This window comes from Roseibium litorale (assembly GCF_014842915.1).
GTDB classification, from domain to species: Bacteria; Pseudomonadota; Alphaproteobacteria; order Rhizobiales; family Stappiaceae; genus Roseibium; species Roseibium litorale.
This window is the reverse complement of the sequence record NZ_JACYXI010000011.1, coordinates 1-189815: the sequence shown is the minus strand read 5'-3', so window position 1 is coordinate 189815 and position 189815 is coordinate 1. Positions and strand designations below refer to the sequence as shown.

175 protein-coding genes, 1 tRNA gene and 1 riboswitch are annotated in these 189815 nt (G+C 59.8%); of the genes, 84 read left to right on the top strand and 92 right to left on the bottom strand.

Annotated elements, in window-relative coordinates:
* Positions 1 to 157: 157 nt before the first annotated feature.
* Positions 158 to 673: a hypothetical protein gene (locus tag IG616_RS16990; protein ID WP_192149355.1), complete on the top strand. Its 516-nt coding sequence runs from the start codon at positions 158 to 160 to the stop codon at positions 671 to 673.
* Here the strand turns inward: IG616_RS16990 and IG616_RS16985 are convergent.
* The 3 genes from IG616_RS16985 to IG616_RS16975 all read right to left on the bottom strand — a co-directional run bounded on the left by IG616_RS16985 (position 662) and on the right by IG616_RS16975 (position 3723).
* The gene (locus tag IG616_RS16985) at positions 662 to 904 is read right to left on the bottom strand and encodes a hypothetical protein (RefSeq protein ID WP_192149354.1); all 243 of its coding nucleotides are present in this window, start codon (positions 902 to 904) and stop codon (positions 662 to 664) included. The two genes, IG616_RS16990 and IG616_RS16985, sit on opposite strands and share 12 nt — an antisense overlap.
* 261 nt (positions 905 to 1165) lie before the next feature.
* On the bottom strand, positions 1166 to 2479 hold the full coding sequence (locus tag IG616_RS16980; protein ID WP_192149353.1) for a tyrosine-type recombinase/integrase: 1314 nt from the start codon (positions 2477 to 2479) through the stop codon (positions 1166 to 1168).
* A gap of 383 nt (positions 2480 to 2862) precedes the next feature.
* Positions 2863 to 3723, bottom strand: coding sequence for a GntR family transcriptional regulator (locus IG616_RS16975; RefSeq protein WP_246476278.1), 861 nt, complete (start codon positions 3721 to 3723; stop codon positions 2863 to 2865).
* A 177-nt stretch (positions 3724 to 3900) separates the two neighbouring features.
* Here IG616_RS16975 and IG616_RS16970 point away from each other — a divergent pair, with 177 nt between their 5' ends.
* From IG616_RS16970 to IG616_RS16955, 4 genes are all read left to right on the top strand, one after another.
* A complete protein-coding gene (locus IG616_RS16970) occupies positions 3901 to 4923 on the top strand; it encodes an ABC transporter permease (protein ID WP_192149352.1) in 1023 nt (340 codons plus the stop codon).
* 48 nt (positions 4924 to 4971) lie between these two features.
* A complete protein-coding gene (locus IG616_RS16965; RefSeq protein ID WP_192149351.1) occupies positions 4972 to 5913 on the top strand; it encodes an ABC transporter substrate-binding protein in 942 nt (313 codons plus the stop codon).
* A 73-nt stretch (positions 5914 to 5986) separates the two neighbouring features.
* The gene (locus IG616_RS16960) at positions 5987 to 6778 is read left to right on the top strand and encodes an ATP-binding cassette domain-containing protein (RefSeq protein WP_192149350.1); all 792 of its coding nucleotides are present in this window, start codon (positions 5987 to 5989) and stop codon (positions 6776 to 6778) included.
* 38 nt (positions 6779 to 6816) lie between these two features.
* Positions 6817 to 7812: a zinc-binding alcohol dehydrogenase family protein gene (locus IG616_RS16955; RefSeq protein ID WP_209007686.1), complete on the top strand. Its 996-nt coding sequence runs from the start codon at positions 6817 to 6819 to the stop codon at positions 7810 to 7812.
* Between the two features lie 58 nt (positions 7813 to 7870).
* On the opposite strand, the gene IG616_RS16950 is transcribed toward IG616_RS16955, so the two are convergent.
* The 5 genes from IG616_RS16950 to IG616_RS16930 are packed head-to-tail and all read right to left on the bottom strand — an operon-like array spanning position 7871 to position 13183.
* On the bottom strand, positions 7871 to 8782 hold the full coding sequence (locus IG616_RS16950; protein ID WP_192149348.1) for an SMP-30/gluconolactonase/LRE family protein: 912 nt from the start codon (positions 8780 to 8782) through the stop codon (positions 7871 to 7873).
* The gene (locus IG616_RS16945; RefSeq protein ID WP_192149347.1) at positions 8779 to 9741 is read right to left on the bottom strand and encodes an ABC transporter permease; all 963 of its coding nucleotides are present in this window, start codon (positions 9739 to 9741) and stop codon (positions 8779 to 8781) included. The genes IG616_RS16950 and IG616_RS16945 overlap by 4 nt, the downstream gene beginning before the upstream one ends.
* Entirely contained in the window at positions 9734 to 10675 is a 942-nt protein-coding gene (locus IG616_RS16940) for an ABC transporter permease (protein WP_192149346.1), read from the bottom strand. Before IG616_RS16940 ends, IG616_RS16945 begins: the two co-directional genes overlap by 8 nt.
* Positions 10672 to 12153, bottom strand: a complete 1482-nt coding sequence (locus tag IG616_RS16935; protein ID WP_246476277.1) for an ATP-binding cassette domain-containing protein — start codon at positions 12151 to 12153, stop codon at positions 10672 to 10674. The genes IG616_RS16940 and IG616_RS16935 overlap by 4 nt, the downstream gene beginning before the upstream one ends.
* Positions 12154 to 12166: 13 nt before the next feature.
* Positions 12167 to 13183 (bottom strand): ABC transporter substrate-binding protein, encoded by a 1017-nt coding sequence (locus tag IG616_RS16930; protein WP_192149345.1) that lies wholly within the window; start codon positions 13181 to 13183, stop codon positions 12167 to 12169.
* Between the two features lie 74 nt (positions 13184 to 13257).
* On the opposite strand from IG616_RS16930, the gene IG616_RS16925 reads away from it, so the two are divergent.
* Both IG616_RS16925 and IG616_RS16920 read left to right on the top strand, forming a co-directional pair.
* Complete coding sequence (locus IG616_RS16925) at positions 13258 to 14679, top strand: sensor histidine kinase (RefSeq protein ID WP_246476276.1); 1422 nt, start codon at positions 13258 to 13260, stop codon at positions 14677 to 14679.
* Positions 14676 to 15419 (top strand): response regulator transcription factor, encoded by a 744-nt coding sequence (locus IG616_RS16920; protein WP_192149344.1) that lies wholly within the window; start codon positions 14676 to 14678, stop codon positions 15417 to 15419. Before IG616_RS16925 ends, IG616_RS16920 begins: the two co-directional genes overlap by 4 nt.
* A 106-nt stretch (positions 15420 to 15525) precedes the next feature.
* On the opposite strand, the gene IG616_RS16915 is transcribed toward IG616_RS16920, so the two are convergent.
* The 9 genes from IG616_RS16915 to hmgA form a co-directional block, all read right to left on the bottom strand.
* Positions 15526 to 16407 carry an aminoglycoside phosphotransferase family protein gene (locus IG616_RS16915; protein ID WP_192149343.1) on the bottom strand — a complete coding sequence of 294 codons (882 nt, stop codon included), beginning with the start codon at positions 16405 to 16407 and terminating at the stop codon, positions 15526 to 15528.
* A gap of 278 nt (positions 16408 to 16685) precedes the next feature.
* Complete coding sequence (locus IG616_RS16910) at positions 16686 to 16880, bottom strand: DUF2783 domain-containing protein (RefSeq protein ID WP_192149342.1); 195 nt, start codon at positions 16878 to 16880, stop codon at positions 16686 to 16688.
* A gap of 4 nt (positions 16881 to 16884) precedes the next feature.
* Complete coding sequence (locus tag IG616_RS16905) at positions 16885 to 18513, bottom strand: FAD-dependent oxidoreductase (RefSeq protein WP_192149341.1); 1629 nt, start codon at positions 18511 to 18513, stop codon at positions 16885 to 16887.
* A gap of 104 nt (positions 18514 to 18617) precedes the next feature.
* The gene (locus tag IG616_RS16900; RefSeq protein WP_192149340.1) at positions 18618 to 19142 is read right to left on the bottom strand and encodes a DinB family protein; all 525 of its coding nucleotides are present in this window, start codon (positions 19140 to 19142) and stop codon (positions 18618 to 18620) included.
* A gap of 92 nt (positions 19143 to 19234) precedes the next feature.
* Positions 19235 to 19585, bottom strand: a complete 351-nt coding sequence (locus IG616_RS16895; protein ID WP_192149339.1) for a hypothetical protein — start codon at positions 19583 to 19585, stop codon at positions 19235 to 19237.
* Between the two features lie 5 nt (positions 19586 to 19590).
* The gene (locus IG616_RS16890; protein ID WP_192149338.1) at positions 19591 to 20541 is read right to left on the bottom strand and encodes an MBL fold metallo-hydrolase; all 951 of its coding nucleotides are present in this window, start codon (positions 20539 to 20541) and stop codon (positions 19591 to 19593) included.
* A gap of 80 nt (positions 20542 to 20621) precedes the next feature.
* Entirely contained in the window at positions 20622 to 21140 is a 519-nt protein-coding gene (locus IG616_RS16885) for a hypothetical protein (RefSeq protein WP_192149337.1), read from the bottom strand.
* A 108-nt stretch (positions 21141 to 21248) separates the two neighbouring features.
* Positions 21249 to 22265, bottom strand: a complete 1017-nt coding sequence (locus IG616_RS16880; protein WP_192149336.1) for a fumarylacetoacetate hydrolase family protein — start codon at positions 22263 to 22265, stop codon at positions 21249 to 21251.
* A gap of 67 nt (positions 22266 to 22332) precedes the next feature.
* Positions 22333 to 23658: a homogentisate 1,2-dioxygenase gene (gene hmgA / locus IG616_RS16875; protein WP_192149335.1), complete on the bottom strand. Its 1326-nt coding sequence runs from the start codon at positions 23656 to 23658 to the stop codon at positions 22333 to 22335.
* A gap of 340 nt (positions 23659 to 23998) precedes the next feature.
* Here hmgA and IG616_RS16870 point away from each other — a divergent pair, with 340 nt between their 5' ends.
* A complete protein-coding gene (locus IG616_RS16870; RefSeq protein ID WP_192149334.1) occupies positions 23999 to 25957 on the top strand; it encodes a methyl-accepting chemotaxis protein in 1959 nt (652 codons plus the stop codon).
* Between the two features lie 150 nt (positions 25958 to 26107).
* Positions 26108 to 26437 (top strand): hypothetical protein, encoded by a 330-nt coding sequence (locus IG616_RS16865; protein WP_192149333.1) that lies wholly within the window; start codon positions 26108 to 26110, stop codon positions 26435 to 26437.
* Between the two features lie 26 nt (positions 26438 to 26463).
* Here the strand turns inward: IG616_RS16865 and IG616_RS16860 are convergent, their stop codons facing one another.
* Complete coding sequence (locus IG616_RS16860) at positions 26464 to 27939, bottom strand: helicase HerA domain-containing protein (protein ID WP_192149332.1); 1476 nt, start codon at positions 27937 to 27939, stop codon at positions 26464 to 26466.
* 401 nt (positions 27940 to 28340) lie between these two features.
* Between IG616_RS16860 and IG616_RS16855 the strand changes: the two genes are divergently transcribed.
* Complete coding sequence (locus IG616_RS16855; RefSeq protein ID WP_192149331.1) at positions 28341 to 29021, top strand: cupin domain-containing protein; 681 nt, start codon at positions 28341 to 28343, stop codon at positions 29019 to 29021.
* A gap of 61 nt (positions 29022 to 29082) precedes the next feature.
* On the opposite strand, the gene IG616_RS16850 is transcribed toward IG616_RS16855, so the two are convergent.
* From IG616_RS16850 to IG616_RS16820, 7 genes are all read right to left on the bottom strand, one after another.
* Complete coding sequence (locus tag IG616_RS16850) at positions 29083 to 29703, bottom strand: nitroreductase family protein (protein WP_192149330.1); 621 nt, start codon at positions 29701 to 29703, stop codon at positions 29083 to 29085.
* A gap of 144 nt (positions 29704 to 29847) precedes the next feature.
* Positions 29848 to 30636 (bottom strand): carbohydrate-binding protein, encoded by a 789-nt coding sequence (locus IG616_RS16845; RefSeq protein WP_192149329.1) that lies wholly within the window; start codon positions 30634 to 30636, stop codon positions 29848 to 29850.
* A 242-nt stretch (positions 30637 to 30878) separates the two neighbouring features.
* Positions 30879 to 32390 (bottom strand): malonate--CoA ligase, encoded by a 1512-nt coding sequence (locus tag IG616_RS16840; protein ID WP_192149328.1) that lies wholly within the window; start codon positions 32388 to 32390, stop codon positions 30879 to 30881.
* A gap of 60 nt (positions 32391 to 32450) precedes the next feature.
* Positions 32451 to 33815 (bottom strand): malonyl-CoA decarboxylase, encoded by a 1365-nt coding sequence (locus IG616_RS16835; protein ID WP_192149327.1) that lies wholly within the window; start codon positions 33813 to 33815, stop codon positions 32451 to 32453.
* A gap of 4 nt (positions 33816 to 33819) precedes the next feature.
* On the bottom strand, positions 33820 to 35130 hold the full coding sequence (locus tag IG616_RS16830) for a TRAP transporter large permease (protein WP_192149326.1): 1311 nt from the start codon (positions 35128 to 35130) through the stop codon (positions 33820 to 33822).
* On the bottom strand, positions 35127 to 35612 hold the full coding sequence (locus IG616_RS16825) for a TRAP transporter small permease subunit (RefSeq protein WP_192149325.1): 486 nt from the start codon (positions 35610 to 35612) through the stop codon (positions 35127 to 35129). Before IG616_RS16825 ends, IG616_RS16830 begins: the two co-directional genes overlap by 4 nt.
* 139 nt (positions 35613 to 35751) lie before the next feature.
* Positions 35752 to 36750 (bottom strand): TRAP transporter substrate-binding protein, encoded by a 999-nt coding sequence (locus IG616_RS16820; RefSeq protein ID WP_192149324.1) that lies wholly within the window; start codon positions 36748 to 36750, stop codon positions 35752 to 35754.
* Positions 36751 to 36903: 153 nt separating this feature from the next.
* On the opposite strand from IG616_RS16820, the gene IG616_RS16815 reads away from it, so the two are divergent.
* Both IG616_RS16815 and trhA read left to right on the top strand, forming a co-directional pair.
* The gene (locus IG616_RS16815) at positions 36904 to 37593 is read left to right on the top strand and encodes a GntR family transcriptional regulator (RefSeq protein WP_192149323.1); all 690 of its coding nucleotides are present in this window, start codon (positions 36904 to 36906) and stop codon (positions 37591 to 37593) included.
* A gap of 124 nt (positions 37594 to 37717) precedes the next feature.
* Positions 37718 to 38371 carry a PAQR family membrane homeostasis protein TrhA gene (gene trhA / locus IG616_RS16810; RefSeq protein WP_192149322.1) on the top strand — a complete coding sequence of 218 codons (654 nt, stop codon included), beginning with the start codon at positions 37718 to 37720 and terminating at the stop codon, positions 38369 to 38371.
* Positions 38372 to 38502: 131 nt separating this feature from the next.
* On the opposite strand, the gene IG616_RS16805 is transcribed toward trhA, so the two are convergent.
* Complete coding sequence (locus IG616_RS16805; RefSeq protein WP_246476275.1) at positions 38503 to 39234, bottom strand: L,D-transpeptidase; 732 nt, start codon at positions 39232 to 39234, stop codon at positions 38503 to 38505.
* Positions 39235 to 39423: 189 nt separating this feature from the next.
* Here IG616_RS16805 and IG616_RS16800 point away from each other — a divergent pair, with 189 nt between their 5' ends.
* Entirely contained in the window at positions 39424 to 40488 is a 1065-nt protein-coding gene (locus IG616_RS16800; protein WP_192149321.1) for a dipeptidase, read from the top strand.
* A gap of 398 nt (positions 40489 to 40886) precedes the next feature.
* The gene (locus IG616_RS16795) at positions 40887 to 41621 is read left to right on the top strand and encodes a GntR family transcriptional regulator (protein WP_192149320.1); all 735 of its coding nucleotides are present in this window, start codon (positions 40887 to 40889) and stop codon (positions 41619 to 41621) included.
* A gap of 76 nt (positions 41622 to 41697) precedes the next feature.
* On the opposite strand, the gene IG616_RS16790 is transcribed toward IG616_RS16795, so the two are convergent.
* The 5 genes from IG616_RS16790 to IG616_RS16770 form a co-directional block, all read right to left on the bottom strand.
* A complete protein-coding gene (locus tag IG616_RS16790; protein ID WP_192149319.1) occupies positions 41698 to 43320 on the bottom strand; it encodes an ABC transporter ATP-binding protein in 1623 nt (540 codons plus the stop codon).
* A gap of 10 nt (positions 43321 to 43330) precedes the next feature.
* Complete coding sequence (locus tag IG616_RS16785) at positions 43331 to 44455, bottom strand: ABC transporter permease subunit (protein ID WP_192149318.1); 1125 nt, start codon at positions 44453 to 44455, stop codon at positions 43331 to 43333.
* A 10-nt stretch (positions 44456 to 44465) separates the two neighbouring features.
* A complete protein-coding gene (oppB, locus tag IG616_RS16780) occupies positions 44466 to 45389 on the bottom strand; it encodes an oligopeptide ABC transporter permease OppB (protein WP_192149317.1) in 924 nt (307 codons plus the stop codon).
* A 134-nt stretch (positions 45390 to 45523) separates the two neighbouring features.
* Complete coding sequence (locus IG616_RS16775; RefSeq protein WP_192149316.1) at positions 45524 to 47125, bottom strand: peptide ABC transporter substrate-binding protein; 1602 nt, start codon at positions 47123 to 47125, stop codon at positions 45524 to 45526.
* A 204-nt stretch (positions 47126 to 47329) separates the two neighbouring features.
* A complete protein-coding gene (locus tag IG616_RS16770) occupies positions 47330 to 47773 on the bottom strand; it encodes a BA14K family protein (protein ID WP_192149315.1) in 444 nt (147 codons plus the stop codon).
* Positions 47774 to 48009: 236 nt separating this feature from the next.
* On the opposite strand from IG616_RS16770, the gene IG616_RS16765 reads away from it, so the two are divergent.
* Positions 48010 to 49839: an ABC-F family ATP-binding cassette domain-containing protein gene (locus tag IG616_RS16765; protein WP_192149314.1), complete on the top strand. Its 1830-nt coding sequence runs from the start codon at positions 48010 to 48012 to the stop codon at positions 49837 to 49839.
* Positions 49840 to 50096: 257 nt separating this feature from the next.
* Entirely contained in the window at positions 50097 to 50708 is a 612-nt protein-coding gene (locus IG616_RS16760) for a type III-B CRISPR module-associated protein Cmr5 (protein WP_192149313.1), read from the top strand.
* Positions 50709 to 50816: 108 nt separating this feature from the next.
* Here IG616_RS16760 and IG616_RS16755 read toward each other — a convergent pair whose 3' ends face one another.
* Together IG616_RS16755 and IG616_RS16750 are read right to left on the bottom strand one after the other, a co-directional pair.
* Positions 50817 to 51515, bottom strand: coding sequence for a pseudouridine synthase (locus tag IG616_RS16755; protein ID WP_192149312.1), 699 nt, complete (start codon positions 51513 to 51515; stop codon positions 50817 to 50819).
* A 2-nt stretch (positions 51516 to 51517) separates the two neighbouring features.
* The gene (locus IG616_RS16750; protein WP_209007664.1) at positions 51518 to 52576 is read right to left on the bottom strand and encodes a class I SAM-dependent methyltransferase; all 1059 of its coding nucleotides are present in this window, start codon (positions 52574 to 52576) and stop codon (positions 51518 to 51520) included.
* A 199-nt stretch (positions 52577 to 52775) separates the two neighbouring features.
* Between IG616_RS16750 and IG616_RS16745 the strand changes: the two genes are divergently transcribed.
* On the top strand, positions 52776 to 54113 hold the full coding sequence (locus tag IG616_RS16745) for an NAD(P)H-dependent oxidoreductase (RefSeq protein ID WP_192149311.1): 1338 nt from the start codon (positions 52776 to 52778) through the stop codon (positions 54111 to 54113).
* A gap of 218 nt (positions 54114 to 54331) precedes the next feature.
* Here the strand turns inward: IG616_RS16745 and IG616_RS16740 are convergent, their stop codons facing one another.
* Positions 54332 to 54853 carry an isoprenylcysteine carboxylmethyltransferase family protein gene (locus IG616_RS16740; RefSeq protein ID WP_192149310.1) on the bottom strand — a complete coding sequence of 174 codons (522 nt, stop codon included), beginning with the start codon at positions 54851 to 54853 and terminating at the stop codon, positions 54332 to 54334.
* A gap of 204 nt (positions 54854 to 55057) precedes the next feature.
* Positions 55058 to 56644, bottom strand: coding sequence for a peptide chain release factor 3 (locus IG616_RS16735; RefSeq protein ID WP_192149309.1), 1587 nt, complete (start codon positions 56642 to 56644; stop codon positions 55058 to 55060).
* 181 nt (positions 56645 to 56825) lie between these two features.
* Between IG616_RS16735 and IG616_RS16730 the strand changes: the two genes are divergently transcribed.
* The gene (locus IG616_RS16730; protein ID WP_192149308.1) at positions 56826 to 57407 is read left to right on the top strand and encodes a DUF2585 family protein; all 582 of its coding nucleotides are present in this window, start codon (positions 56826 to 56828) and stop codon (positions 57405 to 57407) included.
* Here the strand turns inward: IG616_RS16730 and IG616_RS16725 are convergent.
* Positions 57385 to 58116, bottom strand: coding sequence for an MBL fold metallo-hydrolase (locus tag IG616_RS16725; RefSeq protein WP_192149307.1), 732 nt, complete (start codon positions 58114 to 58116; stop codon positions 57385 to 57387). The two genes, IG616_RS16730 and IG616_RS16725, sit on opposite strands and share 23 nt — an antisense overlap.
* A 106-nt stretch (positions 58117 to 58222) precedes the next feature.
* On the opposite strand from IG616_RS16725, the gene IG616_RS16720 reads away from it, so the two are divergent.
* Positions 58223 to 58585 carry a winged helix-turn-helix transcriptional regulator gene (locus tag IG616_RS16720; protein ID WP_192149306.1) on the top strand — a complete coding sequence of 121 codons (363 nt, stop codon included), beginning with the start codon at positions 58223 to 58225 and terminating at the stop codon, positions 58583 to 58585.
* A gap of 20 nt (positions 58586 to 58605) precedes the next feature.
* Here IG616_RS16720 and IG616_RS16715 read toward each other — a convergent pair whose 3' ends face one another.
* Positions 58606 to 61155, bottom strand: a complete 2550-nt coding sequence (locus IG616_RS16715) for a vWA domain-containing protein (protein WP_209007662.1) — start codon at positions 61153 to 61155, stop codon at positions 58606 to 58608.
* A 155-nt stretch (positions 61156 to 61310) separates the two neighbouring features.
* On the opposite strand from IG616_RS16715, the gene IG616_RS16710 reads away from it, so the two are divergent.
* Positions 61311 to 62060, top strand: a complete 750-nt coding sequence (locus tag IG616_RS16710) for a helix-turn-helix transcriptional regulator (RefSeq protein WP_192149305.1) — start codon at positions 61311 to 61313, stop codon at positions 62058 to 62060.
* A 44-nt stretch (positions 62061 to 62104) separates the two neighbouring features.
* On the opposite strand, the gene IG616_RS16705 is transcribed toward IG616_RS16710, so the two are convergent.
* From IG616_RS16705 to IG616_RS16685, 5 genes are all read right to left on the bottom strand, one after another.
* Positions 62105 to 64039 (bottom strand): methyl-accepting chemotaxis protein, encoded by a 1935-nt coding sequence (locus IG616_RS16705; protein WP_246476274.1) that lies wholly within the window; start codon positions 64037 to 64039, stop codon positions 62105 to 62107.
* 166 nt (positions 64040 to 64205) lie between these two features.
* Complete coding sequence (locus IG616_RS16700) at positions 64206 to 65375, bottom strand: ABC transporter permease (RefSeq protein ID WP_209007660.1); 1170 nt, start codon at positions 65373 to 65375, stop codon at positions 64206 to 64208.
* Positions 65372 to 66298 carry an ABC transporter ATP-binding protein gene (locus IG616_RS16695; RefSeq protein WP_192149303.1) on the bottom strand — a complete coding sequence of 309 codons (927 nt, stop codon included), beginning with the start codon at positions 66296 to 66298 and terminating at the stop codon, positions 65372 to 65374. Before IG616_RS16695 ends, IG616_RS16700 begins: the two co-directional genes overlap by 4 nt.
* A gap of 8 nt (positions 66299 to 66306) precedes the next feature.
* Positions 66307 to 67251 carry an HlyD family secretion protein gene (locus tag IG616_RS16690; protein WP_192149302.1) on the bottom strand — a complete coding sequence of 315 codons (945 nt, stop codon included), beginning with the start codon at positions 67249 to 67251 and terminating at the stop codon, positions 66307 to 66309.
* A 169-nt stretch (positions 67252 to 67420) separates the two neighbouring features.
* Positions 67421 to 68125, bottom strand: a complete 705-nt coding sequence (locus IG616_RS16685) for a ParA family protein (RefSeq protein WP_192149301.1) — start codon at positions 68123 to 68125, stop codon at positions 67421 to 67423.
* A gap of 304 nt (positions 68126 to 68429) precedes the next feature.
* Between IG616_RS16685 and IG616_RS16680 the strand changes: the two genes are divergently transcribed.
* From IG616_RS16680 to IG616_RS16670, 3 genes are all read left to right on the top strand, one after another.
* Positions 68430 to 69323, top strand: a complete 894-nt coding sequence (locus tag IG616_RS16680; RefSeq protein ID WP_192149300.1) for an alpha/beta hydrolase — start codon at positions 68430 to 68432, stop codon at positions 69321 to 69323.
* 148 nt (positions 69324 to 69471) lie between these two features.
* Positions 69472 to 71154: a methyl-accepting chemotaxis protein gene (locus tag IG616_RS23305; RefSeq protein ID WP_192149299.1), complete on the top strand. Its 1683-nt coding sequence runs from the start codon at positions 69472 to 69474 to the stop codon at positions 71152 to 71154.
* Positions 71155 to 71360: 206 nt separating this feature from the next.
* The gene (locus IG616_RS16670; RefSeq protein WP_192149298.1) at positions 71361 to 71705 is read left to right on the top strand and encodes a hypothetical protein; all 345 of its coding nucleotides are present in this window, start codon (positions 71361 to 71363) and stop codon (positions 71703 to 71705) included.
* Positions 71706 to 71743: 38 nt separating this feature from the next.
* Here IG616_RS16670 and IG616_RS16665 read toward each other — a convergent pair whose 3' ends face one another.
* Both IG616_RS16665 and IG616_RS16660 read right to left on the bottom strand, forming a co-directional pair.
* Positions 71744 to 72190, bottom strand: coding sequence for a nuclear transport factor 2 family protein (locus IG616_RS16665; protein WP_192149297.1), 447 nt, complete (start codon positions 72188 to 72190; stop codon positions 71744 to 71746).
* The gene (locus IG616_RS16660) at positions 72180 to 73229 is read right to left on the bottom strand and encodes a ligase-associated DNA damage response exonuclease (RefSeq protein WP_192149296.1); all 1050 of its coding nucleotides are present in this window, start codon (positions 73227 to 73229) and stop codon (positions 72180 to 72182) included. Before IG616_RS16660 ends, IG616_RS16665 begins: the two co-directional genes overlap by 11 nt.
* Positions 73230 to 73415: 186 nt before the next feature.
* Here IG616_RS16660 and IG616_RS16655 point away from each other — a divergent pair, with 186 nt between their 5' ends.
* The 3 genes from IG616_RS16655 to pdeM all read left to right on the top strand — a co-directional run bounded on the left by IG616_RS16655 (position 73416) and on the right by pdeM (position 77163).
* Positions 73416 to 73814 (top strand): hypothetical protein, encoded by a 399-nt coding sequence (locus IG616_RS16655; RefSeq protein ID WP_192149295.1) that lies wholly within the window; start codon positions 73416 to 73418, stop codon positions 73812 to 73814.
* Positions 73815 to 73921: 107 nt separating this feature from the next.
* Positions 73922 to 76435 (top strand): ligase-associated DNA damage response DEXH box helicase, encoded by a 2514-nt coding sequence (locus IG616_RS16650; RefSeq protein WP_192149294.1) that lies wholly within the window; start codon positions 73922 to 73924, stop codon positions 76433 to 76435.
* Positions 76432 to 77163, top strand: coding sequence for a ligase-associated DNA damage response endonuclease PdeM (gene pdeM, locus IG616_RS16645; protein WP_192149293.1), 732 nt, complete (start codon positions 76432 to 76434; stop codon positions 77161 to 77163). The genes IG616_RS16650 and pdeM overlap by 4 nt, the downstream gene beginning before the upstream one ends.
* 68 nt (positions 77164 to 77231) lie before the next feature.
* On the opposite strand, the gene IG616_RS16640 is transcribed toward pdeM, so the two are convergent.
* The 3 genes from IG616_RS16640 to IG616_RS16630 all read right to left on the bottom strand — a co-directional run bounded on the left by IG616_RS16640 (position 77232) and on the right by IG616_RS16630 (position 83295).
* Positions 77232 to 78047, bottom strand: coding sequence for a TIGR02186 family protein (locus IG616_RS16640; RefSeq protein WP_209007658.1), 816 nt, complete (start codon positions 78045 to 78047; stop codon positions 77232 to 77234).
* Complete coding sequence (locus IG616_RS16635) at positions 78044 to 78973, bottom strand: TSUP family transporter (protein WP_192149292.1); 930 nt, start codon at positions 78971 to 78973, stop codon at positions 78044 to 78046. The genes IG616_RS16640 and IG616_RS16635 overlap by 4 nt, the downstream gene beginning before the upstream one ends.
* Before the next feature lie 143 nt (positions 78974 to 79116).
* A complete protein-coding gene (locus IG616_RS16630) occupies positions 79117 to 83295 on the bottom strand; it encodes a peptidoglycan-binding protein (protein ID WP_192149291.1) in 4179 nt (1392 codons plus the stop codon).
* Between the two features lie 424 nt (positions 83296 to 83719).
* Here IG616_RS16630 and IG616_RS16625 point away from each other — a divergent pair, with 424 nt between their 5' ends.
* The 8 genes from IG616_RS16625 to IG616_RS16590 all read left to right on the top strand — a co-directional run bounded on the left by IG616_RS16625 (position 83720) and on the right by IG616_RS16590 (position 94044).
* Positions 83720 to 84184 carry a MerR family transcriptional regulator gene (locus IG616_RS16625; RefSeq protein ID WP_192149290.1) on the top strand — a complete coding sequence of 155 codons (465 nt, stop codon included), beginning with the start codon at positions 83720 to 83722 and terminating at the stop codon, positions 84182 to 84184.
* Between the two features lie 384 nt (positions 84185 to 84568).
* Positions 84569 to 86365: an acyl-CoA dehydrogenase C-terminal domain-containing protein gene (locus IG616_RS16620; protein ID WP_192149289.1), complete on the top strand. Its 1797-nt coding sequence runs from the start codon at positions 84569 to 84571 to the stop codon at positions 86363 to 86365.
* Positions 86366 to 86447: 82 nt separating this feature from the next.
* Complete coding sequence (locus IG616_RS16615) at positions 86448 to 87086, top strand: glutathione S-transferase family protein (RefSeq protein WP_192149288.1); 639 nt, start codon at positions 86448 to 86450, stop codon at positions 87084 to 87086.
* Between the two features lie 25 nt (positions 87087 to 87111).
* Positions 87112 to 88320 (top strand): acetyl-CoA C-acetyltransferase, encoded by a 1209-nt coding sequence (locus tag IG616_RS16610; protein ID WP_192149287.1) that lies wholly within the window; start codon positions 87112 to 87114, stop codon positions 88318 to 88320.
* Between the two features lie 22 nt (positions 88321 to 88342).
* On the top strand, positions 88343 to 90562 hold the full coding sequence (locus tag IG616_RS16605; RefSeq protein WP_192149286.1) for an FAD-dependent oxidoreductase: 2220 nt from the start codon (positions 88343 to 88345) through the stop codon (positions 90560 to 90562).
* A gap of 268 nt (positions 90563 to 90830) precedes the next feature.
* Positions 90831 to 91838, top strand: coding sequence for an AraC family transcriptional regulator (locus tag IG616_RS16600; RefSeq protein ID WP_192149285.1), 1008 nt, complete (start codon positions 90831 to 90833; stop codon positions 91836 to 91838).
* Positions 91839 to 92041: 203 nt separating this feature from the next.
* Positions 92042 to 93175: a helix-turn-helix domain-containing protein gene (locus tag IG616_RS16595; protein WP_343072387.1), complete on the top strand. Its 1134-nt coding sequence runs from the start codon at positions 92042 to 92044 to the stop codon at positions 93173 to 93175.
* A 593-nt stretch (positions 93176 to 93768) separates the two neighbouring features.
* Positions 93769 to 94044, top strand: coding sequence for a DUF6460 domain-containing protein (locus IG616_RS16590; RefSeq protein ID WP_192149283.1), 276 nt, complete (start codon positions 93769 to 93771; stop codon positions 94042 to 94044).
* 2 nt (positions 94045 to 94046) lie between these two features.
* On the opposite strand, the gene IG616_RS16585 is transcribed toward IG616_RS16590, so the two are convergent.
* Both IG616_RS16585 and IG616_RS16580 read right to left on the bottom strand, forming a co-directional pair.
* The gene (locus IG616_RS16585) at positions 94047 to 94961 is read right to left on the bottom strand and encodes a histone deacetylase family protein (RefSeq protein ID WP_192149363.1); all 915 of its coding nucleotides are present in this window, start codon (positions 94959 to 94961) and stop codon (positions 94047 to 94049) included.
* An 81-nt stretch (positions 94962 to 95042) separates the two neighbouring features.
* Entirely contained in the window at positions 95043 to 95516 is a 474-nt protein-coding gene (locus IG616_RS16580; RefSeq protein ID WP_343072386.1) for a DUF2867 domain-containing protein, read from the bottom strand.
* Between the two features lie 146 nt (positions 95517 to 95662).
* Here IG616_RS16580 and IG616_RS16575 point away from each other — a divergent pair, with 146 nt between their 5' ends.
* Positions 95663 to 97024 (top strand): MATE family efflux transporter, encoded by a 1362-nt coding sequence (locus tag IG616_RS16575; RefSeq protein ID WP_192149282.1) that lies wholly within the window; start codon positions 95663 to 95665, stop codon positions 97022 to 97024.
* A gap of 29 nt (positions 97025 to 97053) precedes the next feature.
* Here the strand turns inward: IG616_RS16575 and IG616_RS16570 are convergent, their stop codons facing one another.
* Both IG616_RS16570 and IG616_RS16565 read right to left on the bottom strand, forming a co-directional pair.
* Entirely contained in the window at positions 97054 to 98151 is a 1098-nt protein-coding gene (locus tag IG616_RS16570; protein ID WP_192149281.1) for a quinone-dependent dihydroorotate dehydrogenase, read from the bottom strand.
* On the bottom strand, positions 98148 to 98492 hold the full coding sequence (locus tag IG616_RS16565) for a DUF952 domain-containing protein (protein WP_192149280.1): 345 nt from the start codon (positions 98490 to 98492) through the stop codon (positions 98148 to 98150). The genes IG616_RS16570 and IG616_RS16565 overlap by 4 nt, the downstream gene beginning before the upstream one ends.
* 244 nt (positions 98493 to 98736) lie before the next feature.
* Here IG616_RS16565 and IG616_RS16560 point away from each other — a divergent pair, with 244 nt between their 5' ends.
* Together IG616_RS16560 and IG616_RS16555 are read left to right on the top strand one after the other, a co-directional pair.
* The gene (locus IG616_RS16560) at positions 98737 to 99372 is read left to right on the top strand and encodes a S24 family peptidase (RefSeq protein ID WP_192149279.1); all 636 of its coding nucleotides are present in this window, start codon (positions 98737 to 98739) and stop codon (positions 99370 to 99372) included.
* The gene (locus IG616_RS16555) at positions 99369 to 100292 is read left to right on the top strand and encodes a thermonuclease family protein (protein WP_192149278.1); all 924 of its coding nucleotides are present in this window, start codon (positions 99369 to 99371) and stop codon (positions 100290 to 100292) included. Before IG616_RS16560 ends, IG616_RS16555 begins: the two co-directional genes overlap by 4 nt.
* A gap of 21 nt (positions 100293 to 100313) precedes the next feature.
* On the opposite strand, the gene IG616_RS16550 is transcribed toward IG616_RS16555, so the two are convergent.
* Both IG616_RS16550 and IG616_RS16545 read right to left on the bottom strand, forming a co-directional pair.
* A complete protein-coding gene (locus tag IG616_RS16550; protein ID WP_192149277.1) occupies positions 100314 to 100862 on the bottom strand; it encodes a YigZ family protein in 549 nt (182 codons plus the stop codon).
* A 5-nt stretch (positions 100863 to 100867) separates the two neighbouring features.
* Positions 100868 to 101971, bottom strand: a complete 1104-nt coding sequence (locus IG616_RS16545) for a 2'-deoxycytidine 5'-triphosphate deaminase (protein WP_192149276.1) — start codon at positions 101969 to 101971, stop codon at positions 100868 to 100870.
* A 122-nt stretch (positions 101972 to 102093) separates the two neighbouring features.
* Positions 102094 to 102173: riboswitch (SAM riboswitch) on the top strand.
* A 40-nt stretch (positions 102174 to 102213) separates the two neighbouring features.
* Here IG616_RS16545 and IG616_RS16540 point away from each other — a divergent pair.
* Entirely contained in the window at positions 102214 to 103413 is a 1200-nt protein-coding gene (locus tag IG616_RS16540) for an O-succinylhomoserine sulfhydrylase (protein ID WP_192149275.1), read from the top strand.
* A 72-nt stretch (positions 103414 to 103485) separates the two neighbouring features.
* On the opposite strand, the gene IG616_RS16535 is transcribed toward IG616_RS16540, so the two are convergent.
* Positions 103486 to 103671 carry a PLD nuclease N-terminal domain-containing protein gene (locus IG616_RS16535; RefSeq protein WP_192149274.1) on the bottom strand — a complete coding sequence of 62 codons (186 nt, stop codon included), beginning with the start codon at positions 103669 to 103671 and terminating at the stop codon, positions 103486 to 103488.
* Between the two features lie 68 nt (positions 103672 to 103739).
* Positions 103740 to 104348, bottom strand: coding sequence for a CDP-alcohol phosphatidyltransferase family protein (locus IG616_RS16530; protein ID WP_192149273.1), 609 nt, complete (start codon positions 104346 to 104348; stop codon positions 103740 to 103742).
* A gap of 157 nt (positions 104349 to 104505) precedes the next feature.
* Between IG616_RS16530 and apaG the strand changes: the two genes are divergently transcribed.
* Positions 104506 to 104898, top strand: a complete 393-nt coding sequence (gene apaG, locus IG616_RS16525; protein WP_192149272.1) for a Co2+/Mg2+ efflux protein ApaG — start codon at positions 104506 to 104508, stop codon at positions 104896 to 104898.
* Positions 104899 to 104926: 28 nt separating this feature from the next.
* On the opposite strand, the gene IG616_RS16520 is transcribed toward apaG, so the two are convergent.
* Entirely contained in the window at positions 104927 to 105340 is a 414-nt protein-coding gene (locus IG616_RS16520) for a tellurite resistance TerB family protein (RefSeq protein WP_192149271.1), read from the bottom strand.
* Between the two features lie 234 nt (positions 105341 to 105574).
* Between IG616_RS16520 and IG616_RS16515 the strand changes: the two genes are divergently transcribed.
* Positions 105575 to 107233 (top strand): lysine--tRNA ligase, encoded by a 1659-nt coding sequence (locus IG616_RS16515; RefSeq protein WP_192149270.1) that lies wholly within the window; start codon positions 105575 to 105577, stop codon positions 107231 to 107233.
* A 71-nt stretch (positions 107234 to 107304) separates the two neighbouring features.
* Here IG616_RS16515 and IG616_RS16510 read toward each other — a convergent pair whose 3' ends face one another.
* Positions 107305 to 108144 (bottom strand): hypothetical protein, encoded by an 840-nt coding sequence (locus tag IG616_RS16510; protein WP_192149269.1) that lies wholly within the window; start codon positions 108142 to 108144, stop codon positions 107305 to 107307.
* 72 nt (positions 108145 to 108216) lie between these two features.
* Positions 108217 to 109011, bottom strand: coding sequence for an ion transporter (locus IG616_RS16505; protein ID WP_192149268.1), 795 nt, complete (start codon positions 109009 to 109011; stop codon positions 108217 to 108219).
* Between the two features lie 227 nt (positions 109012 to 109238).
* Between IG616_RS16505 and IG616_RS16500 the strand changes: the two genes are divergently transcribed.
* Positions 109239 to 109312 (top strand) — tRNA-Gly (locus IG616_RS16500).
* Positions 109313 to 109424: 112 nt separating this feature from the next.
* Here the strand turns inward: IG616_RS16500 and IG616_RS16495 are convergent.
* Positions 109425 to 111260 (bottom strand): glycosyltransferase, encoded by a 1836-nt coding sequence (locus IG616_RS16495; protein ID WP_192149267.1) that lies wholly within the window; start codon positions 111258 to 111260, stop codon positions 109425 to 109427.
* 157 nt (positions 111261 to 111417) lie between these two features.
* Here IG616_RS16495 and IG616_RS16490 point away from each other — a divergent pair, with 157 nt between their 5' ends.
* Positions 111418 to 112197, top strand: a complete 780-nt coding sequence (locus IG616_RS16490; RefSeq protein ID WP_209007656.1) for a transporter substrate-binding domain-containing protein — start codon at positions 111418 to 111420, stop codon at positions 112195 to 112197.
* Here the strand turns inward: IG616_RS16490 and IG616_RS16485 are convergent.
* Complete coding sequence (locus tag IG616_RS16485; RefSeq protein ID WP_209007654.1) at positions 112194 to 113000, bottom strand: sterol desaturase family protein; 807 nt, start codon at positions 112998 to 113000, stop codon at positions 112194 to 112196. The two genes, IG616_RS16490 and IG616_RS16485, sit on opposite strands and share 4 nt — an antisense overlap.
* A 116-nt stretch (positions 113001 to 113116) precedes the next feature.
* Here IG616_RS16485 and IG616_RS16480 point away from each other — a divergent pair, with 116 nt between their 5' ends.
* Complete coding sequence (locus tag IG616_RS16480) at positions 113117 to 113782, top strand: alpha/beta fold hydrolase (RefSeq protein ID WP_192149265.1); 666 nt, start codon at positions 113117 to 113119, stop codon at positions 113780 to 113782.
* 77 nt (positions 113783 to 113859) lie between these two features.
* Here IG616_RS16480 and IG616_RS16475 read toward each other — a convergent pair whose 3' ends face one another.
* The 3 genes from IG616_RS16475 to IG616_RS16465 are packed head-to-tail and all read right to left on the bottom strand — an operon-like array spanning position 113860 to position 116983.
* The gene (locus tag IG616_RS16475) at positions 113860 to 114843 is read right to left on the bottom strand and encodes an Hsp33 family molecular chaperone (RefSeq protein WP_192149264.1); all 984 of its coding nucleotides are present in this window, start codon (positions 114841 to 114843) and stop codon (positions 113860 to 113862) included.
* Positions 114844 to 114854: 11 nt separating this feature from the next.
* A complete protein-coding gene (gene argF, locus IG616_RS16470; RefSeq protein ID WP_073009057.1) occupies positions 114855 to 115784 on the bottom strand; it encodes an ornithine carbamoyltransferase in 930 nt (309 codons plus the stop codon).
* A complete protein-coding gene (locus tag IG616_RS16465; protein WP_192149263.1) occupies positions 115781 to 116983 on the bottom strand; it encodes an aspartate aminotransferase family protein in 1203 nt (400 codons plus the stop codon). Before IG616_RS16465 ends, argF begins: the two co-directional genes overlap by 4 nt.
* 414 nt (positions 116984 to 117397) lie before the next feature.
* Between IG616_RS16465 and IG616_RS16460 the strand changes: the two genes are divergently transcribed.
* On the top strand, positions 117398 to 117928 hold the full coding sequence (locus IG616_RS16460) for a GcrA family cell cycle regulator (RefSeq protein ID WP_192149262.1): 531 nt from the start codon (positions 117398 to 117400) through the stop codon (positions 117926 to 117928).
* Positions 117929 to 118223: 295 nt separating this feature from the next.
* Here IG616_RS16460 and phoB read toward each other — a convergent pair whose 3' ends face one another.
* The 8 genes from phoB to IG616_RS16420 form a co-directional block, all read right to left on the bottom strand.
* On the bottom strand, positions 118224 to 118919 hold the full coding sequence (phoB, locus tag IG616_RS16455) for a phosphate regulon transcriptional regulator PhoB (RefSeq protein ID WP_192149261.1): 696 nt from the start codon (positions 118917 to 118919) through the stop codon (positions 118224 to 118226).
* 46 nt (positions 118920 to 118965) lie between these two features.
* The gene (gene phoU / locus IG616_RS16450) at positions 118966 to 119676 is read right to left on the bottom strand and encodes a phosphate signaling complex protein PhoU (RefSeq protein WP_192149260.1); all 711 of its coding nucleotides are present in this window, start codon (positions 119674 to 119676) and stop codon (positions 118966 to 118968) included.
* A 34-nt stretch (positions 119677 to 119710) separates the two neighbouring features.
* Entirely contained in the window at positions 119711 to 120499 is a 789-nt protein-coding gene (gene pstB / locus IG616_RS16445; protein WP_246476281.1) for a phosphate ABC transporter ATP-binding protein PstB, read from the bottom strand.
* Positions 120500 to 120525: 26 nt separating this feature from the next.
* Positions 120526 to 121875, bottom strand: coding sequence for a phosphate ABC transporter permease PstA (gene pstA, locus IG616_RS16440; protein WP_192149258.1), 1350 nt, complete (start codon positions 121873 to 121875; stop codon positions 120526 to 120528).
* Positions 121872 to 123341, bottom strand: coding sequence for a phosphate ABC transporter permease subunit PstC (pstC, locus tag IG616_RS16435; RefSeq protein WP_192149257.1), 1470 nt, complete (start codon positions 123339 to 123341; stop codon positions 121872 to 121874). Before pstC ends, pstA begins: the two co-directional genes overlap by 4 nt.
* A gap of 72 nt (positions 123342 to 123413) precedes the next feature.
* Positions 123414 to 124451, bottom strand: a complete 1038-nt coding sequence (locus IG616_RS16430) for a substrate-binding domain-containing protein (RefSeq protein ID WP_192149256.1) — start codon at positions 124449 to 124451, stop codon at positions 123414 to 123416.
* A 280-nt stretch (positions 124452 to 124731) separates the two neighbouring features.
* Positions 124732 to 126036, bottom strand: coding sequence for an ATP-binding protein (locus IG616_RS16425; RefSeq protein ID WP_192149255.1), 1305 nt, complete (start codon positions 126034 to 126036; stop codon positions 124732 to 124734).
* Positions 126037 to 126262: 226 nt separating this feature from the next.
* Positions 126263 to 126733 (bottom strand): SRPBCC domain-containing protein, encoded by a 471-nt coding sequence (locus IG616_RS16420; RefSeq protein ID WP_192149254.1) that lies wholly within the window; start codon positions 126731 to 126733, stop codon positions 126263 to 126265.
* A 239-nt stretch (positions 126734 to 126972) separates the two neighbouring features.
* On the opposite strand from IG616_RS16420, the gene IG616_RS16415 reads away from it, so the two are divergent.
* Positions 126973 to 127872 carry an MBL fold metallo-hydrolase gene (locus IG616_RS16415; RefSeq protein WP_192149253.1) on the top strand — a complete coding sequence of 300 codons (900 nt, stop codon included), beginning with the start codon at positions 126973 to 126975 and terminating at the stop codon, positions 127870 to 127872.
* Between the two features lie 25 nt (positions 127873 to 127897).
* Here IG616_RS16415 and IG616_RS16410 read toward each other — a convergent pair whose 3' ends face one another.
* The gene (locus IG616_RS16410) at positions 127898 to 128884 is read right to left on the bottom strand and encodes a DUF1499 domain-containing protein (protein ID WP_192149252.1); all 987 of its coding nucleotides are present in this window, start codon (positions 128882 to 128884) and stop codon (positions 127898 to 127900) included.
* Positions 128885 to 129144: 260 nt separating this feature from the next.
* Here IG616_RS16410 and IG616_RS16405 point away from each other — a divergent pair, with 260 nt between their 5' ends.
* A complete protein-coding gene (locus tag IG616_RS16405) occupies positions 129145 to 129288 on the top strand; it encodes a hypothetical protein (RefSeq protein WP_192149251.1) in 144 nt (47 codons plus the stop codon).
* Between the two features lie 166 nt (positions 129289 to 129454).
* A complete protein-coding gene (locus tag IG616_RS16400) occupies positions 129455 to 130429 on the top strand; it encodes a CorA family divalent cation transporter (protein WP_192149250.1) in 975 nt (324 codons plus the stop codon).
* Positions 130430 to 130438: 9 nt separating this feature from the next.
* Here the strand turns inward: IG616_RS16400 and pdxH are convergent, their stop codons facing one another.
* Complete coding sequence (gene pdxH, locus IG616_RS16395; RefSeq protein ID WP_192149249.1) at positions 130439 to 131074, bottom strand: pyridoxamine 5'-phosphate oxidase; 636 nt, start codon at positions 131072 to 131074, stop codon at positions 130439 to 130441.
* A gap of 35 nt (positions 131075 to 131109) precedes the next feature.
* On the opposite strand from pdxH, the gene IG616_RS23380 reads away from it, so the two are divergent.
* Together IG616_RS23380 and IG616_RS16385 are read left to right on the top strand one after the other, a co-directional pair.
* Complete coding sequence (locus IG616_RS23380; RefSeq protein WP_209007651.1) at positions 131110 to 131646, top strand: RT0821/Lpp0805 family surface protein; 537 nt, start codon at positions 131110 to 131112, stop codon at positions 131644 to 131646.
* A gap of 190 nt (positions 131647 to 131836) precedes the next feature.
* Entirely contained in the window at positions 131837 to 132835 is a 999-nt protein-coding gene (locus IG616_RS16385; RefSeq protein WP_192149248.1) for a DnaJ C-terminal domain-containing protein, read from the top strand.
* An 87-nt stretch (positions 132836 to 132922) separates the two neighbouring features.
* Here the strand turns inward: IG616_RS16385 and IG616_RS16380 are convergent, their stop codons facing one another.
* From IG616_RS16380 to IG616_RS16370, 3 genes are read right to left on the bottom strand one after another with little or no spacing between them, the layout of a single operon-like run.
* Entirely contained in the window at positions 132923 to 133801 is an 879-nt protein-coding gene (locus tag IG616_RS16380; RefSeq protein WP_192149247.1) for an SDR family oxidoreductase, read from the bottom strand.
* Between the two features lie 24 nt (positions 133802 to 133825).
* Positions 133826 to 134578 (bottom strand): crotonase/enoyl-CoA hydratase family protein, encoded by a 753-nt coding sequence (locus IG616_RS16375; protein WP_192149246.1) that lies wholly within the window; start codon positions 134576 to 134578, stop codon positions 133826 to 133828.
* 25 nt (positions 134579 to 134603) lie between these two features.
* Positions 134604 to 136385 carry an acyl-CoA dehydrogenase gene (locus IG616_RS16370; protein ID WP_192149245.1) on the bottom strand — a complete coding sequence of 594 codons (1782 nt, stop codon included), beginning with the start codon at positions 136383 to 136385 and terminating at the stop codon, positions 134604 to 134606.
* Between the two features lie 187 nt (positions 136386 to 136572).
* Between IG616_RS16370 and IG616_RS16365 the strand changes: the two genes are divergently transcribed.
* The 17 genes from IG616_RS16365 to IG616_RS16290 all read left to right on the top strand — a co-directional run bounded on the left by IG616_RS16365 (position 136573) and on the right by IG616_RS16290 (position 154780).
* Positions 136573 to 137580: an L-threonylcarbamoyladenylate synthase gene (locus tag IG616_RS16365; protein WP_192149244.1), complete on the top strand. Its 1008-nt coding sequence runs from the start codon at positions 136573 to 136575 to the stop codon at positions 137578 to 137580.
* A 392-nt stretch (positions 137581 to 137972) separates the two neighbouring features.
* Complete coding sequence (locus IG616_RS16360; RefSeq protein WP_192149243.1) at positions 137973 to 138902, top strand: histone deacetylase family protein; 930 nt, start codon at positions 137973 to 137975, stop codon at positions 138900 to 138902.
* A gap of 114 nt (positions 138903 to 139016) precedes the next feature.
* The gene (locus tag IG616_RS16355) at positions 139017 to 139277 is read left to right on the top strand and encodes an exodeoxyribonuclease VII small subunit (RefSeq protein WP_192149242.1); all 261 of its coding nucleotides are present in this window, start codon (positions 139017 to 139019) and stop codon (positions 139275 to 139277) included.
* Between the two features lie 137 nt (positions 139278 to 139414).
* Positions 139415 to 140599, top strand: coding sequence for a helix-turn-helix transcriptional regulator (locus tag IG616_RS16350; protein ID WP_192149241.1), 1185 nt, complete (start codon positions 139415 to 139417; stop codon positions 140597 to 140599).
* Positions 140600 to 140923: 324 nt separating this feature from the next.
* Entirely contained in the window at positions 140924 to 142834 is a 1911-nt protein-coding gene (gene dxs, locus IG616_RS16345; RefSeq protein ID WP_192149240.1) for a 1-deoxy-D-xylulose-5-phosphate synthase, read from the top strand.
* Between the two features lie 78 nt (positions 142835 to 142912).
* Positions 142913 to 144304, top strand: coding sequence for an MFS transporter (locus tag IG616_RS16340; protein WP_192149239.1), 1392 nt, complete (start codon positions 142913 to 142915; stop codon positions 144302 to 144304).
* Positions 144305 to 144410: 106 nt separating this feature from the next.
* Entirely contained in the window at positions 144411 to 144821 is a 411-nt protein-coding gene (locus tag IG616_RS16335) for a DUF2946 family protein (RefSeq protein ID WP_192149238.1), read from the top strand.
* A 50-nt stretch (positions 144822 to 144871) separates the two neighbouring features.
* Positions 144872 to 145384: a copper chaperone PCu(A)C gene (locus IG616_RS16330; RefSeq protein ID WP_192149237.1), complete on the top strand. Its 513-nt coding sequence runs from the start codon at positions 144872 to 144874 to the stop codon at positions 145382 to 145384.
* Between the two features lie 7 nt (positions 145385 to 145391).
* Positions 145392 to 146021, top strand: coding sequence for an SCO family protein (locus tag IG616_RS16325; protein WP_192149236.1), 630 nt, complete (start codon positions 145392 to 145394; stop codon positions 146019 to 146021).
* Positions 146022 to 146048: 27 nt separating this feature from the next.
* Positions 146049 to 146183: a hypothetical protein gene (locus IG616_RS23300; RefSeq protein WP_281393158.1), complete on the top strand. Its 135-nt coding sequence runs from the start codon at positions 146049 to 146051 to the stop codon at positions 146181 to 146183.
* Positions 146184 to 146225: 42 nt separating this feature from the next.
* Positions 146226 to 146966 (top strand): TlyA family RNA methyltransferase, encoded by a 741-nt coding sequence (locus tag IG616_RS16320; RefSeq protein WP_192149235.1) that lies wholly within the window; start codon positions 146226 to 146228, stop codon positions 146964 to 146966.
* A gap of 52 nt (positions 146967 to 147018) precedes the next feature.
* On the top strand, positions 147019 to 148251 hold the full coding sequence (locus tag IG616_RS16315) for a class I SAM-dependent RNA methyltransferase (protein WP_192149359.1): 1233 nt from the start codon (positions 147019 to 147021) through the stop codon (positions 148249 to 148251).
* A gap of 131 nt (positions 148252 to 148382) precedes the next feature.
* Entirely contained in the window at positions 148383 to 149702 is a 1320-nt protein-coding gene (ribB, locus tag IG616_RS16310) for a 3,4-dihydroxy-2-butanone-4-phosphate synthase (RefSeq protein WP_192149234.1), read from the top strand.
* 154 nt (positions 149703 to 149856) lie between these two features.
* Positions 149857 to 151062: a multidrug effflux MFS transporter gene (locus IG616_RS16305; protein WP_209007649.1), complete on the top strand. Its 1206-nt coding sequence runs from the start codon at positions 149857 to 149859 to the stop codon at positions 151060 to 151062.
* A gap of 136 nt (positions 151063 to 151198) precedes the next feature.
* The gene (locus IG616_RS16300) at positions 151199 to 151750 is read left to right on the top strand and encodes a hypothetical protein (RefSeq protein WP_192149233.1); all 552 of its coding nucleotides are present in this window, start codon (positions 151199 to 151201) and stop codon (positions 151748 to 151750) included.
* Positions 151751 to 151944: 194 nt separating this feature from the next.
* Positions 151945 to 152904, top strand: a complete 960-nt coding sequence (locus IG616_RS16295) for a TAXI family TRAP transporter solute-binding subunit (RefSeq protein WP_192149232.1) — start codon at positions 151945 to 151947, stop codon at positions 152902 to 152904.
* Between the two features lie 76 nt (positions 152905 to 152980).
* Positions 152981 to 154780, top strand: coding sequence for a TRAP transporter permease (locus IG616_RS16290; protein ID WP_192149231.1), 1800 nt, complete (start codon positions 152981 to 152983; stop codon positions 154778 to 154780).
* 240 nt (positions 154781 to 155020) lie between these two features.
* Here the strand turns inward: IG616_RS16290 and yghX are convergent, their stop codons facing one another.
* From yghX to fabI, 5 genes are all read right to left on the bottom strand, one after another.
* Positions 155021 to 155926 carry a YghX family hydrolase gene (yghX, locus tag IG616_RS16285; RefSeq protein ID WP_192149230.1) on the bottom strand — a complete coding sequence of 302 codons (906 nt, stop codon included), beginning with the start codon at positions 155924 to 155926 and terminating at the stop codon, positions 155021 to 155023.
* A gap of 147 nt (positions 155927 to 156073) precedes the next feature.
* Positions 156074 to 157159 carry a chorismate synthase gene (gene aroC, locus IG616_RS16280; protein ID WP_192149229.1) on the bottom strand — a complete coding sequence of 362 codons (1086 nt, stop codon included), beginning with the start codon at positions 157157 to 157159 and terminating at the stop codon, positions 156074 to 156076.
* A gap of 112 nt (positions 157160 to 157271) precedes the next feature.
* Positions 157272 to 158465, bottom strand: coding sequence for a DUF3095 family protein (locus IG616_RS16275; protein WP_209007647.1), 1194 nt, complete (start codon positions 158463 to 158465; stop codon positions 157272 to 157274).
* A gap of 111 nt (positions 158466 to 158576) precedes the next feature.
* Positions 158577 to 159194 (bottom strand): histidine phosphatase family protein, encoded by a 618-nt coding sequence (locus IG616_RS16270; RefSeq protein ID WP_192149228.1) that lies wholly within the window; start codon positions 159192 to 159194, stop codon positions 158577 to 158579.
* Positions 159195 to 159345: 151 nt separating this feature from the next.
* Complete coding sequence (gene fabI, locus IG616_RS16265) at positions 159346 to 160164, bottom strand: enoyl-ACP reductase FabI (RefSeq protein ID WP_192149227.1); 819 nt, start codon at positions 160162 to 160164, stop codon at positions 159346 to 159348.
* Positions 160165 to 160336: 172 nt separating this feature from the next.
* On the opposite strand from fabI, the gene IG616_RS16260 reads away from it, so the two are divergent.
* The 3 genes from IG616_RS16260 to dnaA all read left to right on the top strand — a co-directional run bounded on the left by IG616_RS16260 (position 160337) and on the right by dnaA (position 164596).
* Complete coding sequence (locus IG616_RS16260; RefSeq protein WP_192149226.1) at positions 160337 to 161749, top strand: FAD-binding oxidoreductase; 1413 nt, start codon at positions 160337 to 160339, stop codon at positions 161747 to 161749.
* Between the two features lie 212 nt (positions 161750 to 161961).
* Positions 161962 to 162399: a glyoxalase superfamily protein gene (locus tag IG616_RS16255; RefSeq protein WP_192149225.1), complete on the top strand. Its 438-nt coding sequence runs from the start codon at positions 161962 to 161964 to the stop codon at positions 162397 to 162399.
* 715 nt (positions 162400 to 163114) lie between these two features.
* On the top strand, positions 163115 to 164596 hold the full coding sequence (gene dnaA / locus IG616_RS16250) for a chromosomal replication initiator protein DnaA (protein WP_192149224.1): 1482 nt from the start codon (positions 163115 to 163117) through the stop codon (positions 164594 to 164596).
* 72 nt (positions 164597 to 164668) lie between these two features.
* Here the strand turns inward: dnaA and IG616_RS16245 are convergent, their stop codons facing one another.
* The gene (locus tag IG616_RS16245; protein ID WP_192149223.1) at positions 164669 to 165496 is read right to left on the bottom strand and encodes a class I SAM-dependent methyltransferase; all 828 of its coding nucleotides are present in this window, start codon (positions 165494 to 165496) and stop codon (positions 164669 to 164671) included.
* A gap of 77 nt (positions 165497 to 165573) precedes the next feature.
* A complete protein-coding gene (locus IG616_RS16240) occupies positions 165574 to 166329 on the bottom strand; it encodes an SOS response-associated peptidase (protein ID WP_192149222.1) in 756 nt (251 codons plus the stop codon).
* A gap of 79 nt (positions 166330 to 166408) precedes the next feature.
* Between IG616_RS16240 and IG616_RS16235 the strand changes: the two genes are divergently transcribed.
* The 4 genes from IG616_RS16235 (at position 166409) to IG616_RS16220 (ending at position 168392) form a co-directional block, all read left to right on the top strand.
* Positions 166409 to 166921: a hypothetical protein gene (locus IG616_RS16235; RefSeq protein WP_192149221.1), complete on the top strand. Its 513-nt coding sequence runs from the start codon at positions 166409 to 166411 to the stop codon at positions 166919 to 166921.
* A gap of 76 nt (positions 166922 to 166997) precedes the next feature.
* Complete coding sequence (locus IG616_RS16230; protein ID WP_192149220.1) at positions 166998 to 167432, top strand: NUDIX hydrolase; 435 nt, start codon at positions 166998 to 167000, stop codon at positions 167430 to 167432.
* Positions 167433 to 167585: 153 nt separating this feature from the next.
* Complete coding sequence (locus tag IG616_RS16225) at positions 167586 to 167930, top strand: TIGR02301 family protein (RefSeq protein ID WP_246476272.1); 345 nt, start codon at positions 167586 to 167588, stop codon at positions 167928 to 167930.
* A 189-nt stretch (positions 167931 to 168119) separates the two neighbouring features.
* Positions 168120 to 168392: a hypothetical protein gene (locus IG616_RS16220; RefSeq protein WP_073008921.1), complete on the top strand. Its 273-nt coding sequence runs from the start codon at positions 168120 to 168122 to the stop codon at positions 168390 to 168392.
* Between the two features lie 85 nt (positions 168393 to 168477).
* Here the strand turns inward: IG616_RS16220 and IG616_RS16215 are convergent, their stop codons facing one another.
* On the bottom strand, positions 168478 to 169113 hold the full coding sequence (locus tag IG616_RS16215) for a LysE family transporter (protein ID WP_192149218.1): 636 nt from the start codon (positions 169111 to 169113) through the stop codon (positions 168478 to 168480).
* Positions 169114 to 169270: 157 nt separating this feature from the next.
* Between IG616_RS16215 and IG616_RS16210 the strand changes: the two genes are divergently transcribed.
* Complete coding sequence (locus IG616_RS16210; protein WP_192149217.1) at positions 169271 to 169981, top strand: hypothetical protein; 711 nt, start codon at positions 169271 to 169273, stop codon at positions 169979 to 169981.
* Here IG616_RS16210 and IG616_RS16205 read toward each other — a convergent pair.
* The 4 genes from IG616_RS16205 to IG616_RS16190 form a co-directional block, all read right to left on the bottom strand.
* On the bottom strand, positions 169960 to 170643 hold the full coding sequence (locus IG616_RS16205) for a class I SAM-dependent methyltransferase (RefSeq protein WP_343072385.1): 684 nt from the start codon (positions 170641 to 170643) through the stop codon (positions 169960 to 169962). The two genes, IG616_RS16210 and IG616_RS16205, sit on opposite strands and share 22 nt — an antisense overlap.
* 4 nt (positions 170644 to 170647) lie before the next feature.
* Entirely contained in the window at positions 170648 to 171901 is a 1254-nt protein-coding gene (locus IG616_RS16200; RefSeq protein ID WP_192149216.1) for a BtaA family protein, read from the bottom strand.
* Positions 171902 to 172165: 264 nt separating this feature from the next.
* Positions 172166 to 173374: a L,D-transpeptidase family protein gene (locus IG616_RS16195; protein ID WP_281393154.1), complete on the bottom strand. Its 1209-nt coding sequence runs from the start codon at positions 173372 to 173374 to the stop codon at positions 172166 to 172168.
* 222 nt (positions 173375 to 173596) lie between these two features.
* The gene (locus IG616_RS16190) at positions 173597 to 174397 is read right to left on the bottom strand and encodes a transcriptional regulator (protein WP_246476271.1); all 801 of its coding nucleotides are present in this window, start codon (positions 174395 to 174397) and stop codon (positions 173597 to 173599) included.
* 178 nt (positions 174398 to 174575) lie between these two features.
* On the opposite strand from IG616_RS16190, the gene IG616_RS16185 reads away from it, so the two are divergent.
* A complete protein-coding gene (locus IG616_RS16185; protein WP_192149213.1) occupies positions 174576 to 174800 on the top strand; it encodes a DUF2061 domain-containing protein in 225 nt (74 codons plus the stop codon).
* Positions 174801 to 174841: 41 nt separating this feature from the next.
* On the opposite strand, the gene IG616_RS16180 is transcribed toward IG616_RS16185, so the two are convergent.
* The gene (locus tag IG616_RS16180; protein WP_192149212.1) at positions 174842 to 176176 is read right to left on the bottom strand and encodes a dihydroorotase; all 1335 of its coding nucleotides are present in this window, start codon (positions 176174 to 176176) and stop codon (positions 174842 to 174844) included.
* A 176-nt stretch (positions 176177 to 176352) separates the two neighbouring features.
* Here IG616_RS16180 and ygfZ point away from each other — a divergent pair, with 176 nt between their 5' ends.
* The 6 genes from ygfZ to IG616_RS16150 all read left to right on the top strand — a co-directional run bounded on the left by ygfZ (position 176353) and on the right by IG616_RS16150 (position 181763).
* Complete coding sequence (gene ygfZ / locus IG616_RS16175; protein ID WP_192149211.1) at positions 176353 to 177240, top strand: CAF17-like 4Fe-4S cluster assembly/insertion protein YgfZ; 888 nt, start codon at positions 176353 to 176355, stop codon at positions 177238 to 177240.
* 36 nt (positions 177241 to 177276) lie between these two features.
* Positions 177277 to 177903, top strand: a complete 627-nt coding sequence (locus IG616_RS16170; RefSeq protein ID WP_192149210.1) for a YfbR-like 5'-deoxynucleotidase — start codon at positions 177277 to 177279, stop codon at positions 177901 to 177903.
* 98 nt (positions 177904 to 178001) lie between these two features.
* On the top strand, positions 178002 to 178508 hold the full coding sequence (locus tag IG616_RS16165; RefSeq protein ID WP_192149209.1) for a tyrosine phosphatase family protein: 507 nt from the start codon (positions 178002 to 178004) through the stop codon (positions 178506 to 178508).
* A gap of 30 nt (positions 178509 to 178538) precedes the next feature.
* Positions 178539 to 179534 (top strand): NUDIX hydrolase, encoded by a 996-nt coding sequence (locus IG616_RS16160; RefSeq protein WP_192149208.1) that lies wholly within the window; start codon positions 178539 to 178541, stop codon positions 179532 to 179534.
* A gap of 185 nt (positions 179535 to 179719) precedes the next feature.
* Entirely contained in the window at positions 179720 to 180973 is a 1254-nt protein-coding gene (locus IG616_RS16155) for a cell wall hydrolase (protein WP_192149207.1), read from the top strand.
* A gap of 181 nt (positions 180974 to 181154) precedes the next feature.
* Positions 181155 to 181763 (top strand): HupE/UreJ family protein, encoded by a 609-nt coding sequence (locus tag IG616_RS16150; protein ID WP_192149206.1) that lies wholly within the window; start codon positions 181155 to 181157, stop codon positions 181761 to 181763.
* A 30-nt stretch (positions 181764 to 181793) separates the two neighbouring features.
* Here IG616_RS16150 and nadC read toward each other — a convergent pair whose 3' ends face one another.
* From nadC to nadA, 3 genes are all read right to left on the bottom strand, one after another.
* Positions 181794 to 182654 (bottom strand): carboxylating nicotinate-nucleotide diphosphorylase, encoded by an 861-nt coding sequence (gene nadC / locus IG616_RS16145; protein WP_192149205.1) that lies wholly within the window; start codon positions 182652 to 182654, stop codon positions 181794 to 181796.
* Between the two features lie 4 nt (positions 182655 to 182658).
* A complete protein-coding gene (locus IG616_RS16140) occupies positions 182659 to 184269 on the bottom strand; it encodes an L-aspartate oxidase (RefSeq protein ID WP_192149204.1) in 1611 nt (536 codons plus the stop codon).
* A 100-nt stretch (positions 184270 to 184369) separates the two neighbouring features.
* Entirely contained in the window at positions 184370 to 185446 is a 1077-nt protein-coding gene (gene nadA, locus IG616_RS16135; protein ID WP_192149203.1) for a quinolinate synthase NadA, read from the bottom strand.
* A 393-nt stretch (positions 185447 to 185839) separates the two neighbouring features.
* Here nadA and IG616_RS16130 point away from each other — a divergent pair, with 393 nt between their 5' ends.
* The 3 genes from IG616_RS16130 (at position 185840) to IG616_RS16120 (ending at position 189636) form a co-directional block, all read left to right on the top strand.
* Positions 185840 to 187087, top strand: coding sequence for an MFS transporter (locus tag IG616_RS16130; RefSeq protein ID WP_192149202.1), 1248 nt, complete (start codon positions 185840 to 185842; stop codon positions 187085 to 187087).
* Positions 187088 to 187105: 18 nt separating this feature from the next.
* Positions 187106 to 188383 (top strand): chromate efflux transporter, encoded by a 1278-nt coding sequence (gene chrA / locus IG616_RS16125; RefSeq protein WP_192149201.1) that lies wholly within the window; start codon positions 187106 to 187108, stop codon positions 188381 to 188383.
* A gap of 119 nt (positions 188384 to 188502) precedes the next feature.
* A complete protein-coding gene (locus tag IG616_RS16120) occupies positions 188503 to 189636 on the top strand; it encodes an esterase-like activity of phytase family protein (protein WP_192149200.1) in 1134 nt (377 codons plus the stop codon).
* Positions 189637 to 189815 lie beyond the last annotated feature (179 nt).

Genomic DNA, 189815 nt, shown 5'->3' with positions numbered 1-189815 from the left:
CTCAATAACGCCATGTCGATCACTCCATAGCCCCCGCTGAAAACACGCGAGGGAAGGTTCAAACATGGGTCAATTCTCAATGGAAATATCAGGCCAAGCCGGGTCACTTCTCAATGGAAATCAACAAAAAGCAGCCTAGGACACTCAGATGCTAAACATGAGACACAGTTCTAATGTTCTGCAAGTAGAACCAATAACTGTAGCAGTAGTTATTGTATTGCTAGTATCTACTTTGTCTTTTTGCTCTAAACAAGATACTATAAAAGCGAGTATTTCCTACAAGGAAAATGTAGTTCAGAAAAAAGAAAATGAATTCTCGTTTGATATAGGAGAAGGTTGTCGAAGCGTAGATTTATCACACAAGTATTCAATAAAAGAAGAAGCTCAAATCGAATTTAGCTCAAGCCCATTCTTTGATTTAGATCAAGATATATTAACTCAAGTTAAGAAGAAAATATTTGAAGACATAAGAAAACAGGAGAAACTATCTACCACAAAGGAAATAGAATACTCAGCAATAGCCAGAATGGATTGTAGTGAAAAAAGAATTTGCTACTGGATAACTGACTATAAGGTTGGAGATATTATGTTTTATACGTCCGATAAGAGATCGTCTGCAACGTTTGATTTTCCAGTCAGAACCGAATTAAAGTGTGAAAAATCAACGACATAGGTCTGACGATTTTGCCTTAAACGGAATGCCAACATTGATAATGTTTTCGTTACTAATTGCGTCATCAATTCTTTTATCAAGATCAGAGTCAAACAGACCTTGGTCGCATAATCGTCTGGTGAGACTTTTTTCTGTAAAAAGGTCTATTTCTGCCTTTTTACCATCTCGTTTCTCACCTAAAAGCTTTGCTACTATTTGAAAATCCGATTTTTCTTCAAAAGAATCAGTCATAATATTATACCTATTGTTATATATCTACATTTCGAAATAATATCTGATTATCATAACATTATATATTACAATTTCATGAATATTTGCTGTCTTTGACAGTGATTTTACTGACGTTGGACGTGCTTTCTTCCAAGGCTATTTGGCAATCTTTCAAAAATTGCTCATTTCATAAAGTCGTTCGCTGATCCTATTTGCCATCGGCGGAGCAGCGAAATTCCAATCCCGCTGGAAGTCCGGGCCGGACGCGGGATTTTGGAAACCCTAGCTTGAGGGGTTTCCTTTGGCGCGAGGACGGCGGTTATGCGCGGGCCGCGCCGCCTTGTCGCGCGTTGCTGCTGCTTTTGACATTCGAGCAGCCTTTTCCCGGTCCGCATCAGGTTCAATGATGGACTCCCACCCGGTCATCCCCATCAGCACGCGATCCGCATGTTTGATGGTATTGACATGTCCATAGTGGTTTTCGATCATCTTAACCGATGTTCCCATTTGCTCGGCCAGAATATAGACATCGACGCCTTCGCTCAGTCGCATCGTCGCGTAAGTATGCCTGAAACAATAGGTGGAGCGAGGAATATCGCCGGGTCCGTCTCTTAAGTCCGCTTCTTCAAGCAACTGCTTGACTGTATCGCTATAGAGAAATTTCGCAGGCTTCCCGTTGATGATGGTGAAGACCGCATCGTCAGGTCGGGTCGCCTTGGAAAGCGTCTTCACCCTCTCCAAATAGTCGCCCACGCTCTTTGGGGCGACCAGTTTACGGGACTTTCCCTTTCCCCGCACAGACAAGACGACAATTTCTTGTCCGTTGCGGTCGTTGGCATGCGTAACATCTTGCCAGCGCAAATTTTTGGCTTCGGACGGACGCATACCGGTGTTGCACATGATCAGAATAAAATTATAGCAGATGGTACGATACCAAGTACCTTGAGGACTGGTTGCCTTTTTAATCCAGGCACGGCCAACGCTATGGAGTTTGCGATACTCTTCTGTCGTAAACGCATCGCGTTTGGGCATTTTGAGCTTTGGTCTGCCTTCAAAACGGTGGCTCGCAGGCACATAGCGTTTACTGATAGCGAAATTGATAACAGCCTTGAACGCCCCCATCTCGGTTGAGATGGTTGAATCGCTGACCTGTTCGCGAAACCGTCCGGTGCCGTTTTCCCGCCGCCAGGTTGGATATTGCGTCCAACGGTCCTGACCTATGAGATGAATTTGCGTACTGCCGACATAGTCTTCCAGCGCGCATTCGAAAATGTTTTTCAGGTTTTTGATGCGGTTAGCCGAAATCTCTCCGGCATTCGCGCGGCGCTGCTGAACCGCCAGATACTCTTCGGCAACCTTACGAAAAGGTCGGTTGAACACAGCCACATCATGTTTGATGCGAAAACGGATTTCCGCGTCCTGATCCAGCGCACGATCTCGCGCTAATTCCCGGTCGGGTGTCCGTAGCGACATCGTCTTATAGCGATCTTCATTCGGCAGCTTAATGCGGCAATAGAAGTTGTTATGCGTGACATCGCCGCGCCGGAAAATAATCAAGCCAGTTTTGATCCGCTCCTTATCGACAATAAACGCCATCCTCATACGCTCCACTGTGCAGAAACCGTGCAGATTTGAGGCCTAACCTATTGACGTCTCGTACCTGTGTAGGTTCTGTGTAGCCGATTATAGCAAAAATAGTCCTTATTTTCCATATATTTATTATGATCTTTTCACTCCGACCATTTTTCCCAATAACTTAGCTTTTTTTGAAAATATCCGCCCGGCAGATTGCCCGCGTGGTATCTGGCCGTTTTGACGGGTTCGATCCGGATAGCGGCAGACAGCATTGCGTGCAGGCTCATGCGCTTCCGATCCGAGCTTCATCCTCTCCTGCGTGAACAAACAAATCTGCTGCCTGAGGCCGGCGCGGTCCTTGTTCGTGGCGCTGCCGCCGGGCCTTCCGAACGGTTTGGCACCGGTCAAGCGAACTTGTGGCCGCGCAGAGACTGCAGAAGTGTCACCTTCGATCTTCTGAGGTGCTTGAGAGCCGCAGCTTCCGACTTCTCCACGTCATGGGCCAGGATCGCATTGATCCATTCCAGATGCTCTTCTATGGCGGCGGCATTGCGCTCCAGCTCATCGCGTTTGTCCCACATGTAATGGTAGTGGAAGATCAGCTTGATGAGCTTTTGAGCTTCCAGGACAAACCGGTTCTTGACGACGCTGTTTATGGCTGAATGGAACTTTTCATCCAGCAGAGAGAAGTCATGGTACCGGTCCTTGAGGACCGCCTTCAGGTCCTCATGCTCCTGCTTCAACGTCTCAAGTTTCTGCCAGATTTCATGTTCGGGCGGCAGGGTGAGCAACTGCCTTACCGCATTCAGTTCAAGGACCATTCTGAAATCGGAAAGTTCAATCGCGAATTCCGACGTAAACCCCAAAAGGAACCAGCCGCCTCTGGGACGCCGCTCCACGAGACCGAGCCGGCTGAGACCTGCCAGAAACTCCTGAAGGTTGTGAACCGGAACACCGAATTGCCGGGAGAACTGGGCGACATTGAGAGCCGTGCCGGCCGGAACGTCGAAACGCAGGATCCACTCAAAGAACCGTTGTTCCAGCTCCTCCGTGGACAGCGTGCCTTCTTCCACCTCGAGACGGTGTTCAGGCTCAGGCTTGCGGATCAGGGTCTTGTTCCTGCCCTCCCAGCGAATGAGCTTGTCCGAGTCCAGCTTCTGAAGAGCGCTGCGCACAATCGTCCGGCTGACGTCCATCCTGTCGGCAAGCACGGTCTCGGCGGGCAATTGGCCGCCAATGTCCATGCTGCCGCAGATGTCCAGCAATCTGTTGTATGCGCTTCTGAATCGATCGTCCGTTCTCGCCATGCCGCAACCTAACATATCCGGAATGCTCAACAATTCCCGATTCTGTACTGATTTATAAAATACTATTGACAGGGGAAGAGGCTCACTCTCATATTGTATTTAATTATTAAATTCAAAATACGATCGGGAGGACATATGGCGGATCTTGATCGAGGGGCGGCGCCGGCCTTCTGGACATTCAAACTCTCTCCGGGCTCATACCACAAGCTGTCGGCACTGTTGACGCTCGCCCTTCTGATCTTCGCGTTCTCCTTCGGGAACGCCGCCTTTTTCTCGGTCAACAACGGGCTGACGGTGCTCCTGCAGACCTCCGTTATCGGCCTGCTCGGGATAGGCATGACGCTCGTCATCATCACCGGAGGCATCGATCTCAGCGTCGGGTCTGTTCTGGCGCTGTCCGGAACGATCACGGGATTGAGCGTCAAGGCGGGCATTCCCGTGGCGCCCGCCATGGCAATCGGTGTTATGGCCGGGGCGGCCTGCGGGTTTGTGAATGGGTTTGTCATCACCAAGATGAAAATCACGCCGTTTGTGGCAACGCTCGGCATGATGCTGATCGCACGCGGCCTTGCCCTTCAACTGACGGGCGCAGCACCAATTTCACGGTTGGGCGAGAGCTTCGGCCTGCTTGGCAACGGCTCCCTGTTCCGCATTGTCGAAAAAACCGGCGGCATCTTCCCGAAGGTCGTTTTCCCGGGGATCCCTTATCCGGTGATCCTGCTGGCCGTCGTAGCCGTCGCAGCCGCCTACCTTTTGAGGCGCCGCCAAACAGGGCGCCATATCTACGCCACTGGCTCCAACGAGGAAGCCGCCCGCCTGTCCGGCGTCCTGGTCGACCGGACAAAAATCTTCGCCTATGCACTTTCAGGGGCTCTGGCCGGTCTTGCCGGAAACGTCCTTATGTCGCGCCTGGTAACGGTCCAGCCCAACGAAGGCGTGATGTACGAACTCGACGCGATCGCGGCAGCCGTCATCGGCGGGGCATCTCTCATGGGCGGCATCGGCAACATCTCAGGAACGATGATCGGCGCTGCCATCATCGGAGTTCTCCGCAACGGCCTGAACATGGCCGGGGTGTCGGCATTCATCCAGCAAATCGTGATCGGCGTGATCGTCATTCTGGCTGTCTACATCGATCAGATCAGAAACCGGCGTTGAGGAAGCCGGCCGGCAAACCAAGGCAACTTCAGATAGAGGAGGAATATTATGAAGAAGCTTATTACTGCAGCGATGACGGTGAGTGCGCTCGCCCTCTCCACCGGTGCCTCGCAAGCAGGCGAAATCGCAGTTATCGTCAAGACAACCAATTCCAACTTCTGGCAGAACGTCAACAAGGGCGCTTCCGCCGCGATCGAGGGCCAGAAAGACCACACGATGACCTTCAACGGCCCGGCTTCGGAGTCCGCCGTTGCAGACCAAGTCAACCTCGTTGAAAACGCGGTGAACCGCGGCGTATCCGGCATTGTTCTGGCCCCATCCGATCCGGAAGCGCTTATCCCTGCCGTCAAGAAGGCGTTCGAGGCCGAAATCCCGGTCGTCATCATCGATTCCGCCCTCTCCGACAGCGGCAAGGACTATTATCAGAGCTTCCTGTCGACGGATAACTGCGCAGCCGGTCAGCTGGTTGCTGACAAGATGATCTCCGAGATCGGCACCGAAGGCAAAGTGGCAGTCATGTCCTATGTCGCGGGCGTTGGGTCGGAAATCGGCCGCGTTGGCTGCTTTACGAAGCAGATCGAGGCAAAGTCGAAGATCGAAATCGTCGGCCCCTATTACTCCCAGTCCCAGATGGCCACTGCGCTGAACCAGACGACCGACGTTCTGGCGGCGAACCCTGATCTCGACGGGATTTTCGGTGCCAATGAACCGACGGCCATTGGCATGGGACGCGCGCTGGTGCAGTCCGGCAAGGCCGGAAAGGTCAAGGCGATCGGATTTGACGGGAACACCGACCTCCAGGACTTCGTCCGGGACGGCACCCTGGCCGCAACTGCTGTGCAGGGATCGTTCCAGATGGGCGAAATCGGTGTCCAGACTCTCCTGAAGCTGCTGAGCGGTGAAACCGTTCCGAGCTACATCGACACCGGTGTCGTTCTGGCGACCAAGGCCAACATCGATCAGCCGGAAGTCCAGAACGTCCTCTACTAAACCGAAGCAACGTGACCGGGGGCCTGCTCTCAAGGCTTCCGGTCCTTATCTCCTGTCGATTGGGACCTGGAACATGAAACCAGATGCTCCGTCTGCGGCACCGCTGGTGCAAATGGACAACATAGAAAAGCACTTCGGCGGGGTTCGAGCTGTCAACGGCGTGTCCCTTGATCTTTATCCCGGGGAGGTCGTCGGCGTTCTCGGCCATAACGGCGCCGGTAAGTCCTGCCTGATGCGCATTCTGTCCGGCGCGATGCTCCCGAGCCAGGGCACCATCAAGGTGAACGGCGAGATCGCTGAGATCCAGACGCCACATGATGCCCGGGACCTCGGGATTGAGACGATCTACCAGACCCTGGCTCTGGCAGATCATCTGAACGCCCCGGCAAACCTCTTTCTCGGCCGCGAACTGAAAACGAGGTTCGGCAATCTTGATGACACAAAAATGATGTCCGAGGCCGTCCGCGTGCTGAAAAGACTCAATCCGAATTTCAAGAACCTGAACGATCCGGTCTCCAGCCTGTCCGGCGGGCAGCGGCAGGTCATTGCGATCGCAAGGGCAATCTATTTCAACGTGAAAATCCTCATCATGGATGAACCGACAGCCGCTCTCGGCCCTTCGGAGACAGCCATGGTGAGCGCCCTGATCAGGCAATTGCGCGACGAAGGCATCGGCATTCTGCTTGTCAGCCACGACATGCACGACGTGTTCGAGCTCTGTGACCGTGTCGTCGTCATGAACAAGGGCCGCAAAGTCGGCTCGCACCCGATTGAAGACGTTACAAAGGACGATGTGTTGAGCCTGATTATAAAGGGCGAGCTGCCGCATAACTGGGTTCCGAGGAGCAGGGAAACCATTCAATGAATATCGAACAGAACAAACACCCGGCAGCGGCGCAGGCTATGGCCTGCGGCACAGTGGTAGAGCCCGGTCTCTTCAGGATAGAGCAACGCGAGCTGCCTGTAATTGCGCCGGAAGGCTGGGCGCTTGTCGATATCGCCGCGGCCGGGATTTGCGGCACGGACTATCATATATTCGAGGGCAAGCATCCGTTCCTGAACTATCCGCGGGTCATCGGCCATGAATTGAGCGGACGGATCGCGAGGAGCACCGGAAACTGGGCGGAAGGCGAGCTGGTGGTCGTCAATCCCTATTTGTCCTGCAACCACTGCCGCGCCTGCAGGCGCGGCAAACCGAATTGCTGCAGCAGCATCGAGGTTCTGGGCGTTCACCGCGATGGCGGCCTGTGTGCCCGCATCGCCGTACCGGAAGAAAACCTTTATCCAGCGACGGGGCTGAGCGAGATCCAGGCGGCGATGGTGGAATTCCTGGCAATTGGCGCCCATGCCGTGCGGCGGGCCACCCTGTCGGCGGAGGACCGCGTTCTGGTGACCGGCGCGGGTCCCATTGGTCTCGGCGCAGCGCTCTTCGCGCGCCTGTCCGGAGCCGAGGTCCATCTTCTGGACATCAGCCAGACCCGGCTTGCCCAGGCGAGAGAGAAATTCGGCTTCACCGACACGCATCTGGCCGGCAGCGACATTCTTTCCGGGCCGCTCGCGGACGGTTTCGATGTCGTCTTCGATGCGACCGGAAATGCCAAGGCCATCGAAGCCGGTTTTCCGCTCCTTGCCCATGGCAGCCGCTATGTATTGGTGAGCGTCGTCAAGGAAACCATCAGCTTCAGCGACCCGGAGTTCCACAAGCGCGAGGCGCAGATCATCGGCAGCCGCAATGCGACCCGGGAAGACTTCGAGACCGTGATGACGGCCATCCGGGAGGGCCGGATCGACACCGGTGCGCTTTGCACGCTGACGCTTCGCCTGGAGGATCTTCCCGCGCGGTTCGGCGAACTGGCGGAGGACCGCGAGGCCCTGATCAAAGCCATCGTAACTTTGTAAGTTCACCTCAGGATCCGAGCTGCCGTTCGGCGGGAACCGTCATCGCAACCAAGCATCATCAGACGGCTGATTTCGCATTCACTGCGATCGAATAGACCGAAGAGGTTGCGGTGATCAGCAACCGGTTCCCGCGGGTGCCGCCAAAGCAGAGATTGGACACGACTTCCGGCACCAGGATCTTGCCGAGCCGGCTTCCATCCGGATGAAAGCAATGGATCCCGTCAGCAGCCGAACTCCACAGATGGCCGGCGGCATCGACACGCATCCCATCCGGAAGCCCCTTGTCGATCTCGGCGAAGACATGATCCGACAGGATCTTGCCGGTTTCGTCCAGCCGGAACGCGCGGATGACGGATGGAACATCTGCATCGTGGCTGGAGCCGGATTCGGCCACATAGAGCAGGCTTTCGTCGGGCGAGAAGGCGAGACCGTTCGGCTGGACAAAATCCGTGATCATTGCCTCGACCTTGCCGGTGACCGGATCGATGCGGAAGACATTACGGGCGGACTGTTCGGGATCTGCCGCGTAGCCTTCATAGTCGCTCAGAATGCCGTAGGTCGGATCCGTGAACCAGATGGCGCCGTTCGCCTGCACGATGACGTCGTTCGGGGAATTCAGGCGTTTGCCCTGATAGCTGTCTGCGAGCACCGTCCGGCTGCCGTCGATCTCGGTGCGGGTCACGGACCGTGTTCCGTGCTGACAGGAGACCAGACGGCCCTGACGGTCACGGGTGTTGCCATTGCTGTATCCGGAGGGATGGCGGAAGGTGCTGACATGACCGTCGAGCGTCAGCCGCATCATCCGGTTTCCCGGAATATCGGAGAAAAGCAGATGCTGATGATCGGCGAACCAGACGGGACCTTCCGTCCATTCGAACCCGGCCGCGATCTGATGCAATCTGGCATTCTTCTGGATGAGCGCCTGAAATCTCGGGTCGTCAATCCGATAAGGCGAAGAGATACTGTTCATACTGATCTGCCCTTTCCGGATGCGGCAGCAACAATTGCGATGATGATGGCGCCCGTCATGATCAGGCGCACACCTGCGCCAAACCCGTAGGAATTCAACATCGAAACAACCAGGAACATCAGAAGCGCCCCGCCCCAGATGCCGGGAACATTCGAATTTCCGCCAGCGATGGAGCTGCCTCCGATGACGACGACGGCAATGGAGATCAGGAGATATTCCGTGCCCATGTTCAGCGCCGCTCCTCCCGAAAAACTCGCCAGAAGATAGCCGGTGAGCGAGGCCAGCACCGCGGAGGAGATGTAGGTGGCAGCCCGGACAGCCTCCACCGGCACCCCGCTCAGCCGCGCGGCGCGGGTGTTCTGGCCAAAAGCCGAGACCCACCGGCCGAAGATGGACCGTTCAAGCAGGACCCAGCTCACGACGGCGATCAGAATGCCGATGATCGTGAGATTGGGAATTCCTCCAGTTGAACCGGTCGCAAAATCCGCAAGGGCCTCGGGCGGCTTGATCCTGAGGCCGCGGTTCCACCAGATTGCGAGCGACTGATAGAGGAACGATGCCGACAGGGTCGCGATGATCGGCGGGATGCGCAACAGACGGATCAGCAGGTAGTTGAAGGCCCCTGCAGCGATGCCAACCGCAAGAGCATTTCCCAGTCCCGGCAGGATCAGGGCCGTCTGACCGTCCATGAACTTCAGCGACAACGTGCCTGCCAGGGTCATGGTTGCCGGAATGGACAGATCGACGTTTCCCGGTCCAAGGGTAATGACGAACATCTGGCCAATGCCGACGATTGCGGAAAACGAGGCAAAGGTGAGCGCTGCGGACAACAGTTCGCCGCCGCCGCGTCCCTCGGATAAGGTGAGGGTAGCGAAGAAAGCGATCGTGCTGGCGGCAAATGCCCAGAACCAGGGGCGCCTTAGAATGGCAAGGAGTAGCGAAAGCCGGGAGCTAGCCATTGTTAGCGACCCTCCATTTCTTGCCGTGCCGGGAGAACAGCAGCCGGACAGCGAGGACCAGAATAAGGATTGCGCCCTGCGCGCCGATCTGCCAGTCCGGCGACAGCCGCATGAAAGAGAGAAAGCTTCCGGCAAGAGCCAGCGTCAGTGCACCGATCACCGCTCCAACAGGGGAAACCCTGCCGCCTGTAAACTCCCCTCCTCCCAGAATGACCCCGGCAATCGAGAGCAATGTGTAGCGAAGGGCAATGTTCGCATCCGCCGACGTCGTCAGCCCGACAAGGCAGATACCTGAAAGAACGCCGAAGAAGCCGGCCAGCGCATAGGCGCCCGCCTTCAGCCCTGTCACGGACCAGCCGGATCTCGCAACGGCCTGGGCGTTACCGCCAACGGCCCGCAGGAGTGTGCCGGTCGCGGACCGCATAATCAGCAGATGCGTCAATCCTGCAATCAGCAAGCACGCGACCACAGCCATTGGAACCAGCGGCGGCTTGACGGTCATCACGGCCCGTATCCATGCCGGAGATGTGCCGCCCGGCGAGGGCAAAAGCAGCACCGCGAGGCCGCCCCAGACGAAGGACATGCCGAGGGTCACCACGATTGCCGGAAGCTGGCGCAGGTGAATGAGCGCGCCGATCGCCGCGTAGGCAAGGATCGATGCCAAGAGGATCGCCGCGCCCAGGAGAGGAGCCTCGTTCAGGAACGTGGCGGTCACGCAGGCAACGAAACTAACAAATGTCCCGATCGAAAGATCGATATCATTGACCATGATCACCATCATCTGGGCAATGGTCGCCAGAGCAATCGGGATGGCAAGATTGAAGAGCAGGTTCAGCCCGAAGTAGCTCATCGCCCGCGGCTGAAGATAGAAGACCGCCGCGAGCAGCACCGCCAGCGACAGAACAGGAAGAAGAATTCTGTACCGGCTGCTCATGCGCCGTCCCCCTGCATTTCGAACGAAGCAGCCAGAATGTTCTCCTCATTGATATCGGATCCTGTCAGTTCCGCTGAAATCCGGCCGTTCCGGAAGACAAATACCCGGTCGCACTGGCAGACCTCGTCGGTTTCCGTCGAATACCAGAGGAACGTGCGCCCTCTCCCGGCTTCCCAGCGGATCATCTCATAGGCCTCCTGCTTGGTGCCGACATCAACGCCGCGCATGGGGTCGTCCATCACCACGATTGGTGCGGTGGACGCGAGCGCCCGGGCAAAGAGCACCTTTTGCTGATTGCCCCCGGACAGGGACAGAATGAGGTTCTCCAGATTGTCCGTCCGGATGCCGATGCGTTCCTTCCAGTCCGCTCCCAGCTTCCGTTCCGCAGCGGAGACCACAAGGCCATGACGGACAAGGCTGGGCAGATGCGTCAGGGTGAGATTGCGAAGGATCGACCAGAGCGGCATGACACCATCACGGCCCCTGTCTCCGGCAACGAACGCGACTTCCGGTTCCTTCACCTGCCGAAGCCCCCCTGACCGGGACATGAAAAAGCGCGCCAGGGCTTCTGCCTGGCCATGTCCGGCAAGGCCAGCCAGCCCGACGATTTCCCCTTTGCGGGCGGTCAGGCCTTCCGTTGTCCTCAGAACTTCGCCCCCAATGCGCTGACCGCTTTCGACTGCACTTCCGGCCTCAGCCTTTTCCTTCGCAACATGCCCCATGGCATTGATCAGGCTCTGCGGGGTGAAGTCCGAAGCCGGTTTGCTGGCGATGATCTTGCCGTCCTTCATGACGTCAATTCGGGTTGCCACCTCGAACACCTCGCCAAGCATGTGCGAGATGAAGATGACCGCACCGCCGTTTGCGCAGAACCTGCGCACATGTTGCAGCAGTTGCCGGGCTATCGCGGCATCCAGAGAAGAGGTCGGTTCGTCAAGGATGACAAGGCGTGCCGGCGTTGCGCCCTCGGCAAAACCGGCAGCGATTTCCACCATCTGCCGTTCTGCCAGAGTCAGATCCCCGACTGTCATGCCCGGTTCGATCCGGTGGTCAGGGAAGATCTCGTCGAGAGCCCTGGAAATGCGTCCCGCGGCGGTCTTACGCCAGCCGAAACCTGTGAGATCGCGATGGGGAACGCGCAGGTTCTCCATCACGGTAAGATTGGGGCAGAGCGAAAGCTCCTGGAAGACGCTGCGGATACCGCAAGCCCTTGCGAATGCAGCCCCTGTGCCCACGGTACCGTCGGCGAGCGTGTATTGCACAGAGCCGCTGGTTGGCGTCAGTCCGCCATTGATCACATTGACGGCCGTGGATTTGCCAGCACCGTTGTGACCGATCAGACCGACGCATTCGCCGGGACTGATGGTCAGACTGACCCCGTCGAGCGCGCGCACCGCACCGAAGTGCACGCACGCGCCCGAAAGAGCAACCAACGGGACATCCGATTCCGGTCCACCGGCGCCAGTTGCCAGTTGCAAGTCAGCCTCTCCCTTACTTGGCGCCAGCGATGACGGCCTTGGCGTCTTCCAGGCTGTATTCGACGTTGGCCACCGACCCTACGGGCGTGGAAGCAAGGGTTTCGTCGAGCGTGTCCTGGGTCACCTTCAGGAAGGGCACGGTCAGATCCTTGGGCACTTCAGCCCCGTCCAGGATCTGCTGGGCAACCCAGAAGGCGAGCGTTCCGACCCCCGGAGCAATAGAGAGCGACAAGGTTTCATAGCCGTTCTCGTCACGCGCACTGGCCCACCATTTCATCTCGTCCTGGCGGTTCCCCATCACGATAATCGGGGTCTCGCGTCCAGCCGCCTTGATGGCCTGCGCTGCGCCGTAGCCGTCACCGCCCTGGGTCACGACCCCGGCAAGATCCGGAAGACTGGGCAGAATACCCGCGACCGCCTTCTGGGCGACATCCTGTGCCCAGTCGCCATGAACGGACCCGACGATCTTGAACTTCGGGAATTCCTTGACGCCCTGCTCTATGCCGGCGTGGATTTCATCATCCACGAAAACGCCCGCAAGTCCGCGGATTTCGAGAAGGTTGCCGCCATCTGGCAGACGCGAGGCCAGATACTCGACCTGCTGACGGCCCATTTCCTTGAAGTCCACGGCGATACGCCATGCGCAAGGTTCCGTGACGATGCCGTCGAAGGAAACGACCGTAATTCCGGCATCACAGGCTTCCTTGATCGCGCCGTTCAAGGCCGTCGGAGAGGCCGCGTTGACGACGATCGCATCATAGCCCTGCAGGATCATGTTCTGTATCTGGGCGGCCTGCTCGGTGGCCTGGTTTTCGGATGTGGTAAATGCATCGGCTGCGGCGGCGACCCCATCCGCGACGGCCTTGCCGCCGACTTTTGACCAGCTTTCCAGCATGGCCTGGCGCCACGAGTTGCCGGCGTAGTTGTTGGAAAGTGCGATACGTTTGTCCGCCGTGTCCGCAATCGCAGACCCCGGCAGGGCGAGCGCCACAAGAGCGGCAGCTCCCAATAACTTGGCTTTGCTGTTCATGTTTCCTCCCTGGCGCCGCGTGGCGCCATCAAAAAAGGACACGGTTCTCCCAAACGCGTCCGGCAGCCAGATTGATGAGGGAAGGGAAACGGGTAAAGCCATACTTACGCACCACGATTGCGGGAACCCGCAACTGTCATGCGAAGGAACGCCGGACTGACGGCTTGCCGTCGCAGTCCACCTACCGCACACTGAACGCCGGTAATCGGGAGGAGCTTGTCGTCACCATGCGGCAGGAAGCTAATGAAAATAAGGAGATGACGGAGCCCAATGCCCTCGTCTCCCTACTGCGCATTTCCAGCCATCTGGCCGGTCAGGTGGAAATCCGGGCTGCGCTGCGCTCGGTCAAGGCGGAAATAGAGAACCTGCTGCCGATCGACCACATGGACGTCTGTCTGGTGGACGACAAGGCCGCCTGGAACACCAGCTACGAAGTCGGCATCAAAACCCGCTGGAGCCTGTCACGCACACCGGTGGCGATTTCTCCGGTTCGCAGCATCCTGCTCGGCGAAACGGATTTCATGCTCACGGGCAACGCGATGGAGGATGAGCGGTACACCTACGAAGGGGCGCTGGCCCAGCCGATTATCAAGCACAAGCTCCGCAGCCGGGTGAACGTTGCCATGAAGGTTCTTGGCCGCACGATCGGCGCGCTGAACTGTTCCTCCTGCCTGCCTGATGTCTACGACGAGTCGACCGTCGTGCGGGTGAGGCAGATTGCCGATGTTCTCTCGCCGTATTTCTATTCCCTGCGCGCGAATGAAAAAGCCAAACGCGCGGCGGTCGTCAGGGCGGAGGCCCAGGCGCGGGAAGAAGGCCTGAGACAAGGCGCGCTGGAATTGACACGCGCCCTGGAACAGGAACGCCAGCGCATCGGCATGGACCTCCACGACCAGACGCTGGCCGATCTGACCCGGATCATGCGTGATGCGGAAAAGATGGTTTCGGCGGCCGACAAGGCGCAGGTGATCGACAGCATCCAGCATTGCATCGCAGACCTTCGCAGGATCATCGATACCGCCGTTCCCACGATCCTGGACCTGTTCGGCTTCGCACATGCCTTGCGCATACACCTGGAACGGGCAGTGGAAGACGTGGCGGCGGTAAAGCTGGAGACCGTGGACGAAACCGAGGGGCTGATCGACACCCTGGACCCCACCATCCGGATCGCTCTCTTCCGCATTGCCCAGGAAGCCATCAACAATGCGGCGCGCCACGCCGACGCAGACCACATCAGCGTCACCGTCAAACGCTTGAAGGCCGGGCTGCAGATGACGATCATGGACAATGGACGGGGATTGACCGCATCCGGCCGTTCACGGCAGGCCGGCAAGGCAACCGGAGGCCTTGCCCATATGCGCACCCGGGCAAGGCTGATTGCCGCAGAGTTCGGCATGTCACACAAGGACGGCACGACCGTTACGGTCAAGCTCCCGCTCGCCGGTCTCTCGAACCAGGCGCCTGTTTCCTACAGTGCCACGGAGGAGCCGGCATGAAGATACTCCTTGTCGAAGATGACCAGTTTCACGCGGGATACCTCAGCGAGGCGTTGCAGCAGGCCTTGCCGGAGGCAGACGAGATCTTTCACGCCGCGAACGGCGCCGAAGGCGAATTGCTGGCACGCAAGCACGCCATCTGCTTCGTGGTCATGGATCTGCAGATGAAGGAACGGAACGGCATCGACGCCGCCCGTACCATCTGGCGCGAAAGGTCGAAGACACGCATCCTGTTCTGGTCCAATTATTCCGACGAGGCTTATTTGCGCGGCATCGCCCGGATTGTCCCCCAAGAAACGTCCTATGGCTACGTGTTGAAGACCGCACCGCAGGAGCGGCTGCACCTGGCCCTCAGAGGCGTGTTCCTTGAAGCCCAGATCGTCGTGGATCAGGAAATACACCGGGTCCAGCAGCGCCAGATCCGGATGCACGACACGCTCACGGACAGTGAATATGCCGTCCTGATAGACATGGCCCTCGGACTGTCCGACAAGATCATTGCCATCCGGCAGGGCCTGTCCCTGCGCACGGTCCAGAACCGTCTGCTATCGCTCTATGACAAACTGGGCGTCGACAATCTGGAAACGGCTCCCGCAGACTTTGCGATCAACAAACGCACCCGCGCCATAACACGGGCCCTTAATCTGCGCGCCATCAATGCCGAAAGCCTTGAGAGTGCCGAGCGCGAGTTGCAGAGGTGGCTGGATACGCACCAAGGCCAGATCGAAAAAGTCCGCTGAACTCTTGAAATGAAAGAGCAAGCATCAGGCCAGCGATGCCAGAATGTGCAACGCCCGGAAGCCGGCCGTTCGCCCGACCTGCCGCAATCTGTGATGTCTGCATTTCTCAAACCGGCGATAGGCCTAACCGCCTCAATGTCAGGCGCGATTGCTCACACAAGGCCTCGTGGGACCTGCCGCGGTAGTAGCTGAGGGCGATGACCGCGTTGTGCAGCGCCCATCCCCTCGCCCTGCTCCAATCGTCCTCTGAAAGACCACACGAGACCCGGAAGATTCCCCGGCTCTGTGGTGCAACCCAGGACCAGGCAGCCGCGTAATCGACCGCCGGATCGCCGACAGCGGCAAGGCCCCAGTCAATGATGGCGGTAAGCGCACCGCCACTAGCGAGCATATTGTCCGCCTTCAGATCGCCGTGAAGCCAGACAGCTCTTTGAGCGGGTGCAGCCGCGCAGGCTTCCTCCCAGATCCGGCGAGCCTCAGGCGCATTGATCTCGTCCGCGAGCACCTCAATGCCCGCAATCACATTCTTCGTCAAAGCAGGCAAAGAGACGCCGCGCATGTGATTTGCCTGTCCCGCCACTGGCGCCCCGTCAGTGTCAACCTTGTGGAGCCCTGTGAGAAACCGGCCAAGACCTTCCGCCGCCTGATCCGTATCGGCAATCTGATCGGGGGTTGCGATCCCCCCTGGCTCCCATTTGAAGATCCCGAAGTCGAAACCGGTCTCCTGCTTTGCTTTTCCATGAAAGAGAACCTTGGGCACGGCAAGCGGCAAGGCCTGAAGCCTTGGAAGCCAGGCAAGTTCCTTTTCAAGCAGGATCGCGGCGCTCTCCCGCTTCGGGATCCGCAGAACGCTCTCGTCTCCAAGCAGAAACAGCGCATTGTCCGTACCGGAGGAGATAACCTCCCGGATCGGAAGAGATGCCCAAGAAGCTGCAAAGCGGGCAAGCAGCGCCTTCGCGCTATCGAGTGTGACGCCGTGTTCAGACATGCAAACTATTCCGGTCCCGCACGCAGGGCACGTGTGGCCGGGAAAGTGTGTATCGTCAATCCATGACAGGGCAAGGGGCGGACTGAATTTCCCCGTTGATGGACAAAAAAAGGAATGAGCAAGCGGCCCATGCTTCGAGACGGGCCTTCAGCCCTCCTCAGCATGAGGATGAAAGGTCATTTTGTGAGCTTTTCCAGAATGATCGCCTCATCCTGAGGAGCAGCGAAGCTGCGTCTCGGATGATGGGCCGCGCATTCAAAAAAAAGAGGCCACGCCCCTCATCCCGCCGCTTTCGCCCGCCTCAAGCAGTCTTTCAGCACATCCGCATCGCCGATCCTTGATGCCAGAAGCAGGATCAGACGGGCGTTGAGAGCGTCGCTTTCGGCTTTGGTCAGACCTTCATGGACTGCCAGAAGATCGGCGTAGAAATCATCAGGACGGGCGAAGCCTGCCGTTTGAGAGGTTTTGGTCACCTGTTCAGGCCTCCTTACTCATCGTTGGGTTCATATCTTTGCCCAAGGCCCTGCGAAGGGCTTTTTCAACTCCAGCCACATCAAAGCCCGTCCACCGGGCCGCGATATGCTGATCGGGTCGCAGGAGATAGACAGCCTGAGCCGCCTCCCCAAGGTAACGGGCAGCCAGTGCCTCACCGGGCACGGTCAGCGACAGTCCCCTCACCTCAATCCCCTCGACGCTCAAGCTTTCGGGAACCTCGCAGCCAACGCCAAGCAGCTGGAAGCCGCCGCCCAGCTGATCCATCAGCCAGCCACCATCCAACGGAGCATCCACTGCGGGCGATCCAGGCCGGGTGCGCGCGGGCAGAGACACCACGTCTGGGCCATTCAGCGGCGAGCCGTCATAGATGGCAGGAACGGACAGGCGGCCGGAATTGACCAGCGGGCGCGCAAAACTCTCGGTCTCGGACAGGTCCAGAACCGCATCCCGGAAAATCCGGCTGATCTCCGACTTCGGCGTGATGAAATCCGTCGCGCGGCTGGAGTTCAGGATGTTCTCGTCGGCCGCATAGACGCGTTCCTGATCGTAAGTATCGAGCAGGCTGTCCGGCGCCTTGCCGTCCATCACCAGCTTCAGCTTCCAGGCCAGGTTCTCCGCGTCCTGAAAGCCGGAATTGGCCCCGCGCGCACCAAAGGGAGACACCTGATGGGCGCTGTCGCCAGCAAAAATCACCCGGCCATGGCGGAATTTCTCCATCCGGCGGCATTGGAAGGTGTAGATAGACACCCATTCCAGATCGAACTCAACCTCTTCGCCCAGCATCTGCTTCAGGCGGGGAATGACTCTCTCCGGCTTTTTCTCGGCGTCCTTGTCAATGTCCCAGCCAAGCTGAAGATCAATACGCCAGACCCCGTCCGGCTGTTTGTGCAGCAGTGCCGACTGGCCCTTGTTGAAGGGTGGGTCGAACCAGAACCAGCGCTCGGTCGGGAAGTCCGCCTTCATGGTGACATCGGCAATGAGGAAATTGTCCTCGAACACGCGGCCAATGAAGTCGAGCCCCATCATGCGGCGCACAGGCGAGCCCGCCCCGTCACAGGCGATCAGCCAGTCACAGGCAAGATTATAAGGCCCGTCCGGCGTTTCCACCGTGATCCGGCTGCCGGTCTCCTCTGTTTCGATCGCAGACACCTTGCTGTTGCCGCGGATCTCGATGGACCTGCCTTCTGCCTGCAGAGCCCGGACGCGCTCCACCAGGAACAACTCACAATAATATTGCTGGAGGTTGATAAAGGCCGGCCGCTTATGTCCATCCTCCGGCAGGAGGTTGAAATCATAAACCTTTCTATCGCCGAAGAAGACTTTGCCGACGTTCCAGAGAACGCCCTTGTCCACGTAGTCGCCGCCACAGCCGAGGCGGTCCATGATCTCCAGCGTGCGCTTGGAAAAGCAGATGGCGCGGGAGCCGAAACTGACCTTGTCGTTTTCGTCCAGCACGACGACAGGCACGTCCTGCAGTGCCAGATCAATGGCCGCAGCCAGCCCCACCGGCCCGGCCCCGACGATGATCACCGGATGGCGGACGGGCTCCGCCGCATCCTGATCAGCGGAGCGGACATAAGGATAGAGCGGCGTTTCGAAAATCTTGGACATGTCTCCTCCCAGAGCCGATCCAGAAATGATGCTACAGTGCGGCTGCGCCTCTGGTAGGCGCCATGCAAAACGCCTCTCCTGGCATTCCGCTCCAATTCCGTTTCCTAAAGATGCTTCAGCGCAGACGGGTGCCGGTCGAATTTCAGAAAGAACTCATCAAGTTGCGGCGGCTCCACACCCGTTCCGGACAACATCGCATGCGCCTGGCCCCGGTGATGGATCTGATGCTGAAAGAGATGCAGCAAGGTGCTGGCGACGCTTTCGCGAAACTCCCCATGCTCACCTCTGTCGTGAGGGACCTCCCGCGCAAGATCGGCCTCACAGAGAGCGGCGCAGAAACCGCAGAGTTGGGCGTCCACTTCCTTTTGGGCTTCCCGCAACGCCTCTGCCGTCGAAAGATGAGGGGTCTCGAAGACAGAAAGCCCCCGTCCCTGCTCCTGCAACGCATCCAGATAGTAGCGGTCCACTTCCCAGATGTGGTTCAGCGTCTCCCTGAGTGAGGGAAAGAAGCCTGTCCGCGGCGCGGCGAACTCTTCGGAGCTGAGCTGGCAGCACGCCTCATGGAGGTGCTCATTGGCATAGGCATTGTTGCCAGCCATGAGCCGGAGATGCTCTAGCGCAGCAGACATGACTTCCTCATTTCGTGCCCTTTGTATCCAATTGCCTTCGGACCACTTGGCTCCCCGCTGGCACCCGATGATCATTCAAGACCAAGGTACCTTCAATGAATGCCCCTGAATTGGGCCTTCAAGGCAGGCGCCCACAGGTAATGGTTGTTCACCGCAGAGAAGACCCAAATTGCGATGAAACTGAGGATGCACCCCATCCCAGTCCAGAGCAGCCTGCGTCCGAGCTTCGGTTGCCATTTTCCAAGAAACAAAAGACCCATTTGCTCGGTCGTCACTGCGGAGCGCCGCATATCTCGAATGGGCACACCCGGACCAAAGCGCCGGGTGACCTCATTCTGGATTTCTGCGTTGATGTTCCCGATTGTCAGGATGGCCAAGACAAACGAGACCCCGAGGGTGATCACACACAGTAAGAAGAACCCGATGGCAATGATCTCGGCCACGTGACTTATCCCTGAAGCTTCGCCCACATGTCTGCGTCACGCTCAGCGGTCCAGATCCGCGGAGTGTCGATGCCGCGCGCTTCGTCATAGGCACGGGCGACGTTGAACGGCAGGCAATGCTCGTAGATGGCGTAGTCCTTGAACTTCGGATCGCATTCGGCGCGCACCGCGTCCCAGGCTTCCTTCAGCGAGCCGCCACGGGCAGCCACCTTGGCGACAGGCCGGTAGGTGGAGGCAACGAAGTCTCGGGTGGATTCAATGGCGGCTTCCACCATGTCCGGCCCGACCAGCGCATCGCCGCGTCCTGGCGCAATCGACCGCGGCTCGAAGGACTTGATGGCGTCCAGGGTATGACCCCAGTCTTCGAAATGCCCATCGCCGCAATAGCAGGCGGAGTGATATTCCACGATATCGCCGGTGAACATGACCTCTTCGTCCGGCACCCAGGCAACGATATCGCCTGCTGTATGCGCCCGGCCAAGATGCATCAGGTCCACCCTGCGCTTGCCCAGATAGACGGTCATGCGCTCGGAGAAGGTGGTGGTCGGATAGGTCAGGCCCGGAATGCTCTCATGGCCCTGGAATAGACGCGGGAAGCGCTGGAACTCACTGTCCCAGTCTTCCTGGCCGCGTTCCTCGACCATGGCCCGGGCGGTGTCGCTCATGATCACGGTCGGCGCGTTGTAAGCGGAAGCGCCCAGAACGCGCACAGCGTGATAATGGGTCAGAACCAGATGGGAAATCGGCTTGTCCGTGATGGAGCGGACCTTCTCGATAACCTTGTTCGCCAGCCGAGGAGTGGCCTGGGCCTCGATGATCATGACGCTGTCGTCACCGATGATCACGCCAGAATTCGGATCGCCTTCGGCGGTGAAGGCCCACAGGTCCTTGCCCACTTCAGTGAAGGAAATCTTCTTCTCGCTCATGTCTCCGGCGGAGGCGAAGGTCTTACTCATCGGGTCTTCCTCAAGTGTTGCGGAGGCTCACGGATTTGATTCCGCAAGCACCCCAATTTTGGACCGGAAGGCCGGTCTTGTTACTGGCTGGAAATCTGAGCCGTCATCTCGTTGCGGATCGACAGCAACTCGTTTTCCATTGGGGTCTGGATGTCGTCGATGACCGGACGGCCCTTTTCCTCGATCACGTTGAAGTAGGTCTCGGAATAGGCCTGGTACTCAGGATCGGTCCCAAAGCAGGTCAGGCCCTGGAACCTTGCCGTCACGCGGGTGACGCCGCCTTCCGGCTTTCCAGCTTCGATGGTCAGGTTCTTCAAGGGGCAGCCGTCCTGACCGTTGACGATCACGTCCCAGTCGAAGGGAGAGCCCATCTCCTTGGCGGAGGGGCTGTCAGCCGCCTTGCGGTAAAGGGACGCGAATTCCGTGCTGTAGAGCGTGGCCAGGCGCTTGTCAGAAAAATAGTCCTGATAATCGCCCGGGTTCTCGGCCCAGTTCGCCTCGGCGGCGGCCATGATGTCACGCACCGGGGCTGTTGCATCAGCCGCCAGCGCCTGAACGGGCATCACCATTACCGCAGCAAGCAGCCAAAACGTCTTCATTTGGATCAACCTTCTAGCAAGACCGCGCAAGCGGCGCGGCCTGCCGTATTTATCATGTCCCGCGCTTCCGGCATCGGGGATTTATACGATCCCCGATCACTTCATTTTTCACGCTGTCTCGTATTTCTCGACCGTCTGCTCAATGGCACCGAAGATGGAGTGGCCCGTTTTGTCGAACATCTCGATCCGCACCGTGTCGCCAAATTTCATAAACGGCGTTATAGGCTTGCCGGTGTTGATCGTCTCGATCATCCGGATTTCCGCAATGCAGGAATAGCCAACGCCGCCTTCGGCAACCGGCTTGCCCGGACCGCCGTCCAGCTTGTTGGAGACCGTGCCCGACCCGATGATCGTTCCGGCACTGAGCGGACGGGTTTTCGCTGCATGGGCAATGAGCTGCGGGAAGTCGAAGGTCATGTCGACGCCTGCTTCCGCCCGGCCGAAAGCCGCACCGTTGTAGTCCACCCGCAGGGGCAGATGCAGCTTACCGCCATCCCAGGCATCACCCAGATCTGACGGGGTAACCGCCACCGGCGAGAAGGCCGAGGACGGCTTGGACTGGAAGAAGCCGAAGCCCTTGCCAAGCTCAGCCGGGATCAGCCCGCGCAAGGAGACGTCATTGACCAGCATCACGAGGCGGATAGCATCGCGCGCCTGATCAAGGCTTGCCCCCATCGGCACATCGCCAACGATCACCGCGATCTCACCTTCCATGTCGATGCCATAGGCTTCATCGGCCATGCGGATCGGATTGCGCGGGGCCAGGAAGCTGTCGGAGCCGCCCTGATACATCAGCGGATCGGTCCAGAAGCTCTCCGGCATCTCAGCGTTCCGGGCTTTACGGACCAGTTCCACATGATTGACGTAGGCAGAGCCATCCGCCCACTGATAAGCGCGCGGCAGGGGCGACAGGGCATCATGCTCGTGAAAGCGCATGGAGGGCACCGCGTCATGGCTGAGGCTCTCGGCCAGAACTTCCAGCTTCGGTGCCACTTTGTCCCAGTCATCGAGCGCAGCCTGAAGCGTCGGCGCGATATGGGTTGCCTCGGTGCAGCGGGTCAGTTCGCGGTTTACGATGACCAGCCTGCCATCACGGCTGCCGTCCTTGAGCGATGCGAGTTTCATTCAGCGTTTCCTAGATCTTGTTGTTGCCCTGCACCGGTGCGGGTTGCCTTATTTGTTCCAGGTCCCTTCACTTGTTCCAGGTCCCTTCGGGCGTGCCGTCGAACTTCTTCTCAAGGCTTTCCCAGCAATCGATGTAGTCATCCTGCAACGGCGCTTCCTTGGCTGCAAACTCCGTCAGGTGCTGGGGGAAACGGGTCTCGAACATGAAGGACATGGTGTTGTCCAGTTTCTCCGCCTTGAGATCGGCGTTGGACGCGCCTTCATAGGCATTCTTGTCCGGACCATGGGGCAGCATCATGTTGTGCAGGCTCATGCCGCCGGGAACAAAGCCCTGCGGTTTGGCGTCATACTGGCCGTAGATATTGCCCATCAGCTCGGACATGATGTTCTTGTGATACCAGGGCGGACGGAAGGTGTTTTCCGCCACCATCCACCGTTCGCGGAAGAGCACGAAATCGATGTTCGCGGTGCCCGGCACACCGGACGGCGCGGTCAGGACGGTGAAGATCGACGGATCCGGATGATCGAACAGGATCGCTCCGATCGGGCAATAGGTCCGCAGGTCATATTTCACCGGCGCGTAATTGCCGTGCCAGGCGACAATATCCAGCGGCGAATGGCCGATCTTCGTCTCATGGAACTGGCCGCACCACTTGATAGTGATCTTGGACGGGGTTTCCCTGTCCTCGTACCAGGCAACCGGTGACTTGAAGTCCCGCCGGTTGGCCATGCAGTTGGCGCCGATAGGGCCACGGCCCGGCAGCTCGAACTTCTGGCCATAATTCTCGCAGACGAAGCCTCTGGCCGGTCCGTCCAGCAACTCGACCCGGTAGACGAGACCGCGCGGAAGGATTGCGATTTCCTTCGGCTCCAGATCGATGATCCCGAGTTCGGTGCAAAAGCGCAGACGCCCTTCCTGCGGCACGATCAGCAGCTCGCTGTCGGCGGAGTAGAAATACTCGTCCACCATGGACCGGGTAACGAGGTAGATGTGGCTCGCCATGCCCACCTGTGTGTTCACATCGCCAGCTGTGGTCATGGTGCGCATGCCGGTCAGCCAGGTCAGCTCTTCTCCGGAATGGGGGACCGGATCCCAGCGGTGCTGGCCGAGGGAGATCACGTCCTCCACCACATGGGGCGCGGATTTCCAGTAAGGCAGGCTGACCTTCGTGTAGCGGGTGGAGTGCTTCACGGACGGCCGGATGCGGTAGCACCAGGTGCGTTCGTTCTGATGGCTCGGCGCGGTGAAGGCGGTGCCGGACAGCTGCTCGGCATAAAGGCCATAGCTGCATTTCTGCGGGCTGTTCATACCCTGCGGCAGGGCACCCGGCAGAGCCTCGGTTTCAAAATCATTGCCGAAACCCGGCATATATTTCAGGTCACTCGCAGACATGTCACGCGCTCCTCCCGAATGCGGTCCATGAAGAATTAGTTGCGTTTGTAACTTTTATTTTGAGGCGGGTCAAGCGATCCCTTTTTTGAGGCCGGTCACAGCGCTTCCGCAGGGACATCGGAAAGTTTGACAGGCTTCAAACCGGCTCGCCAAGCAAATTCCTGCCTCCCGGCCCTGTAAAGACACTGGATTGGCTGAAACCGTAAGGTTCAATTTACCAGAAGTACCTAAGGTTCTCTCAGATAATCCCTCGCCGGAGACGATCATGTCCCTGAGAAATCGTATATTTTTTGCCGCCTCAGCGGTATTCCTTTTAGGTTTCATTGCCTTGGTCGGCATCATGTCTATGATGATGATGAGCCGCGGCCGGGATGCGGGGGAAGCCTTCCTCAGCGAAGCAACCCAATCCCTTGCGACGCAGGCCAGCAAGACGATGGCCGAAGCCCAGCTGGCGGCCCGCACAGCCTCTGATGCACTGGAAGGTCTCGTTCACGCCGGCGTCACCGACCGCAATGCCTATGGCGCGATCATGCAGCAGGTGATCACCGCCAACCCTCAATTTGCAGGCGGCGGCGCCATTCTGGAGCCGGATGTCGCTGGCAAGGACGCGGACAACAAGGGAACAGGCTATTCGGATCCTAATGGCCGCTTCATCCCGTATTTCTATCTCAGTGAAGGCAAGGCCAGCTTTGAACCTCTGTTGTTCGGTGGCGATAGCGGCTCGGAGGAATGGTACGACAAGCCGAAGCAGCTCAAGGCCGATACCGTGACAGAGCCCTATCTCTATCCGGTCAATGGCGTGGACGTGCTGATGGCCACCGCCTCCTCCCCCATTCTGGATGCGTCCGGGAAGGCCGTTGGCGGCGCGACGATTGACGTGACGCTTGGCGCGCTTCAGGAGCAGATCGCCGCCGGAGAGCCCTTCCAGACCGGCTTTGTCGGCCTGCTGAGCGCAGGCGGCGTCTGGGTATCGCATCCAGACGCAAAGCTTCTTGGGCAGAAGGCCTCCGGAGACTTTACCTCCAAGATCGATCCCAACATGAAAGGCGTGAGTTTCTTTGAAACGGACGGCCAGCTGCAGGCCATCCGCCCAGTCAAACTGGTGAACACGGCGCAGGACTGGTACCTCGTCGTCACGGTCGATGAGAGCGAGCTGCTGGCAGCCGCGACCCAGACGCGGAATGTTGCCCTGATCGCCGCCCTGGCGATGCTGGTCATCGGCACGGCCGTCATGTGGTTCCTGGGGGCCAATATCGGCAGGCCGGTCGCAAACCTCGCACAGAGAATGCGCAACCTCGCTGGCGGGGACGTGGAAGAGGAAGTCGCCTACCAGGACCGCAAGGACGAAATCGGCCAGATGGCCGAAGCCCTCAGTGTCTTTGTCGAAAACGAGAAACACCGGCGGACTCTCGAACAGTCTACCAACCAGTCCCAGCAGGCTCAGCTAGAGCGGCAAAAGGTCATTGAGGCCCTGATCGGAGAGTTCGAGGGCCACGTCCGTGACGCGCTGGATCACGTTTCGGCCCAGACACAGACGATGGAACAGACTGCAAGCTCGCTTGACGCGATTGCCCGTGAGACATCTGGCAAGGTTTCGTCTGTGGCAGGGTCGTCGGATACGACACTGCATAGCGTGCAGACGGTGGCCTCTGCCGCTGAAGAACTCACAGCCTCGATTTCCGAGATCGGGCGGCAGATCGACCAGACCAAGCAGGTTGTCTCCCACGCAACCTCTGCGGCTGCCAAGTCGAACGACCGGGTTTCGAGCCTTGACAGCGCCGCCCAGAAGATCGGCGAGGTCGTGAGCCTCATTCAGGCCATTGCGGAGCAGACCAATCTTCTGGCGCTGAATGCGACCATCGAAGCGGCAAGAGCGGGCGAAGCTGGCCGCGGCTTTGCCGTCGTGGCGGCGGAAGTGAAGGAACTGGCAACCCAGACGGCCAAGGCAACCGAGGAAATCTCCTCCCAGATCACGGGCATCCAGTCCTCGACCCGGGAAGCCGTAGCGTCGATCCAGGAGATTGCCTCGACCATGGAAGAAGTGAACCGCTTCACCGGCACGATTGCCGAGGCAATTTCCCAGCAGGGAGAAGCCACATCGGAAATATCGCATAACGTTCAACAGGCCGCGAGCTGTACGCAGGACATGAGCGAAAACGTTGTCGACGTGATGTCTGCCTCGGAGCAGACAAGCAAGTCCGCGGGCGACGTCTTGTCGGTATCCCAGAGCGTTTCCACTCAGGCTCAGAACCTAGGCGCCACGATCGCCGACTTCCTGAACCGGGTGCGCGCTGCATAAAGCCTGCTCACAGCCTCCCGTTAACAAGCCCCGCCGGACCTCCGTGCGGGGCTCTTGCGTTTTCAAGGGACCATAGCTTCTGATGCTCTTGCCGGACTTCCGTTTTCAAGCTAAAAAGAACAAATAGAGAACAATTATCGGAACTGCGGCATGAACATCACGGCGAACACTGAAATCATGATGCTGTCCATGTCGAGCGGATATGCAAGGCAAGGGGCGAACAAGGTGGCAGCGGATGACCAAAAGCCGGCCTTCTGCAACCGTGACACGGACATCAACCTCCTGCTGACCTATCTGCAGCGCACGCGCGTGAAGGCGGAATCTATTCGTGAGAACGCCCCTTCCGGCAGCTATCTGGATAGCGTTCTCTCGCGCACGATCGCTGGTCTGGATACGGAGATTGCTTCGTTGCGCTATCTTTGCGCGGCAGAAGAGCGTGAGATCAAAGCCTCCCCCAAACGCATGCGCCAGGCACTATAGTGATGCCAGGCGTCTAAGGAAGACGTTCAGGCGGCAGCTTCGTCGCCTGGGGCGGTTTGCCAGCCGAGATCGGTCAGGGTCACGATCCGGTTGCCGCGCAGATCCGTGGCGCAGACCAGAAAACCCCGTTCTTCCATATGGCTGAGCAGCCAGCGGGCGCGCCCTGGTGACCGTGTGCCATAGGCGGTCGCGATCTCGATGTTGCCTGGGCACGGATCCTTGGCGAGCGCCGCCTTTGCCAGCAGCAGATAGACCCCGCGCATGTCTTCCGGCAGTTCCGAGGCGATCAGCTCTGCCTTCTGCCAGTCGCTGTCATCGATATCGCCCTTTTCCACCCCGGCGCGGGCAACGGAAAGCTTTTCTCGGAAGGTCTGCAGATCCGGTGAGCCACCCGGCAGCTTCGCGATCCGGCAGCGGACCTGGAAGTCCTGATAGAGCGAGGCAATCGGCTGGAAGGCCGCTTCCGGCTCCGCCAGAATTTCGCCGATGATCCGGCCGATGGTTTCTTCCCGTTCGCCATAGTCGAGCAGGGTCGCAGCCGGTTCGATCGCATTTGCGGCCTCGCGACCGGCGGTCGAGAGCTGGTCCAGTACGTCAGACGTTGAGATGATAGGCTCCGCCACGCGCTGGCGCACCGGTACAGCCTCTCCGGGCGACGGGGTGAAGATAAGATCCTTGGCTTCTGCCTTGGGCTGCTCCGGCAGCGGCATCAGCTTGGGGCTTCCGCCCCGGCCCGCCGTTTCCACAGCTCCGATCTTGACCGGAAGCGGGCGCCGCGACAGAGCAGGGCCGAGGGCAATGAAGTGCCCCCGGTCGAGGTTGCGGAAAGCTTCGGCCTGCCGGCGCTCCATGCCGAGAAGATCGGCAGCGCGGGCCATGTCGATATCAAGGAACGTCCGTCCCATCAGGAAGTTTGAGGCTTCCGCCGCCACGTTCTTGGCAAGTTTCGCCAGACGCTGGGTAGCAATCACCCCGGCCAGACCACGCTTGCGGCCGCGGCACATGAGGTTGGTCATAGCGCCCAGAGAACGGCGGCGGGCTTCTTCGGTGACTTCACCCGCAGCTGCCGGCGCAAAGAGCTGCGCTTCGTCCACCACCACAAGCATAGGATACCATTGATCACGCTCGGCATCGAACAGACCGTCCAGGAACGTCGCCGCGGCTTTCATCTGCCGGTCGGCGTCCAGCCCCTCCAGATTCAGCACCACAGATACCCGGTGCTGGCGCACGCGGCCTGCGATCATCTGCAGGTCTTTCTCGGTGCCAACCGCATCCACGACCACATGACCGTATTTTTCGGCGAGGGACACGAAATCGCCTTCCGGATCAATGATAGCTTGCTGAACCCAGGGGGCAGATTGTTCCAGAAGGCGGCGCAACAGATGCGACTTGCCCGACCCGGAGTTGCCCTGCACGAGCAGACGGGTGGCCAGAAGTTCTTCCAGATCCATACCCGCGCGGGCTCCGCCCGCCATTTCCCCGATGTCGATACTAACCGTCATTCCGTTTCCCGCATCCCCGCTTGGCCGGACCGCTGTTTCTTGCCCAAGCTCCTTCCCGGCTCTCCCGCTAAGGAAAATCCTGAAATGCCGGGCCGCTTGCGGACTTTGCTCTCAAGGGAACCGGAAACTCATCATGATTCCCGGCCAATGGCAAAACTCGAAGGCTGGAAAACCGCCGCTTTCCCCAGAGGTCACAGATCTGATCACAGGAATTCCGGCAGTCCACATAGCCAGAGCCTGCGTCTAACGGTCCCGGAGGGATCACGCAAGGGGGATCAGCGGCGTCATTCCAAGCCCAGTCACTATGGACCACTTCCACTCGTCCGCTCCCGGTCCTATCTTTCGTGAAGGAGAACGATTTTGCGCCGGACAACCAGCGCAGAGCCCTGAGGAGAAAATGAATGCAAATACACGCAGATCTGAGCAAAAGGGCTGTCGTGGAAAGCGCAGAGCTTCCCTGGGTTCACTCACCAATGCCCGGTGTCGAGCGCCGTATGCTGGAGCGGGATGGCGCGGAAGTGGCGCGGGCGACCAGCCTCGTTCGCTATGCGCCGGGCTCGGCCTTCTCCGCCCATACCCATGACCTTGGAGAGGAGTTTCTCGTTCTCGAGGGCACATTTTCCGATGAGACTGGAGATTTCGGCAAAGGAATGTATGTGCGCAACCCGCCGGGCTCGTCACACGTGCCCAAGTCAAGGGAAGGCGCCGTCATCCTGGTGAAGCTCAGACAGATGGCGCCCTGGGACAATCACGTGGTGCGCGTCGACACCAGCCATCCCCAGGCCTGGCAGGACGGCCGCCCGGGTGAAGCGATCCTGCCGCTCTTTGCCAATGCGCACGAGCAGGTGGACATGATCGACTGGGATCCGGGCGTCACTCTCCCCACGGCGACCTTTCCAGGCGGGGTTGAGTATTTCGTGCTTGCCGGAACGCTTGAGGACGAAAGCGGCAGCTATCCCGCCGGAACTTGGCTGCGCCTTCCTGCTGGCTCGACCCAAACGGTGGGGACGAAGACCGGAGTACGGGTCTGGCGCAAGACTGGCCACCTGCTTGCCCCAGGGTTCGAGACGGCAAACGCATAAAAACGCCCCGGAGCGCTTAGACACTCCGGGGCGAAAGGCACTGTCAGACAACAGCTGTGGGTCAGGCGCCAAACTTGCCGGAAAAGGCGATTTCGGACAGCGGCTTGCGCGGGCTCGGCTGCTCCCGGCCTCTCAGGCCTTCAGCCAGGATTGAGGCATCGCCGCGGCGGCCGATGGCAAAGCCCACTTCCGGCTTGAACCGCTCCGGAACTCCCAAGGCCGCATTGATCTCATCCTTCAGGATGCCTGCCATCGCATGGGCGTGATAGCCGAGTGCAGTTGCCTGCAAGGCGGCCTGCCCCCAGGCAGCTCCGGCATCGAAGGAGTGGCTGCCAGATGCACGCGGCTCAGCGCCATCCTTGCCGTCGATCAGCGTGTCGGAGAAGAGATAGACCAGAGCCGAAGCATTCTGCGCCCAGTCACGGTTGAACGGGTTCAGAAGATTGACCAGCGTCTCCCAGTTCTCATCCCCGCGCAAGGCGTAGACAAAGCGCCAGGGCTGGATATTGAAGGCGGAAGGCGCCCAGCGCGCGGCTTCCAAAATGATCTTCAGATCGGTTTCCGGCATTGAAGAGCCATCAAAGGCGCGCGGTGACCAGCGGCCCAAGAACAATGGCTCGACCGGGTGATCGGCAGTGCGGTGATCAGCGACATTGAAGTCATTTTTCGTATGAACAGTCATGGATAATCTCCAGAGACATAGGTCCGTCTTGGGCGGCGTTTTGCAGATGCGCCCGATAGAAGGTCACCTATCTGATATCAGGAAAATTGTTCTTTGAATTCGAAGTCAGCGTTCGGTCATTATGAACAAAATGCGATGCGGAACTCAGATCTCCCTGCCCCAAAGCTCAATCTGAGTAAGTGCGGGCAAGTCGGATGGATCATCCGCCTTTATAAGGCTGTGAAGCTTTGCCCATTCCACCTCTCGCGCGAGAAACGCGAAAGGCTGAACCTCGCCGGTCCGCTCCGTCTGGAATACGTGTTCGCTTCCATCGGACAGACTGAGAGTGACCTGACGCCACCAGGAATCCTGTTTCCAATCTGCACGCAGATACAGTTTCACCTCGTCAAGCAGCACCTTGCGGCCGAATTCAACGGTGATTTCCGCGTCGGGGCGCTTGTCGATCCCCCAGCTCGTATAGGGCCATTTGCCGTGACCATACGTGGCCTTGATGCCATCGATTGCGTTTCTGGCGGCGAATTGAGCTTCTCCACGCGTCACCGCATTGGCATGCGCATGGGGATAGAGCGTCTCGTTTCCGGCCCAGTCATGGGAATTCAGGGCAAGATTGCGCCTGACCGCTATTTCTTCAGGATAGGCATAGCGCGCGGAAAGCTTCGACATCCCGCCGGTAAACGCGTGAAGCGAATAGGGCTGGCGGTCCAGCCCGAACGGAACTGGCAGCCTGAACGAATGGCCTTTCAGAAAGACAAGGCAGGGCGCGAGCGTATCATCCAGCTGCAAGAAAATGTGCCGCTGCGGCTCGGTTGTTTCAATTGAGAGATAGTCGCCTTCCTCGTAGCCGGAATTGAAAAGCAGGAAGACTTCGCCGCTGTCGATAGACTTGCTCTTGATCGCGCCATGCGCGTCACGAACGCAGATTGTCAGGCTCATAGGTTCCTCAGCTTGGAGCACGAAACGGCCATGGATAGGAAATTTCCGGTGAAGTCAGGACTTCCGGATTCGCTGTGTTCGGGGCAGTTTCATAGCGGTATCATCAATTGTGAAATATGACACCACCGGTGTTTGCAGGCCGAGCTGAAGTTGCGGGTTTGATGAGCGCCTCAACAGCTGGCAATCTTCCAGGGCAAAGTGATTGGAGGACGACAGGTTTGCCGCCCCCCAAGAAACGTTCCTCAGGCAAAATCGCCCTTGAACTGATCCCGAAGGACGTTCTTCTGGATCTTGCCCATGGTGTTGCGCGGCAGGGTGTCCACCACATGCACCTGCTTGGGCTGCTTGAACTTGGCGAGCTTGTCCTTCAGCGCTGCGGCCACCGACGTGGTGTCGAGCTTAGCGCCTGCCTTCGGCGCGACAACGGCCACAACACCTTCGCCAAAGTCGGGATGAGGAACACCGATCACGGCGCTTTCGGCAACGCCCTCGATCTCGTCCAGCAGTGCTTCGACTTCAGCCGGATAAACGTTGAAGCCGCCGGTGATAATCAGATCCTTCGAGCGGCCAACGATGGAGACATAACCATCGGCATCCACACGGCCCATATCGCCGGTGATGAAGAAACCATCGGCCCGCAGTTCTTCGGCGGTCTTTTCCGGCATGCGCCAATAGCCCTGGAACACATTCGGGCCGCGCACTTCGATGATGCCAACATCGCCCTGGGCAAGAACCTTGCCGGTTTCCGGCTCAGTCACGCGCAGCTCCACACCCGGCAGCGGGTAGCCGACGGTGCCCGGACGGCGGTCGCCATCATAGGGGTTCGAGGTGTTCATGTTGGTTTCGGTCATGCCATAGCGCTCAAGGATCGCATGCCCCGTGCGGGCGCTGAATTCCTTGTGGGTCTCGGCGGACAGGGGCGCGGACCCGGAAATGAACAGGCGCATATGCGCAACGAGGTCCTTTGTGAAAGCCTCGGAGCCAAGAAGCCGGGTGTAGAAGGTCGGGACGCCCATCATGCTGGAGGCGCGCGGCAGGAGCTTCAGCACCGTGTCCAGATCGAACTTCGGCAGGAACAGCATGGAGCCGCCGGCCATCAGCAGGCAGTTGGTCGCAACGAACAGGCCATGCGTGTGGAAGATCGGCAGCGCATGCAGCAGCACGTCATCGGACGTGAAGCGCCAGTAGTCGACCAGTGTGCGGGCATTGGAGGCCAGATTCTCATGGCTGAGCATCGCGCCCTTGGACCGGCCCGTCGTGCCGGAGGTGTAAAGGATCGCCGCCAGGTCGTCCTTGCCGCGGGCCACATCGGCGAAGTCGCCGGACGCACCGTCGGCCAGATCACGCAGCGAGCCCTTGCCCGATGCATCCAGCGTCTGAAGGCTTGCGCCAACCTTGCCTGCCGTCGGGGCGAGCGCTGCCTGACGGGAGGGATCGCAGACGAAAACCTTCGGCTCGGCATCCGTGACGAAATAGTCGATCTCGGCGGGGGTGTAGGCGGTGTTCAATGGCAGGAAGATCCCCCCTGCCCGCACAGTTGCCAGATAGAGCATCAGGGCGTCCGGGGTCTTTTCCACCTGGACAGCAACCCGGTCGCCAGGCTGAACGCCAAGTGCCACCAGCGCATTTGCGTAGCGGCCCGAGGTCTCGATCACATCGCCGTAGCTTAGCACCGCCCCATCCGCCGTCTCCAGGAAGGGGCGGGCAAGGTCCGGCATGCAGTTGCGGATTTCTGAGAAAAGATGGTTCGTCATGACAGTCTCTTTGTGTGGCATCAATCAACCTGCCGGATAGGGAGGAGGCAGGCCATGAAATCAGGCGGCAGGCACCAGGGGTTTCGACTCCGGTACCAGCTTGGCTTGCTTGGTCACCGTTGAACTGGCTGCGACGGCTCCGGTCGCAGCATAAGTCTCGTGGTTCTTCTCGATAAATTTCAGGTCATAGAGGTAGTTCACCATGATGCCGTGAGACTGGGAGAGCCCATTGGGCGAAAGATCTCCCAGCCAGTTGACCCGTTCCAGACGGGCGCCGTTGCCGATGTGAAACCGGGCGACCGGATCAAGGGCGCGGCCCTTCCTGTCCTTTTCCCGGGTGAGATAGTGAGCGCAGAGCGACGGCAGAACCGTCTCGAACGGTTTGGCGGCAACGGCATCCGTTGCCCAGCCTCCAGCCGCCAGCGTCTCTCTTTGGGGTGCGCTGATAAGCTCCTGAATGGCCGCATCACCGCTTTCCAGTGCCCCGCGAAGCCAGCTTGCAAATCCGGGAACCGGTGACAGGGTGACGAAGGTTTTCAGCCCCGGCAGTTCGCGGCGCAGCTCTTCCACCACCTGCTTGATCAGGAAATTGCCAAAGGAAATGCCACGCAAACCTTTCTGGCAATTGGAGATGGAATAGAAGGTGGCCGTTGTCGCCTCTTCCGCGGTGATCTCCGCCCGTTCCTCAGCCAGGATCGGGCCGATCGCACCTGGGATCTCCCGGGTCAGAGCCACTTCCACAAAGATCAGCAGATCATCGACCAGCGCCGGATGGAAGAAGGCATAAAGGCGGCGGTCCGCCAGGCTGATACGGCGGCGCAGATCATCCCAGCCCTTGATTTCGTGCACCGCCTCATACTGGATGATCTTTTCCAGGATGTTGGCCGGTGTTGACCAGTCGATCCGCCGCATGACGAGAAATCCCCGATTGAACCAGGAGGAGAACAGATGCTCGAAATCCCGGTCGACATCCGACAGTCCCGGCACATCCCTTTGCATGGACAGAAGATCGGAGCGCATGTCAACCAGTGCCCGGGTGCCGCCCGGGGCCAGGTTGAGGCGGCGGATCAGTTCCTGCCGCCGGGGTTCGGAGACTTCGTGCAGACGGTGCAGAAGCGCCTGATCGGCCGGATTGGCATTCAGGGCATCCAGAGCGGCCCGGACCTCCTCCGTGTCCGTGCCGAACTGGTCGCGCAGGGTTTCGAAAAAGGCCAGCTTGCGCTCGCGGTTCGCGGACCGGTAACGCTCCAGAACTTCACCGGCGATGGCCACTCCGGACGCTTCACCGCGCCCGGAGAGCAACGCTTCGCACAAGTCCGCCAGCGAGACTTCTCCCGGACGGCCAAGCCGGGATTCCAGCAGGGCACGGCCCTGCTCCGTTATCGACGTCAGGAGATCGCTGAAGAAACTCGTGCTCGTGCTCATGCTGTCATCCTCGCATCATCTGTTCGGGCAACCAGGTCGCAATCTGCGGAAAGAAGCAGAGCAGGACTATGGCAGCCACCATGCACAGAACATATGGGACCGATCCGCGCAGGATTTCACCCAATGTGATCTTCGGCGCAATTCCGTTGATCACGTAGAGGTTCAAGCCCACCGGCGGTGTGATCAGGCCGATCTCCATGTTGATCGTCAGAATCACCGCGAACCAGTAAGGGTCGAAACCAGCCTGAAGGATGATCGGCAGAAGGATCGGAGCGGTCATCAGGATCACGGCCACCGGTGGCAGGAAGAACCCGGCGACCAGCAGGAAGAGATTGATGATCGCCATCAGCACCCAGCGGTTCACGTCCAGCGCACTGATCCACTCCGCAATCGACTGCGTGATGAAGAGGGACGAGAGCGTGTAGGAGAACAGCTCGGAGGCGCCGATGATCAGCATGATCATCACGCTTTCCTTGAGCGTATCGCGGAACATGGCCGTGACTTTGGAAACGCTCCACATCCGGTAGATGATCACCACCAGGACGATACAGAAGAGCGCGCCAACACCAGCCGCTTCCGACGGGGTGGCGACGCCTCCGTAAAGCACGAAGAGAATGCCGACCACAATCGCCAGGAACGGCAGGATCTTCGGCAGAACCGAGAAGCGCTCACCCCAGGTGAACCGGCGCGACAAGTCCATGAGACCTACGCCTTTGCGGCGGCAGTCATAGACCGTCCAGAGCATGAACAGCGTGGTCAGCAGCAGGCCGGGCAAGATACCAGCCAGGAACAGCCGTCCGATGGAGGTCTCCGTCGCGATGCCGTAGACGATCATTGTTACGGACGGCGGGATCAGAATTCCCAGCGTTCCACCTGCGGCAATGGACCCAGCGGCAATCTCGTTCGGATAGCCGCGCTTGGTCATTTCCGGAATGCCCATCTTGCCGATGGCAGCACATGTGGCTGGAGAAGACCCGGAGAGCGCCGCAAAGAGCGAGCAAGCGCCGAGGTTGGACAGAACCAGGCCGCCGGGAACCCGGTTCAGCCAGCGGTCGAGCGCCTCGTAAAGATCCTTGCCAGCTGGCGACGACGCAACCGCCGCCCCCATCAGGATGAACATGGGGATCGAGACCAGGCCGATCGTTGCCAGCCCATTGAAGAATGTTTCTCCGAGGATCGACAGGCTGCCTGCACCATCTGCAATCAGGAGCGCCACAACGGAGACGAGACCAAGAGCAAAGGCGATGGGCGTTCCGATGCCAAGCAGGACCAGAAGCGCGAGGAGGACCGACAGGCCAGTAACAAGCGGGCTCATACGTCATCCCTCCAGATCTTCGCCAGCTCGGCGATATATTGCAGGGTCATGAGTCCGACGCCGAGCGGCAGCGGCAGAAGCGGGATCCAGAGCGGCAGCTTCCAGACCGTTTCCGTGGTCCAGCCATAGGACCAGGCTTCCTCGAAATAGACCCAGCCAGACCAGGCCAGAAGCGCGCAGAAGACGAACCCGGCAAGCCCTGCCAGACTGCGGATCACCCGGCGGCCCGTCCGGCCAAAAGCCATTTCCAGAAGGTCCACGTTCACGTGGCCTTTTTCCAGGAGGACATAGGGCGAGGCAAGGAAGGTCATGGCCACAAGCGAGTAGATGACAAACTCGGTCTGCCAGATGGTTGAGGCCTTCAGAAAGTAGCGCAGCACGACCATCTGGGTCACGACCAGAATCGCTGCGGCGAGAAGAAGAAGCGCGACAACTGCGGCTGCGCGGGAAAGGGTCGAAACCCAGCGGATATATGCGGTCATGGGGCCGTTCCGGTACGCGCACCACCTGCCCGCCCGATTGCGCCGCGAGAGCAGCACTTCAGAGCGGCAGCGGCGCTGAAAGTCTTCGTCAGGACAATCAGTTCCGGCCCATAGGGGCCGGAACCGCAATTCGGAACATTCATTCGACAGCAAGAGCCTTATCGATCAGAGCCTGGCCGTTCGGAACGGTTTCGGCGAAGTTCTTGTAGGAAGTCTCCTTGGCGATGGCGAGCCAGGCGTTGTAGTCGTCAGCCGACATTTCAACCACTTCGACACCGGCCTTGGAGAAAGCCTCAACGAGCTTGTCGTCCAGGCCCTTCGCCTCGCCCGCGAAATAGTCCTGCGCCACCTTGCCGGCAGCCATCAGGGCATCCTGCTGTTCCTTGGAGAGCTTGTCCCAGCTGCGCTTCGACATCAGGATCGGCTCATACATGAACCACAGGGCATTCGCGCCTGGCTTGGTCAGACAGATCGTCTGTTCATAAAGGCGGTAGGACACGAAGCTGCCGGAAGACGTGTTGGCGGCATCCAGAACGCCGGTCTGAAGACCGGTGTAGATTTCGGAAGACGCCATCGAAGAGATGGACCCGCCAGCACCAACAAGCATCTGCTCGAACGCTGGCCCTGCAGCACGGGTCACCTGCCCCTTGATCGTATCCGGGCTGGTGATGCACTGCTTCTTGGAAGCAAAGGCACCCGCAAGCCAGGCATCAGCAATGACGACGACGCCAGCGTCGTTCACGATCTTCTTGATGTCGTCCATGAAGGGCGAATTGTTCAGGCGTGCGGCTCGTTCGTGGTTGCGCACGAGACCCGGCATCAGGGTCGCGGAAAATTCCGGATGACGGCCTGAGGCATAGTCCAGCGGGAAAGCGGCAATGTCGAGCTGCCCCTTGGTCATGGCACCCCACTGGTCCTTCGCCTTGAACAGGGACTGCCCCGGATAGACCTGGATCTTCAGATCAACACCGGCCTTTTCCACCTCCCGGGCCAGGATCTGAACCATCTCGTCGCGGACATCCCCCTTGCCGCCCGGCCACTGATGCGATGCTTTCAAGACGGTTTCGGCCTGGACACCTGCAGTGGATGCGGCCAGTACGGCTGCAAGAGCAAGCGTGGTCTTGGCAAAATAGTTCATTGTGGTTCCTCCCAATTGCGCATACTGCGGTTCCCATGCCACAGCGATCGCGCGGATCGGCGCTCGTTCGCCTGGCGTCAGGCAACCACATGCCAAGCATGCGAGTCAACGATCTTTGTATACAAGAGCAATTTCATTGCATAAGATTAGACCATGACAGAGCTTCAAGTTCACATGCGCCGCGCCGAGTCCCTGCGCGAAGTCCTGGAAAATGACATCGTGACCGGTACCTACCCGGCGGGAACGCGCCTGGACGAGGTCATGCTGGCGACGCGTTTCAATGTGTCCCGGACCCCGATCCGCGAAGCCCTGATTGAGCTCTCAGGAGCAGGACTTGTCGAGATCCGGCCCCGCCGGGGCGCGTTTGTGCGGGAAATCGGCATTACCCGGCTGATCGAGATGTTTGAGGTCATGGCAGATCTTGAAGCCATGTGCGGACGCCTCGCGGCGCGGCGGATCCGGGTGGAGGAACTGGCCGGACTGGAACAAGCCCATGAGGCCTGCATTCATGCAAAGGCAGACGGGGATCCAGACGCTTATTTTCATGCCAACCAGGCCTTTCACGAGGCCATCTACAAGGCGAGCCACAACAGCTTTCTGGAAGAGCAGGCCCTCCTTCTGCAGAACCGGCTCAAGGTCTACCGCCGCCTGCAGCTGCGCGTGCCCAACCGGATTTCCGGCTCTCTCTCCGAGCACGGGCAGATCGTCGAAGCCATCAAGGCCGGAGATTCGCAGCGCGCGGCCGAAGCCCTGCGGCAGCACGTCCTGATACAAGGCGAAAGGTTCAACGATTTCGTCGCCTCTGTTGCAGGTCATGTGAAATCAGGATCTAGCCGCAGCTAATCCCCTCCGCCTCCCCGTGTGCCTGATCTTCGTGGATCACACGGAAACCCTGGAGAGTACCCTTGCATGCGGAAGCCTGCTGAGGCACCCTCGCGCCTGCCTTTAACGTCAAGGGGAGCTGGAAGTGAACCGGGTTCAAAGTTTTGCGGAAAAAATTGCGGATGGAACGGTCCATGTGATTGGCATTGCGCTTGGCATTGCGGCCCTGATCACCTTCGTCGTCGTTCTCTGGCACAATCCGGATATTGGCCGTCAGGTGTCGGTCTTCATCTACGTAGGCTGCCTGCTGGCCATGCTGGTCTGCTCGGCACTCTACAACATCTTCGCCAAGGAAAACAAAACCGGCATCCTGCGACGGTTGGACCATGCGGCGATTTTTCTTCTGATCGCGGGAACCTACACACCGCTTGCCTCCATGATCATTGGCGGCTGGACGGGAGGCATATTGCTGGCAGTGATCTGGACAGGCGCCTTGATCGGCGTCGCCCTGAAGCTGTTCCATCTGCAAGGCGTTGAAAAAATTACCGTGCCGCTCTGCCTGGCGCTCGGCTGGGTGGTGGTCTTCGCCTTCAAGCCCCTGATGGACAGTGCCTCCAACTTCGCGTTCTGGATGATCATCGCGGGAGGCTTGCTCTACACGGCGGGTACAGCCTTTTATGCCTGGAAGCGCCTGCCTTTCCAGAATGCGATCTGGCACGGCTTTGTTCTGGCCGCAGCCATCTGTCACTTCGCCGCAGTTCTGAGCGACGTCGCTCTGGCCCCCACTCTGAGCAGCTGACACTGCCACCAAAGGCAAAGGGCGCCTTGTTGGCGCCCTCAGATTGCTGACAAAAACAAAACCCCTCTACCGTCATCCCGGGTCGCGCTCCGCTTGCCTGGGATGACGAACGGATGGGCTTATCCTTAACCTCAGGAAGCCTCTTCCTGCTTGCCAAGCACCACGACCTTGGTGCGCAGAGGCACGCGGGAGAACAGGTCGATCACATCCTGATGCCACATGCGGATGCAGCCGGAGGACACGTTCTTGCCGATGCTGGCCGGGTCATTGGTGCCGTGGATACGGTAGAGCGTATCGCGGCTGCCCTGCCACAGATCCATGGCGCGGGCACCAAGCGGATTCTTGAGACCCGGCTCGAACCCGTTCTCCCAGTATTTCATGAGCGCAGGCTTACGCTCGATCATTTCCAGCGGAGGGCGCCAGATCGGCCATTCGCGCTTTACCCGGATCTGCGCATCCCCGGACCAGGCAAAGCCCGCCTTGCCGACACCCACGCCATAGCGAAGGGCCTTTGAAGGGGTCAGGATCCAGTAAAGAAAGGCGTTGTAGGGATCGACCACCACGGTGCCAGGCCGCTCGCCGGACTTGTAATCCACCACCTGACGCCAGAAACGGCGGTCGAAGGACTTGTAGTTGATGGCTGGCAGCTCAAAATCGCCATCCTTGCGGGCAGCGTAAGCCAGCTCATAGTCGAACGTCTCGTCCGGCAGCGGCGGCTGATCGGGCAAACCGACCGTGTAGCAGCCAGTCAGCGACAGGCAGAGGGCCGAAAGGCCGCCCATCATCAGGGCACGGCGGCTGACGGACATCTCCGGCGGCTCATGCGTTGCGGGAAGATTGGAAGAAAAATCAGGAATTGCCATCAGCACCAGCTCGACAAAAAGGCGGAAAACGCCCACATGTCATGAGGCAGCCGCCTGAACTTGGCAAGGGCTTTGAGAAGAAATCCTTTCCCCTTCGCCTTTCCTGTGATGCGTGGCACAGTCCAGCTCTTCTCCGGTCTTCGCGGGCGCCTCCCGAAGACACCTCCCAGACGACGAGATCCAAAGCGCATGAACAAGCCACTTCCCGTTTTCGACGGCCACAACGACACGCTTTTGAAGTTCGTGCTGGAAAAGGGAACCGCGCAGGAGCGGAGCTTCTTCACAAAAAGCGGAGCAGGCCATATCGACCTGCCGCGTTGCCGGGAAGGCGGACTGGCGGGCGGTCTTTTCGCCATGTTCGTCCCCTCGAACACCGGCCAGGATTTTTCCCGTCCCTATAACCCGGCAGATCCGGCGAATTACGCCGAAGTCGATCAGGCTGTCGCCCTGAACTTCACGTCCGCGATGATCGCCATGGCCCGTAAGATCGAGCGCGCCTCGGAGGGACAGGTCCGGATTTGCCGAACCGTGCAGGAAATCCGGGAAAGCATCGAGGCAGGCAGCCTTGCGGTGTCACTTCACATCGAGGGCGCCGAGGCCATTGATAAGGATTTCAACGCCCTGGAGACCCTGCACGCGGCCGGTCTCCGCTCGCTCGGACCGGTCTGGAGCCGGAAGAACATCTTTGCTGATGGCGTCCCCATGGCCTTTCCGTCGTCACCGGACAATGGCCCAGGCCTCACGGATACAGGCGTGGCGCTGGTCAAGGCCTGCAACGAGCTGGGCATTCTCATCGACCTGTCTCATCTCAACGAGAAAGGCTTCTGGGATGTGGCGCGCACCAGCCGTCACCCGCTCGTCGCAAGCCACTCTAACGCCCATGCAGTGTGCGCCAGCGCCCGCAACCTCACAGACCGGCAGCTGGAAGCGATCCGCGAAACCGGAGGGCTCGCCGGGATCAATTTCCACGTTGCCTTCCTGCGGGAAGACGGGCGCCACGACAGAACCACTCCCCTGGAGACAATTGTCCGCCATGCAGCGTACCTCGTCGAGAAACTTGGAGAGAATCACGTGGGTCTCGGCTCCGACTTCGACGGCTGCGTGCTGCCGCTGGATCTGAAGGATGCTTCCGGCCTGCCCCGCCTGCTCGACGCCTTCAGGAATGCAGGGTTTGGTGAAGAGCTGATCGAAAAGATCGCATGGCGGAACTGGCTGGATGTGCTGGAGAGAACACAAACGACAGATGGCAGATAGATTATTTCCGCAACGCTTCTCTAGAACCTCACCATGAGCGTCTGAGGCCGCAAGATTGCGGCCTCAGATCAAAAGCAAAATAGCGGCAAATCGATACCTGATATTTATGACAATAGACAAAATTACAATCTGGGACCTAAGCACGAAAGCCCACCGCTTCGAATAGGGTAATAATACCCGGGTCACTCCCCCGCTTCTTGCTGCTATGTATCCATCAACTGAAGTGATGGACGCCGGGTGGGGAATGGGGCAGACCAATCAAGCAGAGAAGCAGCATGCCTGCAGGCAGCAGGCGGTCTTTTGTGTTTTCGGAGGGAAGACGGCTGAGTTCCTGGATAAGGAAAATTGTCCTGCAGGACACAGGCGAGAGCTTAATTTCACGGGGAAGGCATGACCGCATGACCCGTGGTACGATCACCCTTGAAGCCCTTCTGGCGCCGCCAATCGCGGGAAAGAAGGCCGCTGCCGTCTACAGCGAACTGAAACGCAGAATTATGGTGGGCCGGCTCACCCACGAAAGCCCGATCACAGAGCAGTCGCTGGCGCAGGATTTCTCCTGTTCCCAGGGCACGATCCGCGAAGTTCTCCTGTGTCTTGAGCGGGAGGAGCTGGTGGACCGGCGCGGCTATCAAGGCACATTCGTCACCAAATTGAGTGAGCAGGAGGCGCTGACCTTTCTGCGGCTGCGTCTCGCCCTTGAATGTACGGCTATCCGCCAGTCCATCCCCAATATCACGCCTGACAAGATGGCCAGGCTTCGGGCCATTGCATCTTTTTACGCCAACTCCCGGACCTTGGAAGACGTGCTTGTTCCGTCAGAAATCGACAGGATCTTTCATCAAGAGCTGTTTTCGCTGAGTGGTATGCCTGCCCTGCTGCCAACCCTGAAGAGAACGCTTCTGCAGCTGCACCGGTTCACATTGACCAAGCATCATGGGCATGTGATCTGGAGCGATCAATCATGGGATCCGCACAGGCCAATCCTTGACGCTCTTGAGCAGGGAGATGGTGACGCAGCAGAGCACCACTTGTCCCGGCACATCATGTCCTTTTTCACCCAGTTCGCATCGGACGTTCTACTGGATGAGTTTGGAAGCACGGACGCCACGGAGCTTCTGCGCAAACTCGCGTGAAGGCGCCCAGCGGCTGTCCTGCTTCACAACCGGGCAGGTTCTCCGCCCGGTTTTCTCTTGTCGCGGGTGCTTACCCTCAGGCGGAAGCCATGTGCTGTGTCAGCATGGCAGCGGCCATGAGTTCACGGGTGTAATCGCTCTGCGGCGCTTCGAAGATATCCCGCGTGCTGCCAGCTTCCACCACTTTGCCCCGCTGCATCACCATCACCGTGTCTGCGATGGCACGCACGACAGCAAGGTCGTGGGAGATGAAGAGGTAGGTCAGGTTGTGATCCAGCTGCAGCTTACGCAGAAGATCCACGATCTGCTTCTGAATGGTCCGGTCAAGCGCGGACGTCGGCTCATCGAGCACCACCAGTTCCGGCTTGAGCACCATGGTACGGGCAATCGCGATGCGCTGCCGCTGGCCACCGGAGAACTCGTGCGGATAGCGGTTCCGGACCGCCGGATCGAGCCCCACTTCCTCCAGAGCCTGGCAGGTCCTCTCTTCCCGCTCACGGGCCGACAGCTGCGGCTCATGCACGACGAGACCTTCAGCGATGATCTGGCCGACGGTCAAGCGCGGGCTAAGCGAGCCGAAGGGATCCTGGAAGACCAGCTGCATGTTCCGGCGCAAGGGCCGCATCTGCGACCGGTTGCGGCCCGTCACAAGCTCACCATTGTAGACGACCCGGCCAGTGGCTGGCAGGAGGTTCAGAACCGCACGGCCAAGGGTAGACTTGCCCGATCCGCTTTCCCCCACGATGCCGAGCGTCTGGCCCTTGCGCAGCGAGAAGGACAAGCCGTCGACAGCCTTGAGGATCATTGACTGCTGGAACAGCCCGCCCTCCAGGACGAACTCGACCCCAACCTTCTGCGCTTCGAGGAGCACCGGAGCGTCTGCGGGTACCGGCGCCTTTGTGCCCGTGGGCTCCGCGTCCAGAAGCATTCGCGTGTAGGGGTGCGCGGGTGCTTCGAAGATCTGCTTCGCCTCTCCTGTCTCCACCACCTCACCGCTCTTCATGACATAGACACGGTCGGCAATGCGCCGGACGATGCCAAGGTCGTGAGTGATGAAGATAACCGCCATGCCAAGGCGCTTCTGCAGATTCGCCAGGAGATCGAGGATCTGTGCCTGGGTGGTCACATCCAGAGCCGTGGTCGGCTCGTCCGCGATCAGGACGTCCGGATCATTGGCAAGCGCCATGGCGATCATCACGCGCTGGCGCTGGCCGCCGGACATCTCATAGGGATAAGCGCGGATCTTGCGCTCCGGATCCGGGATGTTCACCAGCTTGAGCAGTTCCAGTGCCCGGGCCTTGGCCGCTTTCCAGCTCAGTCCGCCATGAACGACCATCGGTTCGGCCAGCTGCCGGCCAATGGTGTAGAGCGGATCAAGAGAGGTCATCGGCTCCTGGAAGATCATGGTGATCTTCTTTCCGCGCACCTGGTTCAGCTGACGGACAGAAAGCCCAAGGACGTTTCGGTTCTCGTAGATCACATTACCGCCGGTCTTGCCGTTGGAGGCCAGAAGCCCCATGGCCGCCATCATGGTCTGGCTCTTGCCTGAGCCGCTTTCCCCCACGATGGCAACAGTTTCGCCTGCGGCGACATTGATGTTGACGCCCCGCACTGCGTTGACCGTGCCGGCCGGGGTGGAGAAGTCGACGGTCAGGTTCTGAATATCCAGAACCGTTTTCTTTGTGTTTGTTTCGGTCATGTCCCGTCTCCTACCGGTCTTTCGGGTCCAGCGCGTCGCGCAGGCCATCGCCGATGAAGTTCAGGGCGAAGAGTGTGGAAGTCAGGAAGATGGACGGGAACACGAGCATCCACCAGGCGCCCTGCATGTTGCGGGCCCCTTCGGAAATGAGCACGCCCCAGCTGGTCATCGGCTCCTGGACACCGAGCCCCAGGAAGGACAGGAAGCTTTCCAGAAGAATGACCTTCGGAACCAGAAGGGTCATGTAGACCACCACCGGCCCCAGCGTGTTCGGAATGATGTGACGCTTGAGGATACCCCGGTCGGGAACGCCCATGGCCTCTGCGGCCTGCACATATTCCTGACGCTTGATGGTGAGGGTCTGGCCGCGCACGATGCGGGCCATATCCAGCCACTCCACGGCACCAACAGCAATGAACATCAGCACAAAATTCCGGCCGAAGAACACCACCAGCATGATCACGAAGAAGATGAAGGGCAGCGAGTAGAGAATATCGACAATGCGCATCATCATCTGATCGGCCCTGCCGCCCAGATAGCCGGAGGTCGCGCCGTAGATGACACCGATGCTGATCGCGACAACGGTTGCCAGCAGTCCGATGGTCAAGGACACGCGGCCTGCGATGAAGGTGCGGGTCATCATGTCACGACCATTGGCGTCCGTGCCGAAATAGAAGCGGACATAGTTCACATCCGCCTTCAGAACGGCGGACTTGTTGTCTGCTGCCATATCCTCAAGCCGCGGATTGACGAACATGTCGCTGCGGTCGAAGTAGCGGGTGATCCGGGGATCAATCTCGCGGCTGGAGCTGACGGTTGCTGTGATCACGCCGTCCTGTTCGGAGAGGCTGTCGATCGACAGCCGCGCCCGCTTCAACAGAGCTTCGAAAGCAGGCTGCACCTGATCGGCGCGCGGATAGGTCTCCAGGCTCGCGGGCACCTTGACGTAATCGCGGTAGACCTTGTCGAAAGGATGCGGTGACAGCATCGGTCCGACGATGGAAATGACCGCGATCAGTCCGAGGACGATCATGCTGCCGACGGCAGCCTTGTTGGCCAGAAGCCGGTCCTTGGCATCGTCCCAGAGGGAGCGCCCCTTGACCGGAGCGGATACGGTTTGAGTTGTCATGGTCATGGCGCTTTCCTCAATCGAACCGCACGCGCGGATCGAGCAGGGCGTAAAGCAGATCCACAATCAGATTGAACAGGATGACAAAACACGCCACCACGACGACAGTGCCCATAACCAGCGTATAGTCCCGGTTCAGCGCGCCTTGCACGAAGTAACGCCCGATGCCCGGAATACCGAAGATCGTCTCCACCACAACGGAGCCCGTCAGAAGGGCAGCCGCAGCCGGGCCGAGATAAGACACGACCGGCAGAATGGCGCCGCGCAGGGCGTGGACGACGATCACCAGATAGGCGCTGAGGCCATAGGCCCTGGCCGTGCGCACATGGTTGGAGCGAAGCGCCTCGATCATGGAGCCGCGCGTCAGGCGCGCAACGACAGCCACCTGCGGCAAAGCCAGTGTCACGACCGGCAGGACCACATTGACGAACGCGCCATTGTTCCAGCCGCCCACGGGCAGCCAGCCGAGCCAAACGCCCAGGATCAGTGTCAGAACGGGTGCCACCACGAAATTCGGGATCGTCACGCCGAGCGTGGCAGCCGCCATCACCGTGTAGTCGGTGGTCTGGTTCTGGCGCAGGGCGGCAATAACACCAAGTGTGCCGCCGACCACAAGCGCCAGGCAAAGGGCAGACAGGCCCAGCTGCATGGATATCGGCAGACTTTCAGCGAAAAGCTCGTTGATCGAGAAGTCGCGGAAATAGAAGCTCGGGCCGAAGTCCAGGGCCGCAACGCTCTTCAGATAGAGCAGGTATTGCGCCCAGAGCGGCTCGTTCAGATGATAGATCCGGCTGAGATTTTCCATCACCTTCGCTTCCAGCGGACGCTCCAGATCGAACGGCCCGCCAGGCGCGATCCGGATCAGGAAGAAGGAAAAGGTGATGATAAGGAATAGGGTCGGGATCGCCCCGAGCAATCGCCCGATAACGTAGCGAAGCATGGATATACCCTTTGTCTTTGACAGTGGTCTTGCGCCACCTTGACGGCACTCCCTTCAGGACCGCCGTGTCATGAAAATGAGAAAGCAGGCTCCGGTGGACCCTTCTGGTCCGCCAAAGCCTGCTCTTGGGATGTTTAGTTGGAGATGCTGATGTAGCGCGACGGGTGGATATTGAGGAGGTTGTCCTCAAAACCGGAAACCTTGTCGGAAACCAGGTTCATGGAGCCGTAGTACATCATCGGAATGAACGGCAGATCACGCATGAAGATCTCTTCCGCCTGCTTCAGAACGGCAGCGCGCTTTTCGAGATCGATGGTGGCCGCAGCCTCATCCATCAGCTTGTCGTAATCCGGGTTCTTGTAGTGTGAGTAGTTGAAGCCGGTGTTGTCGGATTCAACGAGGAACAGGAAGTTCTGCGGATCGGAATAGTCGCCGATCCAGCCTGCACGGGCCAGATCATAGTCACCACCGTCACGCAGCATGGCGTAATGGGTCTTGGTGTCGGTGTTGATCAGGGAGATCTCGACGCCAAGCGGTTTCCACATGTCGGCCAGAGCGACCGCCGTGTTCTTGTGGTTTTCCGAGGTGTTGTAGTTGATCGTCAGCTTCAGCGGATTGTCCGGACCATAGCCTACGGACTTCAGCAGCTCGGCTGCCTTTTCCTCGCGGTCGATCATCGGCATGTCCATGTAGTCGGCATAGGCCGGCTCGCCGTAGTTGCCAATGCCCGGCGGGACGAAGGAATAGGCCGCAACCATGGTTGAGCCCCAGATCTCGTCAGCCAGGAATTCACGGTCGATCGAAATGGACAGAGCCTGACGTACTTCCGGCTTTGCGAGCGCTTCGTCGTTGAAGTTCACAGCGTAATAATAGGTGCCGAGATACGGCGCCACGCGGAACTGGTCACCCAGGTTCTCGCGCATGTACTTGACCTGTTCGGTCGGCGCGTCGTTGTTGGTGTCCAGCTCGCCGGCCTGGAAGCGGCGCAGAGCTGCACCACGGTCTTCGGTCGGGTAGTAGATGACCTTGTCGACAGCCACATTCGCGGCATCGTGGAAGTTCGGGTTCTTCACGGCCGTGATGTGGTCGTTCGGGACGAACTCGGTCAAGGTGAATGCGCCGTTGGTGACAATGTTTTCCGGCTTCACGAAATCCGTGCCGTATTTTTCAACGGAAGCCGGATGGACCGGAAGGCCGGTCTGGTGGCCGAGCAGGTCGATGAAATAGGGGGTCGGCGCATCAAGCGTGATTTCCAGCGTGTGGTCATCCACAGCCTTCACACCGAGCTCTTCCGGCTTCTTCTCGCCCTTGTTGATCGGCTCTGCATTATGAATGGGATAGAGAACCGTCGCGTATTTCGCGCCAGTTTCCGGGTTCATGATCCGTTGCAGAGAGAAAACGAAATCCCCGGCGACGACCGGATCGCCGTTCGACCATTTCGCATCATCGCGCAATTTGAAAGTGTAGACCTTACCGTCATCAGAGACGGTCCACTCGGAGGCTACGCCCGGGACGATCTTGCCATCGGCGCTGTAGGCAACCAGGCCTTCATAAAGGTCGCGCAGGATGTGCGCCTCATAGGTCGTCGAAGTCTTGTGCTGATCCAGAGTTTCCGGATCAGCGGTATTTCCGCGGTGATAGACCATTTCCGCCATGGCGGGAACGGACAGAGCTGTCATGGAAGCGGATGCCATCAGCACCGCAGCAAGAGCCGATTTTGTAAGTGTTCGCAGCATATGCTCTCCCCTTTTGGTTGTAATTGAGCCGTACGATAGGAGGCACGATTCCACGGAGCAGCACAGTTAGCAAGATTTCCCTAACGGCATTTTTTGCTTTTGACCCCAGGAAGAATCCAATGTTCTGGAAACACAGCAAACCGGGGAGAAGTTATTCCGGTGAACGCTCGCCACCGGAATATTTTTCCGCTTAACGGCGTTCAATCATCCCTGACAGAAGCGTTCCTCACCTCGATAGGTGATGTAGGTTCCCGACCGGGGATCGAAGGAGCGGTATTTTCTGGCGCAATAAGCCGCCCATTCCGGCGTCCAGGGGGCATAGGCGCGCGCAGGCGCGTAGTAGACAGGCGGCGGGGGCGGCGGTGCATAATACACGCGTGGCGGAGGTGGCGGAGCGTAGCGCACCGGCGGGGGCGCATAATATTCCCGCGGCGGAGGCGGCGTATAGTAGACAGGGGGTGGAGCCTGCGGAGCAGTCAGAACTGATCCAAGAACCGCACCGGCCGCCAGGCCGATAACACCGGCAGCAGCCGCTTCGCCAGCATGATTACGGTGGCCTGCAGCAGCCTCGCCGCTGGCCAGAACCGTCCCCAGGGCCAAGGCTCCGGCAATACTTGCCACACAGGCAAATCTACGGCTGAATTTCATGAAAGGTCTCCTGAGTACCAGACGGGCCAGCGCTTCGCGAACTTGCGCAAATTCCTGAACCTTCCGGAAATCAACCGTAAAATTCAGCCAAAATCATGGCCACCCCTGCCAAAAGGCTTGCAAGTCGCCCGCGGATGGTTTTCCTGACCGCAAAGGCATAAAAGCCTGCCGGATGGCCCAGCGCCCGCTCCGGGCGCAAGCCCTTCCACCAGAGATATGACAGACCGCAAGACCCCATGGCTCCTCCTCTTTTGATACTGCGTGATATCCATCTGACTTTCGGCGGCACACCGCTTCTGACGGGAGCTGACCTTTCCGTTTCAGAAGGCGAACGCCTGTGCCTGGTTGGCCGCAACGGATCGGGCAAGTCGACCTTGCTCAAGATTGCTGCCGGTCTCGTTGAAGCCGACAAGGGCGAGCGTTTTTTCCAGCCAGGCAGGACGATCCGGTATCTGCCGCAGGAGCCGGACCTTTCCGCCTATGCCACGACGCTCGACTATGTGAACGAGGGCCTGGCACCGGGCGATGACCCGTACCGCGGACAGTATCTGCTCGATGTCCTGGGGCTGACCGGCAAGGAAGATCCCAAAGCCCTCTCAGGCGGCGAAGCCCGCCGCGCGGCCCTGGCACGGACGCTGGCGCCTGAGCCGGATATCCTTCTCCTGGATGAGCCGACAAACCACCTCGACCTTCCCGCGATCGAGTGGCTGGAAGCCGAGTTGAAAAGCCTGAAGTCGGCGATGGTCATCATCTCCCACGACCGGCGCTTTCTGGAGAACCTCTCCCGCGCCACGATCTGGATCGACCGGGGCCAGTCCCGCCGCATGGACCGGAGCTTTGCCCATTTCGAGGAATGGCGCGATCAGGTTCTGGAGCAGGAGGAAATCGATCAGCAGAAGCTCGCCGCCAAGATCAAGCGCGAAGAGCACTGGATGACCTACGGCGTGACCGCCCGGCGCAAGCGCAACATGCGCCGGGTGCGTGAACTGGCCGATCTGCGCAAGCAGTACCGGGACCATCGCGGCCCGCAAGGAACGGCCAAGCTTGCCGCCACCGATGCGGAAGCCTCCGGAAAACTGGTGATCGAAGCCAAGAGCATTTCCAAGACCTTCGGCGAGCGGACAGTTGTCGGCGAATTCTCCACCCGCATCCAGCGCGGCGACCGGGTCGGTTTCGTAGGGGCAAACGGCGCGGGCAAGACCACGCTCTTGAAGATGCTGACGGGTGAACTCGAGCCGGACACCGGCACTGTGCGCCTTGGAACCAATCTGGAAATGGTCACGCTCGACCAGAAGCGCGAGAACCTCGACCCGAACGACACGCTGTCCTCTGTCCTGACGGGCGGACGCGGCGATACGGTGGTGATCGGCGAGGAAACCAAGCACGTCATTGGCTATATGAAGGACTTCCTGTTCTCACCCGAACAGGCCCGCACCCCGGTTGGTGTTCTGTCAGGTGGTGAAAGGGCACGGCTGATGCTGGCCAGGGCGCTGGCCAACAAGTCCAACCTGATGGTGCTCGACGAGCCGACCAACGATCTGGATCTCGAAACTCTCGATCTTTTGCAAGAGCTGCTCGCCGACTATCCAGGCACAGCGCTGATCGTCTCTCACGACCGTGACTTCCTCGACCGGGTCGCGACCTCCGTGATCGTCTCGGAAGGCAATGGCAAGTGGCAGGAATATGCCGGTGGCTATTCCGACATGCTGGCCCAGCGCGGCGAAGGCGTCACCGCCCGCAAGACCGAAAAGGCGGAAAAGCAGGCGGCCCTCAAGCGCAAGGATGGCCTTGCCGGAGAAAAGCCCGCGGTTGCCAAACCGACAGCGAAAACGAAACTGTCTTTCACCCAGCAGCATCTCCTGAAGAGCCTGCCGAAGACCATCGAGGACATCGAGAAGAAGCTCGCGAAGCTGCAGGGCGAGATGAACGATCCGGCGCTCTATAGCAAGAACCCGGACAAATTCGCCAAGCTCTCTGCCGAGATCACCAAGCTCACGGACGAAAAAGACGCGGCAGAAGAGCAATGGCTGGAGCTGGAGATGCTGAAAGAAGAGATGGAAGGCTGAAACCAGCCTCCTGCCAACCACTTGCCAGCCGCCAAGCGGGCCTGAAGCTCTCATTCAGGTCCGCGAACACTTCATCGCATTTCCAGAAAGCCGGGCGAAGTCCTTGCCCGGCTTCTTGCTATTTCCCTGATATATCAATCGGTCATGAACCTTATCCCCTGCGGTCGGGACACAGGAATGACGATTGCTCGTGAGCTCTCCCAAAAAGCCCGGGTCAATCCGACATTCTTACCTGTTGCTGCAAGAGGACGTTTGCAATGGCCAAGACAATTCAGACCATCGACTATCCGGAAGACCTGAAGGGCATCCTTACCGATGGCGCCCTGAAGTCCGCCTTCCTGAAATACTGCCAGGGCAAACAGCTTCTCTATGCGTTTGAGTTCGCCTTCAAAAAGCCTGCCCCCAAGAATGCAGAGTTGGCCAAGACCTACTACAAGGCCCACTACGCCTCTGGTGCCCGGGCTCTCCCGGCTCTGCTTCAGCATTCCGGCCTTTGCACGGCAGCGGCGAAACTCGCCCAGGGGCAAAAATGGGACGCCAAGTACTGGAAGCCCATTCACGCTGCTGCCCGGGGCTATATCCAGAAAGAGGTTCTGGCCGCTCAGATCGATGACTTCTACAAGTCCGACAGCTTTACGCCTGCCCATCATCAGCACTTCACCAAGAAGTACAAGGCCAGCAAGACCGTTCAGGAGAAGCTCGGCGTCTACAAGAGCGACAAGATCTTGAACCAGTTCATTGCCTCACTGGTGACCAGCAACGGTCAGGCCACGGCACTGGCAACCAAACTGATCAAGAGCGAAAAGATGCTGCAGGGAAACAAGCCAGCCGACCTGATCAACGCGGCCCAAAAGTACCTGCCGCAATAATGCGCGCAGACCGCCGGTCTCTTGATACCTGAAAATGGTCTGCCCCTGAACACATCGGTCCCGGCCATGAGCCGGAACAGTGCTTCACAAGCGGCAAGACCCCAGGTCTCAACCGAAGATCCGCGCCTTGTCCTCTTCACCGAGAAGCTTCCATTCCCCCTCAGTGACGCCTTCCAGATCAAGGTTGCCGATGCGGATGCGGGAGAGCGCGTTGACGTGATTTCCGGTGGCCGCAAACATGCGGCGGACCTGGTGGTAGCGGCCTTCGTGCAGGGTCAGGCGGACATGGGTTTCTGACAGAACTTCCAGCTCCGCCGGCTTCAGCGGCTTCACTTCGCTTTCCAGCATCATCTCACCGGAGGCAAAGAGAGCTGCTTCATCGCCCTTGAGTGGCCGGTCCAGAACCGCCTCATAGATCTTCGGCACCTCTGCCTTGGGAGAGATCACCTGATGCAGGAAGGTGCCATCGTCGGTGAAGAGCAAAGCGCCGGATGTCTCCTTGTCCAGACGGCCGATGGTGGAGAGCACCGGCTTGCGCATGCGGAACCGGTCGGGCAGCAGGTCATAGACCAGACGGCCCTGATCCTTGGTCGAGCAGGTATAGCCGACGGGCTTGTTCAGAAGCAGAACCATGCCCGGCGCCGGGTCCAGCGGCTCGTCATCGAAGAGAATGTCCTCATGCGGCGTCTGGCTGTCGACCTTGAGCCTGTTCCCCTGCCGGTCGGTCACCCAGCCGTTGCGGATCGCAGTCTGGATTTCCTTGCGGCTGCCGTAGCCGAGATTGGCGATGAGTTTGACAAGACGCATGCTTATTTCCCCTTGGCCTTCACGGCCCGGATCACCTTGTAGCCGCCCTCGTCCGCGATCATCTTCACATCCGCGAAGACCTCATTGAGCGTGTGCTCGTAAGGCAGGTGCCGGTTGGCCACGAGAAAGAACTGGCCGCCGGACCGCAGGCCACGGGCGGCTGCCCGGATGAAGTTCTGGCCCACATCCGTGCGGTCCGCCTTGCCGGACTGGTGGAAGGGCGGATTGGAAACGAGGAAGTCGTAAGGACCTTCAATGCCCTTGGTCACATCCGACCAGATGCCGTTCATGACGCGCTTGCCTCTGAAAGCCGCAAGATTTTCTTCCGCCAGATCCAGCGCCCGCTTTTCCGCTTCATAGAGATCCATGGAGGTGACTTTCGGAGCCCGCTCCAGAACCGTGCGGGCGAGAAAACCAAAGCCTGCGCCTAGATCCGCGCCACGCCCGGCCAGGGTGTCCGGCAGGTGGTCGGCAAGGAGCCGCGAAGCCGGATCGATCCGGTCCCAGGCAAAAAGACCCGGACGGCTTTTGAAAGCGCCATCCAGAACGTCACGCGGGGCATCGAGAGCCGCCCATTCCAAAACCAGCGACTGGTTCACGGCAGCCGTATCAACCGTTCCCCACACCACCCGGCACTTATGCTTGGAGAGGTGCTCGGTCGAGCCGATCAGGGCTTCGAGATCTGCTTCAAGGGTCTTTGCCCCTTCTGTGTTGGGAGCTGACGCGATCACCAGACCGCCATCGCGCACCTTCTGAACGGCGCGCGCCAGCTGCGCACGCGCTTCCTGACGCTGACGGGTGGGCAGAACCAGAACTGCGTCAAAACCGGAGGCCTCGACCTCGGCATCGACCTTCAACCCCATGGCCTCCAGCGCATCCCGGTCCGGCGCGAAGCTCTGCTCGCAGGCCAGTTTGTGATCGCGCAGCGTTGCCAGTTCACGTCCGGCGCGGGCCCGCAGAAACAGGATACGGCTTTCCGGCGCAAGATCGACAGAACCGTCTTCAAACGGCAGGAGCAGGGTTTGCAGGGCCGGATCACTCATCAGGGTACGATCTTTCATCAAATCAACGGCAGCCGGCAGAGATTTCCGGCCAGCCTCCAGGTGCGCGAGCTATAGGGCCGAACTCTGCCAAGGTCAAAGTCCTGCCCGGTTCGGAAAGAGCCTTGACGTCATTTCTCCCGGAAACCGCCCTCGTCAGACCTCAAATCCTGTGCCAGTCTCCGGCCGGGAGACACACAGGAACATTGGGGAGCAAGACATGAATCTGTCTAGAATGCTGGGCCAGCGCGCGGAAGACGGGCGCCCGATCCGCGTTGGGATCATTGGCGGCGGCAAGTTCGGCTCAATGTATCTGACCCAGGCGCGTCTGACCAAGGGCATCCACATTCTCGGGATTGCAGACCTCAATCCGCCCCGGCTGAAGCAAACTCTGGCCCGGGCAGGCTGGCCGGACAGCCAGTCCTCCGCCACCTCCTTTGCCGATGCCTATAAGAGCGGAAAAACCTTCCTCACCGACAGCGCGGACGCCCTGATCATGGCGGGCGGTCTCGACGTGCTGATCGACGCGACCGGCGACCCAGCTGCCGGTATCCGTCACTGCCTCAAGGCAATTGAATACGGCCGCCACGTCATCATGGTGAATGTGGAGGCAGATGCGCTGGCGGGCCCTCTTCTGGCCAAGCGGGCCGAAGCGCAGGGACTGGTGTATTCCCTCGCCTGGGGCGACCAGCCTGCGCTGATCGCCGAGCATGTGGACTGGGCACGGACCTGCGGCTTCAAGGTGGTTTGTGCAGGCAAGGGCACCCGCTATCTGCCCGCCTATCACCAGCTGACCCCGGACACGGTCTGGGACACGCTGCAGACCTATCTGGCGCTCAAGGACCCGAACCAGATCAATCTGAAGATGTTCAACTCGTTCCTGGATGGCACCAAGTCCGGCATCGAGATGACCGCCGTGTGCAACTCCACCGGACTGGTGCCTCAGGACGACGGCCTCGCCTTCCCGCCCGCCTCCCGCTTCGAGCTGTCTTCCGTTTGCAAGCCGAGGGAGTTCGGCGGCACGCTGACACGCACAGGCACCACCGAAGTGGTCTCGTCCCTGACGCGGGACGGCAAGGACATTCCCCATCACCTGGCCATGGGCACCTATGTGGTGATTGAGGGTGAGACAGATTATGCCCGCCAGTGCTTCACCGAGTATCACATGCTGGAAGATGACAGCGGCCAGTTCGCTGCGCTCTACCGGCCAACCCACATGATCGGCATGGAGCTTGGCCTGTCGGTCGCCTCAGCCGCGCTCAGGGCCGAGCCAACCGGATCGCCTATCGGCTTCCACTCGGACGTGGTCGCCACGACCAAGAAAGCCATTCGCAAGGGCGAGGTTCTGGACGGAGAAGGCGGCTTCACGGTCTGGGGCAAGCAATGCCCTGCCAGCACGTCCCTTGCCCGCGGTTCCCTGCCGCTTGGCCTTGCCAGCCATGTCGCGCTGAAGCGGGACGTGGCTGAAGGCCAGATGCTGACCTGGGACGACGTGATCCTCGACACCAGCGACATGGCCTACAGGTTCAGAAAAGAGATGGAGGCAGCGTTCAGCTGACGTGCCCTCGTTTTCCTTGTGGCGTCATTTGCGCAAGGACCGGAGGACAAACTCATCCATCGTCTTCCCGGACGAAGGCAACGCCTGAGATCCGGGACCGGTGAGCCCTAGCGGCTCCGTATTCAATCTCTTAAAGCCGAGAGAAGAAAAGACCAGCGGCAAGCACCCGCCTTTGCCCTTCAGGGAGAAAGCCCCCGAAGGGCGGATGAGGGAGGCCCTCAATAGCCCGCAAAAGCCTCGCGCAGAACACGTTCTTCCTGCCGGATGCGCAGGAAGAGGATGACGAGATAGACCGGCAGGCAGATGGCCAGCGTGGTGAAAGCATGGAGCGCGAGGGCGAAGCCGATCAGCTCAGGGATGATGTTGAGATAATAATTCGGGTGCCTGAGCGCCCGGAACAGCCGGTTGGTGACCAGAACATGGTCCCGGGCCACGATGATTTTCACCGTCCAGAACCGTCCAAGCACCTTGAGCACCCAGACCAGCGCCAACATCGCCAGAGCGTAAATCGCCAGCCCCAGATAGGTCACGCCGGTTACCGGCGCATCGCGCCAGAAGCCCTCACCGATGGCGGCCAGATAAAAGACGATATGGGTCGCGGCCAGCAGGGTCGAGGTGCCCGCATGATACTCAACCGCCCCATCCGCCTTCATCCGCTTCTCATTGTGGATCGACACGAACAGCGCGGCAAACCGCAGGAAGGCTGCGAGGAAAATGAAAATAATCAGGAAGGTGGGCATGACGAAATCCTTGAAAATAACTGTCTTGCGAGCCCCTCACTCTAGCCCTCTCCCCAACGGAGAGGAGACGAAAGCAGAGAGACCCTCTGAAAAAGCGACCCCGAATATGGCACCGAAGCCGTGAGCCTGACAAACTGGCTGTACGCACTTGCCTTCTCCCTTGAGGGAGAAGGTGCCCGAAGGGCGGATGAGGGGGTTCTCCCCTCAGGATTCGTAAACGATCTCGCGCGTCTCGCGGAACTTCACCGTGGGAAACTTCTCGGTCACATAGCCAATTTCCCAGGCGTTCTTGAACAGGAACACCGGCTTGTCGTCGCGGTCGTTGGCGATGGACATGCGGTGGGCCTCGATCAGCTTGGCGAGCGTCGGCTGGTCGCATTCGATCCAGCGGGCGGTGGAGTAAGGCACGGTCTCGAAGCCGATTTCGGTGCCGTATTCATTGCGCAGGCGGTCGATCACCACGTCGAGCTGCAGCATGCCAACCACACCGACGATCCAGTTGGAGCCAAGGTCCGGCTTGAAGATCTGCACGAGGCCCTCTTCGGCCAGATCCTGCAGACCCTGGCGCATCTGTTTCACCTTCATGGTGTCACCAAGGCGCACGCGGCGCAGATTTTCCGGTGCGAAGGCCGGCAGGCCGGTGACGTGGATTTCCTCGCCCTCGGTCAGCGTATCGCCCACGCGCAGTTGGCCATGGTTCGGCACGCCGATGACGTCGCCCGGAAAGGCCTCTTCGGCAATCTCGCGCTCTTCAGCGAAGAAGAAGATCGGCGCGGAGACGGCAATGCTCTTGCCCGCGCGCACATGCTTCAGCTTCATGCCGCGCTTGAAGGTGCCCGAGCAGAGGCGCACGAAGGCGATGCGGTCGCGGTGCTTGGGGTCCATGTTCGCCTGCACCTTGAAGACAAAGCCCGTGACCTTGTCTTCTTCCGGCATGATAACACGCCCGCCTGTGGCCGGCTGGGAATGGGGGGCTGGCGCATAGTCCGCGATAAAATCGAGCAGGTCATCAATGCCATAGTCGCGCAGGGCCGAGCCGAAGAACACCGGCGTCAGATGGCCTTCCAAGAAGCTCTCCTTGTCGAAGGCCGCATAGCCGCCCTCGCCCAGCTCAACATTCTCGGCCAGCTGGTCCATGATCCGGTCGAAGACAAAGCCGGTCAGCGCTTCATCCTCAAGGCCGGAGACTTCCAGCGTGCGGGCATAGGCCCCGCCGCGCTCGCCCGAAGAGGTGTGGAACTTGTGCTTCTGCCAGTCATAGACGCCGAAGAAGTCGGATCCCATGCCGACCGGCCAGGTCATCGGTGCCACATCCAGCGCCAATGCTTCCTGCACCTCGTCCAGGATCTCCAGGGCGTCGCGGCCCTCGCGGTCGATCTTGTTGACGAAGGTGATGATCGGAATATCGCGCAGACGGCAGACCTCGAACAGCTTGCGGGTCTGGGTTTCGATGCCCTTGGCCGCATCGATCACCATGATGGCCGCGTCCACGGCGGTCAGCGTCCGGTAGGTGTCTTCAGAGAAATCCTCGTGGCCCGGCGTGTCGAGCAGATTGTAGATGATGCCGCCGCGCTCGAAGGTCATGACCGAGGACGAGACCGAAATGCCGCGTTCCTGCTCGATCTTCATCCAGTCGGACCGGGCGCGGCGGCGCTCCCCGCGCGCGCGCACCTGACCGGCCGCCCGGATTGCGCCGCCCGACAAGAGCAGCTTTTCCGTCAAGGTGGTCTTACCGGCGTCCGGGTGCGAGATGATCGCGAAGGTGCGGCGGTTCTTGTAGGTGGCGGTCATGGCCTGTCCTTGCATTCGCGGCACCCATTCGAAGCGGCGCTCAAACGGGCAAAGCCCGGCGCGCATCACACTCTCAACAGCGGTGCCAATTGATGTTTCGTTGGCGCAAGGTCATAGAAGGACAGAGGCAAAATTGCCAGAGAAGAATGTGTGACCATTTTTGGTCTGGCCACTTACGCGCATGTATCAACCCGAAGGAACCGGACGTTTGACGAAAACTAAAATCTGGATCACCGGCATTGCCATGATCCTGGCCACAGCGGTGATCCTTCTTGCCATGGGGCGAATCCCGATCTGTGAATGCGGCTATGTGAAACTGTGGACGCCCGCCGATGATATTTCTGGCAGTTCCCAGCACATCGCCGACTGGTACACCCTCTCCCACATCATTCACGGTTTTCTGTTCTTCGCCCTGTTCCGCTTTCTGCTGCGTCGCCGCAGCACCGGTGAATGGGCGCTTGGCGCCATCTTCATCGAGGCCGTCTGGGAGCTGGTGGAAAACAGCCCCTGGATCATCGACCGCTACCGCGAGGCGACGATTGCGGCAGGTTACACCGGCGACAGCGTTCTGAACTCGGTTTTCGACATTCTGTGGATGCTGGCGGGCTTCTGGTTTGCGGCGAAGATGCCGGTCTGGGTCACGGTCGTCACCGCCATCTTCTTCGAGCTTCTGGCGCTCTACGTGATCCGCGACAACCTGACCCTCAACGTCATCATGCTGGTCTATCCGGTGGAAGCCATCAAGGTCTGGCAGGGCGGCTGAGCCGCTCAAGATGCGCGACGTGCCTCCGGATTGCGTCCCGCCCGAGCGGTCCGCCATGCCCCAGGAAGAACCTCTTCCCGCCGCGGTCCAGAAGGTCTGTCAGCGATGCGGCTGCGGCTTTGGGGTCTTCCTCGAACGGCGGCCGCTTGGGTCTGCCTTTGAAGGCAATGCCGCCCAGAAGAATGCCGGAGGCAGCCAGGTCTCCGGCGAAGACATCACCATTCTCCAGCAGCACCGACACAGATCCGGGAGTATGCCCCGGCGTTGGCAAGACCTGACCTGCGGCCCCGAACTGTGCCAGGCCGAACGAGCCGGTGCCAGAGAGAAGAATATCCGGTTCGAAGGGATCAAACGGCCTTTCGATTGCGCCTGTCATCTCGAACAAGCGCCCGAAGAGCCCGCTTGGTCTGAGAACCGGTGCAGCGCCCTGGTAGTAGGGAAGATCGCCCTCATGCAGCAGAACGGGAGCACCTGAGGCCTCCGACATGGCCTTTGCCGAGCCCGCATGATCGATATGGCCATGGGTTACGATGATGAGGCGCAGGTCCGGAAAACCCAACCCAAGACCTGCCAGAGCTGTCTTGATCTTGCCCAGCGCATTGGGCAATCCGGTGTCGATCAGAATTGCCCCATTGCCAGCCCGCAGCAGGAAAGCGTTCAACATGCCGAAAGGCAGAGCGGGAATGGTCTGTATCACCGGGCGGGTCATGTTAGCATGCACCTTCTCTTGAGGAAGCCAAGTCTGGCTCAGCCATAAGAGAGATGCCGCATGTGCTCAATTAGGCACCTTTTTGTAACCTGACCGGAGGACCACCATGGTTCAGCCCGCTCCAGGCCTTTGGTACCTGCCGGAAACGGGAGAGTGTCCCGTTGCCGATACGCTCAAGCTGATCGGCGGCAAACACACGCCGAAGATCCTGCATTGCCTCGCCCTTGCCGATCATCACTTTCTCGAACTGATCCGCGCCCTGCCCCAGATCAGCCGCAAGGTGCTGACAGAGGAACTGCGCAGCCTGGAGGACAGCGGACTGGTGCTGCGGACGGAACTGGGAGACGAGCGCAAGCGCGTACGCTATGCGCTCACCTCCAAAGGCCGGGAACTGGCCGGTATTCTCGGCCAGATGTTCGTCTGGGCAATGGAGCACCGCGAGAACGGCCAGCTCCAGCAAAGCGCGTAAAAGCTTGAGGTAAAACCAGCCTACCGCGTCAGGCTTCCGGCGATCAGGGACACCTCCTCCGTCGAGATATAAGGGGAATGCTCGCACAAAGGACCTGCGGCCGTGTTCACGCAGCCTTCCCCGCCCTCTTCGTTGAGCCCCAGCTTCTTCATGTTTCCGGCTGGGTCGGCCGCGGTAAACCAGGCCCTGACCTTGCCATCACCGGTCATTGCCGGCTGCGAAATCCGCCAGCCGGAGGGCACGACGCCGGACAGCTTTGGCATCTGCACCTCAAAGGGGCAAGGCGCTTCCGTTTCGCAGGGCGTCATCGGCGGCAAAAGCTTGGCGCCGGTCGCGGCAAGCGAGGTTCCAAGGCCGGGCAGGCCCTTGCCTTGTGTGAGCGCATGGATGAGATCCGCAGGAGACACCTCCCCTCCGCTTTCCGCAGCTTTCTGCATGATGTCGCTGATTGCCTTCATGGCGTCTGCGGCAGCCGGATCACTTGCCGCAAGCACATCCGCCTGCCCCCGCAGGGCTGCGGGCAGGTCCGGAGCCGTTGCGGCCCCTTCGCTGCTCACAGCAGCACCGGCCCCGGACGTTCCCTTCATCAAGCCCGGAATATGCGTCAGGGATTTCGAGATCATCGCAATCTCCTGTTCGGGCGCAAGGGTTCCGGTATCGAAGCGGCAGAAGCGGCCCGCCTTGACGTCCTGACAGGGGCCGTTGCTGTCCAGCCACTGGGAAGGATTGAGCACATAGGTGTCCGGCACTTCCTGGGGACTGTAGAAGGTGATGACCGGCGTGCCATTTGCAGATCCGGCAAGCGTCCTGCCCAGAGATGGCTTGTCTGTGTACCAGCCCACCGGCAAGGCGAAGGCGAGCCCCGTTACAGGATCCGTGAACGGACATGGATATGGCCCGTCGCAAGAATATCCGATCTGGTCGTTCGAGAGCGCCTGGTCCGGGCCGTGGGTGGGATCAGTATCTCCAGCCTGTGGAATTGGTAGAGCGGTTGCCGTCCGGGTCGCATTTGAGGCAGGCGCCGCCCCTTCCTGATAGGAGCCAGCCCCCTGTTTCACGGTCAAAGGCATCCGGGCCGCGATTGCCGCCGCACCATCCCGGCCATCGACCAGATAGACCAGCTCGTAGTCGCCCGCTTCTGCAGGAGCAGTTACGGGATTGGCAGGTCCATATGCATTGTCGAAGAGGTCCCGCACATAGCGGCTCTGGTCCCAGCTGTAGAGCGCGCCGTCTTTCCAGACCTCGACCCGGTCGCTGACGCCCGGCCCTCCTCCGATCAAAACGGAGATAGGGGCGCCGGGCTCCACAACATCGGGTGCGGCCAGTTCAATGCGCGGCTCGGTGGAGACTGCGAATTCAAAGCTCTGCAGAGCCTTGGCAAGGTCCGCTTCGCCATAGCGATGGAAGGCCACCCCATAGGTTCCGGGCTCCTGCGGCAGATTTAACTGCCCAACCCGCGCGCCTTTGCTGCCGTCTTGCATGGACCAGGTAATCGCCTGATTAAGGTCGCCTGTTCCGGCTGGCAGGAGCGACAGCACAAAGTCAGCCCCGCCGACGGCGAGGCCTTCGCTCGTGATTTCATAGGGGAATGCCGCCTGTGCCCCGGCAAGATAGGGTCCGCGCGGGGTCATCACGACACTCGGCATCAGGCCTTGGAAGGGAATATAGACGGTCCGGTTGTCACCGGCGGTGATGAGCACGTCCTCCTCGCCATTTCCTTGCGCGCCAGCGTCGGCGGTCAAGAGCCAGGTCCCCTCGTCGAGTTCCACTGGCAGGGCTTGCGCCTTTGAGAAATCAAGCACACCAAGCTCGACGGAGCGGCCTGTTTCCTTGTGAACACCCCGGAAGGAGACCTGCTGAGGACGGCCTGCACCATCGGCAGCGATCGTCAGATTGATGGCTGCCTTGCCCGGTGCCTCGGCTTTGCGGGTCACCGGTTCGGTTGTACGCACAAGCGCTTCCGCAAGCTCTTTGCCGGACTGAGGGGTCAGGACAAGACCGCCAGTGTTCCCGGCAATACAGGAGATCTGCCGGATCTCGCCTTCAGTCAGGCCGAACCCGACCACGTGCGCCCGGATTGGAATGCCCTCACGGGCCAGACTTGCAGCAACTGCACAGGGATCAAGCCCGCAGGTCTCCAGCCCGTCCGTGACCAGAACGATATCTGCTTCCTCGGCGGTTTTGGGAATGAGGCTGGCCGCCAGCTTGAGGGAATCAGCAAGTGGCGTCTTTCCCTTTGGGTTCAAGGTGGACAGGCGTGCCGAAAGGCTTCTGCCGTCCTGATGCCCGACGGGTGCGATCACTTCGATATCTGAACAGTCACTCTTGCGATTGTGGCCATAAGCGACCACGCCGAGAGGCCGGCTCGCATCCCGGCTTCTAAGATAGTCGCCCAGCACGTCGCGGGCGACCTCAATCCGGCTCCGCCCTTCGGGCAGCTGCGCCCACATAGAACCGGAAGCGTCGAAAACAAGAACCGTCGAGCGGTCTTCGGCCAGGGCTTTGCTTTCCATGCAGGGAAGAAGGCAAAGGGTCAGTAAAGCCGCGCGCAGCGGCATTTTAAGCAGCATATGTCGCTCCAGAAACAGGTTTGTGAGGATGTGAAAAGCAACGCTTGAAATACGGACTTAAAAATACGGCTGAACTCTCCGTGAGTTCGGCCTATCATTCAATCTATTGATTTCCATAGGTCACTCTGCCGAGTAGTCAGCTGGAGGTGCCCCCATTGCTGAACCAGACCATGCAGCTGGATGGATTTATTGAACGCATTGCCCGGGAGACCTGCCCTGACAGCCTTTGGCTGGCGGTCACGGGTTTTCTGGCCGGTAACGGCTTCGACAAGGTAATCCGCATCCGCTGCTGCCCGCAGGGCGTCCGCGTGCGCACCACCATGAGTGAGGGGTTCCAGGCGTATTATTCGGAAAATGCCTTCGAGCGGGATGACCCGTTTCTCGAGCATTGCCTGACGGCCCCCGAGACAGTGCCAACGGGTGAGGATTATCTGAAAGACTACAGCTACCTGACGGAGCGCGGCCAGTCGCTGATCCGGGCCGCTGGGGAAGATGGCTTCCGGGCCGGGTTCTCGGTCCCCTCGCCTATGCATCTTGGACCCGTCACCATCGGCTGGAACCTCGGATCATCTCTCGGGCGGAAGGATGTGGAAAGCCTGCGCCGCGACCGGGAACCCTTGCTGCGGCTGGCGCTGATGGCGGTGCAGGAGCGGCTGGACTTTCCGCAGGACGCGCTGGGAAGCGGCCTCTCACAGCAGGCCAGGATGCAACGGGTATTGTCGCGCCGGGAGCATCAATGTCTCAGCCTCATTGCGGATGGTCTGCGCATCAAGGCAATTGCCGCAGAACTGGGCATCAAGCCGGTCACCGTGGATCTTCATCTTGCCAATGCCCGCAAGAAGCTTGGCGCAGCGACACGGGAACAAGCCGTGGCGCTGGCCTTTGGCGCAAAGGACCGGCGATAGCGGGCAGGTGCGGATGAGGAAACGTCCCCATCCAGCGGCTAGGATCAGGCGGACATAGCCATCGCCTGGCTAATGAACTCGACGCCGATGTTGTCCTTGGAGCGCCGGACAACCCTGCAGCTCTTCATGCCATGAGCCGTGCCCATATCGACCTTGAACTGGTCGGGCAGTTGCACACCCTCAGGCACCACCAAACGGGCGCCGGTCTCTGAGATATCCCGCAGGAAGCAAGTTGCCACCTTGCCGCCGGGCAGATGGACTTCGACCTCCTCGTGAACCCGCTTGCGCGGATGCTTGCGCCGGTCCTCCATGCCGATCACCCAGTTGTCGAGACTATCGCACACAGACGCCACACTGCCGGCAGCCCTTTCCAGCTGAGTGCTGATCTCGTCTGTTGCCCGGCACTGTGTTTCGGCTGCATCCGTGGTGCTTCTCACCAGCTCGTGAACTTCCGAAATCGACGTCCGTATAGACTTAAGAGCGTCATCGACCAGGCCGGCGACCGACTGCATCTCTGCAATTTCCGAGAAGATGCGCGTGGTGGCCTGGGATGTCTGGTTGGCGAGCGCCTTGACTTCATTGGCGACCACCGCAAAACCTCTACCGGCCTCCCCCGCTCTGGCGGCTTCGATTGTGGCATTGAGCGAGAGAAGATTGATCTGATCTGCAACCTTCGAAATAAGCTGGACCACATCGTCCATCGCCCCAGCCGCCACGAGCAGCCGCTCGGTCGATTGCTCTGCGGTTTCAGACCGGGTCCGCATATCGTCAACGGCGACCCGCGCGCTTTCCATGCCCGAGGAAATGTTTTGCGCAGAGCCGCTGACATCCTGCGCGGCCCCCGCCGATTGTTCAACGGTGCTCAGTGTCTCTTCGGCGGCCTGAATGGCGATCTGCCGGGCCTCCATGTTCTGGGTTATGTCCGTGGCATATTTGGTGATCTTGAGCAGTTCTCCAGATGCCCCCAGGATCGGGTTGTAGGTCGCCTGCAGCCAAACCGCGTCGCCATTTTTCTTGAAACGCTGATAGATGGCGGAGGTATGTTTGCCCTGTCTCAGGTTTTCCCAGAAGGCCGCGTATTCAGGGCTCTTGGCATATTGCTTGTCGACGAACATCCTGTGGTGCTGACCAACCACTTCCTCTGACTTGTATCCTGTCGCGTCCAGGAAGTTTTCGTTTGCCTCCAGAATGATACCGTCTTTTGTAAACGAGATGACTGCCTGGCTCCGGCTGATCGCCTGGATCTGGCCTTCGTATTCGGCCGCCCGCATCTTGTCTTCGGTTATGTCCGTCGCGAACTTGATGATCTTGATAGGTCTGCCTGAGGCATCAAAGATTGGGTTGTAACTCGCCACAATCCAGACAATGCGCCCGTTCTTTCCGATACGCGCAAACTCTCCCGACTGAAACTCACCGTCCCGCAGCTTTTGCCAGAAGACCTTGTAGTCCTGGCTGTCGCGGTACTTTGGAGACACAAACATGCTATGATTGTGTCCCTGGATTTCGTTCAGCGAATAGCCCATTGCATCAAGGAAGTTCTGATTTGCATCCAGAATATTGCCTTGAAGGTCAAAATGAATCACCGCTTGAGCGCGGTTGATGGCATCCAGCTGCCCCTGTGCTTCGGCAGTGCGCCTCTTTTCCTCGGTGATGTTCGTCGCAATCTTGACGATCTTCCGCACTTTGCCAGAGCGGCTCATGACCGGGTTGTAAGAGGCCTGAATCCAGACTTCCTCCCCGTTCTTGGCAATACGCATGAATTGTCCGGAAACGAACTTGCCCGCAGCAAGATCAGCCCACATCTTCTTGTATTCAGGGCTAATCGCTTCGGCGGGAGAAACAAACATTCTATGATTTTTACCCTCGATTTCACTCGAGGTATAACCAAGCTTATTCAGGAAATTCTCATTCGCCTCAAGAATTGTTCCATCAAGTTTGAACTGTATTATTGACTGAGACCGACTAAAAGCATCGAACATCTCACGCCATGATTCCTGGGTAAAATAAGACATTACTTACACACTCATAGTGACCTAGGTATTAATTACAATAATAACAACAATAGATTGAAAAATATTTAAACTCCATCAACGAAAGGTCCCATAGAGCCCACCTTTGGTTGATGAAATTTGGCAGAAAAATCTGTCAATCCAGCCGTTTTTTGAACCTGAGCGCGGCCACGGTAAGGCCTATGACGACGAAGCCCGCCAGCCAGAGAACGTCGCGGTGAAGCTCTGCGAGACCTGCGTCGCGCAGAACGAAGCCCCTTATCATCCGCATGAAATGCGTGGCCGGCAGAACCTCGGCGATATACTGCGCGATCACCGGCATGCCCTCATAGGGAAAGGCAAAGCCTGACAACAGGATCGATGGCAGCAGGACGAAGATGGTCATCTGGGTCGCCTGCAGCTGGCTTTGAGCCATTGTCGACAGGACCAGTCCAAGGGACAGACTGGCACCGATGAACAACAGCGTTCCGGTGAAGAGATCCAGCATCCGGCCGCCGACAGGCACATTGAACAAGAGGTTCCCCAACCCAAGGATGATCATCATCTGGATCAACCCGATGAAGATGTAGGGAATGATCTTGCCGATCATCAGCTCCATCGGCTTCACAGGCGTGTTGATCAGCATTTCCATGTTGCCGCGTTCGCGCTCCCGCACAATCGCGGCGGAGGTGAACATGATCATCGTCATGGTCAGGATCATGCCGACGAGACCAGGGACGATGTTCACCGCCGTCCGCTGCTCTGGGTTGTAGAAAAGAGATACCTCGAACGTTGGCGTCGACCGGTTCGGCGCCTTTCTGAGGATCTCCGTCAACGGCATCGCCCGGAGGCTCTTGATCGCAGAGGCGATCATCGTGTCGGATCCATCCACAATCCACTGGGCAACGGGGCGGCTGGTTTCCTCGCTGGTCGAAGGTGGAGTGCCAAGGCCAATGCTCGGTGACCGCGCCAGCCGGCCCGCAACATCCGCGGGAATGATCAAAGCCGCCCTCACACGGGCAGCCTTGATAGCCTCTTCAGCCGCCTCCGGCGTCGGCAGGTTTTCGGTCACCGTCACCACCTGGGTCGCCTGCACGATCTGGACCAGGGTCCGGCTGATACCGGTCTGGCTTTGATCGACCACGGCGACAGGGATGTCCCGCACATTGGTATTGATCGCATAGCCGAAGAGGACCAGCTGAATGAGAGGGATCATGATGACCATGCCGAAAGTCATGCGGTCCCGGCGCAGCTGTGCCAGCTCCTTGGAGAAGATCGCGAAGATCCGGCGGAGGGAACGCAAGGGAGACAATCCAGAAGATCTCATTGCCGTCCCTCCCCTGTCGAGGTGACGAAAACGTCCTCCAGATTGGGCCGGACCTGTTCGATCAATGTCGCCCCTTCCGTTTCACTGCGGCTAGTCAGGAACGCCACGGGATCGGCAATGGACTTGTTGACGAGAACCCGCAGCCGGGCACCCAGCTGGGCAGCTGTCACGATGCCCTCGACGTGCGGCAGGCGCCGGCGGATTTCGCGAAGGGTCGGCCCTTCCAGCTCGACCACACTTGCTCCCATGGCATCCATAAGCTGCTGCGGGCTGCCATCCGCCCGCTTTTGCCCCGCTTCCATGATGGCGATGCGATGACACCGTTCCGCTTCATCCATGAAGTGGGTGCTGACGACAATGCTGGTTCCCGCATCACACAGATCGAAAAGCTGCTCCCAGAAATGGCGCCGGGATTCCGGATCCACTGCCGAGGTTGGCTCATCCAGAAACAGGAGCTTCGGCTCATGCAGCACCGCGGCAGCCAAAGCCAGACGCTGCCGCTGCCCGCCACTCATCCGTCCGGCAAACCGCTCCGCGAGTTCTGTCAGTTCATAGCGTTCAAGCAGTTCGCTGATCCGGCCTTTTTGTGAAGCACGCGGCAGCCCATAGATTTCCGCCATGAACTTGAGATTCTCCATGACCGTCAGATCGCCATAAAGCGAGAAGGTCTGTGTCATGTAGCCAATGTGGTATTTCAACGCCTCGGCATCCTTGGGCACGCTCATGCCGAGAACCTCGGCGGTGCCGGCACTCGGGGTCAGCAAACCCGTCAGCATCCGCATGGCCGTCGTCTTGCCACTGCCGTTTGGACCGAGGAAGCCGTAGATCATGCCCCGTTCGATGGTCAGGTCCAGCCCGTCCACCGCCTTGAAGCCCTTGAAGGACTTGGTCAGCCCCCGCGCTGTGATGACTGTTTCGCCCATGCCGGAATTCACTTCAGCTGAACTTGGGCAGGAACTCCATCCGGCAGCCCCGCTGCACTGTCCGGCAGCTGAACTTCTGCGACATACATCAACCGCGCGCGGTCCGACTGGTTGAGGGCATAATAGGGCGTGAAGGAAGGCTCTGAGCTGATCCAGCGGACGGTTCCCTCAATCGGGGTCTCCAGCCCGTCCACATGGACCATCAGCAAATCACCCTCCTTGATGGCAACACGGTGCGGCTCGGGGACATACACCCGCGCATAGGGGGCCTCCCCGGCGAGGAGCACCGCCAGCGGACTGCCGATGGTGACCCGTTCCCCGAGGTTCCAAGGCAGATTGTTCAAGGTCCCGTCGCGGGAGGCGCGGATCGTCAAGTCGGCCAGGGTCTTTTCCGCACTGGCAAGGCTGGCCTCGGCGGCCTCCAATCCTGCCTTCGCGATATCGAGATCTTCCTGCCGCGCGCCATTGACCAGCAGACGGAGCTGCTCCTGGGCAATCTGCAGCTTGGCTTCCGCCGAATCGCGCGATGCCTGTGCGCTGTCCAGCTGTGCCTGGCTCGATGTGCCGCGTCCCGTCAGATCCTGGGTGCGCCTGAAGGTGGTCTCCGCCTCCAAAAGCGCCGCCTTCGCGCCGGCGACCGTTGCCCGGGCCTCCGCTATATCCTCTTCGCGCGCGCCGTTCTGAAGCTTGGTCAGTTCTGCTTTGGCCTTGGCAACCTCGGCCTTGGCCTGATTGACGATGGCCCGCTGGGCTGTGTCGTCCAGCTTGACCAGAACCGTTCCCTTCGTGACCTTGGTGCCTTGCGGCACGGGCAATTCCGTCACGACTTCCGCAGCGGTCGCAGTCAAAGCCACACGGTCGCGCTCTAGTGTGCCGAGTGCCTTAGAGCCCGCATCCTCCCAGCACCCCGCGAGCGGCAGAACGGCCAGAAGCACCCAGACGGATCTTGACATGTTTGATCCTGAAACAGACCGGCGCTGCATTGCATCCCCCTCAAGCAAGAAGGCGGAAAGGACAGTTCTTTCCGCCTCTGTTTCCAGGGGAGCTTAGCCCGATTTTCCGCACTGTCACAAACGGGTTATCACCTATCGCGGCAGATCTACCACTGCACTGGAACGAGCCTTAACCTGCCCGCTTGAAGACGTGGTACCAGCGCTTTTTCGGCAGCACCTGCACCCGCTCCAGAACTTCTGCCGCAAAAAGCGCCGCGTTCTCCTGAGCCTTGTCCAGATTGGTCACCTGGCGCGGATCCTGCGCCCGGAGACCGCCGCCAAACTCAAAGAGGTCTCTGTAGGCTGCCCGTTCGACGATCGGGGTCATCAGCACATCAATACCTTTTACGGCGAGGAAGTCCTGAACCGCCTTGAGCGCGCGCGTGGTAACCGCCGCGTTTGTGCGGGTCAGAGCCACACAATGACGGATGTCGTGCTTGACCACCTTTTCAAGCTTCTTGATCAGGGTCAGGATCTTCGCGCCGCCGCGGGCATCCATGCTGGATCCCTGAATCGGGACAACGACAAGATCAGAGACCGACAGGGCATTTGCCACGATCAGATTCTCTGTCCCCTCCAGATCGACGATGACGTAATCGCAAGCCATGGCCGCATCCATGATCTGCTCGGCAAGCGAGGCAGGCGTGATCTGGCTGACGACCGAAATGTTCCGCGGCAGTCCAGGAAGCTCGGCCCAGTTGGAGATCCATTTCTGGGGATCCGCATCGAAGATCGTAACGCTTTTTCCCCGGTCGGCAATTTCCGTCGCAAGCAGAAGCGCTGCGGTGGTCTTTCCCGCTCCACCCTTGGCATTGGCAAAGGAAATAACCGGCATGTTCATTTCTCCTGGCTTCACCCGAAAGGCGCCTTCTGCACCCTCGCCCTTGAAACCAAGTCTCAGGAACTTATGGTTACCAATCCATTAACTCTCCCCGAATGCGGCTTTTTTATTCAGTCACTTAGGAAAAGCACCGACGCAGATTGCAATTTTCTCCGCAGTTCTGACAGGGTTATTTGCGGTCTCATACAAGAGCCGGGAGACACTTGCTCGACGGCCTCCGGATTGCGGCAAAGGGGGCGAAGCGTCTATGCTCGGCGCAAATCACCCTTTTGAGGGGCAGCTGGCGGAAAGGAGCATCATGCGACAGATTCGGGCACAGGTTTGGGCGCTGATTTTCGGGTTGGGGATCGCTCTGGCCGGAACACAAAGCGCTCAGGCAGAGGCCCTTGCCCCCTACAAGGACAAGCTTTTCAGGTACCCGAAGATCACCGCAACCCACTTCGATGGCGATTTCGTGGTCGTCGACTATTCCAAGCAGCGGGACCTGCGCGACCGGGACAAGGTCGATGAGCAGGAAGTTTTCGGCCACTATGTCTCCTACAAGCCGAAGAGCAGCCAGGAAGACTACACGCTGCAGGCCAATGGGCGGGCCATCCGCTACATGGGCGTCGGCAAGGCTCAGGGCGGCGCCAAATACGTGGTCATTTACATCCACGGCCAGGGCGGAAACCGCTTCCAGGGCATGAACGACGTCAGTTTCGGCGGCAATTTCAACCGCATCAAGAATCTGATGGTCCGCAATGGTGGCGCTTATCTCTCCGCCGACATTGCCGATTTCACCGGAAAGGGCACACAGGACATTACCGCCCTGGTCCGCTACCAGAAACAGCTGTCACCTGGCGCGCGGGTTGTTGTTGCCTGCGGTTCCATGGGCGGCATCATCTGCTGGAACCTCCTGAAGTCAGAGACATCCGCCAGCATCTTGAGCGGCGTCATGCTCATGGGGTCACCCAAAGACCCTGCAATCCTGTCCAGAGCCGTCTTGAACCGCCGGGTGCCGGTCTACATGGGACATGGCAGCGACGACAAGGTCTATAACTGGGAGGATCAGGCCAACTTCTTCAAGCTGATCCGCGAAAGCGCGCCGGCATATCCGGTGAAGTTCACGCTTTTTGACACAGGAAGTCACGGCACGCCGATCCGCATGACCGACTGGCGCCTGATCCTGAACTGGATATTCGCGCAAGGATAGCCGGTATACGAGAAAATAAAACATCCTGAAGTTGAATTACTTCTAGATATCATTTCTTAGACCACGTCAAAATTACGAATGTAACGAAGGGTAAAGGTGCATCAGTAACAATACGTGCCAGCTGAAGTTTTTCCATAAAGGCACGGACATGAAGATATCGACCAAGGTGATGGCACTGTTCTCGGGCATCATGATCATTATCATGGCGTCCGGCGCCATATCCTACATGACCGCGAAACAGGTCGGTTCGGACGGGCTGGAACTCGGCACAAAGCTCGCCCCTCTTGGCGATGCCGCCATGGAAATCAAGCTGACAGCCACCCATGCTCATCTTCTCTTTGAGGAGATCATGGCCGGAGATACCGGCGAAAGCATCGACGAGGTCTGGGGTCTTCTGGAAGACACCCGTTTCTATGCCAAGGCGATCATCGGTGGCGGCTCCAATGATGAAGGCACTTTCTATCCGACGGAGTCTGACGCCGTCCGGAGCAAGATGCAGGAAGTCATCGCGCAGCTCAGCACCTTTGTCCAAGTTGCACGCGTACGCTACACCAATCAAGGCAAGGACATTGCCGGGTCTGCTGCTGACGAGAGGTTTGACGCATCCTTCGAGACGCTCATTGCGCTCGCGGACGAAGCCGAAGAGATCATCCACGATGATATGGACCAGTATGCGGCAGACCTCGAAAGGAAAATTGAGTGGGCCGCGATCATTCAGTTCATTGGTGTCGGGGTGAGCATGCTGGCCGCAATCCTGGGCTGGATCTATCTGAGCAACCGCGTGGCCAGCCGCGCAGGTGAGCTGGCAGACGCCGCACGTGCCTTTGCCGACGGCAATACCGGCCACGAACTTCCACAGTGGCAATCCAGCGATGAAATGGGAGAGCTCCGGCAAGCCTTAAGTGTCTTCCAGTCCTCTGTGATGGAACAGCAGCGTCTTTCCGACGAAATCCGGAAACGGGAACAGACAAACGAAGAAGATCGGCGCAAGCTTCTTTCCAGTCTCGCCCAGCAGTTCCGGTCCCGTACGGATCAGTTCCTGACAGATCTGGATTCCGCTTCCGGCGACCTCACCTCCGCAACCCAATTGCTCGGCGATGTGGCTGTCTCATCAAGCGAAACTGTCAATGGAACCGCCTCCTCTGCACAGCTGGCCTCACACAGCGTTGAAACGGTTGCCTCCGCCGCCGAAGAGCTTTCCGCGTCGATCATGGAGCTGAGCCGCCAGATCGAGACCACTGCCAATGTTGTTGCCGAAGGCACCCAGCAGGCAGAGACCAGCAACCAGAACATAGCAGGCCTTGCAACCGCAGCTGAACGGATCGGCGAGGTCATAAGCCTGATTCAAGCCATTGCGGAGCAGACAAACCTGCTGGCGCTGAATGCCACGATCGAGGCAGCCCGCGCCGGAGAAGCTGGAAGAGGTTTTGCCGTCGTTGCTGCAGAAGTGAAGGAACTTGCGAGCCAGACAGCACGCGCAACCGACGAAATCAGCACGCAGATCTCCGCAATCCAGTCCTCGACCGTAACAGCAGTGAAGGCCATCGAGGGCATCACTCATACGATGCGCACGATTGACGAGCACACCCGTGCGATCAACGAGGCCATTGAGCAGCAAGGCGCGGCCACAGGCGAGATCGCCAACAATTCTCAAAACACGGCATCGCGCACAAACGAGGTGACCGAAAACATGAACCGTCTGCAGGCCAGCACCGGCAAGGTGAACGAGGCAACGGCTCTGGTGCAAACCTCCAGCGATCTGGTCAGCCGCCAGACTCGTGAGCTCCGGGGCTCCGTGGAAGAGTTCCTGAAGCAGTTGACCGCAGCCTGAGCGCGACAGCCGATTGAGCCGTAAAGACAGGGCCGCAGCCAGAAACTGGCCGCGGCCCTGTCTCATTTTGCCCTGATGGCCAGACCGGAAATGACTAAGCCGGGGAACTTTTTAACTTTAGAAGAGTTAAATCCTCGACATTTCGCCATATTGCAGTGCAATAATGAAGAAATTCAGCGCCTCCACGTTGTTTTCGGATAAGAAACATGAGCAATTTCAAGGCAATAATAGACCTCTTTGGTTTCACCGAAGAAAGTGCAGCCCAGTTTCTCAGTGTGGATCAGGAGCAGGTATCTCGCTGGTGCAACACGGCAGACGGACCGCCGGTTGAGGTCTGGCAGGCCCTCGTTTCGCTTTTCGACAAGATCCGGTTTGCCGCCGAGGATGCCGCAAAATCCGCAGACCTGGATCATCTCGACGCGTCAGATTTGAACCGGATTGCCTTGATCGTACCTGAAAGCCTTACCGGCGATGCCGGGATCGACCAGGCAGGGCCCCGGCGCGCAGCGACCGCCATGGCCGTCACTTCCCTGGCGCGGGTTTTCGTCTGAGGCTCAGTCCCGCTTGCCTTTTGGGAAGCGGCGATACCTCACTCGTTGATGATCATGACGATGGACCAGGCTTCCCCGTCGAACATCAGGTGATAGTGGCAGGTAAACTCGAACACTGGTTCGCCGTCGGCGTTTTCCTGCTGCCAGTCAAGACTGACCATGGCGGTGATGCCACTGATGTGGCTGGCGGAAACCTGGAAACTGGACAGGGTGACCCCTTCCTTGTCGAGAGCCTCAAGAAGCGCCTCGATATTCTCCATCAGCTCGTCTTCATCGTGGAAGACATAGCCACGGTCATGCTGCCAGATGGTCGCGGGCAATGCGAAGCAGTCGCAGATCTGCTCCGGATCGAAATCATTGAAGCCCGCCAGGTAGTCCTCGAAAAGAGCAGCAATAGCTTCCTCGGATTCGACCTGATCACTGACCTCACCGGAGATTTCGTCATCGCGGGTCAAGTCCAGTCCTGCGTCCCGGTCATCCGACATGATTTTGCGCTCCCGCTTGTGCATCCACGTGAACGGGGCCATCCGCCTCCTCCCCGTCTCCATAGCCTATCATATTGAGCGGCCGTGCCTTTCGTCCATGGGTTTCACACCAATATACAAGGGCTTCTTCGGCGCCATGGGTCACCCAGACCTGCCCGGCTCCGGTTTCCTCAATGGTCCGGCACAGGTCATCCCAGTCCGCATGATCCGAAATCACCAGCGGCAGCACGGCCCCTCTCTGCCTGGCTCTCGCCCTAACCCGCATCCAGCCTGAGGCAACAGCAGTCACACAGTCGCCAAAGCGGCGGCTCCAGCGGCCGGTCAATTCTCCGGGAGGACAGAGCACAATCCGGCCTGCCAGCTCCTTGCCACGGCTTCCGACAACCTCGATATCTCCAAATTCGACGCCCTGCGACTGGTAATAGTGCGTCAACCGCACCAGCGCACCGTGAAGATAGATGGTCTTTTCGTAACCAGCCGCCCTGAGTTCCCCGATCAAACGCTGCGCCTTGCCAAGAGCATAGGCCCCGACCAGATGAACCTTTTCTGGAAAGAGTTCCAGGGACCTCAACAGCTTGCGGACTTCGTCTCCGGCGGGAGGGTGCCGGAAGACCGGAAGGCCAAAGGTCGCCTCAGTCACGAAAGTGTCGCAGCGCACCAGCTCGAACGGCGCGCAGGTCGGGTCGGCCTGGCGCTTGTAATCCCCGGAAATGACCGTGCGCCCGCCTGTATCTTCAAGGCGGATCTGCGCGGAGCCAAGCACATGGCCTGCCGGATGCAGGGATATGGTCACGCCGGAGACCTGCAGCCTTTCGCCATAGTCCAGCGCCTGAGCGCTGGCGCAACACTCTTCCCCATAGCGGATTGCCAAGATGTCGAGGGTTTGCCGGGTTGCGAGCACAGCCCCGTGCCCGGCTCTTGCGTGATCCGCATGTCCATGAGTGATCAGAGCCCGGGCGACTGGCCGCACCGGATCGATATGGGCGTCAATCCTTGGAACGTAGAGGCCCTCAGGCGTCAGGGTCAGAAGATTGGACATATAATCAATCTAGAGAGCGTCCGCTGAAGAGCAAGTCATAGCCACCAAACATCACAACTCAATGATATACTTGAACAAATGAAATAAAATCCGACAGAAATTTATAAATTGACAGATTTACAAGCATAGAAAACAATTTCTCGTCCAAATCTGGAATACTCTGACACAATTTTGATGGAGATAGCTATGAAAGTGGCCTTCACGACAACAATTATTTTTGCACTCTCCTGTTTACCAGCCCTTTCCAAAGACCTGCCGAAAGGCGCGGCGGAGATAACAGATGCGCAACAGATCGAATTTTTATCCGGAAAAAAAATAGACGGAATATTTTACGGCAAGAAAGCTGGCGGCTGGACGGTCGAATGGAAGGCAGACGGATCCAAGATTGCGGCCGTCACGCCAACCGGCAAAAAGACCATGAACAAGACCCTCAAGTGGATGGTCAAGGACGGGAAGCTTTGTGAGGAAGGCTTCAAAGACAGCAAGATGATCTGCGGCACAGGAGGGCGTTACTTCAAATCCGAAAACACCTGTTTCACGACTGGTGCGGATAAGAAGACCGTGACCAACGAGTTTCCCTGCTGAAGGCACCTTGCTGAAGTTGCGCCAACACCAGCTCCTGTGGGGTTCTGCCGCACAGGGGCTTCACACAAGATCTCGCCTTCTACCCGGAAGCACCCTAAAAAAGGGGCATGCAAACCGGCCTCCTCCCTCCCCGTTTTCAGACCTGGTTTCAGTCCCGCGGCTGGTCACCGCGGCTGCATCAGCTCGACCTGATCGGAAAGCTGGCGGAGGGAAAGTCGACGCTTCTGATCGCACCGACCGGCGCCGGCAAGACCCTCGCCGGTTTTTTGCCGAGCCTAGTTGAGCTGGATACTGAAGCGCAAAGGCGGAAGCCTGGAAGTGCCGGGCGCAAGGGCGTTCACACGCTCTATATTTCGCCATTGAAGGCACTGGCCGTCGACATCGCCCGCAATCTGGAAGCGCCCGTCGCAGAGATGGGCCTCAAGATCCGGATCGAGACGCGCACGGGCGATACGCCCACCCACAAGCGGCAACGGCAAAAGATCAATCCGCCAGACATGCTTCTGACCACACCGGAGCAGATCGCCCTGCTTCTGTCTGATCCGGCGTCAGAGCAGGTGCTCAGCTCCGTGCGCACGGTCATTCTGGACGAGCTGCATGCGCTGGTCACCTCCAAGCGCGGCGATCTTCTGGCTCTCGGTCTTGCCCGGCTGCGCCGCATTGCTCCGAACCTCAGAACCATCGGTCTCAGCGCGACAGTTGCTCAACCGGAGGATCTTCAGGCCTATCTGGCCGGGCAGCCGGATCCGGAGCATCGCGCTTTGGCCGATCTGGTGGAGGTCAAAGGCGGGGCAAAGCCGGATATCTCCATTCTGGACTCCGGCGAGCGCCTGCCCTGGGCCAGCCACACCGCACGCTACGCGGTGGAGGACATGTATCAGCTGATCAAGGCACACCGGGTCACCCTGCTCTTCGTCAACACCCGGTCGCAGGCGGAAAGCATCTTTCAGGAGCTGTGGCGGATCAACGACGACACATTGCCGATCGCCCTGCATCACGGCTCTCTGGATGCTGGGCAAAGGCGCAAGGTGGAAGGCGCCATGGCCGCTGGGGCTCTGCGGGCCGTTGTCGCAACCTCGTCACTCGACATGGGCATCGACTGGGGCGACATCGATCTGGTCGTCAACATCGGCGCGCCCAAGGGCGCGAGCCGCCTCGCCCAGCGCATTGGCCGCGCCAACCACCGCATGGATGAGCCGTCAAAGGCCATCCTTGTGCCGGCCAACCGCTTTGAAGTGCTGGAGTGCCAGGCCGCGCTTGCCGCTTCAGAAGACGGCGATCAGGACACGCCGCCCTTGCGCAAGGGGGCGCTGGATGTGCTCGCCCAGCACATCCTCGGACTTGCCTGCGCCGCCCCGCTGGATGCGGAGGAAACCTATGACGAAATACGCTCCTGCGAGACCTACCGCCATCTGAGCCGCGAGGCATTCGGCAAGGCACTGGATTTCGTTGCTACCGGCGGCTACGCGCTCAAGACCTATGACCGCTACGCGCGGCTCAAGCTGGACCAGAACGGCTATTGGCGCATTGCCAATCCGAAGATTGCACAGCAATACCGGCTCAATGTCGGAACGATTGTCGAAGCGCCCATGCTGAAGGTCCGTCTGGTCAAATCAAGAGCGGAGGGCAGACGGACGCCCGTCGGCCGCGGCGGACGTATTCTCGGCCAGATCGAAGAGTGGTTCATCGACCAGCTTGCACCGGGCGACACCTTCATCTTCGGCGGTGAAATCCTGCGGTTCGAAGGGCTGAACGAGAACGAGGCCCAAGTCTCGCGCTCGAAGGCGCAGACGCCGATGATCCCGTCCTACCAAGGCGGCAAGTTTCCCCTGTCCACCTATCTGGCCGACAGGGTCCGCGGCATTCTTTCCACGCCGCAAAGCTGGCAGCGCCTGCCTTCCCAGGTGCGCGAATGGCTGGAGCTGCAGCAGGACAAATCCCGTCTGCCAGACCGCAATGGCCTCTTGGTCGAGACCTTTCCGCGTGCAGGGCGCCACTACATGGTCTGCTACCCTTTTGAAGGCCGGCTTGCCCATCAGACGCTCGGCATGCTGCTGACCAAGCGGCTGGAGCGCTGGGGCGCGAGGCCCATGGGCTTTGTCGCCAATGACTATGCCCTTGCCATCTGGGGGCTCGGCGACCTTCAGACCATGTTCACCACCGGCCACCTGAGCCTCGACACGCTGTTTGAAGAAGACATCCTTGGCGATGATCTGGACGCCTGGCTGGCGGACTCGAGCCTGCTGAAACGGACCTTCAGAAACTGCGCCGTTATTGCGGGCCTGATCGAGCGCAGACATCCAGGTCAGGAAAAATCCGGACGGCAAATTACAGTTTCCTCTGACCTCATTTATGACGTATTGCGGCGTCATGAACCCGGCCACATCCTGCTGGAGGCAACCTGGAACGATGCTGCGGAAGGACTTCTGGATATCTCCCGGCTGGGCGAACTTCTTGCCCGCATTCGAGGTCGAATCGCGCATACTCCACTTCAGCGCGTATCTCCTCTGGCGGTCCCGGTTCTCTTGGAAATCGGGCGTGAACCGATCTACGGCGAGGCTATGGAAAGCATCTTGAGTGAAGCTGCGGATGACCTTGTGACAGAGGCGATGGGTAAATGAGCCTGCTTCCTTCCCATATGCGCGACTTCATGGTCGTTCCCGTCTGCCATGACATTCAAGTCAATGGCCAGACGATCGGTCTGCACGATAGCGGTGTGCTCTGGTGGCCTGAGGAATCCACGCTGGTCGTTGCCGATCTACACTTTGAAAAAGGCTCTTCCTACGCCCGGCGTGGCGTCATGCTGCCGCCCTATGACACTGCCGAAACGCTGGAAAAACTGGCTGCTGTGATCGATGCCTTTGATCCGGCGCGGGTGATTGCACTCGGTGACAGTTTTCATGACATTGGCGGTTCAGACCGGCTGCCCCCTGCCTACCGGGCCATGCTGACAACCTTGCAGCTAAACCGGGAATGGATCTGGGTCACCGGAAACCATGATCCGGTCGCTCCCGTGCGCCTGTGCGGGGAAACCGTCGACGAGATCTCCATCGGCGCCCTGACTTTCCGCCACGAGCCGTCAGAGGGCATCAACGTGGCTGATGGGGAGGTTTGCGGGCACCTTCACCCAGCTGGCCGCGTGCGCAGGTTCGGACGCTCCCTGCGCCGCCCCTGTTTCGTGACAGACGGTTCACGTCTTGTGCTGCCTGCTTTCGGCGCACTGACCGGTGGCCTGAACGTCATGGACAAGGCCTATGAGACGCTGTTCGAAAGGCGCCGCTTCTCTGCCTTTCTCCTGGGGGAAAACCGCCTCTATCCCTTCACGGCCTCACGCCTGATAGCTGACTGACGCCGACGGCACCTTGCTGCCTGTTTCAGAACGCTCTCGCTGTTCATCGGACAGTGAAACCCCAGAGCTTAATCGCGGCGGAAGATGACGCCGGCCAGCCAGCCTGTGCAAACAGCCAGAATGACCGCCAGAAGCCCGTAGAAAAACGGATAGTTCCGGGACAGGTTAAACGTCACCTGCTCGAAACCGACCTTGCCGACATAGAGCTGGGCCTCCTGCCTGGACAGAAGCGATCCATCCTCGAACAGATAACTGCGCACCTTGTAGGCACCAACCGGAATATTGGCGGGCAGCGGGACGGTGGTGCGGAACATGGTTCTCGTCAGGAACTGGATTGCACCGGGACGCTCGGAATAGAGCCCTTCCTGCTGCCGCAGCTCAAGAAAGGCTTTCCGGAAGTCATCCCGGTCATTCACTGGCACGTTGGAATGTCCGGAAATCGGCAGGTTCAGGTGATAGAGACCAATAGCATTGTCATCCAGCACATCGCGATGGGCGAGCTCGCTGACGCTGCGCGTGGTAGCCGCCGCATAGAAAGACGGCACGTTCTGGAACGTTTCGTAATGGCGATTGATCCATACGCCGAGAAAGCGGTCCTTCCGGCGCGTGGTGATGTCCTGGCCCGGCCCTTCAACGGTGATCGCGAGATCATATTTTGCATCCGGGTGGCTCGCCTTCAGATCATCTGAGATCTGGCCGAAGATGACAATCTCGGTTCCTGTGAAGTTGGACTGGATCGAAACAATGTCCGAGGACAGGGACGTGACCAGCTCCTGCGGCACGGCTTGATCCTGCTGCGCTGCCGCCGGCTGCTGCGCCACAAGCGCCATCACCATTCCAAACCCCGCCATGGTCGCTCTGAGGGCGCTCAAAAAGGGGATCATGCTCCAGCCCCCTTCATGATTGCGATCGAGAAGACGTTTTCCGGCGTCAGGAGCAGATCGACAGCAAAGCGCAAGCCGACGCCCAGCACCAGCAATGCCAGCAGCAGGCGCAACTGCTCGCCGCGCAGGTTCTGGCCCATGCGCGCGCCGAACTGGGCGCCGATCACGCCCCCAATCATCAGTGTCAGGGCGAGAACGATATCGACGGTCTGGGTCGACATCGAATGCAGGATGGTTGCGGCGGCCATCGTGAAGAGAATCTGCAGCAGCGACGTTCCGATGACGATGCCAGTCGGCACCCGCAGCAGATAGATCAGCGCAGGCACCATCATGAAGCCGCCACCGATACCGAGAACGGTTCCCAGAAAACCGATGACACTGCCCAGAACCAGGATCGGGATCACGCTGACATAGAGCTTGGACTGTCGGAACCGCATCTTGAACGGCAGACCGTGGATCCAGTTGTGCTGTCCCGGACGGCGGGCGGTTGGCACGTGCCCGGTCCGGCGGCGCCGGATGGCCCGCAGCGATTCAACAAGCATCAACGCGCCGATCGTTCCAAGGAACGTCACGTAGGATATGGAGATGACCAGATCGAGCTGGCCGAGAGACTGCAGCACATCGAAAAGGACAACGCCCAGCGCCGATCCAGAGATACCGCCGATCAGGAGCATGAAAGCGAGCTTGAAGTCGATCGCTTTGCGCCGCCAATAAGTGATGACAGCGGAGGCAGAAGAAGCCACGACCTGGGTGGTGACTGTCGCCACGGACACTGCGGGCGGAATGCCGGAAAAGATCAGAAGAGGCGTCAAGAGAAAGCCGCCGCCGATCCCGAACAGACCCGACAGGAAGCCCACGGCTCCGCCCATGCCGAAAATGACAAAGATATTGACCGGAATCTCGGCGATGGGCAGGTAAAGTTGCACTGTAACTGGCCGAAGTTTGCGGGCGCCCGGTCCGGGATCCTCAGAACGACTAACGGTTAAAGACCCTCTTTTGGGAAGGTCTGTCAACCATGACAAGTAGGACACTGAGCCTTTCAGGCCAGTGTCCCCGCGCAAACTCCACTTTAGATGGATTGGCTTTCCAGTTCCTTGATAAGATCCTGATCGACCTCACCCGTTTCAGCCTTTCCCAGACTGCGCTGGAAAGCCCTGATGGCGCTGCGGGTCCGCGGCCCCATCTGTCCGTCAGGTGTCCCGGTTTCAAAACCGAGACGGTTCAACTCGTCCTGAGCCTTGCGGACCATCGCTTCGTAGTTCGGGATCCCCTCGAAGCCGACAGCGGCACCCGAAGACGACTTGGCGCCAGGGACCCAGGACGGATCTGCAACAACCTTGTTGGCCGCATCGAGAGGCGTCTTCAGCTTGAAGGTTTCCACAGCCTTGCGGGCAAGAGCCAGTGTCGGCTCGTCCATCATGTTGGCCACGTCATCCCGCTTCTTCGCCGCGTCCCGGTCTCCCTGCTCGGCGGCAATGGCAAACCATTTGTAGCTGGCAATCAGGTCTTTCTGAACGCCGAGCCCCCGGGCATAGAGAATACCGAGGTTGAACAGGCTGTCCTTGACGCCGTAGTTCGCAGCTTCTTCAAACCACTTTGCTGCCTTGGCGAAGTCGGGAGCGCTTTCAGAACCCTCGGCGTAAAGAACGGCAAGGTTATGCATGGCCTTGGCGTTCCCGGCTTCAGCTGCGCGGGAATACCAGTCCTTGGCCTTGGCAATGTCCTGGGCAACGCCCCGGCCCTTTTCATAAAGGCTGGCGAGACGGTACTGCGCCGGAGCAAGGTTCTTATCGGCGGCCTTCTGATACCACTTGGCGGCCTCGGCAAGATCCGCGGCAACGCCTTCGCCCTCGGTGTATTTCACACCGATGATGAAGGCTGCAGCCGGATCGCCGTTTGCGGCAGCCTTGCGCAAGGCCATGGGCCCGACGTCCTCCGGCGGAAGAGCTGCTTCCAGACTTGCGGACATCACACCGGAGTCCCCGGAGCCAAACGTCGCCCCCGGCTGGATTGGCGCATTGCCAAAACTACCCGGCGTCCCGCTTGGTGCCGCAAAGGCAAGAGGCGCATCTGGACCGGCGCTGTTGGAAGGAGCAGTCGTCCCAGCATCTGCAAGAGCTGCAGGGTTCTGCCGCGCCTGCGCTGGAGCTGGAGCGGTTTCAGCCGCCACAGGCGCTACAGCGTTTTCTGTGGAAGCGCCTTGTCTGCCAGGCTCTTCTGAGGAAAGCGTCTCAGTTCCAGAAACCTCAGGCGTGAGGCTTGCCATATCAGTAGCCGGAGCCGTTTGCGCTGCCGGAGTTTCGTTCTGGCTCTGTGCAAGATCCGAGGATGTCTCCTGCTGCTCCATCGGAGCCTCAGCGAGAAGATCCGCTCCGCTGTCCTGACCGCCGGTCACGGCGCGGAAGACCTGCAGGGTTCCAAGAGCAAGCACGACAGCCGCAGCAGCAAACAGCAGGGCGCGCTTGCGTCCGCCTCCGCCTGCCGGAGCGTTGTCCTCTTCATGGCTTTCATGATCCGGTTCGGCCTGCCCCTTCGTCTCACGCGGCAATTCCACGACCGGCGCACGGCGCTGCTCTTCCCGTCCAAGGGCTCTGGCCTGCATGGCCTCCGAAGGGCTCGGCGTGGTTTCGCCAGCCTCGTCCGAACGCTTGAGAACCTTGCGCAGCCATCCAGCGCGGGCCTTGCCGCTGCTATCATCCTTTTCCGGCTTGCCTTGTTCGCGGCCCATCTGGGCTTCGATACTGGCTGCTTCTTCGGAAGCGGCCTGCGCGGCCCGGCGGGCTGCAGCGATGAAATCGGCCTTGCGGTCGCGCACCCGTTCGACGGGACGTTCTGGCTCCTTCTCCACCTTGCGGCGGAGGCTCAGCTTGCGGGATGGCGCGCTGACAGCCTCAGGGGCCTCGGCGCGCGGACGCGCGCTGGAGCGCTCGAGATGGTCCAGCCGGTCGGTCAGCGCGGACAGGATGTCCTGAACACCCTTGAATGTGTTGCGGGTCCGCTCATCTGCGCCTTCGGCGGCATCAAGAAGGCGGCGGAGATCCGACTGCAGGCCTTCGATCGCATCGTCATATTGTGCAGACTTCGCGGTAGGCCTCGAGGCAACAGCTTCCCGGGCGGCGGCCTTCGCGATTTCAGCCGCATCGGCCCGCGAGGCCTTCAATCCATCCTCGATCCGGGCCAGAACGGCGCCAAATCGGGATACGTCACCATCGAGATGGCTGACATTCTCGATCTGCTCGGCCAAGCTGGCAACTTTTGTGGCCAGATACTCAAGACGCGGGTCATCGCCCATGTCGCTGCCACGCGAGACAGCATCGGCCAGTTCGCTGATCCTCTGTTCGAGCACGGAGGTCTGCGGACGGGCTTCCAGCTGCGCCCGCATATCGCCGATTTCCTGACTAAGACGGGCGAGATCACTGGTGGTCACGGTTTCCCGCGGCCGATCCAGTTCCGTGGTCAGCATCTCGATCCGGGACTGCAGTTCGCTCAGAACTTGGCTGTTCTTGCCGGACATGCCGGCAAGCGCCTGCACTTGCGCCGCTGTGGTGTGTTCAGCCTTTTTCTCGATCGCCTCGATCTTGCCGGAGATCGCCTCCAGGCGGCGCTCGATCGCGGTATAGGCTGCGGGTTCGCCCGTGGCAGGCACAACCTTTTCCATGCGGTCGAGGCGGCTGGAAATCTCCTGAAGCTTGCTGTCGACGCCGATGAGATGAGAAGGGTCGCCCTGTCCCATCCTCTCGCCAGACATCATGCCGACGATGTCCTCAAGACGTCCTTGAAGGCGGCCCAGAACCTCGGCATCGGGCAGCCGGTCTTCCATGGCAGACAAACGGCTGTCCAGCCCCTTGTGCTGATGCGCAAGCTTCTCGATATCGTCCAGCCGGCCCGCCACAACCCGCATACGGTCATCAATGGCGTCGACAAGACCGGAAACGTCGATGTCTTCCACAAAGGCGCGCACGTCCCGCAATTCGGCACGCAGCGGCTCGATTTCCGAACGGCTGTTCTGACGCAGAAGATGCTCGACCCGCTCGGAAATGTCGGCGACACGATCCTGGAGGACGCTCATCTGCTCACCGCGCGGGAGTGCGGCAAAGGCGTCTTCAATCTCGGAAAGGCGTTCCGTGACACTGTGCAGAATGCGCGGATCGACGGTCGCCCGGGTCAACTCATCCAGCCGCTGGAGAATATGGGCATAGCCATGCTCAAGGCTTTTCAGCGCCCCGTCCACGTTGGTGCGGCCCACCATGCTCTTCAGCTCGGCAACTTCCTTGCGCACTTCGCGGGCGAACGTGTCATCAGTCCGCTCGACCCGGAGCCGGGACACCATTTCCGACAGGCGGCGCAGCTCGCTGTTTTGCTGGCCAACCTTCTCATCCGTGCCAGCCGTGTAGGTGCCGATGGCCGTTTTGAGAGAGCCAAGCTCCTCACGCACCATCCGGTAAGCTTCTTCCTGCGGCTTGCGCAGGGCGTCAATGCGGCGGCTCAGGTCCTTGTAGATCGACATGTCCGGCGCAGATGGCGGACGTTCGGTCAGGGGGCGGCGCGAACGGAAAGGCTCCCGCTCAGCGTAATACGGACGCTCCGGCTCACTGTCCTCATAGCGGGCAGCGCTATAGGATGCCTGCTCCTCTTCAAAGGCGGCGCCTCCATAAGGCCCATTTTCAAAGGAGTGGTCTTCTTCATAATGTCTTGCGGGCACGGTGTAGGTCTCCGCCGGGCGGCGGGGAGCAACTCGGGGAGCCGGCCGGCGCGCCTCACGTACAGCCTCGCGCACCGGGGCCGCCTCCTCGCGGACAGCACGGCGCGGTGCAAACCGGTCTTCGGCGTCCCAGTCTTCGTCCATACGGGGGCTGGGCTGGTCATAGCCATACCCATCGTCTTCCTGCTCATAGCGGTCGCGGAAAGAGGCCTCGTCCCGCCATGCAGGTTCAGGCTGAGGCCGGGGAGCGCGGCGCGGTCCGCGGCGGTTGCCACGCGGTGCCCGGTCGCTCAGGAGCCGGTCCAACTCGCTCGCGACGGCCTCCATCTCGTCCTCATCCACCGCATGCCCTCCCTCGGGAACGCGGGTGCGGCCAAGAGAGGTTGCCGTCCGTGTCAGCCGTTCGACGCGGCTGGAGGGCTCTTCAGACATGCGCCTGGGATCGCTGGAATAAGCGTCATCGGAATAGTGCCCGGACCGCTCGTCACGCTTCATGTGACCATCGCGATTAAGGCGTCCTGCCTCACGTGTTTTCCAAGCCGGCATATCTGCACCCTGGCCTGCGATCCGAAGACCGCTAATGAACTGTTATGGGCTGCACGACGCGAAACTCAGTACAAACAAGCAGGCAGCATTTGCGGAATCTTTCTCCAGACAGGGTAAACACGGCGTTAATCGGCATTGCCAAATGCAACGCCGGCTGCGCTGGCAACCCGACTTTCTGGAAGAAACCGCAATTCCGGCCAGCTGCTCCGGTTAACGAAACTGAAATCTTGAAGCTGCTGACGCTGGACCTTGACCTTCGCGTAAGGTACACGTCGTTATCAAGACACGCGGCGGAACGCGCGCGGCCTTATCCACATTCGCCGGAACGGCCTTGGCAAAACGACGGGTAAAACCGCCGCCAATGGTCCGGCATTGCCGAGATGAAAATGACCTCCAGCCGCAAGGCTTGGACAGGATAAACTCAATGAGCGAAGCACTTTCGATACTGGACGAGAACGAACTCGTCGACGTTGTTGCAGCACGCGACGAAAGCACCAAGAAGACCCAGTTCACGATTGGCGATCTCGCCAAGGAATTCAAATGCACCCTGCGGACCCTGCGCTTCTACGAAGACAAGGGCCTCTTGAACCCGAAGCGTGACGGCCTGAACCGGGTCTACACCCGCCGCGACCGGGCACGTCTGAAGCTCGTCCTGATGGGCAAGCGGGTCGGTTTTTCCCTGACAGAGATCCGCGACATGCTCGATCTCTATGATCTGCGCGATGGCCAGGTCACCCAGCTGCGTGTGGCCCTGTCCCGCTTCTCCGACCAGATCGCCGTTCTGGAAGAACAGCGCCGGGATATCGAGCAGGCCATTGAAGAACTCTCCCGGACCGTGGAAATCGTCTCCGGCATGCTGAAGCACAAGGAAGCCGCTGGCGAGGAGTGATCTTCGCACCAGGTCTGCATTCCCATTTAACCCGCTCCGGCTCCGGAGCGGGTTTTTTCATGCCCGTATGCGGAGCACTCTTTCAAGCCCCTCCCCGAAACCCTCCCCCATGGCGTGTTTCCGGATTTCGATTGACGGATTGCGCGTAGAAGCGCTTCATTCGTGAAACAGCAAAAAACGAACAAAAATGGCTTGCCGGGCTTCACATTTCGATGAGGCAAACCCGAAAAATGCACCATATGGGTGGAAAATCGCAAAAATAAGCGCACCTTTCCCCAAGGACACCCCCTTGCTGAGACGAGTGAGCCTGACTATAAAAAGAGCAAGGTGACGTTTACGGAAACGTCAAGTACTGCAGTCACCGGCAAATCTGGGAGGATTTCCATGCCGAGCTATACCGCACCTGTCGACGATACCCTCTTCCTGCTGAATGACGTTCTGGGTCTCGACACCTATGCCGATCTCCCGGGCTTCGCAGATGCCAGCGGCGACCTGCTCGAAGCCATCCTGCGGGAAGGTGCAAAGTTCGCAGAGGAAGTGCTCCAGCCGCTGAACCTCTCCGGTGACCAGGAAGGCTGCACCCGCCACGACGATGGCACGGTTACCCCACCCAAAGGCTTCAAGGCTGCTTATGACGCCTTCTGCGAAGCAGGCTGGGGCACTCTGTCCGCCGATCCAGATTTTGGCGGACAAGGCCTGCCGCACACGCTCGCCATTGTTCTCAATGAATATTTGTCCTCCTCCAACATGGCCTTCGCCATGTATCCCGGCCTGACCGCCGGTGCTGTGGCAGCCCTCACCTTGCACGCCAATGACGAGCTCAAGGCGAAATATCTACCGAAGATGATCTCCGGCGAATGGACCGGAACGATGAACCTGACGGAGCCTCATTGCGGCACCGATCTGGGTCTCATCCGCACCAAGGCGGTTCCCCAGGCTGATGGCAGCTACAAGATCACCGGCACCAAGATCTTCATTTCCGCGGGCGAGCACGACATGGTGGACAACATTGTCCATCTGGTCCTGGCCCGCATCGAAGGCGCCCCGGAAGGGGTCAAGGGCATCTCGCTCTTTGTCGTCCCGAAGAAGAGCGTTGGTGACGATGGATCCATCGGCGAAAACAACGGCGTCTCTTGCGGTTCCATCGAGCACAAGATGGGCATTCACGCCAACGCCACCTGCGTCATGAACTATGACGCAGCCACCGGCTGGCTCGTGGGCGAGGAGAACAAGGGCCTGCGCGCCATGTTCACCATGATGAACGAAGCCCGCCTTGGCGTTGCCGTTCAGGGTCTTGCCCAGTCGGAGGTCGCCTATCAGAACGCTGTCGTCTACGCCAAGGACCGCATTCAGGGCCGCTCTCTGACAGGCCCGAAGAACCCGGACAAGGCAGCAGACCCGATCATCGTCCACCCGGACGTGCGCCGCGTGCTGATGCAGATCCGCTCCTTCAATGAGGCAGCCCGCGCTCTGGTTCTGTGGACCGCCCTTCAGGGCGATGTTTCCCACCGCTCGCCGGATGAAAAGGCCCGCACCAAGGCCGATGACATGATGGGCCTGATGACCCCGGTCCTAAAGGGTGTTCTCACCGATACGGGCTTTGCCAATGCGGTCAACGCCCAGCAGATGTTCGGCGGTCACGGCTATATTGCCGAGTGGGGCATGGAGCAGTTTGTCCGCGATGCCCGTATCGCCATGATCTACGAAGGCGCAAACGGCATTCAGGCTCTGGACCTTGTGGGCCGCAAGCTGCCCGCCAACGGCGGCCGCGCCGTCATGGGCTTCTTCGGCGAAGTGAACGCATTCCTGAAGGAAAACGGCGAGGACGAAGCGCTTCAGCCTTACCTGAAGCCGCTGAAGCAGGGCCTCGATCACCTGCAGCAGGCGACCATGTGGTTCATGAACAACGCCATGAAGAACCCGGACCATGCGGGCGGCGGCTCCGTCGACTACATGCACCTCTTCGGGCTGGTTGCTCTTGGCTACATGTGGGCGAAGATCGTCAAGACCGTGAATGCCAAGCTGGCAGCTGGGGCGGATGGCAAGGAAGAGTGGCTGAAGGCCAAGCTCACTTTCGCCACCTTCTTCATGGAACGCTTGATGCCTGAAACCGGAGCCCATCTTGCCCGGATTACCTCGGGCGCGGACACGATGATGTCGCTGGACGCTGCCCAGTTCTGATCCTGATCCGGCAGGGAGGGAGCCTTCCGGGCCCCTTCCCTGGCTGCCGGAAAGGTCAGCCCCCGCGTAGGAAAGCCAAGCCATGTCCGAATACACTCTTCACTGTTTTGCCCAGTCCGGGAATGCCTACAAGGTTGCCCTGATGCTGGAGCTTAGCGGTGCTGACTGGAGTCCTGTCTGGGTCGACTTCTTCAATGGAGCCTCCCGGACACCGGAATTCCGGGAAACCGTGAACGAGATGGGCGAGATTCCGGTTCTGGACCATAAGGGCATCCGCCTCAGCCAGTCCGGTGTCATTCTCGACTATCTGGTGTCCGAACTCGGCACCTTTGGCTGGAAGACTGAGGAGGAGCGCCGGGAGATCCTGCGCTGGATCCTGTTCGATAACCACAAGCTGACCAGCTACACGGCCACGCTCCGCTTTCTGCGCATGTTTGCAAAGACAGGTGAAACGGACGTCACGGCCTGGCTGGAGGGCCGGGCGAAGGGTGCCTATGCGGTGCTGGACGCCCATCTGAATGGGCGCAAATTCACCATCGGTGACCGTCCCACGATCGCCGATTTTTCGCTCTGTGGCTATCTGTTCTGGCCGGACGAGATCGGCATCGACTTCAGCGCTTACCCGAACATCAACCGCTGGCTGGACGCGATCCGCGCCCTACCCGGCTGGAAATCACCTTACGACCTGATGCCCGGCCATCCCCTGCCGGCCAAGTCGTAAAAGATCAGAATTTGAGGAGGACACCATGGCGGAAGCATTTATCTACGACCACGTGCGCACGCCGCGCGGCCGCGGCAAGAAGGACGGCGCCCTGCACGAAGTGCCCGCCGTTCGCCTGGCAGCAACCACCCTTGAAGCCCTGCGCGAACGCAACGGCCTGGACACATCCCGCGTGGACGATGTGATCCTTGGCTGCGTTGACCCTGTGGGCGAAGCCGGTGGCGACATTGCCCGCGCGGCAGTCTTCGACGCGGATTACGACACCTCCGTGCCGGGCATGCAGATCAACCGTTTCTGCGCCTCGGGCCTCGACGCTGTGAATACGGCAGCGGCTCAAGTCATGTCCGGCCAGCACAAGCTGGTGATCGCAGGCGGTGTGGAAAGCATGAGCCGTGTCGGTCTTGGCGCTTCTGGTGGCGCATGGCCGATCGACCCGATGGTGGCCGTTCCCTCCTATTTCATGCCGCAGGGCGTCTCTGCTGACCTGATCGCCACGAAATACGGCTTCAGCCGCACCGATTGCGATGCCTACGCAGTGGAAAGCCAGAAGCGTGCCGCAAAGAGCTGGTCGGAAGGCCGCTTCAAGAAGTCCGTTGTTCCCGTCAAGGACATCAACGGCATCACCATTCTGGACCGGGACGAGCACATGCGCCCTGAGACAGACATGCAGTCCCTAGGCTCGCTCAATCCATCTTTCGAAATGATGGGAGCCATGGGCGGCTTTGACGGCGTAGCAATCCAGGCGCATCCGGAGCTGGAAAGCATCCGCCACGTTCACCACGCGGGCAATTCCTCCGGCATCGTGGACGGCGCAGCTGCGGTTCTAATTGGCTCCTCGACCGCCGGACGCTCAGCGGGTCTCAAGCCGCGCGGCCGCATCAAGGCCTTCGCCAACATCGGCTCCGAACCGGCTCTCATGCTGACCGGGCCGGTAGATGTGACCGAAAAGCTGCTGAAAAATGCCAAGATGTCGATGAGCGACATCGATCTGGTGGAAATCAACGAAGCCTTCGCGTCTGTCGTTCTGCGCTATCAGCAGGCGTTTGATCTGGATCCGGCGAAGGTGAACGTCAACGGCGGCGCCATTGCCATGGGCCACCCGCTGGGCGCAACCGGCGCCATGATCCTGGGCACGGTTCTGGACGAACTGGAACGCCGCGACCTCAACACGGCCATTGTCACCCTGTGCATTGGCGCAGGCATGGGCACCGCGACGATCATCGAGCGCGTTTGAGACGGAAACGGAGGAGACGAAAATGACCTACAAGAATTTCACCGTTGAAACCGGTTCCGACGGCTTTGCCCTGATCACCTGGGACATGCCGGGCAAATCGATGAATGTCATCGATCTAACCGTGATGGAAGAGCTGAACCAGATCGTCGATCAGGTCGCAGGCGATGAGGCCATCAAGGGCGCGATCATCACCTCGGGCAAATCCGCCTTCTCCGGCGGCGCCGATCTGACCATGCTGGAAGGCCTTCTGACGGACTTCCACAAGCAGCGCGCCAAGGACCCGGAAGCGGCTGCCAAGGCTCTCTTCGAGGGCTCGCGCAAGCTGTCGCTGATCTACCGGAAGCTGGAAACCTGCGGCAAGCCGTTCATCGCGGCGATCAACGGCACCTGCATGGGTGGCGGCACCGAACTGGCCCTGGCCTGCCACGCCCGCCTCGGCTCGGATGATGACGGCTTCAAGATGGGCCTGCCGGAAGTGAAGGTCGGCCTTTTCCCGGGCGCAGGCGGCACGCAGCGCGTCATGCGCATGGCCGATGGCCAGCAGGCCATGCAGTTCCTGCTGCAGGGCAAAACCCTGCGCGGCGCACAGGCCAAGCAGCTGAAGCTGATCGATGACCTGGCTCCGGCAAAGAAACTGATCGATGCAGCCCGCAAGCTGCTTGCCGCCGGGGTCGACCCGGTCAAGCCCTGGGACAAGAAGGGCTTCAAGCTGCCGAACGGCCCGATCTATTCCCCGGCAGGGTTCCAGTTCTGGCCAGCAGCCAATGCGATCTACCGCCGCGAGACCTATGACAACTACCCTGGCCCGCGCTACCTGATGAGCGCGGTTGTGGAAGGCCTGCAGCTGCCGATGGACCTGGCCCTTCAGGTCGAGAGCCGCTACTTCGCCAAGGTGCTTCAGACGCCGGAAGCCGCGAACATGATCCGCTCGCTCTTCGTCTCCATGCAGGAGCTGAACAAGGGTGCCCGCCGCCCCGCTGGCCAGCGCCCGAACAAGATCAAGAAGGTCGGTATTCTGGGTGCAGGATTCATGGGAGCCGGCATTGCTTATGTCACCGCTCAGGCAGGTATCGACGTTGTGCTGATCGACCGGGACCAGGAAGCTGCCGACAAGGGCAAGGCGCATTCGGAAAGCCTGATCACCAAGTCCGTCCAGCGTGGCCACGCCACCCCGGAGCAGAAGGACAAGCTTCTGGCAAAGATCAACGCGACCGCCGACTATGAAGCCCTCAGCGACTGCGATCTGGTGATCGAAGCCGTGTTCGAGGACCGGGAAGTCAAGCGCCAGGTGACGGAGAAGGCCGAGGCCGCGATGAAGCCCCGCGCCATCTATGCCTCCAACACCTCGACCCTGCCGATCACCTCGCTGGCCGAAGCTTCCAGCCGCCCGAAGAACTTCATCGGCATTCACTTCTTCTCGCCCGTCGACAAGATGATGCTGGTCGAAGTGATCATGGGCAAGAAGACCTCGGACCGGGCACTGTCCATGGCGCTCGACTACATCAAGGCCATCAAGAAGACGCCGATCGTGGTCAATGACAGCCGTGGTTTCTACACCTCCCGCGTGGTGATGACCTACATCCGCGAAGGCCTGATGATGCTGGCGGACGGCGTGCCCGCCGCCATGATCGAGAACGCCGGCAAGATGGCGGGCATGCCCGTCGGCCCGCTGTCCCTCGGCGACGAAGTGGCCCTGGATCTGGCCTGGAAGATCGTCTCCGCCACCCGCAAGGATCTCGGCGTCAAATATGTCGAAGGCCCGCTGGACAACATTCTGGAAGAGATGGTCGTCAAGCGCGAGCGCTTTGGCCGCAAGAACGCCAAGGGCTTCTACGATTATGAAGGCAAGAACAAGAAGCTGTGGCCGGGTATTCCGGAGGTCGTAGGTCAGCCCAAGCCCGCGTCCAGCTTCCACATTGAAGAGCTGAAGCAGCGCCTTCTGGTGATGCAGGCGCTCGAAACCGCGCGCATCTTCGAGGAAAAGTGCCTCACGGATGTGCGCGAGGCCGATGTCGGCTCGATCCTCGGCTTTGGCTTTGCCCCCTACTCCGGCGGCACGCTGAGCTACATCGACACCATGGGCACGGCAACTTTCGTGGAGCTTTGCAAGAAGTTCACCCGCAAGTGGGGCCCGCGCTTCAAGCCGAACAAGCTGCTGCGTGATATGGCCAAGGGCAACGAGACCTTCTATGGCCGCTTCCCGCCGGAAAAGGCTGCGGAAATTGAAGAACAGGCCGCCTGATCACAAAGCGGTCAAAGACGTCGCGATTTAAAACAGATGCTCCCGCAGAACGCAGATGCACGTTCTGCGGGAAAAACCTCAATGAAAGGCCGTTTGCCCCCTCTCTGACGGCAGTGACAATGCTTCCGAGCTTGACCTTCCGGCGAAACGGCAAGTATCCATTAATTACTTTTTTTGTAAAAATTTTTGCATTTAGTTCCATATCTTGGCAATTCATGACAAGATACCCTTGGGAAAATCGACAGGCATTCCAGTGAGGTGTTGTCTCATGAATGACAACAAAGACTGGTGCAGATGCGAAGCACTACGCGTTTTGCGGGATCATCCCCTCACACGAGGGATGAACTGGAAACACTTGGCCCAGAAATATAAGTTCGATCTCGACGCGTTAGACGATCCCGAAGGCGTGGCTCCGTTCAAAGCCTGGTTCGGCGTTTTCGAGGACGCTGCGGTTTTTGCCGGCAATGACGCAATGATGTTCGATATCTTCTATGATATCGATGTCGGCACGTTCACTGTCTTCGACTACCTTTTCAGCTGCGCTCCAACACTACGGGAATCCTGTCAAAGCTGGGTAAACTACATCCGGATGCGCAACAACGTTTATCTGCTCAGTTTTCATGAGACGGAAAACGAAGGCTGCTTCGAGTGGCCAATTGTAGAGGGCTATGGCGCCTGGCAGCAGAATATGTTCGGACGGATCGGCTGGGCCGTTCGCAAGTTCGAAACAGCGATCGGAGATGAACTGCCGCCACTGCGTATCGAACTGGCGACCGAGCGCCCTGTGAAGAGCGGTCCATTCCTGGACAAATACGCAGACAAGATGGTCTTCGGCCAGAAGCGCAACGCGATCATTCTTCCCGCTGAGCTGCTAGACAGGCGTCCAGTCGGAGGAGATGACAATCTCTATGCCATCCTCGTCCAGGCAGCAAAGCAGGAACTTGAAACGCGCCTTGCTGAGAATGCCCAGCTGTCCCGGATCATGGACGCGATGGCCGACAGCATGAAGCTCGGAAACTACAGCTTGAACAATGTAGCCGAACACATGAACATGTCACCCCGCTCGCTTCAGCGGGCGCTCGAAGCAGAGGGCACGTCATTCCGCCAGCTTAGCGAACAGTTCCGGAAGGGAGCCGCAGAACGCTACATCACGGAAACACGCCTGCCAATGAAAGAGATCGCCTATTTGCTCGGCTTTTCCGAAATCAGCACATTTTCAAGAGCGGTCAAAACCTGGTTTGGGGCCTCCCCTCGCAAGTTAAGATTACAAACCTAAACAAAGCAAATAAAATTAAAGCAGCACAAACACAAAAATAACCATATAAATTTATTTTATAACATTTAATAAGTCAGCTTTATAGTTAAAAAAATACATATATAAAATATATAATAACATTTAATTTACCAAGTTGTTAGAAATAATACCAATATACACGCAAGCCTCTCTTGCTATACTTTCAAGATACAAATGAATCAGAAATGATAGCGATTGATTGGCAGAGGAGTGCCTTGCAAAAGGCAGCGGGAGAAATGCCAAACCGGGCAAAGCTTGTCAGTGTAATTGCAGACGACTGGGTTACCGCAGGACCGGTTATCATGCTCGAGAGCCTCTCGGGCAAGGCGGGTATTGCCTGGTCTCAAATACTTGCGAGAGCAAGGCTTGACAGCCGTATGCTGGACGCCCCGGAAAGCAAACTTCCCATTCAAACCGTTCTGGCGCTATTCGAGGATTTTGGCTCCAGATGCAGCCAGCCCGATGTCATCTTTGATGCATTTTACCAAATGCCCAAGGGACACGCCGGAAGCTTTGACTACCTGGCACTGTTCGCCCCCACCATTCGTCAGGCTCTCACGAATTGGAGCGCTTTCTACCCCATTCGAAGCAACTGCATCCGGCTGACCTATCAGGAGACCGAGCAGAACGGCATCCTGACCTGGGATCTTCCAGACAGGTTTGGGCCCCGTTCCTTCTACAGCACGACTTTTTTTGCGTATCTCATTGGCCGCCTGGAGCGAATGCTCGGGGACGGAAAGCCTGCTCCAGTCAAAATTGAGTTTTCCTCGGTGCCGCTCCGGACAACCCCAGCTTTTCTGCGGCCCTATTCACAGCGGATAAAGTTCAACTGCCAAACATCCCGGCTTTTGGTTTCATCGTCCGTTTTGGACTTGGTGCCGACGAGTGCCGAAGCCAACCTCTACGCCATTATCGAAAGCGCCGCACTCCGCACTCTTGCCGAGGCAACAGCGCACCAGTCCATTGTAAGCTCGATCGCCGTTGCGATCAGTGCGGAGATGCAAAAGGGAGACTGTTCCATCCGTGCGGTTGCCCAGTCCATGGGCATGTCCGAGCGCTCGCTTCAACGCACGCTGGAGAGCGAAGGGACAACCTTCCGCAAGCTGCTTGATGATGTGCGCAAGCACAGTGCCCAGACCTATCTGATGGAGACGGATCTGCCGGTTGGTGAAATTTCCCAGCTTCTTGGCTTTTCTGACATCAGCGCGTTTTCCAGAGCGGTCAAGCAATGGTATGGCGTCTCGCCAAAAGGGTTGCGTCTCGAAGGCCCTGCTCAACAGGCTTCAGCTTCAATGAGGAAGACCGCCGGGCGCTCCTGACCAGCATTGACGCAGCGGCACCTCAGGTGCCTTGGCCGGCAGAGGATAACCTTCTTGAAAGAAATGCACGGGGCGGCCCAAATCCGCCAGGCGCCCCGTGCTGATCTGATACCCGCGAAGTCCGCCGGGAGGGAGGGAACCCTGCATCCTTCATTAGGTCTTTCCGCTTGAACGACTCTGCATGTCCGCCAACACACATCGTTCTCGACAAGACCGGGCATCACAATTGGTCCAGCTTTCTTGGCTCTTTTCCAGCGGCTGCCGTGAGAAACCTGCGCTACCGATGGGGCGTGTGCATCAGGGTCCATTTTTTACGGCAATCCCGCAATCCGGCGAGCTGAACCGGAAGAGATGCTGGCTGCAAATGGCTGCGCGCAACACGCCTCTTCCTGATTTTCACACATACAACAAGAAGGCTGGATTGTATTTGGCACAATTCCCTTCAATCTTAACCATAGATGCCAATCTGTCCGTTTCTTCAAACCAGATTTGGCCTCTGAGGCTTCCGGCAAAAAGGAAAGAGCCATTGCAGCGGAAGCGGTTACCACCTAAGTAGGCGGAAGCGCCGTTTCGCGCAGTGCAGGAGACACAATATGTCCGATCACAATCTGGCCCGGTTCATGGGCGGTTCCCCCGCTCAGGTCATCCTGAGACTGGTCTTCCTGTCCTTCGTGGTCGGTGTCATCCTATCGGCGCTCAACCTGGATCCCCTCAGCCTGTTCTACCATGCGCTCGATTTCATAGAACGGCTCTGGAACATGGGCTTTGCAGCGATCGGCAACCTGATGCGTTATTTCGTGCTGGGAGCGATCATCGTTGTCCCCCTGTGGCTGATTTCACGCGTCCTGTCAGCAGGACGGGGCAGATAAGCCTAAAGCGCAAGCTCTCTTACAGCAGAGGCTGCCCGGTGCAAATTGCAGTGCCGGTCAGCCAGCTCTGAAATATCCGTAGAATAGCCCCCGCCCAGCACCCCCGCCAGCGGCAAACCTCTGGCACGCACAGTCTCGATGACCATCTTGTCCCTGCTCAAGAGCCCTGCCCTTGAAAGTGAGAGCCTGCCGAGACGATCGCCCTCATAAGGGTCGACACCCGCATTGTAGAAGACAATGTCAAATGGCCCTGCCTTCAGGACCTGCTCCAGAGCTGACCTCAAAAGAGCAAGATAGGCTGCGTCACCCAGCCCGTCTTCAAGTCCGATATCCAGCACGGACGGCACCTTGCGCACTGGATAGTTCTTTTGCGAATGCATGGAGAAGGTGAAGACGCTGTTGTCTCCGGTGAAAATATCAGCGGTTCCATCGCCCTGATGAACATCAAGGTCGATGACCAGCGCCCTCCGGATGACGCCATCGGCCTGCATCACCCGGATGGCGACCGCCACGTCGTTGAAGACACAGAACCCGGCTCCATGCTTCCAGCGCGCATGGTGACTGCCACCAGCTGTGTTGCAGGCAAGACCATGCTCCAGCGCGAGATAGCCTGTCAGCACCGTTCCTCCTGTCGCACAGCGGGCACGCAGGGCGATGTCTTCCTTCATCGGAAAGCCGATCTCGCGCGCGACAGCATGGGGCACCTGACCGGAGAACACCTGATCGACATAGGCCGCGTCATGGGCAAGAGCTACCCATTCGAAGGGTGCTGGGCGTGGCCGGTGAAACTTTCCCCCGTCAGCCAGCTCTTCAGCCTCCAATTGTCCGGCGACCGCCCGGAACTTGTCCATCGGGAAGCGGTGTCCCTCCGGCAGATCAGCGCAATAGGCGGGATGGTGAACAATCGGAACAGGCATTCCCATGACTTAGGGGGCACCTATGCCGGCATGCAAGCTCCCGCAGTGAAGTCAGGCGAAAAGTTTATCCGTACAGCTTCGTCAGGTACCGATCCGATGGAGCGCACTTCTTACGATCAGGATATGGAAGGGCATCACTGCCGCCAGATACAAGCGGCCAAAAACATTCTTCGGGTGCACCCAGGTCGCCATGTGGATGCGCCCATCCTCACGCATCACGGAGATGCGGAAGTCCAGATGCTTGTCCGGCATTCCAAGGATGATTTCCCTGCCGTTTTCATAGGTCACGGGAAACATGCCGATCGCATCCCCAGAGGTGGGGCGGGTGGTCTTTAGTCCAAAAGGTTTGACCAGCAGGTTCCGCAATTTCAGGAGCAGACTTGCCCATAGAGGCATTGTCAGCCCTTTCTCCGCAGCCTCGCGCGCGCCCCGGCCGGAGATCACGGAATATCCGTCAATAAAATCACCTGGCTCTACCAGGAGCCAGATACGCGATTCCAATGGATGCGAGCTCTTGTTGACGAGGCACATGATGATTTCCTCAATCTGAAACACGAGAAGCCTGCGCGTCCCGGCAACAAAAAACCAGAGCCACGATGCCGCACGCGGCAATCGGTCCCGCCACCCGCCGGTCCGGTATTTCCTTGACCCACAGGCCGCTGCCAAAGAATATCTGGTGTTAGCTTCCTCGGGATTCCTCCATGACCTCCATTTCCCCCGCAGCCGCTCCCTTTGCGGTTACCCACCGCAGTGTGCTGGCCATCGCCGTGCCGATGACGCTGGCCTATCTGTCGACACCCCTGCTTGGGATCGTCGACACGGCTGTCATCGGCCAGTTAGGCGATCCGGCTCTTCTGGGCGGCATCGCGGTCGGAGGCGTGATCTTCGACGTCCTGTTCATGAGCTTCAGCTTCCTGCGCTCAGGCACCACCGGCCTGACGGCTCAGGCCCTTGGCGCAAACGACCAGATCGAGATCAAGGCAACGGCCCTGCGTGCGCTGATCGTGGCCTGCCTGATCGGCGGAGCCTTGCTTCTTGTCCAGAACCTTGCGCTCACAGTCGGGATGAGACTGATCGGTGGAAGTGCCGAGGTTCAGGACGCGACGGAGCGCTACTTCTCCACGCGCATCTACAGCGCCCCTTTCCTGCTGGCGAATTACGCCATTCTGGGCTGGTTTCTCGGCCTTGGCCGGGCGGGCACCGGATTGCTGCTGCAACTCGTCAGCAACGGCCTCAATATCGTCCTCTCCCTCTTTTTCGTGCTTCACCTTGGCTGGAGCGTAGAAGGGGTTGCGGCAGGCACGGTCATCAGCGAAGCGGTCACGGCCCTTCTCGGGGCGAGCCTTTTCCTGCGTTCGGCCCGGCATACGCCCTGGCCTGAACCCGAGGCGATCTTCGACAAGCGCCTGCTGCTCCGGATGATGGCCGTGAACCGGGACATAATGATCCGGTCCTTCTGCCTTTTGAGCGCCTTCGGCTTCTTCACCAGCAAGTCCGCGGCTCAGGGGGATGTCGTGCTCGCGGCCAACGCTCTGCTGGAAAAGTTTTTCCTTATCGCCGGCTACTTTCTGGACGGCTTGGCCACAGCTGCGGAACAACTCGCCGGAAGAGCCGTCGGCGCGCGCAACCGCCCTGCCTTCGACCTGACACTGAAAATCACAAGCTTGTGGAGCTATGTTCTCGCCGGGTTGCTTGCCGCCGTTTTCATGAGCGCGGGGCCTTTGCTTCTGGATCTGATGACCACGGATGCCGCCGTCCGCGAAACCGGCAAGGCCTATCTGGTCTGGTCAACGCTCACGCCCCTCTCCGGCGTTCTCGCCTTTCTTATGGATGGCGTCTTCATCGGCGCCACCTGGTCGCGGGACATGCGCAACATGATGCTCCTGTCCCTCGCCGTTTTCGTCGCATCCTTTTATGTCCTGTTTCCTCTTTTGGGAAATCATGGCCTGTGGCTGACGCTAAACATCTTCTTTGGCATGCGTGGTCTCAGCCTCTGGCTGATATGCCGCAAGCGCCGGACGGACTTGTTTCCCTTGGCAGGCACGCCCTTTCAACCGGTCTAAGCTCTGCCCGCGCGGAGCTCATCCCCATCTCAAACGAGTGATGCCTTGGCCCAGCCGTCCATATTGATGCCGACAGCGTCCTGCAGGCTGGAAAAGCCGTTCCGGTCCAAGTGTTCGGCAAGACCATCCAGAATCCGCTCAACCAGGCCCATGCCTTCGTAAACCAGCGCAGAATAAAGCTGCACCAGATCCGCGCCCGCGGTGATCTTCGCCCAAGCTGCCTCAGCGCTGTCGATGCCGCCGACACCTATGAGCGGAAGGTCCGGGCCCACTAGTTTGCGCACCTTTGCCAACACGATGGTGGAGCGGCGGAACAGCGGGCGCCCGGACAGGCCACCGGCCTGCTCTGCATTGACATCAGGCATCAGCCCCTCGCGGGAAATGGTGGTGTTGGAGACAATCAGCCCGTCCAGCTGCTTCGACAGAACTTCACCGCAAATCTCTTCCAACTCGCGGTCATCGACGTCCGGAGCAATCTTCAAAAGCACCGGCACCTTGCGCCCGAACTTCTGGGTTTGGCTATCCCGGGCGGACATGACCCCTATCAGGAGCTCTGCCAGTGCATCCCGCGCCTGAAGATTGCGCAGGCCAGGCGTGTTTGGTGAGGACACATTCACCGTGAAGTAATGCGCGAGATCGGCGAAAGCTTCGATCCCGGAGACATAATCCGCCACCCGGTCGGCAGCGTCCTTGTTCGCCCCAACGTTGATCCCGACAATGCCCGGCCGCCCCTTGCGGGTCTCCATCCGCTGACGCAGGGCGATATGGCCCTCGTTGTTGAAGCCGAAGCGGTTGATCACGCCCCGGTCCTTAGGCAGGCGGAAGACGCGCGGCTTCGGGTTTCCCGGCTGGGGCTTCGGGGTGACGGAACCCACTTCCGTGAAGCCGAACCCGGCTTTCAGCAGCGCATCCGGCACTTCCCCATTCTTGTCAAACCCGGCTGCCATGCCGACAGGATTGGGAAACTGCAAATCCCAAAGATGCCGTGCAAGCCGCGGATCGGCAGCCTTGTTGCAGGATGGCAGGAGCCCGGACTTGAGGGCTTTGATCGTCACACCATGGGCGGTTTCCGCGTCCATCTGGTGAAGCCCCTTGAGGGCCAGTTTCTCAAGCAGGGAAAAGCTCATTGGTCCATTTCCGGGAATTCGTGCTGACCATCTGTGCCAAGCGGCAGCGGCTTGACCCAGAGGGCCGCGCTGACCGGAAGGCTTGTGTAGAGATGCGGGAACAAGGCACCGCCCCTGGATGGCTCCCACTTGAGGTCATCGCCAAAGTGTCCGGAATCGAAGGCCGCCAGCAACAGACCCGTCTGCCCCTGGAAGTGCTTTGCGGCCGTTTCCTGCGCCTGCTCAGCCGTCGAGAAATGAATATAGCCATCGGCGAGATCAACGGGAGCCCCGTGAAATATGCCTTCGGCTTCCGCTGCCTGCCACATCTCTTGCGGCACGATCTTGTAGATGTGGACCATCTGGCACCTTGTTCTGACGCGCAAACCGGATCAGCCGGGGGAACCCGCATTTGCGTCCGGAAGCAGGAAAATCGCGCGGACCCTATCGTCCTCCAGCCGCTCCGGCAAGCCGGATGCAGCCGGTAAGTTACCGTAATGCAGCATCCTTTCACACCGGAACGCTTTGACACTCAATTCCTGGATCCACATAATCGGCCAAGAGGTTTTTATTCCTGTCAGCCGGAGAGTATTGAGGAGGCATCACATGCTGTCGCATGCACAGGTCTGGGCGGCGATTGACGGGCTTGCCCGCCGCTATGGCCTGTCTCCATCAGGGCTGGCCAAACGTGCCGGGCTGGATCCGACGACTTTCAATCCCTCCAAACGGTTTGCCGGTGACGGCAGGCCGCGCTGGCCGTCTACCGAATCTCTTGCCAAAATCCTGGAAGCCACCGGGGAACCGCTTGGCACCTTTGTCGCTGATCTTGCCGCCGCAGGCGCGCCCTCCACCGCCGGCAGGACCCTTCCTTGCGCAGGCTTCAGCGAAGCCTCCCGCCAGGAGGCTTTTGACACGAAAGGCCGCCCGTCTGGCGAGGTCTGGGGGGAGTTCACCTTTCCCGATCCCTTGGCAAAAGGCCTTTTCGCACTGGAAGTCGGCGGCGATGACCAGCTGCCGGTTTACCGGGCGGGAGATGTGCTGATCATCGCGCCTCTTGCCGCCATCCAGCGCGGCGACAGGGTCCTTGCCAAAATTCATGGACAAGGCCTCTCCATCCTGACGCTGGAAAGACGGACACAGGCAGGAATACAATTCAGTCCCCTGGATGGAAACAGTGAGGGGGTCTATCTCGCTCATGACCAGATCGAGTGGGTAGGCCGCATCTTATGGGCGAGCCAATGACTGGTCTTTCTGTCCCCCGTCGCGTCCCGCTTCCCGTCGTTATAGGCGTGCTCTTCGCTGGTGCCGTTACCTGGCTGGCCTTGAGCGACCCGCCCGAAGAGGAGCCGGAACCCTCTCCCCTTCCCGCGGCCTCTTCAGCCGTAACGGCAGATCTCCCGCCTGGACAGCAAACGCAGGTTGCCGCGCCCGCGGCGCTTGTTGAAAACTCGGCGGTGCCTTTGCCGCGCCAGTTGCGCAATGTATCTCCAGAAGGCGTGCGCACCCCGGTGGTGACAGCCCCGATCATGCGGGTTGAACCTTCTCCGATTTATCTGGAACGGCTCAATCCGCCAGTCGCGCCTCTTCCCGAAGGGCCTATCGAACTTCACCGCCCGGAAGTCGTCGATGCCGCAACGTTAAAGACAAAAGCCTTCACCGTCCGCCTCGCCCACATCAAAACCTTGGAGCTGAGCGAGACCTGTGTGTCACGCGTCGGCGGCAAATGGCCCTGCGGTGTCCGTGCCAGAACGGCCCTGCGCGGCCTCGTCCGCATGAACAGGATTTCTTGCGAGAAGATCACCGAGGAGGCCCCAAAGGCCATGATCGCAGACTGCACACGCGGCCCGGTCAATCTCGCGGCATGGATGGTGGAAAACGGCTGGGCGATTCCGGATGAAGGTGCTCCGGAAAATTACACCACGTTGATGAACATGGCGAAAGAACAGAAAAAGGGCCAGTGGCAGTCAGAGTGGCTCTCTGAACTGCCCGGCACAGCCGCACCGCCTCAGCCTCTTGACGAGACACTGCTGCCTCCAACGGTTGGAGAAGACGGATTACGGCCCGGTCTTGACGCGGCGGCCGGACAGCCTGGGCAAAGGGATCTGGATCTCCTAAACCCTCTCGGCTTGCCGCAGGATCTGGGGCCAGTTTCCACGCAGTAGATTTTGCGACGGCATGCGGACCTAAAGCTGAACCACCTTGTCCTCTGGCCCTTCAACGAGAAGACGGACACCATCTGCGGTATAATCCCGCGTGATCACCGTAAGCCCCAGATCCGATATCCGGCGCTCGAGATCGGAACTGGCGGTAAAGGTTGCTTCCACTGTCCGCTGGGCATGCCGGACAAAGGCGATAAGATCCGCATGCGCGATCGCATCCGCTGCGGCTCCCGAATAGGCTCTTGCGAGACCGCCGCCGCCTAGCTTCACACCGCCGAAATAACGCACGACGATGACGCCCGCCTCCACCAGCCTTGCGCCTTGCAGCACGCGCAAGGTCGGCATGCCCGAGGTGCCCGCAGGTTCACCGTCGTCCTTGCCGCTTTCCTCGATCCGGTCATCATCCAGAATGTGCCGGTGCGCGGTCACAAAGTGATTGGCCTTGCGGTGCTCGGACCGAAGGGCTTCCAGCCTGTCCTCAAAGACTGCAAGCGGCACGAGATAAGCCAGAAACCGGGATTTCCGGTCTTCCAGATAGCCTTCGAACTCACGCTCAATCGTCTGGAGGCTCATGGCTCTCAGACGGAAGGGGTCTTGAAATGCTTGGAAAGCTTCAGAGCCTGCCCCTGATAGTTGGAGCCAATGCCCTGTCCGTAGAGCTGCTTCGGCCGCTCTGCCATCTTTTCGTAGACCAGACGGCCAATGGTCTGGCCGTGCTCCAGAATGAAAGGCACATCGTGGGAACGGACTTCCAGAACCGCGCGCGATCCGACACCGCCCGCACCGCCATGACCAAAGCCCGGATCAAAGAAGCCCGCGTAATGCACACGGAATTCGCCGACGAGGGCATCGAACGGCACCATCTCGGCGGCAAAATCCGGCGGAACATGCACCGCTTCCTGGCTGACGAGAATGTAGAACTCGTTCGGATCAAGGATCAGCTCGGCGGCACCGCGCCGGTAGATCGGCTCCCAGAAGTCCAAAGGCTCCTGCTTGCCCGGCAAATCGACGTCGATCAGACCCGAATGGTGTTTCGCCCGGTAGCCGACTAGGCTGCCGGGACCTGATCCCTCAAGATCGATGGAAAGCTGCACACCACCGCCGATCCGCTCGTTGCCGCCGCTCATGAGGGTGTGGATCTTGTGAAACTCTTCCAGCAGCTCGTCACTGATCAGCGACAGGCCGCGCCGGAACCGGATCTGGCTGAGACGGGACCCGGCCCGCACCAGGATCGGGAAGGTCAGCGGCGAGATTTCGGCATAAAGGGGTCCGCTGTATCCCGCGGGAACCGTGTCGAAGGCCACGCCGTGATCGGTGATGACGCGGGTAAACACATCCAGCCGGCCGGTCGAGCTTTTCGGATTGGCGGTGGCAGAGATGTCCGGTGGCAGGTCCAGCGTTTCCTGCAAGGGCACAATATAGACGCAGCCTGTTTCCAGCACCGCACCATCGTTCAGGTCGAAGGTATGAAGCTTGAGCGCTTCCATACGATCCATGACCGACGCCCCCTCGCCCGGCAGGAAACTGGCGCGCACCCGGAAGGCCGTATGACCCAGGCGAAGATCAAGACTGGCCGGCTGGATCTGACCGGCGACAGGTGGCGTTGCGGCGTAGATCGCGCCATCGTCAAACATGGCTTCGATGGAATGCGCCGGCAAAATGCCCGTTGGTGCTGCTGTCATGGTCCGTCCTGCACGGTTTCGGTACTGAAATGCTGTTGACCTGTGTGATTAGCGGATCAAAAGCCCGCAGCCAACCGCTTTCCGCGCCAAGATTGACGCCGCAGCCGATTTGGCCTAAGGAGACTGCACCTCGTGGTGATTTGAGCCGGCCGGCTTGCAGCCACGTTAAACAAGTTGCTAAAAAGGCCGGGTTTGCGAAGAACCCTGGCTACGGCCGGGGTTTTTGCGTTTGGAGCTAAGACATGACCACGAACAAAACCAAGACCGGCAAGAGCTTGCGCCCGGCAACCCAACTCGTTCACGGCGGCACGGTCCGCTCTCCCTATGGAGAGACGTCGGAAGCCATGTACCTGACCCAAGGGTTCGTCTACGGCACTGCCGAAGCGGCGGAAGCGCGCTTTAACGGTGAAGATCCCGGTTTTGTCTACTCCCGCTACGCCAACCCGACCACGGCCATGTTCGAAGACCGCATCCGCATGCTGGAAGGCGCGGAAGCTGCCCGGGCGACAGCAAGCGGCATGGCTGCCGTCAATCTGGCCCTGATGGCATCGGTCAAGGCCGGTGACCACGTGGTGGCCGCCAAGGCCCTTTTCGGCTCCTGCCGCTATATCGTTGAAGTCCTGCTGCCGCGCTTCGGCGTGGAATCCACGCTGGTGGGCGGCACGGATATCGACCAGTGGAAGGCTGCGGTGAAGCCGAACACCCGCGCCCTTTTCCTGGAAAGCCCGACCAACCCGACTCTGGAAGTCATCGACATTGCTGCCGTCGCCAAGATCGCGCATTCGGTTGGCGCGCGTTTGATTGTCGACAACGTCTTTGCGACGCCGCTTTATCAGTCGCCGCTTTCGCTCGGCGCAGATGTCGTCGTCTATTCCGCCACCAAGCACATTGATGGACAGGGCCGGTGCCTGGGCGGCGTCATCCTGTCTGACGAAAAGTGGATCAATGACGAGGTGATGCCCTTCGTCAAACACACCGGCCCGCACATGAGCCCGTTCAACGCCTGGGTTCTGCTCAAGGGTATGGAAACGCTGGCCCTGCGGGTTGAGCGCCAGACCTCAAGCGCTTCGCGGATCGCCGACTTCCTGGCCGGTCAGGCCAAGGTCTCCCGCCTGATCTATCCAGGCCGAGACGATCACCCGCAGGCAGAAGTCGCCAAGCGCCAGATGCGCGCCGGCTCCACCATGCTGGCGGTGGAGATTGATGGCGGCAAGGAAGCGGCCTTCCGCTTCACCAATGCACTGGAAGTGATCAAGCTGTCCAACAACCTGGGCGACGCCAAGAGCCTGATCACCCATCCGGCCACCACCACACACCAGTCCGTTGCGGCGGAAGCGCGGGCAGAGCTTGGAATTTCCGACGGCATGCTGCGCCTGTCGGTCGGGCTGGAAGACCCGCTGGATCTGCTGGAAGATATCGAAGCTGCTCTCGCAGCAATCTGAGCCACACCTTGGCTGAGACAATTCAGGCCCGGAGAGCCTCCGGGCCTGATCAAACTCTCTAGTCTCCACGCTTTATGCGGAAAGACGGCGTCCATTCGGGCCGGCGATCAGCCAGACGATGAAGCCCAGAACCGGGAAGACCAGGATACCAAGGATCCAAAGCACTTTTGCGCCCGTCGAGGCCCCACTGGAGATGACCTTGAGGATCGCATAAATATCGAGTGCGAGGATCAGCAGTCCAACAAGTCCATATTCCATAGCAGCTCTCCTTGACTATTTCTGCCAAGTTAACGGGCAAGCTGCGTGATTGTTCCCGAAAGTCAGACTTATTTCGCAAGAATACGCGCTACCAGCAGAACTCTTGCAGCCGCAGAGACACCGCAAAGCGCCGCGAATGCAAAGGCTAGCCAGGGAAAGATCTCCGGAAAGACGCACATCAGCAGAAACATCAGGATGGTCTCAAAGCCTTCCGCAATCCCCGCAAGGTAGTACAACGACTTTGCACCTTGCCTGTCCGTGCTGACCCCCTTCCGCTCGGCCATGATGGCAAACGCAAGAAAGGCGGAGCCGTTGGCATAAAAACTGGCGAGCAATGCTGTGGCGGCCAGTGCGTTGGCCGCAGGGTCCGACCAGGCAAAGGCAAGAGGGATAGAGCCGTAGAAGAAGAAGTCCAGCGTGATGTCGAGATAGCCACCGAGATCTGTCTTGCGGCTCGCCCGGGCAACCGCGCCATCAAGGCCATCGGCCAGCCGGTTGAGGCAAATCAGAAGGCCTCCGGCCAAAAACAAACCACCCGCGATCATCCCCGCGGCCGCAAGCCCGACCACGAAGCCCCCTAGCGTGATGCCATTCGCCGGGATCCCGAGACGCGCCAATTCCCGCCCCGCTCTGTTGAGCGGCGGGTCAATTACCGGTCGCAGGCGGGCATCGAACATTCGCAGGTCCAGTCTCAAAACGGTCAAAGGCGCGCAATAAATGCTGGAACCGGCGGCCCGGGGCAAGCTGATCCCTTTCACCAATGCGTCATCCGCCCTATAAGCACGCCCAAAGGGGCGATCTCAGCCCGCACAAAGCGTTATGGAGAGCTGGCACATGTACCGTGCTGTTACCGCAGGCATCGAAGTCTCGGTTGAGCCATATTATCTGGACGATGAGTCCGAGCCGGAAAAGGGCCACTATGTCTGGGCCTACATGGTCGAGATCCGCAATGACACCAGTGCGCCCGTTCAGCTGCGGACACGCTACTGGAAGATCATGGATGGTCTCGGACGTGTCGAGGAAGTCCGCGGCCCTGGCGTTGTCGGTGAGGAGCCGGTGATCGAACCGGGCGAGACCTACGAATATTCTTCCGGCTGCCCGCTGAAGACCAGCTCCGGCATCATGGTTGGAAGCTATGGCATGGAGCGGGAAGACGGCACCAAGTTCGATGTGGAGATTCCCGCCTTCTCCCTCGATCTGCCGGACGAGGTGCGCAGCCTGAACTAACGGCTGCGCCAAGCTCCAAGGCGGCAGATCAGGCGCGGCGGTGGCGGGCGATGGCGCTGCGCTCGATTGCGGCCACCGTCAGCTTGTCGAGATTAAACCGGTCGCGCAGGATCTGCAGGATCCGCAACTCTTCCTTGGAAACATCGAGGTCGGCAGCGGCCACTTCTACGGCAAGGGCATAGGCCGTATCAAACAGATGGACCGGCAGGGTGTCGGCGACGAGCGCGAGCACCTCGGTCAGGCCGTCCTGCTCCTGAAGCCGCTCGCCGCAGCGCTGTGCGGCGGCAAGAACATTGCCGGAATCATAGTCGGAGAAGACCGGCAGCGCTTTCACCACACCACCGATCGTCGCAAGTTCCGCATCCGTCATGGATGCGTCAGATGCTGAGGTGATCACCATGACGTAGATCAGGGCTTCCTGAATGCTAATCGTATCGCTCATCATGTCCCTTGCGCCTCGCGCGTTTCCGGTCATCCAAAATCAGTCCGACAGGTAACTCCTTAGCTGCCCCTGTTCAAGGTGCGAGCCGGACCTGGCCGTTTCCCATCCCATTCAATACAGTAATCATTGACGTGGGGGCTGTGCTTTTCTAGTGTCGCCGCGCCTTTGCCGGTGCGGAAAACCGTTTCAGCCGGCACGGTTCCTTTTTCCTAACAAACAGAACAGAACCCAAAGATGACCGAACGCTCCCTGCCACCGCTTGACCTTTCGCGCGATCTCGTCGAAGCGGCCCAGACTTCCAAAGCCTGGCCGTTCGAGGAAGCCCGCAAACTGGTCAAACGGGTCGCGAAACGGGACCCTTCGGTGCCGGTTCTGTTTGAGACCGGCTACGGCCCATCGGGTCTGCCTCACATCGGCACCTTCGGCGAGGTGGCCCGCACCACCATGGTGCGGACGGCTTTCCGCGTCCTGACCGAAGACAAGATCCCGACCCGGCTGCTGTGCTTCTCGGACGACATGGACGGCATGCGCAAGATTCCGGAAAACGTTCCGGACATGAAGGCGCTCGAGCCCTATCTTCAGATGCCGCTGACCGTGGTGCCCAACCCGTTTGGCGGGGACTACAAGAGCTTTGGCGATCACAACAACGCCATGCTCCGCCGGTTCCTCGACACCTTCGGCTTCGATTACGAATTTGCCAGCGCGACGGAGTATTACAAGTCCGGCAAGCTGGACGGTATCCTGCTGAAGGCCGTCGAAAAGTACCAGGCCCTTATGGACGTGATGCTGCCGACGCTGGGCGAGGAACGCCGGGCAACCTACAGCCCGTTCCTGCCGATCTCGCCAACTTCTGGCCGCGTGCTCTATGTGCCGATGAAGGAAGTCGATGCCAAGAACGGCACCGTGACCTTTGAGGACGAGGATGGCCGCGATTGCACGCTGCCCGTTACCGGCGGCCATGTGAAGCTGCAGTGGAAGCCGGACTTCGGCGCCCGCTGGGCCGCTCTTGGCGTGGATTTCGAAATGTTCGGCAAGGACCACGGCCCGAACATGCCGGTCTATGACAAGATCTGTCAGGTCCTGGGCGGCACCCCGCCGGAGCATTTCGTCTATGAACTGTTCCTGGCCGACGATGGCGCCAAGATCTCCAAGTCCAAGGGCAACGGCCTGACCATCGACGAGTGGCTGACCTATGCCCCGACCGAGAGCCTGGCGCTCTACATGTTCCAGAAGCCGAAGACCGCGAAGAAGCTCTATTTCGACGTGATCCCCAAGGCCGTGGACGAGTACTTCACCTATGCGGAGAAGTTTTCTGCCATGTCAGCGGAACAGAAGCTGATGAACCCGGCCTGGCACATCCATTCCGGAAATGTGCCCGCGATCGACATGCCCGTGCCTTTCGCCATGCTGCTGAACCTGGTCTCGGCTTCCAATGCTGAGAACAAGGATGTGCTGTGGGCGTTTATCACCCGCTATGCACCGGGCGTGACTGCTCAGACCCATCCGAAGCTCGACGAGCTGGTGGGCTACGCGATCCGCTACTTCGACGACTTCGTCAAGCCGACCAAGTCGTTCAAGGTGGCAGACGACGTGGAGCGCGATGCCTTGCAGAAGCTGGACGCCGCTCTTGCTGCCCTTCCCGCCGATGCGGACGGCAATGTCATTCAGGATGCCATCCTGGATGTCGCGCGGCCGATCGAGCGCTATCAGGACACCAAGAAGACCGGTCCGGACGGTGGTCCGGGTGTATCGGTCCTGTTCTTCCAGATGCTCTATCAGGTGCTTCTGGGGCAGGAACGCGGGCCGCGCTTCGGTTCCTTCGTGGCGCTTTACGGGATTGCCGAGACCCGCACCATGATCGCAAAGGCGTTGAACGGCGAGTTCACGGCCTGACATCGGTCTGCAATGCACTTATGATGGCGGCACAGGTTTCGGTCCCAGGGCCGCCATCGCTGTTTCTGGCCCTATGAGTAGCGCCGGGTAAACTGCTCCATCTGGCGGCGCAGACCATTTACTTCTCTCAGAACCCTGTCCGTTTCGGCCCGGATCAAGATCCGTTCGGCTTCAGCCTCAACCGCAAACTCTTCCGACAGAAGCCTGGTCTCCAGTTGCATGAGTTTCATCCCGGCGCTTGCCTCTTCAACAAGGGCAAGTTCCTCCTCGATCTCTACCGCCTGCCAGAAGTCCGGCATCAGCATGCGCAGGACGTGGCCCAGCCATAGCAGACCGGCAAGCCCCCACACGAACCAGACAAGCCAGACAGCAAGCCCGGTTCGGGGCAGAGGATCGAGACCGTGTAAAAGCAGGGTCTCCAAACTGATCCACAGCGTTCCAAAATGATCCGGATAGACCGATCTGAGCACTGCAGTCATCGTCAGGGCCGCACAAAAGATCAGGACCACCGTCGCCCCAAGGCACCGGGCAAGCTGCCGTGCGATCTTTAAGACAGCGGTGGAAAGCCAGAACAGGGCTGACAACTCCGCCGAGAGACGGAAGTTCTGGAACATCCGGAGCAGCAAAAGCGCCAGAATGCCGGGCATGCCGAGCATCAAGGCCAGGACCAGCAGAGCGAGGTCGAACAGGTTCCAGATATCGCGGAAGAAAACCAGTCCCTGCACAAGCAGTCTCGCAGCGGCAACGAGACCGTACAGGATCACCAGCAGCAGCATTATCCGCTGAAGAATGGCCAGCATCTCCACCGCAAGCCAATCCGACAGGGAGAGCGTCAGCGTGATCACAACCCCGGCCGCCAGAACCGTCCTGAGCCAGTCCAGGATCAGCTGAAACGTCTTCCATTTGCCCATCAGTCTCTTCCCTGCCCCGGCTTTCATTTGGAAGACGCGGCAGACGGGAAAAGATGAAAATAAACTGGAAGATCAGCTCTTGAGGCCGCTCCGCCTCAGCTCCGCCACTTCCTGACGAAGGGCCCGCACCTCGGCCAGGATCAGCTCCGCCTCGTCCTGCATGGCCTGACGGCTGCTTTCCGCTTCGGCCTCATGCTCTTCCTGCATTGCCGACACGATGATCCCGATGAAGAGGTTCAGCACCGTGAAGGACGTGCAGAGAATAAAGGGCACAAAGAACAGCCAGGCGTTCGGGTAGACCTCCATCACCGGCCGGACGATGCCCATGGACCAGCTTTCCAGGGTCATGACCTGGAACAGCGTGTAGACCGACCGGGCGATCGTACCGAACCACTCAGGGAAAGCCTCCCCGTAGAGCTTGGTTGCCATGACCGCGAAGACATAGAACACCAGCGCCAGCAAGACGACAATGGACCCCATGCCCGGCAGAGCCGCTATCAGGCCACCGATAACGCGGCGCAGGGATGGCAGAATGGAAATCAGCCGGAGCACCCGCAGGATGCGTAGCGCGCGCAGGACGGAGAAAGGTCCGCTGGCTGGAACAAGCGCAATTGCCACGATGATAAAATCGAACAGGCTCCAGGGATCTTTAAAGAATGCCAGCCGCCGGGCATAGATGCGCAGCAGGATCTCGAGGGTAAAGAGCACGAGGATCACGCTATCCAAGGCCAGAAGAAGCGGCCCCATCGCATTCATGGCAGTGGTGCTGGTCTCCAGCCCGAGGGTGACCGCATTCAAGGTTATGATGGCAATCACACCGATTTCCCACGCGGGGGTGGCGATCAGTCTGGTGATCCGTTCACGCATCTTTCTCTCAGGCTCCGGTTCGGCAACATGCGGTGCAGGCTCGCCGCGGCAGGACTTCCGGGAGCCGGCACCGGGCAAGCCGGGAGAAAGTGGTGTTTTTCCAACGTCCCGGCAAGAGAAAAGCGCGGCCATCCGGCGTAGCCTGAGCGCGCCCTTTGAAGCGGATTGTGTATCGCTTGAACGCCCTCTTGACAGAACCAGAGCGGCAGAGCAGAAACGGGCAGCAGGCGGGTGTAGCTCAATGGTAGAGCAGAAGCTTCCCAAGCTTACGACGAGGGTTCGATTCCCTTCACCCGCTCCAGCGCACTTTTCCCGAAACGATTGGATCTGCCAGCGCCGAGCCCGGAGCATTTCATTATGCGACCCCTCGCCGGCTGCGTGATGTGCTTTGCCTAGCTCTGCAGGCATGAAACTCAGAGCTTGCGGCTCAGACGGCGGCGGCTGGAGAGACCATGGGCCGTCTTGTTCCATTGAAATGGCTTGGTAAAAAACTCCCAGACGGCGCAGTAAAACGCAATACTTGCACACATCCAGTAGACCGGGATCAGAAGCAGATCCAGCGGATTGGGGGCGTATCCCCGCTTCCGGCCAGCCAGCCAGGTTGCCGTTGCAGCGCCCGCATAGCCCGTAAACATGGCCGTGCCGCACAGAAGCAGGAAGCCGGTCTCCCAAAAGCCAGCCCTTGCAGGCGCCGGCACGATCCCGGTCATATACCCCCCCATGATGGCAAGAATGAAAGGATGCAGGGCCATCATGACGAAGCTTCCGGCAATCATCGCCAGCATCACGACGCTCCGTGTGGGGCCAAGATCCAGCCAAATCTGGCGTGGATCGCGCATATGCACGCAAAGTGTCTGCATCCACCCCTTAAACCAGCGGGTCCTCTGGCTCCGCCACGCCTTCCAGCACAGCGGGGCCTCCTCATGAGTGGTGCTGGGCAGAACACCGATCCTGTAGCCGAACCGGGCCAGTCTTACACCCAGATCCGCATCTTCAGTGACATTGTACTTGTCCCAACCGCCTACGGCATCAAGCACGGAGCGCCGGAAGTGGTTTGACGTGCCGCCCAGCGGAAAGGGCCAGGATTTCTTGTGAAACCAAGGCAGAAGCTGATCAAAAAGACAGGCGTATTCCAGCGCAAACTGGCGCGCAAAAAAGCTCTCGTCGTGATTGTCCACGGCGAGCCGGGCCTGCAGGCAGGCAAGCCGGTGGGGAGCAAGGCTGAAAAACACCGCAGCCTTCTTGAGCTGATCCGGGTCGGGCCTGTCTTCCGCATCATAGACGGTGATCAGCTCCCCTTTTGCACCTTCCAGCCCATGGGCCAATGCCCGGGGTTTCGTGCGTGGGCTGCCTTCCGGCACCAGAACAATCTGCATGTGATCCGGCAAGCCATGGCGGTAGAAAGCATGCCGGGTTTCCGTGTCGTCCCATTCCAGCAGAAAGCGGATATCGAGACGGTTCCTCGGATAATCGAGCTGCCTCAACCCCTCGATCAGATCTCCCACGACCTGGGCCTCCCTATAGAGCGGGACAAGCACCGTGTAGACAGGCCAGCGGATCAGCGGGTCTGTGAAAGGTTTGGGCAACCGGTAGTCAATCACCTCACCCTGCGTGGCAAAGGCACTGAGCAAACGGACGACACCCGTCGCGCAGCAATTGAGCGCAAAGAAGCACCCTACCCCGTAGCCGAGAACGGATGGCGGCAGCAGCAGTCCGGTCAGAAAGGCAATAATTGCAACCAGAACGACAGAGAGCTGCGTCTGAGAAAGCCGGAGCCTGGCGCTGTAGTGCGGGAACCGGCTCTCCAGATCGCCCGCGGGTGTGTTCAAAACAGTCGAAGCATGCCTTGCGGCGGCTGGCGTGCTCATCCGGAGCTGCTTCTGAAGAAGAGGATGCGTGTCCAGATAGGCCTTGACCTGCTCGAACTCCGAAAGCTCGGGAGCGATGACGTAATAGGGCTGCCGGTTGCCTATGCCTGTCAACAGGGGACCACGATCCATACTGCCAAGGCCGACGGGGATGGAGTTGACCGACTGGGGCCGGAAACCGCGATCGGGGATAAAGGGTATGCCGCAATATTCGGCCATTGCGCTGTAGATGGCTTCTTCGGAGACCACGGCTTTGCGGACCAGATATTCCGCAGGCGTCATCCCGAGTTCCGGCGCCTGCCTGATGGCCGTCTTCAGCGTGCTTTCGGCAATTCCCCGCTGGTGGAGTACACCAACCACTCCAGGCAAGCTATCCGCCATGATCCGTTCCCCCCGGAACGTCACCGTGCTAGTTCTACGGTGAGACCCCAATCATCCGGCCACCCCTTCAGCCGTACGGATGCGATTTAGCCACATGTCAAGATTTCCATCAATAGTTTTAACAGTTTTTTTTACATTTTATGGTTGCGCCCAATTTGTGCTTCCTGCGCTGGCAGAAGCCACTGGACCGGTGGTTCCAAACTACTGGGATCCCAAGGCCGTTCTGGACCGCCCTGCCCAAGTTCCCGAGAAAATCCAGTTCCTTGCGTCCGACTCTTTCCCGCCCTTTGTCTTCCGGGACGAGACCGGCCGCCTGACGGGGTTCAACGTGGATCTGGCCCGGGCGATCTGTCTGGAACTGGGCAGCTCCTGCTCTTTGCGTATCAAGGAGTTCGATGTGCTGGTTGATGCGCTTCGCGAGGGAGAAGGTGACGCGATCATCTCCGGCCTGGCTCCAACCGCCGAGTTGCAGGGTTCCCTGCGCTTCACCCAGGACTATCTGAAACTGCCAGCCCGGTTCATCACGCTGAAAGGCAAGAGCTTCGACGAGACCTCGCTTGCCGGTAAAATCCTCTCGGTCGAGGCTGGCTCCCGGCACGAGGCATTCGCCCGCGCGTTCTGGCCCGAGGCAACGCTGATTACTGAGGAAGACCTTGCGTCTGCACGCAGGGATGTGATCGAAGGCCGCGCCGACGCGCATTTCGGCGATGGGCTTTCGCTTTCCTTCTGGCTGAATAGCGAGGCTGCCGGCAGTTGCTGCAGCTTTGCAGGCGGCCCCTGGATGGAACCTGGATATTTCGACCAGGGGCTTTCCGTTGCCCTTCGCAATGATGACATGGAACGCGCAGAAGCTATAGATTATGCGCTGAGGGTGCTTGCCCAGAAGGGAACCTTCCGGGAGCTCTATCTCCGCTATTTCCCGCTGAGCTTTTACTAAGGGTTCCGGCCGTTGTCCCGGAACGGCAACAGCAGGCTCCAGCCAAGGCGCCGGGCCCCACGCGACTTTTCCGGGCTGAGACCAATGGTCATCCGCTGATGGCCAAGTGCAGGCATCCGTACATAGGTGCGGAAGAGGCGGTCCCATACCGACAGGCAAAACCCGTAGTTGCTGTCGGTCTCGTTCCGTGCCGCGGAATGATGCACACGATGCATGTCCGGTGTGACGACCAGAAACCGTAATGCCGAATCCAGGCAGCCTGGAAGCCGGGCGTTCGCATGATTGAACATCGCCGTTCCATTAAGAGCGATTTCAAATACCAGGACCGCCTCCGGCGAAGCCCCAAGTGCTATGATCACTGCGCCTTTCCAGAAAAAGGACAAAAGGATCTCCACGGGGTGAAACCGCAGCGCCGTGGTTACATCCATGTCCCCGTCCGCGTGGTGAACTTGATGGACACGCCAAAGCAGCGGAACCTTATGCGCAGCCCAGTGCTGGAACCAGACAGCCAAGTCCAGAAGAAGGAAGGCCGCACCTCCTTCAAGAGCGGGAGAAAGCTCCAACTGATTGAGCAACCCGGTGTCCACCTGCCCTGCCCATACCGCCAGTCCAACCCCGCCCAACGGAAACAGCAGCCTGACGATTGCGGTGTCGAGCAGAACGATTGCCCAGTTCACCGGCCAGCGGCCTTTGCGGCTGACCGACAGCTTGCGTCTGGGCCAAGCCACTTCGGCCAGCGACATCAGAAGGAATATGCCCAGAAATACGAGAAGCCGCACCATTCCCGCATCTAGTTCAGGCATATTCGCTCCCCTCTTCCTGCTCTGTCTTGCCGGGGTCCGGAAAACACGATACCTCCGGCCACTCTGCATTTTCACGTCACCTTGGCCCAACCTGCGCCCGAACCGGATTTCCTTCAATGGCCGATTTTCTCTGGACCCGCCCAGACCAAGCTCCAACTGCCGTCCTTCTTCTGGCCCACGGGGCCGGCGCTGCCATGGACAGCAGCTTCATGAACCGCCTGGCAAACGCCCTTGCCGCTCATGGGATTGCCGCAGTCCGGTTTGAGTTCGCCTATATGGCCAAGCGCCGGGACGGCGGGCCAAAGGCTCCGCCGCCCAAGGCAGACAAGCTGATCGGCGAATTCCAGACAGCTCTCCAGAAGCTGCTTGCAGAGATGAAGGCCGAAGGCCTGGATGGCCCGGTGCTGATCGGTGGTAAGTCCATGGGTGGACGGGTTGCGGCCATGCTGGCTGGCGGAAGTTCGCTGCCCTCCCGTGTAAAGGCCGTCGCCTGCTTCGGCTATCCGTTCCATCCGACCGGTCAGTCTGATGCCACCTGGCGTTTGGAGCCGCTGGAACAGTCCAACCGCCCGGTTCTGATCCTGCAGGGCGATCGCGACCCGTTCGGCAACAGGGAAGAACTGGCAGGCATCACGCTGCCGGAAAAGGTCTCAATCATCTATCTTGAAGACGGCAACCATGACTTCGGCCCGCGCGGCCAATCGCCGGCAACCCTCGACAGCAACGTCACCGCAGCTGCGGCTGCAACCGCCGGATTTGCCGCCAAGCTCCTACAAGCCTGACCCTGTCCCAAGCCGTACGCACAACAAAAAGCCGCCTGGAAATCCCGGCGGCTTTTCATTTTTCTGTTCCAACAAGATCAGGTTCTGGCCTTGTCGAACCCGTAGCTGGTGCTGCAGAACTCGCACTTGACCACGATCTTCCCATCGACGGTCATGTCTTCGACTTCCTCAGCCGTGAAGGTTTCGAGAACGCTTTCGATGCGTTCGCGCGAGCAGCGGCACTTGTCGGCAATCTTTTGTGGCTCATAGAGACGCACGCCGCGCTCATGGAACAGGCGGAACAGCAGATTTTCGACGGAAATTTCCGGATCCGTCAGCTCGACATCCTTGACCGTTTCGACGAGAGCGCGGGCTTCCACCCAGGCATCATCCTCTTCGAAATCGCCCTCATCCGTTTCATAAGGCGCATCGCCCGGATCGAGATCCGCCTGACGCATGCGCTCGGGCGCTTCAGGCAGGAACTGGATCAAGATACCGCCAGCCGTCCAGCTGTGGGCCGGAGCCTCACCTTCCGCACGGGTGAAGAGCTCGCCAACCGCCAGACGCACTTCGGTCGGGATCTGCTCGGAGCGGGCAAAGTAGCGGCGGGCCACTTCTTCCAGGGAAATGCCATCCAGCTCGACCATGCCCTGGTAGCGCTGCATGTGCTGCCCCTGGTCGATAGTCATTGCCAGATAACCACGCCCCAGCAGAGCTTCCGGAGAAGCCTTGCCCGCATCCATCAGATCCAGCACCTGAGCTTCATCGAAGCTGGCGCAGGCACGGATGGCATCCGGTGAGGAGAAATCCACAACCAGCATGGACACCGGACCATCGGTCTTGGTCTGCAGGGTGAAACGCCCCTCGAACTTGAGCGAGGTGCCGAGCAGGCTGGTCAGAACCACAGCCTCGGCCAGAAGCCGGGAGACGGGCTCCGGATAGGCATGCCGGTCGATGATGGCAGCAATGACGGGGCCGAGCGAAACCGCACGGCCACGCACATCAAGTCCCTCAACAGAGAAGGGACGCACTGCATCAGGCCCGGCAGGCGTTACGCCGAACTCTTCAGGATCGAATGCCAAGTCTCTGCCTCTCAGACCGCGTCAAAACACCAGGCAAGAATGCCCTTCTGCGCGTGCAGACGGTTTTCCGCCTCGTCGAAGACCACCGAGTTCGGACCATCCATGACTTCAGAGGTCACTTCCTCGCCGCGATGGGCAGGAAGGCAGTGCATGAACAATGCATCGCCATTGGCCTCGTTCATCAGGCGCTGGTTCACCTGATAGGCAGCCAGCAGATTGTGGCGCTGTTCTTCGTCATCATCACCCATGGAAACCCAGCAATCGGTGATGACACAATCCGTGCCCTTCACCGCTTCAAAGGGATCATCGGTCACGACGATGGAGCCACCTTCCGCACGGGCCCGTTCGATCAGGTCCTTCGGAGGAGCCAGTTCGCCAGGGGTCGCAATGCGCAGCTCGAAGTCGAGGCGCGGTGCCGCATGAACCCAGGAGGCCAGCACGTTGTTGCTGTCCCCGGTCCAGGCAACCGACTTGCCCTTGATGGAGCCGCGATGCTCTTCAAAGGTCATCAGGTCGGCCATGATCTGGCACGGATGGGACCGCTTGGTCAGGCCGTTGATCACCGGAACAGTGGCGTTTGCAGCCAGCTCGTTGAGGTCATCATGGCTGAGGATACGGATCATGACCGCATCGACGAAGCGGGACAGCACCCGCGCCGTATCGGCGATGGTCTCGCCGCGGCCCAGCTGCATTTCAGCGCCGGTGAGCATGAGGGTTTCCCCGCCCAGCTCACGCATGCCGACGTCAAAGGAGATACGGGTTCGCGTTGACGGCTGCTCGAAAATCATCGCCAGAACCTTGCCCGCCAGCGGGCCTTCGCCGCGGCGCACGCCGTTCCGGGTGCTCTTGATATCGCGGGCGCGCTGCAGGATCGCCCGCAGCTCGTCACCGTTAAAATCCGTCAGGTCGAGAAAATGCCGCGAGATGCCGTTCGTCGTCACACCGTCGCTCCTTCGTCACTCATTGTCTTCTCAATAGCGCTTGCTGCGGCATCCAGCCGGACAAGCGCCTCATCAATTTCTTCCTCGGAGATGGTCAGCGGCGGGATGATCCGCACCACATTGTCCCCTGCCGGAACGGCCAGAAGCCCATGCTCGCGCGCCTTGGCAACAAATTCGCCAACCGGCACGACACACTTCAGGCCGAGCAGCAGCCCCTTGCCGCGCACATCGGACACCACCTTCGGGTGGGTATCGACGAGAGCTGCGAGCTTCTGCTTGAGCAGAAGGCCCTTGGCCTGAACACCTTCAAGGAAGCCATCCGCCAGGATGATGTCCAGAACCGCATTCCCGACCGCCATGGCCAGCGGGTTGCCGCCGAAAGTCGTACCATGGGTGCCCGGAACCATGCAGGAGGCAACAGCTTCCGTTGCAAGGCAGGCGCCGATCGGGAAGCCGCCGCCGATGCCCTTCGCAATCGCCATGATGTCCGGGGTGATGCCGGCCCACTCATGAGCAAACAGCTTGCCAGTCCGGCCAACGCCGGTCTGGATCTCGTCCAGGATCAGCAGGATGCCTTCGTCATCGCAAAGTTTGCGGAGCTGACGCAGGAAATCGACCGGGACCTCACGGATGCCGCCTTCGCCCTGAACCGGCTCGATGCAGATGGCCGCGGTCTGCGGACCGATGGCCTTCTTGACGGCCTCAATGTCGGTCAACGGGATCTGGTCGAAGCCGGGCGCCTTCGGGCCAAAGCCTTCGAGATACTTCGCCTGTCCGCCCGCCGCGATGGTCGCGATGGTCCGGCCGTGGAAGGCCCCTTCAAAGGTCAGGATATGGAACCGCTCCGGATGACCGTGGTCATAATGATAGCGGCGCGCGGCCTTGATCGAGGCTTCCATGGCTTCCGCACCGGAATTGGTGAAGAACACCTTATCCGCGAAGGTTGCCTCAGTCAGGCGTTTGCCAAGCTTCTCCCCGCCCGCAGGTGTGTGCAGGTTGGACGTGTGCCAGAGCTTGGCCGCCTGCTCGGTCAGAGCGGCAACGAGATGAGGGTGGCTGTGGCCAACGGAGTTGACGGCGATGCCGGACCCGCAATCGAGGAATCGTCGGCCGTCACTCGTCACAAGCCAGACACCTTCCCCACGATCGAACTCCAGGCCCGATCTTGCGTAAGTACCAAACAGCGTAGACGCCGACATATTCTCAAACTCCCTGGGAGCGTTGGTGAAGACGCCATGCGCAGTGTTCCCCGCAGCCTGAGAGGCCGCTAAAAACGAAACATGCCGCCCCGATGAGGCGGCACGCGCATGTCGAGACTGCTTATACACCCGGAGGGCGGTTTGCTGTCAATGCAATTGGCCCAAAACCGCCAATCCGGCGGAGCGCCCTCCGATCAGGCTATTCTGGGGAAAAGTCTTTTCATCCCCACCTGAATCCCGGCGGGAACTTGCCTCAGATTTTACCGCTATTGTAGGCTTCAACCCGTCGGACACGACATCTCGTGTGCAAATCAATTTACGGCACTAGATATGCCATCGCTGGCACGCCCTTGCGTGCCTTAATACTAGGTTAATGCCTCGTGGCATGGCCACGGACCAACGAGGTGCGGCAAAATGAGTTGGACGAACGAACGCGTGGAGCTTTTGAAAAAGCTCTGGACCGACGGACTGAGCGCAAGCCAGATCGCAGGTGAACTTGGCGGCGTCACGCGCAACGCAGTTATTGGCAAGGTTCACCGCCTCGGCTTGTCTGGCCGTGCGAAGACCCCTGCCCCGGCAGCGAAGCCACGCAAGGCGCGCCCCGCGGGTCAGCCTTCTTCGAGCGGCAGCAGCCGCCCGGCAAGCGCACAGCCCCAGACGCAAGGCGCAACAGCGCTGAAGATGGACGCCGAACCGGCCAATGTCATCGCGATCAAGCCGCAGATCGAACCGGCTGCCGAGCCGGTGCCGATTTCCGAGCGCGCCACGATCCTGACCCTCACCGAACGGACCTGCAAGTGGCCGATCGGAGACCCGAGCACGGCAGATTTCTACTTCTGCGGCCGTAACTCGGACGTGGGCGTTCCTTACTGCGCTCATCACTGCAAGATTGCTTACCAGCCGGTCAGCGACCGCCGCCGCGACCGCAAGGCAATCTCGGCCTGATTTAAGGCTGCATCGTCAAGTCTCCGCCAGAGGCCAGGGCGGAAACCTGAAATGCGCCGCACCTGAAGCCCGCCCCACGGCGGGCTTTTTTTTCGGGTGGACCGCCGTTCTACCACCGGTGAGATTGCAAATGGCGCTTGCCTCAAGACCTGACAGCCCTTGCCTCAGCGGCTTCAGCAGGACAAGAAGACTGGCCTCATGTTGCAGCTCCCACTGGCAGCAGTGAGGACCAAGACGTAAAAAAGGGCGCCGAAGCGCCCTTTAATTTCTGAACAGCAAAGGCTTTTCAGGATGATCAAGCCATCGAGAACTGGTCATTAAAGGCATAGCCCGCGCCACGGACTGTGCGGATCGGATCTTTGGCCTTGCCGCGGTTCAGTGCCTTGCGCAGACGGCCAACGTGCACATCCACTGTGCGCTCGTCCACATAGACATCGTGTCCCCAAACACCGTCAAGAAGCTGCTCGCGGGAGAAGACCCGTCCCGGAGACGTCATCAGGAACTCCAACAGACGGAATTCCGTCGGGCCCAGATGAATTTCCTTGGTGTCCCGGCGGACGCGATGGGTTTCCCGGTCGAGTTCGATATCGCCGGAGCGCAGCATGGACGATACGACTTCCGGGCTTGCCCGGCGCAGGATCGCGCGGACGCGGGCCATGAGTTCCGGCAGGGAGAACGGCTTGACCACATAGTCATCCGCCCCGGTGGATAGACCGCGGATGCGCTCTGCCTCTTCGCCGCGCGCGGTCAGCATGATGACGGGAAGCCGCTGGGTTTCCTCACGCATGCGCAACCGGCGGCACAGCTCAATTCCGGACAGGCCCGGCAGCATCCAGTCGAGAAGCAGAAGATCCGGAAGGCTCTCGCGCAGACGCACTTCCGCCTCGTCGCCACGGTCGCAAACCTCGACCTTGTAACCTTCCGCTTCCAGATTGTATTTCAGCAGCAGGCTGATGGGCTCTTCGTCTTCAACGATGAGTACCTTCGGCATTTAGCACAGCTCCGCAATTCTTATTCTTTACCGCAGCAGGCAGGGCTTACGCGCCCTGCCCTGTCACTGCACCTGTCTCGTCGACCTTCGGGCGCTCATCGGTGAGGCGCTCGCCGGTGACCATGTAGTAGACGTTCTCGGCAATGTTGGTGGCGTGGTCGCCGATCCGCTCGATGTTCTTCGCGCAGAACAGAAGATGCGCGCACTGGCTGATGTGGCGCGGATCTTCCATCATATAGGTGAGAAGCTCACGGAACAGAGACGTGTAGATGGCATCGATCTCACTGTCGCGTTCACGGACCAGACGCGCTTCCTCGGCATTGCGGCGGGTGTAGGCGTCCAAAACGGCCTTCAGTTGAGACTGGGTCAGTTCGACCATGTGCTCAAGGCCAATCGCCAGCGTCTTCGACTTCAGGCCGCTGTCCATGGCGATCACGCGCTTGGCAACGTTCTTGGCCAGGTCGCCGACCCGCTCCAGGTCATTCGCGATGCGGCCCGTCGCCATGATCTCCCGCAGGTCCTGCCCCATGGGCTGACGGCGGGCAATGATGTTGACGTTGCGCATTTCGATATCGAGCAGGAGCTCGTCAAGACGGACGTCCTGAGCGATGGTCCTCTGCGCCAGGTCCAGATCCTGGGTCATCAGAGCCATGACAGAGTCCGTGATCAGGGTTTCGGCCAAGCCGCCCATTTCCGCGATACGGCCAGCTACGGCGGTCAGCTCCTGGTCATATGCGGTTACCGTATGTTCGGTCATCTCTTGTCATCCTTTTCCAGCCGCGGCGGGCAAATCAACCAAAGCGTCCAGTGATATAGTCCTGTGTACGCTTGTCGACCGGGTTGGTGAAGATATCCTGGGTATCGCCAATTTCCACGAGGTTGCCCATGTGGAAGAACGCCGTGCGCTGGGACACGCGAGCCGCCTGCTGCATGGAGTGAGTGACGATCACGATGGTGAAGTTCTCGCGCAACTCGTCGATCAGCTCTTCGACCTTTGCGGTGGCGATCGGGTCCAGAGCGGAGCACGGCTCATCCATCAGGATGACTTCCGGGCTGACTGCGATAGCGCGGGCAATGCAAAGGCGCTGCTGCTGACCGCCGGACAGACCGGTGCCCGGACCATCAAGGCGATCCTTCACCTCGTTCCACAGACCTGCCTTCTGCAGGCTGGAGGCAACGATCTCGTCAAGGTCTGCCTTCTTGCGGACAAGGCCGTGAATGCGCGGGCCATAAGCGATGTTGTCGTAGATCGACTTCGGGAACGGGTTCGGCTTCTGGAACACCATGCCGACCTTGGCACGCAGCTGCACCGGATCGACGCGGCTGTCGTAGATGTCTTCACCGTCCAGATCGATACTGCCCTCAACGCGGCAGATGTCGATCGTGTCGTTCATGCGGTTCAGGCAACGCAGGAACGTCGACTTGCCACATCCGGACGGGCCGATGAAGGCGGTCACTGCCCTTGCGCCAATCTCGATGTTCACGTCCTTGATCGCATGCGTGTCGCCATAATAGACCTGCACGTTGCGGGCGGAGATTTTCGTATCAGTCATTGCTGCTGCCTTGATCGTTCCGGGCATCTGGGTCATGTCTCGCTCCCGTTCCGTTACCAGCGGCGCTCGAACTTGCGGCGCAGGAGGATGGCAAGAATGTTCATGCTCATGAGGACCACGAGCAGGATGATAATTCCGCCCCAGGCCCGCTCATAGAATGCAGGGTCGGCCCGCTTGGCCCACTCGTAGATCTGGGCCGGCATGGCGGAGTTCGGTGAGAAGAAGCCGTCGGCGACACCATCGGGATAGTTGGAGGCAATGAAGCCGACCATGCCGATGAGCAGCAGCGGAGCGGTTTCGCCAAGGGCCTGAGCCAGACCGATGATCGTACCGGTCAAGATACCCGGCATGGCCAACGGCAGCACATGGTGAAACACCGACTGCATCTTGGAAGCGCCGATACCGAGCGCAGCGCTGCGGATCGACGGCGGCACGGCCTTCAGGGCAGCCCGTGTCGAGATGATGATCGTCGGCAAGGTCATCAGCGTCAGCACCAGACCGCCAACAATCGGAGCCGACTGAGGAAGGTGGGCGAACTGGATGAAGGCAGCCAGGCCGAGAATACCGAACACGATGGAGGGAACCGCGGCCAGATTGGCAATGTTCACCTCGATGATGTCTGTCCAGCGGTTCTTCGGCGCGAACTCCTCAAGATAGATCGAGGCAGCAACACCGATCGGCAGCGACAGAACCAGCACGACCAGCATCATGTAGAGTGAGCCGAGCATGGACACACCGATACCGGCCTGTTCCGGGCGGGAGTCCGAAGCATCTGCCCCGAAGACGAAGTTCCAGTTGAAGGTCTTGGCAATGATGCCTGCCTTCATCATGGCATCCACGATGTCCAGGTGCGCCGCGTCGAGGTTCTTGTCGTTTGCAAGAGCGGCGCGGGTGACCCGGCCCTTGAGATAGCCGTCGACACGGGAAGAGGCGAGCAGTTGGAAGGGAACCGTCGTGCCGTACTTGTCCGGATTGGCGAGAACAAAGTCGCGGACGGTCGAGGCCGCACCGGAGGACAGGATCTTCATCAGATCCTTCTCAGACATGGACGTTTCGATATGCGCGTCAGCGAGCTTCTTTTCGAGAGCCGCCCCGATCATCGCATTGTACTTCGAGGTCTTCACGATGGACTTCTCGGCACTCTCGATTGCCGCCTTGTCCAGCGGCAGATCGATGGGAATCGATGTCTGCGTGAAGGCCGACAGGCCGTTGCTCAGGATTGCCCACAGCAAGGCCACAAGGAAGAACAGGCCGATGAGAACCGCACCAATGCCGTAGAACCGGAACCGGGTTTCAGCGGCGTTGCGCCGGCGGGTATGGCTGTCAGCTTCCAGAAGAGACTTGCTCTTGCGTTCGGTAACGGGAGCGGCAGAAGCTGCAGAAGACAGGGTTGCGTCGGTCATTCGTACTGTTCCCGGTACTTGCGAACGATGTAGAGGGCGATGACGTTCAGACCCAGGGTCATGACGAAGAGGGTCATGCCGAGGGCGAAGGCGACCAGCGCTTCAGGGGACGCAAAGTCGGCATCACCCGTCAGCTGGCTGACGATCTTCGCGGTCACAGTGGTCATGGCGTCGAAGGGGTTGAGGCTGAGACGGGCTGCCGCCCCTGCCCCGAGAACCACGATCATGGTTTCGCCGATGGCGCGGGAAGCAGCCAGCAGGATAGCGCCTACGATCCCCGGAAGAGCGGCCGGCAGGATGACCTGCTTGACCGTTTCGGAGTGGGTCGCGCCAAGCCCCAGAGAGCCATCACGCATGGCCTGCGGAACCGCGTTGATGATATCGTCGGACAAGGAGCTGACGAAGGGGATCAGCATGATGCCCATCACCAGACCAGCGGTCATGACCGCCGTGCCACCCTGCATCCAGCCAAGGTGAAGAACACCGTTGTCCCCGAAAACATCGACCAGAAGCGGACCAACCGTCAGCAAGGCGAAGAGACCGTAGACGATGGTCGGGATGCCAGCCAGAACCTCAAGAAGCGGCTTGGCGACCGAGCGCACCAGAGGAGCTGCGTATTCTGACAGATAAATCGCTGCAAAGAGGCCAACAGGCACAGAGACCGCGAGGGCGATCAAGGAGATATAGAGCGTCGCCCAGATCAGCGGCAGAATGCCGAGATCCGACCCGCCGCCAAAGCTCGGACTCCAGGTCAGACCGAAGAAGAAGTCCGCCGCAGGGTAGAGCTTGAAGAACTCGATGGTGTTGAAGATCAGCGAGAAGACAATGCCGACCGTCGTCAGGATGGCGATGGAGGCCGCCGCGATCAGAAGTCCCAGAATAACCCGCTCGACCGTGTTGCGGGCGCGGAAGTCCTTGTTCGTGCGCGTGACACCGAAAGCAAGTCCAGCCAGAGCAAGCACCAGCACAGCAGCGGTGCGCAGGAGATTTCCGGTGGAGGACATCTCGCGGTAGCTTTGAGCTGCGGCAAGCGTTTCCTCGTTCACATCGGAACCAAGGGCGACGCCAATTGAGCCAAGCCGCTCGCGGACATTCATGCCGGTTGCGGTCGCATTGGCCGCCTCGTCAGCGGTCATAGCCCCGGCTTCCACGGCCTTGTCCAGACCTTCAGCGACACGGCGGACATCGCTCATCACCAGATCCAGAGAGCTGGCCTCAATGGTCTGCGGTGCGATCATATGCGAGACGCTGGAATGAATGATGGCAGGCTGAATGGCCAGCCAAAGCAGAAGAGCCAGCAGAGACGGCAGCAGCACCGTCAGAGCGGCATTCCAGCCATAATAACCAGGCAGGGAATGAAGTTTCCGGATATCTCCGCCCGCCGACTGGAAGGCCTTGCCACGTCCCAGAAGGAACGCCAGAGCCGCAATCAGGAGACAGGAGGCGAAGAGTAGGGAAAGCGGCATGATATGTTTCCGGCACTCAGGTCAGGAAGAAAGGGCGGCTGACGCCGCCCTTTCGATTTGATCGGATCCGGCTTAGTGAGCCATGACCGTTTCGGCAGCCACTGCAGCCTGGGTAGCAGCCAGCTCCGGATCGGAAACCAGGCCGTACTGAGCCAGCGGGCCTTCCGGACCGGCCAGTTCGTCGGATACGAAAAATTCAGCGTATTCCTTCAGGCCCGGGATCACGCCGATGTGTGCCTTCTTGACGTAGAAGAACAGCGGGCGGGAAACCGGATACTCACCGGAAGCGATGGAAGCGGTGGACGGAACAACGCCGGACATGGTCGCAACCTGCAGCTTGTCGGTGTTGTTTTCGTAGAAGGACAGACCGAAGACGCCGATACCATCCTTGTTGGCTTCGATGCGGGCCAGGGTCTCGGTGTAGTCACCGTCGATGTCGACAGCCAGACCGTCGGTGCGGACAGCCATGCACATCTTGCCAGCAGCCTTTGCGTCAGCGCCAGCGGCTTCGAAAGCTTCCTTGGTGCCGGTTGCTTCACAGCCAGCTGCCAGAACCTTTTCTTCGAACACTTCACGGGTGCCGTGCTTGGTGCCCGGGATGAAGGCCAGGATCGGCTGAGCCGGGAGGTCCGGGTTCACGTCAGCCCAGGTCTTGGCGGTGTTGGCAACGACCTTGCCGTCGACGACAACTTCAGCAGCCAGCGCCTTGAACCAGTCAGCCGGGGTGAACTTGAAGCTGTTGCCCTTGATGTCGGAGGCGAACACGATGCCGTCGTAACCGATGCGGACTTCCATGATGTCCTTGACGCCGTTTTCAGCGCAGGTCGCCACTTCCTTGTCCTTGATCTTGCGCGAAGCGTTCGCGACGTCGATGGTGTTTTCGCCAACGCCTTCGCAGAACTTCTTCAGACCAGCGGAAGAACCGCCGGATTCAACGACCGGGGTCGGGAAGTCGGTGTTTTCGCCGAAAGCTTCAGCAACGATGGAAGCATAGGGCAGAACGGTGGACGAACCAGCAATCTGGATCTGATCGCGCGCCTGGGCGGCGCCAGCGGCGAAGGAACCGGCAACGGTGAGGGCTGCCACGCTAACGAGGGTCGTAAACTTCACTTGACCACTCCCTTTGAATGTCAAGGTTTCTGATGATCGCCCTGCCTGACCGGCCTTGGCGATGTGGCGGAACCTAGTCCCCTTGGATGTGACTTCTATGAAGCTTTTATTTCAGTTTTATGACATTTTAAGTTATTGAAAAGAAATGGAATTCTCGAAAGAAACCAGCAATTTTCTGCGTGACAGCCATGAAATGTGTCACAGACGCTAATCAAGCCTCCGGGAATCTTGCCCGTCTGAATTACCGGGGGACGGAAGGTTTCCCCTCAGCCATCGTGTCTTAAGCCGGAAAATGAACCGAGAAAGCAGCTCCTTCCCCGGGCTTGCTCACAATTTCGAGACGTGCGCGGTGGCGTGTCAGGATGTGCTTCACGATCGCCAGCCCCAGGCCGGTCCCCTTCAGGGTCCGGCTCGACGCCACATCCACCCGGTAGAAGCGCTCGGTCAGGCGCGGCAGGTGCTCGGCGGCAATGCCTTCGCCAAAATCCCGCACACAGAGGCACCAGCCCGCTGAACCATTGCCGGACGACCTTGCGACCGACACCTCGACGCGCTTTCCCGAACCGCCATATTTCATCGCATTCTCAATCAGGTTCTCTGTCACCTGGATGAGCTCGTCCCGGTCGCCGCGAACCGTCGCGGCCAGTTCTGGAAGCCGCGTCTCAATCTCGACATCAAGCTCACGGCCGAGCGGTGCGAGGGCATCGGCGGAGTGGCGTACGATTTCGGCCAGATCAACGGAATCGGAAGGCTTCACATTCGCCTTCATCTCGATGCGGGAGAGCGAGAGGATGTCATCGATCAGCCGCCGCATGCGTGAGGCCTGCTCATGCATGATGCCCAGAAACCGGTCTCTCGCATCAGCGTCATTTTTGGCTGGACCCTGCAAGGTTTCGATAAATCCGGACAGGGACGCCAGCGGCGTGCGCAATTCATGGCTGGCGTTGGCGATGAAATCCGAGCGCATCCGCTCCAGACGGCGCTGCTCGCTTTGATCGTAGACAACAACAAGAATGAAGTCCGGCACCCCGCCCGCTTCGGCAGTCCCCGAGCCGCCGGGCATATAGACAGGCGCGATATGCGCTTCGAACCAGGCTTCGGAAGGCACCTTCTCGCCCCATGAGATCCGCTCCGCCTTGCCGGAAGCGGAGACACGGTCAAAGGCCTCCAGAAGCGAGGGGGCCCGCAGAGCGAAGGACAGAGGATCTCCCGGGCGCACCTGACCGTAATAGTCCAGCGCCGCCTTGTTCACATAACGGGTCACTCCCTTGCCATCCGCGACGAAACAGGGGGAAGACAGGGCGTCGACGGTGACTTTCATGCCTGTTCCCGGCCACATGCGGCGCATTTCACGCTGTTTCACCGCCTGAAGACGGCGGGAGCGGGCACGGGCAGGCACGCTTGCCGTCACGAGCGCAAGGATCAGGAAAGAAACAAGAGCCACGCCCCAGGGTACGTTGAAGACAAGAACGGCCAGAGCCGCCATGACCGCTGCGCAAACAAGCGTCCAGCGGCCATCAACGATACGGGTCCATGGCCCAGGCAGCGTGATCTGGGCATCCTGAAGGTCAGGGGATGTCGGCATGCTTGTCCTGTGTCTTCGGCACTGCTGAGGAAAAACAACCTGCCCTTCCGAAGGGATCTGTCAAAGCCCAGCGAAAGGAAATGGGGGTCGTGGGTAACATGCAATGCGTGTCAATCAGACGACAAAATCCAATTTATTTCTCCGGCAAACAAGATAGGCTTTGCAAACGGCACTTACAGCCGGAGCCGGCAGGCTGAAAAAGCAGGTTCTGGCATGGGGAAACTGGTCATGACCGCGTCTTGAGCGCGGCGGCTTGCAACCGGTCCAGCCGCGCAGGCCAGCCGTTGCCGCCGGACGCCGCTTCAAAGCTTGAGGCAGCGTCCTCGCCGTGACGGATAAAATCGGAATGAGTCAGTTCGAGCCGTGTGCCTCCTGCCGCCTCCCGCAAGGCGATCATGACCCGGCTGGCCGCGGCAGAATCCCTTATGGCTTGGCCATCCGAGGTCACCTGCCAGGCAAGGCGGATGTAGAGCGGCCTCGCAATTGAGAGAACCGTTCCCCAGACAAGATGCCCGTTCTCCGCCGTGTTCTCATAACAGACGCCCCCAGGATGAGGCTCCAATGCAGCATCCTGCAAATGCGCATTGCCGGAAACGGGCCCCCACCACTCGGAAAGAGTGTCGACGAGCAACGCAAATGCCTTGTCGCGCGGCAATTTCAGAAAACGTTCGAAGTGGCAGGTGTCGTCAGCAGGCATGATCTCAACTATCCATTGATCGCAATCAGACCAGTGATCGCATGCTAAATCAACAGCCAGATGGCGATATCCTCAGGCCCGGATTTATGATCTTGCGCCTTGATCCCGCGTGGGAAAGACAGCAGCGCGTCCTGAGGATGAGACCAATCTCGCATTCTGTGAGCTTGACCTCCCGTCCGGGTTCCCGTGTGATATCGCTTCAATAAACATATTCCTTCACCACCTGCAGCAGAGCCCGCATGAAGCACGACCGGCAGTTCGATCCCGCCTATGGTGAAGCCGTGGAAATTATACCGGGCCTGCGCCGGATGACCGTTCCCAATCCCGGCCCTTTCACCTTCCACGGCACCAACACCTATCTCGTCGGCCAGGGCAATGTGACCGTGATCGATCCCGGCCCGGACAACCCGGTCCATCTCGATGCCTTGCTGAAGGCCACGGAAGGCGAGCGGATCGAGGCGATCCTCGTCAGTCACACCCACATGGACCATTCTCCGGCGGCGCGTACACTCGCGGCCCGGACAGGCGCTCCGGTCATTGGCTGCGCCCCCCATGTCGCCGCACGCCCCCTGGCCGAGGGAGAGAGCAATTCCCTGGACGCGAGTGCCGACAAGGATCACAAACCCGACAGGATCCTTGGCCACGGTGAAACCATCACCCTTTCCGGCCAGCGTTTTGAGGCACTACACACGCCCGGCCACACACAGAACCATCTCTGCTTTGCCTTGCCGGGAACGGAGTTCCTGTTCTCCGCAGATCACGTCATGGTGTGGGCAACGTCCATCGTAGCCCCTCCGGATGGCAACATGCTGGCCTATATGGCCTCGTTGGAGGTGCTGCTGAACCGGCCTGAAACGACCTATCTGCCCGGCCATGGAGGTCTGGTGCGCGAAGCCCATGCCTATGTGAGGGACCTGAAAGAACACAGGCAACGCCGGGAAGAAGCCATCCTTGGCAACCTTGAGCAAACCCCGATTTCCGTGCCCGAGCTGGTTTTGCGGGTCTACAAAGGCCTCGACCCTGCGCTGCGCGGGGCTGCGGGTCTCTCCGCCTTCGCTCATCTGGAAGACCTCGCCGGGCGCGGGCTTGTGCTGGCGGAACCGGACCTGACCCTGACAGCCCTCTACCGGCTCGCCTGAAGAGCCGGCCTCGGAACTTGAAGTTCTACCGGGGAACGGCTTGAGTGGTGCCCGCCCTGTCATCCAGCGGACCATCTGCAGGAGCGGTATCGCCTGTGCCGTCATGGATATAGGGCTTGAAGCCGGGAATACGGATACCGCCGCCCGCACCTCCCGGGGGCACCAGCAAATCCACATCCCCCATGTTGGGAGCTGCGTCATTCTGCGGCTCTGAACCTTCCGCCTCAAGCACCGGCTCGCTTGCAATCTCGCCATAGGTCTCCAGCAGGACCTCGTCGATCTGGCGGAACAGATCCCGTATCCGCTCGGCGTTTCCCGTCAGGTCTGGCAGCGAAACACGTGAGGCCGCCCGAATGTCCAGCAAGGCCCCTACCCTGTCCGGCCGGATGCGGAAGGCGACATCCTCCACCAGCCGGAGGAACGGCGTGCGAACCTCCATCTGAAGACGGGTCGGAGCGTCGGGAAGGTCCGGCGGGGTTTCCGCCGTCAAGGTCCAGCCATTGCGGGCCACCACCTCGCGGACCGCAGCGTGCAGATCCATCGGGGTCAGCCGGTAGCGCCGGGAGACAATGTCGGGAAACTCCTTGCGCTGATCTGCATTCAGGCCCAGATGCGCAACCAGCATGGGCGGCCAAAGCACCGTTGCCCCACGGACAATTTCCGGCGGATCAGACAGGCTGGTCGATACATCCGGTGACTGGTCCAGAAAACGTGGCGCGAGCACGAAGGCCAAGGCGGGCAGAAATGCAAGGGCACCATAGGTCAGCCCCGCGAGTGCACGGCCGATCCCGGTACCGCCTTCTCTCCAGATCACCACGAGCCCGGCAATGCATAGGACGATGGCGATCAGGGCAAGGCATGCTGCAACACCGATGGCTGCGAGCATCTCAAACAGTCCGAGATAGTTTCCCCTATGGGCGAGAACCGCGATCACGATCATGGGTAAAGCGACGGCGCCGATCAGGCGGCCGGAGCTGGCAATCCGAGCTTCGTAAATGGGGTACCGCTTCATCCATCCGCCCACGCAAAGTTCCGGGACTTTCTTATCACCCGCGCGTGAACACCGGAAGGCCGCCCGTTTAAGCCAATTCTGAGCCATCGAAATAATTCGACACGGAACGTGACTTTGCCATTGCCCAACACGCGAGCATGATGATTAAGAATTAGACACAATTTTATCAATGCCCTTACGTAAATAGATGAGCGCCGGTCACAAGGTTGACACAATCCGGGATCAGGGCAGCGGCGTTTCTGACACCATGGACGACAAGAATGTCTAACAAAGCAGCCACGAGCGCGAAACCGCAACCCGCCACACCCGCGCTGGTCAACCTTTACAAGCCTGTCGGCATCGCCGCGCTGAATGCGGCAACCCTGTGCAAGGGTCAGAAAACCGCGGTCAAGGGCACCAAGTAAGCCCCGTGCCTGCAGGCCGAGTGAAGAAGCTGGGCGTTCAGGCAGACCGGTATCCGCATCTCCAGAGAGGCCCTTCAGCGCCTTGCGAACACGATCCGGCTTGCGCGGAACGTGATCGGCAGGGCATGTTCAGGCCAGATGCATCGGGGATGCGGAGCCCTTCGGAATGATCATTGCCTATTGCCCTTCATCCAGCGGCCTCGAACGTGTCGAGGTCCCTGCCGGAAAGGCGCCACCTTCCACCTCCGTGTGGATTGATCTGTTCCACCCGACACCGGAAGAGCACAAGCTCGCTGAAAACCTGATGGGCGCAGAAATTCCGGCCAAGAAAGAACTTGGATCGATCGAGGTGTCCGCACGTCTTTATGACGAGCCCGGTGCCCTGGTCATGATGGCCATGATGCCCATGGCGGCCCGTATTCCTGATCCGGAACTCTCTTCCATAACCCTTGTGCTGTCCTCAAAGCGGCTTGTCACGGTCCGTCACGGGGAACTGCAGTCTATTGCCCTGTGTTCGAAGAAGGTTCAGACAGACCGGACCATCGCCAATACCGGGCCGGCGGTTCTGAGCGCTCTGATGGAAATCGTCATCGACCGCTGCGCGGATGTGATGGAGGAAATCTCCACACATTTTGACCACATGTCGAAAACGGTCTTCGAGGAAGGCATTTCTGCCCGCAAGAAGGATGTCTATCACGAGGCGATCCGCACCCAGGGGCGCATCGGCCTGCAGGTGGCCCGCATGCACGACGTCTGCGCCAGCCTGTCACGCATGCTGATCTATCTGGACAGCCACGCAAGCAAGGTGTCGCTCTCAGAACAACAGTCGAAGACCTTCGACATGTATTCCCGAGACCTTCATTCCATCAAGGAGCATGGCGACGCGCTGGACAACAAGCTGTCCTTCCTGCTCGACGCCACCATCGGCCTCGTCAATCTGGAGCAAAACCAGATCATCAAGATCTTTTCGGTTCTGGGCGTTGTATTCCTGCCGCCGACCCTGATCGCCTCGATCTATGGCATGAATTTTTCGAACATGCCCGAGCTGAGCTGGCAGTACGGGTTCCTCTTCTCGCTCGGGCTGATGCTCGGATCGGTGGCGGCAACCTATATCTATCTGAAGGTGAAAAAGCTGCTTTAGCCCTCCGGCTTACGGATAGAGCCTGTCGCGGGTCCAGTCCTGACCATCCGCATTGCGCCGGAACACAACCCGGTCATGGAGACGGAACGGGCGGTCGTGCCAGAACTCCATCTGGGTCGGGACCAGCCGGAAGCCGGACCAGTGTTCCGGGCGCGGAATTTCTCCCACGGCAAACTTCGCCGTGTAGCGGGCGACTTCCTTTTCCAGAGCAAACCGGTTTTCCAGGGGCCGGGACTGTTTGGAAGCCCATGCGCCGATGCGGCTTCCGCGCGGACGGGACTGGTAGTACTCGTCCGCCTCGTCATCGCTCACCTTGACCACTGTTCCACGGATCCGGACCTGCCGGCGCAGGGATTTCCAGTGGAAACACATAGCTGCCTTACCTGCTGAGAGCAGTTCCTGCCCCTTTGCGCTTTCAAAGTTCGTATAAAAAACGAAGCCGCGCTCATCGAAGCCCTTCAGGAGAACCATGCGAACATTCGGCAAGCCGTCCGGATCGACCGTTGCAAGCGCAAGAGCGTTGGGATCGTTGATCTCGCTGGCCGTTGCATCCACAAGCCATTCACCGAAAAGCGCGAATGGTTTCGTAACTTCAGTAAAGTCATCTTTTGTTAAGGATTTTGCCGAAGGCTTAGTGTCGGTCATGGAGCACCTGTCGAAGAGTGTCGCGGAAGCGTTCTGTGAGCCACAAAACGGGCCGCATGGCCAGAGAGGTCGGTTGCTTGTTTCACCGCGTTTCTTATGACGCCGTCAAGGCCAAGTTCCAGATAGCCCGGTTTGCACCGGTTGCACTGGCTTGTCTGCTGGCGGGCTGCGGGCAGGTTTCCATGCCGCTCGGCAGCAATGATGTCGAAACGCCCCTGGTGCTGACTGGATCGATTCCCTCAACATCCGATACCGCCTTCGCCGATATTGACGAAACAGACCGCGAAATCATCGCCATGTCCATCGGCCAGCTGGTCAGCGGCTCAGGTCTGGAAGCCAGCGCACTGGCCGATGAAGGCACCATGCAAACTGCCGTGTCCTGGACCAATCCGGACAGCGGAAATTCCGGCAGCATCGGCAAATTGGACAAGAGCAAGCTGGCTGACACCGGCTGTATCGACTTCGAGACGACCGCAAACACCATCGCCGGCATCCGCCTTTACAAGGGCACAGCCTGCCGCGATGTCCGTCAGATCATGGCGATTACCGCCCTCAACGTCTCAGGCGCCTGATCCAAAGCTTGAATAGCGGTGGTTACCCGGTAAAACACTGACGAATGCAGATCGATGGATCTGGTATTTTTTCCTATCAATCACGATATTGTGCAGGAAGACATTTTGGGCGTGATGCGAGCCGGGCGGTCCTTCCCCAGGGAAGCGGATCAGCCGCCGTGTCAAATCCTGCCCACAACAGGTGAACCCAATGCGTGATCCCTACAGCGTCCTCGGCGTCGCAAAGAATGCGAGCGAAGCCGATATCAAGAAGGCCTTCCGCAAGCTGGCCAAGAAGTACCACCCGGATCAGAACCAGAATGATCCGGCAGCACAGGCGCGCTTTTCCGAAGTGAACCAGGCCTATGAAATCGTCGGCGACAAGGACAAGCGCGGCAAGTTCGACCGTGGCGAGATCGGTGCGGACGGCAAGCCGAAGTTCCAGTCCCATGGCTTCGACGGTTTCCGCGACTACGAGGACTTCGGATCGGCCGGTGGTGCACGCGGTTTCCGCAGCCAGGGCGGAGGCTTTGGCGGCGGGGCAGCCGGAGGCGGCGGCTTCGACGACATTTTGAACGACATCCTCGGCGGCTTCGGTGGCGGACGGCGGGCACGGGCAAGCGCTGGTGCGCAGGCCGGTGCAGGCGCTTCTGCGGGCCGTAAGCCGCAGGCCGCCAAGGGCAGCAATGCCGAGCTGACGGCCTATGTGTCTCTGGAAGATCTGGTCAACTCGGGCAAGGCCCAGGTGACGCTGCCGAGCGGCAAGACCGTCAATGTCACCATTCCGGCTGGAACCGTAGAAGGCGAAAAGATCCGCCTGCGCGGTCAGGGCCATCCTGGCGAAATGGGCGGCCCGGCAGGCGATGCCATGGTCGAAATCCGCTTCCGTCCGCACAAGCTGTTCGAAGTGCGCGGCAGCGACCTCGTTCTCGACCTGCCGCTAACTCTCTATGAGGCCGTGCTGGGTGCCAAGGTCCGCACGCCGACCCTGACCGGCGCGGTCAACCTGACCATTCCGGCCAACTCATCCGGCGACAAGACCATGCGCCTGAAGGGCAAGGGCCTGCCGACCAAGACCGGCGGCCATGGCGACCTTCTTGTCCGCCTGCAGATCCTGCTGCCGCCCAATGGCGACACGGAACTGGAAACGCTGATGAAGGCCTGGAAAGACGTCACCCCTTACCGGGCACGTGGTCCGGAGTTCGACTAACAAGCCGGCTCTGAGCCCCCCACTGAAATGCAAAACGGCACGAAAGACCTTCGCGCCGTTTTGTGTTTTGAAGATTATGGTTGGATGTCACCCCTTCACCGGCCCCATATTGGCAGGCGGGATGCTGTCGGCGGGGACGAAGAAGTCCGGGGCAAGCGGCTTTGCCGGGTCAACGCGGTAGTGGTCGAAATCGGTCACGCCGCGCCCGGACAGGAACGTGTCGTCAATCAGGAACTGACCGGTCAGCTCACGCGACGGCGTCGTGAAGATCTCGTGGGCGGCATCGGCAAGAATGTCCGGCGTGCGGCTCTGGGAAACCATTTGATCGCCGCCCAAAAGGTTCTTCACCGCAGCAGTCGCGATCGTCGTGCGCGGCCAAAGCGCGTTGACGGCAATGCCCTTCTTGCGCAGCTCGCCAGCAAGGCCCAGCACCACGAGGCTCATACCGTATTTGGCGATGGAATAGGGCGTGTGGCCCGCAAACCACTTTTCCGACATGTCGAGCGGCGGTGACAGCATCAGGATATGCGGATTGGGGGACTTCTCCAGATATTCGATGGCATGCTTGGAGCAGGCCATGGTACCGCGCGTGTTGATCTGGTGCATCAGGTCGAAGCGCTTCATGTCCGTCTGGGAGAGCGGGGTCAGCTGAATGGCGCTGGCGTTGTTGACCAGGATGTCCAGCCCGCCGAAGGTCTCGGCGGTCTTGGCAATGGCCGCCTGAACCGCTTCGTCATCGCGCACATCCAGGACAAGCGGCAGGGCCCTGCCACCGGCTGCCTCGATCTCCTCTGCTGCGGTGTAGATCGTGCCTTCCAGCTTGGGATGCGGCTCGGCGGTCTTGGCCGCAATCGCGATATTGGCGCCATCGCGGGCGGCGCGCAGGGCAATGGCCTTGCCGATGCCGCGCGAGGCCCCTGTGATGAACAGCGTCTTGCCGGACAGGCTCTTCTTGGTTTCGGTCATCAAATTCCTCCCAGAACGTCCCGCTCACGCCTTGGACGCAGTTGTCTTTTTGGTCATGAAAGCCTGAAAGGCGCCGATGGTTTCCGGCACGCTCAGCCGGGTGCCGAAAATGCGCGCTTCCTCCTCGATCCGCTGATCGATCAAGGTCCGGTCCCCGCGCAGGAGCGCACGTGACAGGGCCATGGCTTCCGGCGGCTTGGATGCGATCTTGCGGGCGCAATCCATGGCCAGCTCTTCCGCATTTTCGCCGACATGATTGACGATGCCTGCCTCTTGCGCCCGGGCGGCGTCGAAGCTTTCGCCAAGGCAGAGAAGCTCGAAGGCCCGCGCATGACCCATGACAGCAGGCCCGAGAAGCGAGGAGCCCGCTTCCGGCACCAGCCCTAGATCCACGAAGGGCGTCTTGAACAGGGAGCCAGGCGTCGCAAACACCATGTCGCAGTGAAACAGCAAGGTGGTGCCGATGCCGATCGCCAGACCGTCAACCGCAGCCACAAGGGGCTTGCGGTTCGCGCCCAGCGCCTTGAGAAACCGGACCACCGGCGTCTTTTCCAGACCGCTCTGGGAGGCATATTTCAGGAAATCGGCAATGTCGTTGCCTGCGGTGAAGGCGCCCGGCTGGCCGCAGATCACGTGACAGCGCAGGTCCTTGTCGTCATTTCCGGCTTCAAGCACGGCGGACATGGCGTTGTACATATCGCCGGTCAGGGCATTCTTCTTGTCCGCGCGGTCCAGCCTTAGTGTGCTGACGCCGCCGCTCATCTCATGCTGGATCATGTGCTCCTCCCATTGAGCTTCTCCGTTACGACGCCAGTGCTTCCGGATCGAAGGCCAGAATGGCCCCGGATGAGCCGGTGACATCCGCCTTCAGACCCGCGACTTCCTTGAGCAGGGTCATGGTGTAGGTCCGGGCAAGCAGGATCCGCTGATCCCGGGCCGCCTTGTTGCCGTCATCGGCAGCGGCCGCGCCCTTGGCCAGGAGAATGCCGGCAAAGGTCAGGCCCGCCAGCCGCAGATATGGCGTTGCGCCGGACAGCGCCTCGGCCATACGGCCTTCTGCCTGCGCCGTCATGATCCAGGCAGTCGCCTCTTCCAGATCCCCAAGCGCCTCGGAAAGATGGCTTGCGATGTCACCAAGCGAGGGAAGGTTGGACGCGGCAACGCCCTCGACGATACCCGCCAGTTCGCTCAGGAATGCCTTGATATGCTCACCGCCGGAAAGCGGCAGCTTGCGGGTCACAAGGTCGATGGCCTGAATGCCGTTGGTGCCTTCATAGATCGGCGCTATCCGGGCATCGCGCAGATATTGCGCGGCGCCGGTTTCCTCGATAAAGCCCATGCCGCCATGGATCTGGACGCCGATGGACGCGGCCTCAACACCGAAGTCGGTCGGAAGAGCCTTGGCGAGCGGGGTCAGCAGACCGGCCCGTTCCGACCAGAATTTCCGGTCTTCCCCGGTCTCAGCAATATGCGACATGTCGATGGCGTGGGCGCAGGCATAGCACAGCACACGGGCGGCCTGAGCCCGGGTCTTCATGGCCAAGAGGTTGCGCTTGATGTCCGGGTGACGGGCAATGGGGCTCATTGCCGGACCGCTGTCGCCGGGTGCACGGCCCTGCTTGCGCTCCAAAGCATAGGCCAGCGCCTCCTGATAGGCTCGCTCGGCAATGCCCAGCCCCTGAATGCCGACCGCAAGGCGGGCGTTGTTCATCATCGTGAACATGCAGGCAAGGCCGCGGTTTTCCTCGCCGATCAGATAGCCGGTCGCGCCGCCCTCGTCGCCGAACACCATGGTGCAGGTGGGGGACGCGTGAATGCCCAGCTTGTGCTCGACCCCGGCGCAGCGCACATCGTTATGTGCTCCCAGCGAGCCGTCCTCGTTGACCAGGAACTTCGGCACCAGGAACAGTGAGATGCCCCGCGTTCCAGCCGGAGCATCCGGCAGGCGGGCGAGAACCAGGTGGATGATGTTGTCGGTCAGGTCGTGCTCACCATAGGTGATGAAGATCTTTTGGCCAGAGATGCGGTAGCTGCCGTCTTCTGCACGCTCTGCCTTGGCGGTCAGGGCATTGAGGTCGGATCCGGCCTGCGGCTCCGTCAGGTTCATGGTGCCCATCCACTCGCCGGAAATCAGCTTGGCGAGATAGGTCTCCTTCAGTGCGTCCGAGGCATGCTTTTCCAGCGCCTCGACAGCGCCGATGGTCAGGGTTGGGCCAAGGGCAAAGGCCATGGAGCCGGAGTTCCACATTTCCAGTGCTGCAGCGGAGAGCATCATCGGCAGCCCCTGCCCGCCATAGTCCGGCGTTGCAGTCAGCCCGTTCCAGCCACCTTCAATCCAGTTGTGATAAAGATCGCGCCATCCCGGAGCTGCCTTGACCTTGCCGTCAGAAAAGGTCGCTCCCTCACGGTCACCAACCACATTCATCGGCGCAATTTCCTCGGCAGCAAACCGGCCGGCCTCGTTAAGGATCGCCTCGACCAGATCATCTCCGAGATCCGCATGACGTTCGCTGGCCTGGATATCGCCCAGCCCGCAGACTTGCTTGAGCGTGAATGCGATCTCTTCAATTGGCGCGCGGTACATGCATGACCTCCCTTATACCTTTGCTTCCGCCTTGACTGTCCTTGCCGCACGCAGCAAAAGGCCCATCAGACGGTGTTGTTGACCGGACACTAACCCGGTTGACGTAAACGTCAAGTACTGTCCCAGCGGCAAGTGACGGGGCAAATGTGCATTGCCCAACACTTTAATTCGGATGGAGCCCGGCCCGATGCGGCGATGGATCATCGACCTCTCTCAGGAAAACTGGCGGGAAGCGCCGGAAGCTGCGGATGTGTGCGAAGCTCTCATAGCCGGACAGCTCGCCGCCATCCCGACCGAGACCGTCTACGGCCTCGCCGCGGATGCGACCAATGGACAAGCCTGCGCCCGCATTTTTTCCGCCAAGGGACGCCCGCAGTTCAATCCCTTGATCTCCCATGTGCAGTCGGTCGAGGCCGCATTGAAGCACGGCACCTTCAACGAAGATGCCCTGAAGCTGGCCGAAGCCTTCTGGCCCGGCCCACTGACCCTTGTGGTTCCCAAGCGCCCGGAATCACCCATCAGCGATCTGGCAACCGCTGGACTGCAAAGTGTCGCTCTGCGTGTGCCCTCAGGCCCGGTGATGCGGTTTTTGGCCGAGCGCACCGGACGACCGCTGGCCGCGCCCAGCGCCAATGTGTCTGGCCGCGTTTCCACGACAACCGCAGATGCGGTGGAGGCAGACCTTGGCCACGCACTGAGCTTCATCGTGGATGCCGGCCCCTGCCAGATCGGGATCGAATCCACCATTGTCGCGCTGACGGACGGCACGCCCCGGCTGCTGCGTCCGGGCGGTGTTCCGCGCGAGGCGATCGAAGCCGTTCTTGGCCAGTCCCTGGCTGCGCCGACCGATCTTTCGACCCGCCAGGATGCGCCCCAGGCCCCGGGGATGCTAACATCGCACTATGCGCCCGCCGCCGCGGTGCGCCTGAACGCAACAGACGTCCGGACTGGGGAAGCTTACCTTGCCTTTGGGGCTCATGCGCTTGCGGGGGCTGAAGGTGCCGTCGCCTGCTTCAATCTCAGCGAAGCGGAAGACCTGACCGAAGCCGCCGCGCGCCTGTTTGCAGCGATGCGGCATCTCGATTCGTCCGGAGCCGCGACAATCTGCGTCCAAAGCATCCCGGAAACCGGCCTTGGAGAGGCTATCAATGACCGTTTGCGGCGGGCGGCAGCGCCTCGAACACCCGGACATTGATTTATTTCAGATTTCTCTAAATAGCTGCCAGGCAACCGCTACTTCTGTCTAGATATTTTTCAGTAATTTTCAGGTTCGGCTTAACGCTTCCCCAACTGTAGCCCCCTGTTTTTCACAGGATTCAATTAGCTAGTTACATTTCTGCTCGCACCTGGATGATCATTATTCTATGTTAATGAACATAGAGATGCAGCGGACCTCCCCACGGGCTTTACGCCCGCACCTTGCAGGGAGCCGGAGCCCACAAGGACCGGCTCCTTTCCTTTGACTGCACGCCTATATACCTGCGGTGGAAATGCGGCAGACGTTCTTAGCCTAATTACAAGATTGACAGCGGCGGAACGCACCGGTCTGATGGCCGCAAACCACTCCACCCAAAGCGGATCCCACCGTTGTCCACACTCCTGCTTCATCACACAACCTATCTCGATCACCTGACGCCTGTAGGCCACCCCGAGCGGCCTGACCGCCTGCGCGCCATCGATCGGATTCTTGAGCATGAGCAGTTTCAGTCACTGGAACGGGAGCTTGCACCAATCGCCCGGCGCGAGGACATCATCCGCGCTCATCCGATGGCCTACCTGGATTACCTGCATAATCAGGCACCTGTCGAAGGATTGAACCGCCTGGATTCCGACACCACCATGTCGCCGGGAAGCTGGGAGGCTATCTTGCGGGGCGCAGGCGGCGCGTGTCTGGCCGTGGAAGAGGTGATGGAGAAAAAGGTCGGCAACGCCTTCTCCGCCTCCCGTCCCCCGGGACACCATGCGGAAAAAGACCGTGCCATGGGCTTTTGCTTCCTGAACAATGTTGCCATTGCCGCTCGTCACGCTCAGGCAAAATATGGCGCGGAGCGCGTTGCCATCGTCGATTTCGACGTGCATCACGGCAATGGCACCCAGGACATCTTCTGGGACGACGGCACGGTCATGTACTGTTCCACCCACCAGATGCCGCTCTACCCCGGCTCGGGCGCGGCCAATGAAACCGGCACCAAGGGCACGATCGTGAATGTTCCACTGATGGCAGGCGATGACGGCCCGGTTTTCAAGGAAGCTTTTGAAAGCGTGATCCTGCCGCGGCTGGATGGTTTCGCACCGGATCTTGTCATCATTTCCGCTGGCTTTGACGCCCATACCCGCGACCCGCTCGGGTCTCTCAATCTGGTGGAAGCAGACTTTGCCTGGGCCACCCGCGAGCTCATGACGATTGCCGACAAGCATTGCGATGGACGGGTCGTCTCCGTTCTGGAGGGCGGCTATGACCTGGAGGGGCTTGCCCGCTCCACGGCAGCTCACGTTCTCACCCTGATGACAGGATGACCGGCAAGCGCATGAGGAAACTCTGCGCCGGGATGTGCCCCAGGCCTTGACCCGGCATCAATCGGACGTAACTGTCTGCCGGTGATTCAGAGTGAATATGAAGAGGACCGGACAATGACCAGCGAAGCGGCGCAGACAGATGTTGCAACCCTCAGCTTTGAAGATGCCCTGCAGCAGCTCGAAACCATTGTGCGGCAACTCGAACAGGGCAATGTACCGCTGGAGCGGAGCATCGAGATGTATGAGCGCGGCGCCCAGCTTCGCAAGCATTGCGACGGCCTGCTCAAGGCGGCGGAAGCCAAGGTCGAGAAAATCCAGATGAACCAGGACGGTTCAGCAGCAAGCACCGTTCCGCTGGATCCGGAAAGCGCATAAAAGCGCCATTTTGCGCAGGTTTTCCGTCATCCGCGTTTTTTTCTGATGGCTGTCCGCTGATCTTCCTTTAAACTTAAAGTCATGATGACCTCAATTCCGCGTCTTTCGCGGCACAGGTTGAACATGTGATATCTGGCATGATCAGGATTAACCCCCAGGACGAATTCAAGGCTCTCGAGCGCGTGCAGGAATGCGCCTCGAACGAACTTTTGTGGCCAGAGGCCCTCAAACAGATCGAACGCTCCTGCAATTGCCTTTGCTTCCTGATCGAGCTGACAAGCGGCGGTGTTCACACCGAACGCTTCTGCTCTTCCGAGGCCGCCGCTGAGCTGCTCCACTATCTGAGGACCTCCCGGGTTGATGGGGGACAGGACACCCAGTCCTTTCTTCTACAGGAAGCGCCGGTCCATTATCCCTTCTGCAAAATTGCCATGACCGGCCTCGACCCGATGACCGTTGATGATGGCGTTGCTTTCGAAAACCGGGGGCTTCGTGAATGGCCGGGGCTGATCATGCCATTGACCCGGGACGAACAGCATGTGGTGCTGTTCTGCTGCATGTGGCCGAGTGTCCAGGCGAGCATTATCCGGCCCGAGGCGGTCATGCCGACCTTTGTGAGACTGGGCAAGGCGACAGCCTCCAGTCTTCAGTCCAATTCCGAGCTGAAACGCCAAGCGGAGCAGAACTCCGCCCTTCTGGCCTTCGCCTCCGCCCAGAGGCAGGCTTCCTGCCTTGTTGATAGCGACCTGTCTATTCGCTTCAAGACGCCGCACTTTGAACAGGTTCTCAGGGAAGGCGATATCTTCGTCTGCGACGGGACAAAGCTTCTCCCCCTGCGCAGGGATCTGGAAACGGCCCTTGTGGGACTACTGGAGCCACCGGCAGAACATTCATCGGTAAGCAAAAGTTCCATAGACACTGACGAAACTGCGCTTGCGATGCAATCGCTCCTTCTCTTGAAAAAAAACGAAAGTTTCTGCCAGGTGATGCTGCGCAGGGTGCCGCCAGGGAACCGGAGAACGGTTCAGGTCAACCTTACGGGTGAAGACCCCTGCAGCTTCGTTCTGATCGAAGTGAAAGAGCCGACCGCCGTTCCTGCCGAGATCAAGAACATCCTGCAGGGCGCGTACAGCCTGTCTATCAGCGAGGCGAGGCTGGCCTACGACCTGTCAGCCTGTGGTGTTCTCTCTGAGACACTCGAACGGCTGGCCATTACGCGCAACACCGCCAAGACACACCTAAGGCGGATCTACGAGAAGACTGGCACCCAGTCTCAGCTGGAGCTTTCCCGGCTGATTCACAGCCTTGCTGGAATGCTTTGACACCCGGCACAAACTCACAATTTCCGGACATAAAAAAGGGGCCGCCCAAAAAGGCAGCCCCAGTCAATCACTGTGCACGTGGCCCCATCGACCACGGTATAATTGATATGCCAGTTCCCGCGAGATTGCATCACCCAAATGGGTGATTGGCCATCCAAATTTGGATCCAGAGCGACTTTTTCTGAGTTTTATTTTCAAGATAACGCCTCAAGCGGAGGCAAAGCTAAATTTAGAACAGTTCCATTGCCGGATTTGCACCCCATATAGCCATAGTGTAAGGCTGCCAGCCATACTCCGACTTCAAACTCAGGCCTGCGTTGTCCAATGCCGAATACCCCTTTGCTTGACCAGATCAAAAGCCCGGCAGATTTGCGCGGGCTTCCTGAAGCCGATCTGAGGCAGCTTTCGGACGAGTTGCGCACCGAGATGATCGATGCGGTGTCCATAACCGGCGGCCACCTGGGCGCCGGCCTTGGTGTCGTGGAACTGACCGTAGCGCTCCATTATGTGTTCAACACTCCGGACGACCGGCTGATCTGGGATGTCGGGCACCAGTGTTATCCGCACAAGATCCTGACCGAGCGGCGGGACCGGATCCGGACCTTGCGTCAGGGCAATGGCCTTTCCGGTTTCACCAAACGCGCGGAGAGTATCTACGACCCGTTTGGCGCGGCGCACTCTTCCACATCAATTTCTGCAGGCCTCGGCATGGCCGTCGGGCGCGACCTCAAGGACGGCGACAACAACGTCATCGCTGTAATCGGGGATGGCGCCATGTCCGCAGGCATGGCCTACGAGGCCATGAACAACGCCGGACATCTTGGTTCACGTCTGATCGTGATCCTCAACGACAACGACATGTCGATTGCACCGCCCGTCGGTGCGATGTCCGCCTATCTGGCGCGGCTTGTTTCCGGCAAGACCTACAAGTCCCTGCGCGAGGCCGCGAAAAGCTTCGCCAAGACCCTGCCGAAACCCTTGCAGGAAAAAGCAGCCAAGGCGGAGGAATTTGCCCGTGGCTTCTGGACCGGCGGTACGCTCTTCGAGGAACTCGGCTTTTATTATGTCGGCCCGGTGGACGGGCACAACCTCGACCACCTTCTGCCAATCCTGAAGAATGTCCGCGACACGCATCAGGGACCTGTGCTCGTTCATGTGGTGACACAAAAGGGCAAGGGCTACGCGCCGGCGGAAGGGGCCAAGGACAAATACCACGGGGTTGCCAAGTTCGACGTCGTGACCGGCAAACAGGCAAAGCCTGCTGCCAACGCTCCGAGCTACACCAATGTTTTTGCGACCTCTCTGGTGCGTGAGGCCCAGGATGACGACAAGGTGGTCGCCATCACTGCCGCCATGCCGGACGGGACTGGTATCGACCTCTTCCAGGAAGCCTTCCCGGAGCGCACCTTTGATGTCGGCATCGCCGAACAGCATGCGGTGACATTTGCAGCAGGGCTCGCGACCGAAGGCTTCAAGCCCTTCACGGCCATCTACTCCACATTCCTGCAACGCGCCTATGACCAGGTCGTGCATGACGTCGCCATTCAGGGCCTCCCGGTCCGCTTTCCGATTGACCGCGCTGGCCTTGTCGGTGCGGACGGACCGACCCATGCAGGTGCTTTCGACACGGCTTTCCTGGCCTGTCTGCCGGGCTTCGTCGTGATGGCGGCGGCAGATGAGGTGGAATTGCGCCACATGGTCGCGACTGCCGTTGCCTATGACGAGGGCCCGATTTCCTTCCGCTATCCGCGCGGAGAAGGTGTTGGCCTTGAATTGCCCGAGCGCGGCTCGGTTCTGGAGATCGGCAAGGGCATGATCCGGCGGGAAGGCACCAAGGTCGCCCTTCTTTCCTTCGGCAGCCGCATGAAGGAATGCCTGCTGGCGGCAGATGAGCTTGAAGCTGCGGGTCTGTCGACCACCGTCGCCGACGCACGCTTCGCAAAACCGCTGGACACGGATCTTCTGATCCGCCTCGCCCGGGAACACGAAATTCTGGTGACCGTGGAAGAAGGCTCTGCCGGCGGTTTTGGCAGCCATGTCTTGACCAAGCTCGCGGAACTCGGCCTTCTGGACCGTGGCCTCAAGGTGCGCACGCTCATGCTACCCGACCGCTATCAGGATCACGACAAGCCGGAAGCCATGTACAAGGATGCGGGACTGACCTTTCAGGGAATTACCCATCAGGTTTTCATGGCCCTCGGCAGCGGCGACGTGAGCGCCTTTCAGCGCGCCTGACCTCAACCGGCCAGCATATGGCAAGACTTCCGGGGTCTTGTTTGAGACCTGACCTTGCAAGACTTCCGGGAGTATCCCATGGCGAAAATGCTCGCCTCCATTTCAGCCCTGCTGATGTCCGTTGCCTTTCTGGTCTTCGGGCATGGCTTGCAGTCCACGCTCCTGCCGCTTGCTGCCAATCAGGCTGATTTCAGCGAACTAGCCATCGGCATGGTCTCCTCAGGCTATTATGTCGGTATGGTTCTGGGCTGCCTCGGAGCACCGCATGTCATTATGCGCGCCGGTCATATCCGGGCGCTGGCGGCTCTCGTCTCCCTCATGTCGGCCTCGGCGATCCTGCACCCGGTGTTCGTTGAACCGGTCGCCTGGTTCCTGATCCGTGTCGTCTCCGGCTTCTGCCTCGCAGGCTTCTACACCATCGTGGAAAGCTGGCTGCATGAGACCGCGACCAACGAAACACGCGGGACGGTCATGTCCATTTATATCGTGGTGCTCTTCGCCTCGATGATGATCGGGCAGGTTTCGATTGCAGGAATGGAACTCACCTCCTTCGTACCTTTTGCCGTCGCTTCGGTCGCTGTCAGCCTGGCGGTCATGCCCGTTTGTCTTACGACCGCGAACCAGCCGGCCCCAATTACGCTGGTCCAGTTCCGTCCAGCAAAGCTCTATAAGACCTCGCCAGCAGCCCTCGTCGGCACGCTGCTGATCGGCGTGGCCAATGGCGCCATGTGGTCGCTAAGTCCGCTTTATGGGTCGGAGATCGGCCTGACAACCAATCAGGCAGCAGTCTACGCCGCCTCGATCATTGCCGGCGGCATGATCTCTCAATGGCCAATCGGCCGCCTGTCGGACAAGATGGACCGGCGCCTGGTGCTGATCGCGTTGGCCGTGATTAGCGCTGTGATCGCGCTCGCGATCGCCTTGCTGCCGACAAGTTCGTTCCCCACTGCCCTGATGCTGGCAATGGTGATCGGCTTCTTCTCGCAGCCGACCTATTCGGTCGCTGTCTCCCATGCCTTCGACCACGCGGCTCCCGAGGATTTTGTCGAAACGTCCTCAGGCCTGCTGATGGCCTTCGGTCTGGGCTCAGTCGCAGGTCCGATTGCCGCCTCTCTGCTCATGGTGTCGAGCGGTCCGGCAGGTCTGTATCTGCTCGTTGCCATCGTCTACAGCGCCATGGGTGTCTTCATCCTTACCCGTGTCTTTGCCCGCAGCGCTCTTGATCCGGAAGACAAAACGGACTTCGAGTTTGCCGCCACCGCGCAGATCGGCGCCGTGGTTTCGCCGGAGCCGCTGGATACCGAAGCCGCAAACGTCATCGCGCCGGAAGATTTCCCCGCCTACGACGACATGGCACATAGCTCCGAGACGGATACGATCACCGAGGAGCTCATCTCTGCGGACCAGAGCGAAAGCTCCGGTGACGAGGAGGACAAGCCCGCCACTCCGGTGCCGGAAGGTCTTGGCTAGAATTTGCCTGCCCATCCGTGAGCGCGTCACCTAGAGTGTGGATTCACGTGCCCTGTGACGAAAAGGCTGCTCGACGCAGCCTGCAAAGAAAAGCATAGTCCGCCGCATGTCGAACCGAGACACATTCATGCGCCTGCTGCGCAAGGAACGCCATCCGCTGGCGGTTCTTGGCATGCTCGCCATGGCCATGCGGATCGTCATCCTCGTGCTCGGCACTTCCGCGGCAGCAGATCCCGCCTCTGCCGGAATTTTCGTCACCTGCCAGAACCTTGCCCAGGCAGGTGAAGACCGGAACGCAGCACCTGCGAGCCAGCCCCACCAGGCAGATCACTGTATCTGCGGCCCGGTTTGCGCCCACGCAATGCATACGGCGGCTCTTCTGCCGAAAACACCGTCGCCAGTGCTGGTGATTGCCGATGTGGTGGCAGCCAGACCAGAGCTGCGGCACAGAAACCCGCCCTCGCCCTTCGGCCAAATCACCGACCCGATCAGAGGACCGCCTGTTTCGTTGACCTGACCTTTCCGGGCGACTGCGCCCATTTGCAAACTTTTCTCAGGATCAATGAAATGTCTCTTCTGAAATCTCTGGCCGCATCCGCTGCCTTGGTCATGCTCGTCTCCGGTTCCGCTTTTGCCCATGAATACAAGCTTGGCGGCCTGGTTATTCACCACCCCTGGACCCGGGCGACACCGCCCAAGGCGATGGCCGCAGGCGGTTTCGCAACCATTGAAAATACCGGATCGGACGACGACCGGCTGATTGCCGTGTCCACCCCCGTTGCAGGCCGTGCCGAGATCCACGAGATGGCCGTCAACAATGGTGTCATGACCATGCGCCAATCGGAAAACGGCTTCGCCGTTCCGGCCAACGCCACTTCCGAAATGAAGCCCGGGGGCTTCCACCTCATGCTCATGGATCTGAAGCAGCCTTTTGTCGAAGGTGAGACGGTTCCCGTTACGCTGACCTTCGAGAAGGCCGGTGAAGTCACTGTGGAACTGGCTGTCGAAAAGATGGGCGCCAAGGGCATGGATCACAGCAACATGAAGACCATGGACCACAGCCAGCACGGCAAGAATTGAGGCAGTCATGTCGAAACTGAAAGTCATTCGCTATGGAGCTTGGGCGGCAGTTGCCGCCCTTGCCCTGGCTTCTGGTGTCGTGGTCTATCAGCAGACAGCTGAAACCAAGACCGTCGAGAATCTGGTCTCGCCAATCTCCGCTATCGGCGGCCCTTTCGAGGTTGTCGGCGGCAATGGCCAGACTGTCACTGACGCGGACATGAAGGGCAAGCCGTCCCTCTATCTCTTCGGCTTCACATTCTGCCCGGATGTCTGCCCGACAACTCTGTCCGATATGCAGGGCTGGATCTCGGCCCTTGGCCCGGATGCGGACAAGCTGAACTTCGCCTTCGTTTCCGTGGACCCAGAACGCGATACGCCGGAGGTCATGCGCGACTATGTCGCCGCATTTGACAGCCGTATCCGCCCGCTCACCGGTTCCCGCGAGCAGATCGACAAGATCCTGAAGGCCTATCGCGTCTACTCGAAAAAAGTCCCGCTTGACGATGGCGGTTACACGATGGACCATTCCGCTGCAGTTTACCTGATGGACGCAGACAACCACTTCTTCGGCACCATCGCCTATGGTGAAGCGGAAGAAAGCGCTCTCGCCAAACTGCGCCGGATGATCGAAAAGGCAGACAAGTCCTCGACCTGAGGAGTGCTGCCGGCGGAGTTCAGTGCCATGCGCATGTCTCTTTACGCCGGACTGTCGGCTGGCGGCCTGATAATCTTGGCTGCCAGCGGCCTGCTCTGGCTGCGCTATGGCGAAAGGATCTATTTCGACAAGATGGCCGCCGCCATCGCGGGCTGTTTTTGAAGCACAGTTTTCAAGCCCCGCAAAACGGTCTATGAGCCGCTGATGACCAGACAGCGCCTAGACCAGCACCTCGTCGATACCGGACATTTCCAGACCCGGGCCCGGGCCCGTGACGCGATCCTGCGCGGAACCGTTTCCGTTGACGGTGCTCTCTGCCTGAAGCCGGGCCAGAAGGTCGCATCAAGCACAGTCATTTCGGTTGCCGACCCCGCAGCTGCCTATGTTTCGAGGGCAGCCCTGAAACTGATCGAAGGGCTTGATGTCTACGGTATCGACCCAAAAGGACTGATCTGCCTCGATATCGGCGCCTCTACGGGCGGCTTCACTCAGGTTCTGCTGGAGCGCGGTGCTTCCAAAGTGCACGCCATCGACGTTGGTCACGGCCAGCTTCATGAAACGATCGCCAGCCATCCCGATGTGCGCCGCCGCGACGGGCTAAACGCCCGCGACCTGACCCTTGAGGATCTGGACGGGAACCGTCCTCAGCTCCTTGTTTCGGATGTCAGCTTCATCTCGCTGAAACTCGCCCTGCCCCCGGCCCTTGACCTGGCCGCGCCCGGCGCATGCGGCGTATTTCTGGTCAAGCCGCAGTTCGAGTCGGGGCGCGAGAACATCGGCAAGGGCGGGCTGGTGGACCCGGATGTCGCGGAGAAGACGGCTGCACACTTGCAGGACTGGCTGGCAGGCCTGCCGGGCTGGACTGCGGGAGACCTTGTCCCCTCCCCAGTAAAAGGCGGAGACGGCAACGCGGAATGGCTGCTCAGCGGCTACAAGAACGGCTGACACTCTCCCAGAAAGCTTGCCCTTGCGGCTCATCGCGAGTATCGCTCTCGCCATGACCCAAATGACACTTGAAGTAAACCTGCTCGGCCACCGTGGCGACGGCATTGCGCAGAGTGATGGCGGCCCTGTCTTCGTTCCAGGCGCCCTGCCCGGCGAGACCGTGAGCGCCCGCGTTGCCAATGGCCGCGCCAGTGGCGTGACCATCGTGTCGGCCAGCCCTGACCGTATCGATCCGGCCTGCCGCCATTTCGAGACCTGCGGCGGCTGCTCAGTTCAGCACTATGCCGAAGCGCCATATCTTGCCTGGAAGCAGGACATGGTGGTGAAGGCGCTTGCCGACCGGGGCATCAGCGACCCTGTCAGTGAAACCGTTGCAGGCAAGCCGGGCAGCCGCCGCCGGGCGGTCCTGACCGCGACGCGCGCCGGGCGCTCGATCCTGCTTGGGTATCATGAAAAAGCCTCGCACAAGCTGGTGGACATCAAGGAATGCCCCGTTCTCGATCCAGCCATCGTCAAGGCGCTTGCCGGTCTCAAGACCCTTTCCAGCGAGTTGATGCCAAAGAAGGGCGACCTGCGGCTGACGGTTCTGGCAACACCGCATGGCCTGGATGTGGCGTTCGAGCAGGCCAACAAGTCCTACGAAAGCCGCTTCGCGGCCCTCTCCTCGCTGGCGATGACCCACGGTCTTGCCCGTCTGACAGTGAACGGCGAAACGCTGATCGAAATCCGTCCGCCCGCGCTTGATATGGCTGGATTAACGGTCGTAGCGGCGCCGGCAAGCTTCACCCAGGCAACAGCCGAAGCGGAGGAAGCACTGAGCAAGCTGGTGCTGGACAATCTTGGCAAGGCCAAGAAAGTTGCAGATCTCTTCGCAGGTATCGGCACCTTTGCCCTGCGTATTGCCCGGCAAGCCTCGGTTCATGCCGTTGAAGGCGACGCTGCGGCAATCGCCGCGCTCGACCGGGCATTGCGCGTCCCCAAGGGATTGAAGCAGGTCACCCACGAGCGCCGGGATCTGTTCCGCCGCCCGCTGATGGCCGCGGAGCTGAATGCCTTTGACGCGGTCGTCTTCGATCCGCCCCGCGCAGGCGCGCAAGCTCAGGCGGAGCAAATTGCCGCCTCAAAAGTGCCATGCGTGATCGCGGTGTCCTGCAACCCGGCAACGCTCGCGCGTGACCTCAGAATCCTGCTGGATGGCGGCTACCGGATAAAAACAATAACACCGGTCGACCAGTTCCTCTGGTCATCTCATGTCGAGTGCGTCGCGGCTTTGGAAAAAGCATGATCGCAGAGCGGACTATCGGCGGAACTCCCGTGGATAGCAGGGAACATCCGCCGGGCACTGCATTTCAGTATCACTGAAATTTATGGGCACGGACGCTTGCCAACAGGCAGGACCGGGTTTACATCGAAAGCATGAGACTAGATCACTGGCTTCAGGAGCAAGGGGAAAGCCGCAGCGCGTTCGCGCGCAGAGCGAACCTGTCTGCAGCTTCGGTGACGGCCCTTTGCAACGATCCCAATGTCTGGGTGTCCCGGGATATGGCGCGCAAGATTGCCGAGGCCACTGGTGGCGCTGTCACACCCAATGACTTTCTTGGTCTTGCCACCAACAAGGAGCATCCCGTGTCCCAAACCCGTGTCGCAGAAGCTATCCGTGCCTTTGAGCGCGGTGAAATCGTGGTCGTGACCGACGACGACGACCGTGAAAACGAAGGCGATCTGATTGTCGCCGCGTCCCGGGTAACCCCTGAGCAGATGGCTTTCATTATCCGCCACACCTCAGGCATCGTCTGCGCCCCCATGACCATAGCCGCCGCCCGGCGCCTCCGTCTTGATCCGATGGTCTTGCAAAACGACGCACCGCTTGCGACGGCCTTCACGGTTTCCGTCGACTACCGGCGCGGACTGACCACAGGCATCTCGGCCGAAGAGCGCTGTTCCACGGTGCGGGCGCTGGCCAATCCGAATGTGGGCGCGGAGGATTTTGTCCGTCCCGGTCACGTTTTCCCGCTGATTGCCAAGGAAGGCGGTGTGCTGATCCGCTCCGGCCATACGGAAGCTGCGGTTGATCTCTGCCGTCTTGCAGGCCTGGAGGAAGTTGGCGTTATCAGCGAACTGGTCAACGACGATGGCACGGTGAAGCGCGGTGACGACGTGGCAGCCTTTGCAGCGGATCACGGCCTCAAGATGGTCTCGGTTTCCGATCTGATCGCCTGGCGCCAGCGCACCGAACGGCTGGTGGAGCGTGTCAACGAGCAGCCGATCGAGACCGCTGCCGGCCATGCCTATGCCGTGACCTATTCCACGCCCTACGACCCCATGCATCATGTTGCTGTCGTCTATGGCGACATCCTTGATGGACGCAGTGTGCCGGTCCGCCTCCAGCTGGAGTCGGTTCTGGATGACGTCTTCGGCGCAGCCCAGCCGCTGGACACGACCATGAAGCTACTGGCCGAACGCGGCCGCGGTGTCATTGTCTACTTGCGCGAAGGTTCTGTCGGCGTCGCCCGGCAGTCGAAGCGCAGCCGGACGGAACTGGAAGCTGCCGAAAACGAAGAGCATGGATCGGCTCAGGTCCGCCAGGAACAGTGGCGCGAGATCGGCCTTGGCGCGCAGATCCTGAAGGACTTGGGGGTTACCTCAATCCGCCTTCTTTCCTCTCGTGAGCGCCACTACGTCGGTCTCGAAGGCTTCGACATCAAGATCGAAGCCACTGAAATTATGGACCACTAAAATCCAATAAGCCTCCGCGCGGCGCTGGGTTGCGCACGCGCAGCGCGGAGCTGCCGGTTACACTTCCAGGTGTAATTCCATTCCGGATATGGTAAGGGAGCCTTACGAGGTGTCCTGCCTCTCTCCTTTTTTTCACATATCCGGATTTCGACAGATGGCCCCCAGCATGTTCCGCTCGGCGTTGATCCTTGGTCTGATGGGCGCCATCGGCCCCTTTGCGATCGATATCTACCTGCCCGCGTTGCCGCAGATCAGCAGCGACCTGAACGCGTCAGTGACAACCACCCAGCTCACGCTGACCGCGTTTTTCTTCACCTTCGGCCTCTCCCAGATGGTCTACGGTCCTCTGTCGGACCAGATTGGCCGCAAGCGGCCGCTGCTGATGGGGCTGACCATCTTTGTCTCAGGGTCCATTCTCAGCGCCTTTGCGCCGACAATCGAGCTTCTGATTGCGGCCCGGTTCCTGCAAGGCATTGGTGCAGCTGCCGTGATGGTGCTGCCCCGGGCGATCATCCGCGACATTTTCACCGGCTACCAGGCCACAAAGATGATGGCCATGGTGATGCTGGTCATCAGCGTCTCGCCCATGTTCGCCCCCCTCGCCGGAACCCTGCTGATGAGCCTTGGCGGCTGGCGCTTCCTGTTCTACTTCCTGGCAGGGGCTGCGGTCCTGGCCATGGCGCTGGTTCAGTTCGGCTTCCCCGAGACCTTGAAACCTGAACAGAGGGTCAAGGTCAGCGGCAAGTCCCTGTGGCAAGGCACCCTGACGCTTGTGCGCGACCCCTTCTTCATGGGCCTGACACTGATCGGCGGCTGCGGCATGGCGAGTTTCTTCGTCTTCATTGCCAACGCCTCCTTCGTCTACACGGGTTATTTCGGCCTGACGATGGTCGAGTTCAGCATCGCCTTCGCGGTGAATGCAGTCGGCTTCTTCGGCTCATCCCAGGTTGCGGCCTATCTCGGCTACAAATACGGCATGACCCGGATCATCAGTCTTGCCGTCACCGGCTTTGCCCTGGTGGAACTGAGTTTGCTGGCATTGACGCTCGCCGGGCTTGGGTCTCTGCCGGTTCTGGTGCTCTTTCTGTTCCTGGGGAACGCCTGCCTCGGACTGGTCATTCCGTCCGCCATGGTTCTGGCACTGGAAGATCATGGGGATATTGCGGGTCTCGCCTCCTCTCTTGGCGGAACCATTCAGATGGTGACCGGCGGCCTGATGATTGTCGCTGCCAGCCCGTTCTTTGATGGCACGGCGATGCCGCTGGTCGGAGCGATTACCTTCTGTGCTGTGGCAGCCTTCGTTCTGCTGAAGGTCTTGAACGTGGGACGGCCCAGGCTGACGGCCACGGAGACGGCCTGATCCACCGGGAAAACCGGTCAGCGAAAAGACCAAGTGACGGGCCTTAAGCCCTGTGCCGGTGTCGAAGATCTTTGACATCGGCCCCGTCCCTTGGAACAAGAGGACAGTGGCTCAACCGATTTGCACAAGGCGGTCCATGACATCCGGTGCCCCCGATCCCTTCATTGACGACGAGCGGAAAGGCCCGGAGCCTTTTGCTGTCGGTTTCCGCCGTGCCAGCGGCGAGGCAATCGTTTATGGCGGCCTGCTGATCGGTGCAGGCCTGCTTGTTCCCGCACTCCTCACCGGCCATGAGATCCTAGCGCTCTGCTCCCTGGTACCCGTTCTGACCGCTCTTTGGCACTTTCCCATGATCGACAGGTCGCAGCCCCAGCTCGGCGCGAATGGCGACGGCCTTTTTGTCGAACGTCTCGGCTTTCTGGATTGGAGCACGATCCGCAGCCTGGAACTGCGCCGGACGGCTGTCCGGAACATCGAGCTTGTCACACTTGCGGTCCGGCTGACCCGGCCGGTTGAGCAGGCAGTCGCCAAGCCGCAAGCCTTTCCCTTCTGGAAAAACCTGATGCTGAGGAACTGGTCGGCCCAGCCTCAGGAAGACGGCAACACCCTTCTGCTGGTCCGCCTTGATACGCTGACCGGGAAGCCCGATGACATTCTCAGCCGGATAAAAGCTTACCGGCCCATGTGAACCGGGCTATGCTACCGGTTCCACCAACTCTGTGACCTTGAGCAGATGACCCAGCTCATCTTCAGCAATCTCTGCACTTGCCATAGCACAATCAACGTTGCACCTTCCGGCTGCACATCCTGTTTTGGGCATCCGCAATCCGGAATGACCGATAACCGCTCGCGCAATGAATAATAACCTTTTGGGGAGGTCCCATGTTGAAACGTCTCGCCACCGTCAGTCTCGCGGCCTTGGCAACGGTTGCCCTGGCAGCCCAGTCGAATGCGGAAACGCGCATCACCTACAAGTCAGCCAAGGCGGCGTCCTCATACTATCAGATGGGCGTGGAAATTGCCGAAGCGCTCAAGACCGGCACCAATGGCGACATGATCGTCACTCTGGAAGAGAGCCAGGGCTCGGTTCAAAACGTGATGGAAGTGCGCGCACGCGGCGGGGACTATGTCTTTACCGCCCCGCCGTCCCTCGCCGCCGCTGCGGCTGCCGCCAAAGGCCCGTTTGATGGCAAGGGAGACCCCAAGTTCTCCGAGATCCGCGCCCTGTTCCCGATCCCGTCCCTGACCATGCATTTCGTCATGTCTAAGGAGAGCGGCGTCCAGGATTTTGAAGGACTCGACGGAAAGACCATTCTGCTGGGCAAAGGCTCCTTCGGGGCGACAGAGGGAGAAAAATATCTCGAACTCTTTGGTCTGAAGGACAAGGTTCAGCAGGCCAATGTCGAGCTCTCCAATGCGGTTCCGGCCTTGAAGAACGGCCAGATCGACGGCTTCGTCACCGCAGGCTCCTGGCCGGCCCCAAACGTTGTGGAAGCCGCTGCTGCCACCGGCGTGACCGTTCTGTCCCTGACCGACGACCAGATCACGCAGACAAAGCGGACCAAGACCATCATCCCAGCGGGCACCTATGCCGGTCAGGACAAGGACATCGCCACGACCTCCCTGCCGGTTGTTGCCTTTGCGACCACGGCCATGGATGACGACACTGCCTACACCCTGACGAAGACGTTCTGGGATCAGAAAGCCGCCATGTCCGAGACCTCTCCCTGGTGGAAGGGCGTCGACAAGTCCCTGATGGGCACCATCACCGGCAAGATCCACCCGGGCGCTCTGCGTTACTACGAGGAAGCCGGCTTTGAATTGAGCGACAGCCAGAAGTAAGTCAGGTCAAACAGTCCTTCTTTTTCAGACCGGGCGTGTCAACACGCCCGGTCTTTTGCCTCTCCGGATACACGTCATGTCTGCTGAGTCCGTTTCAGATTCGCCCCAATTCCCCCTCTCCCGCCTGTTCTGGTTCTGCCTCGCACTGGTGCTGACGGCGTTCCACATCGGTCTGATCTTCTCGGGGCTGGTTCCCAATCTGGTCAGCAGGCCCTTGCACATGGCCTTGGCGTTGCCCTGGATCTTCGTTGTTCCGGCGAGAGGACAGGCTGCACGTGTCAGCGGCACCATCCTGACGCTTGCTGGGGTGGCCGCTTGTCTTTGGATCGCCCTCAATCAGAACATGCTGAACGACCAGTATGGCTTTCTGGAAGGCAATTTTCAGGTCGTGATCGCCGTCACCCTGCTTCTTGCCGTCCTGGAAGCGGCGCGCCGGGCCATCGGCTGGCCTCTTCCCCTCGTGGCTTTGACCGCGCTCGCCTACGGATTGTTCGGACAATATATTCCAGGCGAATTCGGTCACTCAGGAACGCCGCTCGCCAGTTTCCTAGGCACACTTACCATCGCCGAAGGCGGGATCTGGGGCAGCCTGACAGGGGTCTCCGTCTCGGTTGTCTCGATCTTCGTCATCTTCGGGGCGGTCCTGAACGCAGGCGAAGCCGGACAAGGTTTCATGAACCTCGCCTCCTCCGCAGCTGGCCGCCTCAAAGGCGGTGCCGCCAAGGTCTCCGTGATTTCGTCTGCCCTGTTCGGCTCGATCTCGGGCTCAGCCTCCGCCAACGTGGCCTCCACCGGCGCCATCACCCTGCCTGCCATGACCCGGCTCGGCTATCCGAAGCGCCTGGCTGCCGCCGTGGAAGCAGTAGCTTCCTCCGGTGGCCAGATCATGCCGCCGCTGATGGGTGCCGGTGCCTTCGTCATGGTGGAGCTGACCGGCATTCCCTACACCTCCATCATGTCTGCCGCGATCCTGCCGGCGATCCTCTATTTCCTCGCGGTCTGGATCGGCATCAACGCCTATGCCCGGCGGTTTGAACTGAAGGGTCTTGCGGAAGAGGACCGCCCGGCCCTGCGCGATGTTCTCATCACCTCGGCCTTCTTCCTGGTGCCGTTCTTTGTGCTGCTCTGGGGCATGTTCATCGCGCAATACACCGCCCAATATGCTGCCTGCATCGCCATTCTCGCGGGCGCGGTGATGCTGCTGATTAACGGCAAGCTGCAGATCCGCCCACGCGAGATCGCCTTGAAACTGGAGAACGCGGCTCTCGCCTCCGCGCGCCAAGTTGCCATGATCGCTTCGATCATCCTCTGCGCCTCGATCATCATCGGCGTTCTGTCCATCACGGGCCTCGGCGTGAAGATCACCTCGCTGATCCTCTCGGGCTCAAACGAGATGCTCTGGCCTTCTCTGCTTCTGACCGCATTGGCCTGCCTCATCCTTGGCATGGAGGTCCCAACCACTGCAGCCTATGTCATCTGCATCTCCGTGGCAGGTCCGGCTCTTACCCGCCTAGGCCTTGAGCCGTTGCAGGCGCATCTCTTCGTCTTCTGGTTCGCGTTGCTGTCGACCATTACGCCGCCCGTCTGCGGCGCGGTCTTTATTGCAGCAGGCATGATCGGGGAAAACTGGCTGAAGGTAGCGCTTACCGCAATGGCGCTCGGCGTTGGTCTCTACATCATTCCGCTTGGCATGATCGCCAATCCGAATGTGCTGCGCCTGACAGAAGACCCGGCCATGGCGCTCTTTGCCTTCGCCCGCATAGCGGTCGGCCTGGGGCTGGTCTCCTACGGGCTGATTGGCGTGCGCAATCTTGCGGCCAAGATCGGGCTCATTACCCTTGGCCTTGCGGCGGTCTTCGCCTGGGCAGCCGTCTGAAACACATGAAGCGCCCGGCGATCTCGACGAGCGTAAGATTGATGACAACCTATCCTTTTTTGGTCATCCCGGACGCAGCGAAGCGGAGATCCGGGACCGGTGAGCCGATAGGTTTCGGTGGTCAGCAATATAGAACCGATACTCTTTTGGCTCTCCGGTCCCGGCTCGCGCTCTGCTTGGCCGGGAGGACTATCGAAGGGTTTATATCCTGTCAGCAGCCGGACTCCTGAGGACCAGTCGTCAGGAGAGGTATTTCTTGAAGAACGCGATGGTCCGCTCTTCCGCCAGTTTCGCCTGCGCCTCGTCATAACGGGGCGTCGTGTCATTGTGGAAGCCGTGATTGGCGCCCTCGTAGATATAGGCCTCATAGGTCTTGTTGTTGGCCTTGAGAGCCGCCTCAAACGCTGGCCATCCGGCATTGATGCGCTCGTCCAACGCCCCATACTGGATCAGCAGCGGCGCCTGGATCGACGGAACATCTTCGGCGGAGGGCTGACGGCCATAGAACGGCACACCGGCAGAGAGCTCCGGATAGGCAACCGCAATCGCATTCACGACACCGCCGCCATAGCAGAAGCCCACAGCGCCGACCTTGCCGGTGGAAGCCTCATGCTTCAGCAGGAACTCGAAACCGGCGAAGAAGTCATTCATCAGCTTCGTGGGATCGACCTTCTTCTGAAGCTCGCGCCCGTCGTCATCATTGCCGGGATAACCGCCCACGGACGTCAGGCCGTCCGGCGCCAGCGCCAGGAAGCCTGCCTTTCCCATGCGGCGGGCAACGTCTTCGATATAGGGATTGAGGCCACGGTTCTCGTGAATGACCAGAATGGCAGGCAATTTACCGGTCGCCCCGGCGGGCTTCACCAGATAGCCGTTCACCTCGCCATTGCCGTTCGGCGAGGGATAGCTGATGCGGGCGGTCTCGATCGCAGCATCGTCGGGCGCGACTTGCTGGGCCAGAGCATAGTCGGGATTCAGCTGGTCCAGCAGCATGCCGGCAGTAACACCTGCGACCGCGAAACGGGCGGCCTTGTCCAGAAACTCACGCTTGCTGATCTTGCCGTGGGCGTAGAAATCGTAAAGTTCGAGCAGTTCCTGCGGGAAATCCTTGGCCGTCTTGCGGCGTACGGGCGTCATCTCGTTCATTGTTCCCTCCTGTCCGGCGTCTAGATCTCGAAGACCAGCCGATAAGAGGGAAGTGAAGCAGGCTGGGGAGCAACTGCCCAGCCCGAAGTTTGTATCTAAACGTAACAGGGCGGGAATTTCCGCCCCGCTCGCGAAGATGTGATCGTCTCAGCCGATCTGGCCGCGGTGGCGCAGAAAATGATCGGCCAGCACACAAGCCATCATGGCCTCGCCCACCGGCACTGCGCGGATACCAACGCAAGGATCGTGGCGGCCCTTGGTCATCACGTCCACCTCTTCGCCCTGACGGGTGATGGACTTGCGCTCGGTCAGAATGGACGAGGTCGGCTTGACCGCAAAGCGGACAACCAGCGGATCGCCGTTGGAAATGCCGCCCAGAACGCCGCCGGAGTTATTGGTCAGAAACACAGGCTTGCCATCCGCACCGATGCGGATCTCGTCGGCATTTTCCTCGCCCGTAAGGCAAGCAGCGTCAAATCCGTTGCCAACTTCAACGCCCTTGACCGCATTGATGGACATCATTGCCGCGGCCAGATCCGTATCCAGCTTGCCGTAGATCGGCGCGCCCCAGCCAGCCGGAACACCCTCGGCAACAACCTCGACCACCGCACCAATGGAAGACCCTGCCTTGCGGATGCCGTCCAGATAGTCGGCCCAGAGCTTTGCGGCTTCGGCATCCGGGCAGAAGAACGGATTGTTGTCGATCTCGGCCCAGTCCCAGTTGTTCCGGTTGATCTTGTGCGGGCCGACCTGAACCAGCGCCGCACGGATGGTGATATCCGGAATAACCTTTCGGGCAACGGCACCGGCGGCCACGCGCATGGCGGTCTCACGGGCCGAAGACCGGCCACCGCCACGGTAATCACGGATGCCGTATTTGGCATCATAGGTGAAATCCGCATGGCCCGGACGGAAGCGGTCCTTGATTTCGGAATAATCCTTGGACCGCTGGTCGGTGTTTTCCACGAAGAGCGAAATCGGCGTGCCGGTCGTCTTTTGAACGCCGTCCTCGTCAATCATCACGCCGGACAGGATTTTTACCTCATCAGGCTCACGGCGCTGAGTGGTGTACTTGGACTGACCGGGCTTACGCTTTTCCATGAAGCCCTGGATATCGGCTTCGGTCAACGGGATCAGAGAAGGGCAGCCGTCCACGACGCAGCCAATCGCCGGTCCGTGGCTTTCACCCCAGGTCGTTACGCGAAACAGATGGCCGAACGAATTATGCGACATGCCTTGCCTTCCCAATGGCGGCCCGAAACAGGCCGGGTCCGCTGAATTTCGTGCGGCAAGCGATAAGCCATAGGCCCGCCGATCTCAAGTGCGGAAGCAGTCAAGGCAGACCTCACAAGGCAGTAGAACGCGACGCAAGACGCTGCTTGAAGTCGGTGGCAGCCATGGAAAGACCGCCATCCGCGCCGTCGATGAAATGCACATGGCGGCTTGCACCGAGATCGGACACGAAGCAGGTCATCAGCGCGCTGTCCGTCTCGTGAAGACCGAAGACCAGGCGGCCATTGGCGAAGGCTGTCTCCAGATAGGTCTTGAGGCTTGCCAGCTGTTCAACCGTCAGATCCAGCACCAGCCGCAGGGAATCATCCAGCTTGCGGTGATCCGTCTGCCGGCTGATCTCCTTCAGATACCTGTCCCGGTTCAGCGGACCGATGGTCAATCCAGTCTTATAAGAGACCAGAAATGCCAGGCTCTGCAATGCCCCCATCAGCCATTGCAGGCTCCGGCTCCAGTTTGCCCCTGCGTAGCCTGCCTCCAGCGAAAGCCCCGGCGGGGGAAACTTGAAACGCAGACGGGACGGCGTCACATGGTTGCCATCGTTCGTCTCGCCGAACGGGTCCCGCCCGACGATCTCCCTGATGCCCTCTTGGATTTCCTTCAAGGGCACGGTGCCGGACACGGTACGGGACGGCTTCACGATGAGAGAGGCAATCCTTCCACGTTCGGAGGGCAGAGGCTCCCACCGGCAAGAAAGGCCATCAAGATTGGGCCGCGGCGGGTTGCCGATCCTGATGGCAAACGGTGTCACCGCCTCCGGATCCTTGAGGATCCGGTCGGCAAGCTCCAGACCATCACCAATAGCCATGGCGAGGTATGTGTCTGGACCGAGCTCGTATTTGCGCAGCAGAATATCTGCACCCAAGGCACGAAGATGGGCAACTGGAATGGCGGCAATCCGGAGTTCCAGACCGGACTCGTTCCGGGCAAGACGGGCAAGACCAGCCAAAGCTTCCTTCCCAGCAGCAGCATCAGACGCAGGGACAAGCAAAAACGCCCCATCACCGCCGAATACGAAGGGAACCTTATCGCGGCCGACCCGGTTCAGAACTGCGGAAATGACCGCAGCCGCAATCATGTTGACGTCCTTGTACCGCCCCGCCGCTATAGCGTCACGCGAACGGACGATATCCGAGGCGAGCACAACCCAATCCTCGGGAACCGGCTGATAGGACGCGGTATCGCCAACCGTATTGAAATCTGCGAAAGCGGGCAGATCCCGGTAGAAGAAGTCCTGAGCCATAGACATCGTGGTTCCTTTCCATCCTGCGCTTACGCGGAAGATGAGCACCCGGATCGCACGCTGCACCCCGGAGAAAGTCACGATGCAGTGTAAGCCACGTGAAGGGAAGTCCCTCGCTTACACCCAATGGAACCCGCCGCTCCTCCAAACGAACACCTTGTCCTGAGGCACATCAAGCCTTGGAATAACCGTCGTATCCAGGTTTTCCAGAAGCCCCCTCAGAACGCGGAAAACGCCGCCATGAGCAACCACCACGCTCGGCTTGTCGACGGTGCGGAGCCAGGCTTCAATACGGCGGGACAGCATTTCGTAGCTCTCCCCATTGGGCGGCACGAAACCCCATTTGTCGGCACGCCGGCTCACGACCAGATCCTGTTCCGTGTCAGCGAGCTCTTCGAGAGTAAATGCTTCCCAATCCCCGAAGCTGATTTCCTTCAGCTGATCGTCCAGGCGGTATGCGTCCGGCTGGAGCCCCATCGCGGTCCTTACCCGCTCCATGGTCGCCCGGGTGCGCCCAAGCGGGGACGCGACCCAATCAAAATGGGATGCACTTAGCCCCTCAGTCTCCAGAAAGGCTTTCAGCCGCTCGCCGTTGCCAGTCGCCTGCCCCTCGCCGACGCTGTTCAGCGGAATGTCCTTCTGTCCCTGCATCCGGCCTTCCGCATTCCAATTCGTCTGGCCATGGCGGATGAAAATGAGAAACTCCGGATTGTAGGCAGCAGGCGTCGAAGTCATGAAATCTCCGGTGTGGGGCTGGAAGCAGGCATGACGGACGGGTCCGTCCGCCGGGAAGGCCTTGGAGATAAAGCCAGCTTCCCTCAAAAGGCAAGAATTACAGACACAAAAAAGCCGGCCCGAAGGCCGGCTTGATCAGGAGCGGAAGCTCTTATTCCTTGTTGACCGAGATATCCGGCGCATCGACGGCCTTCATGCCGACGATGTTATAACCGCAGTCCACATGCTGGATTTCGCCGGTCACGCCCGCGCCCATGTCAGACAGCAGGTAGAGAGCGCCATTGCCGACATCCTCAATGGTCACGTTGCGGCGCAGCGGCGAGTTGTACTCGTTCCACTTCAGAATATAACGGAAGTCGCCAATGCCGGAGGCCGCAAGGGTCTTGATCGGACCTGCGGAAATCGCGTTGACGCGGATGTTCTTCGGGCCAAGATCCATGGCGAGATACTTTACGCTCGCTTCCAGAGCCGCCTTGGCAACGCCCATGACGTTGTAATGCGGCATGACCTTCTCAGCACCATAATAGGTGAGTGTCAGGATGGAGCCGCCATCGGCCATCAGCTTCTCGGCGCGCTGGGTCACAGCAGTCAACGAGTAGACGGAGATGTTCATCGTGCGGTCGAAGTTGGCTGCAGTCGTGTCAACGTAGCGGCCGGTCAGCTCGTCCTTATCGGAAAAAGCCACGGCATGAACGAGAAAGTCGATCTTGCCCCACTTCTCTTCCAGCCCGTTGAACACGGCATCCATGGTTGCCGGATCGGTCACATCGCAATGCCCAGCAACAAATGCGCCCAGCTGTTCGGCCAGCGGCTCAACACGCTTCTTCAGCGCGTCTCCCTGATAGGTAAGGGCCAGCTCAGCTCCGGCATCGCTCAAGGCCTTGGCAATTCCCCAGGCAATCGACTTGTTGTTCGCGACGCCCATGATCAGACCGCGCTTGCCGTTCATCAATCCCTGCGTACCCGCCATCGTATTCTCCAAAAGGATACCTTCCATCACCCGCAAATGGGTCGGCACCGTATGGCACACCCCCCCTCATCCTTCAAGACTGCCGGAGCCGGTATAAACCGTCGACGGTCGGAGGACATGCCACTATGTTACCGCCCGGATTTGACCCTTTAAGAGATGAGGATACGCGCTCATGGAGCCCTCTCACCACGCAGCCGGATTTGCGGCGATCATCGGCGAGGCGCATGTGCTGACCAGTCCCGAAGACAAGGCACCTTACCTGCGCGAGTGGCGCGACAAGTATCAGGGCAGGTCGTCAATGGTTCTGCGTCCGGGCTCCACAGCTCAGGTCAGCGCCCTCATGAGATATGCCTACAACCACGGTCTGAGGATCGTCCCCCAAGGGGGCAATACGGGTCTTGTCGGAGCCCAGATCCCTTTGGAAACCGGGGAGGAAATCGTCCTGTCCCTTAGCCGGATGAATTCCGTGAGGGCCATCGACCCGGACGGTTTTACCATCACCGTGGACAGCGGTGTGGTGCTGGAAACCCTGCAGCAGGAGGCGGAAAAAGCCGACCGCCTGTTCCCTCTTGCGCTCGGCTCGCAAGGTTCCTGTCAGATCGGTGGCAACATCTCAACCAACGCCGGAGGCACCGCCGTACTCGCCTATGGCAACACCCGTGACCTCGTTCTCGGCCTCGAAGTCGTGCTTCCAAACGGAGACGTCTGGGACGGTCTCAAAACCTTGAGAAAAGACAATACCGGTTATGATTTGAAACAATTATTTATCGGCGGAGAGGGGACTTTGGGCATCATTACAGCTGCCGCTCTGAAACTTTTCCCCAGGCCGAAGAAACTTGAAGCAGCCTTTGCAGGGTTGCAGGATCCCCACGCCGCACTCAAGCTCTTCTCCATGGCTAAGGCACAGGCCGGTCCAGTACTAACCGGTTTCGAGCTGATGCCCCGGATCGGGATGGAGTTTTGCGTTGCTCACCTGGACGGCGCCCGTGATCCGCTGCAGACTCCCCATCAGTGGTATGCCCTTCTGGAACTCTCGAGCGGATCGGAAGCCTTTCCCGTCCACGACCTTCTGGAAGCCGTCTTGAGCGAGGCCTTTGACGCTGGAATTGTCGAGGACGCCGCAATTGCCCAATCGATGAACCAGGTCTCTGACTTCTGGCGGATCCGCCATGGCATGTCCGAGGTTCAGAAGAAGGAAGGCGGTTCCATCAAGCATGATGTTTCCGTACCGGTCGGACGCATCCCGGAGTTTCTGGACCGCACCATTGCTGCCGTCCGCGAATTTGTCCCCGGATGCCGCCCTGTTCCCTTCGGGCATCTCGGCGATGGCAACATCCACTTCAACATCAGCCAGCCGATCGGAGCCGACCGGGACAGCTATCTGGCAAAATGGGATGAGATGAGCGCTCTTGTTCACGGCATCGTCCTTGAGTTCGGCGGTTCGATTTCTGCGGAACACGGCATCGGCAGGATGAAGCGGGACCTTCTGGCAGAAGTCAAAAGCCCGGTAGAGCTGGATATGATGCGCAAGATAAAGGCAGCGCTGGACCCCAAGGGCATCCTGAACCCCGGCAGCATGCTTTAACGGCAAATCTTGACAAAGCGGGAACCGCTACCTATTTCGGCGGCTGGGCAGAAGGTCCCAGCCGCTCGCAGCCTGTCGAAGGCCATGGTGAAACCTTCCCGGATTGGGTCAGTTGACCCGGACCGGACCGATCAGCCTTTTGCGATAAGCAGGCCGATGGCAATGCGGGCCCCATCAAGTGGAATGCCTGCGGCCGCGGAAAGGCGCGATCCATGACACTTCCTTCGATTAATGATCTCAAGGCGCAGGCCAAGCGGCTCAGAGCCGCCCTGCCCTCCGGCACCGGCCAAACGCCCAGCCATGGCCAGACTCTTGACCTGATTGCCAGACAATATGGCTACAGAGACTGGAACACTCTGTTTGCGGCCAAAGGCAATCAGCCAGACCTGACCCTGTCTCCTGGCGATAAGGTGAGCGGCACTTACCTGCATCAGGCCTTCACCGGCACGCTTGTGTCCGTTTCCCGCATCGGAGCGGACGGCTGGCAGCGCGTCGCCATCGACTTCGACACACCGGTCGATGTGGTGGCATTCGACAGCTTCTCGGCCTTCCGCAAACGCGTAAACGCCACAATCGGCCCTGAAGGCCACACTGTCGAAAAGACGTCCGATGGCCAGCCCCATCTCGTCCTGAGAAAGATTCAGGCATAAACTTGGTGTCCGCGGTCCTTCCGCGGACACCAATAACATCTGACAATGATGCTCTATTGTCTGCCTGGACAGCATAAAGAACAGCCCAAGTCCTGCCACCATACGTGTGACGCCAGCAAACCTGCCCAGGCCAGACCCAGGGCATTGCATGGCCTCTCCGCCTCACCTGATTTTTTTCGGAAACTGAATTTTTCGTTCCGGAGCAATAACTTCCTGCAAAACGGTTTCTGTTTTCTACTGAGGGATTTTCCGCAAGCCTCTCAATCCGTCATTTTTGCGGATGCAGCACCTTAGAATTGGCCAAAAACGGCTCTCAAAAATTGCAAGAAGTTAATTTTTCTTTGATTTTCTCATATTTGATGTTCAATACTTATAAAAATTAAGCAAGACTAGAATCAGATGACAGCAAGGCACATTGCGATATTTCGCAATAAAATAGCTTATGCCAAAATCTGCAATAAAATCAAAAATAGAAACACAGGAATAGAGAGAAAAGTGAGTAATTTTCTATCAAAAATAGAAAGCCACTCCTTCCCTAAAACAAGAAATACAGTGCGCGTGACTGCAAATCACTCCGGTTTGCAACCGGAGGAGTGTTTGCCCAGAAGACTGCGGATCCAACCGCAAAACAATGCTCCGCAAGCGGGTGCGTGCTTGCAGGAGCAAAAAAGAACAAGCGGATGAGTTGACCGCTTTCCTTTCACAGGAGGCGACTATGCAAGTGCAGACCTTGACCAACGCGGATGGCTGGGACCGCGTGAGAACAAAACTCCGGGCAGAACTCGGAGACGATGCCTTTCAGAACTGGTTCGGAGGCGTCAACCTTGAAGATCAGGACGGCAAGGTCGTCCGGCTCTCCGTTCCCACCCGTTTCCTCAAGAACTGGATTCAAAGCCACTACGAAAAACAACTCGTCGGTCTGTGGAAGACAGAGTGCGAGGGGGTTTATGGCGTAGAACTCGTGGTGCGCGGCGCGTTGCGCCCCAAGCCTGCAGTGAACGACGTCCCCGGCTCGGTTAAGCATTTTGACCGGGGCGGCAGTACGCCGCGGCTCTCCGTGGTGCGTGCAAACTATCCGCAGGCCAGTCTGCCGGACGCTTTGCGCTATCCGCAGGTTCCCATCGCCCTGGGTGATGCCGATGACGCAACGATCCTGGAGTTCCTGAAAGGCGCGCCACTGACCCGGCGCTTCACCTTCGACACCTTTGTTTCCGGTGAATCCAACGGCTTTGCAGTGGAGGCTGCCAGAAGCATCGCCGATGGCAGCGCCGAACACGTCAATCTTCTTTGCCTGCACTCGTCAGTCGGCTATGGCAAGACCCACCTGTTACAAGCTGTTGCCGCGGCCGCCCGTACACGGGGCATGAATGTCTCCTACCTGACGGCAGAGTATTTCATGTACCGGCTGGTTCCGGCTCTGAAATCCCGGTCCTGCAATGCAGTGAAGAAGATGTTGTCGTCACTCGACCTTCTGCTGATCGATGACATGCAATTCCTCCATGGCAAACAGGTAAAGGCGGAATTCTGCGAAACCCTTCAGCTGCTGATCGAACCCGTGAAACAGGTCATCGTTGCGGCTGACCGTCCTCCGCAGGATCTGGACACGCTGGATCCCATCTTGCGCCAGCGGTTTGCCAATGGGCTGGTGGTCAAGGTTCATGCTCAAGACTTCAGCCTGCGCCGCGGGATCCTGACGGCCCGTCTGAAGGCCGCACAAGCGAAGCTTCCGGGCTTTGAAGTGCCTTCCGAGGTTCTGGACTATGTCGCCAGTCACATTACGGCCTCCGGACGTGATCTGGAGGGCGCGATGAACCGGCTGTTCGCCCATCATCAGCTCACCAGCCAGGCCATTACGCCCTATCTTGCAGACAAGATCCTGAGCGATCTCGTCAGAACCGGGGAGAAGCGGCAAATCAAGATCGAGGACATCCAGCAGGCCGTCTGCAAGCACTACAATGTGAGCAAGGCCGACCTTCTGTCCTCTTGCCGGGCCCGCAATCTGGTCCGCCCGCGGCAAATCGCCATGTATCTGTCCAAGACCATGACACCCCGCTCGCTCCCGGAAATCGGTAAGCGGTTCGGCGGACGGGATCACACGACGGTTCTGCACGCCGTGCGCAAGATCGAACAACAAGTGAAATCCGACCCGTCGCTGTCTCAGGAGCTGACCCTGCTCAGGCGGATGAGCTACAGCTGACCGCTGCACTCAACGGAAGACTCACAAAAGGCGGGGGCCAATGGCTCCCGCTTTTTCACGGCTGAACCAGCCTTACGCCTTGCGGGCGATGACCAGATGGCCGGGCACGGGGTCACCGTCTTCAAGACGGACGGTGATTGGTTCGAGCAGCAATAATTCGAACCCGGCAGCATCCAGGCAATTGCGCAGGTACCCTTCCCCTTGCGCAAAGCGCTGCTTGCGCCCGACAATATAGGGGCGGCCGTTCAGCACGTCTTCGGGCAGCGTCTCGGTGGAAAAGGCAAAGTAGCCGCCCTGCACCAGCCGGTTTGCGGCCCCGGCCATCATCCGCTCGACAGCCCCCAGATAGGGAAAGACATCGGTGGCCGCGATGAAGTCCCAGGCTGGCATGCTGCCGTCGTCTTCCTCGAACTCTTCCAGGAAGGATACAGCTTCGCCCACATAGAGGTCATCATAAACCTCCCGGTCAAAAGCCAGTTCGACAATCCGCTCGGAAAGATCCACCCCGGTCTTGTGGGCGGCACAGTCATCAAAGGCGAGGCCAGTGAGGCCGGTGCCGCAGCCAAGATCGAGAAGACGTTCGAAGGGGCCAATGCCCAGATCCCGGACCTTCTCTCTCAGCATCAAAGGAACACAGTAGCCGAGCTGGTCTACGAGAATATCGTCAAAGACATCAGCATGCTGATCAAAGAGTGTTGCAACATAAGCCTCCGGCATGGTCTCCGGTGAAGGTGCCCGGCCCATGGCAGCCAAGCGGATCGTTACACCGCCTGTATCCGACGGATCGATCGCAAGGGCTTGCCGGTAGGCCGCTTCCGCACCGTCCAGATCCCCGGACTTTTCCAGCTCGAGGCCACGGTTATAGGCGTCGGCCAGGGCGTCTTCGTCAAATTCGATCATGTTGCGGCTACCTTATGAATTTGCGCCCTCATAGCTTTCCCTGCCCCAGCAGACCAGCAGTTTCTGGCAAGGGCGCTTCAGAAGAGATCCAGCTGCCCTTGATTGTCCGGCAGCTCTCCTCCTGTCTTCTTACGCCTGGGTGCTGGCAAAGGAGCCTTGAGCGCCGCCATTTCATCCCTCTCGATCAAGGCTTCATCGTCATTGGCAACAGAATTGACCCGGGACGATACCGGAACAGCTTCGAGATAGCCGTCCGGAGCTGGCCTCAATAGCTTGCGGGCGTCCTTGGCCATTACATTAGCCGTATCCAGCCAGTCGCCGATCTGCTCCGGCAAAATGATGGCGGGCATGCGATCGTGGATGGGCGCCATCAGATCATTCGCGCGGGTTGTCACAATGGCCGCAGTGTCGATGTCACCTCCATCTGGGTCAGACCAGGTCTGCCAAAGCCCGGCGAACGCCATGGTCCCGCCGTCCACCGGGCGGATGAAGAAAGGCTGCTTGCCCTCCGGCGTGCGCCGCCATTCATAAAAACCCGTCGCGGGAAACAGACATCTGCAGTTCCGCATGGCATTCCGGAAGGACGGCTTTTCCAGAACCGTTTCTGCCCGGCCGTTGATCAGAAGCGTGAAGCTTGCGGGGTCTTTGACCCACGAGGGTATCAGCCCCCAGCGGACAAGTTCGAAATGCCGCTTGCCATGCTCATTGCGGACCGTTGCCACTGGTTGGGTGGGAGCAATGTTGTAGCGCGCCGGAAAATTTGGCTGCTCCTCATATCCAAACATGCTCCGTACGGCCTCGGGAGGGGAAGTAAGAGCAAAGCGACCGCACATAAATCCGCCTCTATGAAGTTAGTTAATTGGCAACAAAGACAAGTTAGGGTCACTCTAGTGTATTTCGTGGGGGACAAGAATGGAACTCGATGCTCCAGTTCTAGGTGCTGGACTTCTGTCCGCCGATAGGCTGGAACAGGCTAATATCAATCCATCGACCGGGCTTGCCACGGACTACCTGAACCATTTCAACGAAGTGGTCATGCTGCTCGAGATGCTTCCGGCAATGCCGGATTGCGCAACGGATGTTCTGGATTGGGAACCACTCGATTACGAAGCTCATTTCGAGAGTTCCAACTTTTCCGACAAAAAGCTGGCGATCCTCGCCTACCACGCTGCCCCTGTGAAACTGCGGTCTCATCTGGAAAAGCAGGTTTCGCAAATCAACGAAGCCGTGCACACCGCACAGGAACTCATCCGCACGACACCGGACATTTCGATTGTCGCCCAGCAAATCGCGGATGTCGCAACCAATGAGATCAAACCTCTGATCTCAAGCGCCAGCGGCGTCATTCACGGACATGTGCGGCCTGATGCAATTCAGCTTGAAGGCGACGACGCACAGGCCGAAATCGACGCCCTGTTTGCCTGATAGCTTCCAGGGGCACTTTACCCGCGCTGTGCTGTTTGAGCTGGCGTGACAGTCGCCGCATGATAGAAATGCTCTCATGAGTGTGCCCCGGCTTTACCCCCCCGTTCCGCTTCTCGGTGTCAGTGTGCTGTGCCATCACGATGGCCTGGTGCTGATGATCAAGCGCGGCAAGCCCCCGTTCGAGGGGCATTGGAGCCTGCCCGGCGGAATGGTTGAGGTCGGAGAGACCCTGAAGCAAGCCGCCGCCCGGGAGCTTCTCGAAGAAACGGGCCTAGAGGCAGCCCTGACCGAGCCAGCCGAAATTTTTGACAGTATCCAGCACGATGATCAGGGCCGTGTTCAGAGCCATTTTGTCCTGACCGTCTTTGCCGCGGCCTATGTCTCCGGCGCGCTGAGAGCTGGAGACGATGCGCGGGATGCACGCTGGTTTGCACCTGACATGCTGGATGGGCTGCAAACCACGCCTGGCACACCGGGCAGGATACGCCGCCTGCTGGCACCAAAGACCTGATACGGGCTTTACCGGCTTGCGTTGCCGTCCACCAAATTTCCCCGGCCTGACTGAGCTTCCATGTTGCGGTTGCCTTGCGAAACCAGCATGATCCCAGCCATGAAGTTCCGTCGGTTTCCCAAGTCATGCCTGAGCCTTTTTGCGGGAGCGTTGTTGCTGACGGCCTCCCCGCTTGCAGCTCAGACAGAGCGGGAAACTCCTCCCTATGAAGCGGGCCTGATGCGCCTTGCCGAGATTCTCGGAGCCCTGGACGTTTTGCGCCCGCTTTGCGGCAATAGGGACACGCCCGGCTGGCGGGACCAGATGCAGTCGCTTCTTGAGGCGGAGGCGGAAGAACCGAACCGGCGCAGGCGTTTCGTCGAGCGGTTCAATCAGGGCTATCGCGGATTCGCGTCGGTTTACCGCAACTGCACACCATCCGCGCGTCTCGCAATGGAACAGTATGTGGCCGAAGGCCAGAAACTGATCTCGGACGTGACCGGCCGCTACGGGCGGTAATCAGCCAATCCCCTGCGTCATCTCTTATTAACTGGTTAACTGCCGCAATCATTACTGTGGGTGGACGTTAAGAAGATGTTCACCCCCGGTTAACACTCAGCCCCTCCGTGCTAGGATTCTAATCAGAGATTCGTTATCCGCCTTTCAGCTCCCGGGGGGCTTGCGCGGGAGAAAGCGGCAAGGGGACCAATGACTTACGACGATTTCAACGAAGCAGAGATGGAAGCAGAATTCGCCGAAGACGAGGATATCCGGCGGGCAGCTCTCGGCTTCATCTCTGACGCTTGGGCAGAAGCGATCGCTTCCGGTGTCGACACGGATGCTGTAGCCCATGCGGCGATGTTCACGGCACTGGCAGACCTTGTGGCGACCTACGGCGAAGATGCCGTCGCCAAGCTTGCCGAGGGTCTTCCGGACCGCATCCTGCGCGGCGACTACACGGTCAACCGTATTCTGCAGTGATCCGGAAACGGATCCGCAAAAAGCGCAACTGACATCGGGGCGGCCTTGCCGCCCTGTTTGATTCAACACCGAATGTTTCCGGGGCTTAGATAAAGTTCAGGAAAAGATCTGCAAAGACCGTCAGCGCGAAGATCAGCAAGAGAATACCGGCAATCCGGTTTGCCCGTTCAAGCCAGGCATCGTCGATGTTCGAGCTGTAGCGCGCAACCATTGCCGATACCAGGCACCACCAGGACAGGGCTCCGAGAGCCACTCCCAGCACCATTGCAAGACTGCCGATATGGTCTTCGGGCTCGGGTCTCCAGTGTCCAAGTCCGCCGATAATCGCGATGAAACCCAGCACAGCCCCCGGATTCGTGATGGTCATCAGGAAGGCCGCAACAGCGTCCCGTCCCATGCCTTGCATCCCCTCTTGCTCTCCGGTCTCGATATGTGGATGGCTCATCATGATCCTGAGGCCAAATCCGGTAAGCAGCAAAGCCCCCGCCAGCTTGATCCAGTCGGCATGTCCCTCAATGAACTGGGTCACCGCCGAGATGCTGAAGATTGCAACGCCCGCATAAAGCGTGTCAGCCAGAACCGCGCCCGAGCCCACGACAATACCCTCGCGCCAACCCCTCAGGGCAGCGTGGCGGATCGTCATGATATTGACGGGTCCGACCGGAGCGCTGGTCACAATGCCGATCACGACCCCGATCAGAATATAGAACAAGTCTGTCACGCGCTCGCTTTCCGCACTGGGCTCTTTAAGGGGGTCGATACAGGGCCTGTTACACGGACGCAAGTCCCGGAGGACACAAGCGGATTGTGAGTAGCCGCAAGGGGGCGAATATGTGTATTGAGTGCCCATCACCAGAAGAGACAGCCGGGAGCCGCTCATGTTGAGGACAGCAATCGCCTTGGTGCTTATGGTTTGCGCGGGAGCGCTTCCTGCCGCCGCCAAGACGGTCAAGACAGACACTATCCTGGTTGCGCCGGCCGTTACCAACCCTGGCGCGGCGTCGATTCCGGATGAAGATCTGCCAGACGCTTCGGGCGCCGGGAACGGCGATGTGGAAGAAAGCCTGCCTGTTATAGAGGAAGACCTTCAGCCCATCACACAGAGCCCGAATGCGCCGACGGAAGTGCCGCAAGTTTTTTATGGCACCTCCAGCCTGCCACCGCTCGTCGCCCGCATGCATGATCAGCTCATGGATGCCGCCAAGTCGGGAGACATGGAAAAGCTCCGCATGGTGCTGGAGTCCAACGAGGTTCCTCCGACCCTGTCCCTGACCGAAACCGGTGATCCGATCGAGTTCCTGAAAAGCGTTTCCGGAGACCAGGATGGGCTTGAGGTTCTGGCCATCCTGGCTGACACGCTGGATGCCGGTTTCATTCACGTGGATGAAGGCACACCTCAGGAAATGTACATCTGGCCGTATTTCGCGCGCTATCCCTTCTCCGCCCTGACCAAGGAGCAGAAGGTCGAAATGTACCGTCTGATCACCGCGACGGACTTTGCCGAGATGGAAGCCTATGGGGTCTGGCTGTTCTATCGTGTCGGTATCGGCAAGGACGGCACCTTGCACTATTTCGTCGCTGGCGAATAAAGGCTTGCGCCGTCTGCGCCCAGTTCCGCGTAGACGGCATAGCCCCGGTAGAGCGCCAGGAAGCGCTTCTGAAGACCTTCTGCCGCCGCCAGATCTGTAAGCTCTGCATCCAGCCCCGCGCGCGGGGTGACGTGGAACTTGGCCAGCCAGGCATGGAGCAGGGCACGGAACCAGCCCGGAAGCCGCTCCTGTTGCCCGAAGTCGACGACCAAGATCCGGCCGCCTTCCGCCAGAACGCCCGCGCCCGTCTGCAGTGCCTCCCGCCAGACCGGGATCATCGACAGGGTGTAGGAATAGAAGACCCTGTCAAAGGCGCCCTCGCCGAAGACCGAAGGCGCTGACGTGTCGGACGCATCGCCTTTCGCCAGCTTGATCCGATCAGCCAACCCGGCCCTGGCCACATTGGCGGTGGCCGTTTCCAGCATCTCCGAGGAGATGTCGATGCCATAAAAGCGGACATTCGGATGACGGCGGGCTGCCGCAATCAGATTGCGCCCCGTTCCACAACCAAGCTCCAGAACGCTTGCCCCGTCTTCCGGCTCAAGCCGCTCGATCAGAAGATCCCTGCCCAGAAGATAATACTTTCGGGTCAGGTCGTAAAAATGGCGCTGGTTGCGGTAGACCGCATCCATGACCCTGGCGGTGTCTGCCGTTGCCGGCACAGCCTCATCCCTTGAAGACATAGAGATGGAACCCGCCATAGATCGAAGAGCGGTCCAGACTGTTCAACCGGAGGCTCTCCTCGGCCTCATAGGTCCAGCGGTCCAGTGTTTCGTCCCGGACCCGGCCCGGCAACAGGGTCGGCTCGGCAGCGGTGCGGAAGATCACGCGCGCGCCTGGCTTGGCGGTGCGGGTGATTTCCTCCCACAGCCCGTTCAGTTGGGCGTCGGTCATCCAGTCCTGGGCATCCAGAAGCACATAGGCATCCAGGCTGCTGTCCGGCTCACTCTGCAGATGCTCGGTAAAGTTCCGGTTCAGAACCCGGACCCGCCCTGCACGCTCGCGGATCGCTTCGAAATGCTCCCGCTTCAGATAGGGCGGCAAGGGACCGCTTTCGCCGCCTTCGATGGGCGCATAGCCGCGGCTGAAGGCCTGCCAGGCGAAATAATTGTCCGCCATGGAGAAGTTGCAGGCGAGTTTTTCCAGACGCTGGCGCAGCACGGAGGACATGTCCCCTTCCGCGCTGGCAGAGACAAGTGCCTCATATTGCGCGGGCGGAATGCCCAGACCATAAAGCGACATCTTCTTGGAGGTTGCCCAGCGCACCAGCCGCTTGTCGAAGAGCGGCGCCAAAGCGGTATCGAAGAAGCTGCGCTGCTCTTCCAGCGAGCGGGCGCGGATTATGTGTTTCGGGTCGATACCATAAAGGCGGGCGACGAAATGGCCGACCCCGATGCAATAGCCCAGCAGGCCGTGATGGTAGAGGTCGCGGGAGAAGAGCGAGATGCGCTTGCGGCCCCAGCCGGCAAGATCGCGCCCTTCCCAATAGCTGCGGGAGGCAGGATCCAGCTCGTCGCGCAGGAACCGCTCATAGGCAGCGATATTGGCCTTCTCGTCCGCTTCGCCGAAGAAACGGTAGAACGTGTCGTAGTTCGGCAGGCGCTTGGCCGCCAGAAGCTTGAGCCGTCCAAGGGCAACATGCGCCCGGTTCAGGTCGACAGCGATGATTTCCGCCGGATTGGCCGTGAGATAGGATAGGACGTTGCACCCGCCGGACGCTATGGTCACCATGCGGGAGGCCGGGGTCAGCTTGAGAGCCTGCATGTCCACATCCGGATCTTCCCAGATCTGCGGATAGACAAGACCCTTGAAGGCGAATGTGAAGAGGCGTTCCAGCATGCCTTCCCGCGAGGTGGCGCTGGAGCGGTGAACGGCTTTGCCGAGCCGGTCTTTCGATGCTTTCAAAGTTCCGGACGTCATCTTGCCCTCTCCCGTAATCCTTGCCTCGGGTTCGGACCCGGATACGTGAGACTTGCAACAGTTTGGTGACGCAAGAACGGGCTGAGCCGATTAAACGGCAAATTTCCGCGGGAAAGTAGTTTTCCGGGCGGGCCGGTCTTCCCCATAGGAAGATATGGAGCAGCTTATGTGCGCCGGGAGTGGTGGAATAGCTTCATCCCGCATCAACTGCGGGGATGAAGGCGAGCGGGAAGCGCAGTGCCCGGTCAGCGTCAGAGGCACACTTTATTTCGTGATCACCACGAAATCTGTGCCGAGACCCGTGTTGCGGGCAAAGCTGCGGTCGGTAATGATCAGGGAACTGCCCGGGGTCAGCATCTGGCCCAATTCCCGGCGAACCGGTTCGGAGATCTCGAGACGGGCAAGCGCCTCTTCCGGGGTTCCAGATTCCGTGCCTTCGGCAGCAACGCCCATCCATTCGGTGCGGGTCGCGCCATGTTCAAACCCCAGAGCGGTGAACACATGGGTACCGATGGGAGCAGCCGGCTCCTTGAGCGTCACACCGGCTTCGTAGATGTCCTTGAACTTGCGGCGGATGCGCAGAACCGCATTCGTCGGCGTCACATATCCCGCATCGGCATAGACCGACCTGACGAGCCCATCCGTAATCCGGCCTGTGACCGGCAGATCGGCCCCTTCCTGATAGGATTCAATTGCTGCGCGGGTCTTGCGGCCGGCCACGCCATCGGCGGGACCTGCGTCAAAGCCCATCTGCCCAAGAAGGCGCTGGAGTGTCTTGATCTGGTTCTCAGGCGCACGCGGCGTCACGATCATCCGGAGCGGCTGGTTGAAGTTTTCCGGAATTTCATTTGCGGTCCCAACGTCCGGCTGGATCGAACCGGTTTCGATGGATCCCCGCAGAGCAGGGTCAGCTTCGATCATCTTGGGCGATAGGCTGGCAACCGTGCTGCCAACGGCAATCGGCTGCGGCAACGCCGCGCTATAGACCATGTGAGGCACGGCTTCGTCCTGTGTGACCACCACATGCAGGCCACGCTCCGTCAGGCCGAACAGATCCTGCGCGAAGGCACGCGGCAGACGGATGCAGCCATGAGAGGCCGGATAGCCCGGCACGCGGCCTTCGTGGAGTGCCACACCTGACCAGGTCAGCCGCTGCATGAAAGGCATCGGCGCATCGTCATAGAGATTGGAGAAATGCTTGCGGCGCTTTTCCAGAATAGAGAACACACCGGTCGGGGTCGCATGTCCGGTCTTGCCGGAAGAGATCGGCGAACTGGTGACCAGTTCGGTGCCGCGGTAAACGTTAATCCGCTGCTCCTTCAAGGACACCATCATCTGCAGGGGGGCATTGTCCGTAGCGGTCCCGGTGTTGCCTGCGGCTTGCTTGTCGCGTGCTGCTGCCGGCGCCATCAATGACGCTGCCACCGCAAGCGCAGCGGCAGAAATGCGGGCAGACCGCGAGATACCGGTCAAAAACGTTGACGTCTTAATAGTCGAACCGTGGACATGCATCGCACGAGCCCCTTACTCAAAACCAAACAAAAGCTCGAACAAAGCTTTAACGGCAAGCTGTGTATTTTACGTTATTGAACAAGGTTACCAAAGCGTTCCAGCCATCTTGCCCTTGATAATATGGGCAATGCCGCCTTTTAGGCTGTAACGAAGATCACATTTAGGGCACCTGCCGGAAATGGCTCAGTCCCGGCAATAGTCCGCAAGTCCCGCGATCAGCGAAGCTGCCGAGCGGGCATCCGTGTCGGAGTCCCGGACCAGCTGATCGAAGTGATCCGTCAGTGCACGGATCTGCCGGTTCTCCCGGAACACCATGTAATGGCCGCCGATATAGACCACGGCCAGAAGCGGCCCGAAAATGGTCACCGGCGCCGAAAAAACGACCTTGGTGTCGTAAAGATAAAGACGCAATGAGGGGTAGAGATCCCGGCAGCAACGGGCCATATGCTCGATTTGCTCTTCCCGTGCGGCCTTCGGCAATCCGCGCCAATAGCCCTCACCGCGCGCAAGCGACTCCACAAGCTCACGGGAACAGCAGATCTCATAGTCGGACCCTGGCCGCCGCAGCCAGTCTGCCCTGCTGCGCATGGCGGAAATCGCCTGATCCGGCGTCTTGTCCCGGAACGCCGCATATTCAAACTCGAAGACAGCGTCGGTCTTGAGCAAATCCGGTAGCGTCGCGGGCACGTGGCGGATCTTGTAGCCGGCGGCTTCCCGGTGCCATTCGTCGATCCGCGCATCGGCAAAGGAACGCTCTGCCTCTGTCACGCGGAAAGAGGAGTCCAGCAAATCCGCAGCCGTTTCGCTGCGCTCGGTCAATCCCAGCAACCAATCGGCACTGACCGACAGGGCAGAAGCGCATTCGGCAGCGAGATGCGCGTTCGGCAACCGGCCTTGATCGTCTCCCAGCAACAGGGCGATCGTCGAACGGTCGACAGCACAAGCACGGGCCAATGCAGCACGGCTCATGCTTGCGCGTTGCATAGCTTCGTTCAGACGGTCACGGAACAGAAGGGATCGCTCTCGCTTGTCCATCTCAGACTATAGTCACCATAAGTGATAAGAATCAACAAATCGGGATTTAATCTGCAAAAATGCAAACTTCCTGCATCGCGGCCTCACCGGGTATGGCTGACATTCAGACCCACCGTAGGAGGCCTTCTTGGAAACCACCCGCCGCACCCTGATCAAGACCTTGACCTGGCAGACAATGGGCATTGTCACGATGACATTTCTGAGCCTGCCGCATACAGGTTCCTTTCTGCAGGCACTGACCTTGGCTTTGACCGCATCGGCAACTGGTTTCGTCTGCTTCTTCCTGCATGAGCTGGCTTGGAACAGGATCGGCTGGGGCAGACGGTCAAACATGGAAAAAGCGGCCCGCTGAGATCAGCGGACCGCTTCCGGCTTTCATAAAGGCAAAGCGCCTCAGTTGCGCGGCAGGCCGTCCTGGAACAGAACCGCCTCGCCCTTCGAAGGACCGGTAAGCTCGGCTTCCCACATCACCTTCTGACCACGAACGATTGTGCCGACCGGCCAGCCTGTAACTTCCTTGCCGTCGTAAGGCGTCCAGCCGCATTTGGAGGCGATCCAGTCATTGGTGATGGTCTGGCGCTTCTTCATGTCGACAACGGTAAAGTCCGCATCATATCCCACGGCAATCCGGCCCTTGCGGGCGGTCTGGAACAAGCGGGCAGGACCTGCACTGGTCATATCGACAAAGCGGGCGAGGCTCAGGCGGCCGGCATTCACATGGTCAAGCATGATCGGAACAAGGGTCTGCACACCGGTCATACCCGAGGGCGATGCCGGATAGGGCTTCTGCTTTTCTTCCAGAAGATGCGGCGCATGGTCTGAGCCGAAGATATCCAGAATGCCCTGCTCAAGGCCCCACCACAGACGCTCGGCATGCCGTGGCGCGCGCACCGGCGGGTTCATCTGAACCAGCGTACCTAGGCGGGTATAGGCCTCATCGGTCAGGGTCAGGTGGTGCGGCGTCACCTCGATGGAAGCCACATCCTTGTGGTCAATCAGGAAGTCCACTTCTTCTGCTGTCGACAGGTGCAGGATGTGGATCTTGGCACCGGCTTCGCGGGCAATCCGCACCAGACGCTGCGTGCACTGAAGGGCTGCGATCTCGTCGCGCCAGACCGGGTGGCTGCGCGGATCGTTGGCGACCTGCTCGCCCTTGCGCTCGCGCAGACGGAACTCGTCCTCGGAGTGGAACGCCGCGCGGCGGCGGGTCGTGGACAGAATGGCCTTCACGCCAGCATCATCCTCGACCAGGAGGTCGCCCGTGGAAGAACCCATGAAGACCTTGATGCCGGCAGCGCCCGGAAGGCGCTCCAGCTCGGGAATGTCCTTCACATTGTCGCGGGTGCCGCCGACCCAGAAGGCGAAATCGCAGTGCATGCGATGGTGGCCACGCTTCACCTTGTCCGCCAGCGTTTCGGCAGTGGTGGTCAGTGGGTTGGTGTTCGGCATTTCGAAGACTGCGGTCACACCGCCCATGACGGCTGCGCGGGAGCCTGATTCCAGGTCTTCCTTGTGGTCCAGACCCGGCTCGCGGAAATGCACCTGGCTGTCGATCACGCCCGGCAGGACATGCAGACCCGTGCAGTCGACGGTCTCGCCCGCCAGAGAAGAATCGAACTGACCCAGCCCAACGATACGCCCGCCGCGGATCGCGACGTCCCGATTCCCTTCGCCGTCCTGGTTGACAACGGTTCCGCCCTTCAGGATCACATCATAGGTCTGGCTCAAGGACTTTACTCCCGCTCGTGTTTGCTCCGGGAGGCTTATACGCGGATGATCGGGGAAGGGCCACCCTCAACAACAACCAGCTCGGCATCCTGGCCTTGCCCGCAGGGCCAAAGCTGACTATGTGGCAAGGGGCAGCGGATGATCCATCCGGATCCCGCATCAAAGGGGCTTGCGTCATGACACACTCACAGTTCGCCGTGCTTTCAAACCGCGCCCTGATCCGGATTGGCGGAGCTGACGCCACCCATTTTCTGCACAATCTCGTCACTTGCGACGTGGAGACCATTGCAGAGGGAACCGCAGGCTTCGGCGCTCTTCTGACGCCACAAGGCAAGATCCTCTTCGACTTTCTCATCGCCCGAACCGATGACGGCTATCTTCTGGATACGCCGCGCGAGACCGCTGCCGATCTTGCCAAGCGCCTGACCTTCTACCGGCTCAGGGCGAAGGTCGAGATCACCCTTCTGGACGTGACCGAAGGCACCGTTGCCGTATGGGGAGCTGCTGCCCCCGTCCTTCAGAACGGACTGACGGTGGCAGATCCACGCCTTGCCGCTCTCGGGCAGCGGGTTCTCGGACCTGTGACCGGGATCGCCCGTGCTCTTGCCAGCGCAGGCGCGGAGCAAAGCACCTTCGAGGCCTATCATGAGCTGCGCATTGCGCTTGGCGTGCCTGAAGGACTAGCCGACTTTGCCTATTCGGACATTTTCCCCCATGACGCGGATATGGACCAGCTCGGCGGCGTTTCCTTCACCAAGGGCTGCTACGTCGGGCAGGAAGTCGTCTCGCGCATGCAGCACCGGTCAACAGCCCGCAAGCGGATCATCCAGGTCGAAGCGGAAGCCTCCTTGCCCGCCTCTGGCGCAGAAGTCACCGCTGGCGGCCGGGCTGTCGGGTCCCTGACCTCCGCACAAGGGCAGAACGGACTGGCCCTCCTCCGGCTGGATAAAGTGAAGGCGGCGCTGGATCAGGACCTTCCCCTCCTTGCAGGGGATGTTCCAATCACAGTCCGTCTGCCAGAATGGGCGAAGTTCAGCTGGCCGGAAACGGTATCCAACGACTGAGCCTTGCCTTCCTCTCCATTCAAGCATTCCGATTTCATGGCCGCTGATAAACCTTCCAAATCACCCCGAGCCTGGCAGCGCATGCTGTCCGGCCGCCGCCTCGACCTTCTGGACCCCTCGCCGCTTGATGTGGAAGTGGCCGACATCGCCCATGGCCTTGCCCGTGTTGCCCGCTGGAACGGACAGACCTATGGGGACCATGCCTTCTCCGTGGCAGAGCATTGCCTTGTGGTCGAGGAGATTGCCAGGCAGTTGAAGCCCGACCTGACGCCGGACTGGCAGCTGGCGGTTCTGCTTCACGATGGTCCGGAATATGTGATCGGCGACATGATCTCCCCCTTCAAAGCGGTGATGGGCGGCGCCTACAAGGCGGTGGAACACCGGCTGCAATCGGCCATTCACGTGCGCTTCAGTCTGCCTGCCGAAATCCCGCCTGCCATCAAGAAGCTTGCCAAGCAGGCGGATATCATCTGCGCCTATTATGAGGCGATCGAACTGGCCGGGTTCGATGAAAAGGAGGCGGACCGGATCTTCGGCAAGCCCAAGGCCTATGCTCCAGGCGGAAAGACCCCAGCCCGCCTCGGCCTCGCTCCCTTGCCTGCGTCTCAGGCTCAAGCGAGATTTCTCGAGCGCTTCAATCAGATCGAAGCGGCCAGAAAGTAACAGCCAAACCGGGAAAACCTCCTGAAACAGGCGGGCTGCCGGGTGACCTGACAGCCCAGAGACGCTAGGATTCTTTCAATCAAAAGAAACGGATCGCCATGCTGCACGTCTGCTCCCTTTCCCGTCTGACAGAGACCGTCACCAGAACGGGCGCGTCCCATGTGGTCACCTTGATCAACGCGGAGACGATGGTGCCAACGCCTCAGGGGATTGCTCCAGAGCGCCATCTGTTCCTTGGCTTCAACGACATTGTGACGCCTGTCGAAGGCCTGCTGCCTCCAGCGGAACTGCACGTGCAGCGGCTCCTGGATTTTGTCAGAGCCTGGGACCGGTCGGCCCCTCTGGTGATCCATTGCTGGGCCGGCATCAGCCGTTCGACGGCTGGGGCCTATATCACCGCCTGTGCCCTGAGACCTGAGGCGGATGAAGAAGAGCTGGCCCAGGTCCTGCGCCGGAATGCCCCGTCCGCCACGCCCAATGCCCGGCTCGTTGCCTTCGCAGATAAGCTGCTGCAACGAAACGGCCGTATGATTGACGCCATCCGTGGCATCGGCCGGGGCGCTGACGCATTTGAAGGCACGCCTTTTTCCCTGCCGCTGGAGTAAGATGCCGCCAGAACCAAAGGGGAGCAGAACATGAACTCAGCCGGAGCCGCGATTGAGATCGGCCTCAACGCCGTTATCGTGGCCGTGGCACGGGGGGTTCCTCTGATTGTGCAGGTGGACGATCCGGATGGCCTGGAGCCCGACAGCTTGCCCTTTGGCGCGTTCGACCCTCTGCATCACCGCACTTTCGAGATCGGCCTCAGATCCTGGGTGGAAGAACAAACGGCTCTCCGGCTCGGCTATATCGAACAGCTTTACACCTTCGGGGACCGGGGCAGGCACCGCACCAGCGACGACGCCGGGCCGCATGTGGTCTCGGTAGGGTATCTGGCCCTCACCCGGCAGACACCGGGATCTGAGGACGTCCTCGCCCGGCATCATTCCGCCTGGCGCTCCTGGTATGACTATTTCCCCTGGGAAGACTGGCGCAACGGCAGACCCTCAATTCTCGACCGGGAGATCATTCCTGCTCTGTCAGCCTGGGCAGAACAGGCGCCGGATGACACCTCGCCGCAGCGGGCGCTCACCCGTAAAGAGCGCCTGAAGATTGCCTTCGGCGCCCCCCTTTCGGGCGCTGCGGGCGAGTGGGACGAAGAGCGGGCGCTAGAACGGTATGAGCTTCTCTATGAAGCAGGCCTTGTTGGAGAAGCGCTCCGGGACGAGCGGGCCGCGGCCCTCGACCGGGGCAGTCTGCCGCGTTTTGGACGGACCATGCGGTTCGACCACCGGCGGGTGCTCGCCACGGCGATCTCCCGCCTCAGGGCCAAACTGAAATACCGCCCGGTCGTGTTCGAGCTGATGCCCGCATCCTTCACCCTGACCGAGCTGCAGACGTCCGTTGAAGCCATTTCCGGCCGCCATCTGCACAAGCAGAACTTCCGGCGGCTTGTTGAGAATGCCGATCTGGTGGAACCAACGGGGGCTACATCGACGGAAACAGGCGGGCGTCCTGCCGCCCTGTTCCGATTCCGCCATGAGCTTTTGAAAGAGCGCCCCGCACCGGGGCTGCGCGTTGGCGGCCGCTGACCTTTAACCATAACTGATTGAGTTTTCGTCCATTTCCCTAGGAGATGCGCGGTTTCTTGCGCTCATTAACTCTCTTTCAAGGTTAAGAGCGCACTTTTAATTTTAGAGGTCGGACATGGACTGACCGGTTTTGGGGACCTGCACTGGATGTGGTCCTGCGCGTATCGAGTTGGAGTTGGCTGCGTATGTCTGGCCCGCGTAACCGCCCTTCAGGGCGGCAATCATCCCGTGCCCTTCCCCGGAAGGTCCGGCTGAAGTCCACGGCAGCCCGCCTCAAGCGCCTTGCCCTGGCAGGTTCCGCCATTTTCCTCACGATGACAGCCTCTATCGGCCAGCAGGATATCGTTGCCCTGCTGACAGCGCAGCACAAGGAAACGCCGCGCTGGATGATGGCACTGGAGCCGGCGAACTTTGCCACCAGCGTGACCCCGTCCCTGGCGCTTGGCAGCAACGAGCAGCTGGCTGCGCGGGACAATCCCGCCAGTGCGCCTAAGCTGCTGCTGACCTCTGCCGCCAAGGGCGTGCAGGCGACCGAAGTCACCGGGCTCGAATCTCTTGCCCGCGAGCAGTTCCCGACCGAGATTCCGGACGAGATCGAGATCAACCGGACCGGCAAGGGCAACCGTTTCGTTTCCCTGGCACCGGACCGGCAAATGGTGGATATGGCGGCTGGCGCCGTCTATTCCATGCCCAGCCTGATTGGCGACGAAAAGCATGACGACATGCCCCGCGTAGCCTTTGTGCTGCCGGAACCCTATTCGCATGGTACGGGCACACAGCTGGCCGACAGTTCTGCAAAGCACCCGGACGGCAGGCCGATCGACCTTCAGAAGGTCATGATGGCCCGCAACGCCGCTGCCGCCAGCTTCTCGCTCGTTTCCGCCTATTCTCCAGAATCGGTGATGGACACCCGTCAGCCGTTCGACGCGCTGTTCGGCGCTCCGAAATACGAAGACGACATGCCGCCGCCGGAAGATCCGAACAATCCGCACTGGTGGGCACAAAAGCCCCTGCCGCTCTCTGTCATGGAGCCGAAGGAACAGAAGTGCCTGGCAGAGGCGATCTATTTCGAGGCCCGTGGTGAAAGCGAAGATGGCCAGGTGGCCGTTGGTCAGGTCGTGCTGAACCGGGTCAAGAACCCCGCCTATCCGGATTCGATCTGCGGCGTCGTCTATCAGAACCGCAACAAGTTCAACCGCTGCCAGTTCTCCTTTGCCTGCGACGGCATTCCGGACCGGATCACCCAGCCGGACAGCTGGAAAACGGCTCAGCGTCTGGCGAAGGACGTGATCGGCGGCACCAAATATCTGAAAATGGTCGATGCCTCGACCCACTACCATGCCACCTATGTGGCACCGCGTTGGCGCAAGTCGATGGTCAAGCGCGGTCAGATCGGCGAGCACATATTCTACAAGACCTATGCCGGCGGCTGGAACTGATCGAACCTATCGCAAGAGCACGGTGAGAAACCCCGGACCGGTTCCGGGGTTTTCTTTTTGCTGCCCGCGCTTTCAACAAGACAAGAGCCCGGGAAATTTGACAAACTGGCCCCTGAAAGGTTGTTAGGTCCCGCACGACCCATTCCGGGGTGCATGATCGACTCACCTCAGAGGATCTCTCATGACACATCTTCGCGGGCTTCTGGCCCTTGGCACGCTCTCGCTGAGCCTCACCGCCCTCTCCAGCCCGGCCTTTGCCCATCTGGATCCGTCCGAACACGGCTCCTTTGCCGCCGGATTTACCCATCCCGTCTTCGGTCTTGATCACGTCCTTGCGATGATTGCCGTCGGCCTATGGGGCGCATTGGCAGGTGGCAAGGCTATCTGGGCGCTGCCGACTGCCTTTGTCAGCTCGATGGTCGCAGGCTTCCTGCTGGCTCTCGGCGGCGTGCATCTGCCCTTTGTCGAGCCGATGATCCTCGCAAGCGTCGTGGCCATCGGTGCCCTGGTCGCCCTGGCCCTGCCGCTGCCGCTTGCCGCCTGCGCCGTGATCACGGGCATTTTCGGCCTCTTTCACGGGCACGCTCATGGCGGTGAAATGGGGGCTGCAGCCGTCCTGACCTATGGTCTCGGCTTTGTCTGCGCCACCGCACTGCTGCATGGGGCAGGTGTTCTGATTGGCTTTGGCACCCGCAACGGCCTTGATGCGGACACCCGCCGCGGAGAAATAGCAACCCGCATTCTCGGCGGCCTGACCGCCGCCGCAGGCCTTTTTCTAATCGCTGGTTAAGCAGGAAGGCGTGGCGGCTTGCCGCCGCGCCTATCCGATCTCGATGTCCAGGCCCAGGTCCAGAATCGGGGAGGAATGGGTGATCCAGCCGGAGGAGATGAGGTTCACACCCGCCTCGGCAATGGCCGTAATCGTATCGGCCTCGATCCCGCCGGAAGCCTCCAGCAGCACCTGACCATTGGCGATGGAAACGGCTTCACGCAGCTGATCCGGCCCCATGTTATCCAGCATGATCACATCAGGCTTGCAGGCAAGCGCTTCGCGCAGCTGGTCCAGCGTGTCGACCTCTACCTCGATCTTTACCAGATGACCGGCAAAAGCCTTGGCCGCTTCGATGGCCGGGCGCACACCGCCTGCGACGGCGATGTGGTTGTCCTTGATCAGGATGGCATCATCCAGGCCGAAGCGGTGGTTGGAGCCGCCGCCGCAACGCACGGCATATTTCTCGAAAGCCCTGAGGCCCGGTGTGGTCTTGCGGGTGCAGACGATATTGGCTTGCGTGTGGGCAATCAGATCGGCGAACCGGGCCGTGGCCGTGGCGATACCCGACAAATGGCAGGCAAAATTCAGCGCCACGCGCTCGGCTGACAGGATGGCACGGGCAGGCCCTGACATGCGGGCGGCAACGCTCCCCTTTTCCAGCCTTGCTCCGTCCTGCAAAACAGCCTCGAAGCGAACCTGGGCATTAGTCTGGCGGAAGGCACTTTCTGCGAGGGCCAGACCGGCCAGAACACCGGGCTTGCGCGAGGCAATCACCGCCGTTGCCTGGGCATCCGCCGGAATGGTAGCCTGACTGGTCACATCCCCTGCCCGGCCCCAGTCTTCGAGCAAAGCCGCCTTGACCGCTTCGTCAACCATCAGGCGGGGCAGTTCGGGCAGATATCCGGCCATCGGATCAGTCTCCTGCGGCCACAGCTGCCGCTTCCTTCGCAATCGCGTCCACTTCCTTCAGGCTGGTGAAGGAGCGGCGCGCCTGTGCCGGATCGGCTTCCGGGAAATCGGAACGGAAGTGTCCACCCCGGCTTTCGGTCCGCTTAAGCGCGGAAGCGGCAATAATCCGCCCTGCGATCATCATGTTGCGGATCGATACCCGCTCACAGCGCGCTTCGGCAGAAGCAATATCGGCCAGCGCCCGGCGCAGGCTGTCCGCATCCCGCTCCACGCCGGCATTACGGCCCATGGTTTCGCGCAGGGCGCTGATCGCGTCGCGTTCCTCCACGTTGCGCTGGCTCGGCAGGCCCGGCTCGCTATCGAGTTCGTTCCAGTAAGCGCTGCGCGGGGTCGGCATGAGACCCTGAATGTCATCCGCAATACGGGCGGCAAAGACGACCGCTTCCAGCAGGGAGTTGGATGCAAGGCGGTTCGCACCATGGGCACCGGTGGACGCAACCTCACCGGCAGCCCACAGGCCGTCCAGCGACGTACGGCCATTGGCATCCGTCAGGACACCGCCCATGTGATAATGCTCCGCAGGAGCCACGGGGATTGGCTGGGTCGCCGGATCGATGCCAGCTTCCACGCAGGCCGCGTAGACCGTCGGATAGCGGTCCTTGAACGCGCCGCCAACGGCTGCACGGCAATCGAGGAACGCACCACGGCCAGAGGCCACTTCCCGGTGGATCGCACGTGCCACGATATCGCGCGGCGCAAGCTCTGCCAGGTCGTGCACCTTGGTCATGAACCGCTCACCGGCGGAGTTGATCAGGGTCGCCCCTTCCCCGCGCAGGGCTTCCGTCGCCAGCGGCGCAGGGTCCTTGCCGACATTCAACGCGGTCGGGTGGAACTGGACGAATTCTGCATCGGCGATCACCGCACCGGCGCGGGCCGCCATGGCCAGACCATGGCCGTTGGCTTCGCCCGGGTTCGTGGTGACCGAGTAGAGATGGCCAATGCCCCCGGAGGCCAGAACGACTGCATGGGCCGGAAACGCCATGCGCTCCAGGCCGCCGCGCTTGCGCGCCAGAACCCCGGTCACATAGCGGCCTTCGCCCATCAGGCTTTCACCGATGAAGCCTTCCAGGATGCGGATCGACGGGGTCCTGCGGACGGCGGCAATCAGCGCGTCCATGATGGCGCGGCCCGCCATGTCGCCGCGCACGCGCACGACACGGTTTTCCGAATGAGCTGCTTCGCGGGAGAGCTGAAGACGGCCTTCCAGATCCTGATCAAAGGGAACGCCATAGGACAGGAGATCGCGGACACGGTCGCCCGCTTCCCGGGTCATCTGCTCTACGATCTTGCGCTCACAGATCCCTGCACCGGCGGCGAGGGTGTCGTCCCGGTGCTTCTCGAACGTGTCCTGGTCGGACACGGCCGCCGCGATGCCGCCCTGTGCCCAGGCAGAGGATGCCCCCTGGCCGATGGCCGCGTTGGAGATGACGGTGACCGGCCGCGGTGCGAGCTTCAGCGCGCAGAACAGACCGGCGAGACCGCCGCCCAGAATGACGACGTCATCAACGTCCTTGCCCGCAAGCGCGGGGGCGAAATCTTCGACCGAAATGCCCATAGGAATGTCCCATGATGAACCGGCACCTGAGGAGCCGGATCGAAAACCCTGCCGGAGCCAATGTCCGGCAGCAGCCTTCACTACAGATTAGAATGATCGATCAGTTCTTCTTCAGATTGATCATCCGCTCGACCGCGATTCGCGCTTTTTCGGCGACGACCGGATCGACGATTACTTCTTCCTTCATCTCGACCAAGGTGTCGAGGATCTTGTCCAGTGTAATCCGCTTCATGTGCGGGCACAGGTTGCACGGACGGATATAATTCACGCCCGGCGTCTCGCTGGCGACATTATCGGCCATGGAGCATTCGGTGATCATCATCACCTTCTCCGGCTTGCGGGTCTTCACCCAGTCGATCATATGCGCGGTGGAGCCGGCAAAGTCAGCCTCGGCGACGACTTCCGGCGGACACTCCGGATGGGCGATGATCTTGATGTCCGGTTCGATCTTGCGGTAGTCGCGCAGCTCCTTGGCGGTGAAGCGCTCATGCACCTCGCAAGCCCCATCCCAGACCAGAACGTCCACATCGGTCTTGTTGCCGACATTGGCGGCCAGATACTTGTCCGGAATGAGGAACACCCGGTCGACACCAAAGCTCTCGACCACTTCCAGCGCATTGGATGACGTGCAGCAGATGTCGCACTCGGCCTTCACATCGGCGGAGGTGTTCACATAGGTGATGATCGGGACACCGGGATTGCGCTCGCGCAGGGCGCGGACATCGGCGCCAGTGATCGACTCGGCCAGCGAGCAGCCAGCCCGCATATCCGGGATCAGAACCGTCTTTTCCGGGCTCAGGATCTTCGAGGTCTCGGCCATGAAGTGCACGCCGCACTGAACGATGACCTGCGCATCCGTACGGGTTGCCTCGATGGCGAGCTGAAGGCTGTCACCAACGATATCGGCCACACCGTGGTAGATGTCCGGCGTCATGTAGTTATGTGCCAGGATCACCGCATTGCGCTGCTTTTTCAGCAGATTGATAGCATGAATGGTCGGAGCAAGTGCTGGCCACTCGATCGCAGGGATGATGTGCTTCAGCTTCTCGTAGATCGGAGCAGTCGCTTCGGCGACTTCCGGCGTATAGCTGAGATCCGGACGCGGCAGGCGGCCATAACGCTCCAGAGCGACGGGAGTGGCACCCTTGAAGGCGGCCGGAGAACTGGTGATGGTCATGGGGACCTCCCTCAGGACTTTATACTCAATTTGAGTATATCTATTGCCAAAGAAAACGGGCCGTATCGCCCTTGCTCTACCTTCTGCTCTTTCAGAGCTTATATAGAACCTTGAAAGTGGAAAATCCATAGGCATTCACGAAACCGGGCGTTTTGTCTCAAAAGCTTCATCATTTCATGATCTTGCCTGATCCATTCAGCGCGCAGATGCGACCTTTGCATGCAAGAAGGGCAGATGGGGGCCAATCTTTCACCGCATGACAACCCGGTTCTCATGACCTGCACGGGGGCTTTCATTCGCGTTGCTGATGGGTCTTTCACGAAATATCGTTTCTGCGGATCCCGTCTCCCGCGTACTCTCAATGTTCCGATTGGCCTTTGGTGAGAGATCCGAATGAGCAGCACGCCGTCCCCCATTCCGTCAGCCGCCGCCTCTGGCCGCCCGAACATTCCGCTGATCATCGCCTGCGGCTGCCTGATCGCCCTGCTTTCCTTCGGCCCGCGCTCGGCCATGGGCTTGCTGCTGCAACCCATGACGGAAGCGCGTGACTGGAACCGCGAGATCTTCGGTCTGGCGATCGCCATCCAGAACCTCATGTGGGGCTTTGGCCAGCCGGTCGCAGGCATGTGCTCTGACCGCTTCGGCACCTGGAAGACCATGACACTGGGCGCCGTGCTCTATGCTTCCGGCCTCTATCTCATGGCGGATGCCACCACACCGGTGATTCTGCATATATCCGCAGGCGTGCTGGTCGGCCTCGGGATCGCGTTTTCCTCGTTCTCTCTGGTTCTGGCAGCCTTTGGCCGGACAGTGACCCCGGAACAGCGCTCCCTTGCCTTCGGCATCGGCACGGCGTCCGGCTCTCTCGGACAGTTCCTGTTCGCCCCCCTCGGCGGCGCGTTGCTCGAGGGCGTGGGCTGGCAGCAAACGCTGATCGTCTTTGCCGGCCTGATGATGCTGATCCCCTTCCTTGCAGTTGCCATCCGGGGCAAAAGCGAGGCTCCTGCATCTCAAGCTGGCGTCGCCTCTCAAAACCTGAAGCAGGCAATCGCCGAAGCTTTCGCCACCAAGGGCTTTATCCTTCTGATCTTCGGCTTCTTTGTCTGCGGCTTCCACCTGGCCTTCATCACGGTTCACCTTCCCCCCTATATCGCCGATCTTGGCATGGACCCGTCCTGGGGTGCTGCCGCAATTGCCATGATCGGGCTTTGCAACGTCGCAGGCTCCCTGATCTCCGGCTATATTGGCGGGCGCTATTCCAAGCCCATTTTCCTGTCCACGATCTATCTTGCCCGCTCTGTGGCAATCGCGATCTTCCTGATCCTCCCCCCGTCTCCTGCCTCTGTGCTTCTGTTTGCGGGATCGATGGGTCTCCTGTGGCTCTCCACCGTCCCGCCAACCTCTGGTCTGGTCGCTGTCATGTTCGGTCCGCGCTACATGGCGACCCTGTTTGGCTTCGTCTTTGTCTCCCATCAGGTCGGCTCGTTCCTGGGCGTCTGGCTGGGCGGCAAGATTTATGAGGCCACAGGGTCTTATGACCCGATCTGGTGGGCAGGCATTGCGCTTGGGATTTTCGCTGCCATCGTCCACTGGCCGATCGAGGAAAAGCCCGTTGCCCGCCTCAGCGCCGGGACAGTCTGACAATGCAATGGAGGCTGGATGACTGAACAGCACCCCAGCCTCCGGGAAGCCGCGATAGTCTGGCTCAAGATCGGCGTCCTGTCCTTCGGGGGACCAGCAGCGCAGATTGCGCTCATGCACAGGGTTCTGGTGGACGAGCGCAAGTGGCTGACAGAGCGGCAATATCTCAACGCCCTCAGTTTCTGCATGATGCTGCCCGGCCCGGAGGCGATGCAGCTTGCCACCTGGTCCGGCTGGCGTTTGCATGGCACGCTAGGAGGCCTGATCGCAGGCCTCGCCTTTGTGCTCCCCGGCGCGGTGGTCGTTCTGCTCCTCGCTGGTCTTTACGGCGCTTTCGGCACCGCCCCATTCACGCAAGCTCTGTTTCTCGGCATCAAATCGGCGGTGATCATCATCGTTATTGAAGCGCTTCTGCGGATCGGCAAAAGAGCGCTCAAGGGCATAGACCATTGGGTGCTGGCAGGGCTGGCTTTCGCCGGGATCTTCATTTTTGCCCTGCCCTTCCCGCTGATCGTTCTGACTGCCGGTGTCTACGGATATCTGATCAGCCGGAAGGACACTACAACAGCACCAGCCCCCCGCCGCCAAAACTCGTCAAAAGCGGCTTTTGTCACCGCTCTGACGTGGCTTTGCATCTGGCTGCTGCCTCTGGGCGTCCTGGTCGCGGCCGCTGGGCCCGAACACTTGCTCAGCCAGATTGGCATTCTCTATTCGAAGCTGGCTGTCGTCACCTTCGGAGGAGCCTATGCCGTGCTGGCCTATCTGGGGCAGGAGGTGGCCGTAAACCGCAGCTGGCTCAGCGCCAATGAGGTGATCGACGCGCTTGGCCTTGCCGAGACAACGCCTGGACCGCTCATTCTGGTAACGGAATTCGTCGCCTATCTGGCCGGTGAGAAGGCAGGCGGGGTCTGGCTTGGGCTGGCAAGTGCAGCCGTTGGCCTCTGGGTCACCTTCGCCCCCTGCTTCCTCTTGGTTTTCACTGGTGCGCCCTTCATCGAGCGGCTGGACAGTGCTCCCCGCCTGCGCGGTGCACTCGCCGCCATCACCGCAGCCGTGGCCGGAGTCATTCTCAACCTCGGCCTCTGGTTCGCGCTCCATGCGCTCTTCGGCAAGGTCTCGCGGCAGAGCTTCGGACCCGCAGCACTCTGGGTGCCGGATGTTTCCACGCTTGACTGGCGGGCAGCAACGCTCACCGCCCTCGCTGCCCTGCTGCTTTTGCGCCTGCATCTCGGCCTTGGCAAAACGCTTGTCCTCATGGCCGCTAGCGGCTGGGCCATCAATCTTATTCAGCTCTGATTGAATGTCACAGAAGCGTCAGGAAACCGTAGCCGAGGTTTCATCGGCGCGGCGCATATGGAACCGGTCCCTGTCCGTCTCTTGGGCGGGCAGCTCCCTTCTCGTCCAGTGAGTTTCCCATGCTGAACCGCCTTCTGGTCTCCGCCTCCTTCGCCTTCCTTCTGTCCGCCCCGGCACTCGCGCTTGAAACCGGCACCCGTTTCGACACGCCCTGCCCTCTTTCAGACTGCTCGGCCTCCATCAGCCTGTCTTTCCTTGGAGAAGTCACGCTTCCAACCGGAACGATGATCGACGGTGTTGAGTTTGGCGGCATTTCCGGTCTCGACTACGACTTCCCGTCCCGGCGCTTTATCGCCATCTCCGATGACCGTTCGCAGAAGGCGCCTGCGCGCTTCTATGATCTTGATATCCAGGTAGATGCAAAGGGGCTGCATTCGGTCAATGTGTCCCAAACGACCACCCTGCTCGACACCAACGGCAAGCCCTTTGCCGAAAAGACCGTGGATCCGGAAGCCATCCGCTTCAGCCAGGACGGCATCCTATGGACCAGCGAGGGCGATGCGAAAGCAGGCCTTCCGCCCTTCCTGCGCGTGACGGGCGACGACGGCCAGTTCGTCCGCGAGTTTGTTCTGCCGGAGGGCTTTGCACCGAGCGCTGACAAGACAAGCGGCATCCGCAACAACAACGCCTTCGAAAGCCTCGCCGTCATGAAGGACGGCGACATCATCGTGGGTCTTGAGGCCGCTCTCTATCAGGACGGCCCTGCGTCCACCCTGACCAACGGCAGCCTTGCCCGCCTGATCCGTTTTGACGCCACCAGCGGCCTTGCCAAGGCACAATATGTCTATCCGGTCAGCCCCATCCCCCAGGCACCCGTGAAGGCGGATGGCTGGAACGACAACGGCATGCCGGAGATCCTGGCGCTGGACAATCACCGTCTGCTGACCCTGGAGCGCGGCTATGCGCAGGACATTGGCAACACCATCCGCCTGTTCATGATCGACCTGGACGGGGCAACGGATGTGTCGAAGATCGGCAGCCTGTCCACCACGGAAGAGCGGATCGTTCCTGTCCGCAAGACCCAGATCCTGGATCTCGGCGCCATTGGACTGACGCCGGACAATGTCGAAGCCATGACCTTCGCCAAGGGACAGGACGGCACCGACGTGCTGATCCTTGCGTCCGACAACAATTTCAATGCGGAGCAGACCACCCAGTTCCTCGCCTTCGAAGTCCTGAAACGTCCGCGCTAAGACCTGCGGCAAAGCCCCCTTGTGAAGCCTGGGGATTGTTTGTTCTTGCCGATGTTATGATGGGGTGCTCTCCCGGCCCCTAAACTGCCGGGAGAGCAGTGGCAGGCGACCGTGCGGGGATCGGGTTTTCACCCGCAGTCATCATGGCTCCCTGCCGCTTCCTTTTCCCGCTTGGAGAG

Coding starts and splice junctions, on each gene's coding strand:
- IG616_RS16990 (WP_192149355.1), top strand. CDS start 158: ATGAGACACAGTTCTAATGTTCTGCAAGTAGAACCAATAACTGTAGCA.
- IG616_RS16985 (WP_192149354.1), bottom strand. CDS start 904: ATGACTGATTCTTTTGAAGAAAAATCGGATTTTCAAATAGTAGCAAAG.
- IG616_RS16980 (WP_192149353.1), bottom strand. CDS start 2,479: ATGGCGTTTATTGTCGATAAGGAGCGGATCAAAACTGGCTTGATTATT.
- IG616_RS16970 (WP_192149352.1), top strand. CDS start 3,901: ATGGCGGATCTTGATCGAGGGGCGGCGCCGGCCTTCTGGACATTCAAA.
- IG616_RS16965 (WP_192149351.1), top strand. CDS start 4,972: ATGAAGAAGCTTATTACTGCAGCGATGACGGTGAGTGCGCTCGCCCTC.
- IG616_RS16960 (WP_192149350.1), top strand. CDS start 5,987: ATGAAACCAGATGCTCCGTCTGCGGCACCGCTGGTGCAAATGGACAAC.
- IG616_RS16955 (WP_209007686.1), top strand. CDS start 6,817: ATGGCCTGCGGCACAGTGGTAGAGCCCGGTCTCTTCAGGATAGAGCAA.
- IG616_RS16950 (WP_192149348.1), bottom strand. CDS start 8,782: ATGAACAGTATCTCTTCGCCTTATCGGATTGACGACCCGAGATTTCAG.
- IG616_RS16945 (WP_192149347.1), bottom strand. CDS start 9,741: ATGGCTAGCTCCCGGCTTTCGCTACTCCTTGCCATTCTAAGGCGCCCC.
- IG616_RS16940 (WP_192149346.1), bottom strand. CDS start 10,675: ATGAGCAGCCGGTACAGAATTCTTCTTCCTGTTCTGTCGCTGGCGGTG.
- IG616_RS16930 (WP_192149345.1), bottom strand. CDS start 13,183: ATGAACAGCAAAGCCAAGTTATTGGGAGCTGCCGCTCTTGTGGCGCTC.
- IG616_RS16925 (WP_246476276.1), top strand. CDS start 13,258: ATGAGGGAAGGGAAACGGGTAAAGCCATACTTACGCACCACGATTGCG.
- IG616_RS16920 (WP_192149344.1), top strand. CDS start 14,676: ATGAAGATACTCCTTGTCGAAGATGACCAGTTTCACGCGGGATACCTC.
- IG616_RS16915 (WP_192149343.1), bottom strand. CDS start 16,407: ATGTCTGAACACGGCGTCACACTCGATAGCGCGAAGGCGCTGCTTGCC.
- IG616_RS16905 (WP_192149341.1), bottom strand. CDS start 18,513: ATGTCCAAGATTTTCGAAACGCCGCTCTATCCTTATGTCCGCTCCGCT.
- IG616_RS16900 (WP_192149340.1), bottom strand. CDS start 19,142: ATGTCTGCTGCGCTAGAGCATCTCCGGCTCATGGCTGGCAACAATGCC.
- IG616_RS16890 (WP_192149338.1), bottom strand. CDS start 20,541: ATGAGTAAGACCTTCGCCTCCGCCGGAGACATGAGCGAGAAGAAGATT.
- IG616_RS16885 (WP_192149337.1), bottom strand. CDS start 21,140: ATGAAGACGTTTTGGCTGCTTGCTGCGGTAATGGTGATGCCCGTTCAG.
- IG616_RS16880 (WP_192149336.1), bottom strand. CDS start 22,265: ATGAAACTCGCATCGCTCAAGGACGGCAGCCGTGATGGCAGGCTGGTC.
- hmgA (WP_192149335.1), bottom strand. CDS start 23,658: ATGTCTGCGAGTGACCTGAAATATATGCCGGGTTTCGGCAATGATTTT.
- IG616_RS16870 (WP_192149334.1), top strand. CDS start 23,999: ATGTCTATGATGATGATGAGCCGCGGCCGGGATGCGGGGGAAGCCTTC.
- IG616_RS16865 (WP_192149333.1), top strand. CDS start 26,108: ATGAACATCACGGCGAACACTGAAATCATGATGCTGTCCATGTCGAGC.
- IG616_RS16860 (WP_192149332.1), bottom strand. CDS start 27,939: ATGACGGTTAGTATCGACATCGGGGAAATGGCGGGCGGAGCCCGCGCG.
- IG616_RS16855 (WP_192149331.1), top strand. CDS start 28,341: ATGCAAATACACGCAGATCTGAGCAAAAGGGCTGTCGTGGAAAGCGCA.
- IG616_RS16850 (WP_192149330.1), bottom strand. CDS start 29,703: ATGACTGTTCATACGAAAAATGACTTCAATGTCGCTGATCACCGCACT.
- IG616_RS16845 (WP_192149329.1), bottom strand. CDS start 30,636: ATGAGCCTGACAATCTGCGTTCGTGACGCGCATGGCGCGATCAAGAGC.
- IG616_RS16840 (WP_192149328.1), bottom strand. CDS start 32,390: ATGACGAACCATCTTTTCTCAGAAATCCGCAACTGCATGCCGGACCTT.
- IG616_RS16835 (WP_192149327.1), bottom strand. CDS start 33,815: ATGAGCACGAGCACGAGTTTCTTCAGCGATCTCCTGACGTCGATAACG.
- IG616_RS16830 (WP_192149326.1), bottom strand. CDS start 35,130: ATGAGCCCGCTTGTTACTGGCCTGTCGGTCCTCCTCGCGCTTCTGGTC.
- IG616_RS16825 (WP_192149325.1), bottom strand. CDS start 35,612: ATGACCGCATATATCCGCTGGGTTTCGACCCTTTCCCGCGCAGCCGCA.
- IG616_RS16820 (WP_192149324.1), bottom strand. CDS start 36,750: ATGAACTATTTTGCCAAGACCACGCTTGCTCTTGCAGCCGTACTGGCC.
- IG616_RS16815 (WP_192149323.1), top strand. CDS start 36,904: ATGACAGAGCTTCAAGTTCACATGCGCCGCGCCGAGTCCCTGCGCGAA.
- IG616_RS16805 (WP_246476275.1), bottom strand. CDS start 39,234: ATGGCAATTCCTGATTTTTCTTCCAATCTTCCCGCAACGCATGAGCCG.
- IG616_RS16800 (WP_192149321.1), top strand. CDS start 39,424: ATGAACAAGCCACTTCCCGTTTTCGACGGCCACAACGACACGCTTTTG.
- IG616_RS16795 (WP_192149320.1), top strand. CDS start 40,887: ATGACCCGTGGTACGATCACCCTTGAAGCCCTTCTGGCGCCGCCAATC.
- IG616_RS16790 (WP_192149319.1), bottom strand. CDS start 43,320: ATGACCGAAACAAACACAAAGAAAACGGTTCTGGATATTCAGAACCTG.
- IG616_RS16785 (WP_192149318.1), bottom strand. CDS start 44,455: ATGACCATGACAACTCAAACCGTATCCGCTCCGGTCAAGGGGCGCTCC.
- oppB (WP_192149317.1), bottom strand. CDS start 45,389: ATGCTTCGCTACGTTATCGGGCGATTGCTCGGGGCGATCCCGACCCTA.
- IG616_RS16775 (WP_192149316.1), bottom strand. CDS start 47,125: ATGCTGCGAACACTTACAAAATCGGCTCTTGCTGCGGTGCTGATGGCA.
- IG616_RS16770 (WP_192149315.1), bottom strand. CDS start 47,773: ATGAAATTCAGCCGTAGATTTGCCTGTGTGGCAAGTATTGCCGGAGCC.
- IG616_RS16765 (WP_192149314.1), top strand. CDS start 48,010: ATGGCTCCTCCTCTTTTGATACTGCGTGATATCCATCTGACTTTCGGC.
- IG616_RS16760 (WP_192149313.1), top strand. CDS start 50,097: ATGGCCAAGACAATTCAGACCATCGACTATCCGGAAGACCTGAAGGGC.
- IG616_RS16755 (WP_192149312.1), bottom strand. CDS start 51,515: ATGCGTCTTGTCAAACTCATCGCCAATCTCGGCTACGGCAGCCGCAAG.
- IG616_RS16750 (WP_209007664.1), bottom strand. CDS start 52,576: ATGAAAGATCGTACCCTGATGAGTGATCCGGCCCTGCAAACCCTGCTC.
- IG616_RS16745 (WP_192149311.1), top strand. CDS start 52,776: ATGAATCTGTCTAGAATGCTGGGCCAGCGCGCGGAAGACGGGCGCCCG.
- IG616_RS16740 (WP_192149310.1), bottom strand. CDS start 54,853: ATGCCCACCTTCCTGATTATTTTCATTTTCCTCGCAGCCTTCCTGCGG.
- IG616_RS16735 (WP_192149309.1), bottom strand. CDS start 56,644: ATGACCGCCACCTACAAGAACCGCCGCACCTTCGCGATCATCTCGCAC.
- IG616_RS16730 (WP_192149308.1), top strand. CDS start 56,826: ATGTATCAACCCGAAGGAACCGGACGTTTGACGAAAACTAAAATCTGG.
- IG616_RS16725 (WP_192149307.1), bottom strand. CDS start 58,116: ATGACCCGCCCGGTGATACAGACCATTCCCGCTCTGCCTTTCGGCATG.
- IG616_RS16720 (WP_192149306.1), top strand. CDS start 58,223: ATGGTTCAGCCCGCTCCAGGCCTTTGGTACCTGCCGGAAACGGGAGAG.
- IG616_RS16715 (WP_209007662.1), bottom strand. CDS start 61,155: ATGCTGCTTAAAATGCCGCTGCGCGCGGCTTTACTGACCCTTTGCCTT.
- IG616_RS16705 (WP_246476274.1), bottom strand. CDS start 64,039: ATGTTCGATGCTTTTAGTCGGTCTCAGTCAATAATACAGTTCAAACTT.
- IG616_RS16700 (WP_209007660.1), bottom strand. CDS start 65,375: ATGAGATCTTCTGGATTGTCTCCCTTGCGTTCCCTCCGCCGGATCTTC.
- IG616_RS16695 (WP_192149303.1), bottom strand. CDS start 66,298: ATGGGCGAAACAGTCATCACAGCGCGGGGGCTGACCAAGTCCTTCAAG.
- IG616_RS16690 (WP_192149302.1), bottom strand. CDS start 67,251: ATGTCAAGATCCGTCTGGGTGCTTCTGGCCGTTCTGCCGCTCGCGGGG.
- IG616_RS16685 (WP_192149301.1), bottom strand. CDS start 68,125: ATGCCGGTTATTTCCTTTGCCAATGCCAAGGGTGGAGCGGGAAAGACC.
- IG616_RS16680 (WP_192149300.1), top strand. CDS start 68,430: ATGCGACAGATTCGGGCACAGGTTTGGGCGCTGATTTTCGGGTTGGGG.
- IG616_RS23305 (WP_192149299.1), top strand. CDS start 69,472: ATGAAGATATCGACCAAGGTGATGGCACTGTTCTCGGGCATCATGATC.
- IG616_RS16670 (WP_192149298.1), top strand. CDS start 71,361: ATGAGCAATTTCAAGGCAATAATAGACCTCTTTGGTTTCACCGAAGAA.
- IG616_RS16665 (WP_192149297.1), bottom strand. CDS start 72,190: ATGTCGGATGACCGGGACGCAGGACTGGACTTGACCCGCGATGACGAA.
- IG616_RS16660 (WP_192149296.1), bottom strand. CDS start 73,229: ATGTCCAATCTTCTGACCCTGACGCCTGAGGGCCTCTACGTTCCAAGG.
- IG616_RS16655 (WP_192149295.1), top strand. CDS start 73,416: ATGAAAGTGGCCTTCACGACAACAATTATTTTTGCACTCTCCTGTTTA.
- IG616_RS16650 (WP_192149294.1), top strand. CDS start 73,922: ATGCAAACCGGCCTCCTCCCTCCCCGTTTTCAGACCTGGTTTCAGTCC.
- pdeM (WP_192149293.1), top strand. CDS start 76,432: ATGAGCCTGCTTCCTTCCCATATGCGCGACTTCATGGTCGTTCCCGTC.
- IG616_RS16640 (WP_209007658.1), bottom strand. CDS start 78,047: ATGATCCCCTTTTTGAGCGCCCTCAGAGCGACCATGGCGGGGTTTGGA.
- IG616_RS16630 (WP_192149291.1), bottom strand. CDS start 83,295: ATGCCGGCTTGGAAAACACGTGAGGCAGGACGCCTTAATCGCGATGGT.
- IG616_RS16625 (WP_192149290.1), top strand. CDS start 83,720: ATGAGCGAAGCACTTTCGATACTGGACGAGAACGAACTCGTCGACGTT.
- IG616_RS16620 (WP_192149289.1), top strand. CDS start 84,569: ATGCCGAGCTATACCGCACCTGTCGACGATACCCTCTTCCTGCTGAAT.
- IG616_RS16615 (WP_192149288.1), top strand. CDS start 86,448: ATGTCCGAATACACTCTTCACTGTTTTGCCCAGTCCGGGAATGCCTAC.
- IG616_RS16610 (WP_192149287.1), top strand. CDS start 87,112: ATGGCGGAAGCATTTATCTACGACCACGTGCGCACGCCGCGCGGCCGC.
- IG616_RS16605 (WP_192149286.1), top strand. CDS start 88,343: ATGACCTACAAGAATTTCACCGTTGAAACCGGTTCCGACGGCTTTGCC.
- IG616_RS16600 (WP_192149285.1), top strand. CDS start 90,831: ATGAATGACAACAAAGACTGGTGCAGATGCGAAGCACTACGCGTTTTG.
- IG616_RS16595 (WP_343072387.1), top strand. CDS start 92,042: ATGATAGCGATTGATTGGCAGAGGAGTGCCTTGCAAAAGGCAGCGGGA.
- IG616_RS16590 (WP_192149283.1), top strand. CDS start 93,769: ATGTCCGATCACAATCTGGCCCGGTTCATGGGCGGTTCCCCCGCTCAG.
- IG616_RS16585 (WP_192149363.1), bottom strand. CDS start 94,961: ATGCCTGTTCCGATTGTTCACCATCCCGCCTATTGCGCTGATCTGCCG.
- IG616_RS16575 (WP_192149282.1), top strand. CDS start 95,663: ATGACCTCCATTTCCCCCGCAGCCGCTCCCTTTGCGGTTACCCACCGC.
- IG616_RS16570 (WP_192149281.1), bottom strand. CDS start 98,151: ATGAGCTTTTCCCTGCTTGAGAAACTGGCCCTCAAGGGGCTTCACCAG.
- IG616_RS16565 (WP_192149280.1), bottom strand. CDS start 98,492: ATGGTCCACATCTACAAGATCGTGCCGCAAGAGATGTGGCAGGCAGCG.
- IG616_RS16560 (WP_192149279.1), top strand. CDS start 98,737: ATGCTGTCGCATGCACAGGTCTGGGCGGCGATTGACGGGCTTGCCCGC.
- IG616_RS16555 (WP_192149278.1), top strand. CDS start 99,369: ATGACTGGTCTTTCTGTCCCCCGTCGCGTCCCGCTTCCCGTCGTTATA.
- IG616_RS16550 (WP_192149277.1), bottom strand. CDS start 100,862: ATGAGCCTCCAGACGATTGAGCGTGAGTTCGAAGGCTATCTGGAAGAC.
- IG616_RS16545 (WP_192149276.1), bottom strand. CDS start 101,971: ATGACAGCAGCACCAACGGGCATTTTGCCGGCGCATTCCATCGAAGCC.
- IG616_RS16540 (WP_192149275.1), top strand. CDS start 102,214: ATGACCACGAACAAAACCAAGACCGGCAAGAGCTTGCGCCCGGCAACC.
- IG616_RS16535 (WP_192149274.1), bottom strand. CDS start 103,671: ATGGAATATGGACTTGTTGGACTGCTGATCCTCGCACTCGATATTTAT.
- IG616_RS16530 (WP_192149273.1), bottom strand. CDS start 104,348: ATGTTCGATGCCCGCCTGCGACCGGTAATTGACCCGCCGCTCAACAGA.
- apaG (WP_192149272.1), top strand. CDS start 104,506: ATGTACCGTGCTGTTACCGCAGGCATCGAAGTCTCGGTTGAGCCATAT.
- IG616_RS16520 (WP_192149271.1), bottom strand. CDS start 105,340: ATGAGCGATACGATTAGCATTCAGGAAGCCCTGATCTACGTCATGGTG.
- IG616_RS16515 (WP_192149270.1), top strand. CDS start 105,575: ATGACCGAACGCTCCCTGCCACCGCTTGACCTTTCGCGCGATCTCGTC.
- IG616_RS16510 (WP_192149269.1), bottom strand. CDS start 108,144: ATGGGCAAATGGAAGACGTTTCAGCTGATCCTGGACTGGCTCAGGACG.
- IG616_RS16505 (WP_192149268.1), bottom strand. CDS start 109,011: ATGCGTGAACGGATCACCAGACTGATCGCCACCCCCGCGTGGGAAATC.
- IG616_RS16495 (WP_192149267.1), bottom strand. CDS start 111,260: ATGGCGGATAGCTTGCCTGGAGTGGTTGGTGTACTCCACCAGCGGGGA.
- IG616_RS16485 (WP_209007654.1), bottom strand. CDS start 113,000: ATGCCTGAACTAGATGCGGGAATGGTGCGGCTTCTCGTATTTCTGGGC.
- IG616_RS16480 (WP_192149265.1), top strand. CDS start 113,117: ATGGCCGATTTTCTCTGGACCCGCCCAGACCAAGCTCCAACTGCCGTC.
- IG616_RS16465 (WP_192149263.1), bottom strand. CDS start 116,983: ATGTCGGCGTCTACGCTGTTTGGTACTTACGCAAGATCGGGCCTGGAG.
- IG616_RS16460 (WP_192149262.1), top strand. CDS start 117,398: ATGAGTTGGACGAACGAACGCGTGGAGCTTTTGAAAAAGCTCTGGACC.
- phoB (WP_192149261.1), bottom strand. CDS start 118,919: ATGCCGAAGGTACTCATCGTTGAAGACGAAGAGCCCATCAGCCTGCTG.
- phoU (WP_192149260.1), bottom strand. CDS start 119,676: ATGACCGAACATACGGTAACCGCATATGACCAGGAGCTGACCGCCGTA.
- pstB (WP_246476281.1), bottom strand. CDS start 120,499: ATGCCCGGAACGATCAAGGCAGCAGCAATGACTGATACGAAAATCTCC.
- pstA (WP_192149258.1), bottom strand. CDS start 121,875: ATGACCGACGCAACCCTGTCTTCTGCAGCTTCTGCCGCTCCCGTTACC.
- pstC (WP_192149257.1), bottom strand. CDS start 123,341: ATGCCGCTTTCCCTACTCTTCGCCTCCTGTCTCCTGATTGCGGCTCTG.
- IG616_RS16425 (WP_192149255.1), bottom strand. CDS start 126,036: ATGCCGACATCCCCTGACCTTCAGGATGCCCAGATCACGCTGCCTGGG.
- IG616_RS16420 (WP_192149254.1), bottom strand. CDS start 126,733: ATGCCTGCTGACGACACCTGCCACTTCGAACGTTTTCTGAAATTGCCG.
- IG616_RS16415 (WP_192149253.1), top strand. CDS start 126,973: ATGAAGCACGACCGGCAGTTCGATCCCGCCTATGGTGAAGCCGTGGAA.
- IG616_RS16410 (WP_192149252.1), bottom strand. CDS start 128,884: ATGAAGCGGTACCCCATTTACGAAGCTCGGATTGCCAGCTCCGGCCGC.
- IG616_RS16405 (WP_192149251.1), top strand. CDS start 129,145: ATGTCTAACAAAGCAGCCACGAGCGCGAAACCGCAACCCGCCACACCC.
- IG616_RS16400 (WP_192149250.1), top strand. CDS start 129,455: ATGATCATTGCCTATTGCCCTTCATCCAGCGGCCTCGAACGTGTCGAG.
- pdxH (WP_192149249.1), bottom strand. CDS start 131,074: ATGACCGACACTAAGCCTTCGGCAAAATCCTTAACAAAAGATGACTTT.
- IG616_RS16385 (WP_192149248.1), top strand. CDS start 131,837: ATGCGTGATCCCTACAGCGTCCTCGGCGTCGCAAAGAATGCGAGCGAA.
- IG616_RS16380 (WP_192149247.1), bottom strand. CDS start 133,801: ATGACCGAAACCAAGAAGAGCCTGTCCGGCAAGACGCTGTTCATCACA.
- IG616_RS16375 (WP_192149246.1), bottom strand. CDS start 134,578: ATGATCCAGCATGAGATGAGCGGCGGCGTCAGCACACTAAGGCTGGAC.
- IG616_RS16370 (WP_192149245.1), bottom strand. CDS start 136,385: ATGTACCGCGCGCCAATTGAAGAGATCGCATTCACGCTCAAGCAAGTC.
- IG616_RS16365 (WP_192149244.1), top strand. CDS start 136,573: ATGCGGCGATGGATCATCGACCTCTCTCAGGAAAACTGGCGGGAAGCG.
- IG616_RS16355 (WP_192149242.1), top strand. CDS start 139,017: ATGACCAGCGAAGCGGCGCAGACAGATGTTGCAACCCTCAGCTTTGAA.
- IG616_RS16350 (WP_192149241.1), top strand. CDS start 139,415: ATGATCAGGATTAACCCCCAGGACGAATTCAAGGCTCTCGAGCGCGTG.
- dxs (WP_192149240.1), top strand. CDS start 140,924: ATGCCGAATACCCCTTTGCTTGACCAGATCAAAAGCCCGGCAGATTTG.
- IG616_RS16340 (WP_192149239.1), top strand. CDS start 142,913: ATGGCGAAAATGCTCGCCTCCATTTCAGCCCTGCTGATGTCCGTTGCC.
- IG616_RS16335 (WP_192149238.1), top strand. CDS start 144,411: ATGTCGAACCGAGACACATTCATGCGCCTGCTGCGCAAGGAACGCCAT.
- IG616_RS16330 (WP_192149237.1), top strand. CDS start 144,872: ATGTCTCTTCTGAAATCTCTGGCCGCATCCGCTGCCTTGGTCATGCTC.
- IG616_RS16325 (WP_192149236.1), top strand. CDS start 145,392: ATGTCGAAACTGAAAGTCATTCGCTATGGAGCTTGGGCGGCAGTTGCC.
- IG616_RS23300 (WP_281393158.1), top strand. CDS start 146,049: ATGCGCATGTCTCTTTACGCCGGACTGTCGGCTGGCGGCCTGATAATC.
- IG616_RS16320 (WP_192149235.1), top strand. CDS start 146,226: ATGACCAGACAGCGCCTAGACCAGCACCTCGTCGATACCGGACATTTC.
- IG616_RS16315 (WP_192149359.1), top strand. CDS start 147,019: ATGACCCAAATGACACTTGAAGTAAACCTGCTCGGCCACCGTGGCGAC.
- ribB (WP_192149234.1), top strand. CDS start 148,383: ATGAGACTAGATCACTGGCTTCAGGAGCAAGGGGAAAGCCGCAGCGCG.
- IG616_RS16305 (WP_209007649.1), top strand. CDS start 149,857: ATGGCCCCCAGCATGTTCCGCTCGGCGTTGATCCTTGGTCTGATGGGC.
- IG616_RS16300 (WP_192149233.1), top strand. CDS start 151,199: ATGACATCCGGTGCCCCCGATCCCTTCATTGACGACGAGCGGAAAGGC.
- IG616_RS16295 (WP_192149232.1), top strand. CDS start 151,945: ATGTTGAAACGTCTCGCCACCGTCAGTCTCGCGGCCTTGGCAACGGTT.
- IG616_RS16290 (WP_192149231.1), top strand. CDS start 152,981: ATGTCTGCTGAGTCCGTTTCAGATTCGCCCCAATTCCCCCTCTCCCGC.
- yghX (WP_192149230.1), bottom strand. CDS start 155,926: ATGAACGAGATGACGCCCGTACGCCGCAAGACGGCCAAGGATTTCCCG.
- aroC (WP_192149229.1), bottom strand. CDS start 157,159: ATGTCGCATAATTCGTTCGGCCATCTGTTTCGCGTAACGACCTGGGGT.
- IG616_RS16275 (WP_209007647.1), bottom strand. CDS start 158,465: ATGTCTATGGCTCAGGACTTCTTCTACCGGGATCTGCCCGCTTTCGCA.
- IG616_RS16270 (WP_192149228.1), bottom strand. CDS start 159,194: ATGACTTCGACGCCTGCTGCCTACAATCCGGAGTTTCTCATTTTCATC.
- fabI (WP_192149227.1), bottom strand. CDS start 160,164: ATGGCGGGTACGCAGGGATTGATGAACGGCAAGCGCGGTCTGATCATG.
- IG616_RS16260 (WP_192149226.1), top strand. CDS start 160,337: ATGGAGCCCTCTCACCACGCAGCCGGATTTGCGGCGATCATCGGCGAG.
- IG616_RS16255 (WP_192149225.1), top strand. CDS start 161,962: ATGACACTTCCTTCGATTAATGATCTCAAGGCGCAGGCCAAGCGGCTC.
- dnaA (WP_192149224.1), top strand. CDS start 163,115: ATGCAAGTGCAGACCTTGACCAACGCGGATGGCTGGGACCGCGTGAGA.
- IG616_RS16245 (WP_192149223.1), bottom strand. CDS start 165,496: ATGATCGAATTTGACGAAGACGCCCTGGCCGACGCCTATAACCGTGGC.
- IG616_RS16240 (WP_192149222.1), bottom strand. CDS start 166,329: ATGTGCGGTCGCTTTGCTCTTACTTCCCCTCCCGAGGCCGTACGGAGC.
- IG616_RS16235 (WP_192149221.1), top strand. CDS start 166,409: ATGGAACTCGATGCTCCAGTTCTAGGTGCTGGACTTCTGTCCGCCGAT.
- IG616_RS16230 (WP_192149220.1), top strand. CDS start 166,998: ATGAGTGTGCCCCGGCTTTACCCCCCCGTTCCGCTTCTCGGTGTCAGT.
- IG616_RS16220 (WP_073008921.1), top strand. CDS start 168,120: ATGACTTACGACGATTTCAACGAAGCAGAGATGGAAGCAGAATTCGCC.
- IG616_RS16210 (WP_192149217.1), top strand. CDS start 169,271: ATGTTGAGGACAGCAATCGCCTTGGTGCTTATGGTTTGCGCGGGAGCG.
- IG616_RS16200 (WP_192149216.1), bottom strand. CDS start 171,901: ATGACGTCCGGAACTTTGAAAGCATCGAAAGACCGGCTCGGCAAAGCC.
- IG616_RS16190 (WP_246476271.1), bottom strand. CDS start 174,397: ATGCAACGCGCAAGCATGAGCCGTGCTGCATTGGCCCGTGCTTGTGCT.
- ygfZ (WP_192149211.1), top strand. CDS start 176,353: ATGACACACTCACAGTTCGCCGTGCTTTCAAACCGCGCCCTGATCCGG.
- IG616_RS16170 (WP_192149210.1), top strand. CDS start 177,277: ATGGCCGCTGATAAACCTTCCAAATCACCCCGAGCCTGGCAGCGCATG.
- IG616_RS16165 (WP_192149209.1), top strand. CDS start 178,002: ATGCTGCACGTCTGCTCCCTTTCCCGTCTGACAGAGACCGTCACCAGA.
- IG616_RS16160 (WP_192149208.1), top strand. CDS start 178,539: ATGAACTCAGCCGGAGCCGCGATTGAGATCGGCCTCAACGCCGTTATC.
- IG616_RS16155 (WP_192149207.1), top strand. CDS start 179,720: ATGTCTGGCCCGCGTAACCGCCCTTCAGGGCGGCAATCATCCCGTGCC.
- IG616_RS16150 (WP_192149206.1), top strand. CDS start 181,155: ATGACACATCTTCGCGGGCTTCTGGCCCTTGGCACGCTCTCGCTGAGC.
- nadC (WP_192149205.1), bottom strand. CDS start 182,654: ATGGCCGGATATCTGCCCGAACTGCCCCGCCTGATGGTTGACGAAGCG.
- IG616_RS16140 (WP_192149204.1), bottom strand. CDS start 184,269: ATGGGCATTTCGGTCGAAGATTTCGCCCCCGCGCTTGCGGGCAAGGAC.
- nadA (WP_192149203.1), bottom strand. CDS start 185,446: ATGACCATCACCAGTTCTCCGGCCGCCTTCAAGGGTGCCACTCCCGTC.
- IG616_RS16130 (WP_192149202.1), top strand. CDS start 185,840: ATGAGCAGCACGCCGTCCCCCATTCCGTCAGCCGCCGCCTCTGGCCGC.
- chrA (WP_192149201.1), top strand. CDS start 187,106: ATGACTGAACAGCACCCCAGCCTCCGGGAAGCCGCGATAGTCTGGCTC.
- IG616_RS16120 (WP_192149200.1), top strand. CDS start 188,503: ATGCTGAACCGCCTTCTGGTCTCCGCCTCCTTCGCCTTCCTTCTGTCC.